Source organism: Streptomyces poonensis, assembly GCF_014650915.1.
Lineage (GTDB): Bacteria > Actinomycetota > Actinomycetes > Streptomycetales > Streptomycetaceae > Streptomyces > Streptomyces poonensis.
Map to the genome: position 1 here is coordinate 514950 of NZ_BMVW01000001.1, position 229415 is coordinate 744364.

Annotated in this window: 199 protein-coding genes, 2 tRNA genes and 2 pseudogenes (1 of these 203 only partly in view); 78 read left to right on the plus strand and 125 right to left on the minus strand. The window is 71.5% G+C overall.

Features of this window, described 5'->3' with window-relative positions; translation table 11 throughout:
* Window positions 1–1359 carry the 5' portion of a catalase gene (locus tag IE242_RS02265; RefSeq protein WP_189856316.1) on the minus strand. Its footprint begins 96 nt before the window's first position, so only the first 1359 of its 1455 coding nucleotides appear in the window; it begins with the start codon at window positions 1357–1359; its stop codon lies beyond the left edge, outside the window.
* A 143-nt stretch (window positions 1360–1502) separates the two neighbouring features.
* Here IE242_RS02265 and IE242_RS02270 point away from each other — a divergent pair, with 143 nt between their 5' ends.
* Complete coding sequence (locus tag IE242_RS02270; RefSeq protein WP_189854732.1) at window positions 1503–1919, plus strand: Fur family transcriptional regulator; 417 nt, start codon at window positions 1503–1505, stop codon at window positions 1917–1919.
* A 130-nt stretch (window positions 1920–2049) separates the two neighbouring features.
* Here IE242_RS02270 and IE242_RS02275 read toward each other — a convergent pair.
* The 4 genes from IE242_RS02275 to IE242_RS02290 all read right to left on the minus strand — a co-directional run bounded on the left by IE242_RS02275 (window position 2050) and on the right by IE242_RS02290 (window position 7471).
* Window positions 2050–2123 (minus strand) — tRNA-Met (locus IE242_RS02275).
* Window positions 2124–2205: 82 nt separating this feature from the next.
* The gene (locus IE242_RS02280; RefSeq protein ID WP_189854734.1) at window positions 2206–4116 is read right to left on the minus strand and encodes a tetratricopeptide repeat protein; all 1911 of its coding nucleotides are present in this window, start codon (window positions 4114–4116) and stop codon (window positions 2206–2208) included.
* A 229-nt stretch (window positions 4117–4345) separates the two neighbouring features.
* Window positions 4346–4419, minus strand: a tRNA-Met gene (locus tag IE242_RS02285).
* Between the two features lie 97 nt (window positions 4420–4516).
* Window positions 4517–7471 (minus strand): UPF0182 family membrane protein, encoded by a 2955-nt coding sequence (locus IE242_RS02290; RefSeq protein WP_189856318.1) that lies wholly within the window; start codon window positions 7469–7471, stop codon window positions 4517–4519.
* 174 nt (window positions 7472–7645) lie between these two features.
* Between IE242_RS02290 and IE242_RS02295 the strand changes: the two genes are divergently transcribed.
* A complete protein-coding gene (locus tag IE242_RS02295) occupies window positions 7646–8188 on the plus strand; it encodes a PPA1309 family protein (RefSeq protein ID WP_189854736.1) in 543 nt (180 codons plus the stop codon).
* 205 nt (window positions 8189–8393) lie between these two features.
* Here IE242_RS02295 and IE242_RS02300 read toward each other — a convergent pair whose 3' ends face one another.
* The 4 genes from IE242_RS02300 to IE242_RS02315 form a co-directional block, all read right to left on the minus strand.
* Window positions 8394–9491, minus strand: a complete 1098-nt coding sequence (locus IE242_RS02300; RefSeq protein ID WP_189854738.1) for a YlbL family protein — start codon at window positions 9489–9491, stop codon at window positions 8394–8396.
* 123 nt (window positions 9492–9614) lie between these two features.
* Window positions 9615–9779, minus strand: coding sequence for a hypothetical protein (locus IE242_RS02305; RefSeq protein ID WP_189854740.1), 165 nt, complete (start codon window positions 9777–9779; stop codon window positions 9615–9617).
* A 208-nt stretch (window positions 9780–9987) separates the two neighbouring features.
* A complete protein-coding gene (locus tag IE242_RS02310; protein ID WP_189854741.1) occupies window positions 9988–10449 on the minus strand; it encodes a molybdenum cofactor biosynthesis protein MoaE in 462 nt (153 codons plus the stop codon).
* Window positions 10450–10607: 158 nt separating this feature from the next.
* Window positions 10608–11720, minus strand: coding sequence for an SDR family oxidoreductase (locus IE242_RS02315; RefSeq protein ID WP_189854743.1), 1113 nt, complete (start codon window positions 11718–11720; stop codon window positions 10608–10610).
* A 192-nt stretch (window positions 11721–11912) separates the two neighbouring features.
* Between IE242_RS02315 and IE242_RS02320 the strand changes: the two genes are divergently transcribed.
* Both IE242_RS02320 and IE242_RS02325 read left to right on the plus strand, forming a co-directional pair.
* Window positions 11913–13373, plus strand: coding sequence for a zinc-dependent metalloprotease (locus IE242_RS02320; protein ID WP_189854745.1), 1461 nt, complete (start codon window positions 11913–11915; stop codon window positions 13371–13373).
* Window positions 13370–13900, plus strand: coding sequence for an NUDIX hydrolase (locus IE242_RS02325; protein ID WP_189854747.1), 531 nt, complete (start codon window positions 13370–13372; stop codon window positions 13898–13900). Before IE242_RS02320 ends, IE242_RS02325 begins: the two co-directional genes overlap by 4 nt.
* A 68-nt stretch (window positions 13901–13968) precedes the next feature.
* On the opposite strand, the gene IE242_RS02330 is transcribed toward IE242_RS02325, so the two are convergent.
* The 4 genes from IE242_RS02330 to IE242_RS02345 form a co-directional block, all read right to left on the minus strand.
* Complete coding sequence (locus tag IE242_RS02330; protein WP_189854749.1) at window positions 13969–14724, minus strand: AIM24 family protein; 756 nt, start codon at window positions 14722–14724, stop codon at window positions 13969–13971.
* Window positions 14725–14740: 16 nt separating this feature from the next.
* Complete coding sequence (locus tag IE242_RS02335; RefSeq protein ID WP_189854751.1) at window positions 14741–15421, minus strand: AIM24 family protein; 681 nt, start codon at window positions 15419–15421, stop codon at window positions 14741–14743.
* 12 nt (window positions 15422–15433) lie between these two features.
* Complete coding sequence (locus tag IE242_RS02340; RefSeq protein WP_189854753.1) at window positions 15434–17170, minus strand: TerD family protein; 1737 nt, start codon at window positions 17168–17170, stop codon at window positions 15434–15436.
* Between the two features lie 173 nt (window positions 17171–17343).
* A complete protein-coding gene (locus tag IE242_RS02345) occupies window positions 17344–17940 on the minus strand; it encodes a M48 metallopeptidase family protein (protein ID WP_189854755.1) in 597 nt (198 codons plus the stop codon).
* Window positions 17941–18161: 221 nt separating this feature from the next.
* On the opposite strand from IE242_RS02345, the gene IE242_RS02350 reads away from it, so the two are divergent.
* Together IE242_RS02350 and IE242_RS02355 are read left to right on the plus strand one after the other, a co-directional pair.
* Window positions 18162–19376, plus strand: a complete 1215-nt coding sequence (locus IE242_RS02350; RefSeq protein WP_189854758.1) for a TOMM precursor leader peptide-binding protein — start codon at window positions 18162–18164, stop codon at window positions 19374–19376.
* The gene (locus IE242_RS02355) at window positions 19369–20760 is read left to right on the plus strand and encodes an ABC1 kinase family protein (RefSeq protein ID WP_189854760.1); all 1392 of its coding nucleotides are present in this window, start codon (window positions 19369–19371) and stop codon (window positions 20758–20760) included. The genes IE242_RS02350 and IE242_RS02355 overlap by 8 nt, the downstream gene beginning before the upstream one ends.
* A gap of 254 nt (window positions 20761–21014) precedes the next feature.
* On the opposite strand, the gene IE242_RS02360 is transcribed toward IE242_RS02355, so the two are convergent.
* The 4 genes from IE242_RS02360 to IE242_RS02375 all read right to left on the minus strand — a co-directional run bounded on the left by IE242_RS02360 (window position 21015) and on the right by IE242_RS02375 (window position 24670).
* Window positions 21015–21338 (minus strand): putative WhiB-interacting protein, encoded by a 324-nt coding sequence (locus tag IE242_RS02360; protein ID WP_189854762.1) that lies wholly within the window; start codon window positions 21336–21338, stop codon window positions 21015–21017.
* Window positions 21335–21700: a WhiB family transcriptional regulator gene (locus tag IE242_RS02365; protein WP_189854764.1), complete on the minus strand. Its 366-nt coding sequence runs from the start codon at window positions 21698–21700 to the stop codon at window positions 21335–21337. Before IE242_RS02365 ends, IE242_RS02360 begins: the two co-directional genes overlap by 4 nt.
* 169 nt (window positions 21701–21869) lie before the next feature.
* Window positions 21870–22196, minus strand: a complete 327-nt coding sequence (locus IE242_RS02370) for a hypothetical protein (protein WP_189854766.1) — start codon at window positions 22194–22196, stop codon at window positions 21870–21872.
* Between the two features lie 182 nt (window positions 22197–22378).
* A complete protein-coding gene (locus IE242_RS02375; RefSeq protein ID WP_189854768.1) occupies window positions 22379–24670 on the minus strand; it encodes an ATP-dependent DNA helicase UvrD2 in 2292 nt (763 codons plus the stop codon).
* A 142-nt stretch (window positions 24671–24812) separates the two neighbouring features.
* Here IE242_RS02375 and IE242_RS02380 point away from each other — a divergent pair, with 142 nt between their 5' ends.
* On the plus strand, window positions 24813–25070 hold the full coding sequence (locus IE242_RS02380; protein ID WP_189854770.1) for a mycoredoxin: 258 nt from the start codon (window positions 24813–24815) through the stop codon (window positions 25068–25070).
* A 134-nt stretch (window positions 25071–25204) separates the two neighbouring features.
* On the plus strand, window positions 25205–25777 hold the full coding sequence (locus tag IE242_RS02385) for a GNAT family N-acetyltransferase (protein WP_189854772.1): 573 nt from the start codon (window positions 25205–25207) through the stop codon (window positions 25775–25777).
* A gap of 75 nt (window positions 25778–25852) precedes the next feature.
* Here IE242_RS02385 and nudC read toward each other — a convergent pair whose 3' ends face one another.
* The 5 genes from nudC to IE242_RS02410 form a co-directional block, all read right to left on the minus strand.
* The gene (gene nudC, locus IE242_RS02390) at window positions 25853–26800 is read right to left on the minus strand and encodes an NAD(+) diphosphatase (RefSeq protein WP_189854774.1); all 948 of its coding nucleotides are present in this window, start codon (window positions 26798–26800) and stop codon (window positions 25853–25855) included.
* Between the two features lie 97 nt (window positions 26801–26897).
* Entirely contained in the window at window positions 26898–28319 is a 1422-nt protein-coding gene (locus tag IE242_RS02395; protein WP_189854776.1) for a dipeptidase, read from the minus strand.
* Between the two features lie 10 nt (window positions 28320–28329).
* Window positions 28330–31848 (minus strand): ATP-dependent helicase, encoded by a 3519-nt coding sequence (locus IE242_RS02400; RefSeq protein ID WP_189854778.1) that lies wholly within the window; start codon window positions 31846–31848, stop codon window positions 28330–28332.
* A gap of 124 nt (window positions 31849–31972) precedes the next feature.
* Window positions 31973–35497, minus strand: coding sequence for an ATP-dependent helicase (locus tag IE242_RS02405; protein ID WP_189854780.1), 3525 nt, complete (start codon window positions 35495–35497; stop codon window positions 31973–31975).
* A gap of 332 nt (window positions 35498–35829) precedes the next feature.
* Window positions 35830–36183, minus strand: a complete 354-nt coding sequence (locus IE242_RS02410) for an MGMT family protein (protein WP_189854782.1) — start codon at window positions 36181–36183, stop codon at window positions 35830–35832.
* Window positions 36184–36383: 200 nt separating this feature from the next.
* Here IE242_RS02410 and IE242_RS02415 point away from each other — a divergent pair, with 200 nt between their 5' ends.
* From IE242_RS02415 to IE242_RS02425, 3 genes are all read left to right on the plus strand, one after another.
* Window positions 36384–39251 (plus strand): lysylphosphatidylglycerol synthase transmembrane domain-containing protein, encoded by a 2868-nt coding sequence (locus IE242_RS02415; protein ID WP_229858067.1) that lies wholly within the window; start codon window positions 36384–36386, stop codon window positions 39249–39251.
* Window positions 39252–39407: 156 nt separating this feature from the next.
* Entirely contained in the window at window positions 39408–40958 is a 1551-nt protein-coding gene (locus IE242_RS02420) for an alpha/beta hydrolase (protein ID WP_189854786.1), read from the plus strand.
* Between the two features lie 139 nt (window positions 40959–41097).
* A complete protein-coding gene (locus IE242_RS02425; protein ID WP_189854788.1) occupies window positions 41098–42648 on the plus strand; it encodes an alpha/beta hydrolase in 1551 nt (516 codons plus the stop codon).
* 119 nt (window positions 42649–42767) lie between these two features.
* Here IE242_RS02425 and moeZ read toward each other — a convergent pair whose 3' ends face one another.
* The 6 genes from moeZ to IE242_RS02455 form a co-directional block, all read right to left on the minus strand.
* On the minus strand, window positions 42768–43946 hold the full coding sequence (moeZ, locus tag IE242_RS02430) for an adenylyltransferase/sulfurtransferase MoeZ (protein ID WP_189854790.1): 1179 nt from the start codon (window positions 43944–43946) through the stop codon (window positions 42768–42770).
* A gap of 255 nt (window positions 43947–44201) precedes the next feature.
* Window positions 44202–45161: an NAD-dependent epimerase/dehydratase family protein gene (locus tag IE242_RS02435; protein WP_189854792.1), complete on the minus strand. Its 960-nt coding sequence runs from the start codon at window positions 45159–45161 to the stop codon at window positions 44202–44204.
* A 257-nt stretch (window positions 45162–45418) separates the two neighbouring features.
* Window positions 45419–46792, minus strand: a complete 1374-nt coding sequence (locus IE242_RS02440; RefSeq protein WP_229858070.1) for a hypothetical protein — start codon at window positions 46790–46792, stop codon at window positions 45419–45421.
* Entirely contained in the window at window positions 46789–48663 is a 1875-nt protein-coding gene (locus IE242_RS02445; protein ID WP_189854794.1) for a DUF3492 domain-containing protein, read from the minus strand. The genes IE242_RS02440 and IE242_RS02445 overlap by 4 nt, the downstream gene beginning before the upstream one ends.
* Window positions 48664–48893: 230 nt before the next feature.
* Window positions 48894–50237 carry a DUF3152 domain-containing protein gene (locus tag IE242_RS02450; RefSeq protein ID WP_444545819.1) on the minus strand — a complete coding sequence of 448 codons (1344 nt, stop codon included), beginning with the start codon at window positions 50235–50237 and terminating at the stop codon, window positions 48894–48896.
* A 284-nt stretch (window positions 50238–50521) separates the two neighbouring features.
* A complete protein-coding gene (locus IE242_RS02455) occupies window positions 50522–51601 on the minus strand; it encodes an alpha/beta fold hydrolase (RefSeq protein ID WP_189854798.1) in 1080 nt (359 codons plus the stop codon).
* A gap of 432 nt (window positions 51602–52033) precedes the next feature.
* On the opposite strand from IE242_RS02455, the gene IE242_RS02460 reads away from it, so the two are divergent.
* The 4 genes from IE242_RS02460 (at window position 52034) to IE242_RS02475 (ending at window position 54453) form a co-directional block, all read left to right on the plus strand.
* Window positions 52034–52261 carry an Rv3202a family protein gene (locus tag IE242_RS02460; RefSeq protein ID WP_189854800.1) on the plus strand — a complete coding sequence of 76 codons (228 nt, stop codon included), beginning with the start codon at window positions 52034–52036 and terminating at the stop codon, window positions 52259–52261.
* Window positions 52262–52696: 435 nt separating this feature from the next.
* Window positions 52697–53341 carry a TetR/AcrR family transcriptional regulator gene (locus tag IE242_RS02465; RefSeq protein ID WP_189854802.1) on the plus strand — a complete coding sequence of 215 codons (645 nt, stop codon included), beginning with the start codon at window positions 52697–52699 and terminating at the stop codon, window positions 53339–53341.
* A gap of 164 nt (window positions 53342–53505) precedes the next feature.
* Complete coding sequence (locus tag IE242_RS02470; RefSeq protein ID WP_189854804.1) at window positions 53506–53733, plus strand: DUF3107 domain-containing protein; 228 nt, start codon at window positions 53506–53508, stop codon at window positions 53731–53733.
* A gap of 450 nt (window positions 53734–54183) precedes the next feature.
* Window positions 54184–54453: a hypothetical protein gene (locus IE242_RS02475; RefSeq protein ID WP_189856322.1), complete on the plus strand. Its 270-nt coding sequence runs from the start codon at window positions 54184–54186 to the stop codon at window positions 54451–54453.
* Between the two features lie 217 nt (window positions 54454–54670).
* On the opposite strand, the gene IE242_RS02480 is transcribed toward IE242_RS02475, so the two are convergent.
* Window positions 54671–55426, minus strand: coding sequence for a ferritin-like fold-containing protein (locus tag IE242_RS02480; protein WP_189856324.1), 756 nt, complete (start codon window positions 55424–55426; stop codon window positions 54671–54673).
* A 452-nt stretch (window positions 55427–55878) separates the two neighbouring features.
* Between IE242_RS02480 and IE242_RS02485 the strand changes: the two genes are divergently transcribed.
* Together IE242_RS02485 and IE242_RS02490 are read left to right on the plus strand one after the other, a co-directional pair.
* Complete coding sequence (locus tag IE242_RS02485) at window positions 55879–58107, plus strand: DEAD/DEAH box helicase (protein ID WP_373299430.1); 2229 nt, start codon at window positions 55879–55881, stop codon at window positions 58105–58107.
* Between the two features lie 193 nt (window positions 58108–58300).
* A complete protein-coding gene (locus IE242_RS02490; RefSeq protein WP_189854809.1) occupies window positions 58301–59194 on the plus strand; it encodes an alpha/beta fold hydrolase in 894 nt (297 codons plus the stop codon).
* A gap of 69 nt (window positions 59195–59263) precedes the next feature.
* On the opposite strand, the gene IE242_RS02495 is transcribed toward IE242_RS02490, so the two are convergent.
* Complete coding sequence (locus tag IE242_RS02495) at window positions 59264–60160, minus strand: NYN domain-containing protein (RefSeq protein WP_189854811.1); 897 nt, start codon at window positions 60158–60160, stop codon at window positions 59264–59266.
* 272 nt (window positions 60161–60432) lie between these two features.
* On the opposite strand from IE242_RS02495, the gene IE242_RS02500 reads away from it, so the two are divergent.
* Window positions 60433–60585 carry a DUF8834 family protein gene (locus IE242_RS02500; protein WP_121405831.1) on the plus strand — a complete coding sequence of 51 codons (153 nt, stop codon included), beginning with the start codon at window positions 60433–60435 and terminating at the stop codon, window positions 60583–60585.
* Window positions 60586–60713: 128 nt separating this feature from the next.
* On the opposite strand, the gene IE242_RS02505 is transcribed toward IE242_RS02500, so the two are convergent.
* The 3 genes from IE242_RS02505 to IE242_RS02515 form a co-directional block, all read right to left on the minus strand.
* The gene (locus IE242_RS02505; RefSeq protein WP_189854813.1) at window positions 60714–61319 is read right to left on the minus strand and encodes a MarC family protein; all 606 of its coding nucleotides are present in this window, start codon (window positions 61317–61319) and stop codon (window positions 60714–60716) included.
* Between the two features lie 360 nt (window positions 61320–61679).
* Window positions 61680–62546 carry a PHP domain-containing protein gene (locus tag IE242_RS02510; protein WP_189854815.1) on the minus strand — a complete coding sequence of 289 codons (867 nt, stop codon included), beginning with the start codon at window positions 62544–62546 and terminating at the stop codon, window positions 61680–61682.
* Between the two features lie 115 nt (window positions 62547–62661).
* Window positions 62662–63303: a DUF6758 family protein gene (locus IE242_RS02515; protein ID WP_189854817.1), complete on the minus strand. Its 642-nt coding sequence runs from the start codon at window positions 63301–63303 to the stop codon at window positions 62662–62664.
* Window positions 63304–63501: 198 nt separating this feature from the next.
* On the opposite strand from IE242_RS02515, the gene IE242_RS02520 reads away from it, so the two are divergent.
* Window positions 63502–64782: an MFS transporter gene (locus tag IE242_RS02520; protein WP_189854819.1), complete on the plus strand. Its 1281-nt coding sequence runs from the start codon at window positions 63502–63504 to the stop codon at window positions 64780–64782.
* A gap of 19 nt (window positions 64783–64801) precedes the next feature.
* Here the strand turns inward: IE242_RS02520 and IE242_RS02525 are convergent, their stop codons facing one another.
* On the minus strand, window positions 64802–65389 hold the full coding sequence (locus IE242_RS02525) for a suppressor of fused domain protein (protein WP_189854821.1): 588 nt from the start codon (window positions 65387–65389) through the stop codon (window positions 64802–64804).
* 720 nt (window positions 65390–66109) lie between these two features.
* Here IE242_RS02525 and IE242_RS02530 point away from each other — a divergent pair.
* Together IE242_RS02530 and IE242_RS02535 are read left to right on the plus strand one after the other, a co-directional pair.
* Entirely contained in the window at window positions 66110–67234 is a 1125-nt protein-coding gene (locus tag IE242_RS02530; RefSeq protein ID WP_189854823.1) for a magnesium and cobalt transport protein CorA, read from the plus strand.
* Between the two features lie 32 nt (window positions 67235–67266).
* The gene (locus IE242_RS02535; RefSeq protein ID WP_373299431.1) at window positions 67267–67788 is read left to right on the plus strand and encodes a hypothetical protein; all 522 of its coding nucleotides are present in this window, start codon (window positions 67267–67269) and stop codon (window positions 67786–67788) included.
* A 166-nt stretch (window positions 67789–67954) separates the two neighbouring features.
* Here the strand turns inward: IE242_RS02535 and IE242_RS02540 are convergent, their stop codons facing one another.
* Window positions 67955–68683 carry a hypothetical protein gene (locus IE242_RS02540; RefSeq protein WP_189856328.1) on the minus strand — a complete coding sequence of 243 codons (729 nt, stop codon included), beginning with the start codon at window positions 68681–68683 and terminating at the stop codon, window positions 67955–67957.
* A 208-nt stretch (window positions 68684–68891) separates the two neighbouring features.
* Between IE242_RS02540 and IE242_RS02545 the strand changes: the two genes are divergently transcribed.
* Genes IE242_RS02545 through IE242_RS02555 form a run of 3 tightly spaced genes read left to right on the plus strand, consistent with a single transcriptional unit; the run spans window position 68892 to window position 72034 of the window.
* Complete coding sequence (locus tag IE242_RS02545) at window positions 68892–70175, plus strand: magnesium transporter MgtE N-terminal domain-containing protein (protein ID WP_189854825.1); 1284 nt, start codon at window positions 68892–68894, stop codon at window positions 70173–70175.
* Window positions 70165–70857: a DUF1003 domain-containing protein gene (locus tag IE242_RS02550; RefSeq protein WP_373299432.1), complete on the plus strand. Its 693-nt coding sequence runs from the start codon at window positions 70165–70167 to the stop codon at window positions 70855–70857. Before IE242_RS02545 ends, IE242_RS02550 begins: the two co-directional genes overlap by 11 nt.
* Window positions 70858–70900: 43 nt before the next feature.
* Window positions 70901–72034, plus strand: a complete 1134-nt coding sequence (locus IE242_RS02555; protein WP_189854827.1) for an Mrp/NBP35 family ATP-binding protein — start codon at window positions 70901–70903, stop codon at window positions 72032–72034.
* An 81-nt stretch (window positions 72035–72115) separates the two neighbouring features.
* Here IE242_RS02555 and IE242_RS02560 read toward each other — a convergent pair whose 3' ends face one another.
* From IE242_RS02560 to sigE, 5 genes and pseudogenes are all read right to left on the minus strand, one after another.
* Window positions 72116–72772, minus strand: coding sequence for a hypothetical protein (locus IE242_RS02560; protein WP_189854829.1), 657 nt, complete (start codon window positions 72770–72772; stop codon window positions 72116–72118).
* A gap of 431 nt (window positions 72773–73203) precedes the next feature.
* On the minus strand, window positions 73204–73668 hold the full coding sequence (locus IE242_RS02565) for a sec-independent translocase (protein ID WP_189854831.1): 465 nt from the start codon (window positions 73666–73668) through the stop codon (window positions 73204–73206).
* Window positions 73669–73966: 298 nt separating this feature from the next.
* Window positions 73967–75790 (minus strand): S1C family serine protease, encoded by a 1824-nt coding sequence (locus IE242_RS02570; RefSeq protein ID WP_189854833.1) that lies wholly within the window; start codon window positions 75788–75790, stop codon window positions 73967–73969.
* Window positions 75791–76880: 1090 nt separating this feature from the next.
* A pseudogene (locus IE242_RS02585) lies at window positions 76881–77315 on the minus strand (anti-sigma factor family protein); the annotation flags it as partial.
* Complete coding sequence (gene sigE / locus IE242_RS02590; RefSeq protein WP_189854835.1) at window positions 77312–78082, minus strand: RNA polymerase sigma factor SigE; 771 nt, start codon at window positions 78080–78082, stop codon at window positions 77312–77314. The gene sigE and the pseudogene IE242_RS02585, both read right to left, overlap by 4 nt.
* A gap of 66 nt (window positions 78083–78148) precedes the next feature.
* Between sigE and IE242_RS02595 the strand changes: the two genes are divergently transcribed.
* A complete protein-coding gene (locus IE242_RS02595; protein WP_308436749.1) occupies window positions 78149–78937 on the plus strand; it encodes an O-methyltransferase in 789 nt (262 codons plus the stop codon).
* Between the two features lie 144 nt (window positions 78938–79081).
* Here IE242_RS02595 and IE242_RS02600 read toward each other — a convergent pair whose 3' ends face one another.
* Entirely contained in the window at window positions 79082–79249 is a 168-nt protein-coding gene (locus IE242_RS02600; RefSeq protein ID WP_003966491.1) for a DUF3117 domain-containing protein, read from the minus strand.
* A 374-nt stretch (window positions 79250–79623) separates the two neighbouring features.
* On the opposite strand from IE242_RS02600, the gene chcB reads away from it, so the two are divergent.
* On the plus strand, window positions 79624–80427 hold the full coding sequence (gene chcB, locus IE242_RS02605; protein ID WP_189854837.1) for a 2-cyclohexenylcarbonyl CoA isomerase: 804 nt from the start codon (window positions 79624–79626) through the stop codon (window positions 80425–80427).
* Window positions 80428–80614: 187 nt separating this feature from the next.
* Here chcB and IE242_RS02610 read toward each other — a convergent pair whose 3' ends face one another.
* Window positions 80615–81193 (minus strand): DNA-3-methyladenine glycosylase I, encoded by a 579-nt coding sequence (locus IE242_RS02610; protein ID WP_189854839.1) that lies wholly within the window; start codon window positions 81191–81193, stop codon window positions 80615–80617.
* Window positions 81190–81549 carry a DivIVA domain-containing protein gene (locus IE242_RS02615; RefSeq protein WP_189854842.1) on the minus strand — a complete coding sequence of 120 codons (360 nt, stop codon included), beginning with the start codon at window positions 81547–81549 and terminating at the stop codon, window positions 81190–81192. Before IE242_RS02615 ends, IE242_RS02610 begins: the two co-directional genes overlap by 4 nt.
* Window positions 81550–81730: 181 nt before the next feature.
* Here IE242_RS02615 and folP point away from each other — a divergent pair, with 181 nt between their 5' ends.
* Window positions 81731–82591, plus strand: coding sequence for a dihydropteroate synthase (gene folP, locus IE242_RS02620; protein WP_189854844.1), 861 nt, complete (start codon window positions 81731–81733; stop codon window positions 82589–82591).
* A gap of 365 nt (window positions 82592–82956) precedes the next feature.
* Here the strand turns inward: folP and IE242_RS02625 are convergent, their stop codons facing one another.
* Entirely contained in the window at window positions 82957–83715 is a 759-nt protein-coding gene (locus IE242_RS02625; protein ID WP_189854846.1) for an LOG family protein, read from the minus strand.
* Between the two features lie 125 nt (window positions 83716–83840).
* A complete protein-coding gene (dapE, locus tag IE242_RS02630) occupies window positions 83841–84920 on the minus strand; it encodes a succinyl-diaminopimelate desuccinylase (RefSeq protein WP_189854848.1) in 1080 nt (359 codons plus the stop codon).
* 146 nt (window positions 84921–85066) lie between these two features.
* On the opposite strand from dapE, the gene IE242_RS02635 reads away from it, so the two are divergent.
* Window positions 85067–86086, plus strand: coding sequence for a heavy metal transporter (locus tag IE242_RS02635; RefSeq protein WP_189854850.1), 1020 nt, complete (start codon window positions 85067–85069; stop codon window positions 86084–86086).
* Window positions 86087–86413: 327 nt separating this feature from the next.
* Window positions 86414–86905, plus strand: coding sequence for an ATP-binding protein (locus tag IE242_RS02640; protein ID WP_189854852.1), 492 nt, complete (start codon window positions 86414–86416; stop codon window positions 86903–86905).
* A gap of 111 nt (window positions 86906–87016) precedes the next feature.
* Here the strand turns inward: IE242_RS02640 and IE242_RS02645 are convergent, their stop codons facing one another.
* Both IE242_RS02645 and fdxA read right to left on the minus strand, forming a co-directional pair.
* Window positions 87017–88108, minus strand: a complete 1092-nt coding sequence (locus IE242_RS02645) for a bifunctional succinyldiaminopimelate transaminase/glutamate-prephenate aminotransferase (RefSeq protein ID WP_189854854.1) — start codon at window positions 88106–88108, stop codon at window positions 87017–87019.
* A gap of 183 nt (window positions 88109–88291) precedes the next feature.
* Window positions 88292–88618, minus strand: a complete 327-nt coding sequence (fdxA, locus tag IE242_RS02650; protein ID WP_030574877.1) for a ferredoxin — start codon at window positions 88616–88618, stop codon at window positions 88292–88294.
* 140 nt (window positions 88619–88758) lie between these two features.
* Between fdxA and IE242_RS02655 the strand changes: the two genes are divergently transcribed.
* Both IE242_RS02655 and IE242_RS02660 read left to right on the plus strand, forming a co-directional pair.
* Window positions 88759–89889 (plus strand): GNAT family N-acetyltransferase, encoded by a 1131-nt coding sequence (locus IE242_RS02655; protein WP_189854856.1) that lies wholly within the window; start codon window positions 88759–88761, stop codon window positions 89887–89889.
* A gap of 17 nt (window positions 89890–89906) precedes the next feature.
* Window positions 89907–90809, plus strand: a complete 903-nt coding sequence (locus tag IE242_RS02660; protein ID WP_189854858.1) for a transglutaminase-like and tetratricopeptide repeat-containing protein — start codon at window positions 89907–89909, stop codon at window positions 90807–90809.
* Window positions 90810–90907: 98 nt separating this feature from the next.
* On the opposite strand, the gene IE242_RS02665 is transcribed toward IE242_RS02660, so the two are convergent.
* The 4 genes from IE242_RS02665 to IE242_RS02680 all read right to left on the minus strand — a co-directional run bounded on the left by IE242_RS02665 (window position 90908) and on the right by IE242_RS02680 (window position 95188).
* Window positions 90908–93175 (minus strand): hypothetical protein, encoded by a 2268-nt coding sequence (locus IE242_RS02665; protein WP_189854860.1) that lies wholly within the window; start codon window positions 93173–93175, stop codon window positions 90908–90910.
* A gap of 195 nt (window positions 93176–93370) precedes the next feature.
* Window positions 93371–93742 (minus strand): DUF6113 family protein, encoded by a 372-nt coding sequence (locus IE242_RS02670; protein ID WP_189856334.1) that lies wholly within the window; start codon window positions 93740–93742, stop codon window positions 93371–93373.
* Between the two features lie 139 nt (window positions 93743–93881).
* Window positions 93882–94859: an N-acetyl-1-D-myo-inositol-2-amino-2-deoxy-alpha-D-glucopyranoside deacetylase gene (gene mshB, locus IE242_RS02675; protein ID WP_189854862.1), complete on the minus strand. Its 978-nt coding sequence runs from the start codon at window positions 94857–94859 to the stop codon at window positions 93882–93884.
* 134 nt (window positions 94860–94993) lie between these two features.
* The gene (locus tag IE242_RS02680) at window positions 94994–95188 is read right to left on the minus strand and encodes a hypothetical protein (RefSeq protein ID WP_189854863.1); all 195 of its coding nucleotides are present in this window, start codon (window positions 95186–95188) and stop codon (window positions 94994–94996) included.
* Between the two features lie 174 nt (window positions 95189–95362).
* On the opposite strand from IE242_RS02680, the gene IE242_RS02685 reads away from it, so the two are divergent.
* Window positions 95363–97480, plus strand: a complete 2118-nt coding sequence (locus tag IE242_RS02685) for a prolyl oligopeptidase family serine peptidase (RefSeq protein ID WP_189854864.1) — start codon at window positions 95363–95365, stop codon at window positions 97478–97480.
* Between the two features lie 143 nt (window positions 97481–97623).
* On the opposite strand, the gene IE242_RS02690 is transcribed toward IE242_RS02685, so the two are convergent.
* From IE242_RS02690 to IE242_RS02715, 6 genes are all read right to left on the minus strand, one after another.
* Window positions 97624–97830: a hypothetical protein gene (locus IE242_RS02690; RefSeq protein ID WP_189854865.1), complete on the minus strand. Its 207-nt coding sequence runs from the start codon at window positions 97828–97830 to the stop codon at window positions 97624–97626.
* 213 nt (window positions 97831–98043) lie between these two features.
* Window positions 98044–99084, minus strand: coding sequence for an ABC transporter ATP-binding protein (locus IE242_RS02695; protein WP_189854866.1), 1041 nt, complete (start codon window positions 99082–99084; stop codon window positions 98044–98046).
* A complete protein-coding gene (locus IE242_RS02700) occupies window positions 99077–100051 on the minus strand; it encodes an ABC transporter ATP-binding protein (RefSeq protein WP_189854867.1) in 975 nt (324 codons plus the stop codon). Before IE242_RS02700 ends, IE242_RS02695 begins: the two co-directional genes overlap by 8 nt.
* Window positions 100052–100060: 9 nt before the next feature.
* Window positions 100061–101134: an ABC transporter permease gene (locus tag IE242_RS02705; protein ID WP_373299433.1), complete on the minus strand. Its 1074-nt coding sequence runs from the start codon at window positions 101132–101134 to the stop codon at window positions 100061–100063.
* Window positions 101127–102050, minus strand: a complete 924-nt coding sequence (locus tag IE242_RS02710; RefSeq protein WP_189854868.1) for an ABC transporter permease — start codon at window positions 102048–102050, stop codon at window positions 101127–101129. Before IE242_RS02710 ends, IE242_RS02705 begins: the two co-directional genes overlap by 8 nt.
* Before the next feature lie 6 nt (window positions 102051–102056).
* The gene (locus tag IE242_RS02715) at window positions 102057–103676 is read right to left on the minus strand and encodes a peptide ABC transporter substrate-binding protein (RefSeq protein WP_189854869.1); all 1620 of its coding nucleotides are present in this window, start codon (window positions 103674–103676) and stop codon (window positions 102057–102059) included.
* A gap of 412 nt (window positions 103677–104088) precedes the next feature.
* Here IE242_RS02715 and IE242_RS02720 point away from each other — a divergent pair, with 412 nt between their 5' ends.
* The 5 genes from IE242_RS02720 (at window position 104089) to IE242_RS02740 (ending at window position 109982) form a co-directional block, all read left to right on the plus strand.
* Window positions 104089–105957, plus strand: a complete 1869-nt coding sequence (locus tag IE242_RS02720; protein ID WP_189854870.1) for an ABC transporter substrate-binding protein — start codon at window positions 104089–104091, stop codon at window positions 105955–105957.
* Between the two features lie 71 nt (window positions 105958–106028).
* Window positions 106029–107099 carry an ABC transporter permease gene (locus tag IE242_RS02725; protein ID WP_189854871.1) on the plus strand — a complete coding sequence of 357 codons (1071 nt, stop codon included), beginning with the start codon at window positions 106029–106031 and terminating at the stop codon, window positions 107097–107099.
* Window positions 107096–108019 carry an ABC transporter permease gene (locus IE242_RS02730; protein ID WP_189854872.1) on the plus strand — a complete coding sequence of 308 codons (924 nt, stop codon included), beginning with the start codon at window positions 107096–107098 and terminating at the stop codon, window positions 108017–108019. Before IE242_RS02725 ends, IE242_RS02730 begins: the two co-directional genes overlap by 4 nt.
* Window positions 108016–108996, plus strand: coding sequence for an ABC transporter ATP-binding protein (locus tag IE242_RS02735; protein ID WP_189854873.1), 981 nt, complete (start codon window positions 108016–108018; stop codon window positions 108994–108996). The genes IE242_RS02730 and IE242_RS02735 overlap by 4 nt, the downstream gene beginning before the upstream one ends.
* Window positions 108993–109982, plus strand: a complete 990-nt coding sequence (locus IE242_RS02740) for an ABC transporter ATP-binding protein (protein ID WP_189854874.1) — start codon at window positions 108993–108995, stop codon at window positions 109980–109982. The genes IE242_RS02735 and IE242_RS02740 overlap by 4 nt, the downstream gene beginning before the upstream one ends.
* Before the next feature lie 124 nt (window positions 109983–110106).
* Here IE242_RS02740 and IE242_RS02745 read toward each other — a convergent pair whose 3' ends face one another.
* The 8 genes from IE242_RS02745 to IE242_RS02780 all read right to left on the minus strand — a co-directional run bounded on the left by IE242_RS02745 (window position 110107) and on the right by IE242_RS02780 (window position 121934).
* Window positions 110107–111255 (minus strand): ABC transporter ATP-binding protein, encoded by a 1149-nt coding sequence (locus IE242_RS02745; RefSeq protein ID WP_189854875.1) that lies wholly within the window; start codon window positions 111253–111255, stop codon window positions 110107–110109.
* Window positions 111248–112306, minus strand: a complete 1059-nt coding sequence (locus tag IE242_RS02750) for an ABC transporter ATP-binding protein (protein ID WP_189854876.1) — start codon at window positions 112304–112306, stop codon at window positions 111248–111250. The genes IE242_RS02745 and IE242_RS02750 overlap by 8 nt, the downstream gene beginning before the upstream one ends.
* An 11-nt stretch (window positions 112307–112317) precedes the next feature.
* Window positions 112318–113286: an ABC transporter permease gene (locus IE242_RS02755; protein WP_189854877.1), complete on the minus strand. Its 969-nt coding sequence runs from the start codon at window positions 113284–113286 to the stop codon at window positions 112318–112320.
* On the minus strand, window positions 113279–114205 hold the full coding sequence (locus IE242_RS02760; protein ID WP_189854878.1) for an ABC transporter permease: 927 nt from the start codon (window positions 114203–114205) through the stop codon (window positions 113279–113281). The genes IE242_RS02755 and IE242_RS02760 overlap by 8 nt, the downstream gene beginning before the upstream one ends.
* A gap of 146 nt (window positions 114206–114351) precedes the next feature.
* Complete coding sequence (locus tag IE242_RS02765; protein WP_189854879.1) at window positions 114352–115992, minus strand: peptide ABC transporter substrate-binding protein; 1641 nt, start codon at window positions 115990–115992, stop codon at window positions 114352–114354.
* Between the two features lie 715 nt (window positions 115993–116707).
* Entirely contained in the window at window positions 116708–118615 is a 1908-nt protein-coding gene (gene typA, locus IE242_RS02770; RefSeq protein WP_189854881.1) for a translational GTPase TypA, read from the minus strand.
* 137 nt (window positions 118616–118752) lie between these two features.
* Window positions 118753–119424 carry a hypothetical protein gene (locus IE242_RS02775; protein WP_189854883.1) on the minus strand — a complete coding sequence of 224 codons (672 nt, stop codon included), beginning with the start codon at window positions 119422–119424 and terminating at the stop codon, window positions 118753–118755.
* A gap of 146 nt (window positions 119425–119570) precedes the next feature.
* Window positions 119571–121934 carry an ABC transporter family substrate-binding protein gene (locus IE242_RS02780; RefSeq protein ID WP_189854885.1) on the minus strand — a complete coding sequence of 788 codons (2364 nt, stop codon included), beginning with the start codon at window positions 121932–121934 and terminating at the stop codon, window positions 119571–119573.
* A gap of 415 nt (window positions 121935–122349) precedes the next feature.
* Between IE242_RS02780 and IE242_RS02785 the strand changes: the two genes are divergently transcribed.
* The 5 genes from IE242_RS02785 to IE242_RS02805 all read left to right on the plus strand — a co-directional run bounded on the left by IE242_RS02785 (window position 122350) and on the right by IE242_RS02805 (window position 128247).
* A complete protein-coding gene (locus IE242_RS02785; RefSeq protein WP_189854887.1) occupies window positions 122350–122637 on the plus strand; it encodes an Rv0250c family protein in 288 nt (95 codons plus the stop codon).
* Between the two features lie 45 nt (window positions 122638–122682).
* On the plus strand, window positions 122683–123540 hold the full coding sequence (sdhC, locus tag IE242_RS02790; RefSeq protein WP_373299435.1) for a succinate dehydrogenase subunit SdhC: 858 nt from the start codon (window positions 122683–122685) through the stop codon (window positions 123538–123540).
* A gap of 42 nt (window positions 123541–123582) precedes the next feature.
* The gene (locus IE242_RS02795; protein WP_189854889.1) at window positions 123583–125523 is read left to right on the plus strand and encodes a fumarate reductase/succinate dehydrogenase flavoprotein subunit; all 1941 of its coding nucleotides are present in this window, start codon (window positions 123583–123585) and stop codon (window positions 125521–125523) included.
* Window positions 125520–126299: a succinate dehydrogenase/fumarate reductase iron-sulfur subunit gene (locus IE242_RS02800; protein ID WP_189854891.1), complete on the plus strand. Its 780-nt coding sequence runs from the start codon at window positions 125520–125522 to the stop codon at window positions 126297–126299. Before IE242_RS02795 ends, IE242_RS02800 begins: the two co-directional genes overlap by 4 nt.
* Window positions 126300–126387: 88 nt before the next feature.
* Window positions 126388–128247, plus strand: coding sequence for a TPM domain-containing protein (locus IE242_RS02805; protein WP_189854893.1), 1860 nt, complete (start codon window positions 126388–126390; stop codon window positions 128245–128247).
* A gap of 112 nt (window positions 128248–128359) precedes the next feature.
* On the opposite strand, the gene IE242_RS02810 is transcribed toward IE242_RS02805, so the two are convergent.
* The 7 genes from IE242_RS02810 to IE242_RS02840 all read right to left on the minus strand — a co-directional run bounded on the left by IE242_RS02810 (window position 128360) and on the right by IE242_RS02840 (window position 136615).
* Complete coding sequence (locus tag IE242_RS02810) at window positions 128360–131278, minus strand: SpoIIE family protein phosphatase (RefSeq protein ID WP_373299437.1); 2919 nt, start codon at window positions 131276–131278, stop codon at window positions 128360–128362.
* A gap of 259 nt (window positions 131279–131537) precedes the next feature.
* Window positions 131538–131945: an ATP-binding protein gene (locus tag IE242_RS02815; protein WP_189854898.1), complete on the minus strand. Its 408-nt coding sequence runs from the start codon at window positions 131943–131945 to the stop codon at window positions 131538–131540.
* Window positions 131946–132366: 421 nt separating this feature from the next.
* A complete protein-coding gene (locus tag IE242_RS02820; protein WP_189854900.1) occupies window positions 132367–132783 on the minus strand; it encodes a (deoxy)nucleoside triphosphate pyrophosphohydrolase in 417 nt (138 codons plus the stop codon).
* 59 nt (window positions 132784–132842) lie between these two features.
* Complete coding sequence (locus IE242_RS02825; RefSeq protein WP_189854902.1) at window positions 132843–133034, minus strand: SPOR domain-containing protein; 192 nt, start codon at window positions 133032–133034, stop codon at window positions 132843–132845.
* A 388-nt stretch (window positions 133035–133422) separates the two neighbouring features.
* Window positions 133423–134175 carry a GntR family transcriptional regulator gene (locus IE242_RS02830; protein ID WP_189854904.1) on the minus strand — a complete coding sequence of 251 codons (753 nt, stop codon included), beginning with the start codon at window positions 134173–134175 and terminating at the stop codon, window positions 133423–133425.
* Window positions 134176–134321: 146 nt separating this feature from the next.
* Window positions 134322–135554, minus strand: coding sequence for a DUF4190 domain-containing protein (locus IE242_RS02835; RefSeq protein ID WP_189854906.1), 1233 nt, complete (start codon window positions 135552–135554; stop codon window positions 134322–134324).
* A gap of 230 nt (window positions 135555–135784) precedes the next feature.
* Entirely contained in the window at window positions 135785–136615 is an 831-nt protein-coding gene (locus IE242_RS02840) for an oxidoreductase (protein WP_189854908.1), read from the minus strand.
* 104 nt (window positions 136616–136719) lie between these two features.
* Here IE242_RS02840 and IE242_RS02845 point away from each other — a divergent pair, with 104 nt between their 5' ends.
* Window positions 136720–137634 carry a LysR family transcriptional regulator gene (locus tag IE242_RS02845; protein WP_189854910.1) on the plus strand — a complete coding sequence of 305 codons (915 nt, stop codon included), beginning with the start codon at window positions 136720–136722 and terminating at the stop codon, window positions 137632–137634.
* Window positions 137635–137654: 20 nt separating this feature from the next.
* Here IE242_RS02845 and IE242_RS02850 read toward each other — a convergent pair whose 3' ends face one another.
* The 7 genes from IE242_RS02850 to IE242_RS02880 all read right to left on the minus strand — a co-directional run bounded on the left by IE242_RS02850 (window position 137655) and on the right by IE242_RS02880 (window position 147482).
* Window positions 137655–139013, minus strand: coding sequence for a glutamate-5-semialdehyde dehydrogenase (locus IE242_RS02850; protein WP_189854912.1), 1359 nt, complete (start codon window positions 139011–139013; stop codon window positions 137655–137657).
* A complete protein-coding gene (locus IE242_RS02855) occupies window positions 139010–140314 on the minus strand; it encodes an aspartate kinase (protein WP_189854914.1) in 1305 nt (434 codons plus the stop codon). The genes IE242_RS02850 and IE242_RS02855 overlap by 4 nt, the downstream gene beginning before the upstream one ends.
* 82 nt (window positions 140315–140396) lie before the next feature.
* On the minus strand, window positions 140397–141701 hold the full coding sequence (locus tag IE242_RS02860) for a homoserine dehydrogenase (RefSeq protein WP_189854916.1): 1305 nt from the start codon (window positions 141699–141701) through the stop codon (window positions 140397–140399).
* An 82-nt stretch (window positions 141702–141783) separates the two neighbouring features.
* Window positions 141784–143103, minus strand: a complete 1320-nt coding sequence (locus tag IE242_RS02865; RefSeq protein WP_189854918.1) for an APC family permease — start codon at window positions 143101–143103, stop codon at window positions 141784–141786.
* Between the two features lie 31 nt (window positions 143104–143134).
* Entirely contained in the window at window positions 143135–144301 is a 1167-nt protein-coding gene (gene metX / locus IE242_RS02870; protein ID WP_229858077.1) for a homoserine O-acetyltransferase MetX, read from the minus strand.
* A gap of 37 nt (window positions 144302–144338) precedes the next feature.
* Entirely contained in the window at window positions 144339–145673 is a 1335-nt protein-coding gene (locus IE242_RS02875) for an O-acetylhomoserine aminocarboxypropyltransferase/cysteine synthase family protein (RefSeq protein WP_189854920.1), read from the minus strand.
* A 294-nt stretch (window positions 145674–145967) separates the two neighbouring features.
* Entirely contained in the window at window positions 145968–147482 is a 1515-nt protein-coding gene (locus IE242_RS02880; RefSeq protein ID WP_189856342.1) for a flavin monoamine oxidase family protein, read from the minus strand.
* A 316-nt stretch (window positions 147483–147798) separates the two neighbouring features.
* Here IE242_RS02880 and IE242_RS02885 point away from each other — a divergent pair, with 316 nt between their 5' ends.
* Window positions 147799–149325, plus strand: coding sequence for an aldehyde dehydrogenase (NADP(+)) (locus IE242_RS02885; RefSeq protein ID WP_189854922.1), 1527 nt, complete (start codon window positions 147799–147801; stop codon window positions 149323–149325).
* Between the two features lie 297 nt (window positions 149326–149622).
* Window positions 149623–150279, plus strand: a complete 657-nt coding sequence (locus tag IE242_RS37340; protein ID WP_229858080.1) for a helix-turn-helix transcriptional regulator — start codon at window positions 149623–149625, stop codon at window positions 150277–150279.
* 33 nt (window positions 150280–150312) lie between these two features.
* On the opposite strand, the gene IE242_RS02895 is transcribed toward IE242_RS37340, so the two are convergent.
* Complete coding sequence (locus IE242_RS02895) at window positions 150313–151062, minus strand: SDR family NAD(P)-dependent oxidoreductase (protein ID WP_189854924.1); 750 nt, start codon at window positions 151060–151062, stop codon at window positions 150313–150315.
* Between the two features lie 96 nt (window positions 151063–151158).
* On the opposite strand from IE242_RS02895, the gene IE242_RS02900 reads away from it, so the two are divergent.
* Window positions 151159–151767, plus strand: coding sequence for a TetR/AcrR family transcriptional regulator (locus tag IE242_RS02900; RefSeq protein ID WP_189854926.1), 609 nt, complete (start codon window positions 151159–151161; stop codon window positions 151765–151767).
* A gap of 79 nt (window positions 151768–151846) precedes the next feature.
* Here the strand turns inward: IE242_RS02900 and IE242_RS39435 are convergent.
* The 5 genes and pseudogenes from IE242_RS39435 to IE242_RS02925 all read right to left on the minus strand — a co-directional run.
* Window positions 151847–152182, minus strand: a pseudogene (locus IE242_RS39435) (MMPL family transporter); the annotation flags it as partial.
* A 422-nt stretch (window positions 152183–152604) separates the two neighbouring features.
* Window positions 152605–153831, minus strand: a complete 1227-nt coding sequence (locus tag IE242_RS02910) for a serine hydrolase domain-containing protein (protein ID WP_189854928.1) — start codon at window positions 153829–153831, stop codon at window positions 152605–152607.
* A gap of 265 nt (window positions 153832–154096) precedes the next feature.
* Entirely contained in the window at window positions 154097–154810 is a 714-nt protein-coding gene (locus IE242_RS02915; protein WP_189854930.1) for a response regulator, read from the minus strand.
* Window positions 154755–155939 carry a sensor histidine kinase gene (locus IE242_RS02920; RefSeq protein WP_189856344.1) on the minus strand — a complete coding sequence of 395 codons (1185 nt, stop codon included), beginning with the start codon at window positions 155937–155939 and terminating at the stop codon, window positions 154755–154757. Before IE242_RS02920 ends, IE242_RS02915 begins: the two co-directional genes overlap by 56 nt.
* Window positions 155940–156032: 93 nt before the next feature.
* Entirely contained in the window at window positions 156033–156749 is a 717-nt protein-coding gene (locus IE242_RS02925) for a TetR/AcrR family transcriptional regulator (RefSeq protein WP_189854932.1), read from the minus strand.
* Between the two features lie 81 nt (window positions 156750–156830).
* Between IE242_RS02925 and IE242_RS02930 the strand changes: the two genes are divergently transcribed.
* Window positions 156831–158012, plus strand: a complete 1182-nt coding sequence (locus IE242_RS02930) for an FAD-dependent monooxygenase (protein WP_189854935.1) — start codon at window positions 156831–156833, stop codon at window positions 158010–158012.
* A 51-nt stretch (window positions 158013–158063) separates the two neighbouring features.
* Here the strand turns inward: IE242_RS02930 and IE242_RS38510 are convergent, their stop codons facing one another.
* Entirely contained in the window at window positions 158064–158243 is a 180-nt protein-coding gene (locus IE242_RS38510) for a TetR family transcriptional regulator C-terminal domain-containing protein (protein WP_189856345.1), read from the minus strand.
* Window positions 158244–158293: 50 nt separating this feature from the next.
* On the opposite strand from IE242_RS38510, the gene IE242_RS02940 reads away from it, so the two are divergent.
* From IE242_RS02940 to IE242_RS02985, 10 genes are all read left to right on the plus strand, one after another.
* Window positions 158294–159265 (plus strand): hypothetical protein, encoded by a 972-nt coding sequence (locus tag IE242_RS02940; protein ID WP_189854937.1) that lies wholly within the window; start codon window positions 158294–158296, stop codon window positions 159263–159265.
* A 397-nt stretch (window positions 159266–159662) separates the two neighbouring features.
* Window positions 159663–160247 (plus strand): sigma-70 family RNA polymerase sigma factor, encoded by a 585-nt coding sequence (locus IE242_RS02945; protein WP_189854939.1) that lies wholly within the window; start codon window positions 159663–159665, stop codon window positions 160245–160247.
* Entirely contained in the window at window positions 160244–160996 is a 753-nt protein-coding gene (locus IE242_RS02950; RefSeq protein WP_189854941.1) for an anti-sigma factor, read from the plus strand. The genes IE242_RS02945 and IE242_RS02950 overlap by 4 nt, the downstream gene beginning before the upstream one ends.
* Window positions 160997–161233: 237 nt before the next feature.
* On the plus strand, window positions 161234–162829 hold the full coding sequence (locus tag IE242_RS02955) for a sulfite oxidase (RefSeq protein ID WP_189854944.1): 1596 nt from the start codon (window positions 161234–161236) through the stop codon (window positions 162827–162829).
* Between the two features lie 71 nt (window positions 162830–162900).
* Complete coding sequence (locus tag IE242_RS02960; protein WP_189856347.1) at window positions 162901–163557, plus strand: fasciclin domain-containing protein; 657 nt, start codon at window positions 162901–162903, stop codon at window positions 163555–163557.
* Between the two features lie 501 nt (window positions 163558–164058).
* Entirely contained in the window at window positions 164059–166311 is a 2253-nt protein-coding gene (locus tag IE242_RS02965; RefSeq protein WP_189854946.1) for a plasmid pRiA4b ORF-3 family protein, read from the plus strand.
* A 78-nt stretch (window positions 166312–166389) separates the two neighbouring features.
* Complete coding sequence (locus IE242_RS02970) at window positions 166390–169329, plus strand: SCO1167/SCO6262 family helicase (RefSeq protein WP_189854948.1); 2940 nt, start codon at window positions 166390–166392, stop codon at window positions 169327–169329.
* A gap of 34 nt (window positions 169330–169363) precedes the next feature.
* Complete coding sequence (locus IE242_RS02975) at window positions 169364–170638, plus strand: SWIM zinc finger family protein (protein WP_189854950.1); 1275 nt, start codon at window positions 169364–169366, stop codon at window positions 170636–170638.
* 78 nt (window positions 170639–170716) lie between these two features.
* Window positions 170717–170983 carry a hypothetical protein gene (locus tag IE242_RS02980; RefSeq protein ID WP_189854952.1) on the plus strand — a complete coding sequence of 89 codons (267 nt, stop codon included), beginning with the start codon at window positions 170717–170719 and terminating at the stop codon, window positions 170981–170983.
* Window positions 170980–171267 carry a twitching motility protein PilT gene (locus IE242_RS02985; protein ID WP_189854954.1) on the plus strand — a complete coding sequence of 96 codons (288 nt, stop codon included), beginning with the start codon at window positions 170980–170982 and terminating at the stop codon, window positions 171265–171267. Before IE242_RS02980 ends, IE242_RS02985 begins: the two co-directional genes overlap by 4 nt.
* A 238-nt stretch (window positions 171268–171505) precedes the next feature.
* Here IE242_RS02985 and ychF read toward each other — a convergent pair whose 3' ends face one another.
* A complete protein-coding gene (gene ychF, locus IE242_RS02990) occupies window positions 171506–172594 on the minus strand; it encodes a redox-regulated ATPase YchF (protein WP_189854956.1) in 1089 nt (362 codons plus the stop codon).
* Between the two features lie 687 nt (window positions 172595–173281).
* Here ychF and IE242_RS02995 point away from each other — a divergent pair.
* Window positions 173282–173668, plus strand: a complete 387-nt coding sequence (locus IE242_RS02995) for a DUF6542 domain-containing protein (protein WP_373299467.1) — start codon at window positions 173282–173284, stop codon at window positions 173666–173668.
* Window positions 173669–173691: 23 nt separating this feature from the next.
* On the opposite strand, the gene ppgK is transcribed toward IE242_RS02995, so the two are convergent.
* Window positions 173692–174435 (minus strand): polyphosphate--glucose phosphotransferase, encoded by a 744-nt coding sequence (gene ppgK / locus IE242_RS03000; protein ID WP_189854958.1) that lies wholly within the window; start codon window positions 174433–174435, stop codon window positions 173692–173694.
* An 80-nt stretch (window positions 174436–174515) separates the two neighbouring features.
* A complete protein-coding gene (locus IE242_RS03005; RefSeq protein ID WP_189854960.1) occupies window positions 174516–175541 on the minus strand; it encodes a 4-hydroxy-3-methylbut-2-enyl diphosphate reductase in 1026 nt (341 codons plus the stop codon).
* A 206-nt stretch (window positions 175542–175747) separates the two neighbouring features.
* On the opposite strand from IE242_RS03005, the gene xseA reads away from it, so the two are divergent.
* On the plus strand, window positions 175748–176956 hold the full coding sequence (xseA, locus tag IE242_RS03010) for an exodeoxyribonuclease VII large subunit (protein ID WP_189854962.1): 1209 nt from the start codon (window positions 175748–175750) through the stop codon (window positions 176954–176956).
* A gap of 10 nt (window positions 176957–176966) precedes the next feature.
* Window positions 176967–177230, plus strand: coding sequence for an exodeoxyribonuclease VII small subunit (locus IE242_RS03015; protein WP_189854964.1), 264 nt, complete (start codon window positions 176967–176969; stop codon window positions 177228–177230).
* Window positions 177231–177277: 47 nt separating this feature from the next.
* Here IE242_RS03015 and IE242_RS03020 read toward each other — a convergent pair whose 3' ends face one another.
* Complete coding sequence (locus IE242_RS03020; protein ID WP_189854966.1) at window positions 177278–177799, minus strand: DUF4245 domain-containing protein; 522 nt, start codon at window positions 177797–177799, stop codon at window positions 177278–177280.
* Window positions 177800–178006: 207 nt separating this feature from the next.
* Here IE242_RS03020 and glpX point away from each other — a divergent pair, with 207 nt between their 5' ends.
* Window positions 178007–179038 (plus strand): class II fructose-bisphosphatase, encoded by a 1032-nt coding sequence (gene glpX, locus IE242_RS03025; RefSeq protein WP_189854968.1) that lies wholly within the window; start codon window positions 178007–178009, stop codon window positions 179036–179038.
* A 161-nt stretch (window positions 179039–179199) separates the two neighbouring features.
* On the opposite strand, the gene IE242_RS03030 is transcribed toward glpX, so the two are convergent.
* Complete coding sequence (locus IE242_RS03030) at window positions 179200–179568, minus strand: WhiB family transcriptional regulator (protein WP_078493537.1); 369 nt, start codon at window positions 179566–179568, stop codon at window positions 179200–179202.
* 175 nt (window positions 179569–179743) lie between these two features.
* On the minus strand, window positions 179744–180463 hold the full coding sequence (locus IE242_RS03035; RefSeq protein WP_189854970.1) for a DUF1707 SHOCT-like domain-containing protein: 720 nt from the start codon (window positions 180461–180463) through the stop codon (window positions 179744–179746).
* Window positions 180464–180651: 188 nt separating this feature from the next.
* On the opposite strand from IE242_RS03035, the gene IE242_RS03040 reads away from it, so the two are divergent.
* On the plus strand, window positions 180652–182319 hold the full coding sequence (locus tag IE242_RS03040; RefSeq protein ID WP_189854972.1) for a fumarate hydratase: 1668 nt from the start codon (window positions 180652–180654) through the stop codon (window positions 182317–182319).
* A gap of 31 nt (window positions 182320–182350) precedes the next feature.
* Here the strand turns inward: IE242_RS03040 and IE242_RS03045 are convergent, their stop codons facing one another.
* From IE242_RS03045 to IE242_RS03055, 3 genes are read right to left on the minus strand one after another with little or no spacing between them, the layout of a single operon-like run.
* Window positions 182351–182701: a transcriptional regulator gene (locus IE242_RS03045; protein ID WP_189856506.1), complete on the minus strand. Its 351-nt coding sequence runs from the start codon at window positions 182699–182701 to the stop codon at window positions 182351–182353.
* Entirely contained in the window at window positions 182698–183222 is a 525-nt protein-coding gene (locus IE242_RS03050) for a hypothetical protein (protein WP_189854974.1), read from the minus strand. Before IE242_RS03050 ends, IE242_RS03045 begins: the two co-directional genes overlap by 4 nt.
* 48 nt (window positions 183223–183270) lie before the next feature.
* Window positions 183271–183732: an ATP-binding protein gene (locus tag IE242_RS03055; protein ID WP_189854977.1), complete on the minus strand. Its 462-nt coding sequence runs from the start codon at window positions 183730–183732 to the stop codon at window positions 183271–183273.
* 232 nt (window positions 183733–183964) lie between these two features.
* Here IE242_RS03055 and IE242_RS03060 point away from each other — a divergent pair, with 232 nt between their 5' ends.
* From IE242_RS03060 to IE242_RS03085, 6 genes are all read left to right on the plus strand, one after another.
* Window positions 183965–184816, plus strand: a complete 852-nt coding sequence (locus IE242_RS03060) for a helix-turn-helix domain-containing protein (protein WP_189854979.1) — start codon at window positions 183965–183967, stop codon at window positions 184814–184816.
* A gap of 13 nt (window positions 184817–184829) precedes the next feature.
* Entirely contained in the window at window positions 184830–185030 is a 201-nt protein-coding gene (locus tag IE242_RS03065; protein ID WP_189854981.1) for a DUF397 domain-containing protein, read from the plus strand.
* Between the two features lie 335 nt (window positions 185031–185365).
* Window positions 185366–185986 (plus strand): GNAT family N-acetyltransferase, encoded by a 621-nt coding sequence (locus IE242_RS03070; protein ID WP_189854983.1) that lies wholly within the window; start codon window positions 185366–185368, stop codon window positions 185984–185986.
* An 86-nt stretch (window positions 185987–186072) separates the two neighbouring features.
* Complete coding sequence (locus IE242_RS03075) at window positions 186073–187479, plus strand: class II fumarate hydratase (RefSeq protein ID WP_189854985.1); 1407 nt, start codon at window positions 186073–186075, stop codon at window positions 187477–187479.
* Window positions 187480–187593: 114 nt separating this feature from the next.
* Entirely contained in the window at window positions 187594–188286 is a 693-nt protein-coding gene (gene fomD, locus IE242_RS03080; RefSeq protein ID WP_189854987.1) for a cytidylyl-2-hydroxypropylphosphonate hydrolase, read from the plus strand.
* Window positions 188287–188635: 349 nt separating this feature from the next.
* Window positions 188636–190849: an ATP-binding SpoIIE family protein phosphatase gene (locus tag IE242_RS03085; RefSeq protein WP_189854989.1), complete on the plus strand. Its 2214-nt coding sequence runs from the start codon at window positions 188636–188638 to the stop codon at window positions 190847–190849.
* A gap of 102 nt (window positions 190850–190951) precedes the next feature.
* Here the strand turns inward: IE242_RS03085 and IE242_RS03090 are convergent, their stop codons facing one another.
* Window positions 190952–193261, minus strand: a complete 2310-nt coding sequence (locus IE242_RS03090; protein WP_189854991.1) for a transglycosylase domain-containing protein — start codon at window positions 193259–193261, stop codon at window positions 190952–190954.
* A 339-nt stretch (window positions 193262–193600) separates the two neighbouring features.
* On the opposite strand from IE242_RS03090, the gene IE242_RS03095 reads away from it, so the two are divergent.
* From IE242_RS03095 to IE242_RS03105, 3 genes are read left to right on the plus strand one after another with little or no spacing between them, the layout of a single operon-like run.
* Window positions 193601–194125, plus strand: a complete 525-nt coding sequence (locus IE242_RS03095; protein ID WP_189854993.1) for a PadR family transcriptional regulator — start codon at window positions 193601–193603, stop codon at window positions 194123–194125.
* Between the two features lie 11 nt (window positions 194126–194136).
* Window positions 194137–194823, plus strand: a complete 687-nt coding sequence (locus IE242_RS03100) for an ABC transporter ATP-binding protein (protein ID WP_189856351.1) — start codon at window positions 194137–194139, stop codon at window positions 194821–194823.
* On the plus strand, window positions 194820–197159 hold the full coding sequence (locus IE242_RS03105) for an ABC transporter permease (protein ID WP_189854996.1): 2340 nt from the start codon (window positions 194820–194822) through the stop codon (window positions 197157–197159). The genes IE242_RS03100 and IE242_RS03105 overlap by 4 nt, the downstream gene beginning before the upstream one ends.
* Window positions 197160–197234: 75 nt before the next feature.
* On the opposite strand, the gene IE242_RS03110 is transcribed toward IE242_RS03105, so the two are convergent.
* The 3 genes from IE242_RS03110 to IE242_RS03120 are packed head-to-tail and all read right to left on the minus strand — an operon-like array spanning window position 197235 to window position 199329.
* Entirely contained in the window at window positions 197235–197663 is a 429-nt protein-coding gene (locus IE242_RS03110) for a hypothetical protein (RefSeq protein WP_229858084.1), read from the minus strand.
* A gap of 4 nt (window positions 197664–197667) precedes the next feature.
* Window positions 197668–198090 carry a roadblock/LC7 domain-containing protein gene (locus tag IE242_RS03115; RefSeq protein WP_189854998.1) on the minus strand — a complete coding sequence of 141 codons (423 nt, stop codon included), beginning with the start codon at window positions 198088–198090 and terminating at the stop codon, window positions 197668–197670.
* 60 nt (window positions 198091–198150) lie between these two features.
* Window positions 198151–199329 (minus strand): MarR family transcriptional regulator, encoded by a 1179-nt coding sequence (locus IE242_RS03120; RefSeq protein ID WP_189855000.1) that lies wholly within the window; start codon window positions 199327–199329, stop codon window positions 198151–198153.
* A 216-nt stretch (window positions 199330–199545) separates the two neighbouring features.
* On the opposite strand from IE242_RS03120, the gene ahpD reads away from it, so the two are divergent.
* Window positions 199546–200079 carry an alkylhydroperoxidase, AhpD family gene (ahpD, locus tag IE242_RS03125; RefSeq protein ID WP_189855002.1) on the plus strand — a complete coding sequence of 178 codons (534 nt, stop codon included), beginning with the start codon at window positions 199546–199548 and terminating at the stop codon, window positions 200077–200079.
* Between the two features lie 79 nt (window positions 200080–200158).
* Here the strand turns inward: ahpD and IE242_RS03130 are convergent, their stop codons facing one another.
* From IE242_RS03130 to IE242_RS03170, 9 genes are all read right to left on the minus strand, one after another.
* Window positions 200159–201535 (minus strand): AI-2E family transporter, encoded by a 1377-nt coding sequence (locus IE242_RS03130; protein WP_189855004.1) that lies wholly within the window; start codon window positions 201533–201535, stop codon window positions 200159–200161.
* 137 nt (window positions 201536–201672) lie between these two features.
* A complete protein-coding gene (locus tag IE242_RS03135) occupies window positions 201673–202374 on the minus strand; it encodes an aggregation-promoting factor C-terminal-like domain-containing protein (protein WP_506417242.1) in 702 nt (233 codons plus the stop codon).
* A 423-nt stretch (window positions 202375–202797) separates the two neighbouring features.
* Window positions 202798–204123, minus strand: coding sequence for an RNA 5'-3' helicase PhoH2 (gene phoH2 / locus IE242_RS03140; protein ID WP_189855008.1), 1326 nt, complete (start codon window positions 204121–204123; stop codon window positions 202798–202800).
* A gap of 359 nt (window positions 204124–204482) precedes the next feature.
* A complete protein-coding gene (locus IE242_RS03145) occupies window positions 204483–205256 on the minus strand; it encodes an isoprenyl transferase (protein ID WP_189855009.1) in 774 nt (257 codons plus the stop codon).
* A gap of 784 nt (window positions 205257–206040) precedes the next feature.
* Window positions 206041–206835, minus strand: coding sequence for a class I SAM-dependent methyltransferase (locus IE242_RS03150; RefSeq protein WP_189855010.1), 795 nt, complete (start codon window positions 206833–206835; stop codon window positions 206041–206043).
* Window positions 206836–206846: 11 nt separating this feature from the next.
* Window positions 206847–207719, minus strand: a complete 873-nt coding sequence (locus IE242_RS03155) for an LLM class flavin-dependent oxidoreductase (protein WP_189855012.1) — start codon at window positions 207717–207719, stop codon at window positions 206847–206849.
* Between the two features lie 141 nt (window positions 207720–207860).
* A complete protein-coding gene (locus IE242_RS03160) occupies window positions 207861–208424 on the minus strand; it encodes a Uma2 family endonuclease (RefSeq protein WP_189855014.1) in 564 nt (187 codons plus the stop codon).
* 246 nt (window positions 208425–208670) lie between these two features.
* Window positions 208671–209048: a hypothetical protein gene (locus IE242_RS03165; protein ID WP_189856508.1), complete on the minus strand. Its 378-nt coding sequence runs from the start codon at window positions 209046–209048 to the stop codon at window positions 208671–208673.
* Window positions 209045–209311 carry a hypothetical protein gene (locus IE242_RS03170; RefSeq protein WP_189855017.1) on the minus strand — a complete coding sequence of 89 codons (267 nt, stop codon included), beginning with the start codon at window positions 209309–209311 and terminating at the stop codon, window positions 209045–209047. Before IE242_RS03170 ends, IE242_RS03165 begins: the two co-directional genes overlap by 4 nt.
* A 151-nt stretch (window positions 209312–209462) precedes the next feature.
* Between IE242_RS03170 and IE242_RS03175 the strand changes: the two genes are divergently transcribed.
* From IE242_RS03175 to IE242_RS03185, 3 genes are all read left to right on the plus strand, one after another.
* Window positions 209463–209753, plus strand: a complete 291-nt coding sequence (locus IE242_RS03175) for a GntR family transcriptional regulator (protein WP_189855019.1) — start codon at window positions 209463–209465, stop codon at window positions 209751–209753.
* Window positions 209754–209918: 165 nt separating this feature from the next.
* Complete coding sequence (locus IE242_RS03180; RefSeq protein WP_189855020.1) at window positions 209919–210188, plus strand: winged helix-turn-helix domain-containing protein; 270 nt, start codon at window positions 209919–209921, stop codon at window positions 210186–210188.
* A gap of 79 nt (window positions 210189–210267) precedes the next feature.
* Window positions 210268–211845 (plus strand): FG-GAP repeat domain-containing protein, encoded by a 1578-nt coding sequence (locus IE242_RS03185; protein WP_189855022.1) that lies wholly within the window; start codon window positions 210268–210270, stop codon window positions 211843–211845.
* Here the strand turns inward: IE242_RS03185 and IE242_RS03190 are convergent, their stop codons facing one another.
* On the minus strand, window positions 211846–212550 hold the full coding sequence (locus IE242_RS03190) for a PP2C family protein-serine/threonine phosphatase (protein ID WP_189855024.1): 705 nt from the start codon (window positions 212548–212550) through the stop codon (window positions 211846–211848). It lies immediately after the preceding gene.
* A gap of 180 nt (window positions 212551–212730) precedes the next feature.
* Between IE242_RS03190 and IE242_RS03195 the strand changes: the two genes are divergently transcribed.
* Window positions 212731–214818, plus strand: coding sequence for an ATP-binding protein (locus IE242_RS03195; protein WP_189855026.1), 2088 nt, complete (start codon window positions 212731–212733; stop codon window positions 214816–214818).
* Between the two features lie 125 nt (window positions 214819–214943).
* Window positions 214944–215093 (plus strand): hypothetical protein, encoded by a 150-nt coding sequence (locus tag IE242_RS03200; protein ID WP_189855028.1) that lies wholly within the window; start codon window positions 214944–214946, stop codon window positions 215091–215093.
* Window positions 215094–215144: 51 nt separating this feature from the next.
* Here the strand turns inward: IE242_RS03200 and IE242_RS03205 are convergent, their stop codons facing one another.
* The 3 genes from IE242_RS03205 to IE242_RS03215 all read right to left on the minus strand — a co-directional run bounded on the left by IE242_RS03205 (window position 215145) and on the right by IE242_RS03215 (window position 217146).
* Window positions 215145–215639 carry a cupin domain-containing protein gene (locus tag IE242_RS03205; RefSeq protein WP_189855030.1) on the minus strand — a complete coding sequence of 165 codons (495 nt, stop codon included), beginning with the start codon at window positions 215637–215639 and terminating at the stop codon, window positions 215145–215147.
* A gap of 125 nt (window positions 215640–215764) precedes the next feature.
* Window positions 215765–216217 (minus strand): VOC family protein, encoded by a 453-nt coding sequence (locus IE242_RS03210; RefSeq protein WP_189855032.1) that lies wholly within the window; start codon window positions 216215–216217, stop codon window positions 215765–215767.
* Complete coding sequence (locus tag IE242_RS03215) at window positions 216214–217146, minus strand: alpha/beta fold hydrolase (RefSeq protein WP_189855034.1); 933 nt, start codon at window positions 217144–217146, stop codon at window positions 216214–216216. The genes IE242_RS03210 and IE242_RS03215 overlap by 4 nt, the downstream gene beginning before the upstream one ends.
* 85 nt (window positions 217147–217231) lie before the next feature.
* Between IE242_RS03215 and IE242_RS03220 the strand changes: the two genes are divergently transcribed.
* Window positions 217232–217798, plus strand: coding sequence for a CGNR zinc finger domain-containing protein (locus tag IE242_RS03220; RefSeq protein ID WP_189855036.1), 567 nt, complete (start codon window positions 217232–217234; stop codon window positions 217796–217798).
* 279 nt (window positions 217799–218077) lie between these two features.
* On the opposite strand, the gene IE242_RS03225 is transcribed toward IE242_RS03220, so the two are convergent.
* The 13 genes from IE242_RS03225 to IE242_RS03285 form a co-directional block, all read right to left on the minus strand.
* Window positions 218078–218740 (minus strand): OmpA family protein, encoded by a 663-nt coding sequence (locus IE242_RS03225; protein ID WP_189855038.1) that lies wholly within the window; start codon window positions 218738–218740, stop codon window positions 218078–218080.
* A gap of 1 nt (window position 218741) precedes the next feature.
* Window positions 218742–219335, minus strand: a complete 594-nt coding sequence (locus IE242_RS03230; RefSeq protein WP_189855040.1) for a hypothetical protein — start codon at window positions 219333–219335, stop codon at window positions 218742–218744.
* A gap of 15 nt (window positions 219336–219350) precedes the next feature.
* Window positions 219351–219968 (minus strand): pilus assembly protein TadG-related protein, encoded by a 618-nt coding sequence (locus IE242_RS03235; protein WP_189856355.1) that lies wholly within the window; start codon window positions 219966–219968, stop codon window positions 219351–219353.
* Window positions 219965–220165, minus strand: a complete 201-nt coding sequence (locus tag IE242_RS03240; protein WP_189856510.1) for a hypothetical protein — start codon at window positions 220163–220165, stop codon at window positions 219965–219967. The genes IE242_RS03235 and IE242_RS03240 overlap by 4 nt, the downstream gene beginning before the upstream one ends.
* 126 nt (window positions 220166–220291) lie before the next feature.
* Entirely contained in the window at window positions 220292–221050 is a 759-nt protein-coding gene (locus IE242_RS03245; RefSeq protein WP_189855042.1) for a response regulator, read from the minus strand.
* Window positions 221043–222416, minus strand: coding sequence for a sensor histidine kinase (locus IE242_RS03250; RefSeq protein ID WP_189855044.1), 1374 nt, complete (start codon window positions 222414–222416; stop codon window positions 221043–221045). The genes IE242_RS03245 and IE242_RS03250 overlap by 8 nt, the downstream gene beginning before the upstream one ends.
* A gap of 5 nt (window positions 222417–222421) precedes the next feature.
* Window positions 222422–223312, minus strand: a complete 891-nt coding sequence (locus IE242_RS03255) for a DUF5936 domain-containing protein (protein ID WP_189855046.1) — start codon at window positions 223310–223312, stop codon at window positions 222422–222424.
* A 20-nt stretch (window positions 223313–223332) separates the two neighbouring features.
* Complete coding sequence (locus IE242_RS03260; RefSeq protein WP_189855048.1) at window positions 223333–224277, minus strand: type II secretion system F family protein; 945 nt, start codon at window positions 224275–224277, stop codon at window positions 223333–223335.
* Window positions 224274–225617, minus strand: a complete 1344-nt coding sequence (locus IE242_RS03265) for a TadA family conjugal transfer-associated ATPase (protein ID WP_189855050.1) — start codon at window positions 225615–225617, stop codon at window positions 224274–224276. The genes IE242_RS03260 and IE242_RS03265 overlap by 4 nt, the downstream gene beginning before the upstream one ends.
* A gap of 54 nt (window positions 225618–225671) precedes the next feature.
* Entirely contained in the window at window positions 225672–226055 is a 384-nt protein-coding gene (locus tag IE242_RS03270; RefSeq protein WP_229858097.1) for a TadE/TadG family type IV pilus assembly protein, read from the minus strand.
* Window positions 226052–227677 carry a CpaE/TadZ family protein gene (locus IE242_RS03275; protein WP_189855052.1) on the minus strand — a complete coding sequence of 542 codons (1626 nt, stop codon included), beginning with the start codon at window positions 227675–227677 and terminating at the stop codon, window positions 226052–226054. The genes IE242_RS03270 and IE242_RS03275 overlap by 4 nt, the downstream gene beginning before the upstream one ends.
* A 48-nt stretch (window positions 227678–227725) precedes the next feature.
* Window positions 227726–228442, minus strand: a complete 717-nt coding sequence (gene cpaB / locus IE242_RS03280; protein WP_189855054.1) for a Flp pilus assembly protein CpaB — start codon at window positions 228440–228442, stop codon at window positions 227726–227728.
* A 122-nt stretch (window positions 228443–228564) separates the two neighbouring features.
* Window positions 228565–229413, minus strand: coding sequence for a hypothetical protein (locus IE242_RS03285; protein WP_229858100.1), 849 nt, complete (start codon window positions 229411–229413; stop codon window positions 228565–228567).
* Window positions 229414–229415: the final 2 nt, after the last annotated feature.

Sequence of the window (229415 nt, forward strand, 5' to 3'; positions counted from 1 at the left end):
GCGCGTGACCCCCGAGATGGCGCCCGCCAGGTTGTTGATCAGGCGCTCCTTCTCGTCCTCCGTCATCAGGCGGTAGAGGTTGCCCGCCTGCACGAAGTCGTTGTCCTCCGCGTGGACCGGGGTCGGGTGGTTGCCCGTGGCGCCCGTGAAGCCGGAGAACGGCTGCCACAGCGGACGACCCGTCTGGGCCGGGCCGCCGAAGCTGTTCGGCTCGTAGTTCTTCGCGCCCGCGTGGCGGCCGTCGTAGAGGTAGCCGTCACGGGAGTTGGTGCGCGCCTCGGTGGCGTGCGGACGGTTCACCGGCAGCTGGTCGGCGTTGATGCCGACGCGGTAGCGGTGGGCGTCGCCGTAGCCGAAGAGACGGCCCTGGAGCATCTTGTCCGGGGAGGGACCGATGCCCGGCACGAAGTGGGCGGGGCTGAAGATGGACTGCTCGACCTCGGCGAAGATGTTCTCCGGGTTGCGGTTGAGCTCCAGCTTGCCGTACTCGATGAGCGGGTAGTCCGCCTTCGGCCAGACCTTGGTCAGGTCGAACGGGTTGAAGCGGTAGGTGGCCGCGTCCGCCGCCGGCATGATCTGGACGTAGGCCGTCCAGGTCGGGAACTCGCCGCGCTCGATGGACTCGCGCAGGTCGCGCTGGTGCGAGTCGGGGTCCTTGCCCGCCAGCACCTCGGCCTCTTCAGCCGTCAGGTTCTTGATGCCCTGGTCGGTCTTGAAGTGGTACTTGACCCAGAAGACCTCGCCGTCCTCGTTGTTCCACTGGAAGGTGTGGGAACCGAAGCCGTCCATGTGGCGGTACGAGGCGGGGATGCCGCGGTCACCGAAGAGCCAGGTCACCTGGTGGGTGCTCTCCGGGCTGAGGCCCCAGAAGTCGAAGACGTTGTCCGCCTCCTGCGAGCCCGTGTACGGGTCGCGCTTCTGGGTGTGGATGAAGTCGGGGAACTTGATGGCGTCCCGGATGAAGAAGACCGGGGTGTTGTTGCCGACGAGGTCGTAGTTGCCCTCCTCGGTGTAGAACTTCATCGCCCAGCCGCGCGGGTCACGGACGGCGTCCGCCGCACCGAGGTTGCCGGCCACGGTCGAGAAGCGCAGGAAGACCTCGGTCTGCTTGCCGATCTCCGAGAGGAACTTGGCGCGCGTGTACTTGGTGACGTCGGCGGTGACGGTGAAGGTGCCGTAGGCACCCGCGCCACGGGCGTGCACCACGCGCTCCGGGATGCGCTCGCGGTTGAAGTGCGCGAGCTTCTCCAGGAGGAGCTGGTCCTGGACGAGCACGGGGCCGCCGACGCCCGCGGTCTCGCTGTTCTGGTTGTCGGCGACCGGAGCACCGGCCTCCGTCGTAAGCGGTCCCTGCGACACGTACGCCTCCTGCGTCATTCCTGCTGATCCTGTCCCTTGGCTAATGCCGAGCTCGATCCTACAATGGACAATGTCTAAGTCAAGTAAAGCTCCAAAGTCACACCCGTTCGGGATTAGATCCCCTTGCTGTTAGGCTGGCTGGTATGAGTGACCTACTGGAACGGTTGCGCGGACGCGGATGGCGGATGACCGCGCAGCGGCGTGTCGTGGCCGAGGTCCTCGACGGCGAACACGTCCACCTGACGGCCGACGAGGTGCATGCCCGCGCGGTCGCCAGGTTGCCGGAGATCTCCCGGGCCACCGTGTACAACACGCTGGGCGAGCTGGTTTCCCTCGGCGAGGTGGTCGAGGTCGCCACGGACAAGCGCGCCAAGCGGTACGACCCGAACGCGCACCGTCCGCACCACCACCTGGTCTGCGCCCAGTGCGGCGCGATCCGTGACGTCCACCCGACCGGCGACCCGCTGGCGGACCTCCCCGCCTCGGAGCGCTTCGGCTTCACCGTCTCGGACGTCGAGGTCACGTACCGGGGTGTGTGCCCCAACTGCACGCGCGCCTGAGCAGCTTGAGAAGGCCCCGGCACCGATGGGTGCCGGGGCCTTCCGCATGACCTGGCACGTTTCCGCATGTGCTGGTGCCTGAACGCGCCGAGGGCCGGAACCCTGTTGGATTCCGGCCCTCGGTCTTCAGTAGCGGGGACAGGATTTGAACCTGCGACCTCTGGGTTATGAGCCCAGCGAGCTACCGAGCTGCTCCACCCCGCGTCGGTGAAATGAACACTACGTCAAGGCAACGGGGAGAAGCAAATCGCTTACAGCTCGGGGCACTGAACGCCCTGGGACACCGTCACGCCGACAGCTCCTGCCGCAGCGCGTCCCGCAGCCGCCGGGCGCGCTCGGCGACCTCCGCCGGCCCCAGGGACACGGCCCGGTCGGCCCAGCGCTGTCCCTCGGCGAGCTCGCCACGACGCGCGTAGACCAGGGCCAGCCGGAGGGCCGCCCGTCCATGGCCGGCGTCGGCGGCCCGGGTCCACCACAGCGCGGCCTCCGGCTCGCTGCCTTCCCGGGCCAGCAGCAGCCCGAGGTTGAAGGCGCCGTTGCGGGATCCGGCCTCGGCCGCCTGCCGGTACCAGCGGGCCGCCTCGACGACGTCTCCCCGGGCCGCCGCGAGCATGCCGATCCGGACCTGGGCCCGCCGGTGGCCCTGGGACGCGGCCCGCTCGTACCACTCCTCGCACTCGGTCTTCTCGCGCGCGGGCTCGCCCAGTTCGTGCGCGGGCAGGGGCGGACGCCGGGCGTCGAGCACGGCGGCGAGCCGGTACGCGGCCTCCGCGCTGCCGCCGCCGGCCGCCTGCCGCAGATGCCGTTCGGCGGCCCGCTCGTCGCCCTCCTTCAGCCGCGCTATGGCGACCTGGAGCGCCGCCTCGGCGTGTCCGGCCGCGGCCGCCCGCTCGTACCAGACCAGCGCGTCCTCGGCGCCCTTCCCGGTGCCGCGCCCCGCGTGCAGGATGCCGAGGTTGAAGGCCGCGTCCACGCTGCCCGCCTCGGCCGCCTTGGAGAACCAGGGCTCGGCCCCGGCCGCGTCCCCGACCTGCAGCAGCAGGATCGCGAGCGCGTTGGCGGCCTCCCGGTGCCCGGCGTACGCGGCGCGCCGGTACCACTGCTCGGCCTGCGCGGTGCGCCCCTGCTCGGCGCAGAGCAGTCCGAGGTTGTACGCACCGTTGACGTCGCCGGCGTCCAGCGCGGCCCGGTACCACCGCTCGGCGGTCTGCGGCTCGCCGCGCTCCGCGTGCAGGGCGCCCAGCGCGTTGGCCGCGTTGCCGTCGCCGTCCTGGGCGGCCCGCAGCCACCACACCGCCGCGCTCTCGCTGTCGCCCGCGTCCCGCAGCAGGAAGCCCAGCGCGCAGGCGGCCCGCGCCTCGCCGTCCTTGGCGGACGTGAGGTACCAGCGCCCGGCCTCCTTGAGGTCTCCGCGCCGCTCCAGGATCGCCCCGAGGTGCAGCGCGGCCCGCCGGTGCCCGCGCGCGGCGGCCTGCCGGTACCACTGCTCCGCCTCCTCGGCGGCGGTCAGCCCGGCAGCGCCGTCCGCGCCGGTCCCGTCCTTGCCGGTCCCGTCCGCGTGCGGGGCCTTGCGCGTGCCCCGCGCGGCACGGTGGCCCTCGCGTGCGGCCCGGCGCTCCTCGTCCATGGCCCTGCGGTCGAGGGTGCGCGCCAGCCGGTACGCGGCCTCCCGGTGGCCGCGCTCGGCGGCGGCCCGCATCCAGTGCTCGGCACCGCCGTCGCCGCGGTGTTCCAGCAGGTCGGCGAGTGCGTACGCGCCTAGGACGTGCCCCTGTTCGGCGGCCTGGCGCAGCCAGTACTCGGCGGCCGGCTCGTCGCCGCGCTCGCGGTGGTGCCGCCCGAGCGCGTGCGCGGCGGCCGCGGAACCCGCGACAGCGGCGATGCGCCACCATCCGGCGGCCTCGTCGGGATATCCGCGCTGGTGCAACAGGACGCCCAGGTTGTTGGCGGCGGCACGGTCGCCCGCGGCGGTGGCCGCCCGCAGATGGGGCTCGGCTCCGTCGAGATCGCCGCGGCGCAGCAGCATGGCCCCGAGGACGCTCATCGCCTCCACGTCGCCGGCTTCGGCGGCGAGCCGCTGACGCGCCTCCTCGACGGCGTCACCGGCCTCGTCCCTGTCCATAGGCTGCGAAATATCAGCAGACTGCGCAAACCGCCCTGATTCCAACAGAGTTGCCTTGTCCCCCATAACGTCCATCGTCGCACCACCTGCAACCTGGGTACACCCGGTATACCGCAGCCATTGAGGTCACTACAGCGTTTTGTCGACATGCCCACAGAGAGACAAGTCAAACACAGAACGCCCCACCGTCCCCGTAGGGCGCGGCACTTCCTCGACGGCCTCCAGGTCAGCACGCCTGCCCGGCGCGCCGCCGAACACGCCGAAGGCCCGGATCCCTCATAGGGATCCGGGCCTTCGACTTCAGTAGCGGGGACAGGATTTGAACCTGCGACCTCTGGGTTATGAGCCCAGCGAGCTACCGAGCTGCTCCACCCCGCGCCGTTGTTCTTCAACCCTATCACGGCGCGGGATGGGGCCCTTCCACGGAGCTCTCATGCACGGCCCGCATCAGCCACTGGCCACTGGCCGCCCGTCATCAGCCACTGGCCGTGCCTTTGTCGGACGCCTGGTTCTTGTCGGACGCCTGGCTGTCGTCGGACGCCTGGCCGCCGTTGCCGGTCCCGCCGGCCTTGGCCTCCGCCTCCTCGGCCCGCCGCAGCGCGTCCTCAAGGTCGCTCTGGGCCCGGCCGTAGGCCTCCCAGTCCCCGTCCTTGAGGGCCTTCTGGCCGTCCTCGAACGCCTTCTGGGCGTCCTCCAGTGCCTCCTGGACCGTCGGATCGCTGGTCGTCGGCGGCTCCGAGGGGTCGTCGCCCTCGTCTCCGCCCTCGTCCGGCGGCTCGGTGCCCGAACCCTCGGCGCCGAAGACCTTGTTGAGGGCCTCGTCGAGGGTGTCCTCGAAGGCGGTCTTGCCTCCGTACGACACCGCGACCTTCTTCAGCAGCGGATACTCGGCATTGCTGCCCTGCACATAGATCGGTTCCACGTACAGGAACCCGCTGTCCATGGGCACCGCGAGCAGATTGCCGTAGATCATGTTCGACTTCGACGTCTCCGCGTTCCGCGTGAACTCCTGGACCGCTGGAATCGAACTCAACTTGCTCTGCCACTGCACCGGTCCGTCGACCTCGGACTCGCCGGTGACCCTGAGCAGCCTCATCGTGCCGTACTGGTCGCTGGTCGCATCGGCGTCCACCGCCATGTACGCGGACAGGTTGGGCCGTCCGCTCGGGGTGAAGGTGGTCGTCAGCGAGAACCTCTGCCGATCGTCACCGGGCATCTCCAGCGACAGGTAGTACGGCGGTACGGCGACGCGGTCCCGGCTCGTCGGGTCGTTCGGCACCTGCCACACGTCACTCGCGTTGTAGAACTGGTCGGCGTTGGTGACGTGGTAGACGCCCAGCTGCTCGCGCTGCACCTTGAACAGGTCCTGCGGGTAGCGCAGGTGCTCCTTCAGCTCGGCCGGGATGTCGGACTTCGCCTTCACCGTGCCCGGGAACGCCTTCTTCCACGTCTTGAGGACCGGGTCCTTCTCGTCCCACGTGTACAGGGTGACCGTGCCGTCGTACGCGTCGACGGTCGCCTTCACCGAGTTGCGGATGTAGTTGACCTGGTTCTGCTGGGCGACGACCGCGCGCTGGCTGTCGTCGTCCGTGAGCGCGTCCGTGGTGGTGGTGCCGAGCGTCGTGCGCGATGCGTACGGATAACCGTTGGTGGTGGTGTACGCGTCCACGATCCACACGACCCGCTTGCCGATGACGGCCGGATAGGCGTCCCCGTCGATGGTCAGCCAGGGCGCGACCGCCTCGACGCGATCCTTGGGCGTACGGTTGTAAAGGATCTTGGAGCCGTCACCGATGGCACCGGAGTACAGCATCTGCGGCTCGCTGAAGACGGTCGCGTACGCGGCTCGGTTCAGCGGGTTCGACAGGTCGATGCCCCCCTTGCCCTCGTACGTGTACGTCTTCTGGCCGCCGCCCTCCTCGTAGTCGAGCTCCTTCTGGGGCCCGCCCACGATCGAGTACTGGGTGGTCTTCTCGCCGAAGTAGATGCGCTGCTGGTAGCCCTCGTTCAGGGTGCCGGTCGTGGGCAGGCCCTGCTCAGTGAAGGCCGGGGAACCGTCGGAACCCTCCTGGATCTCGGTGCCCTTCGCCGCGATGGCGCCGTACCCGTGCGTGTAGATGAAGTGCTGGTTGATCCAGTTCTTCTTGTCGACGCGGTCGAGGTTCAGCTCACGCAGACCGATGATCGTGTCCTGGCCGTTGTACCGGTCGATGTCCAGCGTGGTCGGGAACTGGTAGTACTTCCGCTCCTGCTCGAGCTGCTGGAACGTCGGCGAGACCACGTTCGGGTCGTTCAGCCGGTAGCTCGCGATGGATTCGGCCTGGTCACGCTGCTGCTCGGCGCTGCCGTTCTCGCCCGTGCCCGCGATGTTGTCGACCTTCACGCCGTCGATGCCGTACGCCTTGCGCGTGGCCTCGATGTTCTTCTCGATGTACGGCGTCTCCTTGGCCTGCTCGTTCGGCTTGACCTGGAACTGCTGCACGATCGCCGGGTACAGCCCGCCGATCAGCACCGCCGAGAGCACCAGCAGGCCGAACCCGATCAGCGGCAGCTGCCAGGTGCGCCGCCACAGGGTGGCGAAGAAGAGCAGGGCGCAGATGACGGCGATGCAGAACAGGATGGTCTTCGCCGGCAGATAGGCGTTCGCGTCGACGTACCTCAGGCCCGTCCAGTTGCCCGTCGCCTTGAAGTCGCTGGACTTCACCGCGAGGCCGTACCGGTCGAGCCAGTACGCGACCGCCTTCAGGGTGACAAAGAGACCGAGCAGCACCGACAGGTGGCCGGTGGCCGCGGCCGTGGCGCGCGCCCCCGGGGAGGTGATCCGCAGGCCGCCGTACAGGTAGTGCGTGAGCGCGGCGGCGATCAGCGAGATGATCGCGGCGGCGAAGCCGAAGCCGAGCAGGAAGCGGTACCAGGGCAGGTCGAACGCGTAGAAGGAGACGTCCAATTTGAACTGGGGGTCCTTCTGGCCGAACGGCACGCCGTTCACCCACATCAGCCACGTGCGCCACTGGCTGGAGGCGGAGGCCCCCGCGATCAGGCCCACCAGGGCCATGAGGCCGAGGAGCAGCCACTTCTTGTAGGGCGCGATGCCCATGCGGTACCGGTCGAGGCTCTGCTGCTCCATCGACATGGCGCTCAGCGGCGGGCGCAGCCGGTGCGCCAGCCAGATGTTGAGGCCGACCGCCGCCGCCATGAGCAGACCGAAGACGAAGAAGAGACCGATCTTGGTCCACAGGGTGGTCGTGAAGACCGAGGAGTAGTCGACCGACCGGTACCAGAGCCAGTCCGTCCAGAACCCGGCGAACATGACGAACGCCATGCCCAGGACGGCAAGGACGCCCAGTGTCATGAGCAGGGTCCTGACCCGCCGGGACGGTCGGCCCACTCTGATCCGCGGCCCCGTCGGGCCTCCGCCGCGGTCCGGCATCTGGAAAGCCAAGGTGCGCACCTCGAAGTTCGCTGTTGATACGTCAGGCCCTCGTGATCGCGGACCATCTTCACGCCCCTGTGATCTTCGTGACCGCAGGAGCCTCACCTATGCAACTTACCGACGCTTTACTCGGTTCCCGGTTCTGGGGACGAACGAGGCAGGATTGTGACCATGTCCAACACTCCCATGGCAGCGAGCCCGCTCACCCGGGCCGTGCTCGAGATCGACGAGTACGCATCCGGCCTCGGCTGGGACCAGCCCGCTCGCCTCTTCGCCCTTGTCGACACCGCGCGTCTGCGGGCCCAGGAACCCGCTCTGGCGGACCAGCTCGGTCTGGGGGGCGAGTCGGAGACCTCCGGTCTCACCCCGGTCGAGCAGGACGAGATTTCCGCCGACCGGCCGCTGGACGAGTTCCTCGGCACCATCGCGTGGCCCGACGCGGTGGCCGGCTGCGCTCTCACGGTGGAGCGGCTGATGCTGCCGCCGTCCGCCGAGGCCTCCGTACCGGAGGGGCTGGACGAGGCCGGTCTGGCGAAGTGGGTCGCCAGGCATCCGGACCGCCAGGAGGTCCGGATGACGGTCGCCGTCCTGCGGGACGGGGCGCGTGAGTCGGCGCTGCGGCTGCGTGAGAAGGATGCGCCGACAGAGGTGCTGACCGGCCCGGACCTGGTGCCGGGGCTGGCGGAGGCGCTGGTGGCGACTTTCGAGGACTGACCGCCTGACCGCTTGACGGCCTGACCGCTTGACGGCCTGACCGCTTGACGGCCTGACCGCTTGACGGCCTGACCGCTTGACGGCCTGACCGCTTGACGGCCTGACCGCTTGACGGCCTGACCGCTTGACGGCCTGACGGCCTGACGGCCGAGCCTGCGGGGCGCTCCTCAGTCGAGGGGCGCCCCGGCCCCGGGCCGGGCGCCGGTCAGCTTCCGGTGGTGCACTTGGGCAGGTCGGAGGTCTTCCCGGAGCGGATGTCCTCGAGGGCGTCGAGGGCGTCGTCGATGGTGCCGACCTTGACGAGGGTGAGCCCCTCGGGGGTGTCCCTGGCGGCGGACGCGCAGTTGTCCTCGGGGGTCAGGAAGTAGCGGGCGCCCTTGTCGCGCGCGCCGACGGTCTTCATCTCGATGCCGCCGATGGGTCCGACCGTGCCGTCGTCGTCGATGGTTCCGGTGCCCGCGACGAACGTGCCGCCGGTGAGACTGCCCGGGGTCAGCTTGTCGACGATGCCGAGGGCGAACATCAGGCCCGCGCTGGGCCCGCCGACATCGGCGAGCTTGATGTCGATGGTGAACGGGAAGGTGTGGTCGGTCCCGGCCGCGATGCCGACGACGGCCCGGTCCTCGCCCTGGTCGTCGGAGTTCGTCGTGGTGATCGTGACGTCCTCCGTCTTGGTGGCCGTCCGGTTCTCCTTCTCGGCGGCGGCCTGCTCCTTCGCGGGCACGATCGTGAAGCGGACCGTCTCCCCCGGCTTGTGCTCGGTGACCAGCTCGGCGACGTCGCCGGGCTCCTTCACCGCCGTACCGTCGACGGACTTGATGACGTCGCCCGCGTGCAGCCTGCCCTCGGCCGGGGAGTCCTTGAGCACCGACTGGACGATGACCCAGGACTTCACCGGGATGTCCAGCTCCTTCAGGGCCGCGACCTTGGCGCTCTCCTGGGACTGGCTGAACTCCTCGGCGTTCTCCTGGGTCGACTCCTCCTCGGTCTTGCCGTTCGGATAGAGCGTGTCGTGGGGCACGACCTTGTTGTCATGAGCCAGCCACCCGTACACGGCCTCGACGAGGTTCATCCTGTAATCGGCGCTGGTGACCCGGACCGTGGTCATGTTGAGGTGCCCGGTCGTCGGGTAGGTCTTGTGCCCGGAGATCTGCAGCACCGGCTCGCCGTCGTGCTCGCCCAGGGTGTTCACCGTCGGCCCCGGCGACATCTCCGAGTACGGCACGGGGATGAACACTCCCGCGCACAGCAGCGCGATCAGCATCAGGGTGGAGGCGAGCATCGTCGCGGTGCGGCGTGGCATGGAACGACAGTACGGGACGGGTCTGTCAGTGCACTGTCGGGGCCGTCCGTCCGGGGCGGCCCCCGTCAGCGGCCCGGGGCGCCGGGTGCGCGGGCCCGCCCGGCGCCGGGCGGATGCGCGGGCTCAACCGCCGGAGCGGGACTTCTCCATGGCCTCGCGGAAGCGCATGTATCCCTCGAGCTCACTGCCGTCCTCGATGGTCTTGCGGTTCCGGCTGGCCCAGCTTCCCCACAGTCCGGCACCGATAGCAGCCAGAAGCGGAATCAACAACCAGGTGAGCGCTGCCATGCCGACCTCCCAACCCCATGAGCGACCGAAACCCACTGATCAGCAGATTAAACCTCCGCTCCGTCAACGCTGGCGCCCGGGGTGGGGTTACGCAACCGGAGCGTAGCTTCGCAGTCGGGGCCGATGGCATGCGGTCCGGACGCGGCAGGCCGAAGCCGTACCCGAAGCCGTACCCGGTGCCGTCGCCGGTGCCGTCCGGGTGCCGGATCTAGCAGGCGCCGACCCACTCCTCGGTGCCGTCGGAGAACTTCTGGTGCTTCCAGATGGGCACTTCGTGCTTCAGGTCGTCGATGAGCCTGCGACAGGCCTCGAAGGCCTCACCGCGGTGCGGACAGGAGACCGCCACGACGACGGCGAGGTCCCCGACCCTCAGGTCCCCCACCCGGTGCACCGCGGCCAGCGCCCGCACCGGGAAATCGGCGACGACCTTCTCGGCGATCCGCCGCATCTCCGCTTCGGCGCTGGGGTGGCAGGAGTACCCGAGGGCGTCGACGTCGGCACCCCCGTCGTGGTTGCGCACGGTTCCGACGAACAGTGCCGTACCGCCGGCCGCGTCGTCGCCCACGGCCCGGAACACCTCGTCGACGGAGAGCGGGGTCTCCCTGACGCCGATCAGCTTGATCGGCTGCTGCGCGGCCTGCTCTCCGGGGTGATCGTTGCTAGGTGCCATGTCCCCATCGTGCCCCACGGCACGGACAGGCCGGAACAGACGTTTCACCCGGCACGCGCGCGGGACGTCTTGGAGCCTCCTACAGGAACCCGGATGCCGGGTCAGGAACCCCGGATGCCCGGACAGGGACTCTGGGGCCTGGACAGGCACCTTGGGGCTCAGACACGCCGGCGGGCCTTCCGCGCGCGGCGCACCAGCGCGGCCGTACCGAGCAGCGCGACCGTCGCTCCCGCGGCGCCCGCCGCCGTGGCGTCCTTGCGTCCCAGCCGCCGACCGGCCACGGTGTGCCGCCCGGAGACCTCGTCCAGGAGCTGTGCGAGGACCTCCTCGTTGGTCCACTGCGGCCGCCAGCCGGCGTCGTGGAGCCGGCTGCCGCTGACCACCCAGGGGTACATCGTGTACGCCAGGTCCCCGGCCGGGGACGGGGTGAGCCCGATACGGTGCAGCCGCGCGGCCGCGCCCAGCGCCACCGCGGACGGCAGTTCCATCCGGCGGATCCCGCTGAGCTCCTCGACCTCCTCCTGCTCCAGCCATCCGTCGCACCCGACGGCCAGCTCCCCGTCCACCTTCTCCAGGACGGCGTACTCCAGGGCGCTGCACAGGTCCTCGACGTGACAGAACTGCCAGGCGGGCCGCGAACCGGCCACCACCAGGAGCCGGGGCGACTCGAAATACCTGGTCAGGGCGGTGTCGGTGCCTCCGACGAGCACGGCGGGACGGACGACGGTGACATTCAGGCCCGGGTGGGCGCGCGGTGCGCGGCGGGCGAGGCGCTCGATCTCCAGCAGGTCGCCGACGCCGGTGGCCTCGGCGGTCGCCCGCAGCTCGGCGTCCTCCGACAGCGGCAGCTCGTTGTCCGGCAGCGCCCCGTACACCATCGCGGAGGTGCACAGCACGACCCGGTGGACCCCGGCCGCGGCGGCCGCCGTGAGGACGGTCTGCGTTCCCCGCACGTTGTAGGCGGTCCGGGCGGCCGAGTCGGTCTCCAGATCCAGGTCGACGGCGAGGTGGACCACGACGTCCGCGCCGCGCAGCTTGTCCGCGATCGCCGGGTCCCTCACGTCCAGGATGTGCCACTGCGCGGCCGCGCACTCGCCGCGCCGCTCGTCGATGGCTACGACCTGCTTGATCTCCTGGGACGCGGCGAGCCGCTCGGTGAGCAGCGCGCCCACCCCGGTCGCGGCGCCGGTGACCGCGACGACGGGTCCGCGCGGTGACGGACTGGTTGTGAGGTTTCGCGCTGCGCGAACCTGCGGATCTGGGGAACTCACCGGGCGTCTCCAGCGGTTGTCTTCAGTACGCACGCGCGTAACGCGTACGTACCAGGTGGCATCCATCCTGCCGCAGGCCCGCAGTCGGCGAAGCACCGAGGCCCGAACCGGCCGCGGTGTCTACCCTGGGTGGTGTTGTCGGGCAGCCGTGCCGCCGGAAAGAACCGGTGGCCTAACCAGCCGAGGAATCCCGTGAGTGACACCCCATTCGGATTCGGCCTTCCGCCGGAGGAGCCGGAGAACGGCGACGAGGGCAAGAAGAAGGACCAGCAGAGCGGTGGTGGGCAGGGACCGGCCAACCCGTTCGGCTTCGGGCTGCCCGGCGCCGGAGGCTCCGGCGCCGACAATCCGTTCGCCGCGATGTTCGGTTCCATGAACCCCACCGACCTGGGCGCCGCCTTCCAGCAGCTGGGCCAGATGCTCTCGTACGAGGGCGGCCCGGTGAACTGGGACATGGCCAAGCAGATCGCCCGCCAGACGGTTGCCCAGGGCACCCCTGACGGCACCAAGGACTCCAGCATCGGCCCGGCCGAGCGCTCCGCCGTCCAGGAGGCCGTGCGTCTGGCCGACCTGTGGCTGGACGACGCGACGTCGCTGCCGTCGGGGGCCGGCTCCGCCGTGGCGTGGAGCCGCGCGGAATGGGTCGAGGCGACCCTGCCGGTGTGGCAGGAGCTCGTCGACCCGGTCGCCGAGCGCGTCGGTGCGGCCATGGGCGATGTGCTGCCCGAGGAGATGCAGGCCATGGCGGGCCCGCTGATCGGCATGATGCGCTCGATGGGCGGCGCCATGTTCGGTACGCAGATCGGGCAGGCCGTGGGCGTGCTCGCGGGCGAGGTCGTGGGCTCCACGGACATCGGCCTTCCGCTCGGCCCGGCCGGCAAGGCGGCGCTGCTGCCGGTGAACGTGGAGACGTTCGGCAAGGATCTGGGCGTGCCCATGGACGAGGTGCGCCTCTACCTGGCGCTGCGCGAGGCCGCCCACCAGCGTCTGTTCTCGCACGTGCCGTGGCTGCGCTCGCACCTGTTCGGCGCGGTCGAGGGTTACGCGCGCGGGATCAAGGTCGACACGGCGAAGCTGGAGGACGTGGTCGGCCAGTTCGATCCGCAGAACCCCGAGGAGCTGCAGCAGGCGCTCCAGCAGGGCATGTTCCAGCCGGAGGACACTCCGGAGCAGAAGGCGGCGCTGGCCCGTCTGGAGACGGCTCTGGCGCTCGTGGAGGGCTGGGTGGACGCGGTCGTGCACGCGGCCGCGAAGCCGCGCCTGGGTGCCGCGGACGCGCTGCGTGAGACGCTGCGCCGCCGCCGTGCCTCCGGCGGTCCGGCCGAGCAGACGTTCGCCACTCTGATCGGTCTGGAGCTGCGTCCCCGCCGGCTGCGGGACGCCTCGCGCCTGTGGGCCTCGCTCACGGACGCGCGCGGGGTCGACGGCAGGGACGCCCTGTGGGCCCACCCGGACATGCTGCCCACCGCCTCCGACCTGAACGACCCGGACGGCTTCGTGCACCGCGAGCAGCTGGACTTCTCCGAGCTGGACAAGATGCTCGGTGAGGCGGCGGGCGGCGGCCTCACGGGGAAGCCGGACCTGACGAAGGACGAGGACGGCGAGGACCGCAAGGGCGACCAGGGCGACGGCAAGAGCGACGGCGCCGAGTGAGCCTCCACGACGACGCGGTCCTCGTCCTGAAGGGATACGAGGCGCACGGGGAGCAGGAGGAACTGCGCCAGGCGTATCTGGATCATCTCCAGGCGCATCCGGACGGCATGTGGAAGTCGTGCCACGCCGGACACCTCACGGCCAGCGCGCTGGTGATCGATCCGGCGCACGGCCGGGTGCTGCTCACGCTCCACCGGAAGCTGCGCATGTGGCTGCAGATGGGCGGCCACTGCGAGCCGGGGGACGGGACCGTGGCGGAGGCGGCGCTGCGGGAGGCCACGGAGGAGTCGGGCATCGCGGGGCTGACGCTGCTCCCGGGCGGTCCGGTGCGTCTGGACCGGCATCCGATCCCGCCGCCCTGCCACTGGCACTACGACGTGCAGTACGCGGTCGTGGCCCCGCCGGGCGCGGTCCAGGAGATCAGCGACGAGTCGCTCGACCTGCGCTGGTTCGCGTACGACGAGGTGGCGGGCGTGGCCGACGAGTCGGTCGTACGGCTGCTGGGGGCCACGCGCGCGAGGCTCTGATCCTCCTGCGGATACGTGGGTAAGGGGCGGCCGCCATGGCGGCCGCCCCTTACGTTTGCTTCTCCGGGTCAGCTCCAGACGTTGCCCTGGTTCTGCCCGCGCGCTCCCTGCTGGCCCACGCCGTACTGAGCGGCGAGGCCCGACCCGATCCGGGCGTTCTGCGGCGGGAGCAGCTCGCTGGGCTGGACGAGGACGTAGCCCTGGCCCATGAAGCTGAGCTCCCAGCCCTCGCCGGTGCTGCCGCGGCGGCGCCACACCCCGGAGGAGTGCGTCTGGGCCTGCATCTGAACGCGCAGCCCGGTGGACCAGGCCACGATCGCGTCGGCGTCGCAGTTGACGTACGTGTCCGGTGTGACGTGCATCATCAGCGGCATTCCTGAGGTCATGAGGGCGACCTTGCCCTGGCCGGTGATGTTCAGCTGGTACTTCCCGGACCCGGAGATGCCGTACAGGCTGTCCACGGCGATGACCTCGTGGTGCAGCGAGGAGTCCATGGCCAGTACATAGGCGCTGTCCACGGCGAGCCCGTCGTGGTCCACGTCCACCAGGTGCACATGCTGCGCCAGATTGGCGAAGTAGACGGTGCCCTGCCCATGGCAGCGCATCAGTTCCAGACCCTCGCCCGTACGGGCGTGCGAGCGCCGTCTGCCGCCGCTCTGGAGCTCCGCGTCGAACTCGACGAGGCCCTGATAGGCGACCATCGTGCCCTTGCGCGCGAGGACGTCGTCGTGGCCGCCCAGGGCGACGCGCAGCATCTGCTCGTTCTGCAGGCTCCAGCGTTCCGCGGTCTGCTGCTCGTTGTAGGTGAAGATCGGGCTCTGCATGGTGTGTCGCTCCCCCTCAGCCCCGGACTCGGAGGCGGTCGGTGCTGTCCTCGCTGGGCTGGACGACGACGATGCCCTGCCCGGAGAACGCCATCTGGTAGGCCTCGCCGCTGCCGCGTCCGATCAGGGACTGCGCCTTGAAGCTGCGCTTGCCCTTCACCTTCAGGTTCGGGGACCAGGCGACGAGGGCGTCCGGGTCGACGTACGTCTCGTCCTCACCGCCTCCGCAGTCGACGACGATCGGCTTGCCCCGGGAGGTCAGCGCCACCCAGCCCCGGCCGGAGATCCTCGTGTTCCACATGCCCTGTCCGGCGAACTTGGCGAGGCCCTTGACCCGCTCGACGCCCCAGGTCAGATGTGCGTCGAAGGCGAGCAGGTTGGTGGCGTTGACGGAGATCGCGTCCTCATCGAGGTTGATCACGACGACGTCCGCCCCGTAGTCGGCGAGATAGAGCAGACCGTCGCCGGAGCACTTCATCAGGGGCGCGCCCTCACCGGTGGCCCAGTCCCGTGCGATCTGGCGTACGGCGGGCGGGTTGGGCTCGTACTGGATGAATCCCTCGTAGGAGACCATCGAGCCCACGCGCGCGAAGAGGTCGTTCCCGGTCTGCAGGGCGACCTTGAGCATGTGGTCGCCGTGGTTCTCCATGCGGGCGGCGACCGGAGCGGGGGCGAAGCCCGCGAGCGGCTGGTTCATGACGGGCTCCCTCTAGACCTCGTACGGCTGGACGACGATGAAGTTGCCTGGCGCTCCCCGGAACTGGAGGTTCACGCTCTCGCCGGTGTCCCCGGGGTAGGCGTTGCGGCGCATCCGCACCTGACTGGAGACGATCACCTGGGAGGCCGCGGACCAGGCGACCACTGCGTTGCAGTCGGCGAACGTGGTGGGCGTGACGGGCAGCACGACGGGCGTGCCGTGCGTCTTCACGACGATCGTGCCGGTCCCCTGGAACTGCATCGTGAACAGCGCGCCGCCGGGGATGCCGTGTCCCTCGATCCGGCGCACCTCGTACTGCAGGGTCTCGTCGAAGGCGAGGACATTCTCCGCGGACACGCAGATCGCGTCGCCCTGGAGCTCGATGGGGTGCAGCATCGCGGAGTTCTCTGCGAGGAAGACCTGGCCCCGGCCGGTACAGCGCATCAGCTGCATCTCCTGGCCGGTGGCGTTGCCCACGATGCGGCCGGCGAAGCCCGCCCCCTTGTAGCCGAAGTCGACCTTGCCCTGGTAGAGCACCATGCTGCCCTGGCGGGCCAGCACGGCCTGGTCGCCTCCGGCGCCGAGGTCGACCCGGACCAGCTTCTGGTTCTGCTGGGTCCACCGCTGCCCGGTGGGGGTCTCCTTGAACTTCTGCAGCGCGGCGGTCACCCCCGCGCCGCCCTGGGGAGCGCCCTGCGGCACACCGTACGCGGAGGGGGCGCCGGGCGGACCGGGCGGCTGACCGGGGACCTGGCCGTAAGGCGGCTGGGGCGGCTGGCCGTGGCCGGGAGGCGCGGCCGGGGGCTGCTGGGCGTGGCTTGGAGGTGGTACGGGTGCCTGGGGGGCGTGCGGGATTTGCGGCTGGGCATAGCCGGGCGGCAGGGGCGCGCTCGGAGCAGGGGGTTGCTGGGCAGGGAACTGCCGGCCGTCGTGGCCGGGCGGCGGGGTCGGCTGCCCGTACGGTACGGGGGCGGGCGGCGGCGGAACGGTGCCGCCCGGAGGGGTGGGCATCGGCGCGGCGACGGTGGGCTGCCCGTGCGCCGGTGCCGAGGGTGCCGTGGCCGGGGGCGGAGTCGCTGCCGGCGGCGGTGCGGGGTCCTGCGCGGGCGGGACGGGGGCCTGTGCGGCCGGGGGCGCGAACGGAGGCGGGGCGGCGGCAGAGGCGGGCGGGGCGAAGCCCGGTACGGCGTCGGCCTGCGGCTGCGGCTCTGCGGGCTCCTCCTCGGCGACCTCACCGCCGAAGTTCCTCAGCAGCGCCTCGAGGCCCCCGTCGAAGCCCTGACCGACAGCGGCGAACCGCCATACGTCCTTCAGGTAGAAGTCGCCCAGCATGACGGCGCGCTCGGTGGAGAACTCCGCCCCCTCGAAGGAGTAGCGGGCCACCTCCTCACCGCCCGCGACGATACGGATGTAGCCGGACGCGATCTGCGACATCTGCCCGGCCCCGTCGATCGCGGCCGTGAACGACAGCTTCTGGATCTGCGGCGGGATCCTGTCGAGCGTGACGCGGAAGGACTCCGTGTCACCGGCCTGCGGACCCAGGAGCTGAATGGCCTCCTCGGGCGTCTTCGGCTGGTTGAAGAAGACGAAGTAACGGTCGTCCGAGAGCTGCTCGTCGGCGTCCAGACCGAAGCAGCTGATGTCGAAGGTCAGTCCTGGAGCGGAGAGCTGCACGCCCACGTACAGATCCCTCCCCGCGGTGAGGTCACTGATTCTGGCCTTGTGGCCGCGCTGGAAGTCCCTGGCCATACGTAACGACCGTCCCCCATCCCGAGTTGTCCGTGCGTCGCGCCAGGCTAACGGCAAAATCCGGCAGGGGACGAAATCGGTACGGACCCGCTACAGAACGCCTGTGACCGGCCCGCTCGGGCGAGGGCACGCGCGCGCGTGGTGGCCGGTTTCCGTCGACCGGCCACCTGGCCTCACCCCTCGCGCGCGGCGGGCAGATGCGGCAGCCGGTCCGCCGCGACCACCCCTTCGAGATAACCGCGGGCCCGTTCGGTCCGCGGGTATGCCTCCAGCAGCCGCCAGAAACGAGGGCCGTGGCCGGGTACGAGCAGATGGGCGAGCTCATGGAGGAGGACGTAGTCGATGACGTACTCGGGCATGCCCTGCAACCGGTGCGACAGACGAATGCTGCCCTCGGCCGGCGTGCACGAGCCCCAGCGGGTGTTCTGGTTGGTGACCCAGCGCACCGACGTGGGCCGGGCCCTGCCGCCGAAGTACTGCAGCGACAGCCGCTCGGCACGCTCGGCCAGCTCGGCGTCCCCGAGCAGCCGCTTGCTCTCCTGTGCCGCGAGCTTGTCGAGCATGACGCTCACCCAGCGCTGCTCCTCCGCCTCGGACATACGGGCGGGAATGAGCACGACAGTGCGATCGCCCTCGCGGTACGCGGAGACCGTTCTACGCCGACGGGCACTCCTGCGGACCTCGATCGCGCTCGCCCCCGAGCCGCCCGGTGGCAGGCTCGTCGTGCTGCGCTCTGGCTTTCCGGCACGGTGCAGTGGGTCGGCGGGCACGCCCCGACGTTACCCGTTGCCCGTGGGGGAAGTCCTGCCTCCGGTACGGTTCGGTACCGATCCGCACTCCGCGCGTTCGATTTATACGACTAATGCGGCCGCCTGTGGACAACCTTCGACGCCCTCCGGCGAAAGCCGGGCATGCTGGCACCCGTCGGCGGAGCACCGGACACGATCTCCCGTCGGCACACGGGGACGGACTACGGCTACGGGGGCCGATCATGCATCCGATGGTGAAGCCCGCGCTGCGGCGCGGCTGGCGGGACCTCAACACGGTGCAGTTCGGGATGGCACCCGCGCACGCGCTGGTGCTGGGCCCGATGGACATCGCGACGGGCGGCCTTCTCGCCCTGCTGGACGGAACACGCGGACTGCCTCTGCTGCGCGACGAGGGAGACCGCATGGGCTTGCCCGAAGGGCATGTCGACACGCTCGTGGAGCGCCTCGCCGAGTCGGGCCTCCTCGACGACGCGACGGGCGGGGGTCCCGCCGCGGCCGCCCTGCGCGAGAAGGAGGCGGTCATGGAGCGCCTGCGGCCGGACCTCGCCGCGCTCTCCCTCGTCGCACGCGGGCCGGGAGCGGACATGGAGCGCCTGACCGCCCGCCGCACCCTGCGGGTGCAGGTGCGCGGTGCGGGCCGGGTGGGCGCGACGCTCGCCGCGCTGCTCGCGGGCGCGGGCGTCGGGCAGATCGACGTACGCGACGGTGGCCGCGTCGAGCCGAAGGACGTGACACCGGGCGGCCTGCCGGCCGAGTCGGTCGGCGAGCGCAGGGACCTCGCTGCCCGCCGTGCGGTACGGCGGGCAGCACCGGATCGTCCCCCGCGCGCGTCCGCCTCACCCGCCCAGGAGGAGGAGCCCGGCTTCTCCCTGGTGATCCTCGCCCCGCGCAACGGGGTGGACGTCCACGCCCCCGACCCCGCCGACGCCGAACATCTCATCACCTCCGGAACACCCCACCTCTATGCCGGCGTCGTCGAGGGCACCGGCATCGTCGGCCCGCTCGTCCTGCCCGGTGAGACGGGCTGCGCGGGCTGTCTCGACCAGGAGCGCTGTGACCGGGACGAGTACTGGCCGCGGCTGGTCGCCCAGTGGCGGTCGGGCCGGCGCCACCGGGTGGAAGCCTGCGACCTGGCCCTGGCGTCGACGGTGGCCGGCCTGGCCGCGGCGCACGCACTCGCCTTCCTCGACGGGCAGCTGCCGTCGAGCGCGGGCGCCCGCTGGGAGGTGTCGGCGCCTGGCTTCGTCTGGCACGCACGGCCGCTGGGGCCGCACCCCGCATGTCCGTGTGCCGCCACGGGGGAAGATAACGAAGAGCGCACCACCCCGGAAGGCGGAGAACCGGACGGGACAATGACAGAGCAACATCCGGCATCGAGTTCGTCCCGCACGGCACACGCGGCACGGCGGTCTGGGACCTGGAGGGCGCATGTCTGATCTTCCCCGGAAGGCGGTCACCCGTACCGCCAAGCTCGCCGCGCTCCCGATCGGTTTCGCCGGGCGCGCCACCTGGGGACTCGGCAAACGCATCGGCGGCAAGTCCGCGGAGATCGTGGGCCGGGAACTCCAACAGCGCACGGCCGAACAGCTGTTCCGGGTCCTCGGGGAGTTGAAAGGCGGGGCGATGAAATTCGGTCAGGCGCTGTCCGTCTTCGAGTCGGCGCTGCCCGAGGAGATCGCCGGACCGTACCGCGCGGCGCTGACGAAGCTGCAGGAGGCGGCACCTCCCATGCCGACGCGCACGGTGCACTCCGTGCTGACCGAGCGCCTCAGGGAGGACTGGCAGGAACTGTTCTCCGAGTTCGACGACCGGCCCTCGGCAGCCGCCTCCATCGGCCAAGTGCACCGCGCGACATGGCACGACGGCCGTCAGGTCGCGGTCAAAGTGCAGTACCCGGGCGCCGGTGAGGCCCTCCTGTCCGACCTGAACCAACTCAGCCGCTTCGCCCGGCTCCTGGGCCCCCTGGTCCCCGGCATGGACATCAAGCCGCTGATCGCCGAACTGCGCGACCGCGTCTCCGAAGAGCTCGACTACGGCCTGGAGGCGCAGGCACAGCAGACACACGCCGAGGAGTTCGCGGACGACCCCGACGTCCTGATACCGGCCGTTGTCCACCAGTGCGAGCAGGTGCTGGTGACCGAGTGGATCGACGGCATACCCCTGTCGGAGGTGATCGCCCACGGCACCCAGGAACAGCGCGACCGTGCGGGCCAACTACTCGCCCGTTTCCTCTTCTCCGGGCCCGCCCGCACCGGCCTCCTGCACGCCGATCCGCACCCGGGCAACTTCCGGCTGCTGCCGGACGGCGACAACGGCTGGCGACTGGGCGTCCTCGACTTCGGCACGGTGGACCGGCTCCCGGACGGACTGCCCACACCGATCGGCGACTCCCTGCGCATGACGCTCGAAGGCCGGGCCGAGGCGGTCTACGAGCTGCTGTGCGCCGAGGGCTTCGTCAAGGAGTCCATAGACCTGGACCCCGACGCGGTCCTCGACTACCTCCTGCCCATCATCGAACCGGCCCAGGTCGACGCGTTCACCTTCACCCGGAGCTGGATGCGCTCCCAGGCGGCCCGCGTGGCCGACCCGCGCTCCCCGGCCCACCAGTTGGGCAAGCAGCTCAACCTTCCCCCGTCGTACCTGCTGATCCACCGGGTGACGCTGAGCACCATCGGCGTGCTGTGCCAACTCGGCGCGACGGTCCGCCTGCGCGACGAACTGGAGGAGTGGCTGCCGGGTTTTGCAGGGGAGGAGGAGGTGGCGGAAGAGGAGTCGGCCGAGGAGAAGCCGACGGTGGAGGAGACAGCGGTGGAGGCCTGATGGGGGGCGCTGTGCTGCTCTGAGACGTGCGCAGAAGCTGGGGCGGAGCGGGGCGGGCGGGTGGGGAGGGTGGGAGCGGGGGGCGGGGGGGGGCGGGACCCCGAAGAATGGCATCGGCCCGTCACCACGCCGACCACCCAGCACCCCCACCACACAACGGGGGCCGGCCCCGACGGACCGACCCCCATGGATGCTCTGCACGATCACCTGCCTGACGGCGCCGGCCGCTGTGACCGCCTACCTGGCGGCCTCGGTCACTGCATCACGGCCATGGCGAGCGCGCGGCGCGCCCGCATCGAGGCGCGCTCGGCCCGGCGCTGCATCCGCCGGGCCATCACCAGGCGCAGAGCCTGGCGTTCCTGCTCGGCCTCTCGCAGGCGCTCGTCCATATGCGCGCGTGCCAGGGCTTCTGGGATGAGTTGCATCTCTCGGGTCCTGTTCTGGCGCGAGTCGTGCGCGCCGGTGGTGGTGACGTCTGGTGTCGCGGAGCCTGCGGGCTCGCTGGTGGACGGCTTCATCGGGGCCTGCTTCATGGGGTCGTGCGTGAGGGGACGGTCGATCGTGCCTGGGGTGTTCATGCCGTGACCGGGTTCTTGCGCGGGCGGCCACGCGGCCGCTTGCGGGCCACGACGACACCCTGGACGAACAGCTCGCCACCCCAGACGCCCCAGGGCTCACGCCGTTCCTTGGCCCCGGCGAGGCAGGCCTCGATCAGCGGGCAGGTGCGGCAGAGGGACTTGGCGTACTCGACGTCCGCCGGCGACTCGGCGAAGAAGACCTCCGGGTCGTAGGAGCGGCAGGGAACGGGTACGCCAAGGTTCTCGATGGCGTCGTCGAGCGCGGTGAGCGCGGTGAGCGGGATCAAGGAGTCCTCCGTGGAGCCGGGCGGGGGGATCGTGTCGGAAGGCGGTACGGACGGTGCGTGCGCTTCGAGTTGCACGGTTCGTCTTCCTCGTCTGGTCGTTCCGGCCGGTTGGCCGGGTGGCGGCTGGTACCGGGTTCTTGCTTGCCCGAGGCCCTTCGCTCTGCCGTCCCCGGTCGGGGACAAACAGAAGGGCCGCGGATCCCGGATGGGGTTCCGCGGCCCTGAAGGCGCCGACCTGATCGGATCAGGCTGGATCACTCCAGGGTTCAGGCCCACGGAAGGCCCACATCGTGTGGTGCTGCGTCTGCTTCAGGGATCCGGCACCGGCGGCCGCCGCAAAGGCATAGGCCTGCGCCTGTGCCACTACTGCTGCTTCCAGTGCCTTGGTCGGTCGCTCATTGCGCTCATCGCGGACAGGAAGGCCCGCGAGAGGCAGAGAGGACTCCAGCCGGACGGCACGGATGCCGGACAGACCGGTGCCCTGGTTCGAGGCGCCGAGCATGCACAGGGAGACGGCCGAGCGATCGGTCATTTTGACGGTGCTGATGGAGCTGATGTTGATGCTGATCACTGGACTCGCCTCCTCTCGGCGTCTAGGGGGATCGGGGTGAGCCGATCCGACGGGTATGAAGTACACCACGGAATCAGGGCCTCCGAGAAGGCCTCCGTTCCCGTGCCTAAGAACCTATGGGGATTGCTGGGGCATGCGCAAACTATTTTTTCGACGAGTTCTCACCACTCGTTCCGGCCACCCTAGTCAAAGTCCTGACCTGCGCAGATGGCGAGAACATCGGCACCGTAGCGCTGGAGCTTGCGGGAGATGACACCGGGGATCCGTGCGAGTTCGGCCGGAGTGGCCGGTCCCGCTTCCGCGATCGCCATCAGGGTCCGGTCGGTGAAGACGCAGAAGTCGGGCTGACCGCTGCTCCGGGCCTGTACCGCCCGCCACTCGCGCAGCCGCTCGTAGAGACCCTCGTCCATGTCGGAGGGGCAGTCCTCGCAGCGCATCAGTTTCATCTCGCCGGCGTCCCTCAAGGTGCGGCCGCAGACCCGGCAGCGGGCCGGGGTCCGATGGGTGCGCCGCGGCGTCGGGGCGGGGGTCCCGCCGCGAAGGCCCCGCTCGATGCCTCCGGCCGCGCCCGTACCGCTTCGCGCGGTGGTGGCGGACGATCCGGGGCGCAGGCCGTCGAGGAAGCGGCTGGGGCGGCGGTTCGAACGGCCTCCGGGCGAGCGGGACAGGGCCCAGGAGACATGGAGGCGCTCCCGCGCCCGGGTCACGCCGACGTACAGCAGGCGGCGCTCCTCCTCTATCTGCTCCTCCGTCTTCGCGTACGTGATCGGCATCATGCCCTCGGCGACACCGACCAGGAAGACGACGTCCCACTCGAGGCCCTTGGCGGAGTGCAGGGAGGCGAGCGTGACGCCCTGGACGGTCGGGGCGTGCTGTGCGTTCGCCCGCTCGTCCAGCTCCGCGACGAGGTCGCCGAGGGTGGCGTCGGGCTTGGCGGCGGCGAAGTCCTGCGCGAGGTTCACGAGCGCGGCCAGCGACTCCCAGCGCTCCCGGACGGCGCCGGAGCCCGCCGGGGGCTCACTCGTCCACCCCTCACCCGACAGCACGGCCCGCACCTGAGAGGGCAGGTCGACGGTCTCGTCCAGGAGCGCGTCGTTGGCGCCGAAACGGGCCGCTCCGCGCAGGGCGACGCCCGCCTTGCGCACTTCGGGACGGTCGAAGAAGCGCTCGGCACCGCGCAGCTGGTAGGGCACGCCCGCGTCGGCGAGGGCCTGCTCGTAGGTCTCCGACTGGGAGTTCGTACGGAAGAGAACGGCGATCTCGCTCGCGGGGACGCCCGAGTCGATGAGTTCGCGGATCCGGCGGGCCGCGCCCTCGGCCTCGGCGGGCTCGTCCCCGTACTCGGTGTAGACGGGTTCGGGACCGGAGGGGCGCTGGGAGACCAGTTCCAGGCGGTGCTCGGCGGCGCGGCCACGGGCCTGGGCGAGCAGGCCGTTGGCGAGGTGGACGACCTCGGGCGTGGAACGGTAGTCGCGGACGAGCTTGACGACCGTGGCGCCGGGGTGGCGGACACGGAAGTCGAGCAGGTGGTCCGGAGTTGCACCGGTGAACGAGTAGATGGTCTGGCTGGCGTCACCGACGACGCACAGGTCGTCCCGGTCGCCGAGCCACAGTTCCAGCAGGCGCTGCTGGAGCGGGCTGACGTCCTGGTACTCGTCCACGACGAAGTGCCGGTACTGCGAGCGGACCTGCTCCGCCACGTCGTGCCGGTCCTGGAGGACACCCACGGTGAGCAGCAGGACGTCCTCGAAGTCGATGACGGCACGGTCGCGCTTGAGGTCCTCGTACGCGGCGTAGAGCTGGGCGGTCTCGGCCGGGTCGCGGGGGGTGTCGCGGCCGGACTTGGCGGCCGCGGCCGCGTAGTCGCCGGGGACGGTCTGGGTGACCTTCGCCCACTCGATCTCGGCGGTGACGTCCCGCAGCTCGTTGCGATCGAGACGGATACGGCAGGCCGCCGCGGCGTCCGCGACGATCTGTATCTTGCGGTCCACGATCCGCGGCATGGAACCGCCGACGGCTCTGGGCCAGAAGTACTGGAGCTGGCGGAGCGCGGCCGAGTGGAACGTGCGGGCCTGGACGCCGGAGGCACCGAGCTGCCGCAGCCGTCCGCGCATCTCCCCGGCGGCGCGGTTGGTGAAGGTGACGGCCAGCACACTGGAGGGCTGCAGTATCCCGGCGCGCACTCCGTAGGCGATGCGGTGGGTGATCGCCCGGGTCTTGCCTGTGCCGGCCCCGGCCAGCACGCACACCGGCCCGTGCAGGGCGGTCGCCACTTCGCGCTGCTCGGGGTCGAGCCCCTCGAGCACCGCGTCGGGCGTGTCCGGAACCTGCGGGAACAGGGTGGAGTGCGTTGCTGCTGTCACCCCGCCATGCTGCCAGGTCGTCGGGGAGGAATGCGCACGTTGTCCACAGGCAGAGGCTCGCAGTCGTATTAATGCGGCAGACGTCCTCCCGGTACGGCAGGTGCCTGTCATGCGCGGAGGGGCATGGGGGCGCGGCTGCGAGCCGGGCCTTTCTTCCGCGTGTGCAGTGCCCGCGTGCACGGGAATGGCGGCCCGCCCGCGTACGTTCACCTCACAGGCACTACGCCATCCGAGCCGAAGGAGCACCGAGGACATGCCGGGCACTGTGACGATGTACAGCACCACGTGGTGCGGCTACTGCCGTCGGCTGAAGAGCCAGCTCGACCGCGAGGGCATCGCGTACACCGAGATCAACATCGAGCAGGACCCGGAGTCCGCGGCGTTCGTGGAGAAGGCGAACGGCGGAAACCAGACGGTCCCGACGGTTCGGGTGGTTCCCGCCGACGGCGGCGGCGAGGTCGTCATGACGAACCCGAGCCTTGCTCAGGTGAAGCAGGCTCTCGCGGTCTGACCCTCTTCAGCGGCGCGCCCCCTCCGGTCGAGGTCACCGGAGGGGGCCGCTCTGTATGTGGGGTCCCCTATGATCCGGAGGTTTCAGCCGGCCGCGCATGCGGCTGGCGCGTTGCGAGACCGAAGGGGCACCACATGACGCGGCAGGGAGCCATCGCGGTGGAGCGCTTGGACGGATCGGCCGCGGTACAGGCCGAGGCCGCGTTCAGGCTGATCTACGCCGAAGCGTTCGCCGAGCCCCCTTACAACGAGACCGAGGACGACGTCGCCGCCGCCTTCCGCCGCTTCCCCGCCCAGGCCGGCAATCGCACCTTCCGCGCCACCTTGGCCCGCAGCGTGGACGGCGAGCCGGTCGGCGTGGCGTACGGCCACCTGCTCGCTCCCGACACGGGCTGGTGGGACGAACTGACCGACCCTGTGCCCGACGACATGCGGCGCGAGGACGGGCACCGCACCTTCGGGCTCATGGAACTCGCCGTGCGCGGACCCTGGCGTGGACAGGGCGTCGCGCGTCGCCTGCACGAGACGCTGCTCGACGGCATCGGGGCCGAGCGGGTGCTGCTGAACGTCCACCCGGACAGCAAGGCGGCGTCGGCCGCTTACCGGGCGTGGGGATACCGCAAGATCGGCGAGGCGCGGCTGTGGGGGGAGAGCACGGACCTCCACGACGTGATGCTGCTCGCCACGGCAGCACGAAGGCGGCCCTGAGACGCTGGAACGTCTTCAGGGCGGCCTTCGTCTGTCGGCCGGACATCGCCGGGGCCGTCGGAGGGCCTGTCGGCCTCAGGCCGCCCCTCCCGGCTTCGGCAGGGGCTTGCCGTACCAGAGCTCGATCAGACGGGCCGCGATCGAGATGCCGTACGGAGGCAGCACCTCCCCGGACTCGAAGGCGGTCCGCAGTTCCTCGCGGGAGAACCAGCGGGCCTCGGAGATCTCGTCGCCGTCGACATTGATCTCGGTGGTGGTGGCGCGGGCGAGGAAGCCGAGCATGAGGCTGGACGGGAAGGGCCAGGGCTGGCTGGCGACGTACTCGACCTCGCCGATGGCGATACCGGCCTCCTCGAACACCTCACGGCGTACGGACTGTTCGATGGACTCGCCGGGCTCGACGAAGCCGGCGAGGGTGGAGAAGCGGCCTTCGGGCCAGTGCACCTGGCGGCCCAGCAGGATGCGGTCCTCGTCGTCCGTCACCGCCATGATCACTGCTGGGTCGGTTCGCGGGTAGTGCTCGGCGCCGCAGGCCGGGCAGCGGCGGATGTGGCCGGCCGCCGCGATGACGGTGCGCTCGCCGCAGCGTGAGCAGAAACGGTGGGTGCGCTGCCAGTTCTCCAACCCGACCGCGTGCACCATGAGGCCGGCGTCACGCGGGGAGAGCAGCAGGCCGGCCTCGCGCAGGCCCGCCGGGCGGGCGGACTGGTCCATGCGGCCGGGAAGCGAGTCCTTCTGCAGTGCGAAGTAGCTCACACCGTCGTCGTCGATGCCCAGGAAGTAGCGGTGGGCCTCGGTGAGCGGGGCCTCGAAGGACGGGGTCATGACGAGTTCGGTGGTGCCGTCCTCCGTCTCGTCGATGAGCACCTGGCCGCCGGAGACCACGAAGCAGCGCGTCGTGGGGTGGCTCCACGCCGCCGCGAGCCATGCCTCGTCGAGGCGGTGGTGGGCGGCCCGGTCGATGCCGCTCGGGGCGGTCAGCGAGATGGGACGGTCGGCGGTGTGGTCGGTCCAGGTGGTCACAGGTGCTTCCAACTCCCCCGGGGAACAGTTGTCTCGGCGGTCGGTTTGGCGGGCGGTTCGGCAGGGTGTGCGGGTGGGTGGCTGGATAGGGTCTTCCTCAGTGTGCCTCTTGTGCCTCGCGCCCGTGCGCGGCCAGGTCGCCCCAGAGGTGGGCGCTGGTCTCGACGCCCTTGAGGAGCAGGTCGAGTTCGATCTTCTCGTTCGGGGCGTGCCAGCCGTCGGAGGGGACGGAGACGCCCAGGAAGAGCACGGGGGCGCCGAGGACGTCCTGCAGGTCGGCGGCGGGTCCGGAGCCGCCCTCGCGCGTGTAGCGGACGGGCTGCTCGAAGGCACGGCCCATGGCGCGGACGACGGACTGCAGGGCGGGGTGGTCGAGCGGGGTGAGGCACGGGCGGGTGGCCGCGCCGAACCTGACGTCACAGCGGATGCCTGGCGGCACCTGGTCGCCCGCCCAGCTGGTGACGATCTTCTCTATGTGGTCGGGGTCCTGTCCGGCGACCAGCCGGAAGGAGAGCTTCACCGTGGCCGAGGAGGGGATGATCGTCTTGCTGCCGGGTCCCTGGTAGCCGCCGCCGATGCCGTTGACCTCTGCGGTCGGGCGGGCCCAGACACGCTCCAATGTGGTGTATCCCGCCTCTCCGTACGTCGCCGTCGATCCGGCCGTGCGCAGCCAGCTCCGCTCGTCGAAGGGGAGCTCGGCGAAGAGCGTGCGCTCACGGTCGGTGAGTTCCACGACGCCGTCGTAGAAGCCGGGGATCGCCACGCGCGCGTGCTCGTCGTGCAGCGCGGCGACGAGGCGGGCGGCGGCGGTGGCGGGGTTCGGCACTGCGCCGCCGAAGGAGCCGGAGTGGATGTCCTGGACGGGCCCGTGGAACTCGATCTCGCACTCGGTGAGGCCGCGCATGCCGGTGCACACGGTGGGGGTGTCCTCGGACCACATGCCGGTGTCGGAGACGATCACCACGTCGGCGGCGAGGCGGTCGGCGTGCCGCTCGGCCAGGGCTCGGAAGTGCGGGGAGCCGGATTCCTCCTCGCCCTCGACGAGCATTTTGAGGTGGACCGCAGGTGTGGTGCGGCCGGTCGCGGCCAGGTGGGCGCGGACGCCGAGTGTGTGGAAGAACACCTGGCCCTTGTCGTCGGCCGCCCCGCGCGCGTGGAGACGGTTTCCGCGGACGACGGGTTCGAAGGGTTCGGTGTCCCAGCCGTCCTCACGGGCGGCGGGCTGGACGTCGTGGTGCCCGTAGACGAGGACCGTGGGCGCGCCGGGATCGTCGGAGGGCCATTCGGCGAAGACGGCGGGGGCGCCGGGGGTCTCCCAGACCTCGGTGGTGGGGAAGCCGGTCTCCTCGAGCTTGGCGGCGAGCCAGTCGGCGCTGCGCCGTACGTCCGCGCTGTGCTCGGGCTGGGCCGACACGGACGGGATGCGCAGCCACTCCGTGAGGTCGTCCAGGAAGGCGGCGCGGTGGTTCTCGATGTACGTGCGGACGGCGCTGACGGCGCTGTCAACGGGCTTGCTCATGCTCACGAGCCTATCGGCCCGCACTGACATGCTGGTCGGGCGGTTCTTCGGCGGCCGGTCCCCGGGCGTCCGCGCCCGGCTCCTCCAGGAGGAGCCGTTCCAGTGCGGACCGGTCGGGCAGGTCCACGGGGCGTACGACGTCTCCGGTCCGCACGTAGAGGAACGCGGCCGTGACGGAGTCCAAGGGCACGCCGCGCTGCTCGGCCCAGGCGAGTCGGTAGATGGCGAGCTGGAGGGGGTCGGCGGTGCGGTTCCGGCTGGTCTTCCAGTCGACGATCTCGTACGTCGTACTGTCGCCGTCGCGGTGTCTGTAGACGGCGTCGATGCGGCCGCGTACGACCCGCCCGGCGATCGTGAGCTGGAACGGCGCCTCGATACGGTACGGCGTCCGCTGGGCGTACGGAGTGCGTTCGAACGCCTCCTTGAGGGCCTTCAGATCCCGTTCGTCGGCGATCTCGGCCTCGCTCCCGGGCAGCTCCTCGGGCTCCAGCATGGGCAGCCGAAGCTCTTCGAAGCGGGCCTCCACCCAGGCGTGGAAGCGGGTGCCGCGGCGTGCGGCGGGCTGTGGGGGGCGCGGCATGGGGCGCGCGAGCTCCTGGGCGAAGCCGTCCGGATCGGCGGCCAGGTGCACCAGCTGGGACGCGGTGAGCGACGCCGGCAGGGGGACGTCGGTGACGCGTTGACGGGCGCGCAGGAGCTCTCCGGCGAGGGCATCCAGGTCACGGTCCCAGGAGGCGATGGTGCGGGCCTCCTCGGGGGTGAGGAGCCGCGCGTCCGCGGGAACGGTGGTGGTCTGCGGTTCCGCGGGGTGCGGGCGGGCCTCGGCGACCGGTGCCTGGTGGGAGGTCACGGGCCGGTCGCTCGTCCATGAGTCCCAGTCCGCGGTGTCGGTGTCATGGGTGTCGTCGGTGTCGTCGGTGTCGTCCCCAGGCGCACCCGGATCCGGTGGGAGCGGCCAGTCCGGGTCGTCGTGGGAGGCCGGGTCGTGGACGGCGCCGGGACGGGCGTGCTCATGGGAGGGCGAGCCGAGGTCCTCCAGGTGGGCCAGCACGGTCTCGGCGGCGGCGCGGCGGCGGGCCAGGGCGGCGTCGTCCAGGGGGAGCGGCCACACGTGGTCGGCGGCCGCCTGCTTCAGGGCGGGGTTCTCCTCGCCCTCCTCCGGTGCGTCCGCCCAGTGCTCGATCTCGCCGTGGCCGGCGGCACAGTGTTCGTACAGGGCGTTCAGGAAGTCGGACGGGCCGCGCGGCCGCTTCTGGGACGGCCCCCACCAGTGGCCCGAGCCGAGGAGCAGGGAGCGGGGGCGCGTGAAGGTGACGTAGCCGAGGCGGAGCTCCTCGGTGTGCTGGTGCTCCTTCATGGCCTCGTGGAAGGCCTTCATGCCCCGCGAGTCCCACGCCTCGATGTCGGGCAGGGTGTCGGCGTCGCCGCGCAGCTCGTGCGGGAGGACCTTGCTCTGGGAGGTCCACTTCTCGCGTCCCTGACTGCTCGGGAAGGTGCCGGTGACCAGGCCGGGGACCGCCACGACGTCCCATTCGAGGCCCTTGGACCTGTGGGCGGTGAGCACCTTGACGGTGTTCTCGCCGCCCGGGAGTGCGTTGTCCAGGCCCTTCTCGTACTGGGCGGCCGTACGCAAAAAGGCGAGGAACCCGAGCAGGGTGGCCTCAGCGTCGCTGCCCGCGGCGAAGGACGCGGCGATGTCGAGGAAGTTGGACAGCGTCTCGCGGCGGCGGGCGGCCAGGGCGTGCGGGGACGCGGAGAGCTCCACCTCCAGGCCGGTGACGGCCAGCACGCGGTGGAGCACGTCCATGAGCGGGTCGGCGAGGGAACGGCGCAGGTCGCGCAGTTCGGCGGCGAGCCTGGCGAACCGTACGCGCGCGTCGGGAGAGAAGGGCAGTCCGTCGTCCTGCGGCTCCACCTCCATCGGAAGCTCCAGGAACGTGTCCAGGGCGTCCGCCAGCGAGATGACCTCGGCGGGGTCGGTACCCTCGACGGCCGCGGCGAGCCGCCGGTCGGGGTCGTCGTCGGCCCCCACGCGCGCGTGGGGGACCAGGAGCCGGGCGCGCCGCCCGAGGAGGGCGAGGTCGCGGGCGCCGATGCGCCAGCGGGGGCCGGTCAGCAACCGGACCAGGGAGGCGTTGGCCCCGGGGTCCTGGAGGACCTCGCAGACGGCGACGAGGTCGGCCACCTCGGGGAGGTGCAGCAGTCCGGAGAGGCCGACGACCTCGACGGGGATGTCGCGGGCGACGAGGGCGCCCTGGATCTCGGCGAAGTCGGTCGCGGTGCGGCACAGCACGGCGATCTCCCCGGGCGCCGTTCCGGTGCGTACGAGGTGGGCGATGGAGTCGGCGATCCAGTCGAGCTCCTCGGCGTGGGTGGGCAGCAGGGCGCAGCGGACGGTGCCGTCGCGTTCGGCCCCGGGGGCGGGGCGGAGGGCCTCCACGCCCGCGTGGAGGGCGCGCAGGGGCTCGGCGAGGCCGTTGGCGAGGTCGAGGAGGCGGCCGCCGCTGCGGCGGTTCTGGCTGAGCGCCTGGCGGGTCGCGGGGCGGCCGTCGGCGTGCGCGAAGTGCTCGGGGAAGTCGTCGAGGTTGGCGACGGAGGCGCCGCGCCAGCCGTAGATGGCCTGGCAGGGGTCGCCGACCGCGGTCACGGGATGGCCGGTGCCGTTGCCGAAGAGGCCGGAGAGGAGGACGCGCTGGGCCACCGACGTGTCCTGGTACTCGTCGAGGAGAACCACGCGGAAGTCATCCCGGAGGACGCGGCCCACCTCGGGAAGGCCGGCGAGGCGCGCGGAGAGGGCGATCTGGTCGCCGAAGTCCAGCAGGTCGCGCTCGCGCTTGGCCACGCGGTACCGGCCGACCAGTTCGGCGAGCTCGCGGCGGGCGGCGGCCGTTTCGGGGACCTTGCGCAGGTCGGCGTTGGTGAGCTTGGCGCCCTCCAGCATGTGCAGCAGTTCGGCGTCGTACGCGCGCAGCTCCTGGGGCTGCACGAGGTGCTCGGCGAGCTCGGAGTCCAGGGCGAGGAGGTCGCTGACGAGGTCGGGGAAGGAACGGGTGAGGGCCGGGTAGGGGCCGGGAGCCTCGCGGAGCACGCGCGCGGCGAGCTGGTAACGGGTGGCGTCGGCGAGGAGGCGCGAGGTGGGCTCGAGTCCGATGCGCAGGCCGTGGTCGGTCAGCAGGCGGCCCGCGAAGGCGTGGTAGGTGGAGATGACGGGCTCGCCCGGGGGGTTGTCGGGGTCGATGACGTCCGGGTCGGTGACGCCCGCCTTGACGAGGGCCTTGCGGACGCGCTCGGCGAGTTCGCCGGCCGCCTTGTTGGTGAACGTCAGGCCGAGCACCTGTTCGGGGGCGACCTGTCCGGTGCCGACCAGCCACACCACGCGCGCGGCCATCACCGTGGTCTTGCCCGAACCGGCTCCGGCCACGATCACCTGCGGGGCGGGCGGCGCGGTGATGCAGGCCGTCTGCTCCGGTGTGAACGGGATACCGAGGAGCTCTTTGAGCTGTTCGGGATCGGTGATACGGGCGGACACCTCAGAGAGGCTAGCGGCGGCCACTGACAGTGGGGGCCGGATCGCGCCCCGGGAGGGAAGAAGCCCAGGTCAGCACGTGTGGTGTTTTCAGTCACGGGCGTTACGGGACCCTGTGCGGCACCGATCACTCGACCACGTGCCGGCCCTCCGGGCGGGCGCTGCACGACGCCTGGAAGGCGCAGTGCGCGCAGTGCTGTCCCGTGCTCGGCGAGAACCGCTCGTCGAGGACCTTGCCGGCGGCGTTGGCCAGCAGTTCCCCGACCCATTCCCCTTCCACCGGTTCCTGGCCCTGCACCTTGGGCAGGGCGTCGCCGCCGTCCCGCTTGGCTGCTCCCTGCCGCAGCTGGACAAGCTCGGCGCCGCCCGTTTCGGGCCGTACGCCGTCGAAGGCCTCGTCGACGGCTCCCTCGCGGACGGCCAGCTGGTACACGGCCAGCTGGGGGTGGCGGGCCACCTCGGCGGAGCTGGGCGCCTGCTTGCCGGTCTTGAAGTCCACCACGTAGGCGCGGCCCTCACCGTCCGCCTCGACCCGGTCCATGGAGCCGCGGATGCGCACCTCGTAGTCGCCGGCCTCCAGGGTCACGTCGAAGTCGTGCTCGCTGGCCACCGGGGTACGTCCGGTGCGGTCCATGACATGCCACTTCAGGAAGCGTTCGAGCGCGACGCGCGCGTGCTCCTTCTCCTGCTCCGACTTCCAGGGCGCGTCGAAGGCGAGCGCGTTCCACACCGAGTCGAGGCGCTCCATGAGGACGTCGAGGTCTGCGGGGGTGCGGCCGGAGGCGACTTCGTCGGCGAGGACGTGGACGACGTTCCCGAAGCCCTGCGCGGCGGTCGCGGGGGCGTCGGCCTTCACCTCCCGGCCGAGGAACCACTGGAGGGCGCAGGTGTTGGCGAGCTGGTCGAGGGCGCTGCCGGAGAGCGCGACGGGCTGGTCGCGGTTCCTCAGGGGCACCTTGCTCTCGGTGGGCTCGAACATGCCCCACCAGCGGTAGGGGTGCGCCGAGGGCACCAGAGGACGGCCGTCCTCGTCGCCGAGCGCGGCGAGCCGGGCCAGGCGGCGGGCGGCGGCCTGCCGGAGGGCGTCCGACGCGCGCGGGTCGACGGTCGTGGCGCGCAGTTCGGCGACGAGCGCGGCCACGGACAGCGGCCGACGGGGGCGGCCGGTGACGTCCTTGGGCTCGACGCCGAGTTCGGTGAGGAAGCGGGAGGGCTGGTCGCCGTCGTCGGCGGCGGCCTTGACCGCGGTCACGACGAGGCGGTCCCGCGCGCGCGTGGCGGCCACGTAGAACAGGCGCCGTTCCTCCGCCAGGAGTGCTCCCGGGGTGAGCGGCTCGGCGAGGCCGTCGCGGCCGATGCGGTCGGCCTCCAGGAGCGAGCCGCGGCGGCGCAGGTCCGGCCACAGTCCCTCCTGGACGCCCGCGACGACGACCAGGCGCCATTCCAGGCCCTTGGAGCGGTGGGCCGTCATCAGGCGGACGGCGTCGGGGCGGACGGCCCGCCGGGTGAGCGTGTCCGCGGCGATGTCCTCGGCCTCGATCTCCTCCAGGAAGTTCAGGGTGCCTCGACCGCCGGTGCGCTCCTCCGCGCGCGCGGCCGTCGCGAACAGGGCGCACACGGCGTCGAGGTCGCGGTCCGCGTTGCGTCCGGCCGCGCCGCCGCGCCGGGCCGCCCACTCCAGCCGCTTCGGCCAGGGCGTGCCGTTCCAGAGTTCCCACAGCGCTTCCTCGGCCGTGCCGCCGTCCGCCAGGCACTGACGCGCCCGGCGCAGCAGTTCGCCCAGCCGCTGTGCCCCCCGCGCGTATGCCGGGTCGTGGGCGACCAGCCGCTCCGGTTCGGCCAGCGCACGCGCCAGCAGTTCGTCCGACGGCGGCGGTACGGGGTTGCCCGCGGCCCGCTCCTCCTCGCGCAGCGCGCGGCCGAGACGCCGCAGATCGGCGGTGTCCATGCCCGCGAGGGGAGAGACGAGGAGGTTCAGCGCGGTCTCGGTGTCGAGCCAGGAAGTCTGCGACCGGGGCTCTTCCGTGGTGCCGTCCGTCCCAGCTGTGTCATCCGCCCCAGGTGTGTCATCCGCCTCTGCTACGCCATCCGTCCCCGCTGTGTCATTCGCCTCGGCTGCGTCATCCGCCTCCGCGATGCCGTCCGTCTCGGCGGTCACTTCTTGGTCCTCAGCGGCGTCCGCTCCCTGTGCGACGCCTCGGACGCGCTCCCCGGACGACGCCTCCGGCTTCCCGGAGTCGGTGGCAACCGTTTCCCGCAGCTCCGCACGCGCCACTGCCCGCAGCGCCGTCAGCAGGGGCGCGACCGCCGGCTCGTGCCGCAGTGGGAGGTCGTCGCCGTCGATCTCCAGGGGCACGCCGGCCGCGGTCAGCGCGCGTCGCACCGACGGAATGGTGCGGGAGCCCGCCCGCACCAGCACGGCCATGTCACGCCATGGGACACCGTCCTCCAAGTGGGCCCGGCGCAGGATGTCCGCGATGTTGTCGAGCTCAGTGCCCGGTGTCGGGTACGTGTAGACCTCCACACGTCCCCCCTCCCGTACGGGCAGGAGGTCGCGATGGGCCCGTGCCTTCTCCGCCGGGAGACGGGTGAGCGGCATGCGCTGGGTCAGCAGGCGGGTTGCGGCGAGCAGACCGGCGCCGGAGCGGCGGGACGTCCTCAGTACCTCCACGGGGGCCGGACGGCCGTCCGCGCGCGGGAAGACTGCCGGGAAATCCAGGATGCCGTTCACGTCGGCGCCGCGGAACGCGTAGATGGACTGGTCGGGGTCGCCGAAGGCGACAAGGCTGCGGCCGCCTCCGGCGAGGGCTTCCAGCAGCCGTACCTGGGCGGGGTCCGTGTCCTGGTACTCGTCCACATAGACCGCGTCGTAGCGAGCGGCGAGGGCCTCGGCGACGCCGGGGCGGCGGGCGAGGAGGACCGCCCGGTGGACCAGTTCGGCGTAGTCGAGCACGCCCTGGAGGTCCAGCACGTCGAGGTACTCGGCGAGGAAGGCGGCGGCCGCCCGCCAGTCGGGGCGGCCGATGCGCCGGGCGAAGGCGTCCAGGGCATCGGGGTCCAGTCCGAGTTCACGGCTGCGGGCCAGCACCGCGCGGACCTCGTCGGCGAATCCGCGGGTGGTCAGGCAGGCCCGCAGTTCGTCGGGCCAGCGGACGTGTGCGAGGCCGAGGCGCTCCAGGTCGGGCTGGCCCGCGAGGAGCTCGCGGACCGCCACGTCCTGTTCCGGACCGGAGAGCAGCCGCAGGGGCTCGACGAACAGCTCGTTGTCCTGGTGGGCGCGGACCAGGGCGTAGCAGAAGGAGTGGAAGGTGGTCGCCTGGGGAGCGTGTGCGGTGCCCAGGCGCAGCGCCATGCGGTCCCGGAGCTCGACGGCCGCCTTGCGGCTGAACGTGAGCACCAGGATCCGTTCCGCATCCCCTCCACGCGCGATGCGGGCCGCCACGGACTCGACGAGCGTGGTCGTCTTCCCGGTGCCCGGACCCGCGAGGACGAGCAGCGGGCCGGTGTCGTGGTCAACCACGGCACGCTGGCCTGCGTCCAGACGAGGGGAGGTCACCCGGACCGGCGGGGTACGCACCAGACGGTAGGCACCACGGGGCCCCTGCCGCACCGTGGAGTGCGGCAGGCGTCGTGCGGAGGAAGAGGAGCTCACGTGGTTCGCCGGTCCTGGTGGGTGTGCCATGTGTCACTGCGGGCGCGGTGCGCCGTCGTCGTGGGGCGGTGGTCGGGCAAGGGGTACTGGTCGGGATGTGAGGGGTGGGACATCCGCACGTGGAGGGCGGTGGCCGCGGGATGAGAGGGACGCGTGCAGTCGACGCTACGCCTGCGGGCGGCACGGAAGCAGGGCTTCCTCTTGTTCCCTCCCGGCACGCGTGTCCCTCACCCCACGAACGTACGCCATGGCGCGGGCGTCCCCGATGTCCCCGGCGAGGGGCAAGGATCGGTCACGTACCCGCCAGGCGCCGGGCAGTGTCAGACGGCGCTTCATGCCTCTCCGTCTCCATCCCACCTCGCCCGCTTCATATCTATACGCGGCATATGTCCCTCTGCGGCACGGCCGGCCTCGCGCAGGGGGGTGCCCTCTGCGCGGTAGCGCCCGAGAGCCCTCAGTTCGTGCCCTGGAAGCAGCACACCGTCTGCGCGCACCACCCGCCACCACGGCACGGCCCCTCCGTACAGGGCCATCACCCGCCCCACCTGGCGGGGGCCGCCCTCTCCCAGCCAATCGGCGATGTCCCCGTACGTCATGACGCGTCCGGGCGGAATCAGCTCGGCGACGTCGAGGACCCGCTCCGCGTACTCCGGCAGGGCGTCCGCCGGAAGGCCTTCCTCGCTCATCCACCCCATCCTGCCCGACCCCACCGACAATGGGAGGTGGCTGCGGCCCCGCGCTCACCTCGCCCTCGCGCGGCGCCTGAGGCAGACTGTGCGCCCCCGCATTGCACCCTGATGTCCGTGTGTGTCGGTGGGGCATGCCACCATCGTGCGGGCGGTGACTGGTGATACGAGACCACGAAGAGACGACGAGGCGGCAGGGCGTGCACCCGGAAAAGACTGCGGGCACCTCTGAGGCGTCGTCGCGCCCGGACGCCGTCGACCCGGCCGAGACAGGCACGGACGACAAGGGCACGGACGAGACGGGCACGACTGCCCCGAGGACGCACCCCGAGGCCGCACCCGGATCAGAGGGGACGGGTCTCTCGATGGCGACGGACCGGAAGCCGCCCGTCACGGCGCACAACAAGGCCGAACAACAGATCGATCGGAGTGCGGACGTCGTGGACGAAGGGCACTCCGGCGAGGTCGAGGGCGACGAACCGCTGCTTCCCGCGCGCGTGCACCGCCCCTCCGACCTGATGCGACTCCTGGTGGGCGTGCTCGCGATCGTGGTGCTGCTGGCCATCGCCGCGTTCGCACACGGCACCACGTCCGGGCTCGAACAGGACATCAACAAGGGCACCGGTCAGGCACCGGACCTGCTGATCAAGATCGCGGGTCTGGCGTCCAGCATCGCGATCCTCCTCGTGCCGGTCGCCTTCGCGATCGAGCGACTGATCAAACGGGACGGACTACGCATCGCCGACGGCGTCCTCGCGGCCGTCCTCGCGCACGGAGTGACGCTCGCGACCGACCTGTGGGTCGCCAGGGCCGCCCCCGACTCCATCCAGGAGGCGCTCACCCAGCCCTCCCCCGGCGACATACACGCCCTCACCGACCCGGTGCACGGCTATCTCGCCCCAGTGATCGCGTACATGACGGCCGTCGGCATGTCACGCAGACCTCGCTGGCGCGCGGTGCTGTGGATCGTGCTGCTGCTCGACGCGTTCTCCATGCTGGTCACGGGCTACACGACGCCGTTCTCGATCATCCTGACGGTGCTGATCGGCTGGTCCGTCGCCTACGGAACGGTGTACGCGGTCGGCTCGCCCAACGTGCGACCCACGGGGCGGACCCTGATGGCGGGCCTGCGGCGCGTCGGCTTCAGGCCGGTGAGCGCGGCCCGTGTCGAGGCGCCCGAGTCGGAGACCGGCGACCGGGGCCGGCGGTACTTCGTGACCCTGGAGGACGGCCCGCCGCTGGACGTCACGGTGGTCGACCGGGAGCAGCAGGCCCAGGGCTTCTTCTACCGTGTCTGGCGCAATCTGACGTTGCGCGGCTTCGCCACCCGCAGCAGCCTGCAGTCCCTGCGCCAGGCGCTGGAGCAGGAGGCACTGCTGGCGTACGCGGCCATCGCGGCCGGCGCCAACGCACCCAAGCTGATCGCCACCTCGGAGCTCGGTCCGGACGCCGTGATGCTCGTCTACGAGCACACCGGCGGCCGCACCCTCGACTCCCTGTCCGACGACGAGATCACCGACGACCTGCTGCGGGACACCTGGCACCAGGTGAAGGCACTGCAGTCCCGGCGCATCGCACACCGCAGGCTCGCGGGCGACGCGATCCTGGTGGATCGTTCCGGCACCGTGGTCCTCACCGATCTGCGGGGCGGCGAGATCGCGGCCGGCGATCTGCTGCTGCGCATGGACGTCGCCCAGCTGGTGACCACGCTCGGACTGCGCGTCGGCGCCGAGCGCGCCGTGGCCTCCGCGGTCGGCGTCCTCGGTCCCGACGCGGTGGCGGACTGTCTGCCCATGCTGCAGCCCATCGCGCTGACCCGCTCCCATCGCGCGACGCTGCGCAGACTGGCCCGGGAGCGGGCGGAGCGCGAACGCGAGGCGGTCCTTCAGGCGTCCCAGCAGGCCAAACAGGCTCGCCTGGCGGAGTCCCGCGGAACCGACACCGAGATGGGCACCGCGAAACCTGACAAACTCGACAAGCCCGACAAGAAGGCCGAACGGGCCGAGCAGCGCGCCGAGAAGCGGGCGATCGACGAGGCCATCGAAGAGGCGCGCGAGGAGGACCTGCTCACCCAGATCCGCCACCAGGTACTGCTGATCAGACCGCAGGCCCCGGTCGAACCGGCCCGCCTGGAGCGGGTCAGGCCACGCACCCTGATCAGTTTCATGGCCGGTGCCATCGGCGCGTACTTCCTGCTGACGCAACTCACCCACATCGAGTTTGGACCGCTCATCGAGAACGCCGAGTGGGGCTGGGTCCTCGCCGCCGTCCTCTTCGCGGCGCTGAGCTATGTCGCGGCGGCCATGAGCCTGCTGGGCTTCGTGCCGGAGCGGGTGCCCTTCCCGCGGACAGTGGCGGCCCAGGTCGCCGGCTCGTTCGTGAAGATCGTGGCGCCCGCCGCGGTCGGCGGTGTCGCCCTCAACACACGCTTCCTGCAGCGCGCGGGGGTGCGGCCGGGGCTCGCGGTGGCGAGCGTGGGGGCGTCGCAGCTGTTCGGTCTCGGATGCCACATCGTGATGCTGCTGGCGTTCGGCTACCTGACCGGTACGGAGAAGACACCGTCCCTGTCACCGTCCCGCACGGTCATCGCGGGCCTGCTGACGGTGGCGGTACTGGTCCTCGTGGTCACTTCGGTGCCGTTTCTGCGCAAGTTCGTCGTCACGCGCGTGAGGTCGCTGTTCGCGGGTGTCGTTCCGCGCATGCTGGACGTGCTGCAGCGGCCCCAGAAGCTGATCACGGGCATCGGCGGCATGCTGCTGCTCACGTTCTCCTTCGTGATGTGCCTGGACGCGTCGATCCGGGCGTTCGGCCGGGAGGACATGCCCACGCTGACCCTCGCCAGCGTCGCGGTGGTCTTCCTCGCCGGCAACGCCCTCGGCTCCGCGGCCCCGACCCCGGGCGGTGTGGGCGCGGTCGAGGCCACCCTCACCGTCGGTCTCATCGCCGTCGGGCTGCCCAAGGAGGTCGCCGCTCCGGCCGTGCTGCTCTACCGTCTGCTGACCCTGTGGCTGCCCGTTCTGCCGGGCTGGCTGGCGTTCAACCATCTGACACGGAAGGGCGCACTGTAGGCGCCTGCCGAGAGACGAAACACACCCACGCGCGCGTGCTGGTGCGCCGCCGGCGCCCACGTTTCCGTACGGGGCCGCGGAGCCGCCGCGAGATGCTTCTCACCCGCACGGCCCGCGCCCCGAGCGCCCGCCACCGGACGAGCCCAGGATGAAGGCATGCCCAATCCGCCCCGGCTGCGCGCTGCCGCCCTGACCGTCACCGCTCTCCTGCTGTGCACGCCGCTGTCGGGCTGCGATGACAGCGGCACCGAGGAGGACGAGGACCTGACGGCCCAGAAGCTCGACTGGAAGGACTGCCCGGCACCGTCCCAGTCGCAGGGCGACGGCGGAGCGCCATCTCCACTGCCGAACGGTGACGAGTGGCAGTGCGCCACCCTCAAGGCGCCACTCGACTGGGACAAGCCGGACGGGGAGACGATCGGCATCGCGCTGATCCGGGCCGGGGCGAGCGGCGACGGGAACGAACGCATCGGCTCGCTCGTCTTCAACTTCGGCGGCCCGGGCGGTTCCGGCGTCACGACCCTGCCGGCGTTCGCCGAGGACTACGAAACCCTGCGCACCCGCTACGACCTGGTGAGCTTCGACCCACGCGGGGTGGGCCGCAGCGCTCCGGTGAAGTGTCAGGACGACGACGCACTCGACACCTACTTCCAGCAGGACATGACACCCGACGACAAGGCGGAACAGGAGAACTTCCTGGACAACACGAAGGAATTCAACTCCGCCTGCGCGAAGAACTCCGGCAGGACGCTGCCGCACGTCCGCACCACGGACGCGGCCCGCGACATCGACCTGATGCGGCAGATCCTCGGCGACGACGAACTGCACTACTTCGGCATCTCGTACGGCACCGAACTCGGCGGCGTCTACGCCCACCTGTTCCCCGAGAAGGTGGGACGGGCCGTCTTCGACGCCGTCGTCGACCCGACACAGACTCCCGAGCAGGGGTCACTCGGGCAGGCCGAGGGCTTCCAGCTCGCGCTCGACAACTATGCGCGGGACTGCGTGGCGAAAGAGGAGGACTGCCCGGTGGGCGACAGCGCGGAGGACGTCAAGGACCGGATCGCCCAGTTGCTGAAGAGCCTCGACAGCAAGCCGATTCCCGGAATCTTCCCCCGCGAACTCACCCAGACCGCCGCGACCGGCGGAATCGCCCAGGCCCTGTACTCGCAGGCATTCTGGGACTACCTGACCGAGGGCCTGGAACAGGCGTACGACGGTGACGGCAGCGCGCTGATGCTGCTGTCCGACTCGATGAACGGACGCAACGAGAACGGCGAGTACAGCAACACCACCGCGGCGAACACGGCCATCAACTGCGCGGACGCCGCACCGCGCTACACCGTCTCCGACGTGCGGGCGAGACTCCCCCGGTTCCGGGCCGCCTCCCCGCTCTTCGGTGACTACCTGGCCTGGGGCATGATCGGCTGCACCGACTGGGCCGTGCCCGGAGCGGCCGAGCACCCCGATGTCGCCGCACCCGGCGCGGCACCGATCCTCGTGATCGGCAACACCGGCGACCCCGCCACGCCGTACGAGGGGGCGCGGAAGATGGCGGCCGCCCTCGGCGAGGACGTCGGGGTGGAACTGACGTACAAGGGCCAGGGACACGGCGCGTACGACAGCGGAAACACCTGCGTGCGCGACGCCGTGAACGGCTATCTGCTCAACGGAAAGGTGCCCGCGGCGGGGACCGTGTGCTCGTGAAACGAAAGCCATGCACCCACAGAAGTCCAGGTCAGAGAGTTATCCACAGGCTTCCGCGGTGTTCGCGGCACTACACCTACGATGGCATCACTGTCATCCGCGACCCACGGTGGACGACATTGCGAGGGGGAAAGTGCACATGGCGCGATTCGTACGGTGGACGGGGCTGGCCGCCGTCGTCCTGCTGATGGCCGGCTGCGGTGGCGGCTCGTCCGGGGGCGGCACGGACGACGGGAAGGCGGACCCGAGCCCGTCGGCCACGTCCTCGACGGGCAGTACGTCCAAGCTGCCCGCCTCACTGACCTCGCAGAAGCTCGCCTGGGGGCAGTGCGAGGCCACACCGGACGGTCCCGCACCCGGCGGCGGCTGGCAGTGCGCGACGCTGAAGGCACCCCTGGACTGGAACAAGCCCGACGGGGAGACGATCGACCTCGCACTGATCCGGTCGAAGGCCAGCGGCGGCGGCAGCGAACGCATCGGCTCGCTCCTGTTCAACTTCGGCGGCCCGGGTGGCTCGGGCGTGTCCATGATGCCCTCGTACGCCACCCTCGCCGGCAAGCTGCACGAGCGGTACGACCTGGTGAGCTGGGATCCGCGCGGGGTCGCCGCCAGTGAAGGCGTGCGCTGCCGCAGCGACGAGGAGATCCAGGCCGCCGAGTCCGTCGACGTCACACCGGACGACGCCGATGAGGAGAGGGCTTTCTTCAAGGACGCGGCGAGCTTCGGGGCAGGTTGCGAGAAGGCCGCGGACAAGCTGATGGCGCATGTGTCGACCACCGACACGGCACGCGACATGGATCTGATGCGGCAGATCCTCGGCGACGAGAAGATGCATTACTTCGGCATCTCGTACGGCACCGAGCTGGGCGGTGTCTACGCCCACCTGTTCCCCGAGAACGTGGGTCGTCTGGTGCTGGACGCGGTCGTCGACCCGAGCGCCGACACCGTGGGGCACGCCAAGCACCAGGCCCGCGGTTTCCAGCGCGCCCTCGACAACTACCTCGAGTCCACCGGTCAGGATCCGAAGCAGGGAACGCAGAAGATCGTGGACTTGCTGGACCGCCTCGACGCGGAGCCGCTGCCGACGTCCTCGGACCGCGAGCTCACCCAGACGCTGGCGCTCACGGGCATCGTCCTGCCCCTCTACAGCGAGCAGAGCTGGCCCACCCTGACCAGCGCTCTCGACGCGGCCGGGAACGGGGACGGCTCAGCACTGCTCGCCCTCGCCGACGGCTACAACGAGCGGGACCCCTCGGGTCAGTACGGCACGCAGGCGCATTCACAACGGGTCATATCGTGCCTGGACGACAAGCAGCGGCCGACACCGGAGGAGACCAAGAAGCTGCTGCCGGAGTTCCGGAAGATCTCGCCCGTGTTCGGCGAGTTCCTGGGCTGGGACACGGCGGGCTGGTGCCACGACTGGCCGGTGCCCGGTCAGTACGACACACCGGAGGTGAGCGCGGCAGGGGCCGCCCCCGTGCTGGTGGTGGGCAACACCGGGGACCCGGCGACGCCGTACGAGGGCGCGCGGAAGATGGCGGACGAGCTGGGGGAGAACGTCGGCGTGGAACTGACCTGGAAGGGCGAGGGCCACGGGGCGTACGGGAGCGGGAGCGACTGCGTGGACTCCACGGTGAACGCGTACCTGCTGGACGGGAAGACGCCGCAGGACGGAATGGTCTGCTCATAACGGAGCCGGCGGGCGGACAGCTCCAACACCCGCCCGCCCCGGCGGCTCCCTGGACCGCGCGATCAACGGAAAGGGGCCCGGCACCCGCGGTGCCGGACCCCTCCGTGGACGACCTCGGCCTAGTAGACCGGCTTCTGCGGCTCGATCTGGTTGACCCAGCCGATCACACCGCCGCCGACGTGGACCGCGTCGGAGAAGCCCGCCGACTTCAGCACGGCGAGGACTTCCGCACTGCGGACACCCGTCTTGCAATGCAAGACGATCTTCTTGTCCTGCGGGAGGCTCTCCAGGGCGGTGCCCATGAGGAACTCGTTCTTCGGAATCAGCTTGGCGCCCGGGATCGAGACGATCTCGTACTCGTTGGGCTCGCGGACGTCGATGATCTCGATGTTCTCGCCGTCGTCGATCCACTCCTTGAGCTGCTTGGGAGTGATCGTCGAGTCGGCGGCCGCCGCCTGGGCCTCCTCGGACACGACGCCGCAGAAGGCCTCGTAGTCGATGAGCTCGGTGACGGTCGGGTTCTCGCCGCAGACCGCGCAGTTCGGGTCCTTGCGGACCTTGACCTGGCGGTACTGCATCTCCAGGGCGTCGTAGATCATCAGTCGGCCGACCAGCGGCTCACCGATGCCGGCGAGGAGCTTGATCGCCTCGTTGACCTGGATGGAGCCGATGGACGCGCACAGCACGCCCAGGACGCCGCCCTCGGCGCAGGACGGCACCATGCCGGGGGGCGGGGGCTCCGGGTAGAGGCAGCGGTAGCAGGGGCCGTGCTCGGACCAGAACACGGACGCCTGGCCGTCGAAGCGGTAGATCGAGCCCCAGACATACGGCTTGTTCAGCAGCACGCAGGCATCGTTGACCAGGTAGCGGGTCGCGAAGTTGTCCGTGCCGTCGATGATCAGGTCGTACTGGCTGAAGATGTCCATCACGTTGTCGGCCTCGAGCCGCTCCTCGTGCAGGACAACGTTCACGTACGGGTTGATCCCCTTGACCGAGTCCCGCGCGGACTCGGCTTTGGAGCGGCCGATGTCGGACTGGCTGTGGATGATCTGGCGCTGCAGGTTCGACTCGTCGACCTCGTCGAACTCCACGATGCCGAGGGTGCCGACGCCCGCCGCGGCCAGGTACATCAGGGCAGGCGAGCCCAGGCCACCGGCGCCCACACAGAGCACCTTGGCGTTCTTCAGCCGCTTCTGCCCGTCCATCCCCACATCGGGAATGATCAGGTGGCGGGAGTACCGGCGGACCTCGTCTACGGTGAGCTCAGAAGCTGGCTCGACCAGGGGTGGCAGCGACACGGGGACTCCGTTGATCGGTCAATCACTACGGTTGTTCTCCCTGTAACACTGCCACGCCCTTTTCCATTCCGAGACACCTGGTCCGACACGCGAGACGATGCCGTCCCAGCAGCCGGGCACGGAGTGCCAGGGGCCGGTCAGGCCGGGGTCCGTGCGATCGGCGAGGGGGTTTGTGGCGGCGCCTGGACAGCGGACGGTGCGAGGGCCTCGTCGAAGTGGGCTGAGCCGTGCTCGCCGTACCGGTCGCCGTGCTGGTCAGATACGGCATGCCGCCTCCATCCAGATGTCGGCGAGCGACTCCTCGAGGTTGATGCGGGGCCGCCAGCCGAGGCGGTCGCGGGCCGTGCGCACGTCGGCCTGCTGCCAGCTGCCGCAGCCGTCCGGGTAGGGGTAGACGACCGGCGCCACGTGGTCCGGGTCGCTGCGCGGGTGCCCGATCACCGGCCGGACATGCCCGGGTGGGGCGTCGAGCTCGTGCAGGGCGCCACCGTAACCGGCGACCCGCGCGAGGACGGCGGCGGCGTCGCGGAGGCGCACGGCACGGCCCGAGCCGATGTTGATCACTCCCTGGGCGGCGGAGAGGGAGGCGGCGTGGACGGCGCGGGCGACGTCACGGACGTCGATGAAGTCACGCTGGACGCCGAGGCCACCGAGTTTGAGTTCACCGTCGCCGGACTGCATGGCACGGCGCATGGCTTCGGCAAGGCGGCCCAGCGGCGATCCGGCCGGGGTACCGGGACCGGCGGGCGAGAACACGCGCAGCACGACGGCGTCCAGCCCGGAGCCGAGGACCAGTTCGGTGGCGGCGAGCTTGCTCACGCCGTACGGGCCGCCGGGACGCGGTACGGCGTCCTCAGCGGTCGAGGAGCCGGGCTGGCTCGGGCCGTACTCGGCGGCGCAGCCGATCTGGACGAGGCGCGCCCCGCAACCGCTGCGGCGGAGGGCCTCGCAGACAGTGGCGACGGCGACGGTGTTGTGGCGGGTGAGTTCGCGTGCGCCGCCGCGGGTGGCTCCGGCGCAGTTGATGACGACTCCGGGGTGGACCGCGTCGAGGAAGCGGGTGAGCGCGCCCGGGCTGCCGGTCGCGAGGTCGAACCGTACGTCGGCGTCGTCGCCCCGGCCCAGCGCGGTGAGCTGCACGGCCGGGTCGGCGAGCAGGCGGTCGGCGACAAATCGGCCGAGATATCCGTTGGCTCCGATCAGCAGGACCCTCATCGGGCGGCTCCCGGGACGGATGCTCCGGTTCGGGAGGTGATCATCTGGCGTTCTCCTTACGGGGTGGTGCCGTGGCTCGGGGGACGGCCCGCGGTGTCGGCCCCGCGGGAGGGGCGGCTTCGCGACCCGTCGCCGGGTCGCGGGCCGGTCGCTCGCGGCTCGGCGTCTCCGGGGGCGCGCCGTGGGGGCCGGGACGGGCCTCCGCCGCAGCTGTGGCGGAGACGGTGGCGGTGGCGGTGGCGGTGGCGAACCGAGGTTCAAGGGGATCCGGGGGGCAGGGCGTGGGCCGAGGCCCGGGTGAGAGTCCGAGTGGCGTGCGCCAGGAGGACCAGGGCGGCGAGCCCGCAGACGAGCCCCGGCACAGCGCCCGCTCCCCAGGCCACGACGACCGTCTGCACCGGGACGGTCAGAAACGAGCAGCCCGGCAGACGGCCGGCGAAGACCGTGGCCAGAGCGGTCACCTCGCCAGCGCCCGCCGCCGCGAGGACGACAGTGGGAGCGTGCGTGGAACCGTGCGCCGTGAGCAGGAGTGCCAGTAGCAACAGTGCCCCGAGGGAGCCCCCTCCGGCGTACGAGGCGGGCTCGTCCAGAGCTGTCGCGCACAGGGCGAGCAGCGCGCCCAAGGCACACAGGAAGACGGTGAGCACGCCGAGGAGAAGAGGACGCACCAGGCCGGCGAACTCCTTCAGGCTCCTGCTCACGACCAGTCCACGACGGGCCCGCACGGCGAAGAGGCGAACGCACCAGATCGCGGGGGCGCAGGCCAGAGCCAGGGCCAGGACCGGCGCGGTGGTCACCGGCCAGGGCCCGTCCGGCCCGCCGTCGAGGGCGGCGCTCAGCAGTCCGTCACCGCAGAAGGCGTACGCGAGCAGCCAGCACGTCCACGCGCGCGGACCGCCGGTGGAGCCGGTGAGACCGGAGGGCACGCGCAGCGGTCCCCTGCGCAGTGCGGCCCGCAGTCCGAGCAGGACGGCCAGGGTTCCGACGGCGGCCGTGACGAGACGCGGCCGGCCCTCGGTGAGGTGTACGCCGGCCACGGTCACCGCGCACAGGGCACCGGGCAGGAGGGTGGTCACGGCGGGCTTCATTCCTCCGGCGTGCGGGTCCGGCGCATCGACCGCACCACGCTCCGGTGTCCGCTCCTCTTCTACGCGGGGCATGCGTGCGTACAGTTCCTCGGCCAGCGAGAACACGTCGCGGTGCCGGAAGCGGGCGGCGGCGCGGTCGGTCATGCCGTGCGCCTCGAGGCGGGCAGCGATCTCGAGCGGGTCGACGGCTCGCTCGCAGAGCTGGCGGTGGCGGCGCAACAGCGCTTTGACGGGGTCCGCGGCGCCATGGCCGGTGGGGGGCGTACGCCTCATCGTGTGCGCGGCCGGCTCGGCCCGTACGTACATGTCTCCTGTCTCTCCTGCCGCCGCCAGAGGCCATGTCTCCGGCCGGGTGTCCCAGGGAGCCGGGCTGGTCGGCGTCTGCGGCCGGTCCTCCGCGCCCCGTTCGATCAGCTCCTCCGCCTCCGGCCATGCTCTGGACTCCCCCGCATCGGAGGAACGTGACTCCCCCGCATCGGGCCAGGCATGTGATGTGCGCAGCTCACCCAGGTCGCTGTCGCCCGTAGGCCCTCGCTCGTTCATCGCGCCACCTCACCCGTTCCTGCGGAGGTCGGCGTCGGCACGGGAGCTTCGTCCCGTACGAGAGCATCGGCCTGAACGAGGGCATCGGCCTCAACGGCAGCGTCGGCCTGAGCGGGTGCGGTGGTTGCCGCCGGGGCCGTGGCCGGGGTCCTTCCCACTGGCGTCTCCCGGACCGGTCCCTCCACCGCCCAGCGCGGGCCGACACGGGCCGTCGGCCGGGACTGCTGCGTCCATCGCCAGGGGACACGGGCTTCGGCTGGGATACCGAACGGCAACGGCCCACCCGTCTCGTCCAGGACCGTCCTCCGCACCGGGAAGCGCGAGATGATCTCCAGGTAGATGCCGCTGAACGCCGCGATGTTCCGCTCCACGGTGAAGAGTTCGAGAGCGCGTGCGCGGGCGGCTGCGCCGAGGCGCGCACGGCGCTTGGGATCACGCAGCAGCGCCGTACACGCCGCCGCGAGGGCCTGCGGACTGCGCGGTGGCACGACGAGCCCCGTGCCACCGATGACCTCCGCCACCGCGCCCACGTCGGTCGACACCGTCGCCCGGCCGCAGAGCATGGCCTCGACAAGGCTGACGGGGAAGTCCTCGGCGACACTCGACAGGACCACGACCGAACCGGCCGCATAGGCCTCCGCCACGCCCGGCAGCCCCTGGTCGCCCACCGCCTCGAACGACACCGGGCTGCCGCCACCCGGAAACACGTTCTGTGTCTTGCTCTCCGTCTCCCCCTCCGCCTCGCCCTCCGCCTTGTCGGGGAAGAGACACGCGGCCAGGGCTTCGCACTGCCTGAGGTGGCCCGCGCCGTCAGGTCCGTCCGCGGGGGCACCGATGATGCGCAGTCGGGCCCTCGGCTCGCTGCGGCGGATCTCCGCGAGGGCGTGCAGGAGGCAGATCAGGTCCTTCTCGGGTTCGATTCGGCCGACCCAGACCAGGGTGCAGCAGTCGGCGCGCTCCGCGGCTTCGGCCACGTCGGCGGAGCGGAGCACCCTCAAGCCCGGGTGGACGATACGGATCTTGGCGCTCTCGGCGCCGCACCGTTCCTGCCAGCGGCGGGCGTGCGCGTTGCCGGGCGTGACGCAGGCGGCCTGCCGGTACGTCTCGGCGGCCAGCTGTCCGCGGAAGGAGGCGAGCAGCGCTCGGACCGGCGCGTCCCCGGCGGACGTCAGGTAGTACGCCCGTAGCCGCACGCCGTACTCCGTGACCAGCAGCGGGACCCCGGAGAAGTGACGGGCCAGCAGTCCGGTCAGCGCGGCGCTTCCACCGGTCGCCGCGTGGCACAGGTCGACCGAACCGAGCCCGTCGTCCTCGTACCAGTCGAGCGAGAGAGGGCGCAGGGCGCGTTCGAGGTCTGCGGCCACGGTGAGCAGGTCGGGCACGCGCGCCTCTCGGGCGGCGCGCAGTGCGCCGGGCGCGCGGCAGGCGCGTTCGAGCAAGTTCAGGGCGGCTTCCGAACGCAGCGCGCCGACCAGTCCTCCCTCGTCCCGCGCGAGTTCGGCGAGCGCGTACAGGGCATTGCCGAAACGGTCCGCCTCATTGTCGAAGGCGTGCGCCGGCCCCGCTCCTCCCACCCATCCCGCTCCACAGACGGCGGCCGCCAGTTCCCCGTATGCCTCGGCGAACCGTCGACGGGTTCGGCGCCCGTGCACGACGCCGTCGTCCACGGCCGTCCACAGCGGCGCCGTCCGCACCCGGCTGACCTGCGGAGGCAGCGGGAGCCAGCCCTCGTCCTCCTGCCGCTCGCTGCGGCTGAGCGCGTAGACGTCGAACTCGTGCTGCGCGAGTCCGCGCACGAGGCGGTCGCACCAGAGCCCGGTGTCACCGCTCACATACGGGTAGCCACCCTCAGTAAGCAGTCCGATGCGCACGTGTGCACCCCCAATCTCGCGTTCGGTCAGCCACCGTCGACACCGGCGGCTCGCAGCGGGACGAACGTATGCGGACATGACGGTGGCGCGACGGACGGTTGTCCGTCGCGCCACCGGAAGGGGTGAACAGCCGTAACTTTCGCTGACGCGAGGCGTTTGCCGCTCTACAGCATCAGGCAGTCACGCTCCGTCAGGACCTGGGAGAACGACTCTCCTGGACGGTCCCGCCGTCAGTTCCCGGGAAACGGCCAGGGGTTGGCTTCGCACCGGATGCCCTCGTACTCCAGGAACTTCGTCTGCTGCTGCATGACGGGCGCGAGTTCGCCGTCCTTGTCGCAGGTCACGTGGTTGTATCCGAGGCGGTGGCCGACTTCGTGGTTGATCAGCATCTGCCGGTACTCATGGATCCGGTCGCCGTACGTCTCCGCGCCCTGGGCCCAGCGATAGGCGTTTATCATCACGCGGTCGGTGGCGGCGGAGTCACAGGACACATTGTCGATGGTCGTGTCCAGGCCCGACTTGGCGCACCAGGTGGCCGTGGTGCCGGGACTGGCCAGCGTGATGACGAAGTCCGGCTTGCCGGAGGAGATCCGCTCGAAGGTCCGGCCCCCGTTGTGGGCCCAGCTCCGGTCGTCGTTCAAGGTCACCTGCACGGCCTCCGCGAAGAGCTCCGCGTCCAGCCCGAGCCCCTTCTCGACATCGACGCGGTAACGGTACTTCTGGCCCGTACCCGGCCCCTTGTCGAAGCCCGCGACCGCCTGGAACTCCCCGCTCCCCGCGTAGTCGGCGCCGATCTCGTACTTCTTGTCCATCTTCTGGCCGTACGACAACACCGTCGCGTCCGGGGTACCGGACGGGGTCGGCCGCCCGTCGCCCCGCGAGGCGGAGTCGGGACGGCTGTCCCGTTCACCGCCCCCGGCGGCCTGCGACTGCACGGCGGCACCGTCACGCCCGTTGGTGACCTGTCCGGCCACGACGACGGCCAGCGCGGTGGTCACCGCGGCGGCCGCGATGCCCGTGAACGCCCGCCTCTTGCCTCCCTTGCCCTTCTCGGTCGCCGGAGCCTCGGCCGGCGTGTCACCGGACCCGCCGGTGCCACCGGAACCACCGAAGTCACCGGGACCACCGAAGCCGCCGGGGCTGCCAGGGCCGCCGGTCCCACCGGGACCACCGGTCCCACCGGTCCTCGTGTCCGCCTCCGCGCCGAAAGCGACTCGGTGCCTCTGCCCAGGCGCGAAGACGTCGTCGACCTCTTCGAAGGCGTCGAGATAGGCCTGCCGGGGTCCTGCGGGAGGCAGGTGCGTGTAAGCGGGCCCAGCCCCGGTGCCGGTGTCCGCGGCAGGTCCGGAGGCAGGCTGCTCCCGCTGCCGGGGTATACGAGGTCCGAAGTCACCCGGTCCCACGCCCATACCCGGTCCAGCGGTGGCATGGGACCCCGCGCGCGTGCTCGGGCTCGAGGGAATCCCGGTCCGGGCATTGGCCGCGGCACTCGCACCGGGCGCGCCCGCCGTCCCGTCGGCGAAGGACCCCCAGCCACCACCGGCCTCACGCTGCTCCGGGTGCCCGCCACGCACACGAGGGGTGCCGTGAGCAGGAGTGTGGTCAGGGAAACGCCGCCCGCCCCCACCCGATACGGGAGGAACCGAAGGCCCTGCGAAACGCCCCGAAGGCCCCGCGGAAGGTACGGAAGGCCCCGGGGAGGGAACGGAGGGTCCCGCGGACGGAACGGGCGGCACCGATGCCGGTGTCCCACCAGCGGCCGTCCGGTCTCCCGGCCCCGTCCCCGGAGCCACCGACACGTCGGCTGCCTGGCTCTTCGCGGACCGTCCCTTGCGGCTGTGCCGTCCCACGCCGCGCCTCAACTCCCCGTGCCGGAGACGTCAGTACCCGAATCCGTGGTCGCGGACCTGGTAGCGGACCCGGTACTGGAAACAGTGCTGGTGGGCTCGGCGCCGGACCCCACGCCGGATGACTCGTCGGCCGACGGCCGGGTGTCCGCGAACAGTTCCCGGAACGCCGCGGCCACCGTCTCCGGGTACTCCATCATCGCCACGTGCCCCGCGTCCGGCAGGGTCAGCAGCCGGGAGTCGCGGAAGGCGCGGGCGGCCCGCTGGGCCATGCGGTACGACACCAGCTGGTCGCGGCCGCCGTAGACGAGGAGGGTGGGCGCGAGGACCCGCTCGGCCTGGCGCCAGAGCCCGTGCTGGCCGCCCAGGGTGTACGCGTTCACGATCCCGCGCGCGGACTGTGCCATCGCGTCCCAGAAGTACGGCAACTGCAGCCGCCTCTCCATCTCCTCCACCGCGTGGCGGAACCCTTCCGGTGTCACGCGCCCGGGGTCGCCGTAGCACAGTGCCGTGACCCCTCGGACACGCTGCTCGGCGGTCCACTCCCTGGTGAGCCGCGTGAACAGCGCGGCCACACCCGGCAGTGCCAGCAGCCCCGTCGGCAGCGCCGACCGCTGCACGCGGATCTCCGGCAGCGCGGGCGAGATCAGCGTCAGCGTACGGACGAGATCGGGGCGTACGGCAGCGACACGCGTGGCGATCGCGCCACCCATGGAGTTACCGAAAAGGTGGACGGGCCCACGCCCGGCCGCGTCGAGAAAACGGATCACCGAGCGCGCATGCCCGGTGATCGAGTAGTTGCCGTCGTCCGGCGGCGGGGAGTCACCGAAGCCGGGCAGGTCGAGCGCCTCACCCTCGACCAGTCCGTCGAGCAGCGGCATCAGCGCCGACCAGTTCTGCGAGGAACCGCCCAGCCCGTGCACGTACAGCGCGGGCGGCAGCCCCTCCCGCACCGGCGGTCTGGACCGGACGGTCAGCGTGACCCCCTGCAGTCCGACCGACCGCAACCGCTCACCCTCCGCGACCCTGACGGGTGCCACCTTCGGGAGCACATTGGCAGGCGGCACTGACGGCAGCTCGGTCGAAGACATGCGGCAATGTTACGAGACGATCACGTAGTGGTTCACGTGTTCGCCGTCACAGAGCCGGCCGAGTGCGCACGGGTGGGCGTCGCGCTCTCCGCCAAGGTCGCGGGCAGATCGCATAGCGTCGTCATCGGGTGTCTCCTAGGCTCGAAAACAGGGCACCCGCAGAGATCCCTGCTTCTTTCCGGGGACGCTCGAAGGACGTTCGGAGAGGTGACGTCCACGAGCGATGTGTCGGAGAAGCTCCGGCTCGGGAGTTCCGGCAGGGGCACCGACACTCCGAGAGGAGGAAGCAGGGTTGCGCTGCGGGAAGACAGGAACATTCACAGGCATGTCCAGGGACTGCGAGTCCCGGAGAAGGCAGAGAAGTCCCGCCGGGAAGGACGGGGAAGGCAAGTCCTGCCCGGAGGAGCGGAAAGTCCTGGAAGGGAGCCCCGTATGACCGTCGACCCCACCGATCCCGAGACCCTCGACGACCAGCCGGACGCCACCGAGTCCACCGAGTTCGACGTCGAAGCCCCCGAGGCGGACGCCGCCGAGCAGCAGACGGACGTCGCGCCGAACGGCGACGACCCGCTGGTCAGCATCGAGTCGTACAGCGCCAACGAGGCCGACCGCATCGAGCAGGCACGGGTCGTCGAGCTGGACGAGGACGACTACCGGTGACACCACGGGGGACACCGGAATGCACGGACAGCGGAACGGACAGCGGAACGGGCACCGGTAAGGCACCGGGGCGGACGCCACTGGCGCCTCCGCTCGCCCCCGGCTGCCGCCCCACAGGCGCCGCTGCCGGAGCCGGCGTGCCGGTGACCGGGGCGTCGGCGGTGGATGTCGCGCGCGGGACACCGATCCGCGCGCGACACCGATCCGAATGTCCTGGTGACATGAGGGGAGAGACACTGGTGAGCGAGGCATCGGACATACGGGCGACGGGACCGGACGCCCGGCCGCCCACCCCGCCCCCGTTTGGCGCGATCCACACCATTTCCCCGGCGTCCGGTCCGTGAAATTCTGCGCTGGCACCGCGCACACCAGGGTTACCGAAAAGTACGATGGCGGCGCGGCGCACACCGCATGTGGACGAATTTGGGAGGCGGCGTGACAGCCATCGAGCAGACAGAGGCGGTACGCCCGCGGGGCACTCGCCTGCCGCGCCGAGCCCGACGGAACCAGCTTCTGGGCGCCGCCCAGGAGGTCTTCGTCGCTCAGGGTTATCACGCGGCCGCGATGGACGACATCGCCGAACGCGCCGGCGTCAGCAAGCCGGTGCTCTACCAGCACTTCCCCGGAAAGCTGGACCTGTATCTGGCCCTGTTGGACCAGCACTGCGAGTCATTGATCCAGTCCGTGCGGAACGCCCTTGCGTCGACGACCGACAACAAGCAGCGTGTCCGTGCGACGATGGACGCGTACTTCGCGTACGTGGAGGACGACGGCGGCGCCTTCCGCCTGGTCTTCGAGTCGGACCTGACGAACGAACCCGCGGTGCGCGAGCGCGTCGACAAGGTCACCAACGAGTGCGCTGAGGCGATCTGCGACGTCATCGCGGAGGACACCGGCCTGTCGCGCGCGGAGTCGATGCTGCTGGCGTCCGGGCTGGGCGGCCTGGCCCAGGTGGTGGCCCGTTCCTGGCTGCACAGCGACCGCAGCGTGCCGCGCGACCAGGCGGTCCAGCTGCTGACCTCGCTGGCCTGGCGGGGCATCGCGGGCTTCCCGCTGCACGGCATCGATCAGGCCCACTGAGACGCCTTCCTCCGCGGCCACCGGGGACTCTGTCCCCTGTTCCCCTCGGCTGTTCGCTCCTGGCGTTCATGGCCGGGCCGTGTTCGCCCCCTCAGCCGGGCTAATGTGTGCTGGGTACGGCGCGGACGGCCGCGCACCTAACTGACCGTCGGAGGGACTTAGCCGTGGAGGTCAAGATCGGCGTGCAGCACGCGCCCCGCGAGATCGTTCTGGAGAGCGGTCAGACCGCCGAGGAGGTCGAGCGCGCGGTGTCCGAGGCGCTGGCCGGCAAGTCGCAGCTGCTGAGCCTCGTGGACGACCACGGCCGCAAGGTCCTGGTCCCGGCCGACCGTCTGGCGTACGTGGAGATCGGTGAGCCCTCCGTGCGCAAGGTCGGCTTCAGCGCGCTGTAAGGGAGCGCTGCGCAGCGAAGCACCTGCTGTGGAGCGCGGCACCGAGTGAGCGAGTAAGCGCTGGAGGGCCCGGCGGCGATTGCCGCCGGGCCCTCCAGCGTGCGCATGCACCTACCTCCGGCTTTCGGGTGGCCCACGCCCCCTGCACGCCCCTCCCACGCGTCTCCTGCCCTGAGAAGCGTCTCCTGCTCCGGCACGCGTCGTCCGCGTACGCGCCTCCCGGCAAGCTCGCCCGCGTACGCGCTGTGGCGCCCTTCGGTGCTCCGCTGCCCGCCCGCGCTCCCAGGGCCGTGTCTTCGTATCCGGCCTCACTCCGCCCATGGCCTGAACTGCTGGGCTGAACTGCACAGATGGAGCACATGCCGACCGCAGGAAGGATTGGCATCCGCACGCGGAGGGTAGGACCGGCTACGACCGATTTGCCCCTGGCCGTGCGGAGGGAACCCCATGATGCTCTTGGAAGCGCTCGGTTCCGCGGTTCTCGGTCTCGCCCTCGCGTGGGCAGCCGTGCTCCGGCTGCCGCACCGTCTGCCGTCGCGCGTCCTGGTCCTGTCGACCGGCGTCGCGGGAGCGCTGTTCGGCGCGTTCGTCACGCACACCGCGCTGGAGGCCGGGCACCTCCTGGTCGTGCTGGCCGGCGCGCTGATCGTCTCGGCGGCCTCGCTGTCGCTGCTGCTCCGGCCGGCGGAAAGATTCCGTCGCCGGTCGGCCACGGCGTAGCACGCCGCGGCCGACCGAGCGCCGTACGACCACACGCGGCGGCCGGCATCCCTGAGCGCTCAGAAGGCGCAGTCGGGCAGCAGGCCGGGCACCCCCAAGCAGGCCGGGCACCCCCACGCCCTCCGCCCAGCACGGTCGTCCAGCCGCAGCCTGCTCAGCCAGTACGCGAAGCCAGCCCACAGGCGGCCCGCACAGGCAGCCCGCACAGCCGGCCCGCTCAGGCAGCCAGCCCGAGCGCCGCCATCCGCTTGGTGTGCGCGTCGGTGATACGCGAGAACATCCTGCCGACCTCGGCGAGGTCGAACCCGTCCGCGATTCCGCCGACGAGCATGGTCGACAACGCGTCGCGCTCGGCGACGACCCGCTGCGACTGCGACAGCGCCTCGCCCATGAGCCGCCGTGCCCACAGTGCGAGACGTCCACCCACGCGCGGGTCCGCGTCGATGGCCGCGCGCACCTTCTCGACGGCGAAGCTCGCGTGCCCGGTGTCGTCGAGCACGGCGAGCACGAGGGCGCGGGTGTCCGCGTCCAGACGTGCCGCGACCTCCCGGTAGAAGTCGCTGGCGATCGAGTCGCCGACGTACGCCTTGACGAGTCCCTCCAGCCAGTCCGAGGGCGCCGTCTGCCGGTGGAAGCCGTCGAGTGCGGCGACGAACGGCTCCATGGCCTGCGTCGGCTCCTCGCCGATCTCGGTGAGCCGGTCCCGCAGCCGCTCGAAGTGGTGGAACTCCGCCGACGCCATGCTCGCCAGCTCGGCCTTGTCCACCAGCGTCGGCGCCAGTTTGGCGTCCTCCGCGAGCCGCTCGAACGCCGCCAGCTCCCCGTACGCGAGCGCCCCGAGCAGATCCACGACCGCGGCGCGGTACTGCGGGTCGGCGGAGGCACGTCCCCAGTCCTGGGCGGCGACCCCGGTGGGCTCGGCAGCGGTGTCGGCAGCGTGATCAGGCTTGTCAGACGTCGTCATGAAGCGCACAATAGCCCGCCCGCCGCGCGGCGGAAGGCCCTGGTCAATCAGTGTGACGACCACTACGTGACCAAATCGGCCATCGCATGTGCGCGAATCCGGGGTATGGTGGTAATGCGCCCGCCGAGTATTCGACGGGCCGCACGAATGAGGATGCCCGGTCGGTGGCCCGATCGGCTCCGACCCGACAGCCCTCCCTGACCGTACGGCACGTACGACGATCGGAGGGACCCTCAGCGGTACGAGCGCTAGAGCGTCGGCAGTGGTCCCGTGCCCAACGGCCCGCCGTGAGGCGCCGACGTCCCCGGCACGGTCCTGGACGACCCCCGCGCTCGCCTCGCACCGCACACACAAGAAGAGGCAGCACCCTGACTACGACGTTTCGTGAACTCGGAATCCTTCCGGAGACCGCCGAGGCCCTGGAAGCCGTCGGCATCATCACCCCCTTCCCCATCCAGGAAATGACGCTTCCGGTCGCCCTCTCCGGCACCGACGTCATCGGCCAGGCCAAGACGGGCACCGGCAAGACGCTCGGCTTCGGCCTTCCGCTCCTCGAGCGCGTCACCGTTCCCGCCGACGTGGAGGCGGGCCGCGCCCAGCCCGAGGCCCTCACCGACGCCCCGCAGGCCCTCATCGTCGTCCCGACGCGCGAGCTCTGCACGCAGGTCACGAACGACCTGCTGACCGCGGGCAAGGTACGCAATGTGCGCGTCACGGCGATCTACGGCGGCCGCGCGTACGAGCCCCAGGTCGAGGCCCTGAAGAAGGGCGTCGACGTGGTCGTCGGCACCCCGGGCCGCCTGCTGGACCTGGCCGGCCAGAAGAAGCTGAACCTGAAGCACGTCAAGTGCCTGGTCCTCGACGAGGCCGACGAGATGCTCGACCTGGGCTTCCTGCCCGACGTCGAGAAGATCATCAACATGCTTCCGGCCAAGCGCCAGACCATGCTGTTCTCGGCCACCATGCCGGGCGCGGTGATCGGTCTGGCCCGCCGCTACATGTCGCAGCCGACACACATCCGGGCCACGGCGCCGGACGACGAGGGCGCGACGGTCGCGAACATCTCGCAGCACGTCTACCGCGCGCACTCCATGGACAAGCCCGAGATGGTCGCCCGCATACTGCAGGCCGAGGGCCGGGGCCTGGCGATGATCTTCTGCCGTACCAAGCGCACGGCCGCGGACATCGCCGAGCAGCTCCAGCGCCGCGGCTTCGCCTCCGGCGCGGTCCACGGCGACCTCGGCCAGGGCGCCCGCGAGCAGGCGCTGCGCGCGTTCCGCAACGGCAAGGTCGACGTCCTGGTCTGCACCGACGTCGCCGCGCGCGGCATCGACGTCGAGGGCGTGACCCACGTCATCAACTACCAGTCGCCGGAGGAGGAGAAGACCTACCTCCACCGCATCGGCCGCACGGGTCGCGCCGGCAACTCCGGTACGGCGATCACGCTGGTCGACTGGGACGACATCCCGCGCTGGCAGCTGATCAACAAGGCGCTGGACCTCCCGTTCAACGACCCGCCGGAGACGTACTCCACGTCGCCGCACCTCTTCGCGGACCTGAGCATTCCCGAGGGCACCAAGGGCGTGCTCCCGCGCTCGGAGCGCACCCGCGCCGGGCTCGCGGCCGAGGAGCTGGAGGACCTGGGCGAGACGGGCTCGCGCACGCGCGGCGGCCGTTCCGCGAAGGACCGGGAGGACCGCGAGGACCGCCGGGACCGTGAGGAGCGCCGGGAACGCCCGGCGCGCGCCCTCCGCCGTCGCCGTCGTACCCGCGCCGGCGCACCGGTCGACCCGCAGGCCGCCGGTGCTCCGGCAGCTCCGGCCGGCGAAACCCCGGCGGGCTCCCCCGAGCCGACTGCGCCGGTCGCTCCGGCCACGCCCGGCGAACCGCGCCGCCGTCGCCGTACGCGCGGCGGAACGTCGACGGACCAGTCGGCCGGCCAGGAGACCTCTCGGGCCACCGAGGCCGTGGACACGGCGGGGACCACGACGGAGAGCACGGCTGAGACCGGGGCGGAGACCAGGACTCAGGTCACGGAGGAAGCTCCCAAGCCGCGCCGTCGCCGCACCCGCAAGAGCGCGGAGCCGGTTCCCGCGGCGGAGGCCGCCCTGGACACGGCCGAGGGCACGACGGCCGGGGACGCGACGGTCGCGGACGCGATCGCGGCGGACCCGGCGGAAGCCCCGGCCAAGCCGCGCCGTCGCACGCGCAAGACCGCGGCCGCCAAGGAGTCCACCGCCACCGCCACCGCCACCGCCACCGCCACCGAGCCGACGGTCCCGGCCCAGGCCACCGAGGAAACCAAGGAAGCCGAAGCCAAGCCCCGCCGCCGCACCCGTAAGACCGCAGCTCCGGCAGCGACCACGGACTCGGCAACGGCCACGGCCACGGCGGAGGACGCTGCCGAGGCACCGGCCAAGCCGCGTCGCACGCGCAAGACCACAGCCGCAGCCGCAGCCGAGTCCGCCACAGCCGCAGCCGAGTCCGCCGCGGACACGGCCGAGGCGAAGGAGGCCAAGCCGCGCCGTCGCACGCGCAAGACGGCGGCCGCCAAGGAGACCGCTGCCGCCGAGGCGACGGTCCCGGCCCAGGCCACCGAGGAAACCAAGGAAGCGGAGGCCAAGCCGCGCCGCCGCACCCGCAAGACCGCGGCCCCGGCTGCGGCCACCACGGAGCCCGCGGACGCCTGACCCGTCCGGCCTCCGGCCTGCCCGACGGCCCGGTCCCTCCACCGAGAGGGGCCGGCCGGTTGCCGTCTGCGGTACCGGGCCATCTCCGCAAGCCCTCGCCCCGCCGTTTCACGGGCGGCCCAGGCAGGCCCGTGGCAGGCCCATGGCAGGCCCCCACCCGCCTCCCCCGGCGCCCCCCGGATAGCCTCACTCCATGAGCCGTCCCCCTACCTTCACCCCTCCCCCCGGCGCCCGGGCCCACCGCCTCCGCACCGAGCGCGGGGAGTTCGCCGTGATCGAGATGGCGGCGGCGACAGGCACGGCCGAGAAGGGCACGGCCCTGCTGCTGCCGGGCTTCACCGGAAGCAAGGAGGACTTCATCGCCCTCCACCGGCCCCTCGCGGACGCCGGTTACCGCACCGTCGCCGTCGACGGCCGCGGCCAGTACGAGACCCCCGGCCCCAGGGACGACGAGTCGCCGTACGCGCAGAACGAGCTGGCCGAGGACGTGCTCGCCCAGGTGCGGGCCATCGGCCCCGGTACGCCGCTGCACCTCGTGGGGCACTCTCTCGGCGGCCAGATCGCTCGCGCCGCCGTTCTCCTCGATCCGTCGCCGTTCGCCTCGCTCACCCTGATGTCCTCGGGCCCCGCCCGGATCTCCGCGTCCCAGCAGCAGCGGGTGAAACTGCTGCGCGACGCCCTCGCGGTGATGGACATGGCCGGGGTGTGGGACGCCATCCAGGCCATGGAGTCCCCCGTGCAGGCTCCTGAGGAGACCGACGCCGGCACCCTCGACGAGGGCCTGGACGAGCGCGCCGACCTGCGCCGCCGCTGGCTCGCCAACAGTCCGGCCCAGCTGATCGCCACCGGCCGCCAGCTGTGCGCGGAGCCCGACCGCGTCGCCGAACTGGCGGCCCTCCGGCTTCCCGTCCACGTTCTCTCCGGCGAACGCGACGACACCTGGCCGGTGCCCCTCCTCGACGGCATGGCGGTGCGTCTGGGCGCCCACCGCACCGTGATCGCCGACGCCGAGCACTCCCCCAACACCGACCGGCCGGAGGAGACGGCCCGCGCCCTCGCCGACTTCTGGGACCGCCTCACGCACTGACCGCGACAGTTCCGCTCAGGGCGATCGGTCTCCGAGTACTCCTGATACTCCTGGTACTGCTTATTTCTGCTAGTACTGCGCCTGCAAGTGTTCCCAGAACCCGTCCCGCAGTGACCGCCGCAGATCCGCCTGCCCCCGCAGCGAGTACTGCAGCAGCCCCTCGGCCTCGACCAGCAGATCCTGGTCCACCGAACCCGGCAGATACGGGTGCCCGTGCAGGAGCTCCCCCAGCGTCTCCCGCCCGCGCGCGGCCAGCCACTTGGCCGCGATCTGCGCGCCCACGAACCGCACGTCCTCGCGGGTGGGCCGGGTGACGGCCGCCGCGTCGTAGGAGGGGGCGGTCCGCCGCGACACGTACGGCTTGAAGAAGTCGAGGTCGAGGGTCCGCTGGCTGTCGACCTCCCACAGCAGCGGCTCGGCCTGGTTGCGTCCCTCGGGTGCCTCGATGCCCCACAGGTGGACCCGTGCCCCGTACCCTTGCGCCGCCTCGACCGCCGACACCAGGTCCTCGTCGCCGCCGAGGAGGGCCGCGTCGCTGATCGCGCGGTGACGGGCCAGCGACTCCAGGTCCGTACGGATCAGGGAGTCGACGCCCTTCTGCTGGTTGTTCGCGTTGAGATTGCCGAGCCGTACCTTGACGTCGGGCAGTTCGGCGATCGACTGCTGCTCCGCCGTGTGGATACGGCGTCTGGCGCCGTCGTACCAGTACACCCGGAGCAGCCGGCTGTCCGCGAAGACCGTGCGCGCCCGGTCGATGAGGGCGTCGATGAGCCCTTCCGCGTCCAGATCGAACGACCTGCGGTCCTCCGTACCGGCGACCAGCCGGCCCGCGGCCGCGTACAGGTACCCCGCGTCGACGAAGATCGCGTGGGTCGAGGGTGTCTTGGCCACCTCGGCGAGCACACGCTGGAGCAGCTCGTTCGTACGGTCGATGCGGGCGCCGAGCGCCGTCAGGTCGTCGTTCATACGGAGCCATTGTCTCGACGATCACGCTCCGAACACAACCGGTCCCCGTCGGTCCCGCGCCACGCGCCGGGCACCTCTTGCCGACGCCCCGGACAGACACTTCTTACCTGGAAGTAATTAGTGTCGCGAAAATTTTCCTTAGCGTAGGGAATGTCTGTAACACACATCCCGTTGACTTCTGTGGGAACACGGAACCGGAACGAACACCGGCACTCCGTGCAGAACCCTCCAGTAGTCCTCATCAGGAGGATGACCAGACGAAGGGAGAGGCCATGCGCTTCGAAATCATGCGACTCGACGACGTCGACGGCACGCCCGTGGACACCACCGTCGTGGACGCCGCCTCCGTCAACCGGATCGTTCAGCAGGCCGCCGCCATCGGACAGCGCCTGTGGATCCGCCCCGCCGACTCGACGGCCTCGTAAGGGAAGACAACCGGCGGTTCAAGGTTTCAGAGCCCCGTACGGCACCGGCAACGGTGCTGTACGGGGCTCTGCGCGACGCGCGCACACATCGAAGACCTGGGTCCTGCGGCCTGCGGCACCGCGGCCGGTCAACTGCCCTGGATCACCTGCGTGACCCCGTTGATGATCTGCTGCACGGCGATCGCGGAGAGCATCATCCCCGCGAGCCGCGTCACCAGCACGACTCCGCCGTCCTTGATGACGCGGATGATGAGCAGCGAGTACCGCATGGTGAGCCACAGGACGACGTGGATGGCGAGGATCGCGGCCCACACGGACATCTGCGTCGTCACGCTGTCCGCCTTCTGCACCGCGAGGATCACCGACACGATCGCGCCCGGACCGGCGAGCAGCGGCATGCCCAGCGGCACGAGGGCGACGTTCACGTCCTTGGTCTGCTTCGGCTCGTCCGTCTTGCCGGTCAGCAGATCCAGTGCGATCAGCAGGAGCAGCAGTCCGCCCGCGATCATCAGCGCGGGCACCGAGACATGCAGATAGTCCAGGATCTGGTGCCCGAGCAGCCCGAAGACCGTGATCACGCCACCGGCCACGCAGACGGCCTGGAAGGCCATCTGCTTCTGCACCTTGGCCGGGCGCCCCGCGGTGAGCGCGAGAAAGATCGGAGTGATCCCGGGAGGATCCATGATCACGAACAGGGTGAGGAAGAGGGAGCCGAAGACGGCGACATCGAACACGGTGGTGCCTTGCAGACGGTACGGATGGGGAATGGGATGAAAGCGGTGAGAGCCGAGCGCCGTCGGAGCGAATCAGGCCCGGCGCACACCATCGAACGCCCTCCGGCCCGCACCGCGGGCGATCGGCCGCCCGGACACCCGGACGACACCCGAACGCCTGGACACCCACGCGCGAACACGTCACCGTGACAGAAGCGCGAGTGCGCGCGACAGCGAACCGTCGGCAGGCCGAGAAAGGGAAGGCCGGAAGGCCGGAGAGGCCGAGGGCCGGAGGAGTGAGCCGCCGCAGCGTGTGCCTCAGCCGCGGCGGGAGCGGACGTCAGCCTGGGCGCTTGCCCGGCCGAAGGTCCACGGCGCTGCTCACCGGGCGGGGTTCCCCCCGGTCCCGGGCACGGGGAACGCCCCGGTCGCGCGACGTGTGATCTCCCCGTACACCTCGGGGTCCGTCGTGTACTCGCCGAGCACACAGGTCTTGCGGCTGCCGTGGTAGTCCGAGGAGCCCGTGGTGAGCAGGCCCAGTTCCTTCGCGAGGCCCCGCAGCCGCGCCCGGGTCGCCGGGTCGTGGTCCATGTGGTCGACCTCGATGCCGTCGAGGCCGGCGGCCGCCATCTCGGCGATCGCGGACTCCGGTACGGTGCGGCCGCGCTTGGACGCGCCCGGGTGCGCGAAGACGGCGACGCCGCCCGCGCCCTTGATAAGCCGGATGGCCTCGAAGGGGTCGGTCTCGTGCTTCTCGACATGGGCCCGGCCGCCGTCGGCCAGCCAGTCGCCGGTGAAGGCGTCGTCGACGGACGGTACGACGCCGAGTTCGACGAGGGCGCTGGCGACATGAGGGCGGCCCACGGAGCCGTCACCGGCGATCCGCGCGACCTGTTCCCAGGTCACCGGGACGCCCAGCTCGTTCAGCCTGGCGATCATGCCCTGGGCGCGCGGCACCCGGTCGTCCCGTACCAGCTCGCGCTCGGCGAGCAGCGCGGGCTCCTCGGGGTCGAAGAGGTAGGCCAGCATGTGCATGCTGACGCCGTCGATACGGCAGGAGAGTTCGGCGCCCGTGACCAGCGTGAGCCCGTCGGGCAGCGCGGCGATCGCCTCGGCGTACCCGCGGGTGGTGTCGTGGTCGGTGAGCGCGACGACGTCCAGTCCGGCGGCGGCCGCGTTCCGCACCAGCTCGGCCGGGGTGTCCGTACCGTCGGAGGCCGTGGAGTGGCAGTGCAGGTCGATACGCACGACACGGGCTCCAGGCGGCGAGGGAACGGAAGAGGCTGGTCAAGGATAACCGGCGTCCGACCTCACATGTCACAGCCGCACCTCGGCTACGCCCCCTACGACTGTCCGGCCCTCGTCACGGCTCCAGAATCCGCGGAGACAGCGCCCCGCACGGCAGCAGATCGACCTCCGCCCCCGCGTCCCGCAGGTCCGTCAGGACCAGTTCGTCGTACATCAGCATGCCGGACTGCTCGGGCCAGACGATCGCCCAGAGCCACAGTCCGAGCGCCTCCCCGGCGAAGACGGCACGGTCGTCGGGGGTGCCGGAGACATGCCAGAGGGGGGTGGGGCGGCCGGCCGCCAGAACCTTGGCCTGGGGCGGCTTCTCGACATTCATGTAGGGGCCGGGGTCGGGGCCGTCGATGCCCGCGTACCGTGCGCCGAGCCCCACGCCCAGTTCCTCCGCGATGAGCAGCAGCTCGCCGATGCCGCCGAGCGGTCCGGGTCCCGAGCAGGCCACGGCGGTGGCCCGGCCGCCGCTGCGGTCGTCCCCCGCGAAGGCGGCGCCGGTGAACAGCCAGCCGACGGGCAGCGGCCACGGCATCCACACGGGCACCTGGGCGCGGTGCACCACGACACTGAGGGCCTCGACGCTGGGCGGGATCACGGGCTGCAGCGGATGCACGGTGCCGTGCACATCGCACTGCCAGGAATCGGCGAAGAGGCCGGGAGCCCTGACCCGGCCACCACACTTCGGGCAACTGGGTTCGCCCCTCATAGGGCCCAACGGTCCTACCCGTGCCCGTTCCCGTCAAGGACGATCACCCGTCCGGACGGACCCCGTCACCCGGGAAACTAGATGTATCTTGCATTAATTAGCCTGCCTAACTTATCCTGTGCATGTACCAACCAACGCTTGGTTCACGAAGACCTCTCTTCGTCCAAGCGACCATCCCTTCGTTCATGGAGGACAGCCATGCGCAGCAGCGCAGGAGGCACCGACGGAAAGGTCGGGGAAACCAGGACAGCCGGGGAGGATCCGCTCGACGCGGGAGCGGGCGGCCTGCTGCGGCAGCCGAAGGCCGTGTGGGCGACCGCCGGAGCGTCCGTCGTCGCCTTCATGGGCATCGGGCTCGTCGACCCGATCCTGCCGTCCATCGCCAAGGGCCTCGATGCCACGCCCAGCCAGGTCTCGCTCCTCTTCACCTCGTACTTCCTGATCACGGCCGTCGCGATGCTGGTGACCGGCTTCGTCTCCAGCCGGATCGGCGGCCGCAGGACCCTGCTGCTCGGACTCGCGTTCGTCGTGGTCTTCGCGGCCCTGTCGGGCACGTCCGGGTCGGTCGGCGAGCTGGTGGGCTTCCGCGCCGGATGGGGCCTCGGCAACGCGCTCTTCGTCTCCACCGCCCTCGCGGTCATCGTCGGAGCGGCGGCCGGGGGCAGCGCGGCGGCGATCCTGCTGTACGAGTCCGCGCTCGGCCTCGGCATGGCGTGCGGCCCGCTGCTCGGAGCGCTGCTCGGGAACGCCAGCTGGCGCTATCCCTTCTTCGGCACCGCGTTCCTGATGGCGGTCGGCTTCCTGTGCATCACGGCGTTCCTGAAGGAGCAGCCGAAGCCCGCCCGGAAGACTTCGCTGCTGGATCCGGTCAAGGCGCTCGGCCACGGCGGCCTGGCCTCCGCGGCCGTGTCGGCGTTCTTCTACAACTACACGTTCTTCACCGTGCTGGCCTTCACGCCGTTCGTGCTGGACATGACGCCGTACAAGTCGGGTGCCGTCTTCTTCGCGTGGGGTGTGCTGCTCGCCGTCTTCTCGGTGCTCGTGGCCCCGCGCATGCAGCGGCGGTTCGGCTCGCTGCAGGTGCTCGGCGGCTCCCTGGTGCTGCTCGCGGCCGACGTGCTGGTCCTCGGCTACGGCAACCACACCACGGCCGTCGTGTGCACGATCCTGTCCGGCGCGTTCATCGGCGTGAACAACACCGTCTACACCGAGCTGGCACTCGGTGTCTCGGACGCGCCGCGGCCGGTGGCGAGCGCCGGGTACAACTTCGTGCGGTGGTTCGCCGCGGCGGCGGCACCGTACTTCGCGCCGAAGATCGAGGAGTGGACCGACGTCCACATCCCCTTCGTCGTCGCGGCGGTCACGGCCGTGGTGGGCGCCCTCGTCGTCCTCGTACGGCGGCGCGCGCTCGTACACGAGACCGAGGAACACCAGCCGCAGCACGCCACCGAGGACGGGGTCGCGGCCTTCGCCGAGTGAGCGGGCGCGTGTCCTGCGCTCAGGTCAGCGACACCGACGCACGGCCCGGATCACGCAGGTCCGTGCCGTGCGTCAGCCAGCGCTCCTGGAGGGCCTGGGCGCCGTGCACCCGCTTCCAGGCGGCCTCGTTCGGCGTCATGGGCAGCAGGGGCAGGAACCGTACGGGATCGGCGGGCGCGTCCAGCTCCAGGTCCTCCACCAGGCCGCCGGACTCGGCCACCAGCACCGAGGTGAACGGGGCGCCCGGCCACAGCGGCCCACCGACGTCGAGAGAGGCGCCGGGTGCCACCACCAGGCCCTCGACCTGCGGGGACGCGGCCAGCACGGCGAGCGGGCGGAGCACCTTGTCGGTGTCGGCGCCGGTGCCGCGCCGTACGGTCAGGACCAGCTCGGCGCGCGGTCCCTTCACCGGGTCGGCGAGCACCGCGGTGGGGTCGGACATCGGCTGGGCCGACATGCCGAGCGTGGCGTAGCGGACGAGGTCGTCCTCGGTGAAGCGCAGCACCTCGATACGGTCCGCGCCGAGGAAGGTGACCGCGGCACGCGCGTCCGGCTCGCCCAGCGCGCTGCGCAAACGGGCTTCCACCAGAGGAAGAACATCAGCCATGCGCCGAGCATAGAACTCGTCAGCAACAGGCAAAGCGAGACCTTGACACTTCGGTCGGCTGATACGCTTGACCGCCGGTCGGGGCAGCACGAGAAGGCCGCCGCCCAGGTCCCTGAACACCGGGACCGGAGAGCCGCCTTCGGGCCCCACCGCACTGAGACTCCCCTGCGGGGACCCTACGGGCCCTGGGGAATGGATCGTCCCTCACGGGGGACCGGCCGGAGGAGGTGGGGTTGCCATGGATCGAAGTCGACCGTGCAGTACCACCCGCTCTTCCGGCATCTGAGTTCCGTCACTCGGGTCTCGAGTTCCGTTACTCCGGCTGTCGCCGTCGCCTCGTCGGCTGTCGCCTCCCGCACTCGCGTCACGCTGCTCGTCATCGCGTCGCCGGTGCACGACGGAAGAGCACTTCGTACCGCCTGATCCGACCGATCGATCCCTCGGACACCGCCGACCGGCCCGACGCCCCGCCGGGTCCCGCGCCGCTCGCGGTGGTTCTTCCGAAGCATCCGTTCGATCCGTCCGATCTGTCTTGATCTGTATCAAGCGAAGCCGCCACCGCGACGGTGCGGTGCTCCCCGCTTTGTGGACGTGCCAAACTTCCGCCCCTCCCGGCAGACCGGGAAGAGGACGGGAGGACGGGAAGATCCCGCGCAGGACGTCTTCATTCCGGGTAGTTCCAGCCGCCGCAGGAGGCCTTTCGTCGCGAAGGAGCCTGCCATGTCGATGATCCGTGATCTGCGTGCCGCGGTCCGGCCCTCCCGTCCGTCGTTGCGCAAGGACGCCGGCGGGTACGAGGCACACGGCACCGCACCGGCCGCCGAGAGCAACTCGGCCGTCGTGGACTGCGCCGTCTACCGGGACGGCGCCCGCGTCACCGACCGGCGCGACCTGGCGCCCGGTGAGGCGATCCGCCAGGTGCGCCGGGACGGGGGGTTCGTCTGGATCGGCCTGCACGAGCCGTCGGAGTCGGAGTTCGCGGGCATCGCCGCCGAGTTCGGGCTGCACCCGCTGGCGGTGGAGGACGCGGTCCACGCCCACCAGCGGCCCAAGCTGGAGCGGTACGACGACACCCTCTTCACGGTCTTCAAGACCATCCACTACGTCGAGCACGACGAACTGACCGCGACGAGCGAGGTCGTGGAGAGCGGTGAGGTCATGTGCTTCACCGGACGGGACTTCGTCATCACGGTGCGGCACGGCGGGCAGGGCTCGCTGCGGGCGCTGCGGCACCGGCTGCAGGACGACCCCGAGCTGCTCGGCAAGGGCCCCTCGGCCGTGCTCCACGCGATCGCGGACCATGTCGTGGACGGGTACATGTCGGTGGCGGACGCCATGCAGGACGACATCGACGAGGTGGAGACAGAGGTCTTCTCGCCGGGCCGCAAGGGCACCCCGCGCGGCACCGACGCGGGCCGGATCTACCAGCTCAAGCGCGAGGTGCTGGAGTTCAAGCGCGCGGTGTCGCCGCTGCTGCGGCCGTTGCAGCTGTTGAGCGAGCGCCCGATGCGGCTGATCGACCCCGACATCCAGAAGTACTTCCGGGACGTCGCCGACCACCTGGCCCGGGTGCAGGAGCAGGTCGTCGGCTTCGACGAGCTCCTCAACTCGATCCTCCAGGCGAACCTGGCGCAGGCGTCCGTCGCGCAGAACGAGGACATGCGGAAGATCACCTCCTGGGCGGCGATCATCGCGGTGCCGACGATGGTGTGCGGCGTGTACGGGATGAACTTCGACTACATGCCGGAGACCGGCTGGAAGTACGGCTACCCCGTGGTCCTGGGCATCACGGTGGCGATCTGTCTCGGCATCCACCGCACGCTGAAGCGCAACGGCTGGCTCTGAGCGGGGCGCCCGGCGCTCGTTAGGCTGGCCCCATGACCGTGACCGACACGCTGTTCGAGCGGGCCCTCGTCGAGGAGTCCACGAAGAAGTCCGGGCTGATCTGGGTCGAGGCCCCGGGCAGGCCCGCGCGTCCCCTGTGGCACGTCTGGCACGAGGGCGCGGCGTGCGTGGTCGGCGACGGTCCCGGCGAGCAGCCGCTGACCGGCCTGGCCGACGGCGGCGACGCGGTGGTCACGGTCCGCAGCAAGGACAAGGGAGGCCGCCTGGTCACCTGGGAGGCCCGGGTGACGCAGCTCGCCGCGGGGTCCCCCGAGTGGGACGCCGCGGTCGGCGAGCTGAAGGGCAAGCGGCTGAACGCCCGCGACGGCGAGGCCGTGCCGGAGCGCTGGGCGCGCGAGTGCCGGGTGCTCCGCCTGGAGCCGGGCGGCACCGTCCGGCCCCTGCCCGACTCCTCCCTGGCCGCGCCGCCCCTGCCCACCCCGGCGACGACGCGCCGTCCGGTGCCGGCTGCCCTCCCCCGCCTCCTGCGGAAGAAGAAGCGCGGGCGCCGCTAGGGCCCTTCTGATGGCTCTTGGCCGGACATCATCCGGCCAGTCGGCGCTACGCGACGTGACGCGCGAGGCGTCGACTGCCTCGTCAGGCCTGCCCGTAACCGCTCAGGGACGGTTTCAAGAGCCGTCGGAGACGGCGTAAGTGTGCTGTTCGGACGGAGACCGAGCACTACGACGACGGCAACTGCTGCCCGTAGTCCACGACTTCGTCCTCCGACGGCTCCTCCAGAGCGAAGTCCTCACCCCAGTCGGTGAGCCTGATCGTGCCCGCGTCCCCGGCACGGACGAGCCGGAGCGGGTACGGGGAGCCCTCCAGGGAGACGTCGAGGGTGCCGCCGGAGCCGGCGTCGCCGGTGATGCGGATCGTACGGACCCCGGACTGCTCGCGGCGCCCGTCCGTCGTCAGCTTCCCGTGCAGCGTGAGCAGGCCGTCCAGCAGGTCGTCCTTGTCGGTGAAGCCGCTGAACCGCTGGTACACCGGGTCGTCCGCCGGCACCTTCACGAACATTCCGCTCAGCTTCTCCGCGGCCTTCGCGTCCGCGCCGCCGTCGCCCCCGTCGCTCCCGCCGCCGTCCTCGCCGGCCCAGAACTCCTTGCCGGCCTTGAGGAACAGCTGCTCGCCGATCCGCAGCAGCTGGAAGGTGGAGCCCTGGGACGTCAGCGAGCCGGTGCCGCCGTCCTCCGCGAGCCGCATGTCGAGCTTGTACGTACGGCCGTTGCTGACCACCGTGCCCGACAGCCGTACGGTGTCCGCCGCCTTCGCCGCCGCCTTGGTCCTGCTCTGTATATTCGTCGCGGGCAGCTTCCCGACGCCGTTCGTGCCCGCGTCGGGATCCTCGCCGCTGCACCCCGTCAGCCCGGTCCCGGTCGCCACCAGCGCACACACCGCGCTCACCATCGCGGCCCTTCGGGTACGGGTCAGCACAGTCACAGGTGGGACACCTCTCGGACAGGGGTACTCAACGGCGTACGGCAGCGTACCGGGGTCCCGGGCGCCCGCCGGAGGCAGTCCGTCCGCTCTGCTCACCAGGGCGTACCCAACGGGGACGGGCTAGCCTGAAGCCCACCTCACGGACAGTCTCCTGGAAAGGAAGGCCTCGACGACCATGGCGGCAGGCGCGCCCCGGATCTTCGTCTCCCATCTGGCCGGCATCGCCGTCTTCGACCCGAACGGCGACCAGGTCGGCCGGGTGCGCGACCTCGTCGCGATGCTCCGCGTGGGCCGCAGGCCGCCCCGGCTGCTGGGACTCGTCGTGGAGCTGGCCACCCGGCGTCTGATCTTCCTGCCCATGACGCGGGTGACGGGCATCGAGTCCGGACAGGTCGTCACCACGGGCGTGCTCAACGTCCGGCGCTTCGAACAGCGCCCCACCGAGCGGCTGGTCCTCGGCGAGCTGCTCGACCGGCGTGTCACGCTCGCGGAGACCGGCGAGGAGGTGACGGTGCTCGACATCGCGATCCAGCAGCTGCCCGCCCGCCGGGAGTGGGAGATCGACCGGGTGTTCGTACGGAAGGGCGGGAAGAAGGGTGCCTTCCGGCGCAACAAGGGCGAGACGCTGACCGTCGAGTGGTCGGCGGTCAGCGGGTTCTCGCTGGAGGAGCACGGACAGGGCGCCGAGAACCTGCTCGCCACCTTCGAGCAGCTCCGCCCCGCCGACCTCGCCAACGTGCTGCACCACCTGTCCGCCAAGCGCCGCGCCGAGGTCGCCGCCGCCCTCGACGACGACCGTCTCGCCGATGTGCTGGAGGAGCTGCCGGAGGACGACCAGATCGAGATCCTCGGCAAGCTGCAGGAGGAGCGGGCCGCGGACGTCCTGGAGGCCATGGACCCCGACGACGCGGCCGACCTGCTCTCCGAGCTCCCCGAGGAGGACAAGGAGCGGCTGCTCAGCCTGATGCAGCCGGGTGACGCGGCCGACATGCGCCGGCTGATGGCGTACGAGGAGCGCACGGCGGGCGGTCTGATGACGACCGAGCCGGTCGTGCTGCGGCCCGACGCGACCGTCGCCGACGCGCTCGCCCGCGTCCGCAACCCCGACCTCTCCCCCGCGCTCGCCGCCCAGGTGTATGTGTGCCGGCCACCGGACGAGACCCCGACCGGCAAGTACCTGGGCACCGTGCACTTCCAGCGGCTGCTGCGCGACCCGCCCTACACGCTGGTCGGCTCGATCCTCGACGACGACCTGCAACCACTGGACCCGGACGCCGCGCTGCCGGTGGTCGCCGGGTTCTTCGCTGCGTACGACATGGTCGCGGCGCCCGTCGTGGACGAGAGCGGCTCGCTGCTCGGCGTGGTCACCGTGGACGACGTGCTCGATCACATGCTGCCCGACGACTGGCGGGAGACCGAGTTCCACCTGGACGAGGGGGCGACCGCCGATGGTTCCTGAGCGGGACGGACGCACCGAGACACGCGAGCGGACCTCCTCCGCGGCCCGGGAGCGGGCCGTGCCGGGCAGCCGGGAGCGCATGCCCGCCGGGGCGACGGCGACCTCACGGTCCCGGGTCCGGCTCGACCAGCCACTGGCGCGCCGCCGCCGGCTGCTGCCCGAGTGGGACCCGGAGGCCTTCGGGCAGCTGTCGGAGCGGATCGCGCGGTTCCTGGGCACCGGGCGGTTCATCGTCTGGATGACCGTCGTCATCATCGTGTGGGTGGTGTGGAACATCGCCGCACCCACCGAACTGCGATTCGACGAGTACCCGTTCATCTTCCTGACCCTGATGCTGTCGCTGCAGGCCTCCTACGCGGCCCCGCTGATCCTGCTCGCGCAGAACCGGCAGGCCGACCGCGACCGGGTCAACCTGGAGCAGGACCGCAAGCAGAACGAACGCTCGATCGCGGACACGGAGTACCTGACCCGGGAGGTCGCCGCACTGCGCACGGGCCTGGGCGAGGTGGCCACCCGCGACTGGATCCGCTCCGAACTCCAGGACCTCGTCAAGGAGCTGGAGGAGCGGCTGCGCGACGAGCACCCGAACGGGCACACGAGCGGCCTCCAGGGCGGTCCCGGTGACACCCGCGCCGTATTCCCGGACGGGACCACGCGCGCGCGTGACATGGACGACCGCTGACGGGGCTCCCTGGGTGAGCGCGGGGCGCCGTACCATCGTTGGCATGGCTACGGAAGACGCGGTGCGCGAAGCACTGGCGACGGTGAACGACCCCGAGATCAACCGACCCATCACCGAGCTCGGGATGGTCAAATCGGTGGAGATCGGTGCGGACGGAGCGGTCGCGGTCGCCGTGTACCTGACGGTCTCCGGCTGCCCGATGCGCGACACGATCACGCAGCGCGTGACCGACGCGGTCTCGCGGGTCGAGGGCGTCACGCGCGTCTCCGTCGAGCTCGACGTCATGAGCGACGAGCAGCGCCGTGAGCTGGCGTCCGCGCTGCGCGGCGGCCAGGCCGAGCGCGAGGTCCCGTTCGCCAAGCCGGGCTCGCTGACCCGGGTGTACGCCGTGGCCTCCGGCAAGGGCGGCGTCGGCAAGTCGTCGGTGACCGTGAACCTGGCGGCGGCGATGGCGGCGGACGGCCTGAAGGTCGGCGTCGTGGACGCGGACATCTACGGCCACTCCGTGCCGCGCATGCTCGGCGCCGACGGGCGCCCCACCCAGGTCGAGAACATGATCATGCCGCCGTCGGCCAACGGGGTGAAGGTCATCTCGATCGGCATGTTCACCCCGGGCAACGCGCCGGTCGTCTGGCGCGGCCCGATGCTGCACCGCGCGCTCCAGCAGTTCCTCGCGGACGTGTTCTGGGGCGACCTCGACGTGCTGCTGCTCGACCTCCCGCCGGGCACGGGCGACATCGCCATCTCGGTGGCGCAGCTGGTGCCGAACGCGGAGATCCTGGTCGTCACGACCCCGCAGCAGGCGGCGGCCGAGGTCGCCGAGCGGGCCGGCTCCATCGCCGTGCAGACCCACCAGAAGATCGTCGGCGTGGTCGAGAACATGTCCGGCCTGCCCTGCCCGCACTGCGGCGAGATGGTCGACGTCTTCGGCACGGGCGGCGGCCAGCTGGTCGCCGACGGCCTGACCCGGACCACCGGCGCGACGGTTCCGGTCCTCGGCTCCATCCCGATCGACGTCCGGCTGCGCGAGGGCGGCGACGAGGGCAAGCCCGTCGTCCTCACCGACCCCGACTCGCCGGCGGGTTCGGCCCTGCGGGGGATCGCGGGCAAGCTGGGCGGCCGTCAGCGGGGCCTGTCGGGCATGTCGCTGGGGATCACCCCGCGGAACAAGTTCTGAGCCCTTCCGAGGTCTTCCGTACGACGACGGGCGCGCTCCCCGCATGGGGAGCGCGCCCGTCGTCGTACGGCGAGCCGCCGGCTAGGCGTACGCCCCGATGTCCCTGATCATGGCGAAGCCCAGCCCGTAGGCGCTCATGCCTCTTCCGTAGGCCCCCAGGTGGACGCCTTCCCGGGTGGAGCCCGCGAGGACCCAGCCGAACTCGGACTCGCGGTAGTGGAAGGGCGTGGGCTCCCCGTCCACGGGGAGGGAGAGCGTGGACCAGGCGGCGCCGTCGAGGTCGTCCGCGAGCTCCCACGCCGTCTCGGTCTGCTGTTCCAGCCAGTCGTCGCGCAGGCTGTGGTCGATCTGCCCGGGCCAGGTGCGGGACAGCAGTCCCACACCGGCGAGCCAGGCCGCGGAGGAGACCGTGGTGGCCTCCAGGACGCCCGTGCCGTCCGGACTCCGCCGTACGGGGTTGGCGGCGACGGTGACCACGACCGCGAAACGCTCCGCGTCGGCGGTGGACTCGCCGCGGAGCGAGGGCTCGTCACCGTGCCCTATCGAACCGTGCTCGACGGTCCCGTCGGCCCCCGTGCCGACCGGCGTCAGCCAGCGCGGCCCCGTGAAGGCATCGTCGAGCCCGTACCACGGGAAGGGCGCCAGCAGGTAGCCGTCGACCGTACGCCGGGCGGAGGGGGCCCGTTGCCCGCCCTCCGCGGCCGGCGCCTGCGCGCCCACCCGACTTGTCGTCTCCATCTGCCCGGACGCCTCCTCGCTCTCGTCGGACCTGAGCGGCCCGCCCCCCTCGGGCGTCCTCGCTCCCACCTCGTACGGTCCGCACAACAACTCGGCAGCATAGTCACAGTGCTTCGAGCCCCAGGGAACACGCCCGGCGCATGCGGCGCATACGGGGGCGTGTTCACGCCGTGCAGGGGCTTTCGTAAGTATGACTCGCGTCACGTACCGAAGGGGCGTACGACACCGGCCAGCGAACCATGGCGCGACTCGGGTGCGACACTTCAGGCCCCGGAGGTGGAGAGTGTGCGCCGGGGAACCACGTACGTCCAGGGAAGGCTCGTACGGACGGTCAGGCGCGTACAGACGAGACGGTCAGGCAGGTACGGCCGGTCAGGCGTGTGCGCCGGGGGCGTGCCCCTCGCGGGGCGCCCGTGCAGGGCTCCCGCGGCTCAGGTGGCGTCCGCGTCGAAGGGCGGGCGCTCGTCGGGGTCGGACTTCTGCGGCTTCTTGGTCATGTCCACGGTTCCACCGCTGGACGACCCGGCCGATCCGGACGAGGACGCCGGGGAGGACCCGGCGGACGACTCGGAGTCACGGCCGTGCACCGCGTCGGTGATCTCGGCCATTTCCTTCTTCAGGTCGAAGCCGTTGCGGATCTCCTTGATGCCCAGGTCGTCGTTCTCCAGCTGCTTGCGGATGAACGTCTTGGGGTTGAGATCCTCGAACTCGAAGTCCTTGAACTCCGGTCCGAGCTCCTGCCGGATGTCCTGCTTGGCGTTCTCGGAGAACTCGCGGATCTTGCGGATGGTGCGGGTGACGTCCTGGATCACCTTCGGCAGCTTCTCCGGACCGAAGACGAGCACGGCGAGGACGATGAGCGTCACCAGCTCGAGTCCGCCTATGTCATTGAACACCTGAAGCTCCTTGCGATGTCCTCGGCCCTGTCCAGCGGCCCTCGGCAGGTCTTCCAGGTCCGGGCCGGATCCACGGTACCCGGCGTTCCCGTCTGTCCGGTACTGCCATGGGGCTCCGGGATTCGTGCGTACGGCCAGGTTTTCCGTGAAGTTCACGGTTCTGAGCGGGTCAGGGACGTGTTCTGTGAAGTTCCTGTCAATCGGGATCAATGAGGTCGATGCGGTCGGTGGTGCTCGCGCTGCCCGGTCTCCCCCCGCTGCGGACACCCTCGCTCCGGCCACCCTCGCTCCGCCCGGCTCAGTCCCCGTCGGAGGAGCCGAGGACCAGGGTGACCTTGCGGTCCCGGCCGTCGCGCTGGACGGTGAGTTCGAGCCGGTCGCCCGGGCGGTGGGCGCGGATCTTGACGATGAGCTCCTCACCAGAGTGCACACGCCGGCCGTCGACCTCGGTGATGATGTCGCCCGCCTCGACACCCGCCCGGTCGGCCGGTCCGCCCGCGCCGACGGAGGGCCCGCCGCCGTCGCCCTCGGTGCCGACCCGGGCGCCGTCGCCCGAGTAGTCCATGTCGAGCGTGACGCCGATGACCGGGTGGGTCGCCCGGCCCGTGTTGATCAGCTCCTCCGCGACGCGCTTGCCCTGGTTGATGGGGATGGCGAAGCCGAGCCCTATCGAACCGGCCTGTCCCTCCACGTCGGAGCCGTTGCCGGCCGACCGGATGGCGCTGTTGATGCCGATGACGCGGGCGCTGGAGTCGACGAGGGGGCCGCCGGAGTTGCCCGGGTTCATGGGGGCGTCGGTCTGCAGGGCGTCGACATACGACACGTCGCTTCCGTCACCCTTCTCGCCGCCCGCGGTGATGGGCCGTTCCTTGGCGCTGATGATGCCGGAGGTGACCGTGTTGGCGAGGTCGAAGGGAGCCCCGATGGCGACGACGGGGTCGCCGACCTGGACGTCGTCGGAGTTGCCGAGCGGCAGCGGCTTGAGCCCGCTCACTCCGGCCACCTTGACCACGGCGAGGTCGTACCCGCTGTCCCCGCCGACGACTCTGGCCTTCGTGGTCTGGCCGCCGCTGAACGTCACCGTTATCTCGCCGCCGTCACCCGCGGGCTCCACGACATGGTTGTTGGTGAGGATGTGACCGCGCCCGTCGAGTACGAAACCGGTGCCGGTGCCCTGCGCCTCCGTACCGCTCACATGCAGGGTCACCACGCTGGGCAGCGCGCTGGCGGCGATGCCGGCGACGCTGTCGGGCGCCCGTCCCTCGGCTCCCTCCGTGGCCTGGGGAAGCTCCACCTCGCCCAGGCCGCCGTTCCGCTCCAGGTACGCGCCGACGGTGCCGCCGACCCCGCCGGACACGAGCGCGAGCAGTACGGCACCCAGGACGAGGGTCTTTCTGGCCCGCCTGCGGCGCTGGTCCTCGCTGGGGACCGCGGCGCCGCTCTGCTGGAGGGGAGCCTGGGCCGCCGCCCAGGGGTCGTAGTTCCGCCAGGGGTCGTGGGGTGGGGGTGCCGTTCCGACGGCGGCCGGATGCGGCGGGGCCGGGACCGAGGATGGAGCCGGGACCGAGGGCAAGCCCGGGACCGATTCCACGGCCGGGGCCGGGGCCGAGGGCGGGGCCGAGGGCGGGGCCGGGTAGGGAGCGGGGCCTCTTCCGGAGGGCGCAGACGGCAGAGGCGTGGAGGACGCAGGCGGCACAGGCGTGGACGGTACGGGCGGCACCGTCGCCGACGGCGTGGACGGTACAGCCGCCGGTGCGGGCGGCACCGTCGCGGAGGGCGGCGCCTGCGGGTCCGGAGGCGGTGCCGTCGCCGGTACGGCCGTACCGTGCGCGGAGGTGGTCGCCGGGTGCTGGACCGGAGGCGCGGGCGCCCAGGGGCCGGGTGCGCCGTAGGGCGGGGTGCTGTGGGGGTCGGGGTCGTGCAGCGGCGCGGGCCGCTCCAGCTCGAAGTCGCCCTCGGAGCCCGTCTCGTCACGCGAGGGGGTCCCGGCGGGGTGCGCCGGCTCGGCGTCGCCCGGAGACCGATCCGCCGCGGACGGCTGATCCACCGTCGGCTCCGCCCCCGCATCCTGCGGTCGGGGGCGGCTCCACCACTTCGCCTTCGGGGGCTTCCCCTCGTTCATGCTCTCCCCACACCTGACCCGCGGCAGAAGTCGCCGACGGTGACCGCAGATAGTCGGTTCCGCGCCCGCGGCATGCCCCGGCGGACGCGGCCCACCATGGATTCAACCAGGTTCCCGGGCCGCGGCGCAGAGGGCCGGTTCAGGGAAGCGGGGAAGAGCCGAGCGGGGGCGACGTGAGCAGGACCGGAGCCGTGAGGGGCGGTGTCATGAGGCCCGACGCCGCCCGCCAGATCGGCTCGGCCGGCGGGGGTGCCGTGAACGGGCGTATGAGCGGGGACATCGCGGCAGTACCGGCCGGCACTGGTGTACCCAGCGGATGCACCTCCTGCGGGACCCGGATCGCCGGAGCGGGAACTCCCGGCAGCAGGGGCGCCGAGACCACGGTGGACACCACGGGGGTGGCGCCGGTGAACTGCCGGCCCTGCCCGAGCAGCGGGCCGGGGGTTCCCCGGCGGCGCTGACTCTCGGGAACGGTGGCGGCGCCCGTGCCAGCTGTGCGCATCGGCGTCACATTGCTTCCGGAGCCCGGTCCGCCGCGTGCCTCCGTCGTGTCGCCCGCTCCTCCGGTGGACACCCCGGCGAGGGCGATCGCGGCCAGGGACACGGCTCCGGCCGCGGCGAACGCGAACCGCATCCCGCGCGAGGCCGGGCGGTCGGCCTCGGGACGGCTGACACGGTGGATGCGAAAGCCGCGCTCACCCGTGAAGGCGACGTCGAGCCGACCGCCGTCCCGGTCATGGACCGCGGCGGGTGCACCACCGCCGACGAACCCCGGGCCATCGGCAGGGCCCGGCCCGTCACGCAGATCCGAACCGTCACGCAGGCCCGAACCTTCACGCAGGCCCCAACCGTCACGCAAGCCAGAACCTTCACGCAGGCCCGAACCGTCACGCAGGGCCGGACCATCGGAGAGACGCGAACCGCCGGGGAGATCCGGGTTGCCGGGCAGACGCCGGCCGCCGCGGGGACCCGGGCCCTCGACCGGCCCCATGCCATCGGCCGGACCCTGGTCGACCGGGCCCCGCTCATGCACGGGCCCCTGTTCGCCGAGGAGCCCTGACCCGCCCGACGGGTCCCGGCGGCCGAGGAGACCACGCTCCTCCGAGGGTGAGAGGGCACTGGTGTGCGGCCCCGACGGCACATAGCCGAAGGGGTCGCCCTTCACTCCGAAGACCCCGGTTCCGCGGGGGAACCCGGGCCTTCCGGACGGGCTCCGCAGTCCTCCGCCGAAGCCTCCCCCGACCGGCGGCGTGCCGCCGCCGTCGATGCCACCTCCCCCGGGGAGTCCCTGGAGACGGGCCAGGAAGCTCTCGGAGGGGGACGGCGGAGCCGCTTCCGCGAACACGTTCTTCAGCCGGCGCTGTGCGTCCGCCTCCGCCTTGCACTTGGGACAGGTGGCGAGGTGCGCGAGGACACGCTCACGCGCCTCATGGCCGAGCTCTCCGTCCACCAGGGCGGAGAGCCGGTCCCCGAGGTGCTGGTCGGCGACGCGCCGCTCGCCGGGATTGGGCCGTGATCCACTCACGCGGTCGCGCCTCCTCCTCCCAGCGCGGGCACACCGGTCAGCGCGAAGCCACGGCGCTCGGCGCGGGCCTCCGGCGAACGGTGCGCGAGAGCCTTGCGCAGCTGGGAGCGGCCGCGGTGGATCCGGGAGCGGACGGTACCGAGCTTGACGCCGAGGGTCGCGGCGATCTCCTCGTACGACAGCCCCTCGATGTCGCAGAGCACCACGGCGGCGCGGAACTCGGGCGCGAGGGTGTCGAGGGCCTGCTGGACGTCCGCGTCGAAGTGCGAGTCGTTGAAGACCTGCTGCGGGGACGGCTCGCGGCTGGGCAGGCGCTCGGCAGCGTCCTCGCCGAGCGCGTCGAAGCGGATGCGCTGCTTACGGCGCACCATGTCCAGGAAGAGGTTCGTGGTGATGCGGTGCAGCCAGCCCTCGAAGGTGCCCGGGGTGTACGTCGACAGGGAGCGGAAGACCCGGACGAACACTTCCTGGGTCAGGTCCTCGGCGTCGTGCTGGTTACCCGTCAGACGGTAGGCGAGGCGGTAGACCCGGCCGCTGTGGGTGCTGACGATCTCCTCCCAGGTGGGCGGAGTCCACGCCTGTGCGTCCGCGTCGGCGAAGGTCGCGGTCGATACGGAGTCGTTGGCGTGGCGCTGGTCAGCGGTGTCGTTCACGGATTTCGGCCTGCCCGCCGACCCGAGAAAGCGCCGGAGCGCTCCTCCCCGATCCACACGCGCGGCCGCACCTCCCCTGTCGGCTCTGGTGGTGTCCAGTGGAGCCCCTACCATAGCCACCTCGCCCGTTAGCTCCGGATAAGCGGTTTTACGAAAATTTGATACACGCTGACCCGGCTCATGCGGCTCCGTCAGCACTTGCTCGTCGACCTCTTCCATCCACTTCCCCCGCCTGCGATCCACACCCCCTCAAACGACCGGTCCCATCTGCGGGTTCCCGGCGTCAACGGATACAGTCACGCCCAGGCAACCACGGGACAGGAGAGGGTCATTACCGGCAACCGGCAGACGAGCTGGGCGTTCGCCGACGCCTATGTCGCCGAGGACGAAGCGCTGCTCTGGGCCCGCGACCGGGCCCGCGAGGCGGGGCTGCGCTCGGTGACGCCCGGCACGGGCGCCGCGCTGCGCCTGCTGGCCGCCTCCGTGGACGCGAAGGCCGTCGCGGAGATCGGCACGGGGTGCGGTGTCTCCGGTATCCATCTGCTGCACGGAATGCGGCCCGACGGGGTGCTCACCACCGTCGACACGGAGCCGGAGCACCAGCAGTTCGCCCGGCAGGCCTTCCGCGAGGCCGGATTCGCCAGCAACCGGGCCCGCTTCATCCCCGGCCGGGCCCTGGACGTCCTGCCCCGCCTCGCGGACGCCGGCTACGACCTCGTCTTCTGCGACGGCGACCGCCTGGAGTCGCTGGAGTATCTCGCTGAATCGTTGCGCCTGCTCCGCGTGGGAGGCCTGGTCGTCTTCGAGGGCGTCTTCGCGGGCGGCCGCACCGTGGACTCGGGCCCGCAGCCGACGGAGGTCATACGCGTCCGGGAGCTGCTGCGCACCGTCCGCGAGAGCCAGGACCTGGTGCCGTCGCTGCTCCCGGTGGGCGACGGACTGCTGTGCGCGGTGAAGCGCCGACGCTGAGGAAGCCGGGGAGAGCTGGAAGAGCCGGACAAGTCGGAAGAGCCGGGAGAGCCCGGCGAGCCCGGAGACCTCGCGGAGAGACCGCTGCCCCGGCACCGCGTCTCGGTGCCGGGGCAGCTGAAAGAGTATGGTCGCGTCCGCCCGTCAGCCGACGACCTTCTTGAGGGCGTCGCCGAGCGCGTCGGCCTCGTCAGGGGTCAGCTCGACGACGAGCCGACCGCCGCCTTCGAGCGGAACGCGCATGACGATGCCCCGCCCCTCCTTGGTCACCTCGAGCGGGCCATCGCCCGTCCGCGGCTTCATGGCCGCCATGCTCGTTCCCCTTCCTGAAACCAGCTCATCGTCAGCCGACGGCCCCAGAAGGGCATGCGCGCACCCGGATGGGGCACGCGACACCGGCATCGAACACATTGCTTCCAAGCCATTATCCCGCATCGCAGGACCCGATGACCAACATCAGTCGGCATCGCTTGAGCAACGCGCGCGAGCAAAACCACTCAATTCGGCGATGTGGCTGCGATACTGCGCCACCGCAAGAAGTTACGCCACTCTTCCGCTCAGCGGAATTGTTTGACACAGGTCACATGTCCGTTCCGCGCCACCGCCGATGATCTCCGCCATGCTGTGCTGAGACGCAGGACGTACCGACCGGTACGCCTCAGCCGCGAAGACGGAGGGGATCCGCCATGGCCGACACCGTGCTCTACGAGGTGAGCGACGGGCTCGCGACGATCACGCTGAACCGCCCCGAGGCGATGAACGCCCTGAACGTCGAGACCAAGGTCGCCCTGCGGGAGGCCGTCGAGTCCGCCGCCGCGGACGACGCCGTACGCGCCGTGCTGCTGACGGCCGCCGGGGACCGGGCGTTCTGCGTGGGCCAGGACCTCAAGGAGCACATCGGGCTGCTGGCCGCCGACCGGGAGCGCGGCTCCGGGCAGACCATGAGCACCGTCCGTGAGCACTACAACCCCATCGTGCGGGCGCTGACAGGGATGGCGAAGCCCGTGGTGGCGGGTGTGAACGGGGTCGCGGCCGGGGCTGGCTTCGGCTTCGCGCTCGCCGCGGACTACCGGGTCGTCGCGGAGACGGCGTCCTTCAACACCTCGTTCGCCGGGGTCGCGCTGACCGCCGACTCCGGCATCTCGTGGACGCTGCCGCGGGTCGTCGGCCCCTCGCGCGCGGCCGACCTGCTGCTCTTCCCGCGGAGCATCGGCGCGCAGGACGCGTACGAACTGGGCATCGCGAACCGTGTCGTACCGGCGACGGAGTTCGCCGAGGAGGCCGCGAAGGTCGCCCGTGCCCTGGCCGAGGGGCCGACCCTGGCGTACGCGGCGCTGAAGGAGTCCCTCGCGTACGGGCTGTCCCACTCGCTGGACGAGGCGCTGGACAAGGAGGACGAGCTGCAGACGCGGGCTGGGTCCTCCGAGGACCACGCGATCGCGGTGCGGGCGTTCGTCGAGAAGGAGAAGCCGAAGTACCTGGGGCGGTGAGCGAGCGATGAGGCGCGCCCGGCGGAGTCCGCACCGCCGGGCCGGTGCGTCCAGGCCGGTGCGTCCAGGCCGGTGCGTCCAGGCCGGTGCATCCAGGCCCGTGCGTCCAGGCCCGTGCATCCGAGCCGGTGCATCCGGTCGGCGGCCCCTTTCGCTTCCCCGCCGCGCGCTGCCCCCGCCCCGCGCGTCAGCCGCGCCGTGCCACGCAGTCCGCGAGGTGGTCGTCGACCAGGCCGCACGCCTGCATCAGCGCGTACGCCGTCGTGGGGCCCACGAAGCGCAGGCCGCGCCGCTTCAGGGCCTTGGACAGCGCGGTCGACTCGTCGGTGACCGCCGGGACCTCGGTGAGGGACCTCGGGACCGGGCGCGAGGCCGGGTCGGGGGCGTGGGACCAGATCAGCTCGTCCAGCTCGCCGGGGGACCACTCCGCCAGCACGCGCGCGTTGGCCAGCGTGGCGTCGATCTTGGCACGGTTGCGGATGATGCCCGGGTCGGCGAGCAGACGGGCCCGGTCGTCCTCGGTGAAGGCCGCCACAGAGGTGATCTTGAAACCGTCGAAGGCCGCGCGGAAGCCGGGCCGGCGGCGCAGGATGGTGATCCAGGACAGGCCGGACTGGAAGGCCTCCAGCGACAGCCGCTCGAACAGCGCGTCGTCGCCGTGGACCGGGCGGCCCCACTCCTCGTCGTGGTACGCCACGTAGTCCTCCGTGGACAGGGCCCACGGGCAGCGCAGCGCGCCGTCGGGCCCGGCGAGGGCGGCGCTCACCGGCCCTCCCCCTCCTCCGGCTTGCGCAGCGAGGCGGCCGTGGGCGCCACCGCGGCGCGGGCGCCGGCGAGGGCGGCCTCCAGGTCGGCGATCCGGGCGTCCCGCTCGGCGAGTTCGGCGCCGAGGCGGCCCAGCGCGTCGTCCACGTCCGCCATGCGGTACCCGCGCGCGACGACCGGGAGACGGAGCGACTCCACGTCCGCGTGGCTCACCGGGCGGCCGTACGGCAGGGCGTCCTGGAGCTGCTCGGGCGCCGCCTCGGGCAGTGCGCCGCTCTCGCCGCCGCCCACCACGGCGAGGGTCACCGCGGCGACCACGACGGCGAGCGCGACGACCAGGAACAAGAACATCAACATCGCTGGGGTCCCCACGCTCGTGGCCGGCGCGCAGCGCGCCGGCGCGGAAGTGCCCGGCCGGCCGTGTCGCGTCCGGCCGGGCCGAAGCCGAATGTGTCAGGGTCCGATCGTGCCATGCGAGTCGGACAGTTAGGGTCGCAGGCGGCCAAGCAACGGGACGTACTGGGAGAGGTCACAGCAGATGCTCAGGCTGGGCAATCGGGAATTCGGCGCACACGAGCCGGTGATCATGGCGATCGTGAACCGGACACCCGACTCCTTCTACGACCAAGGGGCCACCTTCCGCGACGAGCCGGCGCTCGCGCGCGTGGAGCAGGCCGTGACCGAGGGCGCCGCGATCATCGACATCGGCGGGGTGAAGGCCGGGCCGGGCGAGGAGGTCACGGCCGAGGAGGAGGCGCGGCGGACCGTGGGGTTCGTGGCGGAGGTACGGCGGCGCTTCCCCGACGTCGTCATCAGCGTCGACACCTGGCGGCACGAGGTCGGCGAGGCGGTCTGCGAGGCGGGGGCGGATCTGCTCAACGACGCGTGGGGCGGCGTCGACCCCAAGCTGGCGGAGGTCGCGGCGCGGTACGGCGTGGGGCTGGTGTGCACGCACGCGGGCGGCGCCGATCCGCGGACCCGGCCGCACCGGGTGACGTACGACGACGTCATGGCCGACATCCTGCGGGTGACCGTGGGACTCGCCGAGCGCGCGGTGGCCCTCGGGGTGCCGCGGGAGTCGGTGCTCATCGATCCCGGGCACGACTTCGGCAAGAACACGCGGCACAGTCTGGAGGCCACGCGGCGGCTGGACGAGATGGTCGCCACGGGGTGGCCGGTGCTGGTGTCGCTGTCCAACAAGGACTTCGTGGGGGAGACGCTGGACCGGCCGGTGAAGGAGCGGGTGCTCGGGACGCTGGCGACGACGGCGGTGTCGGCGTGGCTGGGGGCGCAGGTGTACCGGGTGCACGAGGTCGCGGAAACGCGGCAGGTACTGGACATGGTGGCGTCCATCGCGGGGCACCGGGCGCCGGCGGTGGCGCGACGGGGGCTGGCGTGACGGTGGGGTGTCCCTCGCCCCCGCCGCCCCTACCCGTCCCATCTCCAGGGGCTGCGCCCCTTCGACCCGCCAGGGGGCTGCGCCCCCTGCCCCCGCTTCGGGGCGGCGCCCCGCACCCCGCTCCGGGGGCTTTCCCCCGGACCGCCGTCCTTGAGGGCTCTGCCCCACACCCCGACCCAGGGCTACGGGCCCCACACCCCCATCCCCACACTCCACCCCACCTCCGCCCCTCAAGCGCCGGACAGGCCGATCTTCAGCCCGTCCGGCGCTTGAGGACGAGGCCGTCCAGGCCGGCAGCGGGGGCCGGGGGCGGCAGCCCCCGGGGACAGGATGGGTAGGGTCGGCGGGGGCGAAGAACCCCTCGGTTACCTCCCCGCCTCCTTCGACACCAGCGCCACCGCCTCGTCCACGTCGTCCGTCAGGTGGAACAGCAGGAGGTCCTTCTCCGCGGCCTTGCCCTGGGCCACCAGCGTGTTCTTCAGCCAGTCGACCAGACCGCCCCAGTACTCGGTGCCGAAGAGGACGATCGGGAAGCGGGTGACCTTCTGGGTCTGGACGAGGGTGAGGGCCTCGAAGAGTTCGTCCAGTGTGCCGAGGCCGCCCGGCAGGACCACGAAGCCCTGGGCATACTTGACAAACATCATTTTTCGGACAAAGAAGTACCGGAAGTTGAGACCGATGTCGACGTACTGGTTGAGACCCTGCTCGAAGGGCAGCTCGATACCGAGTCCGACCGAGACGCCGTGCGCATCGCAGGCGCCCTTGTTGGCGGCCTCCATCGCACCCGGTCCGCCACCGGTGATCACGGCGAAGCCCGCCTCGACCAGACCGCGCCCGAGGGCGACCCCCGCCTCGTACTCGGGAGAGGTCCGCGGCGTCCGCGCGGAGCCGAACACGCTGATCGCGGGCGGGAGATCGGCGAGCGTGCCGAAACCCTCGACGAACTCCGACTGGATGCGCAGGACGCGCCACGGGTCCGTGTGCACCCAGTCGGAGGGGCCGCCCGTGTCCAGCAGCCGCTGGTCCGCCGTGCTGGACTGGACCTGATCCCGCCTGCGCAGTACCGGGCCCAGCCGCTGCTCCTCCGGTGGCTGCTGCTTCCCCTCGGGGTTGCCGGTCGCCATGTCCGCTCCCTCCGCCGTGCCGTCTTTCCACCTCAGCGTAGATCGACGCGGGTTACGGACGGGGGACGTGCGCATGTCCGCAGTTCACCTGCGTACGGCACGGCCGGTGGCGTACCGCCAGGACGTCAGGCCGTCAGCCACGCCCTCAGCCGCTCCTCGCCCGCGAGGACCTTCCACACCTCTACCCGCTCGTCCCGCTTGTGCGCCAGATGCGGGTTGCCCGGGCCGTAGTTGACGGCGGGGACGCCGAGCGCGCTGAAGCGTGAGACGTCCGTCCAGCCGTACTTGGGCTGCGGGGTGCCGCCGACGGCCTCGACGAAGGCGGCGGCCGCGGGGTGGGAGAGGCCGGGCATCGCGGCGCCGCTGTGGTCGTCGACCACGAACTCCTCCACACCGCAGCCGTCGAAGACCTCACGCACGTGCGCCAGCGCCTCGGCCTCGCTGCGGTCCGGCGCGTAACGGAAGTTGACCGTCACCACGCACTCGTCCGGGATGACGTTGCCGGCCACACCGCCCGAGATGCGCACCGCGTTCAGGCCCTCCCGGTACTCCAGGCCGTCGATCACCGGGTTGCGCGGCTCGTAGGACGCGAGGCGCGCCAGGATGGGGGCCGCCGCGTGGATCGCGTTGGAGCCCATCCAGCTGCGGGCGGAGTGGGCGCGTTCGCCCTTGGTCTTCAGCAGGACCCGCAGGGTGCCCTGACAGCCGCCCTCGACCTGGCCGTCGGACGGCTCGAGGAGGACCGCGAAGTCGCCCTCCAGCCAGTCCGGGTGCGCCTCGGCCACGTGCTTGAGACCGTTCAGCTCGGCCGAGACCTCCTCGTTGTCGTAGAAGACGAAGGTGAGGTCGCGGTTGGGGGCGGGAACGGTGGCGGCGATGCGGAGCTGCACCGCCACGCCCGCCTTCATGTCGCAGGTGCCGCAGCCCCACAGCACGCCGTCGTCGTCGAGCCGCGAGGGCACGTTGTCCGCGATGGGGACCGTGTCGATGTGCCCGGCGAGGATGACGCGTTCAGCGCGGCCGAGGTGCGTACGGGCGACGACGTTGTTGCCGTACCGGTCGACCGTCAGGTGGGGCAGCGTGCGCAGCGCGGCCTCGATCGCGTCCGCGAGGGGCTTCTCGGTGCCGCTCTCGGAGGGGAAGTCGACGAGCTGCGCGGTCAGCCGCGCGGCGTCCAGGGTGAGGTCAAGCGGGGTGTCGGCCATGGCGACGACCCTAACGCCCCGCCCTGCCGCACCCCACCTGGTCCCGGTCTCGTCCGGACCCCACCTCGTCCCGGTCTCATCCTGACCCCACCCGGTTTTCCACAGGCTCACCCGGCTCTGACACAACTCTCCAGTAATTTGTACGCGTGCCGAAGCAGTCCCCCACTCCTCGCCGTCGCCGTGGCCGCCTCCTCCGCCGTGGCGCGTCCCTCGCCGTGCTCCTCGCGCTCGCGGGGTATCTCGCGGTGCAGTACGTCACCGGAGGCACCGGTGAGCCGCGGTGCGTGGTCGTGTCCGGAAAGGGCGACGGCGCGTCGTACGAGTTCACCCCCGAGCAGGCTGTCAACGCGGCCACGATCTCGGCCGTCGGCACCGCGCGCGGCATGCCCGAGCGGGCCGTGACCATCGCGCTGGCGACCGCGCTCCAGGAGTCGGGCCTGCGCAACATCGACTACGGCGACCGGGACTCGCTGGGCCTGTTCCAGCAGCGCCCGTCGCAGGGCTGGGGCACCCGGAAACAGATCATGGACCCGGCGTACGCGGCGGGCGAGTTCTACGCGCACCTGGCCGAGGTGCCCGGCTACTCGCGGCTACCGCTGACCGTGGCGGCGCAGCGCGTGCAGCGCAGCGGCTATCCGCAGGCGTACGCGAAGCACGAGCCGGACGCCACGCTGCTCGCCGCCGCCCTCACGGGCCGCGCGGCGGCCACGCTGACCTGCGAGGGGCGCCCCGACACGACCCCCGACGGCGGCCCGGACGCGGTACGGGCCGCGCTGGTGCGGGACTTCGGCCGCGAGGTGCTCCAGCCGGCCGCCGCCGATGTCGGTTCGGCCGATGCCGGTTCGGCCGACGCCGCCGCCACTCCGTCGCCCTCCCCGAGCCCCTCCGGGCCCGCCGCGGCCACGGACGCCGGCACGGTCACCGTCCCCGTACGGACGACGGACATCGCCTCAGAGACCGCCGTCCGACGGCACGGCTGGGAACTGGCCCACTGGGCCGTGGCCAACTCCTCCGCGCTGCACATCGAACGCGTCTCCTATGCCGGCCGCGTGTGGGTCGCCGGCGGCGGTGCGGACGCGTGGCGCACGGCGGACGACGGCGGAACCGGAGGCTCCGCAGCGGCCGGCTCCTCCACCGCCGCGGTTCGAATCGTCACTGGACACTAGGCACGGCACTCACCCGCAGGTGGTACGTCCGTCACGTCCGGACGACGCCGCGCGCGGGTTTCCGGCGGTGCCGTCGGGAACCGTGAGAACCCTTGGGGGCAAAGGGCTGTAAGGGTTCGGCAGCCCTGTGCGAAGAGGTCTCTTTGCCCGTCTTTATCCGCAGCTGATTATGCGATGCATTGCCAATTCTTTACATCGGATCACCGCAACCTTCGCGGGCCTGGAGCGGTAGTCACTGCGTCCGAGCCAGGAACGATCAACTCCCAGCGATCAACTCCCCGAGAACGGCCGGGCATTACACCGTTCACCTCCCGTCGAAGGAGCACCATGTCCCTCCCCCTGACCCACCGGATCGCCCGTGCCGCGCTGCTCACCGCAGCGGGAGCGGCCTCGGTGGTCGGTGCGGCCGGCTCCGCGAGCGCAGCGCCCGAACTCCCCGCCGTCCCGAACGCCAGCGGCCTGACCGCCCCGGACACGTCGAACGTCACCGACGGCGTCGAAGGCGCGGCGAAGAAGGTCACCGGCCTCGCGGGCCAGAACGGAGGCGCGACCGTGAAGAAGGCGGTCCCGACCGTCGGCAAGACCGTCGGCAAGACCGTCAAGAAGACCGTCGGCAAGACCGGCGACAGGGCCGTCGGGACCGCGGCGCCGGTCGCCCAGGGCGCGACCGGTCACGCGACGGGCCCCGCCGGTGGCCTGGTCGGCGGCGCGACCGAGACGGTCGGCAAGGGGCTGTCCACCGAGGCCGTCGGCAACAGCCTGCCCACCCAGGGGCTGCCGACCCAGAACCTGCCGCTGAGCACCCTGCCGCTCGGCTGACGGGCCGCCGCACCACGGCAGAGCACGGTAACGGCGAAGGGGGCCCGGGGAACGTACGTTCCCCGGGCCCCCTTCCGCTGTGCGGGGACAGGCGCTGCGCGCGGGCGGCCCTCAGAGCCGCTCGACCGCCGCCGCCACCCGCTCGTCCGTCGCCGTGAACGCCACGCGGACATGGCGCTCGCCCGCCGGGCCGTAGAAGTCGCCCGGGGCCACGAGAATGCCGCGCTCCGCCAGATACGCCACCGTGTCCCAGCAGGACTCGTCGCGGGTCGCCCACAGGTACAGGCTCGCCTCGCTGTGCTCGATGCGGAAGCCGTGGCCGAGCAGGGCGTCACGCAGCGCGCTGCGGCGGGCCGCGTACCGCTCCCGCTGCTCGCGGACGTGCGCGTCGTCGCCGAGGGCCGCGACCACGGCGGCCTGGGTCGGCGCGGACGTCATCATGCCGCCGTGCTTGCGGATCTGCAGCAGCGGGCCGAGGACCGCCGGGTCGCCCGCGATGAAGGCCGCACGGTATCCCGCCAGGTTGGAGCGCTTGGACAGGGAGTGGACCGCGACGATGCCGTCGTACGAGCCGCCGCACACATCCGGGTGCAGCACGGAGACGGGGTCGGCCTCCCAGCCCAGCTCCAGGTAGCACTCGTCGGAGAGGACGAGGATCCCGTGCTCGCGGGCCCAGGCGACGATCCGGGTGAGTTCCTCCTTGGACAGGACGCGGCCGGTCGGGTTCGACGGCGAGTTCAGCCAGAGGAGCTTCAGGCCCTCGGGGTCCAGCTCCGTCGGGTCGTCGTACGCCACGTGCTCCGCGCGCGCGAGGCGGGCGCCCACCTCGTACGTCGGGTAGGCCAGACGCGGGAAGGCGACCTTGTCCCCCGGGCCGAGGCCCAGTTGGGTGGGGAGCCAGGCCACGAGCTCCTTGGAGCCGACGACGGGCAGCACGTGCCGGTGGGTCAGATCGCGGGCGCCGAGCCGCCGCCCCAGCCAGCCCGTGATCGCGTCGCGCAGCTCGGGGGTGCCCCAGACGGTCGGATAGCCCGGCGAGTCGGCCGCGGCCACCAGGGCTTTCTGGATCAGCTCGGGCACCGGGTCGACCGGGGTGCCGACGGACAGGTCGACGATGCCGCCCGGGTGAGCGGCGGCCGTCGCCTTGTAGGGCTCCAGCCTGTCCCAGGGAAAGACGGGAAGGCGGTCGGTGACTGCGGACACGGGTACTGGCTCACTTTCTCGTACGTACGTTCCACGGGTGCGGTGACCAGGAGTACGTACCTGTCGTACGGCGAACGCCTCGGTCCCGCACGGCGATCGGAGCGATCGGGCCGTACGGGACCGAGGCGGCGCGGATGAGGACCGCTCAGTGGCCCTGGCAGTGATCCTGCCTCAGCGGACCGCTCAGTGACCCTGGTTCATCGGGGGGAGCCCCGCGACGAACGGGTGGTCACGCTCGATCAGTCCCAGCTTGCTGGCGCCGCCGGGCGAGCCCAGCTCGTCGAAGAACTCGACGTTCGCCTTGTAGTAGTCCTTCCACTCCTCCGGAGTGTCGTCCTCGTAGAAGATCGCCTCGACCGGGCAGACCGGCTCACAGGCACCACAGTCGACGCATTCGTCCGGGTGGATGTAGAGGGACCGCTGGCCCTCATAGATGCAGTCGACCGGGCACTCCTCGATGCACGCCTTGTCCTTGACGTCGACACAAGGCTCTGCGATGACGTAGGTCACGCTGTCGTTCCTCCTCGATAGGGCGCTGGCGGGCCTCCTCAGGCTCCGCCGCCTGGCGCGCGGGAGCGCGGCGTCGTCGATGCCCGCACCTAGTATCTCCGTTCCTGGGCATGATCCGAACAGGAGGGGTGAACCGACCTGTGGAATTCTCTGTCGGCGGGCGACTCGAGGTCCGTATCAACGCCGCTGACGTGGGCAAACGCGTCTCGGTCCGACGGGTCGACGAGGCCGTCGGCGAGGGTGGGAAATTCACTGACACGGTGGGCGTTCTCACATCATGGGACAACGGTGTGCTGGTGATCACACGGCGCACCGGCGAGCAGGTGCGGATCGCGGAGTCGTCGCTGATCGCGGCCAAGGTCGTGCCCGCGGCTCCGGCCCGTCGGCGGGGGCCCGCCGCCTCGTACGCGGAGCTGGCGCGGGTGGCCGCGCGGGGCTGGCAGCCGGTGGAGCGGGAGCTGCTCGGGGAGTGGGAGCTGCGGGCCGCGTCCGGGTTCACGCGGCGCGCCAACTCCGTGCTGCCGGTGGGTGATCCGGGGCTGCCGCTGGACGAGGCGCTGGCGTACGTACGGGACTGGTACGCGGCCCGTGGGCTGCCCGCGTACGCGCAGCTCGCCACCGGTGGCGAGGGCACGCAGGAGCTGCTGTGCGCGGAACTGGAGCGGCGGGGCTGGAGCCGGGAGGTGACCGCCGAGCTGTGCACCGGCTCCCTGGCGCCGGTCGCCGACCGGGAGATCACCGGCCGGGTGGAGCTGTCGCGGACGGCGGACGCGGGGTGGCTCAGCCGCTACCAGCGCAAAGGCGTGAGCGAGGTCGCGCTGAAGGTGCTCGACAGCGGGCCCTCGGTGTGGTTCGCGACGGTGCCGGGCGCGGCGGGCGAGCCCCCGGCCGCGATCGGGCGCTGTGTCGTGGACGGCCGCTGGGCCGGGTTCGCGGCGGTCGAGGTGGCCCCGGAGCACCGACGGCGGGGGCTCGCCTCCGCCGTCATGGCGGCCCTCGCCCGCCGGGCCCTCGACGAGGGCGCCTCGGCGGCCTGGCTCCAGGTGGAGGCGCACAACGCCGGGGCGCGGGCGCTGTACGCGGGGATGGGCTTCGGAGCACACCACGCGTACCACCACTACCGCGGCCCGGACGTGTCCCGTGACGGCGTCTCCGGTACCGATCTGTCCCGTGTCGGCGTCTCCGGTGCCGACGCGTCGCATGTGGACGCCTTTCGTGCGGACGACTCCCCTGCGGACGCCGCCTCCGCCGAGACGTACCGATCGCCGTGACCGGGCACGAGGCTGCTATGCGGGCGCCCCAGCCACCGGAGCACGGGCGGGCCGCCGAGGTGCGGCGGCGGTTCGCCGAGGAGGCGCGCGCCGAGCGGCCGGACCTCGCGACGCTGTGCCTGCTGGTGGGGGCCGCGGGCGACGGGGCGCTGGCCGAGGACGGCATCGACGAGGCCCAGATCGAGCTCGACCGGCTGGCCGGACAGCTGCCGTTCCGCGCCGGCGATCCGCGTTCCTGGGCGCTCGCGCTGGCCGATCTGCTCGGCGGGCGCTGCGGGTTCCGCGGCTCGCCCGGCGACTACCAGCGGCTCCAGTCCTCGCTGCTGCACGAGGTGCTGCGGCGGCGGCGCGGGCTGCCCATCCTGCTGTCGGTGGTGTGGATGGAGGTCGCGCGGCGGGCCGGTGCGCCGGTGTACGGGGTCGCCCTGCCGGGGCACTTCGTGGTGGGCTTCGGACGGCCCACCCGTCGCCCGACCAGCACCCCTCAAGGAGCTTCACACAGTGATCTCTTCCAGGGCCAGGTGCTGGCCGACCCGTTCTCCGGGGGCCGCCTGCTGACCGGCGGGGACGCGGAGCTGCTGGTCGCGGGGGCCACGGGGGCGCCGCTCGATCCGTCGATGCTCACGCCCGCGGCGACGCTCGACGTGGTCCAGCGCATCCTGAACAACATCCGGGCGTGGGCGGCCGCGCGGCCGGAGCGGTCGGATGTGTCGCTGTGGGCGGTGGAGCTGTCGCTGCTGCTGCCCTCGCACCCGGCGCGGCTGCGCTACGAGCACGCCCAGCTGCTGGTCCAGCGCGGGGACTTCCTTCGGGGGGCCACGGAACTCGACGCGTACGCCGAGGTCGTCGCCGCGGTGGACCAGCCGGCGGCCGAGCGGGTACGGCGGCAGGCACGGGCGGCGCGGGCGATGCTGAACTGACGGCGGGAACGAGAGGGCAAGAGGAAGGGCAAGAAGGAAAAGGAAGGGGCACCCGGTGCGGAACCGGGTGCCCCTTCAGCGACTCACCGACGGGCCCGTCAGCTCGGGTCCGTCTCGATCACGCCCGTGCGCTCGGCCTCCGTCTTGCCCAGCAGGGCCGGGCGCAGCGCGCCGATCACGTCCTCCGGGGTCACCGCAGTCTGCTTGCCGTTGCCCCGGGTGATCAGGACGCCGTCGAAGGCGCCGCCGTACAGCTCCTTCAGGGCTTCCTTGTCGTAGTACTCGACGAGCTTGCCGTCCTGGGCCTTGACGCCGAGGAACTTCCACAGGGAGTTCTCCGGGCTGAACGGAACGACCACCGCGCCCGCCTTGACCGTGACGTTGCCGGACATCGCGGGCTCGGCGAACTCCTTCATCATGCGGTCGACCTCGGCCTTGGAGACCGACGGCTGCCGGGTGGTCGTCGGCACCTTCACGACCCCGGCCGTGCCGGTCTCGACCTGGGTGCGGTACGCCGCCTCGACGGCCTCGGTGGACGCGTCGACGTCGATGCCCTGCCCCGCCTTGCCGTACACGGCGACGGCCTTGCCGGACTCGAACTTGATCGTGCCCTCGCCCGCCGACACGGAGTCGCCCGCGGCGTCCTCCAGAGCGGCGTGCAGCTTCTCCTCGTCGACGGGCATGACGGGGTCGACGACGCGCTTCTGACCGAAGAGCGAGCCGACCACGGACACCGGGTTGTAGTCCGCGCCCGTGGCCGCGTCGACCGTGGCGTCGCTGTCGAGGAGAAGTCCCGCCTGGTCCGGCCGGAGCGACACCGTCTTGCCGTCGACCGACAGTTTCAGCGCCTTGCCGGTGCGGTCACCGAGGGCGTCGTCGAGCTTCTTGACGGCCTCGTCATGGGTACCGCCGCCGATGTCGACGCCGAGCACGGTGGTGCCCTTGGGCACGTCGGAGTGGTTCAGCAGCAGCCCGGCGCCGTACACGCCGGCCGCGACGACCACCAGGCCGCCGCCCAGGAGCACCAGCTTGCTGCGGCCCTTCTTCTTGGCCGGCTTGGCGGCGGCCGCCGGGGCCGGCGCCGGCTCCGGCTGCTTCGGCGGCGTGTGGGGCGCCGGTCCGTCGCCGTGCGTGCCCAGGCCGAGCCGCGCGTCCTGGGAACCGGGCGGAACGACCGGGATGCCGCTGGTGACGGTGTGTCCGGAGACGTTGTCACGGGGGCCGGGTCCGCCGGGTTCGGACACCGGGCGCTGCGGCGTGAGGATGGCGGTGTCGTCGCTGAGCCCGCCGCCCGGGCCGGGGTAGTCGCTGCCGGGGGTGGAGAAGTCGCTGCCGGGGCCGCCGAAGGGGTCGCCGCCCCGGCGGGCGGAGCCCGCGCCGGGTCCGCCGCCGTGGCCGTCCGTGCCGTTCTCCGTGTAGTACGGCTGATCGTCGTACGGCTGGTCGTCGTGCCCTGCCGCACCACCGTCGGACGCGGTGACCGGCCGGGGGACGCTGCCCGTCAGCGCGGCCGAGACGTCGAAGGAACCGGTGCCGCCGCCGTGTCCGGGTGCCACGGGCCCGGCGCCGGTGGCACCGGGCAGCTTGGCGCCGTTCGTCCCGCCGGGCCGGGAACCACCGAGACCACCGGGACCACCGGCCCGGGCAGCGCCCGGGGCGCCGAACGGATTCGCTCCCGCTCCGCCGGTTCCCCTCGCTCCGCCGGAGCCGTTGCTTCCCTTCGCGCCGTGCTGACCGGCGCCACCCGCGCCGAGCGCGCGGCCCGCACCGCCCGTGCGGCGGGGAAGCGGCGCGTTACCGGAAGCACCCGGCGTGCCCGCGCCACCCTGCGGCCCGGGCACGCCCGTACCGCCGGGCACGCCCGTACCGCCGGGGACGACCGAACCGCCGGGGGCACCCGCCCCGTTGCCGGCACCGGCGCCCGGACCGCCCTTGGCCGTCGCGGGCTTGCGCGGCGCGAACCAGTCGCTGGCCTTCTCCTCGGCGGGCTCCGGTGCGGCGGACGCGGCCGGTGCGGCCGGAGCGGCGGACGCGGCCGGGGAGACCTCGTCCACCACGGGCATGCTCGTCGTGCCCGTGGTCTCCGCATCGCCGCCCGTCTCGTCCGCCGGGGCCTCGCTCTCCGCGACCGGCTTGCGCACGACGACCGGCGGTATGGGGCGCGACCCGGGGATGTTGATACGGACGCGGGTCGTCAGCGTCGTCTCGGTCTTGCGCTCGTCCGGCTGCGTTCCCGTCGTCGGACGGTCCGCGTCGGCAGCGCCACCGGGAGCCGTGGAGGTTCCGTACGGCGGCGTCCCCGACGGGTATGCGGCTCCACCGCGCCCGTTGGACCCGGAGGACGAAGTGTCAGTTTCACGACTCAAGGCAGGTTCTCCCGATTGGCTCCGCCGCCCGTGGCGACCTCACAGCTTGGGGTCCCCCCTCCTCGAACATGGTCGAGCGTGCGGGGGAGGCTCGGCGGCGCGCACCACGATACTGGCCGCTTCTGGTGCTTATCCCATGACCGCTGGCGAAACCCGCACGGGACCCGCACCTGTGTTCCGCGGCGAAGCAGTACGTCACTTCCCAAGTCGGACACCGGGGCCCGCGGGTTGCCGCCTCGATCCCAAGGTGGCACAGATCACAGCCACCGCCATCCCGCCGAGCAGGAAGAGGTACGAGACGGCTCCCGCACCGAAGAGGAAGTCGCCCTCCGGACGGCTCGCGGTGAGCAGGATGACGGCGACCATCCAGCCGGCCGCGGGCGCCACGACTCCCGCCCGGGTGCCCGTCGCGTGCGCCCCGCCCAGGAAGACCCCGGCCGCGCCCAGCAGCGCGAGCAGCAACCCGCCCGGGAACCAGGCGGCTTGCACCAGTGCCCCGGCCAGCGCGATGACGGCGCCCAGCAGGAAGATCCCCACGTAGGCGGCGGCCCGGCCGGCCGGGGGCATCGTCAACGGCTGGGCGAGGGCGCTGCCCTGCCCGCCCGGGGCCCCGCCCGGGGTCTGCTTGCCCGTCGCCTTCACCGAGGATCCGCCTTCCGTGCACCGGCCGTTCGTGTCGCGTGTCCGTCATACAGTGTCGTACGCATCAGAGGCCCGCTCCGTTCTGCGCGGCGCCGGAACCGGCGGTCTCCTGGATGCCCTCGGCACCCTCGATGTCCTCGATGCCCTCGAACAGGTCGGTCTCCCGGCCGTCCCGGCCGCCCCCTGCGCGCCGTCCCCGCACCAGTTCGTAGTACTCGGTGGTGAAGAGGGGCTGTGCCAGGTCGTTGGAGAGCACGAAGTACGGTTCGGCGACCGTGATCTGGGTGGCGTGCGCCCGCATGGCGGCGGCCTTGGCGGCGGCGTGGGCGGTGCCGTCGATCTCGGTGGTGACGACCTCGTCGTCGACGACGCCGGGGACGTCGGTGACGGCGGCGGACTCGGTGAAGGGCAGCCGGCCGGGTTCGGCCAGGTCCTCGCGCAGCCGGGCGAAGCCCGCCACGGCCACCGAGCGCGGTACCCGGTTCCAGTAGACCTTGGCGATGTGCCAGGGCTCGCCCGTCTCCGTGGCCTCCGTGCGGAAGCCCGGGTCGGCGGCGAGATCGGCGGCGCGCATGGCGACGCGGTGGGCCTGGATGTGGTCCGGGTGACCGTAGCCGCCGTTCGGGTCGTAGGTGACGAGCACCTGGGGCCGGACCTCGCGGATCACCGCGACGAGATGGGCGGCGGCCTCGTCGAGGTCCGCGGCCCAGAAGGCGCCCGGGCGGTCGTTCTGCTCGGCGCCCATCATCCCGGAGTCGCGGTAGCGGCCCGGGCCGCCGAGGAACCGGTGGTCGGTGACCCCGAGCGCCTTCATGGCCTCGGCCAGCTCGCCCACCCGGTACGGCCCGAGCGCGTCGTCGCGGTCGGGTGCGAGATGGGCCAGGCGGGGCGGGATGACCTCGCCCTCCTCGCCGAGGGTGCAGGTCACCAGCGTCACGCGGGCACCCTCGGCCGCGTACTTGGCCATGGTGGCGCCGTTGTTGATCGACTCGTCGTCCGGGTGGGCGTGCACCAGGAGCAGACGCCGGGGCAGATCACTCATGCGCCCACCCTACGAGGCGCACGCCCGAGCCCACGCGAGGGCACAGGAAGCGAGCGGGAACGGGAGGGCGGCGGGAACAGGGAGCCGACGGGAACAGGGAGCCGATGGTGACAGGACGGCGCGGGACCGCCGGGTCAGAACTTGATGCTGCCGATCATGCCCGCGATGTTGGTCGTCAGTTCGCTGATGGTCGGGGCTATCGAGGAGGCGGCGAGGTAGAAGCCGAGCAGGATGCACACGACGGCATGGGCTGCCTTCAGGCCTGACTTCTTGATCAGGATGAAGACGATGATCGCCAGCAGCACCACCGCCGAAATCGAGAGTGCCACGGCGGCTCACCTCCAAAATCCCGGGGACACGGGGAGCAGAGCTAGGGACGCGCAAATCCGTACAACGGCCAGCAGGTTGATACCCACGCAGCGGTAGTGATCATAACTATCCATACGCGCGCATCGATCGGCGCACGGCCGCACAAGGGGGCGCATGGCCAATATGGTCAGGGCATGACGACCGAGCCCGATTCCTTCCCCCGCCGGCACGCCCGCACCCAGCGGTTCACCCTCGGCGCGCCGCGTTCGTTCACCATCTCCCCCGACGGTTCCCGTGTCGTGTTCCTGCGGTCGGCCTCCGGCACCGACCGGGCCGGCAAGCTGTGGGTGCTCGATCCCGCGGACGGCACGGAACGGGTCGCCGCCGATCCGCCGGCCCTCCTGCGCGGCGCCGTGGAGCAGCTGTCCGCCGCGGAGCGGGCGCGCCGCGAGCGCAGCCGCGAGGGCGGGGCGGGCATCGTCGGCTACGCCACCGACGCGGCCGTCGAGCTCGCCTCTTTCGCGTTGTCGGGGCGGCTTTTCGTGGCGGAGCTGCGGGCCGGCACCGCCCGGGAGCTCCCGGTGCCCGGGCCCGTGATCGACCCCCGCCCCTCCCCCGACGGGCGGCACGTCGCGTACGTCGCCGGGGGCGCCCTGCGCGTCGTCGGCGCGGAGGGTGAGGGCGACCGCGCGCTGCTGGAGCCCGACGCGGAGGGGGTGACGTACGGGCTGGCCGAGTTCGTCGCCGCCGAGGAGATGGACCGTTCGCGGGGGCACTGGTGGTCGCCGGAGGGGGACCGGCTGCTGGTCGCGCGCGTGGACGACACGCCGGTGAAGCGCTGGTGGATCTCCGATCCGGCGCATCCGGACCGGGAGCCCGCCCGCGTCGCGTACCCGGCGGCGGGCACGGACAACGCGGACGTACGGCTGTTCGTCGCGGGCCTCGACGAGCAGCGCACGGAGGTGGTGTGGGACCGGACGCGGTACCCGTATCTGGCACGTGTGCACTGGTCAGCGGCGGGTGCGCCGCTCGTTCTCGTCCAGGCGCGGGACCAGCGCAGCCAGCTGTACCTGGCGGTGGACCCGGACTCGGGGGCGACCCGGATGGTGCACGCCGACGAAGATCTACATTGGCTTGATCTGTTCCCCGGTGTACCGGTCTGGACGCCCTCCGGGCAGCTCGTGCGGATCGCCGACGAGGGCGGTGCCCGGGTGCTCGCGGTGGGCGAGCGGCCGCTGACGGGGCCCCAGCTGCATGTGCGCGCGGTGCTCGACGTGACGGACGACGACGTGCTGATCTCGGCGTCGGCCGGCGAGGCGGCGGCCGGCCCGGAGATCGGCGAGGTGCACGTGTACCGCGTGAACGAGCTGGGCGTGGAGCGCGTGTCGCAGGAGCCCGGGGTGCACTCGGCGGTGCGCGCGGGCGGTGTGACGGTGCTGTCCTCGGCGGTCCTGGACATGCCGGGCACCCGGGTGCAGGTGCTCAGGGGCGGCAAGCCGGCGGCGACCGTCGCCTCGTATGCCGAACATCCCGGGCTGTCCCCGCGCGTCACCCTCACCCAAGGGGGCGCACGCCGCATCCCGTGCGCCGTGCTGATGCCAACGGACTACCGCGGTGACGCCCCCCTGCCCGTGCTCATGGATCCCTACGGCGGGCCGCACGGCCAGCGGGTGGTCGCCGCGCACCATCCGCATCTCACGTCGCAGTGGTTCGCGGACCAGGGCTTCGCGGTGATCGTCGCGGACGGGCGGGGCACGCCGGGCCGCTCCCCCGCGTGGGAGAAGGCGATCAAGGACGACATCGCAGCGGTCGTGCTCCAGGACCAGGTCGACGCCCTGCACGCGCTGGCCGCCGACTTCCCGCTGGACCTCGGGCGGGTCGCGATCCGCGGCTGGTCCTTCGGCGGCTATCTGGCGGGGCTCGCGGTGCTGCGCCGCCCCGATGTCTTCCACGCCGGGATCGTCGGCGCGCCGGTCACCGATCTGCGCCTGTACGACACGCACTACCAGGAGCGCTACCTCGGGCACCCCGGCGAGCAGCCGGAGGTGTACTCCAGGAACTCACTGATCGACGACGGGGGGCTGGTGGGGGCCGTCGAGCCGGCCCGCCCGACGATGGTGATCCACGGTCTGGCGGACGACAACGTCGTGGTCGCGCACTCACTGCGGCTCTCCTCGGCCCTGCTGGCCGCGGGCCGCCCCCACGAGGTGCTCCCCCTGTCCGGCGTCACCCACATGACCCCGCAGGAGACGGTCGCGGAGAACCTGCTGCTGCTCCAGCTGGACTTCCTCCGGCGCGCCCTGAAGCTCTGAGCACGAGGTCAGGAGCTGGAGGAACGGCAACAGGCCGGGGTGACATGGCGCACCCCGGCCTGTTCACGGCACCCGCACGGCCGTACGCTGTTCAGCTTCGTCTGTCCGTATATCGGGACCGGGTCGGCTGAGTTGCTTTCGCGTTAACGCAGTTGGTGAGCGTGTGCCGGGTTGATGAGGGCCTCGATCGCTGCCAGCATCGCCGCCGCCGCAGTGATCCATTCGGGGCTCAGCCCGGCGCACGCCGTCACGATCACCGTGATCGTGACGATGACGACGAGCCTGTGCCCCCCGTTCGCGCCGTGTGTCCGGTCCCCTCCGAGGGCATGCACACACTGGGGTACGGTCATCCGTATCACCTTCCAGGTTTCCTGGGAGCGGGCCTTCAGCGCGGTGTTGGTTGGGAAGCCGATCGCGCTGGGGGCCCTTTTCCTTGCCGGAGCTCCGGAGTTCCACCCCGGTCATACTTCTGACCATAACGATCCGTAGGCACGCATCGATCGGCGCACGACCGCACGAGGGGGCGCATGGCCGAGAGCCCCTGGGGAGCACGTCGACGGGGCTCAGCCCGCGCTCTGCTCCGGCGGCACCACCCGTCTCTCCTCCGCGAAGTGGCACGCCGAGTCGTGCGCCGCGGGGCCCGTGGCGGTGCGGAACTCCTCGGGCACGGCCAGCGGCGGTACCTCCAGGGCGCACCGCTCCCGCGCCTTCCAGCAGCGGGTGCGGAAGCGGCAGCCGGAGGGGATGTCCGTCGGGGACGGCACATCCCCGGAGAGGATGATCCGGTCCCGGTGCTCCCGCGCCTCGGGGTCGGGCACGGGCACCGCCGACAGCAGGGCCTGGGTGTAGGGGTGCGTCGGGTGGTCGTAGATCTCGGTCTCGGTGCCGATCTCCACGATCTTCCCGAGGTACATCACCCCCACCCGGTCGGAGATGTGCCGAACCACCGACAGGTCGTGCGCGATGAAGACGTAGCTCAGGTCGAACTCGTCCTGGAGCCGCTCCATCAGGTTGATCACCTGGGCCTGCACGGACACGTCGAGCGCGGAGACCGGCTCGTCGGCGACGATGATCCCGGGCCGGAGCGCGAGACCCCGCGCGATGCCGATGCGCTGGCGCTGGCCGCCGGAGAACTGGTGCGGATAGCGGTTGACGTGCTCGGGGTTGAGCCCGACCACCTCCAGCAGCTCCCGGACCCGGCGGCGCCGGTCGCCTTTCGGTGCCGCCTCGGGGTGGATCTCGTACGGCTCCCCGACGATGTCGCCCACGGTCATCCGGGGGTTGAGGGAGGTGTACGGGTCCTGGAAGACCATCTGGATGTCGCGCCGCACCGCCTTCAGCGCCCGTCCCGACAGCCCGGTGATGTCCTCGCCCCGGTAGCGGATCGTCCCCTGGGTCGGCCGTTCCAGCTGGACGAGCAGCCGGGCGAGCGTGGACTTGCCGCAGCCGGACTCGCCGACGATGCCGAGGGTCTCGCCCTTGAGCAGCGTGAAGTCGACCCCGTCGACGGCCCGGACGGCGCCGACCTGCTTCCTGAACAGGACGCCCTGGGTGAGCGGGTAGTGCTTGACCAGGCCGCCGACCTCGAGCACCGGCTCAGCCATCCAGGCACTCCCTCCAGAAGTGGCACGCGCTTCTGCGGTCGCCGGGGACCTCGTACAAGGGCGGTACGTCGGTGCGGCACACGTCACGGGCCATCGGGCAGCGGGGGTGGAAGGCGCAGCCGCTCGGGATGTCGAGGAGGCTGGGCGGCAGGCCCTTGATCGCGTACAGCTCCTGGCCCTTCTGGTCCAGGCGCGGGACGGACTCCAGCAGGCCTCGCGTGTAGGGGTGGGCCGGCGCCTTGTAGATGTCGTGCACGGGCGCCGTCTCGATGATGCGGCCCGCGTACATCACCGCGATCCGGTCGGCGACGTCGGCGACGACGCCGAGGTCGTGGGTGATGAGGACGAGGCCCATGTCGTACTCGCGCTGGAGCTCCGCGAGCAGGTCCATCACCTGGGCCTGGACCGTCACGTCGAGCGCCGTCGTCGGTTCGTCGGCGATGATCAGCGAGGGTTCCAGCGCCAGCGCCATCGCGATCATGATGCGCTGGCGCATCCCGCCGGAGAACTGGTGCGGATAGTCCCGTACGCGCTGGGCGGCGGCCGGGATGCGGACCCGGTCCATCAGCTCGATCGCCCTGGCCCGCGCCTCCTTCCGGGACGTGCCGCGGTGGACCGTGAACATCTCGCCGAGCTGGTCGCCCACGGTCAGCACGGGGTTGAGCGCCGACAGGGCGTCCTGGAAGATCATCGCCATTCCGGCGCCGCGGATCTTCCGGCGTTCCTCTTCCTTCAGTTTCAGCAGGTCACGGCCGTGGAAGAGGACCTCCCCGCCGGTGATCCGGCCCGGTGGCATGTCGAGGATGCCCATGATCGCCTGCGCGGTCACCGACTTGCCGGAGCCGGATTCGCCGAGCACCGCGAGGGTCTGCCCCGCGGCGACGGAGTAGTCGACCCCGTTGACGGCATGGGCGACCCCGTCCCGGGTGCGGAACTCCACGTGCAGGTCACGCACTTCGAGCAGCATGGCGGCGGCTCACCTCAGCTTGGGGTCGAGGGCGTCGCGCACCGCGTCGCCGAGCATGATGAACGCGAGGACGGTGACCGCGAGCGCGGCCGAGGGCCACAGCAGCGCGTGGGGGGCGTTGCGGATGTACGGGGCCGCGGCGGAGATGTCGATGCCCCAGGAGACGCTCGGCGGCTTGAGGCCGACGCCGAGGAACGACAGGGTCGCCTCCAGCGCGATGTACGTGCCGAGCGCGATGGTGGCGACGACGATGACGGGCGCGACGGCGTTGGGCGCGATGTGCCGCAGCAGGATGCGGGCGGGGGAGGCGCCGAGGGCGCGGGCGGCCTGGACGTAGTCGTGCTGTTTCGCGGTGATCACCGAGCCGCGGGCGATCCGGGAGATCTGCGGCCAGCCGAGCAGCACGATGAACCCGATGACGGGCCAGACGGTGTTGCTGGTGATCACCGAGAGCAGTACCAGACCGCCGAGCACGACCGGGATCGCGAAGAAGATGTCGGTGATCCGGGACAGCACCGCGTCCCACGCCCCGCCGAAGAACCCGGCGAGCCCGCCGAGGACGCTGCCCAGGAGGGCGACCCCGAGGGTGGCGCAGATACCGACGGTCACCGAGGTCCGCGCCCCGTGCACGGTGCGCGTGTACACGTCGCAGCCCTGGCCGTTGTACCCGAACGGATGGCCGGACTCGGCGCCGTCCTGGGCCTTGGCGAGCTCGCAGTGCAGGGGGTTGCCGGAGGCGATCAGCGAGGGCCAGATCGCGATGACGACCAGGAACAGGATGACGAGCGCGGAGAGGAGGAAGACGGGGTTGCGGCGCAGGTCGCGCCAGGCGTCGGACCACAGGCTCCGCGCCTCCTCCTGCCCGGTCCCGTCCGGCGCGGGCTGCTGTCCCAGGGGCTTCCCCTCATCGACGGCGAAAGCCATGGCACCGCCTATACCGGTCGCGGCGACGGCACCGTCCACGGCGGCGTGGTCCCCGCCCGGGACGTACGGGCGCTCCGGCGGCCGCGGCTGCTCGGGCCGCTCCGGCTGCTGCGGCTGCTGCGGCTGCTCGGGCCGCTCCGGCTGCTGCGGCTCAGGCATAGCGGATCCTCGGGTCGAGTACGGCGTACAGGAGGTCGACCAGCAGGTTGGCGATCAGGAAGACCAGCACCAGGACGGTCACGAAGCCGACGACGGTCTGGGTGTTCTGGCGGAGGATGCCCTGGTAGAGCTGATAGCCGACGCCGTGGATGTTGAAGATGCGCTCGGTGACGATGGCTCCGCCCATGAGCGCGCCGATGTCCGTGCCGATGAAGGTGACCACGGGGATCAGGGAGTTGCGCAGCAGATGCCGGACGATCACCCGGCGGCGGGGCAGGCCCTTGGCGACGGCGGTGCGTACGTAGTCGGCGCGGGCGTTCTCGGCGATCGACGTACGGGTGAGCCGGGTGACGTAGGCGAGGGAGACGGACGCCAGCACCAGCCCGGGCACGATCAGTTCGTCGAAGGGGGCCTGGGGCGACACGGACGGTCTGATCCAGGACCACTGGACGCCGAGCAGCAGCTGGAGCAGCAGACCGGTGACGAAGGTCGGGACCGAGATGACGACCAGGGTGACCAGCAGGACGGCCGTGTCGACGGGCTTGCCGCGGCGCAGTCCGGTGACGACGCCGAGGAGGATCCCGATGGCGATCTCGAAGACGATCGCGACGATGGTCAGCCGGATGGTCACCGGGAACGCGGCGCCCATCAGCTCGGTGACGTCCTGGCCGTTGAACGCGGTCCCGAAGTCGCCGGTGAAGACGTTGCCCATGTAGGTCAGGTACTGCCGCCACACCGGCTGATCGAGCCCGAACTCGTGCCGCAGCTGTGCGGCGGTGGCGGGGGCGCACTGCCGGTCCCCGCACAGGCCGGCGATGGGGTCGCCCATCACGTTCACCATGAGGAAGATCAGCAGGGTGGCCCCGACGAAGACGGGGATCATCTGGAGCAGGCGGCGGAGGACGTACCGGCCCATGGGCGCTCAGCCGACCTTGATCCGGTCGTAGACCGGGACGCTGAAGGGATTGAGGGTCACGTCCGACAGCCGTTCCGAGTGGCCCGCGCTGCCGTTCTGGTACCAGAGCGGGATGGCGGCCATGTCGTCCCGTACGACCTCCTCGGCCTGCCGGAACTTGTCGATGGCCGCAGCGGTGTCGGACTCGGCGTTGGCCTGGTCGACGAGCCGGTCGAACGCGGGGTCGGACCACTTGCCGTCGTTGGAGGAGGCGTCGGTGTAGTACAGCGGCTGGAGGAAGTTCTGGATGAGCGGGTAGTCCATCTGCCAGCCGGCCCGGAACGGCCCGGTGAGGCTTCGCTCGCCGATCTGGTTGCGGTAGTCGGCGAAGGTGCCGACCGGGTTGCCGACGCAGGCCTTGTCGTCGTCGAGGGCGTTGTTGACGGAGTTGCAGACGGCGTCCACCCACTCCTTGTGGGAGCCGGAGTCGGCGTTGTACGTGATCCGCACCTGGCCGCCGGGCAGTCCGCCGCCCTCCTCGATCAGTCGCTTCGCGGCCTTCGGGTCGTACACGCAGGCGTCGCCGCACAGGCCGTCCTGGTAGCCGCCGTCCTCGCCGAGGACGGGTGAGGTCCAGTCGGTGGCGGGGGTGCGGGTGCCGCGGAAGATCGTCTCGGTGATCTGCTCGCGGTCGATCGCCCGGGAGAGGCCCTCGCGGACCTTCTCCTTGCCCTTTCCGCCCCAGTTCTTGTCGTAGTGCGGGAAGGCGAGGGTCTGGATGATGCCGGCGGGGGTGTTGATGTAGCGGTCGCCGAGGTCGGTGTCCACGTTCTTCAGCTGGGTGGCGGGGATGTCGTCGACGAGGTCGAGGTTGCCGGCCATCAGATCGGTGTAGGCCGTGTTGTTGTCCGTGTAGACCAGCAGGTCCACCCCCTTGTTCCGGGCCTTGTCGGCGCCCGGGTACTCCTCCCAGCGGCGCAGGGAGAGCTGGGCGCCCTTGGTGTAGGAGTCGACGGTGTACGGGCCGTTGCCGACGGGCTTGTCCAGCCAGGCGTCGTGGTCGTCGAAGAAGGCCCGGGGCAGCGGGGCGAAGGCGGCGTAGCCGAGGGTGTCGGGGAAGGTCGAGAACTTCTGGTCGAGCCTCACCGTGAAGGTGCGGTCGTCCACCACGTCCAGCCCGGACAGCGTGTCGGCGCTCTGCTCGCTGCCGTCGTCGGGGTGGGTCTTGTCGTAGCCCTCGATGTACTCGAAGAAGTACGCGTTCTTCTGGTTGTTCTTGAGGCTCGCCCCGTAGTTCCAGGCGTCCACGAAGGAGCGGGCGGTGACCTTCTCGCCGTTGCTGAAGGTCCAGCCGTCCTTGACGGTGATGCGGAAGGTCCGCGAGTCGGAGGTCTCGATCTTCTCGGCGAGCATGTCCTCGGCCTTGCCGGTCTCCGGGTCGTACTGCTTCAGCTGCCGGAAGAGCATGGAGAGGACCTTGCCGCCCTGCACCTCGTTGGTGTTGGCCGGCTCCAGCGGGTTCTGCGGGTCACCCCAGGAGGAGGTGAGCACCGCGGCGTCACCGCCGCCGCCGCTCCCGCAGCCGGCCGCCGCGAGCGCCGCCGTCGCCGCGCATACGGCCCATGCGGCCTGCGTGGCTCCCCGCATGGCCTGCCTCCTCCCGTGCGCCGTTCCCCAGCGCCGAGGCACTGGTCCGTCACCGGCCACTATCCATCGATAGCGGACATAGCACACATTTTGCCCGTCTGAACGGGGCGTCCGTCCCCCGTCCGGCGGCACACCCCGGCGACCGGGCCGGACGTGACGTCACCTGGGGCCCAACCGCTTCCGAGCCGCCGCCAGGCCCCCACCAGGGACACTTCACCGGCCTGGACCACTGACCGGCCACCGTCCCCAACTCCCCTGTTTCCGCAGGCCACATGGGACGTCACGCGCCGTTGACGCGCGGAGCGGCGCTGATACAGACTCGTCAGCCCAGGTGGCGTCACCCCCCGGAACAGCCCGATCCAGCAGTGCGAACAGCCGTTACTGTGCGAGCGACGACGCGAGGTCACGACCTATGAGCACCCAAGACCAGCACGGCAGAAAACGCCCGGCCGCACGGATCCCGCGGTTCCGGGCCCCGCGGCTCGCCACCACCGGCGGCTTCGTCGCCGCCCTGGCCCTCACGGCCGCCCTCGCGACGCCGCTCGCCCCGGCAGCCCAGCAGGCCCGGGCGGACGACGGGAAGAAGGTGCTCACCGTCGCGGTCGCGCAGAGCGTCGACTCACTGAGCCCGTTCCTGGCGACCCGCCTGGTCAGTACGAGCATCCTCCGGCTGACGTACGAGTACCTGACCAACTACGACCCCAAGGACGCCCACGCGGTCCCGGGCCTGGCCACCGAGTGGAAGCCGTCCGCCGACAAGCTCACCTGGACCTACAAGATCCGCTCCGACGCCACCTGGTCGGACGGCGAGAAGGTCACCGCCGAGGACGCGGCCTGGACCTTCAACAAGATGATGACGGACGCGAACGCGGCCACCGCGAACGGCAGCTTCGTCACCAACTTCAAGAAGGTGACCGCCCCGAGCCCCACCGAGCTCGTCATCGAACTGGACAAGCCGCAGGCCACGATGACCTCCCTCGACGTCCCGATCGTGCCCAAGCACGTGTGGGAGAAGGTCGGGGACTTCTCGAAGTTCAACAACGACAAGGACTTCCCCGTCGTCGGCAGCGGCCCGTACATCCTCAAGGACTACGAGCCGGACAGCTATGTGCGGCTGGAGGCGAACAAGAAGTTCTGGCGCGGCGCGCCCGAGTTCGACGAGCTGGTCTTCAAGTACTACAAGGACGGCGACGCGGCCGTCGCGGCCCTGCAGAAGGGCGAGGTGTCCTTCGTCAGCAACCTGACGCCCGCACAGGCGGACTCGCTCGAGGGCCAGGACGACATCAAGGTCAACGACGCGCCCGGCCGCCGCTTCCTCGCCCTCGCCGTCAATCCGGGCGCCCGCGCGAAGGACGGCGAGCGCTTCGGTGACGGGCACGAGTCCCTGCTGGACCAGCGGGTGCGGCAGGCACTGTTCCTCGCGGTCGACCGCGAGACCCTCATCGACAAGGTCTACCAGGGCCACGCGGTCGAAGGTGAGGGCTACATCCCGCCGCGCTATTCCACGTACTACTGGAAGCCCTCGGCGGACCAGAAGCTCGCCCACGACCCGGCCGAGGCGGCCCGGCTCCTCGACGAGGCCGGCTACCAGAAGAACAGCGAGGGCAAGCGGGTCGGCAAGGACGGGAAACCGATCACCTACCGCGTCCTGTGCCACGCCACCGACCCCAACGACAAGGCGATCGGCCAGTACCTCAAGGAGTGGTGGGGCGAGCTCGGCATCGGCATGGACCTCCAGTGCCTGGACAACGTCTCCGACCCCTGGCTCGCGGGCACCTACGACCTCGCCTTCGACGGCTGGTCCGTCAGCCCCGACCCGGAGTCGGTGCTGTTCCTCCACACCTGCGACGCCCTGCCCGCCACCCCCGAGGACACCGGCGCCACCGACAACTTCATCTGCGACAAGAAGTACGACGACCTGTACACCCGGCAGCACGCCGAATACGACCCCGCCAAGCGGGCCGACCTTGTCAAGCAGGCGGTGTCGCGGCTGTACGACACGGGGTACATGAACGTCATGGCGTACCCCAACGCCGTGGAGGCCTACCGCACCGACCAGATCGCCTCCATCACGACGATGCCCGAGGGCGCGGGCAACATCTACGGCCAGGACGGTTACTGGAGCTGGTGGTCGGCCACCCCGGCGGACTCCGGCGGTTCCTCGGACGGGGGCGGCTCGGCAGGCGTCATCACCGGTGTGGTCGTGGGTGTCGTCCTCCTCGCGGGCGTCGGCGGATTCCTGGCCATGCGCCGCCGTGCCACCGCAGAGGACCGCGAGTAGCCGATGAACCGACCGCACACAAGTGAATCTCTCCGTTCTTGTCCCGGTACCAGAGCGCCGGGCGGCCGCCCATGACCGCTGACGCAGTATCCGCGCCGGCCGGCCAGGCCGACGGTCCGGCCCCGGCCGCCGCGCCGCCGGTCCGCGGGCCCCGGGCGCGCACCTGGGCCGGGTACCTCCGCTACGGCGCAGGCAAGGTGGGCGGCGCGGCCGTCTCCCTGTTCGCCGTCCTCGTCACCAGCTTCTTCCTGTTCCGGCTGATCCCCGGCGACCCGGTGAAGACCATGACGGGCGGACGCCCGGTGTCCGCCGAGCAACTGGCCGCCCTGCGGCGTGAGTTCGGGCTCGACCTGCCGCTGTGGCAGCAGTTCACGGACTACTGCGGCAAGGCGCTCACCGGGGACCTCGGCACCTCGTACCAGTTCCGGGCGCCGGTCACCGAGAAGATCGCCGACGCCCTGCCGAACACCCTGCTGCTCACGGGCACCGCGTTCGTGCTGTACACGGCGCTCGGCATCGTCATCGGCACCCGCTCCGCCTGGCGCCAGGGACGGCTCGGCGACCGGCTGAACACCGGTCTGGCGCTCACCCTGTACTCCCTCCCGTCGTTCTGGCTGGGCCTGTTGCTGATCATCGTCTTCTCCGTCGGCATGGGCCCGGTCCCCGGGCTCTTCCCGACCGGCGGCATGGAGTCCGGCGGCGAGCAGGGGTTCGCCCACGTCCTCGACGTCGCCCACCATCTCGTCCTGCCGGTACTCACGCTGGTCGCCGTGGAGTACGGGCAGACGCTGCTGGTCACCCGCTCGGCGCTGCTGGACGAGACGGGCAGCGACTATCTGACGACCGCCCGCGCCAAGGGCCTCAGGGACGATGCCGTGCGCCGCCGGCACGCCGTGCCGAACGCCCTGCTGCCGACCGTGACGCTGATCTTCGTCAACCTCGGCCGGACCGTCGCCGGCGTGATCCTCGTCGAGACCGTGTTCTCCTGGCCGGGCCTCGGCGGCCTGTTCTACCAGGCCCTCAGCGTGCCCGACCTGCCCCTGGTCCAGGGGCTGTTCCTCTTCTTCGCCTCGGCGGTGATCGTCATGAACACAGTGGCCGACCTGGTCTATCCGCTGCTCGACCCACGGGTGGGCCGATGACGACCGAAGCCTCTCCCCCGGCCGCACCGGCCGGGCCGCGCGCGCTCGCCCGGCAGCGCCGCCGCCGTGCCGCCGTACGGTTCTGGCGGCAGTACCGCACCCACCGCGCCGGTCTGGTGGGCCTGGCCGCGCTCGCCCTGTTCGCGCTGCTCGCCCTGACCGCGCCCCTGACGGTCGGCTCCGACGTGGCCGGGGTGACCGACGCGCCGGGCCGGCCGATGGAGTCCCCGAGCGCGGAGTTCCCGCTCGGCACCGACCGGTTCGGCCGTGATCTGCTGGGCCTGCTGGTGTGGGGCTCCCGGGTCTCGCTGCTGGTGGGACTGCTGGCGGCCGTGCTGTCGGTGGTGATCGGCGCGCTGGTCGGGATCACCGCGGGACATTACAAGGGCATGTACGCGACGGTGATGATGCGGGTCACGGACTGGTTCCTGGTGATGCCGGCGCTGGTGCTCGCCATCGCGCTCGCCACCGTGCTGCCCCGGTCCCTCGGCACGGTGATCCTGGCCATCGGCGTCACGTCGTGGCCGACCACGGCCCGGCTGGTGCGGGCCCAGACACTGGCGGTGGAGTCCCGCCCGTACATCGAGCGCGCCAAAGCGCTGGGCGCCGGACACGTGCACATCATGACCCGGCACGTGCTGCCCAACGTGATGCCCCTGGTGCTGGCGCAGACCACCCTGATGGTCTCCGGCTCGATCCTCACCGAGGCGACGCTGGCCTTCCTCGGCCTCGGCGATCCCACGGTGGTGTCGTGGGGCGGCATGCTCCAGGACGCGCGCGAGGCGGGCGCGGTCAGCGCCGGCGACTGGTGGTACCTGGTGCCGCCGGGCATCGCCATCGCCGGGGTCGCCCTGACGTTCACGCTCTGCGGCCGCGCGGTGGAGTCCGTCCTCAACCCCCGGCTGGGGGTGGCCCGGTGACGCTGCTGGACGTACGGAACCTGACGGTGACCTATCCCGGTGGGGCGGCCGCGGTACGGGGTGTGGACCTGCGTCTCGACGCGGGCCAGAAGCTCGGCATCGCGGGCGAGTCGGGCTGCGGCAAGTCCACGCTGGCGCTCGCGCTGCTGCGGCTGCTGCCCGCCGGGACGAAGGTCACCGGGGAGATCCTGCTCGACGGCGAGGACGTCCTGACGATGCGGTGGGGGCGGGTACGGGCGGTCCGCTGGGCCGGCGCCTCCATCGTCTTCCAGGGCGCGATGCACTCCCTCAACCCCGTGCACCGCGTCGGCGACCAGATCGCCGAACCGATCCTGCTGCACCGCAAGGAGACCCCCGCCGGGGCCCGCCGACGGACCGGTGAACTGCTGGAGCACGTGGGCCTGCCGGCCGCGCGCGTGTCGGCGTACCCGCACGAGCTGTCCGGCGGGCAGCGGCAGCGCGTCATGATCGCCATGGCGCTCGCCTGCGACCCCGCGCTGATCATCGCCGACGAGCCGACCACGGCCCTGGACGTGATGATCCAGGCACAGATCCTGCGGCTGATCGAACAGCTCGTCGACGAGCAGGACGTCGGCCTGATGATGATCAGCCACGACCTCTCGGTCCTCGCCGACCTCTGCGACCGGCTCGCGGTGATGTACGCGGGCCGGGTGGTCGAGGAGGGCCCCGCCCGCGCGGTCCACGAGGACGCCCGGCACCCCTACGCGGCGGCCCTGTCCGCCGCGTTCCCGCGCATCGGCGACCCGGCCTCCCGGTTCGCCCCGCGGGGCCTGGCCGGTGACCCGCCCGACCCGGCCGCCGTGCCCTCCGGCTGCGCCTTCCATCCGCGTTGCCCGGTGGCCGTGGAGGGCTGCGACACGGTGGACATCGGGCTGCGGGAGGCGGCGCCGGGACGGCTGGCGGCGTGCGTCCACGTACCGGCCGGCAACAGTGCGGACGCGAGGAGCACCCCATGACCACGCCACCACCCCTGCTGAGCGCGCAGGGCCTGCACGTGACGTTCCCCGGCCGGCACGGCGGCCCGCCGGTCCGGGCCGTGGACGGCGTCGAGCTCGACATCCGGCCCGGCGAGATCGTGGCGCTGGTCGGCGAGTCCGGCTGCGGCAAGACGACGCTGGCCCGCTCGCTGCTCGGCCTGGTGCCGCCGACCGCGGGCCGCGTCAGCTTCGCGGGGCAGCGGCTGGAGTACTCCTCCCGGGCCTTGAAGGCGTACCGCAGACGGGCCCAGCTGGTGCTCCAGGACCCGAGCGGGTCGCTCAACCCGCGGCACACCGTGTACGACGCGGTGGCCGAGGGGCTGCGCATCCACGGGTACGCCGGGGACGAGCGGGAGGCGGTCACGCAGGCCCTCTCGCGGGCCGGCCTCCGCCCGCCCGAGCGGTTCCTCCTGCGCTACCCGCACGAGCTGTCCGGCGGCCAGCGCCAGCGCGTGGTGATCGCGGGCGCGCTCGTCCTCGAACCCGAACTCCTCGTCGCCGACGAGCCGGTGGCCTCGCTGGACGCCTCCGTGCGCGGGGAGATCCTGGCCCTGCTGCTGCGGCTGCGCGACGAGCTCGGCCTGGCCGCCCTCGTGGTGACCCACGACCTCGGCCTCGCCTGGAACATCGCCGACCGGGTCGCGGTGATGTACCTGGGCCGGATCGTGGAGACCGGCGACGTCGAGCAGGTGCTGACGGCGCCCCGGCACCCGTACACCCAGGCCCTGCTGTCGGTCCTGCCGGACGCGCCGGGCGAGCCCGTCGTGCTGGCCGGGGAGCCCCCGGACCCCTCCCGCATCCCCACCGGCTGCCGTTTCCAGGCCCGCTGCCAGGTGCTGGCCGGCGGCGAGGCCGAGCGGGCGGGGGTCGCGGACCGGTGCCGCGGCGAGGAGCTGGAGGTGCTGGGCGGAGGCGGCGAGGAGCAGGTGGCCTGTCACTGGGCGCGGGCGCGGGTGACCACCTGACGCCGGGCGGGCCCGGTCCGTACTGACGCCGGGCGAGGCCCGGTCCGCACGGAAGCCACCGAAAAGGCCGGTCCCCGGCACCACCTGAACAGGTGCCGGGGACCGTGCGGGGACGTCCGTCGCGTCACGCCGCGTGCACGACGTCCTTCTCCTCGGCGAAGTGGCACGCCGACTCGTGCGCGGCCGGGGTGTCCGAGCCCTTGAAGCGCTCGGGGACCGCCAGCAGCGGCACCTCCTCGGCGCACTTGTCCTGGGCCTTCCAGCAGCGGGTGCGGAAGCGGCAGCCGGACGGCGGGTTGGCCGGGGACGGCACGTCGCCGGTGAGGATGATCCGGTCGCGGCCCTCACGGGCTTCCGGGTCCGGCACGGGGACCGCCGACAGCAGCGCCTGGGTGTAGGGGTGCGTCGGGTGGTCGTAGATCTCCGCGTCGCTGCCGATCTCGGCCATCTTGCCGAGGTACATCACACCGACGCGGTCGGAGATGTGCCGGACGATCGACAGGTCGTGCGCGATGAAGAGGTAGGAGAGGTTGAACTCGTCCTGGAGCTTCTCCATCAGGTTGATGACCTGCGCCTGGACCGACACGTCCAGCGCCGACACCGGCTCGTCGCAGATGATGATCTCGGGGTTGAGGGCCAGGCCGCGGGCGATGCCGATGCGCTGGCGCTGACCGCCGGAGAACTGGTGCGGGTAGCGGTTGATGTACTCCGGGTTGAGGCCGACCACGTCCAGCAGTTCCTGGACCTTGCGGCGCCGGTCGCCCTTCGGGGCCACCTCGGGGTGGATCTCGAAGGTCTCCCCGATGATGTCGCCCACCGTCATACGGGGGTTGAGCGAGGTGTACGGGTCCTGGAACACCATCTGGATGTTCCGGCGCACGGCCTTCAGGGCGCGCCCGGACAGCTTGGTGATGTCCTGGCCCTTGTAGAAGATCTCGCCCGCGGTCGCCGTCTCCAGCATCATCAGGAGCTTGGCGACGGTGGACTTGCCGCAGCCGGACTCGCCCACGATGCCGAGGGTCTCACCCTGGTAGAGGTCGAAGGAGACCCCGTCCACGGCCTTGACCGCGCCGACCTGCCGCTTGAACAGGATGCCCTGGGTCAGCGGGAAGTGCTTCACCAGATTGCGGACCTGGAGGATCGGCTCACCGCGCTCGACCGGGGCCTCGATGGCGGCCACGGCCTCCTCGTCGGTGGCGGCGTCGACCGTCTCCACCTCGGTGACGTTGGGGGTGGCGTCCATGGACTCGTCCGTCTTCTCCACGTCAGCCATGGATCGTCTCCTTCCAGAAGTGGCACGCGCTGCCGCGGCCGACCAGCTCGCTGCCGTCCCGCTCGGTGACCGGGTGCAGCGGCGGGACATCCGTACGGCAGACGTCCTGCGCCATCGGGCAGCGCGGGTTGAAGGCGCAGCCGGACGGGATGCGGGTGAGGTTGGGCGGCAGGCCCTTGATCGCGTACAGCTCCTGGCCCTTCTGGTCCAGGCGCGGGATCGAGTCGAGGAGACCCCGGGTGTAGGGGTGCGCGGGCCGCTTGTACAGCTCGTGCACCGGGGCGGTCTCCACGATCCGGCCCGCGTACATCACCGCGATCTTGTCCGCGACGTCGGCGACGACGCCGAGGTCGTGGGTGATCAGGATGAGACCCATGTTGTACTCGCGCTGCAGCTCCGCGAGCAGGTCCATCACCTGGGCCTGGACGGTCACGTCGAGGGCCGTGGTCGGCTCGTCGGCGATGATCAGGTCCGGCTCCAGGGCGAGCGCCATCGCGATCATGATGCGCTGGCGCATACCGCCGGAGAACTGGTGCGGGTAGTCCCCGACGCGCTCCTTGGCGGCCGGGATCTTCACCCGGTCCATCAGCTCGATGGCCTTGGCCTTGGCGTCCTTCTTGCTCAGGCCCTCGTGGACGCGGAACATCTCGCCGAGCTGGTAGCCGACGGAGAGCACCGGGTTCAGGGCGGAGAGCGCGTCCTGGAAGATCATCGCGATCTTCCTGCCGCGGATCTTGCGCCGGGCGTCGGCGGACATGGTGAGCATGTCCTCGCCCCGGTACAGGATCTGGCCCTGGGGGATCCGGCCGGGCGGCATGTCGAGGATGCCCATGATCGCCTGGGCGGTCACGGACTTGCCGGAGCCGGACTCACCGAGGACGGCGAGGGTCTCGCCCGAGTTCACGGTGTAGTTGACGCCGTTGACGGCCTTGGCCACGCCGTCACGGGTGTGGAACTCGACGTGCAGGTCGCGCACTTCGAGCAGCGGCGTGGAGCCGTCGGCCGCGCCCCGTGGTTCGGGCACGTTCCTGGTCTTGTCGATGGTGGTCACGTACGCCCTCCTCAGCGCAGCTTCGGGTCGAGGGCGTCGCGGACCGCGTCGCCGAGCATGATGAACGCGAAGACCGTGAGGCTGAGCATGCCCGCCGGGAACAGCAGTGTGTGCGGGTTGTCCCGGATCACCTTGCTGCCCTCGGAGATGTCGATGCCCCACGAGATCGTCGGGTCGCTGAGGCCGAGGCCGAGGAACGACAGCGTCGCCTCCGCCGAGATGTAACCGCCGAGGGCGATCGTGGCCACGACGATGGTCGGCGCGATGGCGTTCGGCATCACATGGCGGAACAGGATCCGCGAGGTGCCGGCGCCGAGCGCCCGGGCCGCCGTCACGTAGTCCGCCTGCTTGGCGGTGATCACGGAGCTGCGGGTGACGCGCGCGATCGAGGTCCAGCCGAGGAAGGCCAGGGCCAGGATGACCACGTACACCTTGCGCTCGGTGAAGGCGTTCAGGACGACCATCGTGCCCAGCAGGAACGGAATGCCGAAGAAGATGTCGGTGAGCCGGGAGATCACCGAGTCGACCCAGCCGCCGAAGTAGCCGGCCAGCATGCCGAGCAGGGCGCCGACCAAGGTGACCACGGCGGTCACGCCGACGCCGACCAGGATGGAGGCCCGGGTGCCGTGGACGACACGCGCGTAGATCGAACGGCCCTGCTGGTCGTAGCCGAACCAGTCGGGCTGGAAGAAGTGCGTCAGTTCCGGCTTGGACAGGTAGTGGTTGACGAGGTCGCCGTCGCGCGGGTCGACGCTGGTGAACAGGCCGGGGAAGGCGGCGATCACGATCAGCAGGAAGAGCAGCACCGAGGACACCCAGAACATGGGGCGGTGCCGCAGGTCGTACCAGGCGTCGCCCCACAGGGAGCGGGGCTTGTCGCTCTTCTTCTCGTCCTGACCCGCCGGAACCTCGACGGCCGGAGGGGCCACGGCGTCCAGGAGCGCCTCGTCGGTGGTCTGGGCCTTGGTCACGTCAGGCATACCGGATCCTCGGGTCCAGGACCGCGTACAGCAGGTCGATGAGGAGGTTGATCAGAAGGATGACGAGGACGAGCACCGTCACCACACCGGTGACCGTGGAGCCCTCGCTCGTCTGGACCGCCCGGTAGAGGAGGTTGCCGACACCCTGGATGTTGAAGATGCCCTCGGTGATGACCGCGCCGCCGATGAAGCCGCCGACGTCGGTGCCGACGAAGGTGACCACGGGGATCAGCGAGTTGCGCAGCAGGTGGACACCGATGATGCGGCGCCGGGGCAGGCCCTTGGCGAGCGCGGTGCGCATGTAGTCGGCCCGCAGGTTCTCCGCGAAGGTCGTACGCGTCAGCCGGGCCACATAGGCCATGGACAGCATCGCGAGGACGAACGCCGGCAGGAACAACTGCGAGAAGCTCGTGGAGTCCTGGACGTTGGGCGGCAGCCAGCCGAGTTCGTCGGCGAAGATGAACCGGGCGATGAAGCCCAGGACGAAGACCGGGATGGAGATCACGGTCAGCGTGAAGATCAGCACCCCGGTGTCGGCGGCCTTGCCGGCCCGCAGACCGGCCCACGCGCCCAGGCCGACACCGATGATGATCTCGATGGTGATGGCCAGCAGCGTCAGCCGCAGGGTCACGGGGAAGGCGTCGGACATCAGGTCGATGACCGGGCGGCCCGCCAGGTTCTTGCCGAAGTCTCCCTGGAGGAGGTTCAGCATGTAGTGGACGTACTGCTCCAGCACCGGCTTGTCGAAGCCGTACTCGCGCTTGATCGCGGCGATCTGCGCGGGGTCGGGAGCCTTGTCCCCGTAAATGGCCCGGACCGGGTCACCCGGCAGGATGTGGACCATGAGAAAAATCAACAGAGTTGTCCCGATGAAGATCGGGATCATCTGGAGCAGTCGCCTGGCGGCGTAGCGCCCCATCTTGCGCCTCCATGCCGTGAGGGGTCGGCGAGGCCTGCGCACTCATCTCTACCGCAGGTTGGGGGGGTGAGGTGGAGGCCTGTGCCAGCGGACCGGTGCCGCCTCTCCCCCGTCGGAAGGGGCGGCACCGGTCTTCGGTCGTTTTCTTACTTCTGCTTGACCTGGACCTGGTCGAAGATCGGGTCACCGTCCTGGCCATAGGGAATCTTGCCCAGGATGTTGGTCGACTGACCGCTGTTGACCTTGTAGAACCAGAGCGGAATGGCCGGCATGTCCTTGGCGAGGAGCTGCTCCGCCTCCTGGTACAGCTTCACGGTCTCGTCGATCGAGCTGGCCTTGTCGGCCTCGGAGCTCAGCTCGTCGAACTCCTTGTTGGAGTAACCGCTGGTGTTACCGGCCGCCGTGGTGCCGTACAGGTCGCGCATGAAGTTCGAGTTGACCGGGTAGTCGAGCACCCAGCCACCGCGGTACATGGACTTGACCTCGTCGTTGTCACGGGCGTCCAGGTCGGCCTGGAAGGTCGGCTTCGGGTCGCCGACGCAGTCCACGCCGGTGGACTTGCGGATCGAGTTGCAGACCGCGTCGACCCAGGGCTTGTGGTCCTGGTCGGCGTTGTACTGGATCTGGATCTTGTTGCCCGGAACGCCGCCGCCTTCCTGGATCAGCTTCTTGGCCTGGGCCGCGTCGAACTTGACGATGTCGCCGAGCGCGCCCTTCTTGTAGCCGAGAACGCCGGGGGCGACGTAGGAGTCCGCGGGCGTACGGGTGCCCTGGAGGACGGTCTTGGTGATCGTCTCGCGGTCGATCGCCATGGACAGACCCTGGATGACCTTGGGGTCGATGTCCTTGAAGGTCTTGGTGTAGAACGCCGGGACGATCGACTGGACGGCCGAGTACTCCTGGTCGATGGCGCGGTCGCCGAGGTCCGTCTTGTAGTTCGTCAGCGCGGTGGTCGGGACCTGCTCGATCCAGTCCACGTTGTTGGAACGCAGGTCGGAGTACGCGGCGTCGGCGGTCGTGTAGTTCTTGAAGTCGATGCCGCCGTTCTTGGCCTTGTTCGGGCCCTTGTAGCCGTCGAACTTCCGCACCTTGATGAGCTTGTTGTGCTCCCAGGACACGAACTTGTACGGGCCGTTGCCGATCGGGTTCTCGCCGTACTTCTCCGGGTCCTTGAAGAAGGCCTCGGGCAGCGGGGCCCAGACGTCGTAGCCCAGCTTGTACGCGAAGTACGACACCGGCTGCGTCAGCTTGACGGTGAAGGTGGTCTCGTCGACGACCTTCAGACCCGACATCTTGTCGGTCTTGGGGTCACCCTTCTCCGGGTGCACGTCCTCGTAGCCCACGATGTCGGCGAACCAGCTGGAGTTGGTCTGGTTGTTCTTGATGTTGGCAGACCAGTTCCAGGAGTCCACATAGGACTGGGCGGTGACCGGGGTGCCGTCGTGGAACTTCCAGCCCGCCTTGAGCTTGACGGTCCACTCCGACGAGTCGTCGTTCGGGGTGACCGACTCGGCGTTGACGTACTCGAGCTCGCCGGTGCCGGGCTCGTAGTCGACCAGGCCCGCGAAGATCGTGCGCAGCACGCGGGAGCCCTGGCTCTCCTTGGCGTTGGCCGGCTGCAGCGGGTTCTGCGGCTCGCTCAGCTGCGCAGTGACGATGCCGTTCGGGTCGGCCTTCCCCTTGTTCATGTCGTCGCTGCCCGTGTCATCACCGCCGCCGCAGGCGGTGGCGGCCAGAGCGACGACGATTGCCCCCGCGACCCACTTGGCGCTCCTGGCACCGCGCATGGGTTCCTCCTATGAGTCCATTGGTTCACCGCAAAGGGGGCACAAGACAAGCCACCGCCACCGCCCGTCGCCGGTGCCGGAGATAGTCAGATGCCCCCGCGCTCGTGAGTCGGCGCCGCCGGCGCGTGACCCGTTCAGTCGAGCTCTACGCGCCTAACTATCTGCCATGCGCCCAGGTCGAACCACACCCTCGAGGTCTCGGTTCGATCACAGCTGACGTATACATCTTCCAAAATCCGGACAAACGTCTTGGTGAAAGATCCCTGCGAAACGGACTTGTTACACATCTACCGGTGACAGCTGTCCGAATAGCGGACACATGGCGGGGAAAAAGTGATTGCGAGGAATGCGCCCCGCCATGCAAGGTGCGATAGAGCGGGACGCCTCTGAGCGATGGCCGCGCGCGGAACAGCCGCGCTGTACGTGCGTCCGGCAATGGGGTGCTGTGCGCCGAGGGCGACACAGCAGGCGCACAGACACGGACGGCGCGGCGCGACCGGACGGACGAGCCATTTCCGCAGCAGGGTAGTGGGAACGGACACTTCCGGCAGCCCGTCTCGGACAAGTGAAGGGTTTTCCCTACTCTTTCTTTCCGCTTCCTTTTCCGGCTCTTGTGAGCTCTTGTGACCCCTTGTTGGGCTCTTGTGACAGAAACGGCACCGGGCACCCCGCTGAGCGGGGTGCCCGGTGCCGTGGTGCGGGATCCGTGGACGCGTCAGCCGTGCTTGGCGCGGCTCGCGGCGCGGGCGCGCTCACGGGCGTCCAGGTTCACCTTGCGGATGCGCACGGCCTCCGGGGTCACCTCGACGCACTCGTCGTCGCGGCAGAACTCCAGGGACTGCTCCAGCGACAGCTTGCGCGGCGGCACGATGGACTCGGCGACGTCAGCGGTGGAGGACCGCATGTTCGTCAGCTTCTTCTCCTTGGTGATGTTGACGTCCATGTCGTCGGAGCGCGAGTTCTCGCCGACGATCATGCCCTCGTACACCTCGGTGCCCGGCTCCACGAACAGCACGCCGCGCTCCTGGAGGTTGGTCATCGCGAAGGCGGTGACGGCGCCGGAGCGGTCGGCCACCAGGGAACCGTTGTTACGGGTCTGGAGGGTGCCGAACCAGGGCTCGTGGCCCTCGTGGATGGAGTGCCCGATGCCCGTACCGCGGGTCTGGGTCAGGAACTCCGTACGGAAGCCGATGAGGCCGCGGGACGGGACGACGAACTCCATGCGGACCCAGCCGGAGCCGTGGTTGGACATGTTGTCCATCCGGCCCTTGCGGACGCCCATGAGCTGCGTGACGGCGCCCATGTGCTCCTCGGGGACGTCGATGGTCATGCGCTCGACGGGCTCGTGGACCTTGCCGTCGATCTCCTTGGTGACCACCTGCGGCTTGCCGATGGTCAGCTCGAAGCCCTCGCGGCGCATCTGCTCGACCAGGATGGCGAGCGCGAGCTCACCGCGGCCCTGGACCTCCCAGGCGTCGGGACGCTCGGTCTCGAGCACCCGGAGGGAGACGTTACCGATCAGCTCGCGGTCCAGGCGGTCCTTGACCTGGCGGGCGGTGACCTTGCGGTCCTTGACGGCCGACTTGGCGTCGGCGCCCTTGCCGGTGCCGCCGCGGCCGACCAGCGGGGAGGTGTTGGTGCCGATGACCATGGAGATCGCGGGCTCGTCGACCGTGATCAGCGGCAGCGCGACCGGGTTCTCCGGGTCGGCCAGCGTCTCGCCGATCATGATGTCGGGGATACCGGCGACGGCGCAGATGTCACCCGGGCCGGCCTTCTCGGCGGGCTTGCGGGTCAGCGCCTCGGTCATCAGCAGCTCGCTGATGCGGACGTTGCTGACGGACCCGTCGCGCTTCATCCACGCGACCGTCTGGCCCTTCTTCAGCTCGCCCTGCTGCACGCGGAGCAGCGCGATACGGCCGAGGAAGTTGTCGGCGTCCAGGTTGGTGACGTGGGCCTGGAGCGGGGCGTCCTCGTCGTACGTCGGGGCCGGGATGTGCTCCAGGATCGTGGAGAAGAACGGCTCCAGGCTGGTGGAGTCGGCGGGGACGGTGCCGTCCGCCGGCTTGGTGAGGGACGCCACACCGTCGCGGCCGCAGGCGTAGACGATCGGGAACTCGATCTGGTCCTCGTCGGCGTCCAGGTCGAGGAAGAGGTCGTACGTCTCGTTGACGACCTCGTCGATCCGGGAGTCCGGGCGGTCCGTCTTGTTGATGCACAGGATGACGGGCAGGCGCTGCTGCAGCGCCTTGCGCAGCACGAAGCGGGTCTGCGGCAGCGGGCCCTCGGAGGCGTCGACGAGCAGCACGACACCGTCGACCATCGACAGACCGCGCTCGACCTCACCGCCGAAGTCGGCGTGGCCGGGGGTGTCGATGATGTTGATCGTGATGGGCTCCCCGCCGTCCTTGGGGTGGTACTTCACCGCCGTGTTCTTGGCGAGGATCGTGATGCCCTTCTCACGCTCCAGGTCGTTCGAATCCATCATGCGGTCGTCGACCGAGTCGAGCTGGTGGGCGGCGAAGGCACCGGCCTGCTTCAGCATGCCGTCGACGATGGTCGTCTTGCCGTGGTCGACGTGGGCGACGATGGCGACGTTGCGGATGTCGTGGCGCGTGGCCATAAGTACGCGTACTCCCGGAGTGGTGAGGAATGCCCGGCGCGTACGTCAGTGGAGCGCGGGCCCTGCCGGGCTCAACATGCCACGGCCTCACCCCATGGTACGGGGCCGCTCCCGTGGCGGCTCGCCGGGCGTAAGGATCACCGTTCCCGGACTGCCGGGGAGTCTGCCCCGCAGGAACGACGGGCGGCCCGAAGGGCGAGGCCGTCACCGCCGACGGGCTCCTGGCAGGAGAGGACCCCACCGATGTCGACGGTCCAGTTCCTCGCGTGGCCCGTGGTGGTCACCGCACCGGAACAGGTGTAGCGGAAGTCACCCTCCCATTCCCGCACCCCGGCGTACTCCACGAACTCTCCGGGCCCGGTGACCTCGACCCGACCGCCGTCCAGCTTCGGTGCCGCTAGGCGCACGTCGGTGAAGGCGTAGGTGTCGCCGCCCGCTTCCGCCAGGGTCCGGGCGTCCGAGTCGATCTCCCCGATCCTCTTGCCCAGCGAGAAGAGGACCTCCGCCGCGGGCACGGCCGGCCCCTCGGCCCGTACGGCCGGCCGCGGGGTGTACACCCGCTCCATCGGCGGGTTCGACGCGTCTTCGGCCCCGACTCGCCGGACCTCGGAGGCCCCGGTCAGCCGATCCGTCCGCCGGACGCCGGTCCACGTGAACGTGCCGTCGGCGCACGCCTTCACCACGGCGTCGGCGCTCTTGCCGCCGCTCTCCGGCTCGTCCTTCCTCTCGCCGGTGCAGGCCGCGAGTCCCGCCGTCATCGCCACCATGGCCAGTCCCGCCGCCCAGGTCCGTCGTGCCGTACCCCGCATGATCGGTGCCCCTCCCCCGTGGTGAGGACGCGGTCGACGCCCGCACCGTGATCACTGCTGTACTCAGGGTGCGGGCGCCGGGCGGGGACATCAAGGAGTTTGAGCGCTCCCTGAGGTAGTGACGGCCTGACGGGGTACGGCCCCGCTCAGCCGCCCGGCGACGACTTCGCCGCCTTCTTCAAAAACCCCATGTCCTCGTACACCGGCGTGCGCAGGCCGAAGGCGCCCGCGTTGGCGAGGCCGACGCGGGCGGCCATGAGCTGCGGGCGCTGGTACAGGGGGATCGAGCCGGCCGCGGCCCAGATGCGGGCGTCCGCCTTGCGGACCAGGGAGACGGCCTCTTCCTCGTCGAGCGTGGTGACAGCCTGGTCGAAGAGCTGGTCGACCTGGTCGGTGCCGACGCGGGTGTAGTTCTGCTCGACGTTCAGGGAGCCGTCCGCCGCCGGGACCGGCTTGGCGTGGATGGGGCGGGCGTCGGTGGCCGGGTAGGCGGAGGCGGGCCAGGAGTAGAGCGCCAGGTCGTACTGGCCGTTCGCGACATGGTCCTTGAAGTAGCTGTCGTCGGGAACCTTGACGATCCGGGTACCGATGCCGACGCGCGCCAGCATGCGGGAGATCCGCTCACCGACCGTCCGCAGGGTGCCGGAGCCCGGCCCGGACGGCAGGACGAAGCGCAGGCTGAGCGCCTTGCCCTTCTTGACGAGCGGACGGTCGTCCGGGGCACCGGCGGGCGCGGCCGTGCCCTTCGGGGCGTACGCGCCCGGCACCCCGCCCTGCTGCGCGTGCTCGCGCGGGAACCTTCGGCCGTCCCCGGCCAGGTGCCATGCCGATTCGTCGTCCGCCGTCCACCGGCTCGTTTCCCGCTCGCCGCCCTCGCCGACGCCCGGCTTGTCGTCCTCGCCGACGATGTACGTTCCGTCGTCGCCCTCGGAGCCTGCGGTACCTCCGGTGTCTCCTGTGTCTCCCGTGTCTCCCGATTCACCGGTTCCCTCGGCTGCCTTCTTCTCGTTGTTCTCCTCGTTTCTCTCCTCGCTCTTCTTCCCGTTCTCCTCCTCGACCGGACCGCCCCGCGCCCATCCGGCGTCGGCGAGCAGCGACCTGGCCTCCTTGGCGTTCTCGCCGCCGAGGGCTCCGCTGTTGTCCGCGTACGCCGCCTGGCCGGCGAGGGCGAGGTGGCTGCCGACGGGCTCGGCGGGCAGCCCGAGCGGCTTCAGCACCAGGCTCGCGAGCTCCTTCCGGTCGAGGGAGCGGGCCACGGCACGACGCACCCGCTCGTCGGCGAGAGGGCCCTCGGCACCGTTGAGCGCAAGCTGGGTGTGAGCGGGCTCCAGCGACTTGCGGACGGCGAAGCCGCGCAGGGCGGACTGCTGCCGGGCGTACCGGACGAGGGCCTTCCGTCGCTTCTCGCGGAGACGGGCCTCCCTGACGGCGGCCTGTTTGTCGGACCCGTGCGCTACCGCCCAGGAACGCAGGGCCGCAGCGGGGGTGAGTTCCGCCCTGGTCCCCCTGGTCCCCTGGAGCACGGCCTTGTCATCGCCCGCACTCGCACCCGGCTCCGTGCCCTTGCCCGTCTCCTTGTCCCTGCCCGTCTCCTTGCCCCTGCCCGCGCCTCCGCCCGCCGCCACGGCGACCCGTCGGGCCTCCTCCGGGCCGATCTCCGCGAGGTCGACCTCGCCGCCGAGAAGCGCCTTCATCCGCTCCTCGCGGGGCACGGCGCGCAGCACCAGCCGCTGAAGCTTGGCGACCCGGCCCCACCAGCGCGGGTTGCGGACGAGGGTCACCTCGCCGTGCTCGCGGTCGACGCCCTGGAGCGCGAAGGGCCCGGCGGTGACCTTCAGCTTCCGCCGCACCCCGTCGTTGAAGGCGTCCGGCGTCCCGGTCACCTGCTTGGGGTACAGCGGTGAGAACAGTGACTTCCAGTCCGCGTACGGCCTGCCGAAGGTGACCCGTACCTCCAGGTCGCTGGCGCCGCGTTCGACCTTCTGGATCCTGTCGTACCCGGCGTTGCGGGCCGTCCAGTACGCGGAGTCCTTCCCGGACAGGGCCCGCCACTGGGCGGCGAAGTCGGCGGCCCCGATCTCCCGGCCGTCGCTCCAGACCGCCTGCTGGTGGAGCTTGTAGACCACCACCTGCTTGGGTTCGCGCTCGACGAGCCTGGCGGACTCCAGGTAGTCCGCGTTCCGCTCCGGCCGCCCGTTCGCGTCCATCCGGTACAGGGACGGCAGGACGGCCTGGGCGACCCGGGACGTGGTGGCGTCGGCGTCCGCCTGGAAGGTGTTGAAGGTCTCCGGGGCGGCGTCGACGGCCCATCGCAGGGTGCCCCCGTCGGCGATCCGGCCCCGGCTCGCGGGGGCGACGTCCGGCCCGGCGAGGGACCGGCCGGCCTGGTCCTCCTCGCTGCACGCGGTCAGCAGCGGCACCGCGAGCAGCCCCGCGGCGAGGAGCACCACCGAACGCGACACCGCGCGTGGTGACGCGCTCGGTCCGACGCCGTCGCGGACGTGGGACATCACTGCAACCTCCTCGCTCCGCCGGACCTGCCGCGGAAGACTCCCGTCCCGCCTGATCTGCATACGTTCCGATCACGTTGTGATCAGACGGATGGGCTCACTGACGGGCCCACTGAAGAGGAAAGGGTTCTTCTTCGGCGGGCGACACGGCGGCCGGCCGGCCCGACACCACCCGTGTGGCGCAGCGCACCGAGGCTCGCGCCCCCGCCCGCCCGCTCACACAGGACGTCCGTATCCCCCACGCCGTACACCGGCCCGCCCGACCGTGGATTTCCGCCGTACCGGCGCATTCGGCGGCCCGCGAGCCACCAATCCGTGCACACGCCTTCACAGACCGTCGTGTGACGCGCGACACTCGCAGGCGCATGAACGGTGCCGCCTTGGGACCCCGCGCCTGCGGAAGTGAGGGCAAGCCATGTCCGTTCACGACGACCTGACGTCGGTCCAGCGCTGCCTGGACGACCTGTTCCGGACGGTCGGCCGCCTGGAACAGCAGCTCGGCGGCGGACTGGAGATGCGCCGCGTGCGCACCGACGCCGACCATCTCCGCGAGAGCGTCGCCCTGCTGCGCGAGGCCGCTCCCACCCTGTCCCCGACCCGGCGCCCCGACCTCGTCTCCATCCCCGACACGCCGTACGACAGCTCCTTGTGGACGGACTCGGACGACGAGGGCCTCGGCGGCCGCGACCGCCGCGCACCGTGAGCCCGCTCGATCAGACCACCCGCCCGCCCCGACCGGAGTCATAAGTTGGCCACTGGTACGGAACCCAAGACGAACAGCGATTCGAGCAGCGAGACAAGCGGCGATACGCGCCGCGGCGGCGTGCGCGCCGGTACGCGCGCCGCGATCGCCGCCCCCCATCTGCGCACCGACCGCTGGTGGCTGGCGCCCGCCGTCACCGCCGCCGGCCTGCTGGCCTTCGTCGTGTACTCGACCTGGCGGGCCTTCGCGAACGAGTACTACTACGCGGCCCCGTACGTCTCGCCCTTCTACTCCCCCTGCCTGGCGGAGAACTGCGCGCCCATGCACGCGGGCCCCAACTGGGAGATCCTGGGCGGCTGGTGGGGCCTCTCCCCCGCCCTCATCATCCTAATCTTCCCGCTCGGCTTCCGGCTGACCTGCTACTACTACCGCAAGGCCTACTACCGCGGCTTCTGGGCCTCGCCCCCGGCCTGCGCGGTCGCCGAGCCGCACAAGAAGTACACCGGCGAGACGCGCTTCCCGCTCGTCCTGCAGAACATCCACCGGTACTTCTTCTACGCGGCCGTGCTCGTCGCCGGGATCCTGACCTACGACACGGTGCTCGCCTTCCGCGACGAGAACTACCAGTGGGGCCACATGGGCCTCGGCACGCTGGTGTTCCTGCTGAACATCGTGCTGATCTGGGCGTACACGCTCTCCTGCCACTCCTGCCGACACATCGTCGGCGGCAAGCTCAAGCACTTCTCCAAGCACCCCGTGCGCTACCGGATGTGGCAGTTCGTCGGGCGGCTGAACGCCCGCCACATGCTGCTGGCGTGGACGTCGCTGGTGAGCGTGGCGCTCGCCGACTTCTACGTCTATCTCGTCGCGTCCGGTGCCTTCGACGATCCGCGCTTCTTCTGAACGACGAACGAAATGACCTGACGAAATGAGTGGGGCCTTCTGATGTCCGTGGTCGACCGGCAGGAGTGGGACGTCGTCGTGGTCGGTGCCGGCGGTGCCGGGCTGCGCGCCGCCGTCGAGGCACGCGAACGCGGTGCCCGTACGGCCGTGATCTGCAAGTCGCTGTTCGGCAAGGCGCACACCGTGATGGCGGAGGGCGGCATCGCGGCCGCCATGGGCAACGTCAACAGGGGCGACAACTGGCAGGTCCACTTCCGGGACACACTGCGCGGCGGCAAGTTCCTCAACCAGTGGCGCATGGCCGAGCTGCACGCCCAGGAGGCGCCCGACCGGGTGTGGGAGCTGGAGACCTGGGGCGCCCTGTTCGACCGTACGAAGGACGGGCGGATCTCTCAGCGCAACTTCGGCGGCCACGAGTACCCGCGCCTCGCGCACGTCGGCGACCGCACCGGCCTGGAGCTGATCCGCACCCTCCAGCAGAAGATCGTCTCGCTCCAGCAGGAGGATCACCGGGAGACGGGCGACTACGAGTCCCGGCTGAAGGTGTTCCAGGAGTGCACGGTCACCCGGATCCTCAAGGACGGCAGCCGGGTGTCGGGCGTGTTCGCGTACGAGCGCGAGACCGGCCGCTTCTTCGTGCTGGAGGCCCCGGCCGTGGTGGTCGCCACCGGCGGCATCGGCAAGTCGTTCAAGGTCACGTCGAACTCGTGGGAGTACACGGGCGACGGGCACGCGCTGGCGCTGCTCGCCGGGGCGCCGCTGCTGAACATGGAGTTCGTGCAGTTCCACCCCACGGGCATGGTCTGGCCGCCGTCGGTGAAGGGCATCCTCGTCACCGAGTCGGTGCGCGGGGACGGCGGGGTGCTGCGCAACTCCGAGGGCAAGCGGTTCATGTTCGACTACATCCCCGACGTCTTCAAGGAGAAGTACGCCGAGTCGGAGGACGAGGGCGACCGCTGGTACGAGGACCCGGACCACAACCGGCGCCCGCCCGAGCTGCTCCCCCGCGACGAGGTCGCCCGCGCCATCAACGCCGAGGTCAAGGCGGGCCGCGGCTCCCCGCACGGCGGGGTCTTCCTCGACGTGTCCACGCGTATGCCCGCCGAGGTGATCAAGCGCAGGCTGCCGTCGATGTACCACCAGTTCAAGGAGCTCGCCGACGTCGACATCACGGCGGAGGCGATGGAGGTCGGGCCCACCTGCCACTACGTGATGGGCGGCATCGCGGTCGACTCGGACACGGCGGCTGCGCGCGGGGTGCCCGGCCTGTTCGCGGCCGGTGAGGTCGCGGGCGGGATGCACGGCTCCAACCGGCTGGGCGGCAACTCGCTGTCCGACCTGCTGGTCTTCGGACGGCGGGCCGGTCTGCACGCGGCGGCGTACGCGGCAGAGCTGCCGGACCGCCCCCCGGTGGACGACACCCAGGTCGACTCGGCCGCCGCGGAGGCGCTGCGCCCCTTCTCCGCCGAGGGCCAGACGGCCGGCTCCGAGGCCGGGCGCCCGCCGGAGAATCCGTACACCCTGCACCAGGAACTCCAGCAGACCATGAACGACCTGGTCGGCATCATCCGCCGGGACGGTGAGATGCGCGAGGCCCTGGAGAAGCTCGCGGACCTCCGGGTGCGGGCGCGCCGGGCCGGCGTCGAGGGCCACCGCCAGTTCAACCCGGGCTGGCACCTCTCGCTGGACCTGCGCAACATGCTGCTGGTCAGCGAGTGCGTGGCCCGCGCCGCCCTGGAGCGCACCGAGTCGCGCGGCGGCCACACCCGCGAGGACCACCCGTCGATGGAGCGTGAATGGCGCCGGATCAATCTGCTCTGCTCCCTCACCGACCCCACGGACGGACTCGCGGCGACCGACCCGGTCCGCGGCCAGATCACCCTCACCCGTGAGACCACCGAACCCATCCGCCCCGACCTGCTCGCCCTCTTCGAGAAGGAGGAGCTGGTCAAGTACCTCACCGAAGAGGAGCTCTACGAGTGAGCAGCAGCTATCAGGCCCGCTTCAAGGTGTGGCGCGGGGACACCGGGGGCGGCGGCCTGACGGACTACGCGGTGGAGGTCAACGAGGGAGAGGTCGTCCTCGACATCATCCACCGCCTCCAGGCGACCCAGGCCCCGGACCTGGCCGTCCGCTGGAACTGCAAGGCGGGCAAGTGCGGCTCCTGCTCGGCGGAGATCAACGGGCGCCCGCGGCTGATGTGCATGACCCGGATGTCGGTGTTCGACCGCGAGGAGACGATCACGGTCACCCCGCTGCGCGCGTTCCCGGTCGTACGGGACCTGGTGACGGACGTGGGCTTCAACTACGACAAGGCCCGTCAGGTCCCGGCCTTCGTCCCGCCCGCGGACCTCCTCCCCGGCGAGTACCGCATGCAGCAGGAGGACGTGGACCGCTCGCAGGAGTTCCGCAAGTGCATCGAGTGCTTCCTGTGCCAGGACACCTGCCATGTCGTCCGCGACCACGAGGAGAACAAGCCGGCGTTCGCGGGCCCGCGCTTCCTGATGCGGGTCGCGGAACTGGACATGCACCCCCTGGACGCGGCGGCCGACACGGGCCTGGACCGCAAGCGCACCGCCCAGGACGAGCACGGCCTCGGCTACTGCAACATCACCAAGTGCTGCACGGAGGTCTGCCCCGAGGGCATCAAGATCACGGACAACGCCCTGATCCCCCTGAAGGAACGAACCGTCGACCGCAAGTACGACCCGCTGGTCTGGCTGGGCTCGAAGATCCGGAGGCGCTCCTCGGCGGGCTGAGCGTCCGGCTCCAGGACACGTCCCCCGGATATGTTTCCGGACACGTTTCCGGTCGCGGGCGGGCATATCCATTCATATGCTCCGGAACATGATGTCGTTCCTGGGCCTCAACCGGAGACAGGCGGGCGACGCCGCCCTGCACATACGGGTGCGGGTGGCGCTCGCCGTGTGCGGCGGAGTGGTGACGGCGGGGTGGCTGATACTGCCGCTCGGGGCGGACGCGGGTGGTGGACCGGGGCAGGTACGTGCGGGGCCGGTGCCTACGGGCCCGGTGGGTACGGGGCCGGTGCGTACCGGGCCGGGTGCCTCCGCCGGGACGTCGTTCCGCTCGGAGCCCGAGCCCGGCGGGACGGCCGGTGCGGAAGCCTCTGAAGAGGCCGCGCGCACCGGTGCGAGGACCGGGCCGGAGACGGACGGGGAGACCGGCGGGGAGACCGGCGGGAACGGGGCGATGGCCGCGGATCTGGTGCTGCCGGTGGCCGCGGTGGGGACGGCGGGGGCGGCCGCCGCGTACGCACACGTACGGCGGACGCGGCGGACCAGGACACGGACGACACCAGGGGGCACCGACGAGTCGGCCGTGCCGTCCGACGAACTGGACCGGCGAGGGCGGCTGCTGCTCACCGAGACCGACGACTGCGTACGGACGAGCGCCGAGGAGCTCGCGTTCGCGGCGGAGCGGCGCGGCGCGGAGGCGACGCGGCCCTTCGTCCGGGCGCTGGAGTCCGCGCGGGGCGAGCTGGCGGCGGCGTTCCGGCTGCGGCAGCTGCTCGACGACGCCTCGGACCGGCTGTCCGCTGAGGACACCCGGCGGGCCCTGGAGGAGATCGTCACAGGGTGTACGGGAGCGGGGCGGCGGCTCGACGCGCAGGCACCCGCGTTCGACCAGCTGCGCGCGCTGGAGCGGGACACGGCCGGCGCGCTGGAGTGCGCTGAGGGCCGCTTCCGGGCGCTGACCGACCGGGTCAGGGGCGCCCAGGGAACGCTCGTCGGGTTCCGCGAGCGCTACGCCCCCGCCGCGGTCCACCCCGTCGCCGACCACGTCGAACTGGCCAAGGACCGGCTCGTGTTCGCCACCTCCCGGCTCAACCGGGCACGGCAGGCCCTCGACCGGGGTGACACCGACAGGGCCGCCCTGCGGCTCCGGGCGGCCGAGGGCGCCGTGCACCAGGCGGACGTCCTCGTGACCGGTGTGGAGCGGCTGGCGGACGAGCTGGCGGCGGCCGAGGTACGGCTGCCGGAGGTGCTCCAGGAGATCGAGACGGACCTCGCGGCCACGGACCCCGAGGCCGAGGAGACGCCCGGGACCGCCCCGGCCGCCTCCGCCGCCCCGGTCACCACGGCCGCCGCCGTCACCACCGCACCCGGAACCGCCGCTGTCGCCGAAGTCGTGGCCGAGGTGCGCCGGGAGACGGCCGACGGGCCCCGCGACCCGCTCGACGCTCTCCGCCGCCTCGTCCGGGCCGCCGTCGACGCCGGTGTCGGCGGCCTCCCCTACGAACAGGGCGGGCCCGCACTGCGGGACGGTGCCCGGCTGCTGGCGACCAGCTCCGTGGCCGCCGTACGGGACTTCGTCACCACGCATCGCGGTGCGGTCGGCGACGAGGCGCGGACCCGGCTGGCGGAGGCGGAGCGGCACCTCGAGCGGGCACGGCACGGTCCCACGCCCGACGAGCCCCTGCAGGGCGGTTCGCCGGTCGCCGAGTCCCTGCGGGCCGACTCCCTGGCGTGCGCGGCCCGGCCACGGGCCGAGCGGGACGTACGGGCGTACGGCGACCCGTACGGCGGGAGCGTCGGCGACGGCGTCGGCGACGACCACGGTGGCGCCCTGCTGGGCGGCGTCCTCGCGGTGCACGTACCCGGCGAAAGCGGGGACGGGCCGCGGGAACCCGCCTGCTACGGCGGGCCGGGGGCGCGGGGACGGAGGGCGGCGGCCGGGCGGACGTGAGCGGCGGCGCCCACCGGTGGGCGCCGCCGCTCACCGCTGGACACCACCGGACATCGCCGGACCCGCCGAACGCCGCCGGACCGCCGGAAGCCGCCGGACCTGCCGGAAGCCGCTAGAACAGGCTCAGCAACGCCTCCGCCGGATCCGTGAGGCCCGTCTCCCCGTCCGGCAGCGGAAGTTCGAACCACACCGTCTTGCCGCGCGGTGTCCGCCGCGATCCCCAGGCCGCGGAGAGCAGGCCGACCAGTTGCAGCCCGCGGCCGCCCTCGTCCGTGTCCCGGGCGCGGCGGCGGCGCGGCTGCACCAGGCCCGCGTCCCACACCTCGCACACGAGGGTCCGGTCCAGCAGCAGCCGCAGCCGGATCTCGCCCTCGCCGTACCGCAGGGCGTTGGTGACCAGCTCGCTGACCAGCAGCTCCGTCGTGTCCACCAGGGGTTCGAGGTCCCACGACAGCAGCTGCGCACGGGCGTACTCCCGGGCGCGGCCCACGCTGCGGGGTTCGCGGGGCAGGGTCCAGTCCCCCACCGACTCGGCCGGCAGCCCCTGGACACGTGCCATCAGCAGCGCGATGTCGTCCTCGCCGTGGTGCGTGTCGAGGGTGTTGAGGACGTGGTCGCAGACGTCCTCCAGGGGCCGGGACGGATCGGTGAGCGCCCCGACGAACGCCTGGAGTCCCTCGTCCAGCGGATGGTCCCGGGACTCGACGAGGCCGTCCGTGTAGAGCGCGAGCAGGGCGCCCTCGGGCAGCTCGACCTCGACCTCCTCGAAGGGCTCCCCGCCGACGCCGAGCGGCATGCCCGGCGGTACGTCCAGCATCAGCGCGTCCTCGCCGGGCTCGACGAGCACGGGCGGCAGATGGCCGGCGTTGGCGAAGGTGCAGCGGCGGGTCACGGAGTCGTAGACCGCGTACACGCAGGTGGCGAGGTACACCTCGGAGAGGTCCGCGTCCCGGGGCTTGCGGGCCGTGCGGGAGACCTGCTGGATGCCTCCCTGGACCCCCTGGGTGCCGAAGGCCTGGGAGGGTCCGCCGGGCTTGCCGAGGCCGCGCGCGATCTCGTCCAGCGCCGAGAGCACCTCGGCGGGTTCGAGGTCGAGCAGGGCCAGGGTGCGGACGGCGGTGCGGAGTTCACCCATGGCGACGGCGGCGCGCAGTCCGCGGCCCATGACGTCGCCGACGACCAGCGCCGTGCGGTGGCCGGGCAGTTCGATGACGTCGAACCAGTCGCCGCCGACCTCGGTGGCCGCGTTGCCCGGCAGATAGCGGCAGGCGATGTCCAGCCCGGACGCCTCGGGGTCCCCCGGCGGGAGCAGGGACCGCTGCAGGATCAGGGCGCGCTGGTGCTCGCGCCGGTACAGGCGGGCGTTGTCGATACAGACGGCCGCGCGCGAGGCCAGCTCCATCGCCAGCTCGCGGTCCCGTTCGCCGAACGGCTCGCTGCCCTTCGTACGGGAGAACTGGACCAGCCCGACGACCGTGTCCTGGGCGACCATCGGGACGGCCAGGGTGGACTGGACGAGTGCGCGTCCGCCGTCCTCGGCGGCGATGTGCCGGGGACGGGCGGTGCGCAGGGCGTCCGCGCAGGGGGAGTTGAAGGCGTAGTGGTGGACCGCGCCGACGGCGACGGGCGCCGGGCCGCCGACGAGGGGTGCGCCGGAGACGGCGGAGGCGTAGGCCACCCGGCGCAGCTCGGCGCTTCCGTCGGCGAGTCCGGGCGGGGCCTCGTCGCCCACCAGCAGGCCCTGGTAGAGGTCGACGCCGGCCAGGTCGCAGAAGCCGGGGACGACGACGTCGAGGAGCTCGCGGGCGGTGGTCTCCAGGTCGAGCGAGTTGCCGATCCGGGCGCCGGCCTCGTTCAGCAGGGCGAGGTTGCGCCGGGCGGCGGCGGCCTCGCGGGCGGCGGCGCGGCGGGCCGTGATGTCGGTGCCGAGCCAGGCGACGCCGATGGGGCGGCCGGTGCCGCTGTGCACGCGGTAGAGGTTGATGGACCAGTGACGGCGTTCGTCGGAACCGGGCACGACACCCGTGATGTGCATGTCCGTGATCGTCTCGCCGGTCTCCAGGACCCGGCGCAGGGTCGCGGTGACGCGCTCGGCCTCCGGCGAGGCGAGGTAGTCGCGGACGCCGCGCCCGCGGTGGTCGGCGGGCTTCCCGCCGAAGGTGGAGGCGAAGCGCTCGTTGGCGCGCCGTACCCGCAGATCAGGGTCGATCAGCAAGAAACCGAACGGAGATTGACCAAAAATCGCTTGGGAGGCGGCGAGATCGGTCTCGATCCGGCGCAGGGTGCGCACGTCCACCACGATGCAGACGGCGGCCCGTTCACCGGCGTCCGTGGTGGTGGGCATCACATACACCTCGGCGAGCCCTTCGGTGTCCCCCGTGTCCGCGTCCCCGTCCGCCTCGTCGGGCTTCCGGAACGGGATCACGCCCGTCCACTCGCGGCCGTCGAGGATCTCGGCCATCTTCCGCTGGCCGCGGTCGCGCAGATCGGGCGCGACGAACGCCTCGATGGGGTCCATACCGACGGCACGCTCGGCGGGGATGCCGAAGATCTGCTCGGCGCGCAGGCTCCACTGGTCGACGAGTCCGTCGGGGCCGATCGAGAACGAGGCGACCCTTATGTAGTCGTACATGGAACCGGGCGGACTGCTCTGCCAGAGGGGCTCACCGGGCACCTGCTCACCGGGCACCTGCCCGCCGGCCGCCGCACCGGACATACCGCGGACCGGGGTGCCCCCCGCCGGCTGCGCCGGGCCGGGCTCGCCATGGCCGGCACCCGCACCGTCACGCGCGTCCTCGCCGTGGCCGGCACCCGCGCCATCGCGCGCATTCTCGCCATGGCCCGCGCCCGCACCATCACGCACGTCCCTGCCGTGGCTCGTGTCATCAGACCGGCGGCCCGCCGCCCAAGCGCTTCTGCCGTATGTGCCGTCGCGTGGAGGTCCACCCGCGACGGCACCGCTCGCGGCCTCAGCCCTCGCGCCGTCCGACGGGTCTTCCGACTCCGTGGCCTTCGCTGGTATCTCGCTCACGCGAACCGTCCCCTCCAGCTCACCGCGTCCGGCTTCGGTCACCGGGGGCGGCTGCCCGCAGTATCCAGCACTACGGCGCCGCACGACACGGTGTTCACGATCACAGCACGGTCCCGATCGTTTTTGGACCCGCCGGGCCATACTCCCAGTCTTCTAACCAGGTGGTGCCCCCTCGAACCAAACACCTCCGGTGACGCCGCTGGCTTGAATTCGACGCTCTCCGTGCGCCCCGGGGAGCCGCCCTGTCACCCAACGTGCTTCAGCCCGGCACCGCCAGCTCGAACCACACGGTCTTGCCGGCCTCTTCCGGCCGGGTGCCCCAGGCCCGCGAGGAGCGCGCCAGGAGCAGCAGACCGCGCCCGCTCTCGTCGTCGGGGCTCGCCGTTCGCTCGCGGGGCGGGTCCCGCAGCGGGTCGGAGACCTCGACCAGAAGAACACCCAAGGGACCCACGGGACGGACGAGGCGTACGCCGATGGGTCCGGTCGCATGCCGCAGCGAATTGGTCACGAGTTCACTCACCAGCAGCGCGGCGACATCGGCGACCGATCCCAGGGTCCAGGCGCACAGCTGGTCCCGTACGGCGTTGCGAGCGGAGCGGACGGCACCGGGTTCGGCCGGGAACGTCCAAGTGGCGCAGTCGCCTTCGGTGTCGATCACGCCGATCACTTCCCAGGCCAGCAGCGGAGGGTGTCCGGTTTAACGGGGTTAATTGCCACATACCCGATATCGGCTATCCAGTACCGCGCATGCGAGCGCACTGTGGCACTAACGGCGTAGAGGGAGCACGCCCGACAGGCCGCATGCCTCCCGCCACCCGAGAGGGCACAGGAGCGCATACGGTGCGACAGAACGGCGGATCACACCGTACGAGCGGGAGATCACACCGTACGGACACAAGGAGTGCGACGCGCAAAACCGTACGGGCGCATGACCGCGACCTCGCGGACCGTGCGGACACCAGGGTGCGGCCCGACGCACCCCAGCACATCGCACCGCATCCCTGCGCACTCACCCACTCCCCACCACCCACTCGCACCGAAGGGCGAGCGAGGAGACTCCGCTCCCCCGCTCGCCCTCGCCGACCCGCTCAGCGGGCCTCCGTCCCCTCCCTCCCCCACGCCAGCCGCACCGTCTCCATGACGGCCTGGACGTCCTGGTCCAGCCAGTCGACGTCCCACACCTCGTCCGGGGTCAGCCAGCGCAACTCGTCATGGTCCTCCAGGGGTCCGGGTTCACCGGAGACGAGATGGGCGGTCCACACCTGCAGGACAAGATCGGATCTCACGGGCCACTCGCCGGGCACACGCTCGGCCGGTTCCGCCTCGACGCCGAGTTCCTCGCGCAGTTCACGGACGAGGGCCTGCTCGGGGGTCTCGCCGGGCTCCACTTTTCCGCCGGGCAGTTCCCAGCGTCCGGCCAGCTCAGGCGGTGCGCTGCGACGCGCGGCGAGCAGACGCCCGCCGCTCAGCAGGGCGGCTCCCACCACCACGATCGGTTCGGTCATGCGCGGGAGCCTACGGGAGCCGAGGGGAGGCGAGCGGCGCCTCTCACCGGATCCCGACGCTATCCGTTCCGCCCGTTCTGCCCGATCTTCTCCACCCAGTAGAGCTGCTTGGGCCCGCCGCCACCGGAGTCGAGGCGGTCCACGATCTTCTGCGCCTCGGCCCTCGTCGCGTACCTGCCCACGCGGTAGCGATCCCCGTTGTCGTCCTCCCTTATGACGAGCCAGGGAAGAGTGATCGTGCCGTCGTTCATCGCGACCCTCCACTTCCCTGTCCCGGCATGCGCCGTGCCCCGCCACCTGAGGAAACCGCAATCCGCATATGCCTGAGCGTACGCCTAACCTTCACTCAGCGAATACGCGTTCTCACAATGAGGTACGCAACCAGCCATGGCACAGGAGGCAGATCCGAACGGACGCGCCGTCGACCACCTCGTTTGCGCCCCTGCGGCGCCTCGGCGAGCGGCGAGCGAAGGGCGGGGAGCAGCGACGGAGCACGGGCCGTACGCTCCGCTGCGCGGCCGTAAGAACGGCTAGATTCCACCTACTGCCGAGTCGGCGCGAATTGGGCCCGCCGAAGCTTCCGGAACCCGGAACCGGAACCAGGGACCCGGAACCCTCCAGGACGCCCCACCGGCCGGGCTACCTCACCGGCAGGTGGTACGCCACCCGGTAACGGTCCGCCGGGATCACCACGTCCGCCGTCTCCACCGGGCGTCCCGAGGCATAGAACGTGCGCTGGATGACCAGGACGACATGTCCGGGCACGCCGCCGAGCGCCAGGAGTTCCTCCGCGAGGCCGGGGCGGGCGCCGACCTCCTCGGTGACGTTGTCCACGACCACGTCGATCGCCGCCATGCGCTCGACGACGCCCATGCCGCCGAGCGGTCCCTTCTCGGGCAGCATCACCGGCGTACGGCCCGTCACGGCGAGCGGCTCCCACGTCGTGGAGAGCATCATGGGCTCACCGGCCTCGCGGAACAGGTATTTGCTGCACATCACGCGGTCACCGGGCCGGATACCCAGCCGCTCGGCGACCGCGACGCTCGCCTCGGCCTGCTCGCTGTGCGACTCCCAGGTGCCGCGCGCCGAGGCGTCGGCCTGCTCCTGGCGGAAGGGCGTGGCGCCACTGGAGGGCCGGTACCCGGAGCGGGCGATCCTGCGGGGGACGGGCCGCTCCCGCACATATGTGCCGGATCCGGAGCGGCCCTCGACGAGCCCCTCGGCCATGAGCACCTTGCGCGCCTCCAGCGCGACCGTGTCCGAGACGCCGTACTCCTCGCGGATGCGGGCCTGCGAGGGGAGCCGCGTATGGGGCGGAAGCGAACCGTCGACGATCTTCTTGCGGAGATCCCCTGCGACGCGCAGGTACGCCGGCTGCTCACCGAATGTCACTGGCCGCTCCCATCAGGTTGTACAGACAGCAACAGCGTGGCAACCGCGGGTTCTCCCGTGCAAGCAGAGGCCAGGGAATCACTCGAAGTGATGACATAGGCCCGACCGACGCCTACCCAGGCACTTCCTCCCCGCTGCAGCCGCCGTCACACCTCCGTACCGAGGCCGTCCCTTCCGCCGTCCTCCTCTTCGTACTCTCCGGCGGCTCCCTCTCCGTACACGGGCGGTGTCGTAGCCAGGCCCAGAGCCTTGCGCGCTGTGACGGTGGGGGTGCCTTCGAGGAGGAAACCGCCCGTCCCATAGTGCTCGTAGAAGGCGTCGGCGTCGCTGACGCGTGCCGCCTCCGCCCACTCCTCCCGGGCGCTCTCGAGGGCCTTCACATGTCCGGCCACCGGCCCGTCGGCGGCCGCCGGCCAGGCATGCCCGCGCAGCATCGCGATCTGCTCGCCGAGGGCCTTGTCGAGCCGCGACGCCCAGGCCTTGTGCTCCTCCAGCGCGTCCTCGACGTACTCCTCCTCGGGCGCGGTGGCCAGGGCTTCGTACAGCAGGGCGTCGGCTTCGAGATACGCCAACTGGTCGGCGTCCAGCATCGTTTCGTCGGTGCGCAGCGAGCCGGTGAGCGTGCTCGTCCCGTCCACGCTGCCGAACATGCAGGTGATCTCGCGGTCGCCGAGTCCCCAGCTGTCCCGCGTCGGCAGGAAGTAGTACACGTCGACGTCGGCCGGCCAGGCCCAGTAGTCCATGGCGTACGTGCCCGCCAGCGTGTAGCACCTGTCGTCGGCGACCTCCGTGATCTCGTCCTCACCGGGCCACTTCCCGTCGGGAAGCTGGAAGCCGGCGAAGACCTCGGCGTGGTGCTCGCCGTCGCACGGCACCTCGTCGACGTCGTACGCGTACCCCTCCAGGGAGCCGCCCGGCGCGTCGAAGCACTCCCCCTTGTCCACCGAGAAGGTGCTCCCGCTCTCCCGCACCGCCTCCCCGAAGTCCTCCCAGAAGGCCCGGCCGCCGCCCGTGGCGAGGGAGACCACCAGCAGAAGGGTGCCGGCGAGGGACAGCACCATGCCGCTGACCGCCATGCCCTTGCCGCGCTCGCCCTTCTTCCTGATCTGCACGAGCGCGACGGTCCCGAGGATCATCCCGACCAACGGCACGAAGCACAGGACGCCGAGCACGAGCGCGCCGATGGCGAAGCCGTTGACGGGCGGGAGGGAACCGTACGGGGCGTAGCTCTGCGGCCAGGGCTGCGGCGGGTGGGGGTGCTGGTACGGGTACGGCTGGCCCGGGGGCGGATACGGGCCGGGAGGCGGCGGGTACTGGCCCTGGGGCGGCGGATTCTGGCCATCGGGCTGCTGGGGCCCCGGGGGCGGAGGTATGGCCACGGGTACCGTTGCCTCTCGTCGGAAATATGGGAACTGACGTACGACTTGGGCGCATGGTAAGCGGGGGACGGGCGGGGCCGGTAAGCGGAGCACCTACCGCTGGGGTCGACCGGAGGACGGCCCGGGCCCTGAGCCGTCCTCGTCAGCTGCTCGCCAGTTGCTCGCCAGTTGCTCGTCAGCTCCTGGCGAGTTCCTCCTGAGTCCCTCGTCAGTTCCTCGTACGTCCCTCGTCAGCCGTCGAAAGCCGTCGCCCGTGTCCGCTCCTCCCAGGCGGTCACGTCCTCCCGGACCTGGTCGAGGTGGCCGAGCACCGCCGTGACGCCGTCGTCCCCGAGCGGCAGCCGCAGCGGGGTGCGCTCGGCGTCGAGCGCGGCGAGGACGAGGGCCGCGGCCTTCGCCGGGTCACCGGGCTGGGCGCCGTCGCCGCCGGAGACGAGCGTGCGGGTCTCGCCGACCTTGGCGTACACACCGCTGTCCGCGCTCATGCCCGCCCGGGCGCCCTCGAAGAGCGAGGTGCGGAAGGCGCCCGGCTCGACGATCAGCACCTTGATGCCGTACTCCGCCACCTCGTCGGCCAGCCCCTCGGACATGCCCTCCAGGGCGAACTTCGTCCCGCTGTACGCCGAGAAGCCCGCGAAGGACAGCTGCCCGCCCATGCTGCTCATCTGCACGATCGCGCCCGAGCGCCGGTCCCGCATGTGCGGCAGGACGGCGCGGACCAGGGCCGCGGGCCCGAAGACGTGCACGTCGAAGAGGGCGCGGAGCTCGGCGTCGGTGGTCTCCTCGAAGGCGCCGACGTGCGTGCGCCCGGCGTTGTTGACCAGCACGTCGATACGCCCGTGCCGCGCCACGACGTCCTTCACGGCCGCCTCGACCGCCGCCGTGTCGGTGACGTCCAGACGCAGTGCCTCCATCTGGTCGGGATGGGCGGCCACGAGCCCGTCCAGCGCGTCGGTCCGCCGGGCCGCGCCCACCACCACGTCGCCGGCGGCGATCGCGGCCTCGGCGATCGCCCGCCCGAAACCGCTGCTCGCGCCGGTCACCAGCCACACCTTGTCCATGACCACTCCCCATCTCTCCATGGCCTGCTTGCCTGCTTGCCCGCCTGCCTCAACAAGAGTGCTGAGCCCGGTGGTTGCCCGTCCAAGACCCACGGTGATAACCGATGGGCATGACGAGAACGGATGTGCACGGCCGCGACCTGCGCTACTTCATTGCGGTGGCGGAGGAACTGCACTTCACCCGCGCGGCGGAGCGGCTGTACGTGTCACAGCCCGCGCTGAGCAAGCAGATCCGCGCGCTGGAACGGCAGTTGGGCGTGGACCTGTTCAGACGCGACCGGCACGGGGTGGCGCTCACCGCGGCGGGTACGGCACTGCTGCCGCACGCCCGGCGGGTGCTGGTCTCCTGGGAGGAGGGCGCGGCGGCGGTGGAGGAGGCCAGGAGGGCTCAGCGCACCACACTGGTCGTGGGGATGAGCACCAGCCCCGGCCGCGGCGGCCTCCTGCCCGCCGTCCGCTCCCGCTTCACGGCGGCGCACCCCGGCGCGGCGATCCGGCTGCGCCAGGTGAACTGGGAGGACCCGACGGCAGGCCTCGCGGACGGCTCCACCGACGTCGCGTTCGTCTGGCTGCCGCTGCCCGGCCAGGAACGCTACGCCTGGACGGTGGTCGCGGAGGAGCCGCGCATGGTCGCCCTCCCGGACACCCACCCGCTCGCCGCCCGCACGGAGATCGACTTCACGGACCTGCTCGACGAACCGTTCCTCGCCCTGCCGGAGAGCACGGGCCCGCTCCGGGACCACTTCCTGGCCCTGGACGCCCGCGGCGGCCGCCCGCCCCGCATCGCCGCCGAGATCGCGAGCACGGAGGAGACGTACGAGGCTCTGGTCGCCGGCCTCGGTGTGTGCCTCGTCGCGACGGGCAACGTCCCCCTGCTCACCCTGGGCGGCGTCACGGCCCGCCCCGTACGCGGCCTCACCCCCAGCCGGTACGCCCTGGCCTGGCGTCGCACGGACGGCGACCGCCCTCTGGTACGGGCGTACGCGGAGGCCTGCCGGCGGGTGACGGGGCGGGCGTGAACGCGGCCGTCACCGCACGGTCAGGCTCCGCGAGCCGGTCCGGGACCTCCAGGGTGCGGCTCGGCGAGATCGTCACAGCTCAGTCCTGGTGTCGCGGGGGGTGCGGAGGCGCCACGGATGTGGCCGTCCCCCGTCAGGACGTACTTGGTCGTCGTCAGGGCGGCCAGGCCCATCGGCCCCCGTGCGTGCAGCTTCTGGGTGGAGATCCCCAGCTCCGTGCCGAGACCCAGCTCCGCTCCGTCGGCCAGCCGGGTGGAGGCGTTGACCGCCACGACCGCGGTGTCCAGCGCGGCGACGAAGCGGCGGGCCGCCGCCTGGGAGTCGGTGACGATCGCCTCCGTGTGGCCACTGCCGTACAGCCGGATGTGGTTCACGGCCGCGTCCAGGGAGTCCACGACCGCGGCCGCGATGTCCAGGGACAGGTACTCGCGCCCCCAGTCCTCGTCCGTCACGGGCACCACCGCCGCGTCGTGGGCCCGCACGCGCTCGTCCCCGTGCACGGTCACCCCCCGGTCGGCCAGCGCCGCCAGGGCGCGGGGCAGGAACGCGGGGGCGACGGCGGCGTGCACGAGCAGCGACTCGGCGGCGTTGCAGACCGACGGGCGCTGGGTCTTGGCGTTCAGCAGGATGGCCAGAGCCATGTCCACATCGGCGTGCTCGTCCACGTAGACATGACAGTTGCCCACGCCCGTCTCGATCACGGGGACCGCCGACTCGCGCACCGTGGTCTGGATCAGCCGGTGGCCGCCGCGGGGGATCAGTACGTCCACCAGGCCCGTCAGGGACATGAGTTCGCGCACGGAGGCGTGGGTGGTGCCGGGTACCGCCTGCAGCGCGTCGGGCGGCAGCGACGCGTCGGCGAGGCCCTCCCGCATGGCCTCGATCAGTGCGGTGTTGGTGTGCCGGGCGGTCGAGGAGCCGCGCAGCAGCGCCGCGTTGCCGCTCTTGAGGCAGAGCACGCCGGCATCGACGGTGACGTTGGGGCGGCCTTCGTAGATCATGCCCACCACACCGATGGGCGTGCGGACCTGCCGCACGTCCAGGCCGCTGGGCATGACCGACCCGTGGACCACCTCGCCGATCGGGTCGGGGCGGTCGGCGAGATCGCGCACCATGGCCGCGAGGGCCTCGATCTGCTCGGCACCCAGCGTCAGGCGGTCGAGCACCGCGTCCGGCAGACCGTCCGCACGGGCGGCGGTCAGGTCCTTCTCGTTCGCCGCCAGGACGTCCGTGACGCGGGCGGTCAGCCGGGCGGCGATGGCGGTCAGGGCCGCGTCGCGCTCCGCTCCCGTGGTGGCGGCGAGCCGGTCCGCGGCGGACCGGGCCGCCAGGGCGGCCTCGCGGACCGTGCCGGCCGCGAGCGACGTGCAGGGGTTCATCGGCCGGTACCTCCGTACACCACGGCTTCGATCTGTTCGCTGTCGAGGCCGAAGGCGGTGTGCGCGGCGCCGACCGCGGCCTCCAGGTCGTCGACGTGGACGACGACCGAGATACGGATCTCCGACGTGGAGATCATCTGGATGTTGACCCCGGTCTCGGCCAGGGCCGAGAACAAGGTGGCGGACACCCCCGGGTGCGCACGCATCCCGGCGCCCACCACGGAGAGCTTGCCGACGCGGTCGTCGTGGCGCAGCCCGAGGAATCCGCTGCTCTCCTCGACGCCCTTCAGGGCGTCCAGTGCGGACTTCGCCGCCGACGCCGGAAGCGTGAAGGAGATGTCCGTGCAGCCCGTCGCCTCCGCCGAGACGTTCTGCACGATCATGTCGACGTCGCATCCGGCACCGGCGAGCGCGGTGAACACCGCGGCAGCGGCTCCCGGCTTGTCCGGGATGCCGACGACGGTGATCTTCGCCTGACTGCGGTCGTGTGCGATCCCGGAGATCAGCGGGTCTTCCATGGCGTGGTCCGTTCTTCCTTCCGTGGTGGACGTGATGCGCGTACCGCCGCGACCGGTCAAGGGGTCGTCGCCGACGTCGTCCGCGAACGAGGAGCGCACCCGGAGCGGAACCCCGTACCGCCTGGCGAACTCCACGCAGCGCGAGTGCAGGACCTTGGCTCCGTGGGCGGCGAGTTCGAGCATCTCTTCGTGGCTGACGGCGGGCATCAGACGGGCGGTGGGCACGATCCGCGGATCGGCGGTGAAGACGCCGTCGACGTCCGTGTAGATCTCGCACAGGTCGGCGCCGAGGGCCGCGGCCAGTGCCACCGCGGTGGTGTCGGAGCCACCGCGCCCCAGGGTCGTCACGTCCTGGGTGTCCTGCGCCATGCCCTGGAAGCCCGCCACGATGACGACGGACCCGGCCGCGAGCGCCGTACGGATCCGGGCGGGTGCCACCTCGACGATCCTCGCCCGGCCGTGGGCGGCGTCCGTGACGAGGCCCGCCTGCGAACCGGTGAACGAGGTCGCGTGGTGGCCGAGTTCGGTGACGGCCATGGCGAGCAGTGCCATGGAGATGCGCTCCCCGGCGGTGAGCAGCATGTCCAGTTCGCGGCCCGCGGGACCGGAGGTGATCCGCCCGGCCAGGTCGATCAGCTCGTCCGTGGTGTCGCCCATGGCGGACACCACCACGACGACGTCGTGTCCCGCCTCCCGGGCCGCCGCCACGCGCCGCGCGACCCGCTGGACGCACTCGGCGTCGGCCACCGAGGAGCCGCCGTACTTCTGCACGACGAGCGTCATTCGTCGTCCTGCCTTTCTGTTGCCGTTCCCGGTATTCGGTCCAGCGGCCCCGTCCGGCGGGCGGGCGCGGGCAGTCCGGTGCTCAACCCACCGGCTCCTTCCGGTGCCCGAGGATGCGGATGCTGCGGACGGTGCCCAGGACGCAGGGCAGTGCCGCGAGTCCGGCGATCACCTCGGTGACGGCGGCGTCCGTGGCCCGGTGCGTGACGAGCGCCAGCTGCGCCTGCGGGCCCAGGCCCTCCTGCCGGACCGTCTCCAGCGACACTCCGTGCTCGGCGAAGACCGCGCTGACCTGCGAGAGGACTCCCGGCTCGTCGGTGACGAACATGCTGACGTGGTATCGGCCCGCCACCTGCGCCAGCGGCCTGAGCGGCAGCACCTGGGAGAACTCGGCCGGTGCCGTACCCGGACCCGCCACCCGGTCGCGGCACAGTTCCACGAGGTCTCCGAGGACCGCGCTCGAGGTGGCGAGGCCGCCCGCGCCGGCCCCGTGGAACATCAGCTCGCCCGCGGCCCGGGCCTCCACGAGGATGCCGTTGTCGGCGCCGCGCACTCCGGCCAGCGGGTGCTCCAGCGGGATCAGCATGGGGTGGACGCGCGCGTTGACGCCGTCCGGCGTGCGGTCGCACGTCCCCACCAGTTTGATCACGTAGCCGCCGGCCTCGGCGTGGGCGATGTCGCCCGGGCCGATGTGGGTGATGCCCTCGAACTGAACCCGCTCGATCGGAAGTTCGGTGTCGAAGGCCAGCCGTGCCAGGATCGCCATCTTCGCCGCGGCGTCCGCGCCGGACACGTCGCCCGTGGGGTCCGCCTCCGCGTAGCCGAGGCGCTGGGCCTCGTGCAGGGCGCCCTGGAACGTGCCCCCCGACCTCGTCATACGGTCCAGGATGAAGTTCGTCGTGCCGTTGACGATGCCCGTCACCCGCTGGATCCGGTCGCCGGCGAGGGACTGGCGCAACGGGCGCAGTACGGGCACGGCGCCCGCCACGGCCGCCTCGTAGGCGAGGCCGACGCCCTGTTTACGGGCGATGTGGTGCAGATCGACGCCCTCGCTCGCGATCAGTGCCTTGTTCGCGGTGACCACCGACGCCCCGGTCTCCATGGCCGTGGTGATCAGGGAGCGGGCCGGCTCCATGCCGCCGATCAGCTCGACGACCACATCGATGTCCCCGCGGGAGACCAGGGCGTGCGCGTCGGTGGTGACCAGGGAGCCGTCGATGCCGGGCAGCGTCCGTGGGCGGCGTACGGCGATGCCGGCGAGCTCGACGGGCGCGCCGATCCGGGCGGACAGCTCGGCGGCGCGCCCGGTGAGGGCGCGGGCCGTCTCGGCGCCCACGGTGCCGTGCCCCAGCAGTGCGACGCGGAGCGGTCCCGCTGTGCGTTTCATGTGGTTCCCCCTGTGTTCGTGGATGGTCCGCTCGCCGGGCCGGTCGTCCCGGTCCGGCTCGTGCCGGTCCGGCTCGTGCCGCTCAGCCGGCGACGGATGCGGAGGAGGACTCGCGGCTGTCCTCGGCGACCGGGGTTCCGCTCGTGTCGGCTCCCTTGCCGCGCCCGGACGTGCAGCGCTGGAAGACCAGCGCGCCGATGACGAGGGACACGGGCAGCAGCAGGTACCAGCCGAAGAAGCAGAAGACCGTCAGGACCGCGACGAGCGAGACGACGGCGCCCAGCCGGCCGAAGGTGCTGCCGCGCAGCAGTCTGACCGCGGCCGAGAGCCCTGCGACGTACACCGCGACGAAACAGGCCGAGGCCGCAGTCATGATCGGGTCGAGCCGGATGTCCAGGACGGCGGCGCAGGTCAGGAGCACGGCCGTGAGCGACGCCAGGACGACCAGGCTGCGCTTGGGGATCTCGCCCGCGCGGTGGCCCTTGCCGAGCACGCGGGGCAGGTCGCCGTCCCGGCCGAGCGCCGCGCCGAGCCGGGAGCCGCCCGCGATGTAGGCGTTGACCGTGGCGAAGGTCAGCAGCGCGGCCGCGACGGCGGTGACGGCCCGGGCGGAGTCGCCGATGCCCCGTTCCAGCAGGAGGGTCAGCGGTACCGAGGACCGGTCGGGGTCGGAGCCGAGCACCGCCATCGAGGTGGTGGCCACACCCAGGTAGAGGACGGCGACGGTGACGATGGTCAGCCCGGTGACGACGGGCAGCTGGCGGCGGGGATCGGAGAACTCGCCGGAGAGGTGGGACACCGCCTCCCACCCGGAGAAGGCGAAGAAGAGCAGGGTGGCGGCGTGGCCGACGGCGAGCCAGCCGTGCGGCGCGAACGGGGTGAAGTGCTCGCTCTGCGCGTCCGGCGCCGCGACGGCGATGGCCACGACCATGAGCGCGGCGAGCATCCCGACGAGCAGCAGTTGCAGCCCGCCGGAGAGCTTGAGGCCCAGCCAGTTGCTGATGTACGCGCCGAACAGCAGGACCGCCGCCACGGCGAGCGACATCAGGTAGCCGCCGCCCAGGGCGTCGGCCACATAGGAGCCCCCGACGATGGCGGCGCTCGCCGTGCCCACGGGTACGGCGAAGTAGAAGAGCCAGCCCACGGGGGCGGAGGTGCGGGGACCGAACGCCTTGGCGGCGAACGTGGCCACCCCGCCGCCGTCGGGGTAGCGCATGCCGAGGGCGGCGAACGCACCGGCGATCGGGACGCAGAAGGCGACCATCAGGGCCCAGGCCACCAGGGACGCCGGGCCCGCCTCACGCGCCGTCAGGGCGGGCAGTGCGAGCACACCGCCGCCGAGGACCGCGCCGACGTACAGCGCGGTGCCCTGTGCGACACCGATGCGATGGCTGGAACTCATGTGTTCTTCTCTCCGTGGGAAGTGGTCGGTGTCAGCTGGGCACGAGGCCGTCGCGCAGGGTGCCGGACCGCAGGTCCACACCCCTCAGGAACCGGTCCGCGACGGCCAGGAAACCGGGGACCTCCAGCAGGAACGCGTCGTGCCCGACGTCGCTCGTGACGTCCCGCTCGTGCCGGGCGGACAGACCGCGCGCCGCGAGTTCGGTCCGGATGCCTTCGCTGTGCTCCGGGCCGAAGAGCCGGTCGGACGTGAAGCTGTAGAGCAGTACGTCGGGCAGGACGTCGAGGGTGTGCAGCCGGTCGGGCACCGCGAAGGCGTCGAAGTGGTCCATGGCGCCGAGGAGCTGGAGATAGCTCTGCGCGTCGAAGCGGCGCAGGAACTTGTCCGCCTGGTGCTCCAGATAGCTCTCGACGGCGAAGTCGCCCTGGACGAGGGACGACGGATGGGTACGCGTCCCGGTTCTGCGCGGCGCGCGCCCGAACTTGCGGTGCAGCGACCGCTCCGAGAGATAGGTGAGATGAGCGATCATCCGTGCCGTACCGAGTCCCTCGCGCAGTCCGGCCTCCCGCGCGGGTCCCGCGGCGGCCGCGGCGCTGCTGCGGATGGCGTACCGCGCGACGGCGTTCCACGCGAGGTTGTCGGCGCTCTGCCGTGCCGTGGCCGCGATGATCGCGAATCCGTCCGCGTCCCGCGGGTGCCGCAGCAGCCACTCCAGGGCCTGCATCCCGCCCAGCGATCCGCCGACGACAGCGCGCAGCCTGCGGATTCCCAGGGTGGCCAGCAGGGCGCGATGGACGCCGACCATGTCGGCCACCGTGATCTCCGGGAACGCTCCCGCGTAGGGCTGCCCGTCGGGCCCCGGTGCCCACGGGCCGGTGGTCCCCGCGCAGCCGCCCACGACGTTCGCGCAGATCACGAAGTATCTGCGGGTGTCCACCGGTCTGCCGGGGCCCACCATCGTCTCCCACCAGCCCGGTGCGTCATCGGCGTGATGCCGCGCCGGGTGCGAGTCGCCGGTCAGTGCGTGGCAGACGAACACCGCGTTGTCCCGCGTGTCGTTCAGCCTGCCGAAGGTCTCGTACGCCACCTGCACCGGGGCGAGCGGTGCCCCCGAGGACAGACGTAACGGACGGTCGCCCGGGAAGGGCTCGGCGAGCGACAGATGCTCGCTGGTCGGCGCGGGCCAGTCCGTGAACACCACAGTTCCCCCTGTTGTCGTGTGCGGTCCGGCGGAGCTATACGGCGGCCAGCGCCTGGTCGAGGTCGTGGATGAGGTCGTCGGCGTGCTCCAGGCCGACCGCGAGGCGCACCGAGCCCTGGGTGATACCGGCGCCGAGCAGGTCCTTCTCGGGCAGGTGGGCGTGGGTCGTGGAGGCGGGGTGGGTGGCGAGGGAGCGTACGTCGCCGACGTTCGTGACGTGCGAGAACAGCCTGAGTCCTTCGATGAACCGGGCCCCGGCGGCCCGTCCGCCCTTCAGCTCGACCATCACCATGGGCCCGTACTCGCCGCCCAGGTACCGCTTGACCTGGTCCGCCTCGGTCCCCTCGGCCAGGCTCGGGTGGCGCACGAGGTCGACCTTCGGGTGGCCGGCGAGGAACCGGGCGACCTCGAGGGCGTTGGCCGAGTGGGCGGGCATGCGCAGCGGCAGTGTCTCGATGCCCTGCAGGATGAGGAAGGCGTTGAAGGGGCTCAGGCACAGGCCGAGGTCGCGCAGCAGGGTCTCGCGGGCCTTGAGGAGGTAGCTGCTGCGGCCGCGCGTGTCGGGGAGCTTGCGGCATTCCTCGCCCCACACGACGTTGCCGTAGGCGGGGTCGGGCCGGGTCATCTGCGGGTGGCGGGGCGAGTTGTCCCAGTCGAAGTTGCCGCTGTCCACGATGATGCCGCCGATCGCCGAGCCGTGCCCGCCCAGGTATTTCGTGCCCGAGTAGACCGTGACCGCCGCGCCGTGCTCGAACGGGCGGCAGGTGAACGGCTGCAGCGTGTTGTCCATGATCAGCGGGATGCCGTGGCGTGCCCCGATCTCGGCGACCTCACCGATGGGGAAGATCCGCAGACGCGGGTTGGGCAGCGTCTCGCCGAAGTAGAGCCGGGTGCGGTCGTCGGTCGCCTCCTCGAAGTTCTTCGGGTCGGCCGGGCTGACGAACCGGGTCTCCACGCCGAGCCGTTTCAGCGTGGCGCCCAGCAGGCTCCAGATGCCGCCGAAGAGTTCGTTCGAGGAGACGATGTTGTCGCCCGCCTCCACGAGGTTGAGGATCGCCAGCGTCACCGCCGCGTGGCCCGAGGCCGTGGCCAGGCCGGCGACACCGCCGTCTATCTGGGCCATGCGCTCTTCGAGCACGTTGAGGGTGGGGTTGCCGAGGCGGGTGTAGGCGTGCCCGTTGCCCTCCAGGCCGAAGAGCCCGGCCGCCATGTCGGCGTCGGGGAACTCGTAGGCGGCCGTCATGTAGATGGGCGTGATGAGCGGCGGGTTGACACCCATCCGGACGTGTCGGCCGCCCTGGATGGTCGCCGACTCGCGCCGGGCGTACCCGCGGTCGTCGAACAGCGCCGCTTCGTCGGTGGACAGCATGAAGGAAGGTCCTTTCGAGAGGTGGGGAATGTGTGCGCGAGACAGCGAGAACATAGGGATTGTTCAACGATCCCACAATGCAACGACCGCATGCTGGGACGGCAATGCCCTCTCAAGCGGCCGTGATGCGACATACCTTGCTCTTACGGCCGACTCCCGGACGAAGTCACGATCCGGCCAGGTCACGAGGTCACAGATACGTCATGGTCTGGTAGAGCTCCTCGAGCCGGCGGTTGACGCGCCGCATCCAGCCCCCGGCCCGGGTCACCAGCCGACGGAGCGCCGTGCCACCGGTCACGCGCTCACCGACCGCTCGTGCAGCAACGACACCGCGCGACGGGCGGAACCGATGGCTCCGGCCTGCCAGCCGATGTAGTGCGTCAGCCAGTCACCGGCGAAGTACACCCGGCCCGCGGGCTGGTTGAGCAGGTCGTAGGCGGCGCCGGAGTTCTCCGGCCACTCGATCCAGCCGCCCTCGATATGCGGTATCCGATGCCAGGCGACGGCGAATCCCGAGGCGAGTTCCTCGCGGTGGGCCGGACCATGGATGCGCTCGCCCAGCGAGACGGCCCGTGCGATGCGCTCGCGCGGCGGCAGCTCGCCGAACTCCAGCGCGTCCTCGCGGTAGTGGTAGTAGCCGACCAGTACTCCGCGTGCGGAGTGGAAGCCGTGCGAGGGGTACCAGACGTGCGTCAGCGGCAGATCCGTCTCGGTGATGCCGCCGTAGATGCGGTGGTCCTCCTCCCACCAGCGGCGCCGGTACTCGAGGCCCAGCTTGCCGACCGCCAGCGGCGCCGGCGTGCGCAGCGCCGACTGCACCGCCGGCCCCAGGTTGTGCGCCGTGCGTGCCAGCACATGGGGCGGCAGCGCCGCCACACAGAAGTCGGCGCGCTCGACGTGCTCCCGGCCGCGCGCGTCCGCGTACCGCACCTCGACGCCGGTGCCACGGTCGCGGATCTCCCTGACCGCACAGCCGTAGGAGATACGCCGCTCGCCGATCCTGTCCACGAAGGCCCGGACGATCCGGTCCATGCCGCCGACCGGCTGGAACATCATCATCGCCTGGTCGTAGTCGACCTCGAAGGAGAGGTAACGGCCGCTGCCCCGGGCGAAGTACTCCGCGAGCGACGGCAGCTCGCCGTACGGGTCGCCCGTCGCGGCGGCGGCTCCGGGCGGGGTGCGGTAGCCGCGGCGGGGGCCGCCCCGGTACGCCCGGTCGTCCGCGCGCCCGCCGATGGCACCGAAGTCCCCGAGGAAGGCCAGCAGCCGCTCGCGGTCCTCGGCGGTCAGCTCCTTGTCGAGCGCGTTCCGGTCGACCGCCTTCGCCAGCAGCTCCGACACATAGCCATGGGCGTCGGCCTTCACGGTGCGGTGCCGCAGCGGCGTGCCGACCCCGTCCAGGTAGACGTACGCGTCCGCGTTCTGGTTCGCGAACGGCTCGATGGGAACACCCAGCTCACGGCAGTAGTCGAGCGTGACCATGTGCTGTGCGATACGGGCGGGGCCCGCGTTCAGATACTGCCCGGCGGAGAACTCCGCCCGCTGCGTACCGCCGTTCAGCTCGCGCTCCTCGGTGCCCGCGCGCACTGTCCAGTTGCGGCCGCCCGGACGGGCCTTGGCCTCCAGGATCCGGCAGTCGTAACCGGCCTTGGCGAGCTCGTACGCCGTGGTCAGACCCGCGACACCGGCGCCCAGGACGACGACCCGCGGCGCCTTGCGCCCATCGGTGAAGTCGCCGGCGCGTGGGGGCACGTACGCCCTCGCGGGCTGCGCCGCCCGCGCGTCGGGGGCGAGCCCGAGCGCTCCCATGGTCGCCCACAGCACCCCGGCGCCGCCCGCGGCGCCCACCTTCCGCAGGAACTCCCGTCTGCTGCCGTACGCATCTGTCACCACTGTCTCCCCACCTCACGTGCCGTTCGTGACAGCGAAGAGAATCCGGTCCCGGTCGCCCCGGGGGAATGGCCGCTCGGTCGCTCGGCCGGGCCGGCCGGCCGGCCACTGCCCCGCCTGCCCGATCGGGCACCCCGACCGGCCGACCGAGCGGCTCTCCCCCACGTACCTCTCGTGCGGCGAGGCTGACCACCCGAGCGCATACCGCCGAAGTGGAGACGGAGAGGAGTCGGTGATGAGCGAGGTGTACTCCATGGACCCGCGTACGGGTCTGACGATGGAGATGGTCGCGGAGGACTCCGACGCCCGGGAGGTCGCCCGGGTCTGCGCGGCCGCGGCCGAGGCCGCGGTGGGGCTGGACCGCATGGGAGCGGCCGGCCGGGCGACGCTGCTGGAGGCCGTCGCGCGCGAGCTGGAGAGCGACGGTGCCCTACTGGTCCGGACAGCCGACCGGGAGACCGCGCTGGGCGCCGAGCGGCTGAGCGGCGAACTCGCCCGGACCTGCGGTCAGTTGCGCTTCTTCGCCGATGTCCTGCGGGAAGGCTCCTACGCCGACGCGGTGATCGACCGGGCGGCGGCCGCGGACGACACCGGACCGGGGCGGCCCGACATGCGGCGGATGCTGCTGCCGCTCGGTCCCGTCGCCGTCTTCGGCTCCAGCAACTTCCCGCTCGCCTTCTCGGTCGCGGGCGGTGACACAGCCTCGGCCCTCGCCGCGGGATGCCCCGTCGTCGTCAAGGCCCACCCCTCTCACCCCGCGACCAGCCTGGTGGCGTTCCGCGCGGTCACCCGGGCCGTGGCCGCCTGCGGCGCGCCGGTCGGCACGGTGGGGATCGTCTGGGGGTTCGACGCGGGCCGCACCCTGGTCCTGGACCCCCGCATCAAGGCCGTCGGTTTCACGGGCTCGCTCTCGGGCGGCCGGCATCTGCACCGGCTGGCGACGTCACGCCCCGAACCGATCCCCTTCCACGGCGAACTGAGCAGCCTCAACCCGGTCTTCGTCACACCCGGTGCGGCACGGGAACGGGCCGAGGCCGTGGGCCGGGGATTCGTCCAGTCCTTCTCCTTCGGGCACGGCCAGGTGTGCACCAAGCCCGGGCTGCTGCTCGTCCCGGCCGGCGCCGACGGTGCGGCACTGCGCGAGGAGGTGGCACGGGCCGTGGCCGAACTCGCCCCCTCGTGGCTGCTCAACGACGGCATCCGCAGCATGTTCCGGCAGGGGGTCGAGCGGCTGTCCACGCTGCCCGGGGTGCGCCCGGCCGCCGCCGGCCGGCCCGCGGGTGACGACGAGCGGCTGGTCGGCGCGGCCCTGGTGAGTGTCGACGCCAAGGAACTGCTGCACGGTGCGGCACCCCTCATGGAGGAGTGCTTCGGCCCGTTCGCCGTCCTGGCCGAATACCACGACACCACCGAACTCGAAGAGGCGGCGGAGGCGCTGGCCGGGCAGCTGTCCTGCGCGGTGCACGCCACGGACGACGATCACGAGCTGGCGGGACGGCTCCTCGACCGGCTGACACGGTCCTGCGGACGAATCGTCTGGAACGGTTTCACGACCGGCGTGGCCGTCGGCTGGGCCACCCACCACGGCGGTCCGTACCCCGCGACGACCTCCCCCGAGCACACCTCGGTCGGCGCCGCGTCCATCGGCCGGTTCCTCCGCCCCGTCTGCTACCAGTCCGTGCCCGACGCCCTGCTCCCGCCCCAGTTGCGCGACGCCAACCCCCTCGAGCTCCCCCGCCGCGTGGACGGCGTGCGCTGCTGACGAGAGCGCGGCCGGCGACGTGACGCCGGACAGGCCGAACGGACGGCGCAGGCCGAACGGACCGTCGAGCAAGGAGAGCAGACCGGGAAAGCCCTGCGGGCCAAGCAGGCGGAGCAGACCGAGCAGGCAGGGCACACCGAACGGAAAGCGCTTGCACCCATTCCCCCTCGACGCCATACTCACTTCCGGTGTGTTACGTACTTGCTGTGCCTGTCCGGCTCAGCCCACCGTCGCCGTGGACAGATCAGCGCCGGCCATCCGCCCGCCCCGGTGACCGACGTACGAGGGGGACGCTCCATGTCCACGACCGCTGAGCGCGTGGCTGTACTGACCAGAAGCGAAGTGCTCCGCATGGGGGTGCGGACCCTCCTGGCGCGCACCCCGGGCGTCGCCTCCGTCCGCGACCACGTGTACGAGCCGCAGGCCGCCGCCGCCATCGACTTCACCGACGTGGACGTTCTGCTGCTGTCCTGCCCCCGGGAGGAGTGGGTCCGGGACACCGCTCGCCGCGCGGGCGCGGCCGGCGCGAAGGTGCTGCTCCTCCTGGACGAACGCATGGTCGCCGACCCCGACTCGATCCGCGGGGTCGTCGCCCACGGCGTGCTGCTGAAGCACGAGCTGACATCCGATGCCCTGGCTCTGGCGTTCACCCAGATGCGAACCGGCGGCTTCCCGCTGCCCTCCGCGTTCTCGCACGCACTGATCAGGCATTCTCCGGGCCCGTCCCCCGACGATCGAGGGCGCATCGCCATGCTCACACCGCGCGAGCGGGAGACGCTGGCGCTCCTGGTGGAGGGACTGAGCAACAAGCTGATCGCGCGTCGGCTGCGGATCTCGGAGCACGGCGCGAAGCGGCTGGTGGCCAACATCCTCGCCAAGATGAACTGCCCCAATCGCACCCAGGCGGCGGCCATCGCCGTGCGCGAGGACGCCGTGCAGCTGAGCCGGGTCTGAATAACGCTCGGCAGGGGCGCTTCTGCATACGGGTCAGATCTGGTTCTCGCCGCCGTCGGCGTAGAGGTTGGCGCCGAGGATGAAGCTGCTCTGGTCGGAGGCGAGGAAGGCGACGACCGCGGCGATCTCCTCGGGGCGTGCCATCCGGCCCAGCGCGGTGTCCGCGGCGAGCTTGGCCCGGAGGCCGGCCGCGTTCTCCGGTCCGACCAGGTTGGTGACCCCGGGGGTGTCGACCGGGCCCGGCGAGATGGCGTTGACCCGGACGCCGCGGCCCTTGAGCTCGTTGGCCCAGACCCGGGCGAAGGACCGTACGGCGGCCTTGGACGCCGCGTACAGGCCGAACCCCTCGGCGCCGTTGTCGGCGGCGGTGGAGGCGTTCAGGATCACCGAGGCGCCGTCGTTGAGCAGCGGCAGCGCCTTCTGCACGGTGAACAGCGTGCCCCGCACGTTGATGTCGAAGACGTGGGCGAGGTCCTCTTCCGTGGTCCGCTCCAGCGGTACCAGTGAGGCGGTCGCGGCGTTCGCGAAGACCACGTCCAGACCCCGGCCGCGGGCGCGGACCGCGTCGTACAGCCGGTCCAGGTCGGTCAGGTCGGAGATGTCTCCGGCCACCGCGGTGGCCCTCGCCGCACCGATGGTCTCGACGGCCGCGTCGAGTTCACCCTTGCGTCGGCCGGTGATGAACACGTGCGCGCCGTCGGCCGCCAGCCGTGCGGCGGTGGCCAGGCCTATCCCGGTGCCGCCGCCGGTGACGACCGCGGTCTTGTCCTTGAGCTGGTACATGGGTTTGACCTCCATGAACTTAAGTACCGATCGGTTCGGAATGCGACGGTAGCAGACTTCCAGACCGATCGATACAGAAGTAGTAGAGTGGAGTGCATGGGAACGCAGCGACAGACGCGGATCGGCCGGCCGAGGGGCTTCGACGCGGACGAGGCCCTCGAACGGGCCATGCGGGTCTTCTGGGAGAAGGGCTACGAAGGCGCCGGCCTCACCGACCTGACCGGTGCCATGGGCATCACCCGCACCAGCATGTACGCGGCCTTCGGCAACAAGGAGGACCTGTTCCGCAAGGCGCTGGAGCGCTACACCGAGGGCCCCGCCTCCTATGTGGCCCGCGCCCTGGAGGAGCCGACCGCCCGGCAGGTGGCCGCCGCGTTCCTCAACGGCTCCGTGCGGGCCACCACCCACCCCGACTGCCCCGCCGGGTGCCTCGGCGTCCAGGCATCCCTCGCCGCCGGCGACACCGCGGGCCACGCCCGCGATGCCCTCGTCACCTGGCGCAACGAGGGCACCGCGCGTCTGCGCGACCGGTTCCGGCGCGCCGTCACCGAAGGCGACCTGCCCCCCGACACCGATCCCGGACAGCTCGCCCGCTACCTCATGACCGTGGCGAACGGCATCGCCGTCCAGGCCGCCAGTGGCGCTACCCCTGACGACCTGCGGCAGGTGGCCGACATGGCGCTGCGGAGCTGGCCGCCCGCCTGACCGGCCGCCGTCTCCGCCCGCGCCGCCCGCTTGCGCTGCCCCGCCGCCACGGCACCGCGGACCGCTACCGGCCGGGACATCAGCGCTGTGCGGTCCCGGAACGGGTGAGAATCGACGTCCGGTCCGACGACGGCTGCGCGCCACCGGTCAGTTTCCCGCCCTCGATGTCGACGTCGGGGACGAGGCGGTCGAGCCGGTGCGGCAGCCACCAGGCCCGGTCGCCGAGCAGGGCCAGTACGGCGGGCACGATGGTCATCCGGACGACGAAGGCGTCGCAGGCGACCGCGACCGCGAGGCCGAATCCGATCGACTTGATCGTGAGATCGTGGGAGCCGACGAAGCCCGTGAACACCGTGATCATGATGAGGGCGGCGGCGGTGACGACCATGGAGCGCGTTCCGGTGTCGGCCTCGGTGCCGACGGCCAGCTTCCGGATGGCGTCGACCAGGTCCTTCAGCAGGTCGATGGCGCGCTGGGACTCCGTGCCGGGCAGGGTGAGACCCGTGGTGTTCGTGCTCGTGGTGCTGACGGCGGCGGCGCCGACGGCGCCCAGGACGACAGCCCACAGGAGGACCGCGAGTCCGCGTCGCCGGAAGGCGAGGCGGCCGATCCTGTGGAGCAGGGCGGCCATGAGGTGTGCAACTTTCGCGTGCGGTCGGTCGTAGGGGATCGCTCCGTGTGACCGCGTCCGGCCGTCGCAGGGCGTCGGTGCTCAGGAGGCGCGGCAGGCGGGTCGTCCGGCCTCTCGTGCGGGTCGCGCGTGACGGCAGCCGTCACGTACCGGTCGTCAGCGAGGCGGTCGCCGGCGGAGGCGATGCCGGCTGGTGTCCGCGGCCGTCATCCGGCCGGGCTGTCCGAGGGCTGAGGCTTGCCGAGCATCTGGCAGGTGGCCGCTTCGACGAGGGCCTTGTTCGTGGTGGCGGCCTTCTCTTCCTTGATGCCGAAGTTCGTGCTCGTCAGGACGGCGACGCTGCGCCGGCCGCTCGCGTCGGTGTAGATCTCGCTGGAGTAGCCGGGCAGGCCGCCGGTGTGCCCCCAGACGGTGCCGCAGGAGGTGTCCACCCGCATCAGCCCCAGTCCGTAGCCGCCGCCCTCCTCGGGAGCGTCGACCGTGGTGCGCATCTGCTTCATCTGCGCCTCGGGCAGCAGCTCGCCGGAGATCAGCGCGGTCAGGAAGCGCTGCCAGTCCTGTGCGGTGGAGACCATGCCGCCTGCCGCCCAGGACCAGCTCGGGTCGACGGCGGAGGTGTCGATGTTGTCCCCGGAACGCTCGGGACCGGCGAATCCGACGCCTTCGGGCAGGTCGACGGTCCCGGAGAGGATGGTCCTCAAGCGCTCGGCGTCCGGCTCGTAGCCGGTCACGTGCTGCTGGCCGGTGTTCCAGTCGGCCTTCGTGGCGAGGTACGAGTCCTTCATGCCGAGCGGCCCGGTGATCTTCTCCTCGATCAGTTCGGCCAGGCCGCTCCCGGTGGCCTTCTCGAGAATCAGTCCCAGCGCCTCGTAATTGGCGTTGCTGTACGAGTACGTCTCGCCGGGCTCGGCCGGCGGGTCCTGTCCGGGCGTGATGGCGAGCAGCTCCTCCGGTGTCCAGGTGCGCTTCTCCTGACCGGTGAGGGAGGGCAGGAATTCCGGGGTCAGCAGGAAGTCGCCCAGGCCGCTGGTGTGGTCGAGCAGCATCCGTACGGTGATGTCCGCGCCGCCCTCGACCAGGCCGGGCAGCCACTTCTCGACCGAGTCGTCGAGGCTGATCTTCTTCTCGGCGACCTGTTGCAGGACGAGGGCCGCGGTGACCGTCTTGGTGTTGGAGCCGACCCGGAACTGGTCGTCGGCGGCGATGCGGTGGTCGCCCTTCGTCCAGGCGGCCTGCTTCGCGATCTCGACGGGCGCCCCGTCGCCGGAGTCGACCCGGACGATGACACCGAGGGAGCCGGTGTCCGCCGCCTGCTGCGCGAGGCGGGCCAGCCGCGCGTCGGCCGCCGGGCTCGCCGCGCTCTGCCCGGCCGCCGGTTCGGCCCCGTCCGAGCAGCTCACGAGCGCCACGCCCATGCAGGTCACCAACGCCATGGTGAGCGCTCCCCGGCGGATCCGGTGACGGCGAGACAGTGTGTATGCGGCCATGGCGAGGTCCCTTCGGCGCGTGACGATGTGCTGCGTGCGTCGAGGGACCGGGCACGCACCTGGCGTGCGGCCGTTCGGCGGGTCCCGCGCACAACAACCATTCAGTCAGCGGCGCGCACCCGGTACATCGCTCGATGGCGGGCTTCCCGCCGGCGCGGGGTCATTCCAAGGAGTGACCCGCAGGGGTACGGCGCCCCGCCGGCCCGGTCGGTCAGGACAGGGTGTTCCTGGCCAGCACCGCCGCCTGCGCTCTGCTCTGGCAGCCGGTCTTCGTCAGCACGCGGCTGACGTGGGTCTTCACCGTGTGCAGGCTCACCACGAGCCGGTCGGCGATCTCGGCGTTGCTCAGCCCGTCCCGGATCAGTCGCAGGACGTCGGCCTCCCGCTCGGTGAGGTCCCTCAGCCGGGCCAGCTCCTGGTCGCTGGGCCGGCGCCGGCCGCTGAGATGGCCCTCGATGATCCGCTGGGTCACCGCGGGGCTCAGCGCGCTGTGCCCGGCCGCCGCGGCACGCACGGCCCCGGTCAGCTCCTCGTACGAACTGTTCTTCAGCAGGAACCCGGACGCCCCGGCCGCCAGCGCGTCGTCGACGTACTCGTCCAGGTCGAACGTGGTCAGCATGAGCACCCGGCTGCGCCCCGGCCCGAGCAGTCCCCGGCGGCCCAGCTCGGCCAGGGCCCACAGGCCGTTGCGGCGCGGCATGCGGATGTCCATCAGCAGCACGTCCGGCCGCAGCCGCGCGCACACCTCGACGGCTTCCGCACCGTCGTCCGCCGTGCCCGCCACGGTGATGTCCGCCTGGCTGTCGAGGATCGCGCTCAGCCCGGCGCGGATGATCGGCTCGTCGTCCACGACGAGCACGCTGATCTGCTCAGACACCGGCAGGCTCCCACGGCATCGTGGCCGCGACGCGGAAGCCGCCGTCATCGGTCGGGCCCGCGGTGAGTTCGCCGTCCAGCGCACCCACCCGTTCCTCCATGCTGACCAGGCCGAGCCCGACCCCCGCGCCGGCCGTGCCGCGCCGCGCCGCGCGGCCGTTCACGACCTCGCACCGCAGCTTCCCACCGTCGACGCCGTCGACACTCACCCGGACCGGCGCCCCGGGCGCGTGCCGACGCGCGTTGACCAGTGCCTCCTGCACGACGCGGTACGCCGCCAGCTGCACCGGCCCCGGCACGGACTCCAGCTCGATGCCCGTCGTCAGCTCGACCGTCCCTCCCGCGGCACGGTGACTGTCCAGCAACGCGTCCAGCTCACCGAGATCCGGCACCGGCTGGAGCGGGACCGCGTCCGCGGGGTCGCGCAGCATCCGCAGCAGGTCACGCAGCTCGCCGCTGCTCTGCCGGCCCGCCGCCGCCAGCCCGTCGACCTGGGCACGGGCCCAGTCGGGCAGTTCCCCGCCGCGGGCCCGCAGGGTCTCCGCGTGCACGACGAGCAGGGTCAGCGAGTGCGCGACCACGTCGTGCATCTCACCGGCGATCCGTGTCCGCTCGCGTTGCGTGGCCTGCGCCGCCTCCAGGGCCTGCGCCCGGCGCGCGTCGGCCGCCCGCCGCTCGGCCGCGGCCAGCAGTTCCTGCCGGGTCCGCGCGGCGAACCCCATTGCCCACGCCAGCGGCATCGGGGCCAGCGCGGCGAGGACGTCCAGGCCGCCCTGGAAGTCGCCGGAGTCGGTCGTCATCCGGTTCAGCCACAGGCCGGCCATGCTCAGCACGCTGACGCCGAGGACCGCCGACACGGTCCGCCGCCAGCTCGTGCCGTGGTTGCCCAGGTTGTAGAGCAGCACCGCCAGCGGCAGGAAGACCAGCGGCGACAGCTTGGCTCCCGCGCCCGCACTCCCCACCAGCGCGGCCAGAAGGGACCCGAAACCCACGACGAAGGCGGTGGCCGGCAGCCGCCGCCTCAGCAGCAGGACTCCCACGCCCACCGCCTCGTACACCGTGAGCGACGCCCAGGCCGGCCCGGAGGTGTCCACGTACGGCTGCGACAGCAGCGCCGGCAGAAACGTCAGTACGACCAGCCCGGTGTCGGCGCCCCACCCCGGCCACCTGCCGTCCATCACTCTCATCCGTCCGACACTATGACCTCGCACGCGGGCCTTCGTCACTCCAAAGAGCCACTCGCACCCGGCGTGCGAGTGGCTCGACCCGCCTCACCGAGGACCGGAGGTGAGCGCGCGCCGGGCAGCGGTCAGCAGAGCGAGCACCTCGGCGGCGGCCGCCCGCACGGTTGCCTCATCCACGGGGACCGGCGGTTCGACTGCCGCCTCGACGGTGTGTCCGAGCAGGTCCGCGCGATGGTCCGGAGAGGCGGCCTCGCCCTCGGGGACCGCGACGCCTCCGGTGATGAATCCGGCCAGGACCGCGTCGATCGTGTGGATCTGGTCCGCCGCCGGCATGGTGCGTGTGACCAGTCCGTGCGAGCGCCAGACGTCGACAAGGCGCGCGAGCAGGTCGTGGAAGCCGAGTTCCTGTGCCACGGAGCGTCCGCTGGCGGGGGCGGCGAGCGCGCCCAGGACGTCGGTGTCGCCGGTGTGAATGGCCCGGGCGAGGGGGCGTCGGGACTGCTGCCGGAAGACCTCCCGCACCAGGCGACCGGGCAGGGCGATGACGACGTCCTTCTCGACGCTCTCGGCGACCGCACCGATCACCTCGCCGAACTCGTGGCGCAGCAACTCGGTGAACAGCACCTGTTTGGTCTTCCAGTGCAGGTAGACGGTGCCTTTGCCGATGCGTGCGCGGCGCGCGATCTCGTCGATGGTGACCCGCTTGTAGCCCCACGCCGCCAGCAGTTCGCGTGCGGCGGCCAGGATGCGCTCGGCACGTTCGCGTTCGGCGTCGCCGGAGTCGGGGATGTGCTTCGTACTCACCGGTTCAGCATGCCACCTCAAGACCGCGTGACCAAATGTCTAAATTGGTCACGCAGTTCTGTCGAGTGTTACGTTCGCCTCATGACCTCTTCAGCCCTTCCCCCGCGCGACACCCGTCGTCGCGCCCTCATCGTCGGTTCCGGCATCTCCGGCCTGGCCGCAGCTCTGACCCTGCACCGAAGCGGCTGGGACCCCCTGGTCGTCGAGCGGGCGCCCGAGCGCCGGACCGGCGGCTACTTCGTCCGCTTCAACGGCCCCGGTTACAGCGCCGCCGAACGCCTCGGGCTGCTGGATTCACTGCCCGATCGACGCGACCCGCACGGACGCACCTACGAGGTCGACTCCCGCGGCCGGCTCTTCCCCGGTCTCGCCTTTCCGGAGACCGTCAACGGCACCCCGTTGCGCATGCTTCTGCGCAGCGACCTCGAACGCGTCCTGTACGAGGAGGTCGAAGGGAAGGTGCGGATCCGCTACGGCGTCGGCCCCGCCACCGTCACCCAGGACCGGCGGCAGGTGAGCGTCACCCTGACCGACGGGTCGGTGGAGACGGCGGACCTGCTGATCGGCGCCGACGGCATCCACTCCACCGTCCGCTCCCTGCTCTTCGGACCGGAGGACCTCTACCGCAAGGACTTCGACCACGTCGTGGCCGCCTGCGTCATGGACGAGCCGCTGCCCGGACTGAGCGAAGGCGACTCCGTGGTCGCCACCGCCCCCGGCCGCTCCGCCTGGGTCAACACCTACCGCGACCACCCGCCGGTCGCCTTCCTCCTCTACCGCACCCCGTGGCCCGCCGCCGAGGCGCGGAAGGAACCAGCCGTCGCACTGCGCGAGGCATTCGCCGGCTTCGGCGGGAAGGTCGTGCCCGCGATGCTGGACGCGATGGAGCGGTCCGGCACCGAATCCGTCCTCTTCGATCAGGTCAGCCAGATCCGGATGAGCCGCTGGAGCCACGGCCGCACCGTGCTGCTCGGTGACGCCGCCTGGTGCATGACCCTCCACTCGGGCCAGGGCTCCGGCATGGGCATCGCGGGCGCCGACCTCCTCGCCCGTTCCCTGCGTGAACACGATGATCTGTCCGCCGCTCTGGGCACCTGGGAACAGCAGTTGCGCCCCCTGGTGGACCGTCATCAGAAAGAGGCGCTGCTCATGCAGCACTTCTTCATGCCCGCCAACCGCTTCGGCTACCACGCCCGCCGCGGGTTCATCCGTGCCACGGGCACCCCGATCGGCGCGAAGCTCGCGAAGACCCTCATGGGCTGACGCACCCCGCCGGCCCCGGCGTCCGGCCCGGCGGGGCGGTCTCAGGCGGTGTCAGGGCGGTGTCAATCCGCCGCCGTCGGTGACCACGCTCCGCATCAGCAGGTCGAAGTGCTCGCGCACGTGCTCGACCAGGTCGAACGTGGGGTCCATGAGCCACTGGGTCGTCAGGCCATCCGCGCAGGCGACCAGCGCGCGGCCCAGTGCGTCGGGATCGACGTCGGCCCTGACCAGTCCCGCGTCGCACCTACGAGTGGGGCGATCTCAAGGGCGATCCGCGCCGCATGACCGAGCGCTACTTCGACGCCCACCTGTACGTCACCAACTGGGGCACCCACCGGCTGATGCTCCGCCTGCCCAAGCGCACCCTGAGTCTGCCCACGGTGCAGCCCTACTCCCTCGACCCCCATGTCGGCGCCTGGACCACCCGCACCCACCTCCTGCTCGACCTGACCAGCGAGGACGAGGAAGGCGACTGGGTCGAGGGCGCCGACGACTCACTGGCCGCCCTCATCGGCGTACGCGACGAACTCGCCACCGGCGACCTGCGTCCCCTCTACCTCGCCTGGCTCTCCGCGCTCACGGTCTGGGAACTCGAGGACGACGACGAGGAGAGCTACCAGGCCTGCCCGGAGCCGCCCGTCCCGGCCGGGCTCGGCGAACTGACCGCCCCACAGCGCGCGCTCGCCGACTTCCTGCGCGTGGACGAGGACCTGCTGGCCGTCGCGGCCCAGGCCAACCCCACCGCACCCGGGAAACCGACCAAGCGCACCAAGAAGGAACTCGCCCCGCTGATCGCCGCACTGCCCCAGAAGGACAAGGACGCCCTGCTCCTGCGGCTCGCCCTCGGCCCGGAACCCGGGTTGCGCACCGAACTGCTGCACCGCCTGAACGACACCGCCGCCCCCGCCACGGCCCCCGGACGCCGCTCGGCCGCCGCCCTCCTGGACGCCGCGCACACCCTGCGCACGGAACGCCGACAGCGCGCCGAAGCCGACCGGGCCGCGGACCGTGCCCGACACCTGGCCGCCCTCGCGGACGACACCGAGTCCGTCTGGCAGAAGATCGAGGCCCACCTCGCCACCAGGAAGCCCAGCTCCCACGACCAGGCCGTCACTCTCCTCGCCGACCTGCGTGACGCCTGCGCCACCACCGGACGGCACACCGACTTCGGCCGGCGCCTGACCCGCCTGCGCGAGGCCAACCGACACCGCCCCGGCCTCATCCAACGCCTCGATCGCCACGACCTGCGGTGAGAGCTGGGACCTGTCCCCGGTCCCCTTCGGCCACCACTCGCCGGTCAGCGCGAACCGGGACGGGTGAACCTCATGCTGTCCACTGCCCGTCGCCCCCTGTCTCCGGCCGACCGGCACACCGTTGAAGAAGCGCAGGCCTGGAGCTTCGGCCCTCGCGGGTGACGCACCCGGCGACCGCGGCACCGCGGCGTTCCGCCTGGCGTCCCGGTCGGGCCCGCTCCCTGCCCCGACGCGAGAGCCGGACGGCGGCACGAACGAGGCCGGTGCGGCCTCGCCCCGTCCGGCCTGCGGCGCACCCGCCGTGCACCACCTGCGTCCTGGTCCCCCACCGCAACCAATCCACGGTCCCGGCGGGCACGGATTACGTCCGGACATGTCCCGACCGCGGAGGCTCTCGGTGAAAGAAGCGATCCATATCGGCAGAAGGCACTCAGAGGAGCCTGACCTGCAAGAGCTCATGAGTCGCGTGGCTCTGGGGGACGAGCGGGCGTTCGCCCGCGTCTACGACCTCGTGGCGGGTCCGGTGCTGGGTGTCGTACGTGCCGTGCTGCGTGATCACGCACAGTCGGAGGAAGTGGCGCAGGAGGTGCTGGTGGAGGTGTGGCGGACCGCCCCCCGTTACCGGCCCGACCGCGGCACGGCGGTCAACTGGATCCTCACGCTGGCGCACCGCCGGGCGGTGGACCGGGTGCGCTCGGTGGACGCCGCGGCGGCCCGGGACCACAGGGCCGCGCTGCTGGACCAGGTGCCCGAGTACGACGAGGTGGCCGAGTACGTCGAGGCACGCCTGGAGCGGGAACAGGTGCGGCGCTGTCTGCGCACGCTGACCGAGATCCAGCACCAGGCCGTCACCCTGGCCTACTACCGAGGACTGACCTACCGCGAGGTGGCTCAGGCGCTGGGGCTTCCGCTGGGAACCGTGAAGACCCGACTGCGCGACGGACTCATCCGGCTGCGCGACTGCCTGGGGGTGACCGCGTGACGACCGTCGACCTGCACCGGCTGACCGGCGCCTACGCCCTGGACGCCCTGCCCGACGAGGAGAGCGCCGCGTTCGAGCGGCACCTCGCGGGCTGCGGGTCCTGCGCGCAGGAAACGGCCGAACTGCGCGCGACCGCGGCCCGCCTGGGGCTCGCCGTCACGACGGCCCCCTCTCCGAGGCTGCGCGAACAGGTACTGCACCGTGTCACCACCGTCCGGCAGGAGACTCCTGGCACGCCGGCCGAGGCGCTCACCGTACGCCTGGGCCGCCGGACCCGGCTGCTCTCCCGCTGGGCGCTCACCGCCTGCCTCGCGACGGCCGTGACTCTCGGAGGGGCGGCCCTGTGGCAGCACCGACAGGCCGAGGACGCCCGCGCCCGGGCGGACCGGGCCGCCCGGGCGACCGACGACATCGCTGCCGTACTGGCCGCGCCGGACGCCCGGACACGGGCCGCCGGGCTGCCCGACGGCGCCACCGGTACCGTCGTCGTCTCCCGCAGCCGGGACAGGGCGGTGTTCGTCGTCTCCGGGATGGCCGACCCGCCCGGCGGGAGGGTCTATCAACTGTGGTTCGCCGACGGCGGCACCGTGCGGCCGGCCGGGCTGATGGACCCCGGCCGCAGTGACCAGGCCGTGCTGCTGCGGGGCGCCGTCGACGGGGCGTCGGGCATGGGCATCACCGTCGAACCCGCCGGCGGTTCGGAACAGCCCACCTCCGCCCTTCTCGCCCTGATGGATCTCCCTGCCTGAGAGGCGGGTGATCGATCGTCGCCATCATGTGATGAGCCGTCAGCCACCGGTGCGACCACACCAGGGCGTGACCGCGGCGAGGGTCCGGGCCGGTGTGCCGACGGCACCGCTCGGACCGGGCCTCGCCGGGTCGCCTGCGCCTCCGTAGCCGAAGAGGGCGCGGATTGGCCGGAGAACGAAGTGCATCCCATCGAGGGAGCGACCAATCCGTCGGGCTCGTGGGGCCGGATTCCCCACGTGACCGACAACGAGAAGCAATCACGGCACCGGCCGGGGCCGGCACGGGTGCTGCTGGGCGCGCTCAGCGGCGCGCTGGCGGGCTTCGCCGCGCTCGCGGTCGCCGAGGCCGTGGCCGGAGCGGTCCGCCCGCAGGCCGGGCCCGTCGTCGCGGTCGGCGGCGCCGCGATCGACCGTACGCCCGCCGCGGTCAAGGACTGGGCGATCCGTCATTTCGGCACCTCCGACAAACTGGTGCTGCAGCTCGGCATCCTCGCGGTACTGGCGCTCGCCGCGGTGTCGCTGGGCGTTCTCTCGCTGTGGTCCCGGCGCGCCGGGACAGCCGGGGTGCTGCTGTTCGGGGCCGTCGGGGCACTAGCGGCGACCCGCCGGCCGGACTCGGCCGGTCTCGCCGACGCTCTCCCCTCGGTGGTCGGCGCCGCCGCCGGTGCCGTACTGCTGTACGTCCTCGCAGACCGCCTCGTTCCCCGGGGATGCGGGCCCGGCACCCCGGGGGACGGCGAACCGTGGGATCGCCGGAGCTTCGTACTCGCGGCCGGCGGCGCCGCGGCCGCGTCCTGCGGAGCCGCTCTGCTCGGCCGCCGCCTGAGCGGCTCCACCGGCAGGACCGCGGCCGCCTCCCGCAGGAACGTGGTGCTGCCCGCGCCCGGCTCCCCCGCCCCCGCCGTGCCCAAGGGTGCCCAGCTCCGGATCGCCGGGATCAGCCCCTTCGTCACCCCGAACGACTCCTTCTACCGGGTCGACACCGCGCTGGTGGTGCCGAGAGTGGATGCCGCGGCCTGGCGGCTGCGCATTCACGGCCGGGGAGTGCGTCGGCCGGTCACGCTGTCCTTCGACGACCTGCTGCGGCGTGAGCTGATCGAGCGCGACATCACGCTCACCTGCGTGTCGAACGAGGTCGGCGGCCCCTATGCGGGCAACGCCCGCTGGACCGGCGTACGTCTGGCCGACCTGCTGGCGTCGTGCGGCGTGGAACCGCCCTCGAAGGGGGGCCCGGCCGACCAGCTCGTGGCCCGGTCCGTGGACGGCATGACCATCGGCAGCCCGGTCGAGGACCTCATGGACGGCCGCGACGCACTGCTCGCCGTCGGCATGAACGGCGAGCCGCTGCCCTTCGCCCACGGCTTCCCCGTCCGCATGGTGGTGCCCGGCCTGTACGGCTTCGTCTCCGCCTGCAAGTGGATCGAGGACATCGAGCTCACCACGTTCGACGCCTACGACCCGTACTGGGTCAGGCGCGGCTGGGCACGCCGGGCGCCCGTCAAGACCCAGTCCCGGATCGACACCCCCAAGCCGTTCGCACGCCTGAGGGCCGGCACCGTCATGGTCGCCGGGGTCGCCTGGGCCCAGCACCGCGGCATCGACAAGGTCGAGGTCCGCGTCGACGACGGCTCCTGGCAGGAGGCCCGGCTCGCGACCGAGGACACCCGCGACACCTGGCGCCAGTGGTCCTGGCCCTGGGAGGCCACCACGGGCAGCCACACCCTCACCGTGCGCGCCACCGACCGCACCGGCCAGGTACAGACGGACAAACGCACCCGCACCATTCCCGACGGCGCCGCCGGACGGCACTCCGTCGTCGTCACCGTCGAGTGACCCAAGCCACCTCTTTCCCCGACACCGCCGAGAACGCGGCTCAGACCGCTCGGTCCAACAGGAGAAACATGATGAACACCCGTATCCGTCGTACCGCCATCACCCTGGCCGTGGCAGCCGTGCTGCCGCTGGCGCTGAGTGCCTGCTCCGACAACGCCGGCGACTCGGCGGCGTCGAACTCCGGCAAGGCATCGGCCGCCGCCACCGCCTCCGGCGACAGCATGGACGGCTCCGACAACCCCTCTTCCGCGGACGGTCCCTTCGGCCCGGCCTGCTCGGCCGTGCCCGAGACCGGCGCCGGCTCCTTCGACGGCATGGCCCAGGACCCCGTCGCCACGGCGGCGTCCCACAACCCGGCCCTGTCGACGCTGGTCGCGGCCGTGCAGAAGGCCGGCCTGGTCGACACCCTCAACAACGCCCGGGACATCACCGTCTTCGCCCCGACCAACGACGCCTTCGCGAAGATCCCGAAGGCCACGCTGGACAAGGTCCTCAACGACAAGGCCCAGCTGACGAAGATCCTCACCTACCACGTGGTGGGGCAGAAGCTGACCCCCGCGGACCTGCCGAAGGGCTCCTTCGCCACGCTGGAGAAGTCGAGGCTGACCACCTCCGGCTCGGGCGAGTCGTACACGGTCAACGACTCCGCGAAGGTGGTCTGCGGCAACGTCAGGACCGCCAACGCCAACGTCTACATCGTCGACACCGTCCTGATGCCCACCGACTGACGGATCACCACAAGCCGGGCGCCACCGAGGGTGGCGCCCAGCTGTCGTTCCCGGCCCCCACTTTTCCGGTCACGCCCGCGGCACGTACCCGGTCCGGCCGAGCGGCGACGCCACGCCCGCCCCTTTCGCTCTTCCCCGGGCCTACCGCAAGTCGTCGACCGGGGAGCCGGAGTGGTGCGAAGTGCGATCGAACGTTGAACCGGGATGACGGCCACGGAACTGTCACCCGCCCGAACGCGGCCCGCGGCCCACCGAACCAGCGGGAATCCGGCATGGGCGCCAGGAAGCAGCCGCAGCATGCCGTGCGCGGTCCGGTGCCGACGTCGCGGCGGACTCGCCCTCACGGTGTGGCGCACGCGCGAGCGCGCCGAGTGGTTTCCGCCAGGCGCCCGGACGGGTGGCCCGCGGCTGCCAGAATGGGCGGGTCAGCCCTTGGCGTACGCGGCGGGCTCCGATGTTCCTCGGCGCGTGTGCCGCCGACGATCGGGAAGCTCTCCGCCCATGAACGCCCAGCATGGCTCCGCCGAGCGCAACTCTTCCGTCCACCAGCTCAAGGTGCAGCTGGAGGGGGTGAAACCGCCGGTTTGGCGCGGTCTGGTGGTGCCCTCGGATCTCACGCTGGGCTCGCTGCACGACGTGATCCAGTCGGCGTTCGGCTGGCACGACGCACACCTGCACGTCTTCGAGGACCGCCGGGGCGAGCGGTACGCCCCACCCGGCGAAAGCATCGGTGTCCCGGCGCTCGACGAGGAGGAGACCGCTCTCGCGGACGTCCTGCCGCACGCCGGCGACCGTATGGACTACACCTACGACTTCGGCGACGACTGGCTGCACCGGATCACGGTGGAGGCGGTGCGTCCCGCCGGGCCGGGCGAGGGCGAGCTCGCGCTCTGCACGGGCGGGCGGCGGGCCATGCCGCCCGCCGAGGACCTCGGCGGCGTGTGGGCGCTGGCCGAGCTGCTCGGCCGGTACGAGGCCGGTGAGCGACCGCGCCCCACCGTCGTCCGGCACGGCGGTGGGGGTGAGGAGGAGAAGGAGTACGCCGGTCCGCACGACGCGGTACTGGCCTGCCTGTACGAGGAGGGCTTCGATCCGGCCGCCTTCGACCCCGCCGGGATCGGCCGGGCACTCGCCGGAACCCGGCTGCGGCGGACGACGGGCGCGGGGCGCGGTGAACGCGACGGAAGGCGCGGGCGGCCGGTGCCGCCGGGGACGTACCGCTGCGAGTGCGGCGAGCTCCACCCGCTGACCGGCGACTCCGGCGACGGGCCGGCCGAGGAGGAATCGCTGTCCGGCCTGTTCGAGGCCACGGGCCTGAGGCTGCCCGCCGTTCGGCTGCCCGGCGACGCGGAGCTGGCCCACGCGGTACGCGACGTCCCCGTCTTCATGGCCGCGGTGCGGCTGGGGCACTGGTGCGCGGACGGGAGGGAGCTGACCTCGACGGGTGTTCTGCGGCCGGAGCCGGCCCGGCAGGCGATCGAGGAGGCCGAGCTGTGGCGCATCGCCCCGGACGACTGGGGCAACCCACGGGACCGGGCGGCCCGGCTGGCGAGGATACGCGGCGCGGGCGGCATGGAGCTGCTGGACCTGCCCTGGGAGTGGGCGCTGAACTGCGGCTTCGTGGAGGTGGACGGCAAGCGCGCGTACGCCGGCGACGCGCTGCCGGACAAGGAGGACGACGCGGCCCTGCTCGCCGCCTGGCAGGAGGCGGTGGCGGGCGCGGCGGTCGAGCTCTCCCTCTCCGTCCCCGTACTGGACGGCCCCTTGGCCGCACTGCGGGAGCTGATCGACGAGGCTCCGCCGCTGGTCTTCCTCATGCTGCTGCACGCGTACGGGCTGCCGGACGGTGAGTGGCTGGACGTCGCCCGTCACCTCGCGGACGGCTTGGAAGGGCTGGCGGAGGGCCCGGCCCGGGAGCTGGTGTCGCTGCTTCTGACCGAGCAGTACGACAGCACCGCCGAAACGCTGGAGCTGTTCGGCGCCGCCGAGTTCGAGGGCGACGAGGACCTGGTGGACGACGGTGTTCCCGCCCCGCCGGCCGACGGCCCAGGTGGACTGCTGCCGGCCGAACGTCTCCGGCTCACCCCACTGGGCCGCTCGGGCCTGCGTGTGCTGCTGGTCCGGGCGGGCGTCCCGGCGCCGGTGATCGGCTCGCTCGCCCGGGCGGACGCCCGCGAGCTGCTGGCCGCGCTCACCTCCTACCCGTCCGAGGCGGACGCGGCGGCGGAGGTCGCGGGCTGGCTGGCCGGGCGCTCCGCGACGGACGCGGCGGTGCAGGTGGTGGACGCCTGCGACGGCACGGAGCCGGCCGACGCGCTGCGGCGCCTCCAGGCCCCGCGGTTGCTGGCCGCCGTGCTGGCGGCGGACGAACCCGGACGGGCGAAGGCGGTGCTGCGCAAGGCCGCCGTCTCCCGGGTCACCGGTTGCTCGCACGCCGCGGCCTCGATGCTGCGCCGGATCGGGGAGCCCGCCGAGGACGGCGCGGCGTGGGGCACGGAGTGGATGCTGGTGGACGGCGCGCTGCCGTTCGCGCGCCTCGGTGAACAGGCGCTGCGCGAGCGGCTGCTGACCGGTTCCGGAGAAGGCGTACGCCCGCTCGGCCAGCTCGCCGAGCGCGCCGACGACCTGTGGCGCGCCGGTCATCCGCACTCCGGCGAGGTACTCGGCGCGCTCGCCGACGCCGTCAGGCCGGTCGACAAGTCCCTGGCCAAGCGGCTGCGGAAGGCCGCGTACAAGGCGGGAGGCACCAGGTGAGCCGGTCCACGGCAACGATCGACGCGGGGAACGCCGCATGAGCCGGCTCGTGACCGGGTCCGGGACGGGGGACGACACGTGAGCCGACTCGTACGGGAGACCACCGCCGCAGGCGCCGTACCACTGGCCGATCCCGCTGCCGCGGCCTGGGCACGCGAGCGGCTCGCGGCCGGCGGCCTGGCGGCCGTGTTCGTCCCGGCCGATCCGGGGCAGCCGGCCCGGTTCGGCCGCCTGGTGCTCTACCGGCCCTCCGCCGACGCACGCCGCGTGCCCGCGCAGGCCGCCGCTCCCAAGGGGGTGGAGCGGGTCCGACTGCCGCTGGTCCTGCCCCACGGCGGCGGAGTGCGTACCCGTACCGTGGAGGGCTGGGCACTCGGCTGCGGCGACATGCTCGCCCTCCTCCTCGACCCGCCCGCCTCCGGGGTCCATCCCTCGCTCGCCGGATGGGCGGCCGTCGCCCGCCGCGCTCTGCAGCTGCTCGGCGAGGGGCGCCTGTACCCGGCGCTGACCTCCGACACGTACACCACATGGCGCTTCGGGCCACCCGGCGCACGCGGCAAGCGGGACCTGGACGCGCTGGCCGCCGCCCTGCCCCCGTACGCCCACAACCTGCCCGCGCCCCGGACCGGCGACCGGACGCCGTTCATCGCCGAACCGGTCGCCCTGGTCGGGGAGTTCTGCGATGCGCTCGCCGACGCCCTGCCGCGCACTCCGGCCACCGGCTGGGCGATGCCCGGCAACCCGTACGCCGACCGGGCGACCGCGCTGCACCCGCGGCTGGCCGCGTGGGCCGCCGAGGTCGAGGCCGAGCGCGCCGCGCGGGTGAGCGTGGAACTGCGGGTCGAACTCCCGGCCGGACGGCGCCGTGACGTCCGGGCGGCGCTGCAACTGCGCACCGCCGCCGACCCGTCCCTGGTCCTGGACGCCACCGAGCTGTGGGCCGACCCCGGCCGAGCGCACCGTCTGCTCGGTCCGCACGCGGAGGCCGAGACCCTGCTCGCACTGCGCCGCGCGGCCCGCGCCTGGCAGCCGCTGACCCGCCTGCTCGCCGAGGCCGCCCCCAGTGCGCTGCGGCTGGACGACGAGGAGACCATGGACCTGCTGGGCGACGCCACCGACGCGCTGCGCGCGGCAGGCGTGCACGTGCACTGGCCGCGGGAGCTGGTCAGGGCGCTTCAGACGCGGGCGGAGATCGGCGCGGCCACCGCGCCGGGCGCGACCGTGGACACCCTGCTGGGCCGTGACACCCTGCTCGACTTCTCCTGGCAGGTCGCCCTGGGCGGCGAGAAGCTCACCGACGCGGAACTCGGCCGGCTCGCCGAGGCCCGCCGCCCCCTGGTCAGACTGCGTGATCAGTGGGTCGTCGCCGATCCGGGGCTCGTGGCCCGGCTGAAGCGGCGGCGCACCCGCGAACTCGCCCCGCTCGACGCGCTGCAGGCGGTGCTGACCGGCGAACTGGAGGAGGACGGCGAGCGAGTCCCGGTGGACGCGGCCGGCGCCTTCGGCGAACTGGTCGCCCGGCTGCGCGATCCGGAGGACCGCGCCCCCGTCCGGGTTCCGGAGGGCCTGACCGCCTCCCTGCGCGGCTACCAGCGGCGCGGCCTGGCCTGGCTGGCGGACATGACCCGCCTGTCCCTCGGCGGAATCCTCGCCGACGACATGGGCCTGGGCAAGACGGTCACCCTGCTCGCCCTCCACCTGCACCGCCAGGAGCAGGTGGACACCGCGGGCCCCACCCTGGTGGTCTGCCCGGCCTCCCTGCTCGGCAACTGGCAGCGCGAGGCCGCCCGTTTCACCCCCGCCGTGCCGGTGCGCCGCTACCACGGTGGCGAACGCACCCTCGACCACCTCGCCGACGACGAACTCGTCCTGGTCACCTACGGGGTGCTGCGCCGCGACCGGGCACACCTCGCCGCCGTGAAGTGGTCGCTCGTCGCCGCCGACGAGGCCCAGCACGTCAAGAACCCTTACGCCACCACCGCCCGCGAGCTGCGGGCCCTGCCCGCCCGCGCCCGCGTCGCCCTCACCGGCACCCCGGTGGAGAACAACCTCTCCGAGCTGTGGGCGCTGCTCGACTGGACGACCCCCGGCCTGCTCGGCCCGCTGTCCGCCTTCCGCGACCGCTTCGCCAAGCCCGTCGAACGCGCCGCCCTCGGCACGGACGACGAGGAGGAAGCCGCCGAGGCGGCCCACCGGGCCGCCGCGCGGCTCACCCGCCTCACGCGCCCGTTCCTGCTGCGCCGCCGCAAGTCGGACCCCGGCGTCGCTCCGGAGCTCCCGGCCAAGACCGAGACCGACCACCCCGTCACCCTCACCGGCGAACAGGCCGCCCTGTACGAGGCGCAGGTCCGCGAGGCCATGGCCGCCATCGAGGAGGCCGACGGCATCGCCCGCCGTGGCCAGGTCCTCAGACTCATCACCGCGCTCAAACAGATCTGCAACCACCCCGCCCACTACCTGCGGGAGAGCGGCCCGCTGCCCGGCCGCTCCGGCAAGCTGGAACTCCTCGACGAACTCCTCGACACGGTGGTCGCCGAAGAGGAGGGCGCCCTGGTCTTCACCCAGTACACACAGATGGGGCGGCTGCTGGAACAGCACTTCGCCGACCGCGGTGTCCGCGCCCGCTATCTCCACGGCGCCACGCCCGTGCCGCGGCGCGAGGAGATGGTCGCCGCCTTCCAGCGGGGCGAGTTCCCCGTCTTCCTGCTCTCCCTGAAGGCCGCCGGTACCGGCCTCAACCTCACCCGCGCCACCCACGTGGTCCACTACGACCGGTGGTGGAACCCCGCCGTCGAGGACCAGGCCACCGACCGCGCCCACCGCATCGGCCAGGACCGCCCCGTGCAAGTCCACCGGCTCACCACCCAGGGCACCGTCGAGGACAAGGTCGCCCGTCTGCTCGGCGCCAAGCGCGCCCTGGCGGACCAGGTCATCGCCTCCGGCGAGGCCGCCCTGACCGAGCTGTCCGACACCGACCTCGCCGAACTAGTCGCGCTGTCGAAGGAGTTCGACGCATGACTCGCACGACCCTCACGACCGAGGAGCTCACGGCATGACCCCCGCCCGCAAGGCCCCCCGCAGTGGCACGCGCGCCTTCGCCGCCACCTGGTGGGGCCGGGCCTGGGTGGACGCCCTGGAGGGCTCCACCCTCGACGCCGGACGTCTCTCCCGAGGCCGCACCTACGCCCGCAAGGGCATGGTCGGCCCGGTCACCGCCGCCCCCGGAGTACTGCGCGCCGAGGTCGAGGGCAGCGCTCCCTGGCCCTACGACTCGACGGTCCGCCTCCGCGTCCTCACCGACGCACAGTGGGAGACCCTCCTCGACACCATCGCCGCCCGGGCCGGCCGTACCGCCGCCCTCCTCGACGGCGAGATGCCCGCCGACCTCGTCGACGACGCCCGCGCCGCCGGCGTACCCCTGCTGCCCGAACCGGGCGAACTGGACCCGGAGTGCTCCTGCCCCGACTGGGGCCACCCCTGCAAGCACGCCGCCGCCCTGTGCTACGCCACCGCCGCCCATCTCGACTCCGATCCCTTCTGGCTCCTCACCCTGCGCGGCCGCACCAAGGACGCGGTCCTCACCGCGCTGCGTACCCGCCGCCGAGCCCTCACCGGCGCCGCGTCACCGGTCGACAGCACGCCCGGCAGCCGGGGCGTGCCCGCCCGCGCGGCGTTCACCTCCTGGGACGGCACCTTCGCACCGCCCGCACCCGAACCGGCCGAGAACCCACCCGGCGCCACCGCCCCCGAAGCGGCCCCTCCCCCGCCCACCAGCACGCCCCCACCCGACGCCTCCTTCACCCTGGACGACCTCGGCGCACTCACCCAGGACACCGCCCGGTGTGCCCGCCGCCTCGCCGCCGGGCACACCGCCTCACTCGTCTCCACGCCCGTCGAGGACGCCGTACGTCTCGCCGCCTCCGGCATCGGCGAGGCCCGCTTCCACCACCTCGTGCGCGCCGCCGGCCTGCCCCCGCTGGACTTCGCCCGCCTGGTCCGCGCCCACCGCCACAGCGGACCGGCCGGCGTCGCCACCGCCCGCACCTCCCTCACCCCCGATCCCGCGGCCATGGCCGCGGCCCGCACCGCCCTGACCGCTCCCGACACCGCGGACGGGACCGCCGGCACCCCGCCCCTGCGCGTCTGGCGCAACCGCCTCACCGTCGACGCCGAAGGCATCCAGATCCGCCTCGGCCCCGACCACCGATGGCACCCCTATGTCCGCGAAGGCCGCGGCACCGCCGCCGAATGGTGGCCCTGCGCTCCCGCCACCGCCGACCCGGCCGCGGCCCTCCTCGCCGCCCGGACCGCCGCCGTGGCGCACTGAAGCGAAGGCCGCCTTCCGCTGCCGCTCATTCCGGCCGACTCGGCTCACACCGACCCCACGCCGCACTACGGTGTTCGCATGGCAGGCAAGAAGGTGGCCATCACCCTCGACGAAGCCCTGGTCGAGGCCCTGGCCAGTGTCGCCGAGGAGGAGGGCGTCCCACTTCCCCGGCTCGTCGCCGAGGCAGCCGAGCCGGGGCTACGGCTGCGGGCCGGCCGGGCGGTGATCCGGGAGTGGCAGGCCGAGCACGGCGCCTTCACCCCGGAGGAGCTCGCCGCCGCCCGCGCCGACATGGCCGCCGCCGACGCCGAGTACCTCAGCGGCCCGGGAGTCTCGGCGGCGTGAACATCCCCTACCTGTACGACGCCGGTGCGCTGATCGCCATCGACGACGGTGACCGGCGCATATGGGCCCGCCACAGACTGACTCCCGACGACGGCCGGGACATCCACGTTCCCTCCGTCGTCGTCAACCGGGCCTGGCGGGACGCACGCCGCCAGGTCAGGCTCGGCAAGTTCCTCGCGGGATGCCACGTCGTGCCCGTAGGCAGGACCTCCGACCCGGACGACATCCACGCCCTCGTCGACACCCAGGCCGTCAAGCCCGCTCCCGTCATCCGCACCGTCTGACCCGCGAGCGGGTCTCCGGCAGACGTTGCCGACGCACCCCCGGGTCGGACTACCCTCTTGTCCGGCCGACCGGGGGGCAGGGATCACGCATCACCACGGCACATGCGAACACATGCGAACGGCTGCGGTGACGCCAGCTCACGGACGTTGTGGGCGAACTCCGCGAACGCGGCAGTCATACCCCTCGACAAGCTTCCTGACCTGCGGCTTCATTGCCGAGGCCAGGAAGCCGGAACGGTCACACGTTGAACCGGAACTCCACCACGTCCCCGTCCTGCATCACATACTCCTTGCCCTCCATGCGCGCCTTGCCCTTGGCGCGCGCCTCGGCGACGGAGCCCGTCTCGACCAGGTCCCCGAAGGAGATGACCTCGGCCTTGATGAAGCCCTTCTGGAAGTCGGTGTGGATGACACCGGCGGCCTCGGGAGCGGTGGCGCCCTTCTTGATGGTCCAGGCGCGGGACTCCTTGGGGCCGGCTGTCAGGTAGGTCTGCAGGCCGAGGGTGTCGAAGCCGACGCGGGCGAGGGTCGCGAGGCCGGGCTCGTCGGCGCCGACCGACTGGAGGAGCTCCAGGGCGTCCTCCTCGTCGAGCTCGGCGAGGTCCGCCTCCAGCTTGGCGTTGAGGAAGATGGCCTCGGCGGGGGCGACCAGGGCGCGCTGCTCGTTCTTGAAGTCCTCGTCGGTCAGCTCGTCCTCGTCGACGTTGAAGACGTAGAGGAAGGGCTTCGTGGTGAGGAGGTGCAGGTCGTGGAGGAGCTCGGCGCGCTCGCTGCCCTGGACGATGCCGTGGGCGAAGAGCGTGTCGCCCTTCTCCAGGATCTCCTTCGCCTCCTCGACCGCCTTGACCTTGGGCGCCACGTCCTTCTTGATCCGCGACTCCTTCTGGAGGCGGGGGAGCACCTTCTCGATCGTCTGGAGGTCCGCGAGGATCAGCTCGGTGTTGATCGTCTCGATGTCGTCCTTCGGCGAGACCTTGCCGTCGACGTGGACGACGTTCTCGTCCTTGAAGGCGCGGATGACCTGGCAGATCGCGTCCGACTCGCGGATGTTCGCGAGGAACTTGTTGCCGAGGCCCTCGCCCTCGCTGGCGCCGCGCACGATGCCCGCGATGTCGACGAAGTCGACGGTTGCCGGGAGGACGCGCTGGGAGCCGAAGATCTCGGCCAGCTTGTCCAGGCGGGTGTCCGGGACGCCCACGACGCCGACGTTCGGCTCGATCGTGGCGAACGGGTAGTTGGCCGCCAGCACGTCGTTCTTGGTCAGGGCGTTGAACAGGGTCGACTTGCCGACGTTGGGCAGACCGACGATTCCGATCGTGAGCGACACGTTGCGACTTCCCGTACGTGAGGATGAAAGGACTGGGCTTCGGGCTTCCTGACCCGTGGCCCCGGTCTCTCATGGCCGGATGGCTGACAGGGGTGACGCGCGGGCCGATCCACCAGTCTACGGCGTGCGGGCTCCCGTTCCGGCGGGCCCGTCGAACGCCAGGTCAAGCTCCGCCGTACGGCGTGTCAGAGGTGCGATTCACCACATGAACCGACCTAAGTTGGTCTGATGGAGCAGAAGGAGCAATACAGGACGCGTTCTCAGCCCGGACAGCGCCGTGGCACGCCTCTTCCGCCCCAGGCGGCGCGGGGCGGCGGACGTGGGGGCCCGGGCAGGCCCGTACGTCCGTCGGGCCTTCCGGGTCCGCCAGGTCCGTCGGGTCCGTCGGGTCCGTCGGGTCCGTCGGGTCCGTCGGGTCTTCCGGGTTCGCCGAGTCGTTCAGGGCCGCCGAGTCCTCCGGGGCCTCCGGGTCCTCCGCCTCGGGCGAGCCGTGCGGGGCAGGCGCGGGGGCGCGAGGCCGTACGGCGCTCGGCTGTACGGCGCTCCCCTGCCCCGCCGAGGTCCCCGCAGCCCCGGCCCGCCGCGGCCGGTGCCGTACGGCGCCGGTCCCCTGCGGCCGGTGCCGTACGGCGGCTGCCGAATCCTCGGCTCACCGGGCTCGGCGGCGGGCTCTTCTGCGGGGTGTCGATGCTCGCGCTCGGCGGCCTGGACCGCCTGCTGTTCGAGGCGTCGCTGGCGGTGTACGGCGCGCTGTTCCTGCCCGTCAGCGCGCTGACGGCGTTGTGGGTGCGGCGGAGCGACACGGTCACCGCGCCCGTGATCGTGCCCATCGCGTTCGCCCTCGGGCTGCTCACCGTGGCCGACGGCGACGGTCTCCCGGGGCGCCTGGTCGGCCTGGTCACCGCGCTCGCCATGGCCGCGGGCTGGCTGTACGGCGGCACGCTCGCCGCCGGTGTCATCGCGACCGTACGGAAGCTCCGGCTGATGCGCCGCAGGGCCGCCGCCCGGCAGCGGGACCGGGGGCGGGTCGGGCTTCCCCTGCCACCGGCTCAGGCGCGACGCCGCACCGCTTGAACCGGGCCGCGCGAACCGGGCCGCTAACCCTGCGCCGCCCGCATCGCCGCCCCCACGATCCCCGCGTTGTTCTGCAGCTCCGCCGGGACGATCTCCGCCGTGATGCCCTCGATCAGCGGCAGGAACTTGTGGGACTTGCGGCTCACGCCACCGCCGATGATGAACAGCTCCGGCGAGAAGAGCATCTCCACGTGCGCCAGGTACTTGGTGACACGGCGGGCCCACTGCTCCCAGGAGAGGTCCTGGTCGTCCTTGACCTTGCTGGAGGCGCGCTTCTCCGCGTCGTGGCCGTTCAGCTCCAGGTGGCCCAGTTCCGTGTTCGGCACGAGGGCGCCGTCCACGAACACCGCGCTGCCGATGCCGGTGCCGAAGGTGAGCATGATGACCGTGCCCCGCCGGTCCCGGCCGGCGCCGAACCGCATCTCGGCCACGCCCGCCGCGTCGGCGTCGTTGAGCACCGTCACCGGCAGGCCGCCCAGGCGCTCGCCGAGCAGGGCGCGCGCGTCGACGCCGATCCAGTTCTTGTCGACGTTGGCCGCCGTACGGATCGTGGAGCCGCCCGTGACCACGCCGGGGAAGGTGGCACCGACCGGTCCCGTCCAGCCGAAGTGGTCGACGACCTGCCGCACGCCGTCGGCCACCGCGTCCGGCGTCGCCGGGTGCGGGGTCAGCACCTTGTACCGCTCGTCCGCCAGGTCGCCCCGCTCCAGGTCCACCGGGGCACCCTTGATCCCGGATCCGCCGATGTCCACACCGAAGATCTGCATGGCTCTACGTTACGTCGTACGACGGACAGTGACGCCCCCGCCCTCGCAGAGCCTCCCGCGGTTTCCGGGGCGCCGGCGCGCTACTCGCCGACCGGAGTCTCCGGAGCCTGTCCCGTGCGCTCCGCCATCAGCGCCGCCGCCTCCTCGCGCAGGTCGCGACGGAGCTCCTTCGGCAGGGAGAAGGTGATCGACTCCTCGGCGGCCTTGACGATCTCGACGTCCTCGAAGTCCCGCTGGGACAGCCACTCCAGGACCTGCTCCACGAGGACCTCCGGCACGGAGGCGCCCGAGGTGACGCCGACCGTCGAGACGCCCTCCAGCCAGGCCTCGTCGATCTCGTCGGCGAAGTCGACCAGGTGCGCGTCGCGCGCGCCGGCGAGCTTGGCGACCTCCACGAGCCGCTTGGAGTTCGAGGAGTTGCGCGAGCCGACCACGATCACCAGGTCCGCCTCGGCGCCCATCTGCTTCACGGCGAGCTGGCGGTTCTGCGTGGCGTAGCAGATGTCGTCGCTGGGCGGGGAGACGAGCTGCGGGAACTTGTCCTTCAGCGCGTCGACCGTCTCCATGGTCTCGTCGACGGAGAGCGTGGTCTGGGAGAGCCAGACCACCATGGACGGGTCGCGGACCTCGACCTTGGCGACGTCCTCGGGGCCGTCGACCAGCTGGATGTGGTCCGGCGCCTCACCGGAGGTGCCGATGACCTCTTCGTGGCCCTCGTGCCCGATCAGGAGGATGTCGAAGTCGTCGTTCGCGTAGCGGATCGCTTCCTTGTGGACCTTGGTGACCAGCGGGCAGGTCGCGTCGATGGTCGCGAGGCTGCCGCGCTTGGCCTCCTCGTGGACGGTCGGGGCGACACCGTGCGCGGAGAACATGACGATGTTCCCCGGCGGCACCTCCTCCGTCTGCTCCACGAAGATCGCACCCTTTTTCTCCAGGGTCTGCACGACGTACTTGTTGTGGACGATCTCGTGCCGGACGTAGACCGGGGCCCCGTACTGCTCCAGGGCCTTCTCCACAGCGATCACGGCACGGTCGACACCGGCGCAGTAACCGCGCGGGGCGGCGAGGAGGACACGGCGGCCAGGCTGAGCAGTCATGCGGACCATCGTAAGGGCCTCGCCCGGTGGCCCGTGGAGCACGCCCCCTGGGGCAGCGGGGCATCAAGGGGGCGCACGCCCGTCGGCTCTGTCGAGCGCACGCCCGTCGGCTCTGTCGGCCGTGTGTCCGGTGGCTCTGTTCGAGCGCGCGTCCGTCGGCTCTGTCGGGCGTGCGTCCGTCGGCTCTGTCGGTGGTGCCCACTACCCTCGGGCGCATGGCACTGACTACGTCCGCGGACGCCCCGCTGCCCGTCGGCGAGGTGTCGCGGCTCATCGGGGGATGGATCGACCGGCTCGGCGCCGTGTGGGTCGAGGGGCAGATCACCCAGTTGTCGCGGCGCCCCGGAGCGGGCGTCGTCTTCATGACGCTGCGCGATCCGTCGCACGACATCTCGGTGAGCGTGACCTGCTACCGGCAGGTGTTCGACGCGATCGCCGACGTCGTCAGCGAGGGCGCCCGCGTCGTGGTGCACGCGAAGCCGGAGTGGTACGCGCCACGGGGCCAGCTCTCCCTGCGGGCCGCCGAGATACGGCCGGTCGGCGTGGGCGAGCTGCTCGCGCGGCTCGAACAGCTGAAGAAGTCGCTGACCGCGGAGGGACTGTTCGCGCCCGAGCGCAAGAAGCCGCTGCCGTTCCTGCCGCAGCTGGTCGGGCTGGTCTGCGGCCGCGCCTCGGCCGCCGAGCGGGACGTGCTGGAGAACGCCCGGCACCGCTGGCCGGCCGTCCGCTTCGAGGTGCGCAACGTCGCCGTGCAGGGCGTCCACGCGGTGCCGCAGGTCGTCCAGGCCGTGAAGGAGCTGGACGCGCTCGACGACGTCGACGTGATCATCGTGGCGCGGGGCGGGGGCAGCGTGGAGGACCTGCTGCCGTTCTCCGACGAGGAGCTGGTACGGACCGTCGCGTCCTGCCGTACGCCGGTGGTGTCGGCGATCGGGCACGAGCCGGACACCCCGCTCCTCGACTACGTGGCCGACCTGCGCGCGTCCACGCCGACCGACGCCGCCAAGAAGGTCGTGCCGGACGTGGGCGAGGAGAACGAGCGGGTGCGCTGGCTGCGCGACCGTGCGCGGCGGAGCGTGGAGGCGCTGGTGGAGCGCGAGGAGCGCGGGCTCGCCCATGCGCTGGCCCGCCCGTCGATGGAGGACCCGCACCGCATGATCGACGAGCGCGCGGACCAGGTCGACGCACTGCTCGCCCGTGGCCGCCGCTGCTTCGGCCACCATCTGGACCGCTCCTCGTCGGAGCTGACGCACACCCACGCGCGCGTGGTGGCCCTCTCCCCCGCCGCGACGCTCCAGCGGGGCTACGCGGTGCTCCAGAAGGCCGACGGCCATGTCGTCCGCGCGCCGGAGGAGGTCACGGGGGACGAGCCGCTGCGGGCCCGGGTGGCCGGGGGCGAGATGACCGTACGAAGGGACGCTTAGGGTGGGAAGCATGACCAGCAAGGTGAGTGAGGGCGCCGGGTCGCTCGGCTACGAGCAGGCGCGTGACGAGCTGATCGAGGTCGTACGGCGGCTGGAGGCGGGCGGTACGACCCTGGAGGAGTCCCTCGCCCTGTGGGAGCGCGGCGAGGAGCTGGCCAAGGTGTGCCGCCGCTGGCTCGACGGCGCGCGCAAGCGGCTGGACGCGGCGCTGGCGGAGGACGAGGACGGGAACGGGAGCCCGGACGGCGGCGAGGGCGGGCCGGCCGCCGAGTAGTACGTCACTCCGCGGCCACCGGGCAGTACGTCACCCCGCGCAGTCCGTCACTCCGTCTCCAGCGCCTCCGCCATCGTCCTCAGCTGCGCGAACGACGCCGACCCCGTCACCACGGTCGTCGACCCCTCGCCCGGGAGCACGAGGGCGTCGTAGCGTTCGCCCTCGTACCGCTGCCAGGTGCGGCCGCCGATCTCCTCGGTGTCCTCGGTCTTCTCGGCTCCCTGGGTCGCGTCCTCGATGAACTCGGACGTCTTCTCGGCGGCGGACTGCTCCACCCCGACGTACTGACCGTCCGGGGCGTGGTAACCGAGGTGCCAGGCGTCGGACTGGTCGCCCTGGAACCGGACCGAGGTCGCCTTCCAGCTGTCGGGCAGGCCCTCGGGCGCGGCCACCGGATACGACGCGGCCCGCCGTGCCGTCAGGAGCTCGACGCGGTAGTCGAGCCGCTTGAGCTCGGGTTCCTTGTCGTCGTGCGGGACGAACAGATAGATGACACCGGCCGCGACACAGATGAGCCCCAGGGAGAGGATCATGTCGCGGACCGTCTGCTTGCCTTTCATGCCTGCCACGCACTCATCGTCGCAGGTGCCCCGGTCTGCTCATCCGTGGGGTCCCCTGCTCATTTTGTCAGCCTGACGATAGAGTCAGCTGGAAGTACCTGGAACCCTCACCCGGCCGTCGCGTCCCCGCCCCGTCCCCCGTCCCATCCTCAGGACACCCTGCAAGGAAACCCTGCGGGCGCAGATCCGTGCCGTACCAGAAAGGTGCGTTTGTCGATGACCGAGCATCATCTGCCGTCCGAACTCGAAGTCCCCTCCGAGGCCCCCGACCGCAACCTCGCCCTGGAACTGGTCCGCGTCACCGAGGCCGCCGCGATGGCCGCGGGCCGCTGGGTCGGCCGCGGCGACAAGAACGGCGCCGACGGTGCCGCCGTACGCGCCATGCGCACCCTCGTCTCCACCGTGTCGATGAACGGCGTCGTCGTCATCGGCGAGGGCGAGAAGGACGAGGCCCCGATGCTCTTCAACGGCGAGCGCGTCGGTGACGGCACCGGCGCCGAGTGCGACATCGCCGTGGACCCGATCGACGGTACGACGCTGACGGCCAAGGGCATGCCGAACGCGATCGCCGTGCTGGCCGCCGCCGACCGCGGCACGATGTTCGACCCGTCCGCCGTGTTCTACATGGACAAGCTGGTCACCGGGCCGGAGGCCGCCGACTTCGTCGACATCAACGCGCCCGTGGCGGTGAACATCCGCCGGGTCGCCAAGGCCAAGCGCTCCACGCCGGAGGACGTGACGGTCGTCATCCTCGACCGGCCGCGCCACGAGGGTCTCATCAAGGAGGTCCGGGACACCGGCGCCCGCATCAAGCTGATCTCCGACGGCGATGTCGCGGGTTCGATCCTGGCGCTGCGCGAGACCAGCGGTGTCGATCTGCTGCTCGGCATCGGCGGCACGCCGGAGGGCATCATCTCGGCGTGCGCCGTGAAGTGCCTGGGCGGTGTCATCCAGGGCAAGCTGTGGCCGAAGGACGACGAGGAGCGGCAGCGGGCCATCGACGCCGGCCACGACCTGGACCGCGTGCTGACCACGGACGATCTGGTCTCCGGCGAGAACGTCTTCTTCGTCGCCACCGGCATCACCGACGGGGAGCTGCTGCGCGGGGTGCGCTACCGCGCCGAGACGGCCACGACCGACTCGATCGTCATGCGCTCCAAGTCCGGTACGGTCCGCCGGATCGACTCGGTGCACCGGCTGAGCAAGCTGCGCGCGTACAGCTCGATCGACTTCGAGCGCGCGAAGTAGCGGCAGGAGGACAGCAGCGCGTCACGGTCCCGTACGGCGAAGGGGCGTCCCAGGTGCGGAGGGGGCGCCCTTTCGCCGTACGTACCGTACGAACCACGAGCGCCGTACGGGCCGTGAGCACCGTACGGACCGTATGCACCGCAGGTACCCGTGCGTGCCGGCTAGCCGGCGGCGACTATCGTCCCCCGCGCCGCCTTCTTGAGCTCCAGGTCGCGCCGACGACGCCGAGCCAGCACCACGCGGCGCTCGGCGGCGGTGAGGCCGCCCCAGACCCCGTACGGCTCCGGCTGCAGCAGCGCGTGCTCGCGGCACTCGACCATCACGGGGCAGCGGGCACAGACCCGTTTGGCCGCCTCCTCCCGGGAGAGGCGGGCCGCGGTGGGCTCCTTGGAAGGGGCGAAGAACAGTCCGGCCTCGTCGCGCCGGCACACGGCCTCCGTGTGCCACGGGGCGTCCTGATCCCTGTCGCGCACTGGCACCCGCTGGGACGGAACACGGACCTGCAGGGACGAATGCGGCGGTTGCAGCACGGTCTACTCCTGACGACGGCTTCGCGAGCGAGAGTCGATGCAGCAAGCTCTACCCACTGTACGCAAGCCTATGCGCTGAGTTTCGAACCGCTGGCAAACCGCTGGAATTCAGGGGCGCCGCGGGTCGGCCGCGCATGGGGCGACACGCTTCGAAGCCACCCGATATTCGCAGAAGCTAATGCCCCAGGTGTTTGCGCAAACCGTCGTCGACCTTGCGTGAGACGCGGTCGAAAAGATCGGCGATCAGCTTGCCGCGCTTCGGTTTCGCCTCGATGTGGCCCAGTACGGCGAGGCCGTCCACGTACACCACGGGCGCGTCGGGCTGTCCGGAATCGAGCGTGTCCACCTCGAAGTTGCCGAGGACGCCGCCGCCGCTGCCGCGCAGCGAGACGTTCTCCGGAACGCGTATCTCGACGCTGCCGAAGACCGAGACCGCCTTGATCATCACCTGGCGGTGCTCGAACAGCGCCTCGCTGAGGTCTATCTCCACGCTGCCGAAGATCGCGTAGGCATGGATCCGGCGACCCGCACGCCAGCGCCCTCTGCGTATCGCCGCGCTGAAGACGGCCACCACACGCTCGTCCGCTTCGGCCGGCATCGAGCCGGGCGTCGGACGGTTGGGCACCGGCACGTCTTGGACGCCGGTGGCGTCGGTCGCCCCGGACGCGTGAGATGTGTGGGCGGCCGGCAGGTCCCGCACGAACACGTCGAGCTCACCCACGGTCTTGGCGCCCAGTACGCCCTCGACCCGCTCGGCGTGTTCCTCCGCGGTGAGGCGGCCCTCGGCGAGGGCGTCGCGCAGGAGGTCGGCGACCCGGTCACGGTCGGCGTCGGAGGCGCGCAACTGGGCGGGCGGCAGCGGTTCCTGGGCGGCGGCGCTCTTCTGAAGGTCCACGTGGGCAGCATAGCCACTCGCGATAGATCGCGACTAGGGGTACGACCGTGAATGAACGCCGACAATCGACGTCCGCACCTCCACAACTGAGCCTTACCTCACAAGCTCGTTGCCCGATGCAGGTTCTACGCTGATTGGGCGCTGCCAACGGAGGCCAGCGGCCGTCTGTGAAGTGAGGAATAGGCGAGATGCCGGAATTCGCGTACACCGATCTGCTCCCCATGGGAGAGGACACCACCCCTTACCGGCTGGTGACCTCCGAGGGTGTCTCCACCTTCGAGGCCGGCGGGCGAACGTTCCTCAAGGTGGAGCCGGAGGCGCTGCGCAAGCTCGCCGAGGAGGCCATCCACGACATCCAGCACTACCTGCGCCCGGCCCACCTCGCGCAGCTGCGCCGCATCATCGACGACCCCGAGGCGTCGAGCAACGACAAGTTCGTAGCCCTGGACCTGCTGAAGAACGCGAACATCGCCGCCGCGGGTGTCCTCCCCATGTGCCAGGACACCGGCACGGCGATCGTCATGGGCAAGCGCGGCCAGAACGTCCTGACCGAGGGCGGCGACGAGGAAGCGCTCTCCCGCGGCATCTACGACGCGTACAAGAACCTCAACCTGCGCTACTCGCAGATGGCTCCGCTCACCATGTGGGAGGAGAAGAACACCGGCTCCAACCTCCCGGCCCAGATCGAGCTGTACGCGACGGACGGCGACGCGTACAAGTTCCTGGTCATGGCGAAGGGCGGCGGCTCGGCCAACAAGTCGTTCCTCTACCAGGAGACGAAGGCCGTGCTGAACGAGTCCTCCATGATGAAGTTCCTGGAGGAGAAGATCCGGTCGCTGGGCACGGCCGCCTGCCCGCCGTACCACCTGGCGATCGTCGTCGGCGGCACGAGCGCCGAGTACGCCCTGAAGACGGCGAAGTACGCCTCCGCGCACTACCTGGACGAGATCCCGGCCGAGGGCTCCCCGCTCGGCCACGGCTTCCGCGACAAGGACCTCGAGCAGAAGGTCTTCGAGCTGACGCAGAAGATCGGCATCGGCGCGCAGTTCGGCGGCAAGTACTTCTGCCACGACGTCCGCGTCATCCGGCTCCCCCGGCACGGCGCGTCCTGCCCGGTCGCGCTCGCGGTGTCCTGCTCGGCCGACCGCCAGGCCGTCGCCAAGATCACGGCGGAGGGCGTCTTCCTGGAGCAGCTGGAGACCGACCCGGCTCGGTTCCTGCCGGACACGACGGACGAGCAGCTGGAGTCCGAGGGTGACGTCGTCAAGATCGACCTCAACCAGCCGATGGACGACATCCTGGCCGAGCTGACCAAGTACCCGGTCAAGACCCGCCTCTCCCTCTCCGGCCCGCTCGTCGTGGCCCGCGACATCGCCCACGCCAAGATCAAGGAGCGGCTGGACGCGGGCGAGGAGATGCCGCAGTACCTGAAGGACCACCCGGTGTACTACGCCGGCCCGGCGAAGACCCCCGAGGGCTACGCCTCCGGCTCCTTCGGCCCGACGACGGCCGGCCGCATGGACTCCTACGTGGAGCAGTTCCAGGCGGCGGGCGGTTCGAAGGTGATGCTGGCGAAGGGCAACCGCTCGCAGCAGGTCACGGACGCGTGCGGCACGCACGGCGGCTTCTACCTCGGCTCCATCGGCGGCCCGGCCGCGCGCCTCGCCCAGGACTGCATCAAGAAGGTCGAGGTCGTCGAGTACGAGGAGCTCGGCATGGAGGCCGTCTGGAAGATCGAGGTGGAGGACTTCCCGGCGTTCATCGTCGTCGACGACAAGGGCAACGACTTCTTCAAGGACCCGGCGCCGGCACCGACGTTCACGAGCATTCCGGTGCGGGGGCCGGGGCTGGTGTAACGGAAACGGCCCGCGTTCGTACGTGCCGCCCTCACCCGCGCACAGCGGGTGGGGGCGGTTCGGCGTCGGGCCCCTGCCCGATGATCGCCCGCAGCGCCGCGAGGTGCCCGTGGTACGCCTCGCGCCCGCGCCGGGTCAGCCGCAGCCAGACACGCTGACGGGTGTCGCGTACGGCCTTGCGCTGCTCGACGTACCCGGCGTCCATCAGCGCCCCCGCGTGCTTGCTCAGGACGGAGGCCGACAGGCCGAGTTGTTCCTGCACCACTCCGAACTCGGCCTCACCGGCGGTGTCGAGCAGCGCGCAGATGCGCAACCGGTTGGGCGCGTGGACGAGGTTGTCGAAGCCGCCCGCCGCCGGGTCGGCCGGCTTCCGGGCGGTCACGCCGCCCTCTCGTGCGTACCGCGCCCGTGCAGCCGTACGAAGGCGAGGTGGAAGCCGACGGAGACGGCGGCACCGACGGCCGAGGCGACGACGACCCACCACACCTGGCCGGTGAACCGGAAGGCCCATGCCGAGCCCACCACCAGCACGGGTGCCCCGATCATCAGGGGAACGGTCGCCCGCTTGGGCAGCACGTCCAACCGGAGCGCCACGCCCGTGCGCTGCCTCCAGGAGCGGGCGGCGGCCGCGAACGACGCCATGAACACGGCGATCATCGCCATGAGCACCGTCCACCAGGTGGCGTGGGGCAGCAGCCAGGAGTCTTCGGCCACCACACCGCCGTACACGAGGGGCAGGGCGGCGAGGTAGATGGTGAGAGCGATGGTGAACCAGAGGGGCCAGGGGGTGGCCGACAGGGCGGTGGTGGAGGCCCGGATGCGTTCGGCTTCGGCGAGCGCTGCCAGCGCCTCCTGCGGGGTCGGGGAAGGGGTACGGCCGGAGAGTCCCGCGTCAGTTTCCATACCGGAAACTCTAGTCGTGACTTTCCACTACGGCAACAGTGCCAGTGATCAGTGGGCGCCGAGCTCGCACCACAGCAACTTGCCCCTCTGCCCGAAGAGGTCATCACCGAGGGGACGAGCACCCCAGTCGTCCGCGTAATGGCTGACGAGGAAGAGGCCGCGCCCGTTCTCGCCGTCCGGCGGCACGGCCACGGGCCGGAACCGCCCCGGCCCCTGGTCGAACGGGGGCGGGATATGCGGGTTCGCGTCCCACACGCTCATCCGCAATCGGCCGCCACCCAGCGCGCGGAGCCGCAGGCCGGAGGGGCCCTCGGAGTGCCGGTACGCGTTGGAGACCAGCTCGGACGCCAGCAGCTCCGCCGAGTCGATGAGTTCGCGCAGGCCGTACTCGGCGAGGACGGCACGAAGGGTTCGGCGGGCGATGCGGGCGGCGCGGGGGTCGTAAGGCAGGTGGAGGGCGTAGGACCAGAACTCGGGTGTCTCGTGCTGCGACGGGGCTACGGTGACCACGGCGATCTCCTGTCGTAGGGACTCGGGCGTTCGGCCGGCCGGGTCGGGCGGTGGCAGTGCCGCATACACAGGTACGCGGTGCGCTTCCGGCTCGTCGACCAGGCCGATTCAGTGGCTTGAGTCAGACCGTAGACTGCAACCCCTGAACCTTTTGCATTGTTCAGCAAAACCTTCAGGGATTTGCTTCGTGCGGGTGACCGCCCCGCCAGGCGTACGAGAACGGAGCAGGACCATGGCAGCGAGAAGTGCCCCGACGGCTCGCCGACTCAGGATCGGCATCGAGCTACGCCGGCTCAGGGAACGAGCCGGCATGACCGCCGCTCAGGCCGCTCGGGCACTGGGGACGACACAGGCTCAGATCAGCAACATCGAGGCCAACCGCTTCGGTGTCAGCGCGGAACGCGTCCGCACCCTCGCCCGCATCTACGACTGCACCGACCAGGCTCTGGTCGAGGCGCTCGCGGATATGGCGGCGGATCGCACCCGTGGATGGTGGGAGGAATACCGCGGCTCCTTGCCGTCCCCACTACTTGACCTGGCCGAGATGGAGCATCACGCATCAGCCCTGCGTGTCGCCCAGGTCATCAACATCCCTGGACTGCTGCAGACGCCGGAACACGCTCGCGCGCTGTTCCACGAAGTCGTGCCAGTCCTGCACCCCCACGAGATCGAACACCGTGTCTCGCATCGCGTGAAGCGCCAAGCAGTCATCTTCCGCGACCGACCGGTGCCCTACACCGCGATCATCCACGAGGCCGCACTGCGCATGCAGTTCGGCGGCCGGGCGGTGACACGTGCCCAACTCGACCACATCGTCGACATCAGCACGCAGCCGCACATCACCATTCGCGTCATCCCCTTCGACGGCACCACGTTCCCCACGGCCGGCCACGGTCTGGACTACGCCCACGGCCCCTTGACCGCGCTGGACACCGCACAGTTGGACACCACGCACGGAAGCGAACTCGTCGACGCGGCGGCAAAACTGGAGACGTACAGACTCGTACTCGACCGCATGGAGCGAGCTGCTCTTCCGCCCGCCGCATCGCGAAAGCTCATCCACACCATGGTCAAGGACATCTGAGGGAGTACGAACCGTGATCGAGCTCAACTGGCAGAAGTCCACCTACAGCGAGACGGCGTCCTCCTGCGTCTACCTCGCGGCCACTCCCGAGGGAGGCATTCTCCTCCACGAAAGTGAGGACACTGACGTCATGTTGTCCACGGGACCACGGCAGCTCCAGGCGTTGATAGCCAGTCTGCGCGCAGTCGGAGGTCTGCCTGGGAACGCCTTCTGACGGGCTCGGTGAAGGCCGTGGCTCTCATGCTCGCCTGGCAGAAGTCGACGTTCAGCCCCGACGGCTCCGACTGCGTCTACGTGGCCACCACCCCCCGACGGAACGATCCTCCTCCGCGAAAGCGACGCCCCGGAGACCATCCTCAACACCGACACGCACCAACTCGGCATGCTGATAGCCACCGTACGAGGCATGCCCCACCCGGCCGCCGACTGATCCCGGCACCATCCCGTCCAGGCCCCCGTGCGGCGCACCCCCCTCCTAATTCACGCGACGCCACGCCCCGCTTCTGTAACGCTGCGGTCGGGCGTGAACGAACAAGGGGTGGGAGATCGATGGGCTTCACCATGGCAGGACCGGTTCTGGAAGGCGACCTCGTGCGCCTGGAGCCCCTGGAACACCGCCACGCGGCGGACCTGGCCATGGCGGCCGAGGAGGACCGCGGCTCGTACGGGTTCACCTGGGTACCCAGAGCCGCCGAGGTCGCGGAGTACATCGACTCCCACGCCGCCCGTACCGCCGCCGGGAAGCTCGCACCGTACGCGCAGGTGGACCGGGCGTCGGGGCGGGCGGTCGGGGTGACGTCCTTCTGGGATCCACGGCTGTGGCCGGCGGGGGACCGACTGTGCGCGGTCGAGGTCGGGTTCACCTGGCTCGCCGCGTCGGCGCAGGGCACCGGCGTGAACAGTGAGGCCAAGTACCTGCTGTTCCGGCACGCGTTCGAGACATGGGAGGTGGCCCGCGTCGACCTGAAGACCGACGCGCGCAACCGCCGCTCGCGCGCCGCGATAGAGGCGGTGGGCGCCCGCTTCGAGGGCGTGCTGCGGAACTGGTCCCCGTCGTGGGCGCCGGGCGAGGACGGCCGGCTCCGTGACTCCGCGATCTTCTCGATCATCGCGGAGGAGTGGCCGGAGTGCCGGGCCGGGCTCGAGAAGCGGATCGCCCGGAGCCTGTAGTCCGCTCGGAGGATGCCGCCCTGCGGGCCGCCCGGCCTCGCGGCCTCCCGGGGAACATCGCCACCCGCCACTACGCTTCACCAGGTATGAGCGACCTGAATGACGCCACCGGCGACTACCGCATCGAGCACGACTCCATGGGCGAGGTCCGCGTCCCCGCCCACGCGAAGTGGCGGGCCCAGACCCAGCGCGCCGTGGAGAACTTCCCGGTCTCCGGGCAGCACCTGGAACGCGCGCACATCGAGGCCCTCGCCCGGATCAAGGCCGCCGCCGCCAAGGTGAACGCGGAGCTCGGAGTCCTCGACGAGGACATCGCGCAGGCCGTTCAGGACGCGGCGGCCGAGGTCGTCGACGGGAAGTGGGACGAGCACTTCCCCGTGGACGTGTTCCAGACGGGCAGCGGCACCTCGTCCAACATGAACACCAACGAGGTCGTCGCCACCCTCGCGAGCGAGCGGCTCGGGCGGGACGTGCACCCGAACGACCACGTCAATGCCTCACAGTCGTCCAACGACGTGTTCCCGTCCTCCATCCACATCGCCGCCACGGCCGCCGTCACCCGTGATCTGATCCCGGCTCTCGATCACCTCGCCGCCGCCCTCTCCCGCAAGTCGGAGGAGTTCGCCGACGTCGTGAAGTCGGGGCGGACGCATCTCATGGACGCCACCCCGGTCACGCTGGGGCAGGAGTTCGGCGGGTACGCCGCCCAGGTGCGGTACGGGATCGAGCGGCTGCGGGCCTCCCTGCCGCGGCTCGCCGAGCTGCCCCTCGGCGGGACCGCCGTCGGGACCGGCATCAACACCCCGCCCGGGTTCTCCGCCGCCGTGATCGCCGAGGTCGCGCGGGCCACCGGGCTGCCGCTCACCGAGGCCCGCGACCACTTCGAGGCGCAGGGCGCACGGGACGGGATCGTCGAGACCAGCGGGCAGCTGCGGACCATCGCCGTGGGGCTGACCAAGATCGCCAACGATCTGCGGTGGATGGCCTCCGGGCCGCGCACCGGACTGGCCGAAATCCAGCTGCCCGATCTCCAGCCCGGGTCGTCGATCATGCCGGGGAAGGTCAACCCCGTGATCCCGGAGGCGGTGCTCATGGTCGCGGCGCAGGTCATGGGCAACGACGCGACCGTCGCCGCCGCGGGCGCCGCCGGCAACTTCGAGCTCAACGTCATGCTGCCCGTCATCGCCAAGAACGTGCTGGAGTCGATCCGGCTGCTCGCCAACGCCTCCCGGCTGCTCGCCGACCGCACCGTGGACGGCATCGTCGCCGACCGGGAGCGGGCCCGCGAGTACGCCGAGTCGTCCCCCTCCGTCGTGACCCCCCTCAACAAGTACATCGGGTACGAGGAGGCCGCGAAGGTCGCCAAGAAGTCCCTCTCCGAGCGGAAGACGATCCGGGAGGTCGTGCTGGAGAGCGGGTACGTCGAGCGCGGCGACCTCACCGAGGAGCAGCTCGACGAGGCGCTGGACGTGCTGCGGATGACTCACCCGTAACCACCCGCGCACGGGCCCGACTCCCGGGGAACATGGCCGGAACCGGGTCCCGCCATGGCGTGAACCTCGGCTCCCCCCGCAGCGTCGTATGCCTCTGGCACCTAATATCTGTGCATGGCGCATGACGGAGCGGTGGAACGGGCGGGCGCGGGCGGACCGGTGGCGCGCTGGGCTCCCGGCAGCCACATCCTGTGGCGGTACCGGGAGAACGCCGGCGATCGCTTCCACATCGTGCGTCCCGTCACCGTCGTGCGCGACGACGACGAGGGGCTCGCGGTGTGGATGGCGCCCGGCACCGAATGCGTCAAGCCGGTGTTCGTCGACGGGACACCGGTCAACGGGGAGCCGCTGGAGTCCCGTTACACCAAGCCGCGGACCGTGACGCGCGACCGCTGGTTCGGCACGGGTGTGCTGAAGCTGGCGCGGCCGGGCGAGCCGTGGTCGGTGTGGCTGTTCTGGGAGCCGGGCTGGCAGTTCAAGAACTGGTACGTGAACCTGGAGGAGCCGCTGACCCGCTGGGACGGCGGCGTGGACTCCGAGGACTGGTTTCTCGACATCTCCGTGCACGCGGACCGCAGTTGGGACTGGCGCGACGAGGACGAGTTCGCCCAGGCCCAACGGGACGGGCTGATGGACGCCCGGCTCGCCGAGCGGGTGCGGGCGGCGGGCGAGTCGGCGGTGGAGGTGATCCGCGCCTGGGGCCCGCCGTTCTCGGACGGCTGGCCGCACTGGCGCCCTGATCCGGCCTGGGACGTACCCTCACTGCCGGACGACTGGGACCGTACGCCCGCGTACGTGTCCTCATGAGACCCTTGTTGCGCGCCCGGTACCCAACCGTAGGATCGTCCTCCGCGAGGGCGCGACTGGGGAGTAACTTCCGTAGCAAGCACGAAGCTTGACCGTACGTCACCGAGGGGCGGCAGGACGTGATCAAGGGGTACGAGGGCTACAACGGTACGGGCCTCAGACGGTCGGCCGGACGGTCCGCGCCGTCCGCCGACGGGCCCGCCACGACCGTCCGCGGCGCCGGAACCGCTTCTTGCCATGCGGGTATTCCGTTCCCGGGGCCCGTCTTGCGGGTATCCGGTTCTCGGCGGGACGCAACTACGGGTTCGCTGCGGGACCGACTGCACGCACGGCGCGCAGCCCCGGACGGATGGATTCGACACGCGTGACGGAGCACCCCACCTCCCATGAGCGCCCCCAGCCGGGCGCGGGCCCCGCGGACCCCTGCGGGGCACTCCTGCGTACCCAGGACATGCTGCGGATGCCGCCCCAGCAGCCACGACAGTCCCCGCTGCCCTCCGCCGCGTTACCCGCTCAGGCGGGCATGGCCGACGTGCCGGGCGAGCCGGGCGGCACGCCGGCCGCCGGCGGTACGGAGCTCCAGGGCGCCGGTGCCGGGGCGGGTACCGATGCCGGCGGCGCCTCCGCGACCAGTGGTCCCGAGCACGCGCAGCCCGCGGTCACCGAGTCCGACCCGCATCCGCACCGGCCGCGCCCCGCTCCGGAGAGCATTCCCGTGCAGCCGGGACCCGGCAGCGAGCAGGAACGCATCTCCAGCGGATCCGGCGCGCCGGGTGACCCCGGTGGCCCCGGCACGTCCGGTGAGGGCGAGCGGCGTCAGGGGCAAGGTGTGGCGCCGGGCAGTCCCATGCCGATGCGGCGGGACGGCGACCGGCTCCGGTTCGTCGGGGCGGCGACCCGGCGCATCGCCCGGGGTATCGACCTGGACGAGATCGTCATGGGTCTGTGCCGGGCCACCGTGCCGACGTTCTCCGACGCGATCCTCGTCTTCCTCCGTGAGCCGCTGCCCGTCGGCGACGAGCGGCCCACCGGTCCGGTGGTCCTGCGGCTGCGCCGTACCGACCGGATACCGGAGGAGCGGGAGACCGAGGGCGGCTTCCTGCCCGCGCTCCCGCCCGAGCCGGGCGGCGAGCTCTCGGCGGTCACGGCCGAACTGTGCGAGGTGCGGCCCGGCGGCGCGCTCGCCGAGGTGCTGCGGGGTGTACGGCCCGTCTTCGCGGACGCGCCCGCGGCCCGCGCCGCGCTGCCCGAACTCCTCGGCGACGAGGCCGATCTGACGGTGCCGCCCGGCCGGCGCGCCATCCTCGCGCCGCTGCGCGGGCGCCGCCGGGTGATCGGCGCCGCGCTGTTCCTGCGCCGCCCGGAGCGCCCGGCGTTCGAGTCGGACGACCTGCTGGTCGCCGCCCAGCTCGCCACGCACAGCGCGCTCGGCATAGACAAGGCGGTGCTGTACGGCCGCGAGGCGTACATCGCGGACGAGCTCCAGCGCACGATGCTGCCGGAAACCCTGCCGCGGCCCACCGGCGTGCGGCTGGCCTCCCGCTACCTCCCGGCCGCCGAGACCGCCCGGGTAGGCGGCGACTGGTACGACGCGATCCCGCTGCCGGGCAGCCGGGTGGCGCTGGTCGTCGGCGACGTCATGGGCCACTCCATGACCTCGGCGGCGATCATGGGGCAGCTGCGCACCACCGCGCAGACCCTGGCCGGGCTGGACCTGCCGCCGCAGGAGGTGCTGCACCACCTCGACGAGCAGGCCCAGCGGCTGGGCACCGACCGCATGGCGACCTGCCTGTACGCGGTGTACGACCCGGTCTCGCACCGCATCACCATCGCCAACGCCGGACATCCGCCGCCCGTCCTGCTGCACCTGGGCGGCCGGGCCGAGGTGCTGCGGGTGCCGCCGGGCGCCCCGATCGGCGTGGGCGGGGTGGACTTCGAGGCCGTGGAGCTGGACGCGCCCGCCGGGGCCACGCTCCTGCTCTACACCGACGGGCTGGTCGAGTCCCGGCTGCGGGACGTGTGGACCGGCATAGAGCAGCTCCGCGAGAAGCTCGCCGCGACCGCGCAGCTGACCGGGCCGGACCATCCGCCGCCGCTGGAGGCGCTGTGCGACGAGGTGCTCGACATGCTCGGCCCGGGCGACCGGGACGACGACATCGCGCTGCTCGCCGCCCGGTTCGACGGGATCGCGCCCAGTGATGTCGCGTACTGGTTCCTGGAGCCGGAGGAGATGGCTCCGGGACGCGCCCGGCGCCTCGCGCGGCACGCGCTGTCGCGCTGGGGCCTGGAGGAGCTGTCCGACTCGGTGGAGCTGCTGATCAGCGAGGTCGTCACCAACGCGGTGCGGTACGCGTCCCGGCCGGTCACGCTGCGGCTGCTGCGCACGGACGTGCTGCGCTGCGAGGTCACCGACGACGTGCCGCAGCTGCCGCGGCTGCGTCAGGCGCGGGCCACCGACGAGGGCGGGCGCGGTCTGTATCTGGTCAACAAGCTGGCCAGACGGTGGGGTGCGACCCGGCTCAGCGCGGGCAAGGTGGTGTGGTTCGAGCTGAACCGGGGGTGAGGCCGAACGCGGTCGCGCGGCCGGTGACGCAGAAGGGGTGGCCCGTCGGGCCACCCCTCGCGTCGTCTCGGAGACTACCGCCCCCGGGACCACCCTCCCCCGCTACTCGCCTTCCTCCTGCCACCACTCGTCGTCGCCGTCCGGAGGCGATGCGGACCCCGAACTCGCCGGCGGGCTGACGGGCGGGCTGCTCGTGGCCTCGTCGTCCGGGGGCTCCGCCGTCGTCGCCTCGTCGGTCGGGGTCTGTGACGGGGGCGCCGACGTCGTCGACTCCTCGGTGGTCGGCTCGTCGGAGGGGCTCTCAGACGGCGACTCCGAGATGGTCGGCGACTGGCTCGGCTGGACCGCGGCGCCCTGGTTGGTCTCCAGGTCGAACTCGCTGATCTTGCCGCCCAGCGCGCCGAAGGTGTACTGGGCCCAGATCTGGGCCGGGAAGCTGCCGCCGGCGACGCGGCCCTTGCCCGGGAGGGTGCCGGTCGCGCCCTGCAGGGTGACCTGGGCGTGCGTCTTGGAGTCCTCACCGAACAGGCCGACCGAGGTGACCAGGTCCGGGGTGTAGCCGGTGAACCACGCCGACCTGTTGAAGTCGGACGTGCCGGTCTTGCCGGCGACCTGCTGACCGCTGCGGGCCGGGTTCTCGCGCACGGACTTCCGGGCCGTGCCGTCGTCGACCACGCCGGTGAGCACCGAGGTGACCGTGTCGGCGGCCGTGCGGCTGATGACCTGCTCGCCGATCGGGTCGGGCATCTCGACCGCGAGGTCCCGGTGCTCGGCCGAGGCCAGGATCGCCGGGGTGACCTTCTTGCCGTGGTTGTCGAGGGTGGCGTACACCCCGGCCATCTCCAGCGGGCTGGCGCCCATGGAGCCGAGGGTCTGGGCGGGCACCGCCTGCTCGTCCTCGACGTCCATGCCGAGCGAGCTCGCGACCTCCATCACCTTCTCCATGCCGACGTCGACGCCCATCTGCGCGAACACGGAGTTGACGGAGGCGTTCATGGCCTCCTGCACGGTGACGTCGCCGTAGTCGACGTCGTCCTCGTTCGGCGGGGCGAATCCGACCTCGTTGCCGTTCGCATCCACGACCGGCCGCTCGCTGGTGCCGTCGTAGACGGTGCTCGCGGTGATCGGCAGCCCGTCCTGCGTCGTCGCCTCCTCGTCCACGGCGGCGGCGAGGATCACCGGCTTGAAGGTGGAGGCGGGCTGGTAGTCGGAGCGCGTGGCGTTGTTCGTGTAGTGCTCGGTGTAGCCCACGCCGCCGTACATCGCGAGGACCTTGCCGGTCTTCGGGTCGACCGAGACGGCACCGGCCTGCACATCGCCGTCGACGTCCCGCTTCTCCGGGTCCAGCTTGCTGGTGAGGGTCTCCTTGACGGCCTTCTCCAGCTGGGCCTGCTTCTTCTTGCTGACGTTCAGCGTGATGGTCCAGCCGCCCTTGTCGACGAGCGCCTTGGCCTCGTCCAGGTCGGTGGCCGAGCCCTGGGCGACGAGCTGCTTCGCCAGCTCGTCGTTGGCCGCCTCCACCAGGTAGCCGGTCTGCCCCTCCATGCCGGGGGCGCCCTGCGGGTCCTTGGGGACGGGGAACTTCATGTCGGCGCGCTCGCCGGCGTCCAGCCACTTCATCTCGACCATGTTGTCCAGCACGTAGTCCCAGCGCTCCCGGACCAGCTTCTTGCTGGTGTCGGAGGCGACGGCCCAGTCGTACTGGCTCGGGGCCTGGAGCAGCGCGGCGAGGTAGGCGCCCTGCGCGACGTTCAGCTTGTCTGCGTCCACGCGGTAGTACGCCTGGGCGGCGGCCTGGATGCCGTAGGCGCCGCGGCCGTAGTAGCTGGTGTTGATGTACCCGGCGAGGATCTCGTCCTTGGTCTTCTCGCGGTCCACCTTCAGCGAGATGACCAGCTCCTTCAGCTTGCGGCTGATCGTCTGGTCCGAGGTGAGGTAGTAGTTCTTGACGTACTGCTGGGTGATCGTCGAGCCACCCTGCTTGCCCTTGCCGGAGAGCGTGTTGAGCAGACCGCGGGCCGTTCCCTTGAGGTCGACGCCGGCGTCCTTGTAGAACGTCTTGTTCTCGGCGGCGACGAAGGTGTGCTGGACGCCCTCGTCGACCTCGGCGAGGTCGACGATCTGGCGGTTGACGCCGTCGCCCTTGCGGGCGAGCGTGCTGCCGTCGCTGTACTTGTAGACGTTGGTCTCCTGCTGCGCGTCCGCGTTCGCCCCGTTGGGGATGTCGATCAGCAGGTAGAGCACGATGAAGCCGAGCATGCCGAGCAGGCAGAGGCCGAAGAACGCGCCGATGATCTTCTTGATGCCGAAGAAGCGGCGTATGCCGCCCTTGCCGGCCGCCCTCGACGAGCGCCTGGGCGCCGCGCGGCGGCCCCCGCGCTGCCGCGCTCGTCTCTCTTCCGCTCGTCCCATGACTCCGGTCCGCTCGCTTCCTTCTCGTTCCTTCTCGCGTGTCACTCGTGTGGGTCGGTCGACCCAGCAAGCTAACACCGCGGGCTGTGACAAAGGACCGTCGATCCCGGCTTTTCAGGACGTGACAATCAGCACGCCGCCCCATGAAACCGACGTCACCACAGGGTGAAAGGTTGCCTCATCCGGCACCGAAGCCACGTCCGCCGCCGTAGCAGAACCGTGACAATCGCCCCTGACCTGCGGGCTCTCATGCACCGCCACCCCGGATCGTCACCTGCGCACGGACCTATACACGGCACGTATACGTGGTGTGTATACCTCGTGTGTAGAGTCCTCCCCATGTCCATCGGTCACACCCTCCTGGGACTCCTGGAGTCCGGGCCCCGCCACGGTTACGACCTGAAGCGGGCCTTCGACGAGAAGTTCGGTCACGACCGGCCGCTGCACTACGGCCAGGTCTACTCGACGATGTCGCGGCTGCTGAAGAACGGCCTCGTCGAGGTCGACGGCATCGAGCCGGGTGGCGGCCCCGAACGGAAGCGGTACGCGATCACCGACGCCGGCGTCACGGACGTCCGGCAGTGGCTCGCCACACCCGAGAAGCCGGAGCCGTACCTCCAGTCGACCCTCTACACGAAGGTCGTCCTCGCCCTGCTCACCCACCGGGACGCGGCCGGGATCCTCGACACCCAGCGCTCCGAGCACCTGCGGATGATGCGCATCCTGACCGACCGCAAGCGCAAGGGCGACCTCGCGGACCAGCTGATCTGCGACCACGCCCTGTTCCACCTGGAGGCCGATCTGCGCTGGCTGGAGCTGACCGCCGCCCGTCTCGACCGGCTCGCCGAGGCGGTGACCCGATGACCGCCGAGACCATGGCCCCGGCCGGCTCCCTGCTCGCCGCCCACGACCTGCGCAAGGCGTACGGCCCGACCACCGCCCTGGACGGGGCCTCCTTCTCCATCCACCCCGGCGAGGTCGTCGCCGTGATGGGTCCCTCCGGCTCCGGCAAGTCGACCCTGCTGCACTGCCTCGCCGGGATCGTGCCGCCCGACTCCGGGTCGATCACGTACAACGGCCGTGAGCTCGCGACCATGAACGACTCGCAGCGCAGCGCACTCCGCCGCTCCGAGTTCGGCTTCGTCTTCCAGTTCGGCCAGTTGGTGCCCGAGCTGACCTGCGTGGAGAACGTCGCCCTGCCGCTGCGGCTGAACGGCACCGGCCGCAAGGAGGCCGAGCGCGCCGCCCTGACCTGGATGGAGCGCCTGGAGGTCGACGACCTGAAGGGCAAGCGGCCCGGTGAGGTCTCCGGCGGTCAGGGGCAGCGGGTCGCCGTGGCCCGCGCGCTGGTGACCAACCCGCGCGTGCTCTTCGCCGACGAGCCGACGGGCGCGCTCGACTCGCTCAACGGCGAGCGCGTGATGGAGCTGCTCACGGAGGCCGCCCGGTCCACCAACGCCGCCGTCGTCCTGGTCACCCATGAGGCGCGGGTCGCCGCGTACTCCGACCGGGAGATCGTCGTACGGGACGGGAAGTCGCGGGACATGGAGCGCATCGTATGAACGTGCGGCAGTGGTCGCGGGACCTGGCCATGGGCGTCAGGTTCGCGTTCACGGGGGGACGCGAGGGGTGGGTGCGGCTGCTGCTCACCGGTGTCGGCGTCGGGCTCGGGGTGGCGCTGCTGCTGCTCACCACGGCGATCCCGAACGCGCTGGCGGCGCGGGACGACCGGGCGGACGCCCGCTGGGACCTCACCGAGGCCTGGAGCGACGAGAAGATCCCCGAGGCGCGCGACGACACGCTGCTGATCGCCGGCGTGCCCACCACGTACCACGACACGGACGTCCGCGGCCGGGAACTGGAGCCCGAGGGGCCGAAGGCCCCGCTGCCGCCGGGCGTGGCGGAGTTCCCCGCGGTCGGCGAGATGCTGGTCTCCCCCGCGCTAGAGGAACTGCTGGCGTCGGACGAGGGCGCGCTGCTGCGGGAGCGGCTGCCGGACCGGATCGTCGGCACCATCGGCGAGAGCGGACTGATCGGCCCGTCCGAGCTCGCCTTCTACCGGGGCGGCGAGGGCCTCTCGTCCCACCTCGACCTGGGCGTGGTGGCCCGTGTCGACGGCTTCGGCAATCCGTCCACCACGTCCGAGCCCTGGGATCCCGTCCTGCTCCTGCTGGTCCTGGTCGTCTTCGTCGTGCTGCTGATGCCGGTCGGCGTCTTCATCGCCACGGCCGTGCGGTTCGGGGGCGAGCGGCGCGACCGGCGGCTCGCGGCGCTCCGGCTGATCGGCTCCGACAGCGGGATGACCCGGCGGATCGCCGCCGGCGAGGCCTTCGCGGGCGCCCTGCTGGGGCTGGTCCTCGGCGCCGGTTTCTTCCTGCTGGGCCGTCAGGCGGCAGGGTCCCTCGAGATCTACGACATCAGCGTGTACCCGGGCTATCTGAACCCCTCGCCCGCGCTGGCCGCGCTGGTCGCCGTCGCGGTCCCGGCGGCCGCGGTACTGGTCACCCTGTTCGCGCTGCGCGGTGTGGTGATCGAGCCGCTCGGCGTGGTGCGCACGGCGAGGCCCGCCCGGCGCCGGCTGTGGTGGCGGCTGCTGCTGCCGGTGGGCGGACTCGCGCTGCTCGTACCGATGATCGGCCAGGGCAGTGAGAACGGGGAGTTCAACCAGTACATGGTGACCGGCGGCGTCGTCCTGCTGCTCGTCGGCATCACCGCGCTGCTGCCGTGGGTCGTCGAGACGGTCGTCGCGCGCCTCGGCTCCGGCGCCGTCTCCTGGCAGTTGGCCGTCCGCAGGCTCCAGGTGAGCAGCGGCTCGGCGGCCCGCATGGTCAACGGCATCGCGGTGGCGGTGGCGGGCGCGATCGCTCTGCAGATGCTGTTCGCCGGCGTGGAGGACGAGTTCACGCAGATGTCGAGGAACGACCTCACCCGGGCACAGATGTCCGTGGAGGTGCCCAGCGGGGTCGCGCTCGGTACGGTCACGGGGAAGTTCGAGGCGACGAAGGGCGTCGACGCGGTCTACGCCTTCGGCGAGACCTACGTGGGCGACACGCCGGGCCAGGACGCCGAGCGCATCACCGAGGTGACCGTCGGCGGCTGCCGGGCCCTGCGCGAGGTGGCCTCGCTGCCCTCATGCCGGGACGGCGACGTCTTCGCGGTGAGCGGCGGCGAGTGGGACGAGTTCACTCCCGAGCTCGCGAAGGCGGGACAGAAGCTCTGGTTCGACCCGGACTACGGCGTCGAGGCCGACTCGGTCGCCTGGACCGTACCCGGGGACTTCAAGAAGGGCCGGTCGGTGGAGGACCCGACCGGTATGAAGCGCGGGGGCTTCCTGATCACGCCGGGCGCCCTGCCCGAGGAGATCGACCGGCTGCTCGGCCAGAAGGTCTACCTGGGAATCGACCGGTCCGTGCCGGACGCGTACGAGTACGTGCGGAACACGGCGGCGGCCATCGACCCGTACAGCGACCCCCTGGTGTGGACGTCCACCGAGCGGAGCGGCCGCTTCGACTCCATCCGCACCGGACTGCTCGTGGGCGCCGCCTGCGTGCTGTTCCTGATCGGCGCGAGCCTGCTGGTCTCCCAGCTGGAGCAGCTCCGCGAACGGAAGAAGCTGCTGTCGGCCCTGGTCGCCTTCGGCACGCGGCGCCGCACGCTGAGCCTGTCGGTGCTGTGGCAGACGGCCCTGCCGATCGTCCTCGGACTGGCGCTCGCGGTGGTGGTCGGTCTCACGCTGGGCACCGTTCTGCTGAAGATGACGAACGTGCCGCTCGCCGTGGACTGGACCGGTGTGCTGACGATGACCGGTTTCGGCGCGGCCGTGGTCCTGGCGGTGACGCTGCTCAGTCTGCCGCCGTTGCTGCGGCTGATGCGGCCGGAGGGGCTGCGTACGGAGTAGCCGGGCCGTACGGAGCAGCCGGGCCGTACGGCCGCGGGCCCCCTCCCGACCCGGAGGGGGCCCGCGCGTGCCCGCTCACAGGCTGTGGCTCTGCACCGCCCGCCTGGCCTGGGCGAACAGCATGCCCACGTTGACGGACTTGCGGCAGACCACGACGGCGACCACGTCCTGCTGTTCGTTCATGCGGATGAACAGGTGGGTGAGGTTCTCGCTGTTGACCAGGATCTCCTGGAAGAAGTGCTGGTCACCGCTGATGCCGCGGCGCTCCTTGAACACCTCCTCGATCATCTGGACCGTACGGCCCTGGAACAGGTCGAGGGTGGCGCCGGCGAGCAGGTCGAGGACCTCCGGCGGGTGGCTGTCGACGGTCTCGTACGACAGCAGCATGCCCGTGGACATGTCGACCACCCCGGAGGCGACGCAGTCGGGGGCCTCGGTGCGCAGCGTCTTGACCAGGCTCATGACCTGGTCGGAGAAGTTCGCGTTCATACGCTTGGTCGCCACTTCCTCACACCGCCTCGGACCCGGCCCCGGCAACGGCCGACACCGCCGGCACCGTCTCCGGTGCCGACAGGATGGAGCCGATACGGGTGAGGGCCGGGCGGGTCTCCTCGTGCAGCCGGTCCAGGTCGACGCCCTCGTCGCTGAGGACCACCATCAGGGCGCTCTCTCCCACGGCGTAGACGGCGGCGCAGCCGTGGCTGCCGTGGGCGACCGTGCGGCGCAGGGCACCGCGGCCGGTCGCCTCCGCCGTGCGACGGGCGAGGCCCAGTCCGGCGGCGGCGATGGCGGCGAGGCCCTCCGGGTCGATGTCCTCGGCGGTGTCGGCGGCGATGAGCAGTCCGTCGGCGGCGGCCACCGCCGTGTCGGTGATGCCGGTGACCTGCTCGCGCAGGCCCCGCATCTCCATGGCCAAAGCCTCGTGATCCATGAGCTTGAACTCCCTGACATGAGGTGAGATGACGTGTTGTCCGTGGTCCCTCCGTCTCCGTCAGGTGCCGGAATCCGGGGTCCAGATCCGGTGCCGCAGACGGAAGAACCCTTTCCAGCTCGCCTCGCGGTGCGCGTCGGCGAGAGATTCGGTGATGCCACTGGCCCCCGGCCGGCGCCGGGGAAGCTGCCGGGGCGGTTGGCCGGGGGGCGGCGGTGACTGGACGGGGGGCGCGTCCGGTTTCCCTTGCCGGGCAGCTCGCTTCGGGGGGCCCGGCGCTCGTACGGGGTCCGGTCGCCCGGTCGGCTCCTGCGGGCTCTGTGAGGTGCGCGAGTTCGGTGAGTCCTGTGGGCCTTGTGGGCCCTGTGGGCCCTGTGGGTCCTGCGCTTTCTGCGGTACGGGATGCGGCGGTACGGAGGGCTCGCCGATCCGTACCAGTTCGCCGAGCCGTACGGGTTCCTCCCGCCGCAGCGGCACCAGCGCCCCCGTCGCCGGTATGTGCACCGGGACGGGCAGCACCGTCGGCGGCGGGTCGGCGCAGCGCAGGAGGCCCTCGGCGAGCATGCGGGCGATCTCCACGGTCACCGGGTAGACCCCGCGCCCGGTGATGAAGGCGAGGTCGCGGGCGGTGCGGCGGCCGTTGGCGTGGGTGAGGACGTCACGCCGGGCGGACGGCAGCCGGGGATCGTCCGGGGCGGCTCCGGGCGCGGGGAGCGGGCGCTCGCGGTCGGGCAGGACCGGGCAGGGCAGCGCGGCCAGGGCGGTGAGCTTGCGGGTCGCCTCCTGGAGCAGCCGCAGCGGGCTCTCGCCGACGGCGACCGGCGCGAGGGGGCCGGAGCCGGACGGCTCCGTGAGCGGCCGCACCCCCTCCACATGGCCCGCGACGACCGCGAACACCGCGTCCTGGAGCGCCTGCATGCGCATCACCCGCAGCTGCGCCGCGCCCGCGTACCCGTGGGCGATCAGCCCCGCCTCCGGCCAGCGCCCGGCCCCGGGCTCGTCCAGCAGCCCGTCCCACTGCTCACCGCTGATCCTCCCCGAACGCAGCAGCAGCGCTTCGGGGCCGGGCGCACCGGGGCTCTCGACGGCGACGACGAGCCCGCCCCGGAGATGAAAGGCGCCACCCGGTCTACCGCTGACCCGGAGTTCCCCGGTGGCCTCGTCCCGTCCGCATTCGGCGAGCGTGCGCGACAGGAGGCCGTAGCCGGCCCGGTCGAGGGATATCCGACGGTCCGCCATCACGCCCCCTGCCGGTCTGTCGCACACACGCCTGACGCGTGACTCCGAGGGGGGTATGTCTAGCAGCGGGCGCGCGCACCGCGGTCGGACTCTCCTTACCTGCCGCCACCTGACAAAAGATGATGTGTCCGGCAGTGCAACGGGATTTGTTCGGTGCTCATTTGACCGATTGGATGACCGTTCAGGACTCGGAGCGTCCTGTGCCAGGATCGTGCGATGTCCCTCGACTCCCTCAAGGCCTCGCTCCCCGACTACGCCGGGGACCTGCGGCGCAACCTGGACACGGTGATCGGCGACTCCGCCCTGTCGGCACAGCGGTTGTGGGGCACGGTGCTGGCGACGGCGATCGCCGCACGCTCCCCCGTCGTACTGCGCGAGCTGGAGCCGGAGGCCAGGGCGAACCTGTCGCCGGCGGCGTACACGGCCGCGAAGGCCGCCGCCGCGGTGATGGCGATGAACAACGTCTTCTTCCGCACGCGCCACCTGCTGTCGGACCACGAGTACGGCTCGCTGCGGTCCGGGCTGCGGATGAACGTCACCCGCGATCCCGGTGTCGACAGGGCGGACTTCGAGCTCTGGGCGCTCGCGGTCTCCGCGCTCAACGGGTGCGGGGTGTGCCTCGACTCCCACGAACAGGCCCTGCGCAGGGCGGGCGTCGACCGCATGACCGTCCAGGACGCCTTCCGCATCGCCTCGGTCGTGCACGCGGTCGGCGTCACGCTGGACGCGGAGGCGGTGCTGGCGCGGTAGGCGCTCCGCCGGGGTGGGGACCCCCGTCGCGGCGGAGCCGCATGCCGATACGGCCCCGCCCCTGGAGGGCGCGGCGCCGTCAGTCGGCGGGCGCCGGTGCCCGCTCGGGCGCGGACGGCCCTCCGGGCGCCGTGTCCGTCTTCGTCGAGCTCGCCGGCCCCGTCGCTTCCACCGCCCCCACCGACCCGTTCGGAGGCGATACCTTTCGCCGTGCCTCCCGCCGCGCGTGCGCGTGCAGCGAGGCCACCACCGTGTTCGTCACCGCGACCAGCGGGACGGCGACCACCGCGCCGCCGATGCCCGCGACCAGACCGCCGGCCGACACCGACAGGATGACCGCCAGCGGGTGGACGCGGACGGCGCGGCCCAGGATGAACGGCTGCAGGATGTGGCCCTCGATCTGCTGCACCGCGAGGACGACCACCAGCGTCATGACCGCGGTGAACACGCCCTGCGTGACCAGCGCGACGACCATGGCCAGCGCGCCCGACACCACCGCTCCGACCAGGGGGATGAAGGCGCCGAGGAAGATGAAGACGGCCAGTGGGACGGCCATCGGGACGTCGAGGAAGTAGATGCCGATCCCGATGAAGATCGCGTCGATCAGTGCCACTATCACCGTGCCGCGCACATACGCCGTCAGCGTCTGCCACGCTCGCGGGCCCGCCCCGGCGACGCCCGGCCGGGCCGCCACCGGCACCAGCTTCAGCGTCCACTTCCAGATGCGCTCACCGTCGTACAGCAGGAACAGCGTGCAGAACATCGTCAGCAGGATGCCCGTCAGGGCCTCGACGATGACCGTCACGCCCTGGATGCCCGCGGACGTGATCTCCTCGGTGTTCGCGCCGACCGCCTCGCGCAGGCTCTTGGCGATGTCGTTGATCTGGTCCTCGGTGACGTGGAACGGGCTGTTGAGGAGCCAGCGGCGCAACTCGTCGATGCCGTCCTGGATCTGGTTGGAGAGGGTGTCGATGTTCTCCATGACCTGCCAGGTCACGAACCAGCCGATCAGGCCCATGATGACGAAGCCGAGGACGGCGGTCATGGCCGTCGCCGGTCCGCGTGGTACGCCGTGCCGGCGCAGCCGCGCCACCGTCGGCTGGAGTATCGCCGTGATGAGCAGCGCCACGACGAAGGACAGCACCACCAACTGGACGGCGCTGATGATCCGCATCAGCACCCAGACGGTGCCCGCGAGGACGAGCAGCCGCCAGCCGGCCTCGGCCGCGACCCGCATGCCCCACGGCACGGCGGTGGCGGGGTCGGGACGGGCGGCGACGGCGGGGTCACGGTCGGGCGGCGGCGGGACGTGGTCCGAGGGCGGCGCCTGGACCGGGGAGCCGTTGGAGTCCTCGGACTGCGCCGCCCGCGCTTCCCTGCGGCGCTGTTCCAGCCGCTCTCCCCAGCCGGTGAGCCCGGCGCCGACCCGACCGAGCCACCCAGGAACTCGCGACATGATCCGTCCTCTTCCCCCGTTCTGCCCCACCACTCCCCCCTGGAGCGGCCGGGTTCGACCGTACATGGCCGAAGCCCCTCACCGAAGGACGGTGAGGGGCCTGGGAAGGTTGAGCCGGACCGCGGGGTCCCGCAGGCCTAGTACCAGTGGTTGGCCTGCCAGAACGACCACGCGCCGCAGGGGCTGCCGTAGCGCTCGTTCATGTAGTTGAGGCCCCACTTGATCTGGGTGGCCGGGTTGGTCTGCCAGTCGGCACCGGCGGACGCCATCTTCGAGCCCGGCAGTGCCTGGACGAGGCCGTAGGCACCCGAGGAGGGGTTGGTCGCCTGGTAGTTCCAGGTGGACTCGTGGTTCACGATGTTGCTGAAGCAGGTGAACTGGTCGCCCGGGATCATCTGCTGGGCCATCGCCTGGACCTGCGCGACGGTGTACGAGCTCTGGACCGCGAAGTCGGAGGCGTCGGCGCGGGCGGCGGACCGGCTGGCGGCCTCCTCGCGCTCCTTGCGCTCCTCCTCGGCCTTCTTCTCGGCCTCTTCCGCTGCCTTCTGCTTGGTGATCGCGTCCTCAGCGGCCTTCTTCCGGGCGGCCTCCTCGGCCTCCTTCTTGGCGCTGGCGTCCGCGGCGATGGCCTGCACGTCGGCCTGCTGCGTCAGCGACGCGGTCTGCACCTGCGCCTGCTGACCGGCGGGAATGTCCGCGAGAAGCGTCGCGTCGCTTGCCGTCAGCTCGAGGTCGTCGGGCTGTGCGGTGCTGCCCGAGGCAACTCCGACGACACTGCCGACAGCGGTGACCGCGGTGGCCGAGGCCACTGCGAATCCCCGGACCGAAATCCGGCTCACACGGTTTCCTTCCAGCATCGCCCGCTTCGGTGACCCTGGCGGACGCGATCGTGCCCCTGGCTCTGGCCTCCCAACTGCGGGGTCACGGGAGGCACGGGCCCGGTGGGCAACTCCCCTGCGGGGAGCGCCGGGTGGTGCTCGGGCGGCATACGACGACGCTATGGAGTTCTGTGTCTTCTGTTGTCCCGTACCGCTGGGGATACAGATGTGTCGTATGCGGGGCCTGACAGGAACGAGACTCTGCCGTACGCCCACACCGCAAGGCAATTCCGAGGTGCGTGTGAAAGCTCACACCTCTCACGTCCCAGGGACTTCACAGAAACCATCACATGCGAAGGCGCCGCCCGGCTAGGCTCATGGCCTTTTGCCGAACGGCGCCAACCGGCAGGTGACCGGCAGCCCACCAGGGCAGGACCGGATCGCCTAAATCTGCCCGTCCTCCAGCATTTCGGTCACCAGGGCCGCGATCTGCGAGCGCTCGGACCGGGTGAGAGTCACATGGGCGAAGAGCGGATGCCCCTTCAGTTTCTCCACGACGGCGACGACACCGTCGTACCGGCCGACCCTCAGGTTGTCCCGCTGTGCCACGTCGTGAGTGAGCACCACCCGCGAATTCGCACCGATCCTGGACAGAACGGTCAGCAGGACGTTCTTCTCCAGCGACTGCGCCTCGTCCACGATCACGAACGCGTCGTGCAGCGAACGGCCGCGGATGTGGGTGAGGGGCAGCACCTCCAGCATCCCGCGCGCGGTGACCTCCTCGATGACCTCGCGACTGGTGACCGCGGACAGCGTGTCGAAGACCGCCTGCGCCCAGGGGCTCATCTTCTCGGCCTCGGTGCCGGGCAGATAGCCGAGGTCCTGCCCGCCCACCGCGTACAGCGGCCGGAAGACCATCACCTTCTGATGCTGGCGCCGTTCGAGCACCGCCTCCAGACCCGCGCACAGTGCCAGCGCCGACTTGCCGGTGCCGGCCCGGCCGCCCATCGACACGATGCCGACGTCCGGGTCGAGCAGCAGGTCGAGCGCGATGCGCTGTTCGGCGCTGCGGCCCTTGATGCCGAACGCCTCCCGGTCGCCGCGGACGAGGCGGACGTTGCCCTCGGGCGTGATGCGGCCCAGCGCCTTCCCCCGCTCGGACTGGATCGTCAGGCCCGTGTGCACGGGGAGGTGCGCCGCCTCGGGGACGTACAGGTGTCCCGCCTCGAAGAGGACGTCCACCTGCTCGCCCGGCAGGGTCAGTTCGGACATCCCGGTCCAGCCGGTGGAGTCCGTGATGGCGAGCTCGGCGCGGTACTCCTCGGCGAGCAGGCCGACGGACGACGCCTTGATCCTCAGCGGCAGGTCCTTGGAGACGACCGTGACGTCGTACCCCTCGGCCTGGAGGTTGCGGGCGACCGCGAGGATGCGCGAGTCGTTGTCGCCCAGGCGGTAGCCGGACGGCAGCACGCTGGGATCCGAGTGGTTGAGCTCGACACGGACCGTCCCGCCCAGGTCCCCGGCCGGGATCGGGGCGTCGAGACGACCGAACCGCACCCGGAGATCGTCGAGCAGACGGAGTGCCTGCCGGGCGAAATAGCCGAGTTCGGGATGGTGCCGCTTGGCCTCCAGCTCCGTGACCACGACGATCGGCAGCACGACCTCGTGCTCGTCGAAGCGGCTCAGGGCATTGGGGTCGGCCAGCAGGACGCTGGTGTCGAGAACGTAGGTGCGCCGGTTCGGCTTGTGGCGCTGTGCGCTGGTCACCACGGAAGGACGTACCCCCTCGGATGAGGTCGGGGAGCGACGAAGAGAACTGGACCGGTCGTCGGCCACGATGCACGGGCCGGAAACCGGCCCTTCCGCCTCTTCGTTCCGCGCAGCGACAGCACGGTCGGGCTGGTGCAAAGAGCCTCCCGGGCGGACGACCCCGTGCCGCCCGCTGAGGATGCGACATCCGTGGTTCGGATGTCGACCTGCTGGGACTATGCCCTCGAACACCCGCCGCCATGCCAGACCGTACGACGGCGCGACGGTGAACTGCTCGTTACGTCTGCCCCGGTGAGGGTCCTGTACGCCGCACAGGCGCGGACCCGGGAGGAGATCACCGGAGACCGGAGGAGATACCTTCAGCCTCCGTAACGACGGTGCCGCGCGGCGTAGTCGCGGAGCGCACGCAGGAAGTCGACCTTGCGGAAGGCCGGCCAGAAGACCTCACAGAAGTAATACTCGGAGTGAGCGGTCTGCCACAGCATGAAACCGGACAGCCGCTGCTCCCCGCTGGTGCGGATGACGAGGTCCGGATCGGGCTGGTCACTGGTGTAGAGATGCCGGCCGATCATGTCGACGTCGACGGACTCGGCGAGCTCCTCCATCGGGACGCCCCTGTCGTGGGCGTCGAGCAGCATCGAGCGGACGGCGTCGGCGATCTCCTGGCGGCCGCCGTAGCCGATGGCGACGTTCACCAGTATTCCGTCGACGTGCGCGGTGGCCTCCTCGGCCTCCTTGAGCACCGTCTGCATCTGCGCGGGCAGCAGGTCGAGGGTGCCCACGTGGTGCACGCGCCAGCGGCCGTCGGCGGCGAGGGACCGTACGACGTTCTCGATGATCCCGAGGAGCGGGCCGAGCTCCTCCTGCGGCCGGTCGAAGTTGTCCGTCGACAGCAGCCAGAGGGTGACGACCTCGACGTCGGTCTCGGTGCACCAGCCGAGGAACTCCTCGATCTTCTCCGCCCCGGCGCGGTGGCCCTGGGCCGTGGTGCTGCCCGCCGCCTTCGCCCAGCGCCGGTTGCCGTCCATGATCACGCCGATGTGCTTGGGGGCCTGGGTGGTGTCCAGGTGGCCTTCCACCCTGCGGGCGTAGAACCTGACCAGCAGGCGGCGCAGGTTGTCGCGCAGGTTCACGTGATTGTCAGCCCCTCCGTAGCGGATCGGACCGGCGCGGTCACGCGCGCCCGCGTCCGTTGAACGATCTCCGGGTGACGGTCCCCGGGGCCGAAGCCTACCGCCGAGTCAGCCAAGTACCGCCAACGGGTGCGGAGGGTGGGGGGTGCGGGAGGGCTGTGGGGGACCTGTGGGAGCACCGCGCGGGAAAGCGTGAGTGCGACCGCGGGAGGACCGCGCGGGAGGGCTGGATTCGGCACGCTCACCGGACAGGGAGAACGGACACAAAAAAACGGGCCGGTCCGTGGGGGGGAGACGGACCGGCCCGAGGGGGGGTTTCCACCATAACCCTTCGTAAGTGATGCTGCGTACATCGGCGGGAAACAACTACTCTCCGCAGTCATCCGGCGACGCGTCGAGAGGGTCGGAAGCGTTCATTCACAGGCTGATCACGGCCGGATGACGGGCATTTCCAAGGCAATCCACGGCGATCGTTTGACATTCAGAGGAATACGAGGGACATGCGTCCATTTGTGGGACGTAGAGCGACACGACCCCACACACCCCCGCACGGGTGAACACCGTCGGAACGCCCGCTTGACGCCACCCGCCCTGGCCGACGGCCCGTGGATACGGCACCGCGCAGCCCCCTCCGCCACGCGGTGCCTCCCGCGCGGCTTTGCTCACGCGAATTACCTTGGCCTGAACTTACGTCAGGCGCCGCCGTCGAGGCGAGCCGAGATCGGTAACGATGTGGAAACCTCGGCGTCTTGGGACGCGCGCAGCCCTCCAGAAGCCGGGCATATCACCCGGATCGGACGGGCCGGACCGGCTGGCCGGGCTGGCCGGGTTTGCGGGCCTCGAAAAGATGGCGGGTGCTGTGGGCCACGAAGGCGCCCTCCGCCTCGATGTGCTCGTGCAGGGCGCGGAGCCGTGGCTCGTACGCCTCGACGGTGAAGCCGGGGACCATCCAGACCACCTTGCGCAGGAAGTGCACGACGGCGCCGATGTCGAAGAACTCCATCCGCAGCCGCTCGGCCCGCAGCTCGACCACCTCAAGACCGGCGGCCTCGGCGTCCACGCGCTCCCGGTCGGGGTGACGGGCGGTCCGCGACTCCTCCGGCAGCGGGCCGAGGAAGTACTCGACCAGCTCGAAGACGCTGGCGGGGCCCACGTGCTGGGCGAAGTACGTGCCGCCGGGCCGGAGCACGCGCGCGATCTCCGCCCAGTGCGGGCGCACCGGGTGCCGGCTCGTGACGAGGTCGAACGCCTCGTCCGCGAACGGCAGCGGCGCGTCCTCCGGCGAGGCGACGACCACGGCGCCGCGCGGGTGGAGCAGGGCGGTGGCCTTCGTGACGTTCGGGGGCCAGCCCTCGGTGGCGGCGGTGAGCGGCGCGAGGCGCGGGGCGGAGGCGAGCACCTCGCCCCCTCCGGTCTGGACGTCGAGCGCGGCCGAGGCGCGGGCCAGCCGCCCGGCCATCGCCCGCGCGTACCCCCAGGAGGGCCGCTCCTCGGTGGCCCGGCCCTCGAACCAGGAGAAGTCCCAGCCGTCGGTGGGGACGGCGGCGCCTTCGGCGACGAGTTCTTCGTATCTGCTCATGCTGCTCGTGCTCATGGCACCAGAGGGCGTACGTCCCGTGCCACGAAGCGCACGAAGCCCTCCGGGTCCGGTTCGTCCGCCGTCGGCTGGAGGACCACCGTGTCCGCGCCCGCGTCCACCAGTCGCCGCACAGCCTTGGCGACCGCGGCCGCGTCACCGGCGACGCCGAGGTCGGGCACCTCGCCCACGCCCTCGGCCGCCAGCTCGGCGCGCAGACGGGCCGATGCGTCCGGACCCGTGGCGGCGAGGAGGTTGACGACCACCTTGTGGGGGTCGGTGCGCCCGGCCGCCTCCCGCCCCTCGTCGATGAGCCGGCGCGCCTGCCGTACTCCCTCCGGGGGCGTCGCCGCGGTGAGCACGGTGCCGTCCGCGGCCTCGCCGGAGAGCCGGAGGGTACGGGGGCCGGTGGCCCCGGCCAGGACCGGCACGTCCACCTCCGGCGGCCAGTCGAGCGCGACGTCGTCCAGCCGCACGTACCGGCCGTCCGTGGTGACGCGCTCCCCCGCGAGCAGGGCGCGCAGCGCCAGCAGGTGCTCGCGCAGCAGGGTCAGCGGTGACGCGGCCCGCGCCCCGACCTGGCCCATCCAGTCCTGCACCCCGTGCCCGACGGCGAGGGTCGCGCGGCCCGGGAACATACGGTGCAGGGTGGCGGCCTCCATCGCGGTGAGCGCGACGTTCCGCAGGGGCACGGGCAGCAGTCCGACGCCGATACGCACCCGCTCCGTCCAGGCGAGCGCGGCGGCCGCGGCCGAGATGCCCGCCTCACGGAAGCAGTCCTCCCACAGCCACAGTTCGTCCAGGCCGGTCTCGTCGGCGAGGCGGGCGATCGCCCGGAGTCGCTCGGGAGGCAGTTGGGGCCGGAAGACAGCGCCGAGTGCAGTCATGGGACCTTCCTACCTGCGGCTGCGGACTCGGCACAACGGCTTTATCCGCGCGACACGTTGCTCGTGCTGCACGCGCTCGTCCGTCGGCCGAGCGCGCCGCTGGCGGATCCGGTTGCCGTCAGCGTTGCCGTCCAGACGTGTCTATTGGCGGGAGAGCTCAGCCGGATCGATCGCGACAGGGAACGGGGTGCTCAGGTGAGTGGTCGCACCCGCGAGTGCGGTCGTCCGCTCCACGTACCGGCCGCCTTCCAGTTCGTAGACGACGAGCATGGGGGCGGGATCGAATTCGAGGCGCCAGAAGTGCGGGATGGCTGCCTCGGCGTAGAGCATCGGTTTGAACTTACGGTCCACGGTGCGGTTGCCGGGAGAGACGAGTTCGATCACGAGCTGCACGCCCTCGGCGTCGAGGCTGACACCGTCCTCGGCAGTTGCGCCGGCATCGGTCACTACGAGGTCGGGGACCACCAGGCCCGAAGGCAGGATGACGTTGATGGCCTCCAGCACCTCGGCCGGTGCCTTGGCCGCCTGGACCGCCGCGTGCAGGATCATGGCGAGCCGAAGCGAGGCCCGCTGGTGGCGGATGCCGGGTGCGGGGGACATGACGAGGGACTCCCCCAGCAGCTCGTAGCGGGTGGTGCGATCTTCGGGCAGAGCCAGGACGTCCGCGACGGTCCAGGGCCCGGTGTGGTCGAAGGCAACGCTCATTCCCTTTCGCCTCCTCGTTCGACCGGCAGTCTTGCTATGACCTGGACAGGCGGTACACGGCCAGCATACGGGCGCTCCCACCTGCCGACCGATGGTTCCGCCGCCACGAGCGAGAGTCCGGACGCGCCTGCCATACAGCCCGGAAGCAACTCTGTCGAGAGCCTTCCGGAACGTGTGGCCCCGGGCGCCTGGGAGGCGTCCGGGGCCCGCGCCCATGCCCTCTTCAGACGCGTCGTCGCACGGATGTCAGCGAGGTCGTGAAGGCGTACTGCAGCGGGTGCAGGTGCAGGGTGGGAAGGCCGCCGTCCGGGGGACCGGGTCGGTGTGACGGCCGGTCCGGGTGCGGAGTTCGGCCCGGTCGCGGTCGGTGCTGCCGTCAGAGCTGATCCGGTACACGCGGATCGTCATGCGGGACTGGGCGGCCGGTACCGGATCGGGGTCGAGGACTTCCAGGAGGTCTGTCGGGGGCGGGTAGTGGGGGGCGCAGTCCGGACAGGCGTAGACGTTGAAGCCGGGGCCGGTGGCCGCGTGGACCTCGTGGACCAGGACCGGGTGCTCGGTCATGCATCCGCAGCGGGCGCACATGCGGATGGGGGTGCGGCGGGCGGGGGTGGTGTCCGTCATCGGATCGCTCCCGCCAGGCGCAGGGCGCGACGGCGTTCGCGCTGCCTGCGATGCTCCTCCGGAGTGAGGAGGTACGGGCGGATCAGGCGGCTCGCTCCCCCGTCGAGGCGTTCGGTGAAACGGCAGGGCGGTGGGGCGAGAACGGGTGTGGGTGTGGGGGTGATGGTGAGGACGGGCGGGGGCACGGCCCGGTGTCGGCCACGTGGGCTGGGCATGCAGAGACTCAGCACGCAGGCGAGTAGTCGAACGATAAGGTCCAGCATGTCGACGCTCCTTCATAGCGTTCGGCCATGCCCCGGGACGGCTGCAACCGTCGCCGGGGTCTTCGCTTCAGCGCCGACCCCGGCAAGGCATGTACAGCTCTTAATAGCTTATTGAGGGTATTCGAAGGTCAGAAGCGCTTACGGTAGCCATGTGAGTGACAAGAACGAGATTCCGGACTTCAACCCGCGAGGGCCGCAGCTCGTGTACGTCGCCCTGGCGGATCATGTGGCGGCTCGCATCGCGGCGGGTGAGCTGAGCCCCGGAGCCCGACTGCCCGCCGAACGAGATCTTGCCGTCGAGTACGGAGTTGCCTACCTGACGGTCCGCCGCGCCGCACAGGTCCTCCGCGACCGAGGGCTCATCGTCACCGTGCACGGCAAGGGCACTTTCGTGGCCGACCCGCTCCCCGCAGACCCCACCGACGGGCGGGGCGAAGAGTAGGGCCTGCAGTTCCCCTCACTTCCAGTAGCGCCTGGCGGCCCGGCAATAGATCCCTCAGCCCCGCCTGCTTGGTCTGGTCACTGCCTTGCCACTCGCCATAGCTCATATGTGTGACGCATAGCCGTATCGCACTGTTCGGCTCAGCCCGGTCATACGGTGCTCGATATGACAGAAGGATCAGGTCAGTCACCGATCAACCCGTACAAGATCGCGTATGTCTACATGCAGGTGGCCGACCACATCGCCGAACGCATCGCCAAGGGCGAGCCAGGGCCGGGCGCCCGGCTGCTGGGAGAGCGTGATCTCGCGGAAGAGTACGGAGTCGCCCACCTGACCGCTCGTCGCGCTATGCGCGAGCTCCGCGAACGCGCCCTCGTGGTCACCCTCCCCGCGAAGGGCACCTTCGTCGCGTACCCGCAGGAAGAGACCAAGTAGCGGTCGGCCTCGTCGCTCTCGGCTGCCCAGGAGAACGGATGACGGAACCGCCGGGTCCGGTCCGGGCGTGCTTGAGCGCATGGGTGATCGAGGTGACGAGCAGAAGCCGGTACGGGGACGAGGCCGCAGACTCCGGTGGGCGATCGCGGGCGGTGCGGCGGCCCTGACGCCGGCCGTCGTGGCCGGGGTCGTCGTCGCCCGGGGCGGCGCCGAGACCATCACCGCCCCGCACACCTGCCGTACCTCCGCCCACGGCACTGCACCGGCCGGGGGTCCCGCGGCGAAGGGCGGCGCGGCCCCGGCCGGGGTCGCCCCCGCTGCCGACTTCGACGGGGACGGCCACCCCGACCTGGCCATGGGGTCCCTGGGCGACGTGGAGAACGGCAGCGGCGGCGGCAGCATCGAGGTGGCGTACGGGTCGGGCGACGGGACCGGCCTCGCCCGCTGCCAGTACCTCACGCAGAACGACGCCGGAATACCGGGCAAGGGCCGCGACGAGGCGTTCTTCGGGACCGACGTGACGGCCCGCGACTTCGACGAGGACGGGTACACCGACCTCGCCGCCACCGTCTTCGACTGGAAGCCGAGCGTGATCGTCATGTGGGGTTCGGCGGACGGGCTGAAGAGTGCCGTGCGGGTGCCGGGCACGGACGGCAGCCACGTCCCCTGGATGCCGGATCCGATCCTGGAGGAGCAGCTCGTCGCCGGGGACTTCAACGGTGACGGGCATGCCGATCTGGTCTTCGGGCTCGGTTCCGGCAAGGGCCTGCTGAAGGGTCCCTTCAAACGTGACGGCACACCGGCGGCCACCGCCCCGGTCCCCGCCCCGCGCCGGCCGGCGAAGGACGTCGGCACCGCGAACTACCGGGAACTCGTCGCCGGTGACCTGGACGGCGACGGCGCCGACGACCTGGTGGCCTTCCACCACGACTGGCTCCCCGACGCGGCCTGGTCCGAGGAACACTGGCCGGTGAGTTACCTCCGGGGCGGCCCGGACGGCTTCACCCAGCCCGACGACGTCGGCCTCCCCGACGCGGCGACGGGCGCGGCCGGTGACGTGGACGGCGACGGGATCGCGGACCTCCTGCTCAGCCCCCGCGGCGATGACGTGAGCCGCAGTTCGGTGACTGTGGTGTACGGCTCGGCGTCCGGACCGGGCAAGGGCAGGCGGACGACGACCCTCGACCGCGACACTCCGGGCGTGCCCGGTGAGGAACCTCAGGACGAAGACGCCGTCCTCTCCTCCTTCGACACCGGTGACGTCGACGGCGACGGCTACGCGGACGTGGTGGCCGGCTCGCCCCGCAGCGAGGTGTACGCGAAGTCGGGTCCGGAAGAGGTGCTGTTCCTGCGGGGCGGCCCGGACGGCCTGACCGGCGAGGGCGCCCGCGCCTTCAGGGAGGGCGACCTCGGCGGCGACCCGGACGCGCGGCGCGGGTTCGGCGCGGCGGTGCGCCTGGTCGACACGGACGGCGACCACCGGTCCGACCTGGTCGTGGCGGCACCCGGCACCGACAGGACCGACAGCTCCGCGTGGCTCCTGCCCGGCACGGCGGACGGGCCGGCCACAGGGGGAGTCACCCGGCTGCACGGCTACGCCTTCGGCTCCACCGAGGGGCTGGACCTCTACATGGGAGGCGGGGGGATCGCCCGCTAGCTAGTAGGGCCTGTCGGGGGAGGTCGGCTGGGCCAGGAGCAGGGTGAGGTCGTCGGCCGCCGCGGGAGTGTGCCGGGTGTGCTGGTGGTGCAGGTCCAGGAGGGTGTCGAGGGCCTGGTCGAGGGTGGGGGCCAGCAGCGCGGCACGGGCGCGGGAGTCGAGGGGGAAGAAGGTGCCGTCGGCGGCCCGGGCCTCGGTGAGGCCGTCGGTGTACAGCAGCAGGCGCTGGTCGGGGAGGAGGCGGATGCGCTGGACGCGGGGGGCGGGGTCCAGGCCCAGGGGCGGGGAGGGGTGGCGCGGGGTGAGCGGGTCGAGGCGGCGGCGGGTGATGTGCAGGGGCGGAGGGTGGCCGCAGTTGGCCAGGCGGACTTCGTGGGGGTGGAAGTCGGCGACGAGGAGGGTGACGAAGTCCTCGGCGTCCAGGTGCGGGCGGAGACGGGCGTCGAGAGTGGTCGCCAGGCGGGCGGGATCGGGTTCGGTGGTGGCGGTCGGGCGGGCGGCGTCGAGCACTGTGGCGGCGAGGGGGGCTGCGGCGGGGCCGTGGCCCTTGACGTCGCCGATGATCAGACGTGGGCCGTTGGGGGTGAGGAGGACGTCGTACAGGTCGCCGCCGGGCCGGTCGGGGCCGGCGGCGGAGCGGCAGCGCGCCGCGAGCGCGAGGGCCGCCGGGGTGCTGGGGGCCGGCAGCCTTGGGCCGCAGTCCACGCCCGCACCACCTCCCCCGTCGACGGGCAAGGTGTCTCCCGCCGTGCGTGCCGCACGGGACGTCCGTGGGCACGGACACCTTCCCGTACCCGGTGGGGCCAGTGGTCGATACGGGTGAACCGCTGCGGGCAGGCCCGGGCCTTTGCTACCCCGGAACACGACGCGGGGTGCGGGAAGGGGATGGCCGGGATGGTGCGGGAGCGGCGGGGGAACCTGGCGGAGGAGCGGGACCGTCTGGTCGGGCGGCGGGCGGAGCTGGCCCAGGTGGCGCGGTTGGTGCGGCGGACGCGGCTGGTGACGGTGACCGGGGTCGGTGGGGTGGGCAAGACCCGGCTGGTGCGGCGGGTGGCGGACGAGCTTCAGCCGGACTTCACCGACGGGGCATGGTGGGTGGAGCTGTCCCCGCTGAGCGACGGAAGCGCGCTGCCGTATGCGATCGCCGAGGCGCTGCCGCTGCAGGATCAGACCACCCGGCCGATGCTGGAGGTGGTCGCCGAGTATCTGGCCGGGCGGGAGACGCTGCTGGTGTGGGACACCTGCGAGCATCTCGTCGAGGACTGCCGGGAGGCGGCGGCGACACTGCTGACCGTGGCCCCGGGGCTGCGAATCCTGGCCACCAGCCGCCGCCCGCTGAACCTGGCCACCGAGGAGCTGCTCACCCTCGACCCGCTCCCGGTGCCCGAGACCGACGAGGACGACACGGCGGACGCGGTCCTGCTGCTGGCCGACCGGGCCGCCGAGGCCGTGCCCGGCTTCGCCGTCACCGGCGCCAACCGGGACGAGGCGGTGCGGCTGTGCCGGCGACTGGAAGGCCTGCCGCTGGCCCTCGAACTGGCCGCCGCCCGCCTGCGCGAACTCTCCGTGGCCGAGCTGAACCAGCGGCTGGACGACCGCTACGCCGTCCTCGGCGACACCGACGGCCCGGACTACGACGCCGACCCTCCCTGGCACCAGGCGCTGCGCACGGCGATCGGCTGGAGCCATGAGCTGTGCACCCCGCACGAGCGGCTGGCCTGGGCCAGGTTGTCGGTGTTCGCCGGGTCCTTCGACACCGAGACGGCGAGCCGGGTGCTGGCCGACGAGCGCCTGCCCGGCGCAAAGGTGCCGGGCCTGCTGGCCGCTCTGGTGGACAAGTCGATCCTGACCTGGGTGCCCACCGCGGCCGGAGAGCGGTACCGGATGCTGGACACCATCCGCGAGTACGGTGCCCACTGGCTGCGCGGACTGGGCGAGGAGCACCAGCTGCGCTGCCGGCACCGCGACTCCTACCTGGCCCTGGCTCACCAGGCGGACGCCGCCTGGACGGGGCCTGAGCAGATCGCCTGGTACGACCGGATGAGCGCTGAGCACGCCAACCTGCGCGCCGCGCTGGAGCTCTGCCTCGCCGAGCAGGACGGACCCGCCGCGCAGGAGCTGAGCGGGGCGCTGTGGTTCCTCTGGTTCGCCTGTGGTTTCGCCAAGGAGGGCCACCACTATCTGGACCGGGCTCTGGCCCTGGACCCGGCCCCCGGACTGATCCGCGCCCAGGCCGTGTGGGCCCGCGGTGTCGCCGCCCTCGCCCAGGGCGAGACCGAGACCAGTCTCCGCCTAGCCACCGCCTTCCGGGCGGCCGTGGCCGGGGACACCGACGAGACCACCGCGTTCGCCGCCGCCTATCTGGAGGGCAGCAGTCTCGCGTTGCGCGGTCGGCAGGCGCAGGCGGCCGAGGTGCTCGACGCGGTGCCGCACACCCGACCGGCCGGTGGACGTTATGACGCGGCGTGGTTCCTTCTCCGGGCCGGCCGGGCCTTTGTCCACGTCTCCCTCGGGCAGCTCGCCGACGCCTTGGCCGTCGCCGACGAGCTGTGCGCCGAGTGCGCCCGGCGCGGCGAGGTCCATGCCCGCGCCTACGGTGACTACGTGCGTGCCCTCGCCTCGCTGGGACTGGAGCGGGCGGAGGAGGCCACGGCTCATGCCCGCACCGCCCTGGACGGCAAGCTCCGCCTGCACGACAGCACCGGCATCGCCCTGGCCGTCGACGTGCTCGCCTCCGCGTCCGCCGCTGCGGGTCACGCCGAGCAGGCCGCCCGTCTGCTCGGCATCGCCGAGCAGGTCTGGCACGCCCTCGGCACCCCCCAGATGGGCGCGCCCGAACTCGTCGCCGCCCGCGAAGCCTGCGAGAAGCAGGCCCGCGCTGCCCTGAGCGACCGCGCCTACGACACGGCGTACCGCACCGGCTATGACACCGACCTGGACACCGGCATCGCCTATGCCCTCGGCGGATCCTGACAGTGCCGTGCCCTCCCCAAGGGCCCGCTCGCCGTTCCTCAGCCCTGCCGGCCAGCTCTGCCCCTTCCCGCCAGACAGTTGGGCCGCTGAGCTTCGGTATCGATCGGTATGAAGCGGTCGCGATCATGGCAGAGCACGGATTCTCTGCCGAGGAGGACCGGATCGAGCGATGGAGTACGCAGCACACCCAGTGGCGCGCCGTCCCCACCCTCAAGACCTGGCGACTGTCACGCAAGCTGCGGTACAGCACCATCCGCATCAGCGGCCTCGCCTGAGCGGTCCTCATACCCTCCACCTCAGCACCATGAACTGAGGTGGTGGAAGGCTCAGTGGATCTGCAGTGCCGCGCGCCACGCGGGACTGTCGAGGTAGTGGTTGTCGTAGCGCTCGGAGGAGTCGCGGATGTCCTCTGCCGATGCCTCGCCCCGGGCTACGCGCTCCAGGAGACGGTAGTAGTCGAATCGGGCCAGTCCTGGGGTGAAGAGCACCAGTACGTCGGCCTGTCGGCCTGGGGCCGGGGCGAAGGCGTGAGGCAGGTGGGGCGGGAACAGGATGAGGTCACCCGGTCCCAGGGTGTGCACCTGGTCCCCGGCCAGCGCCCGCAGCGAGCCGTCCAGGACGAACAGCAGCTCGGCTGCCCGGGTGTGGAAGTGCGCGGGCGTCCCGGGCGAGCCCACCCCCAGCGCCGCGCGGTTCGCGGTCAGTGCGCCGCCGGTGGCGTCGGCGTCGGCCAGCAGGGTGATCAGGCTGGTGGGTCCGTCAGCGAGGCTTTCGGCCTCGGTGGCGCGCACCAGCAGCGCGGAAGGAGTGGTCACGGACACGGTCGTCCTCCTTGGTGAGGTTGTGGATCGGGTGGCGCGTCACCAGGGCCCGGGGGATGTCCAGGGGCGGCGCACGGTGTGCGGAGCTCCGGAGCGTGCATGCGCCCACTGGAGCGTTGTGGAGGTCAGGCGCTCCAGGCGCGCGAGCTCAGGACCAGGCGGTAGTCGTCGGGGTCCGCGATGGTCACGCCGTACTGGTCCCAGTACGGGTTGTGCGCGGCCACGCGTGTTCCGCCGGCGGCGATCAGGCGGTCCACCAGTGCGTCTTCGACGGGAGTGCCCAGGTAGACGACGAACAGGTCGTCGGGCGTGGGGGTGGGGGCAAGGGGCCGCCGGGGGTCGCGCGTGAGCTCGAAGTGCCAGGTGGCGTCGGACGGCCCGACCATGAGCAGGTCGTGTTCGCCGGGGACCTGTGCGGTGGTGCGCCAGAGCACCTGCAGGCCCAGCCCTTCGACGTAGAAGCGTTCCGCGGCGGCGAGGTCGCGCGAAGGGCGGGCGATGCGGATGTGCGTGGTCCCTCCGACCGGCGACGGGTGACTCGGTCGGTTCCCTGGCGTGGTCCGCTGTGCGGGGGTCACTTCGGGCCCTCGCCCCGGTAGGGGGCGGCGGTGGGTTCGCCGGTGCTCCAGGTGCGGTCGAGGAAATCGGCGATCAGCGGGGCGATCTCGGGCAGATGCGTCTCCAGGGCGAAGTGGCCGGTGTCGAACAGGTGGAGTTCGGCGTCGGGGAGGTCGCGCAGGTAGGCCCGGGCGCCGGCCTCGGTGAAGAACGGATCACCGACGCCCCAGGTGATGAGGGCGGGCGGGGTGTGCGTACGCAGCCAGGACTGCCACTGGTCGTAGCGTTCGAGGTTGGACCGGTAGTCGAAGGCCAGCTCCACCTGGGCGTCCTGGCGGCCGGGAAGGTCCAGGAAGTGCTGGTCGAGGGTCCAGCCGTCGGGGGCCAGCAGTTCCGGGGCGGGGACACCCGTCTCGTACTGGCCCCGGGTGCCGGGCAGGGTGAGCAGATCACGGATGGTCTTCTCGGCGCCCGGGGTCTCGGGCCGCAGCGAGATGAAAGCGCGGGCCGCGTCCGACAGACCCTCCTGGTAGGCGTTGCCGTTCTGCACGACCAGGCCGGCGATCCGTTCGGGGTGCCGCTCGGCGAGGCGGAGGCCGACCGGGGCGCCGAAGTCGAACACGTACATGGCGAAGCGGGTCAGGCCCAGCCGCTGCACGAAGCCCTCGGTGATGTCGGCGAGACGGTCGAAGGTGTAGCCGAAGCCGTGCGGGGCCTGGGTGTGGCCGAAACCAGGGTAGTCGGGGGCGATCAGGCGATATCGGGAGCCGAGGGCGTCGATCAGGCGGCGGAACTGGTGCGAGGCCGAGGGGAAGCCGTGCAGCAGCAGGAGCACAGGTGCGTCCGGGCGCTCGGGGATCGACTCGCGGTAGAAGACACGGACGCCGTCGACCTCGAGATGGCGGTGGACGGTGCGGGCGACTGGGACCGGGACCGGTAAGGCCGTCATGACTAATTCCTTCTCTTGTCGGTGATGCATTAGATTTATCGCCTGACTGGCTAACGAGTCAAGTACCGGATGTAGCATTAGGAGCATGAGTGGTCCCGTTCCCTTGACCGGGGAGCCGCTGGCTCTGGACCTGGTCAACACCCATCCGTCCGCCGGTGACCTGCTGACCGGCCCGGACGACCTGCGAGCCTGGCTGCTCCTGCAGGCCGACCGGTTCCCCGAAGCGCGAGAGTTCGCCGCCGCCGAGCTCACCGACGCGGCCCTGGAGGCCGCGCGCGAAGTCCGCGCACACACGGCCCGCGCGCTCGACCCCGCCCGTCGCGGCGAACGGCCCCCGCCGGAAGCGCTGGCCGCGCTCACCCGGGCCCAGGAAGCCGCGCCCGCCGTCCGCGTGCTGGGCTGGAACGGCACGGCGGTCACCGCCACCCGCCGCCGTACCGGACCGACCGCCGCGCAGTTGGCTGCCTGGCTGGCCGAAGCCGCCGCCGACCTGCTCACCGACCCGGCGGTCGCCGCGGTCCGCCAGTGCGAGGCCGAGGACTGTGTCGTGCTGTTCCTGCCCACCCATCCACGCCGTCGCTGGTGCTCGGCCACCCGCTGCGGCAACCGCGTCCGCGTCGCCCGCCACTACCAGCGCCACCGCACCACCTGACCTCCTCAGTCAGGCTGGAAACGGCTCCGTGGCCGAGCCGGCGCCGCCCTGGATCCATCAGCTCGGTGCCACCGACCCGGAGACCGGAAGGGCCGTCGCCCGGGAGGACCTGAAGGAGGCTCGCCTTCCCCACCGACGACTAAGGGCCGGCTGACCCGATCAGAGGTCGAGACGCTCGCCGCCTACGTGGCAGCGCTGGGCGGGAACCTGAGACCGATCACGGATTTCGGGGACGAATCGCTCGTCCGGGGCTGACGCATCCCCTTCAGCAGCGCTCTGTCAGCCCTGTCCGCTTCCGGCCCCGGTCTCATCGGTGGTCGCGCCCCGCGGGAACGACACCTCCACCCGGCGGTTCTTGCGGCGGCCCTCCTCCGAGGAGTTGTCGGCGATGGGGTAGTCCTCGCTGTAGCCGCGCACCTCGAAGGTGATGTCCGCGCTGCCGAGGGAGCCCGCCAGCTGGTCGTGTACGGCTTCGGCGCGGTTCTTGGAGAGGGTGACGCCGTGGGCGTACGTGCCCAGGTTGTCGGTGAAGCCGAAGACGCGGACCGTGGACGGGTTCTGCGCCTCGATCTCCTTCGCGATCGCCTCGATACGGGCGTTCGCCTCCGGGTTCAGCTTCGCGCTGTCCTTGGGGAACAGCACCTCCGCCTGGAGCGCGAACGTGACGGTCGTGTTGGTGTCCTCACGGCGTTCCTCACCGCCGAGGTCCTCGACGACCGACTTGATGTCCAGGACCTTCGCCTCCGCGAGGGTGGCGCCTTCGGCGAGCTTCAGCCCCGGGCTGTTCGCGTCGACGTCGGGGGGCGCGGGTGTGCTGACGGTGCCCGGGGGTTCGCTCGGTTCGTCGTCGGCGAGGGCGGGGGCGGGAGTCAGCCAGGCCAGGGCGGCGACCAGGCTGGTGAGGGTGGTCGCGGTGGCGGTACGCGGGGTGAGGGCGGCCATGTCACTCGCCGCCCTCGGAGAGTTCGATGGGGGCGGGGGGCATGGAGCCGACGTTGAAGTCGACCTTGGTGGTGCTTTCGGGGGGTGCGGGGAACTGGGCGAACCACTGGGCTGTTTCGCCATCGGGTACGCCTCCGGTGAACTGCGTGCACAGGCATCGGCCCGACGTGTCTCGCAGGATGAGGTACTTCTTCTTCCCCTGCTGATCGATCAGGCTGGCACCGGCGATGGAGCCGCCGTTCCCCTCCAGTTCGCGTTCGTCACCGCGCCACTCGGCCGCGACAAAACGACGGCCCGTGTTGTTCGTGACGGTTCCCTCGATCGTCACGAAGCCCCCGTCGTCTCGTTTGGCGGAGGTCACCGCCAACGTGAGGCCGCCTTCACCTTTGACCTCGGCGAGTACGGTGCTCGACTCGGGCTGCTGCGATTGCTGCTCGCCGTCGTCGTTCTTGGCAGGAGCCGAAGACGACGACGCGCCCTTGTCGGACGTCTCGTCGTCTCCCCCTCCACAGCCGGCCACCGTGAGGAGCAGCCCAGCCGTGATCGCCGCCGCGCCGAGCGCCCTGCGGCCCATCATGGTGTGCCGATAGTCCATCGGTACGGCTTCCTTTCACTCGGCCAGATGCACCGAGAACATCACGGACGCGTCAGGAAGGTCGTCCGGATCGAAATCTGTGGGATCGATGTTCACCGGCTCGCCGTCGCAGTTCAGTACCAGAGGCGATCCGGGGTCGGCGTCCGTGTCGAACGCGCAGCGCGGCTGAATGACGGCGGTGGCATGGGCTTTTGCCTGCATGTCCTCCGTGCCGGGGATGATCGAGTCTCCGACCGTGTAGTTCGTCCGGATGTCGACCCGGAACGCTGGATAGCCGTCCACCACTGTGGACTGGGCTCCGCCCTGAACGGTCGCGTCGTTCTGTGCAGCCAACTCCTGGGCCGCGGCAGTGGCTCCGTCGGCAGGGAGATCCACTCCTGGCGGAAGATCCAGCCAGTCGAACCAGTCGTCGCCCGCTCCGATGGCGTCTCCGAGGTCGAGGAGCAGCTCGTCCCGCGCCTCCTGAGCCGCCGCCAACGCGGCAGCGTCCGCAGCGGACTGAGCACCGTTGCGGGCGGACGCCGCCTGGGCGAACACGAAGAAGGCGAGCGCGGCGAAGAGGATGATGCCTGTCAGCCAGATATAGATCGGAAGGGTGGAGCCCGTGTCGGACTCAGGGCCTGTGGCCCTCAGCCACCGATGACGTTCGACACCGCGTCCATGATCGCGCCGGAGATGGCGCCGTCCAGGCCCAGTCCGTCGATCATCGTGAAGATGCCGGCGATGATGATCAAGAGGCCCGCATACTCCACGAACCCCGCCCCCGCGTCCCGCTCCCTCCCCCGCATCCGGGAGACAACGGTCCGCTGCCAGTTGCCGAACCTGCTCACGACGTCTGCCCTCCCGCCCGATGTCACTGCCGACCGCAGCACCGTACGTGAGAGTCCGCCTACCGCGAGTGGGCCCCAGGGCCCAACTTCTCCACACGACACGTACGGCCGGACGTACGACCGGACTCACCGACTCCACCCCTCCCGAGCGGTCCCCAGCCACTGGGCGATCGCTTCGCTGCGCGATGAGCTGTGCAGTTTCGCGAAGATTCGGTTGATGTGGTTCTTCACGGTCTTCTCGCTGATGAAGCAGGTGGCGGCGATCTGGCGGTTGTTCATGCCGGACGCGATCAGGTCCATCACCTCCACCTCCCTTGAACTCAGGCCGAAGGCCGGTCGGTTGGGCACATGGCGGCGCATCCGCACCGCCCGGTCGGGTCGAGCGTCCGAAGACTGCGACGACTGTGCCATAAACGATTGCAGCTGCGAAGACACTTCTCGGAAATCGTGGGTGGGTTCGTATGAAACGCCAAGCGAGGGTGAGAGTGGGGAACCGCCCGCCCGTACGTCCCGTACCGCCTCGATCAGTTCCGGCGCCGTGAACTCCCCGTGCACCAGATAGCCGGCCGCGCCCCGGCGCAGCGCCTCCGCCACGATCTCCGGTTCGCTGCTGTACGTCAGCATCATCACGGGGGCGACGGCGGCGAGGGCGGGCAACGCCGTCAGGCCGTCCGTGCCCGGCATGCGGACGTCCAGCAGGATCACGTCGGGGCGGTGGTCCTCGGCCTGCCGTACCGCCTCCTCGCCGTCCACCGCTTGTGCGACCACCTCGATGTCGGGGTGGTCGCCGAGCAGGGCGGCGAGACCGGCGCGGACCACCGGGTTGTCGTCGGCCACGAGTATGCGGAGCGGTACGGGTGGGCCGGTGACGGCCTGGTCAGGCATGTGCCGCCTCCTCTCGGGAAGCTCGGGGGGCGTGGGGAGCCGTCGGGGTCGGGAGGGGGAGGGACACCCTGATCGATGTGCCTCCGGTGGGCGGGCCGGTGGTGATGGACAAGGAGGCGCCGATCGTCGTCGCCCGTTCCTGCATGCCGAGGAGCCCGAAGCGTCCGGCGCGGGCCGCCTCCTCGGGGGTGAGCCCGGGCGGCAGGCCCACTCCGTCGTCCGTGATCGTGAGGTGGAGGGTGCCGGTGAGGGCTCGTACCTCGACCACCACCTGCGTCGCCCGCGCGTGCCGGTGCGCGTTCTCCAGGGCCTCCGAGAGGATCGCCTGCAGGTGGTGGATCTGCGAGGTGCGGAGGTCGCGTGCGGGGATCGGTCCCGACGTCTCCCAGCGCACCGGAACGTTCGTACGGGCCGCGAAGTGATCGGTCACCGATGAAAGGCCCACCAGCAGATCCGTGGGTGGTTCTCCCGTCAGGTCCGTGTGCCGCCGCAGACCCGAGAGCAGGTCACGCGACTCCCCCGCCGCCCGGCGCGCCGCCGACGCCACCAGCTCGGCCTGCCGCTTCAGTACGCGCGGGTCGGCCGAGCGGTCCGCCGAGGCCGACAGGGCGTCCGCCGCCAGGGCCAGGCCGTGCAGGGTCTTGGCCACCGAGTCGTGCAGTTCACGGGCCAGGCGGGCGCGCTCCGTCTCCACGGCCTCCGCCACCGCGAGGCGGGACGTGGCCTCCGACAGCGCCTCCGTCGCCGTACCGAAGCGGAAGAGGAGGTTGCGCAGGGTGACGCCGATGACGCCCGCGCCCGCGCAGAAGCCCAGGATCAGGACGGTGTTCGTGCCCGCGCCCGGGCGGTGTTCCCAGGCCCGGTACACCGTCAGCAGGACCGTCAGTTGCAGGCCCGTGAAGACTCCCGAGCCGCGCCAGCCGTAGAGGAGGCCGGCCAGGAGAGGGGTGCAGACCGTCGCGTACGCGAGCGGGGAGGCCGGGGACGCCGTGAGGAGCAGGATCGCGCCGAGGAGGAGGTCCAGGGCCATGAGTGTCGGGTGCGCGAGGAGGCGGGGGCCGAAGCGGTCCCAGTCCCTGAGCATGGCGTACGAGCCCATGATGCCGAGGACCGCGGCGGTGAGCACCGCGTACCTCGGGGCGCCGTCCGCGGCGCCCGCCATCGCGAAGGGGGTGCCGATGGCGAGCGCGGCCAGGCGGACGGCGATGGTCTGGCGGCAGAGCGACTGAAGGGCGTTGAGCTGGAGGCGGAGGCTCGCGGGGGCGGGGACGTCGTCCGCCAGGTAGCCGGAGGGCACGCCCCATGACCGGTGACCATGGCTCCCCGCGCGCCGAAGGCCCCCCGGCAGCCGAAAACCCCCCGTCATCGGCCTCACCGGCCCAGGATCTCGCCGAAGTTCGTGCCCGAGCCCAGGAACATGCCCGTCGCGATCAGGATCATCGTCGCGGGGAGCATGAAGACCAGGGTCACCAGCGTCGCCTTGGGGATCGTCTTCGCCGCGCGGCGCCTGGCGTTCTGGGCGTCCGTGCGGCGCATGTCCGTGGCGAGCTGGATGAGGGTCTCGGCGATGGGTGAACCCAGCTCCTCACCCTGTTGCAGCGCCGACACGAACTGGGCCACCTGCTCGGACGAGTTCCGTCTGCGGAGCTCGTCGAAGGCCTGGCGGCGGCTCACGCCCATGTCCATCTGGCGGAGCGTGATGCGCAGTTCGTCGGCCCAGGGGCCCTCGTACTTCTCCGCCACCCGGTCCAGTGCCTGGCGGAAGCCGAGGCCGGCCGAGACCACGACGGCGAGCACGTCCAGGAAGTCCGGGAGCGTGCGGTCGATGACGTCCTTGCGTTCCCGGATGGCCTGCCAGATCGCGGCGTCGGCGGCCAGCAGGCCGAAGGCGAGGGTCAGGGCGGCGAGGAGCGGTGAGTCGTTGGTGAGGAAGACCAGGGCCATGAAGACGCCGAAGATGCCGTAGACGGCGCGGCGGGCCGCGTAGCGGTTCAGGGTCAGGCCGCCGGGGTTGCCCGCCATGTCGATACGGCGGCGCTTGGCCTCGACGCGGCGCGGGCCCATCAGGCGGAGGACGTACGGCGCGAAGCGCATGCCGAGGCGGTCGACGGCCGAGTCCGCCGTGGAGACGCGGGTCGCGCCGACCTCCAGGGCGAGCTCCAGGTCGCCGGGGAGCTTGGCCTCGGCGCGGATCATGCGGATGCCGAGGAACACGCCCGCGACCGAGACGGCCGTCAGCAGGGCGAGGAGTACGGGCAGCATGTCGGGTCTCGTCTCCCCTCTCAGACTTCGATCTTGCCGAGGCGGCGGATGACGAAGAAGCCGACCGTGTAGAGACCGACGGACACCAGGACCAGGATCTGGCCGAGCGGGGAGCCGGTGACCCGGGCCAGGGCGCCCTCGTTCGAGGAGTTGATCAGCAGGAGGGAGCCGAGGCCCAGCAGCGGGACCGTGAACGCCGTGGCGTTGACCTCGGACAGCATCGTGCGGACCTCGCGCCGGGTCTCCTTCCTGTCCTCCAGCGTCTGGGTGAGGTTGCGGAGCGAGCCGACCACCGAGCCGCCCGCCCGGTTGGACAGGACGAGTGTCGTGACGAGGACGACCAGTTCACGGGAGGGCAGCCGCTCGGCCAGCTCGCCGAGGGCGTCGTCCACCGAGCGGCCGAGCGTGAGCTGGTCGGCGACCCGGGCGAGCTCCTCGCCCGCCGGGGCCTCCAGTTCCTCGGCGGCCATCGCCAGGGCCGTGCGCAGGGCGAGGCCGGCGGCCGTGGCGTTGGCGAGGAGGCGGGCCACGTCGGGGAGCTGGTTGATGAAGGCCTCGATGCGTTTCTGCCGCTGCCAGTTGAGGAAGATGGCCGCGCTCCAGACGGCGACGAGCGCGGCGATCGGGCCGAAGAAGGGGGCCAGTGTCGTGGCGGCGATCAGCCAGAGCGCGACGACGACCGCGGCGACGTACGTGGTGAACTCCCCCGCCGTGACGTCGAGGCCCGTCGCCGACAGCCGGAGGTGGATCGTACGGCCGAGGCGGGTGCGGCGCAGCCGGCGGTCGACGGCCCGGAAGCGGCGGATCCGGCCGCTCTCCGTGCGGGTCGGCGCCGTACTGGAGAGGCGGTCGACGAGGGCCTGGCGATGGGCGCGGCCCGAGGCGTACGTGTGCACGCCCGCGATCGCGAGGGTGCAGCACAGGACGGTGGCGCCGAGGGCGAGAAGAGTGGAGTCCGTGGTCATCCGATGGCCTGCCTCGTGGCGAGTACGTCGATGGCCTCCGCGACACCGAACGCGGGCGGCAGCGGTTCGTTGGCCACGTACAGCTTCTCCGCGACCGGGCGCGGCACCGGCAGGTGCTCGAAGTGGCCGTGGACGACGCGGTCGGGGCCGAGGGGCTTCGGCACGAAGCGGGAGACGGTGGCGATGCGGAACTGCTCGCGGCCGTGCGAGACGAGCAGCGCGATCTCGGTGATCTTGCGGGAGCCGTCGGCGAAGCGGGTGAGCTGGACGACGACGTCGACCGCCGAGTTGATCTGGTCCTTGAGGGCCTCGAAGGGGATCAGCACCTCGGACATGGAGCCGAGGGTCTGGAGGCGCATCAGGGCGTCCTCGGCGGAGTTGGCGTGGACGGTGGCGAGGGAGCCGTCGTGGCCGGTGGACATGGCCTGGAGCATGTCGAGGGTCTCGCCGCCGCGGACCTCACCGACGATGATCCGGTCGGGGCGCATGCGCAGGGAGTTGCGGACCAGGTCGCGGATGGTGATCTGGCCCTTGCCCTCGATGTTCGGGGGCCGGGACTCCAGGCGGATGACGTGCTCCTGCTGGAGCTGGAGTTCGGCGGAGTCCTCGATGGTGATGATGCGCTCGTGGGCCGGGATCAGGCCGGAGAGGGCGTTGAGGAGGGTCGTCTTGCCGGTGCCCGTACCGCCGCTGACGATCACGTTGAAGCGGGCGCGGACGAACGCGGCGAGCAGCATCAGCATCTGCTCGTCCAGCGAGCCGAGGCCGATCAGCTCCGGCAGCGTGTACGCGCGCGGGAAGCGGCGGATCGTGAGGGTGGGGCCGGTGAGGGCGAGCGGCGGGATGATGACGTTGACGCGTTCGCCGGTGGGCAGGCGGGCGTCGACCATGGGGTTGGACTCGTCGACGCGGCGGTTCACGGTCGACACGATGCGTTCGATGGTCTGCATCAGCTGCTCGGTGGAGGCGAAGCGGAGCGGCAGCTGTTCGACCCGCCCGGCGCGCTCCACGAAGACCGAGTCGGGGCCGTTGACCATGATCTCGGTGATGGACGCGTCGGCGAGGAGGGGTTCGAGGACGCCCAGGCCGAGGGCTTCGTCGACGACCCTGCGGATCAGCTGGGAGCGTTCCGCGGAGGAGAGTACCGGGCCCTCGCGGCTGATGATGTGGCCGAGGACGCGCTCCAGGCGGGCGCGGCGTTCGGTGGCCGCGAGGCTCGACATCTCGGCGAGGTCGATCTCCTCGAGGAGCTTGGCGCGGTAGACGGCCACGAGGTGTCCGTCCTCGCGTCCGGCTCCCCCTTCCTTCTCGGGGACGGCGATACGGGATCGCAGGCTCATCTTCGTCAGCTCCTTCCGGTGTCGGTCGTCTTGGTCAGTCGGTGTCAGTCGGTGTCAGTCGTCTTGGTCGTTGGGCATGGTGGCGTCCCGCGTCACGGTCACGTCGTCGAACAGCGGGATGACGGAAGGGACGGTGACCGTGACCGTCGCGGTGGTGGTGTCGCCGCCCGTCGCCGGGGCGACCTGCGGGTTCAGCCAGCCGCTCACCGACGCCTGGCCGGCCGCGGCCCCGTCGTCCCCGAGGGACGCGGCGCGGGCGGCGGCCCGGGCGCCCGAGCCCGCCTGGTTGATCCCGTACCCGATGAGCCCGAGCTGGATGGCGGCCATCCCGATCAGAAGCAGGATGGGCAGGAATCCGGCGAACTCCAGCATGGAGACACCCCGGTCGTCCCCGGCGTTCCGTAACCTGCGCCGCACGCGCTCGACCGGCCCGGTCATCCCCCGTCTCCCTCCAGCGCGGCCCCCGCCCGGCCCTCGACGCTCGGCCAGCCGGGGTCGAAGCCGGGGAAGAAGAGCGGGACCTCGGCCTCGACGCTGGCTGTCATGACGGAGCCTTCGGGGCCGCAGTCGAACTCGACGGTCCAGGCGCCCGGCACGTGCTCGCTCCCGGCGGCGTCGCAGGCGCCGTTCCAGTCCCCGTCCACCGCGTACGCCGCCGTCGCCGCCCGCGCCGCCTCGTCCGCCGCGTTTCCCGCGATCGAGTACGTGTAGCCGTACAGCACGCACTGCCACAGGATCGCCATCACCACGAGCAGCAGCGGGAACATGCCCGCGAACTCCAGGGTGACCGAGCCGCGGTCGCCGCCCCTGCGGCGGAGGGCCAGGGCTCCCCGGTCGGCGGACGGCTTGCGGCGCCGGCCGCCCCCGCCTCCGCCTCCGCCCTCCTGCGTCTTGACCAGCCCGAGTTCCCCGGCCAGCGACCACAGGGCCTGCTTGACGGTGGAGCGCGAGTCCAGGTCCTGGAGCCGTCCCGCGTCGACGACCGACTGGAGTTCCTTGAAGGCGGCGGGTACGGCGGCACGGGCCGCCTTGGTGCCGGTGACCTTCTCCACCAGCGACGGCTGGATCTCCGTACCGCGGGAGTGCCGGTTGACGACCGTGAGGGTCTCCTCGGCCTTGCGGATCTGGAGCCGGTCCCAGAGGCGGACCATGCGCTTGGCGGCGCGGACGGCGACGACGTCCGGGGTGACGAGGAGCAGCGCCTGGTCGGCCATCTCGACGGCGGCCGCGGTCGCCGCGTTCATCTGGGAGCCGCAGTCGACGACCAGCAGGTCGTGCCGGGCGCGCAGGGCGCTGATCACCTGGCGGGTCACCCGGTCGGTGACCTCCTCGCCGCGTTCGCCCTCGCCGGGGGCGAGGAGGAGGGCGAGGCCGGTCTCGTGGGTGTAGACCGCCTCCTGGAGGACGCGGGGGTTGATGTCCGTGATCCCGGCGAGGTCGGCGACGGACCGGCGGAACTGGACGTCGAGGTACGAGGCGACGTCGCCGGACTGGAGGTCCAGGTCCAGCAGGGCGACGGTACGGCCGGAGGCGCGGGCCGCGAGGGCGAGGTGGACGGCGGTGAGGGTGGTGCCGACGCCGCCCTTCGCGCCGGTGACCGTGACGACGGTGCCGCCCGGTCCGGCGTACAGCTCGGGAGCGTTCGAGCCGAGGTGGCGGCGCATGCCGGCGGACCAGGACGCGGCGGCCTGGACGCGTTCGGCGAGGGCGTCGTAGCCGAGGGGCAGGGTGACGATGCCGCGGGCGCCGGAGTCCATGGCGGCCGTGAGCACGCCCGTGCTGGTGTCGGCGGTGATGAGGACGACGCCGACCGCCGGGAAGCGCATGACCAGGTCGCGGATCAGGTCCAGGGCGGGGACCGGGCCGATCCGCTCGTGCACGAGGACGACCTCGGGCAGCTCGTCGAGGGATTCGGCGGCGAGGCGCGCGAGGGTGTCGAGCAGGGCGGTGGAGTCCGGGACCGGGGGTGCCGGTTCGGCGTCCGCGAGCTGGCTCAGCAGGGTGCTCAGGGAGCGGGCGGAGTCGACGTCCCCGACGGCGGGGAGGATGCGGATGGTCATGGGCACGGCCCCGCGGGGACGTGACGGGCGGGCGTCATGCGCGGCCTCCTACTTGTCCTCGTCGAGGGTGTACGTGCGGTCGCCGGGCGGTACGGCGGTGTCGTCGCCGCCCGCGACCAGCGCGAGGCGGACGTGCTCGGCGAACGACTCGGCGTAGGCGACGCGCTGGGCGTCCGCCGTGCCGAGGGCGAAGGTGATGGGGACGGCCTCGGTGGCGGTGCGGCGGCGCTCGTTGCTGGACTGGCCGGGTTCGAGGGCGGTCAGCTCGCCGACGTCGATGACGCGCGCGCCGGCGACGATCAGCTTGGACTGGTCGGTGCCCTTGTCGCTGTCGTCGGCCCCGAAGGTGGCGAAGATGTTGACCCGCGAGCCGGGGGCGATCTTCCCCGCCACACCGGTGGACGCGTCGATCATGATGGCGATCTCCTGCTGCCCGGCCGCGAGCTCGGGCCGGTCGACGATCATGTCGCGTTGGAGCAGGGACCCCTCCTCCAGCCGCGTCACGGCGATCTTCCCCCGGATGTCGCCGAGGTCGGTGACGGCCGTGCCGGACAGCCACCGCTCCGGCATCGAGATCCGCTCGAACTGGTCGGCCGTGAGCTCCTTGTACGGCGCGATGTCGTCCTTCAGCCGGTACGCGGTCACTTCCGGCCCGACCTGCTCCTTCACGTCACGGATCACCGAGAGCACTCCGGCGAAGGCTCCGAGGGCGCACAGGGCCGAGAGGACCAGCAGGATGACGCCGCGGCGCTGGCGTGAGTTCATGACGCGGACAACCTCGATCGGGGCGGGGACGGACGGGTCGAGCTGGTCGGGCGGGACAAGCTGGTCGGGCGGTCGAGCGGCCGTGCTTGCGCGTACCTGCTATGGAGTTGGATGTGTGTGACTCACGTACCACCTCGGGGCAGCGCGCGTACGGTCGTCGGCTGAAGTTCGGGTAACGGCGCGGCGCAGAACCCGCAGCGGTCGCCGATGAGTTCCAGCCCGCACCAGTGGCACAGCTCCCGGCGCACGGACGACACGAGCTGGTAGAGCACGGACACGTCGTACAGCCCGGCGGCGAACTCGACGATCTTCCCGGTCCCCCACCAGCGCGGGGACTCGTCGGGCAGGGGGACGTTCGCCACGCCCTGCACCTGCCAGGAGGGCGCGAGCGTCGCGGTCACCCAGTCGGAGGGCGCCTGCCCGCTCGCGACGAGCAGCCGGGTGCCGAACTCGGGCCCGGTGAGGTCCCCCTCGCCGATGCGCACGAGCTGGGGTTTCGGATGGGCCAGTACGCCGAACTGGGCGCCCGGCACCCATGACTTGGCGTGGGTCTTCAGGGACACGGGGACGCGGTCCAGCTTGGCCACCGACCCGAGGAGGGCGCCGGAGTAGATGTAGTGGGCGAGGAGGCGGGCGGAGGAGGCGAGCACGCCCGGACTGAAGTCACATGCGGACAGCTGCCGTAACTGCTGGGCCAGCAGGGCGAGCCCGAGCGGGGGCAGATCGACCCCGAGCAGTGCGATCCGGTCGCTTTCGAGCACGGAACGGACGGCGTGCAGGCGCCGGGCGGCGGGTTGCTGACCGGTGGGCGAGTAGAGCGCGATGACGTATCCGTGCTGCTCGATCAGCGCGTGCATCCCGAGGAGGGAGTCTTCGAGCGTGTCCTGCGGCTGGACGACGGCGGGCGGGGTCTGCCGGTCCTGGGGTGGGAGCACCAGATCGGAACTGGTGACGGCTATCGCGGTCGGCACGC

What these genes read in the sequence shown, in the direction of transcription:
- dapE (WP_189854848.1), bottom strand. Translation starts at nt 84,920, where the DNA reads ATGGCCGACACCCCGCTTGACCTCACCCTGGACGCCGCGCGGCTGACC.
- IE242_RS02715 (WP_189854869.1), bottom strand. Translation starts at nt 103,676, where the DNA reads ATGCGGGGAGCCACGCAGGCCGCATGGGCCGTATGCGCGGCGACGGCG.
- IE242_RS02545 (WP_189854825.1), top strand. Translation starts at nt 68,892, where the DNA reads ATGGCGGCAGGCGCGCCCCGGATCTTCGTCTCCCATCTGGCCGGCATC.
- IE242_RS02335 (WP_189854751.1), bottom strand. Translation starts at nt 15,421, where the DNA reads ATGAACCAGCCGCTCGCGGGCTTCGCCCCCGCTCCGGTCGCCGCCCGC.
- IE242_RS02515 (WP_189854817.1), bottom strand. Translation starts at nt 63,303, where the DNA reads ATGAGGGGCGAACCCAGTTGCCCGAAGTGTGGTGGCCGGGTCAGGGCT.
- IE242_RS02825 (WP_189854902.1), bottom strand. Translation starts at nt 133,034, where the DNA reads ATGAACGACGGCACGATCACTCTTCCCTGGCTCGTCATAAGGGAGGAC.
- IE242_RS02775 (WP_189854883.1), bottom strand. Translation starts at nt 119,424, where the DNA reads ATGCGGGGTACGGCACGACGGACCTGGGCGGCGGGACTGGCCATGGTG.
- IE242_RS02640 (WP_189854852.1), top strand. Translation starts at nt 86,414, where the DNA reads ATGTCCCTCCCCCTGACCCACCGGATCGCCCGTGCCGCGCTGCTCACC.
- IE242_RS03180 (WP_189855020.1), top strand. Translation starts at nt 209,919, where the DNA reads ATGACAGAAGGATCAGGTCAGTCACCGATCAACCCGTACAAGATCGCG.
- IE242_RS03195 (WP_189855026.1), top strand. Translation starts at nt 212,731, where the DNA reads ATGGCCGGGATGGTGCGGGAGCGGCGGGGGAACCTGGCGGAGGAGCGG.
- IE242_RS03170 (WP_189855017.1), bottom strand. Translation starts at nt 209,311, where the DNA reads ATGCTGGACCTTATCGTTCGACTACTCGCCTGCGTGCTGAGTCTCTGC.
- IE242_RS02595 (WP_308436749.1), top strand. Translation starts at nt 78,149, where the DNA reads ATGCGGCTCCGTCAGCACTTGCTCGTCGACCTCTTCCATCCACTTCCC.
- IE242_RS02600 (WP_003966491.1), bottom strand. Translation starts at nt 79,249, where the DNA reads ATGGCGGCCATGAAGCCGCGGACGGGCGATGGCCCGCTCGAGGTGACC.
- IE242_RS03220 (WP_189855036.1), top strand. Translation starts at nt 217,232, where the DNA reads ATGAGTGGTCCCGTTCCCTTGACCGGGGAGCCGCTGGCTCTGGACCTG.
- IE242_RS03150 (WP_189855010.1), bottom strand. Translation starts at nt 206,835, where the DNA reads ATGAGCAGATACGAAGAACTCGTCGCCGAAGGCGCCGCCGTCCCCACC.
- IE242_RS02880 (WP_189856342.1), bottom strand. Translation starts at nt 147,482, where the DNA reads ATGGGAGCGCTCGGGCTCGCCCCCGACGCGCGGGCGGCGCAGCCCGCG.
- IE242_RS02485 (WP_373299430.1), top strand. Translation starts at nt 55,879, where the DNA reads ATGACGCTTCCGGTCGCCCTCTCCGGCACCGACGTCATCGGCCAGGCC.
- IE242_RS02330 (WP_189854749.1), bottom strand. Translation starts at nt 14,724, where the DNA reads ATGCAGAGCCCGATCTTCACCTACAACGAGCAGCAGACCGCGGAACGC.
- xseA (WP_189854962.1), top strand. Translation starts at nt 175,748, where the DNA reads ATGGCACTGACTACGTCCGCGGACGCCCCGCTGCCCGTCGGCGAGGTG.
- IE242_RS02490 (WP_189854809.1), top strand. Translation starts at nt 58,301, where the DNA reads ATGAGCCGTCCCCCTACCTTCACCCCTCCCCCCGGCGCCCGGGCCCAC.
- IE242_RS02850 (WP_189854912.1), bottom strand. Translation starts at nt 139,013, where the DNA reads ATGAACCCCTGCACGTCGCTCGCGGCCGGCACGGTCCGCGAGGCCGCC.
- IE242_RS37340 (WP_229858080.1), top strand. Translation starts at nt 149,623, where the DNA reads ATGTCCACGACCGCTGAGCGCGTGGCTGTACTGACCAGAAGCGAAGTG.
- IE242_RS02615 (WP_189854842.1), bottom strand. Translation starts at nt 81,549, where the DNA reads ATGTTGATGTTCTTGTTCCTGGTCGTCGCGCTCGCCGTCGTGGTCGCC.
- folP (WP_189854844.1), top strand. Translation starts at nt 81,731, where the DNA reads ATGCTCAGGCTGGGCAATCGGGAATTCGGCGCACACGAGCCGGTGATC.
- IE242_RS02530 (WP_189854823.1), top strand. Translation starts at nt 66,110, where the DNA reads ATGTCGATGATCCGTGATCTGCGTGCCGCGGTCCGGCCCTCCCGTCCG.
- IE242_RS02380 (WP_189854770.1), top strand. Translation starts at nt 24,813, where the DNA reads ATGCCGGGCACTGTGACGATGTACAGCACCACGTGGTGCGGCTACTGC.
- IE242_RS02865 (WP_189854918.1), bottom strand. Translation starts at nt 143,103, where the DNA reads ATGAGTTCCAGCCATCGCATCGGTGTCGCACAGGGCACCGCGCTGTAC.
- fomD (WP_189854987.1), top strand. Translation starts at nt 187,594, where the DNA reads ATGGCGCATGACGGAGCGGTGGAACGGGCGGGCGCGGGCGGACCGGTG.
- glpX (WP_189854968.1), top strand. Translation starts at nt 178,007, where the DNA reads ATGACCGAGCATCATCTGCCGTCCGAACTCGAAGTCCCCTCCGAGGCC.
- IE242_RS03225 (WP_189855038.1), bottom strand. Translation starts at nt 218,740, where the DNA reads ATGGCCGCCCTCACCCCGCGTACCGCCACCGCGACCACCCTCACCAGC.
- IE242_RS02520 (WP_189854819.1), top strand. Translation starts at nt 63,502, where the DNA reads ATGCGCAGCAGCGCAGGAGGCACCGACGGAAAGGTCGGGGAAACCAGG.
- IE242_RS02840 (WP_189854908.1), bottom strand. Translation starts at nt 136,615, where the DNA reads ATGGACAAGGTGTGGCTGGTGACCGGCGCGAGCAGCGGTTTCGGGCGG.
- IE242_RS02785 (WP_189854887.1), top strand. Translation starts at nt 122,350, where the DNA reads ATGTCCGTTCACGACGACCTGACGTCGGTCCAGCGCTGCCTGGACGAC.
- IE242_RS02295 (WP_189854736.1), top strand. Translation starts at nt 7,646, where the DNA reads ATGTCCAACACTCCCATGGCAGCGAGCCCGCTCACCCGGGCCGTGCTC.
- IE242_RS03245 (WP_189855042.1), bottom strand. Translation starts at nt 221,050, where the DNA reads ATGCCTGACCAGGCCGTCACCGGCCCACCCGTACCGCTCCGCATACTC.
- IE242_RS02975 (WP_189854950.1), top strand. Translation starts at nt 169,364, where the DNA reads ATGACCCCCGCCCGCAAGGCCCCCCGCAGTGGCACGCGCGCCTTCGCC.
- IE242_RS02710 (WP_189854868.1), bottom strand. Translation starts at nt 102,050, where the DNA reads ATGGGCCGGTACGTCCTCCGCCGCCTGCTCCAGATGATCCCCGTCTTC.
- IE242_RS02360 (WP_189854762.1), bottom strand. Translation starts at nt 21,338, where the DNA reads ATGAACACCCCAGGCACGATCGACCGTCCCCTCACGCACGACCCCATG.
- IE242_RS02410 (WP_189854782.1), bottom strand. Translation starts at nt 36,183, where the DNA reads ATGAGCGAGGAAGGCCTTCCGGCGGACGCCCTGCCGGAGTACGCGGAG.
- IE242_RS03115 (WP_189854998.1), bottom strand. Translation starts at nt 198,090, where the DNA reads ATGGATCACGAGGCTTTGGCCATGGAGATGCGGGGCCTGCGCGAGCAG.
- IE242_RS03160 (WP_189855014.1), bottom strand. Translation starts at nt 208,424, where the DNA reads ATGAGCGTTGCCTTCGACCACACCGGGCCCTGGACCGTCGCGGACGTC.
- IE242_RS02395 (WP_189854776.1), bottom strand. Translation starts at nt 28,319, where the DNA reads ATGAGCAAGCCCGTTGACAGCGCCGTCAGCGCCGTCCGCACGTACATC.
- IE242_RS03005 (WP_189854960.1), bottom strand. Translation starts at nt 175,541, where the DNA reads ATGGTCCGCATGACTGCTCAGCCTGGCCGCCGTGTCCTCCTCGCCGCC.
- ppgK (WP_189854958.1), bottom strand. Translation starts at nt 174,435, where the DNA reads ATGCAGATCTTCGGTGTGGACATCGGCGGATCCGGGATCAAGGGTGCC.
- IE242_RS03015 (WP_189854964.1), top strand. Translation starts at nt 176,967, where the DNA reads ATGACCAGCAAGGTGAGTGAGGGCGCCGGGTCGCTCGGCTACGAGCAG.
- IE242_RS02795 (WP_189854889.1), top strand. Translation starts at nt 123,583, where the DNA reads ATGTCCGTGGTCGACCGGCAGGAGTGGGACGTCGTCGTGGTCGGTGCC.
- IE242_RS03155 (WP_189855012.1), bottom strand. Translation starts at nt 207,719, where the DNA reads ATGACTGCACTCGGCGCTGTCTTCCGGCCCCAACTGCCTCCCGAGCGA.
- IE242_RS02385 (WP_189854772.1), top strand. Translation starts at nt 25,205, where the DNA reads ATGACGCGGCAGGGAGCCATCGCGGTGGAGCGCTTGGACGGATCGGCC.
- IE242_RS02660 (WP_189854858.1), top strand. Translation starts at nt 89,907, where the DNA reads ATGCGGGCGCCCCAGCCACCGGAGCACGGGCGGGCCGCCGAGGTGCGG.
- IE242_RS02355 (WP_189854760.1), top strand. Translation starts at nt 19,369, where the DNA reads ATGTCTGATCTTCCCCGGAAGGCGGTCACCCGTACCGCCAAGCTCGCC.
- IE242_RS02760 (WP_189854878.1), bottom strand. Translation starts at nt 114,205, where the DNA reads ATGGGGCGCTACGCCGCCAGGCGACTGCTCCAGATGATCCCGATCTTC.
- IE242_RS02625 (WP_189854846.1), bottom strand. Translation starts at nt 83,715, where the DNA reads ATGGCGACCGGCAACCCCGAGGGGAAGCAGCAGCCACCGGAGGAGCAG.
- IE242_RS02455 (WP_189854798.1), bottom strand. Translation starts at nt 51,601, where the DNA reads ATGTCTTCGACCGAGCTGCCGTCAGTGCCGCCTGCCAATGTGCTCCCG.
- IE242_RS02725 (WP_189854871.1), top strand. Translation starts at nt 106,029, where the DNA reads ATGACCGCTGACGCAGTATCCGCGCCGGCCGGCCAGGCCGACGGTCCG.
- IE242_RS02435 (WP_189854792.1), bottom strand. Translation starts at nt 45,161, where the DNA reads ATGAGGGTCCTGCTGATCGGAGCCAACGGATATCTCGGCCGATTTGTC.
- IE242_RS03215 (WP_189855034.1), bottom strand. Translation starts at nt 217,146, where the DNA reads ATGACGGCCTTACCGGTCCCGGTCCCAGTCGCCCGCACCGTCCACCGC.
- IE242_RS02755 (WP_189854877.1), bottom strand. Translation starts at nt 113,286, where the DNA reads ATGCCTGACGTGACCAAGGCCCAGACCACCGACGAGGCGCTCCTGGAC.
- IE242_RS02495 (WP_189854811.1), bottom strand. Translation starts at nt 60,160, where the DNA reads ATGAACGACGACCTGACGGCGCTCGGCGCCCGCATCGACCGTACGAAC.
- IE242_RS02560 (WP_189854829.1), bottom strand. Translation starts at nt 72,772, where the DNA reads ATGGAGACGACAAGTCGGGTGGGCGCGCAGGCGCCGGCCGCGGAGGGC.
- IE242_RS03070 (WP_189854983.1), top strand. Translation starts at nt 185,366, where the DNA reads ATGGGCTTCACCATGGCAGGACCGGTTCTGGAAGGCGACCTCGTGCGC.
- IE242_RS02845 (WP_189854910.1), top strand. Translation starts at nt 136,720, where the DNA reads ATGGGCATGACGAGAACGGATGTGCACGGCCGCGACCTGCGCTACTTC.
- IE242_RS03060 (WP_189854979.1), top strand. Translation starts at nt 183,965, where the DNA reads ATGGCAGCGAGAAGTGCCCCGACGGCTCGCCGACTCAGGATCGGCATC.
- IE242_RS02705 (WP_373299433.1), bottom strand. Translation starts at nt 101,134, where the DNA reads ATGCCTGAGCCGCAGCAGCCGGAGCGGCCCGAGCAGCCGCAGCAGCCG.
- IE242_RS02900 (WP_189854926.1), top strand. Translation starts at nt 151,159, where the DNA reads ATGGGAACGCAGCGACAGACGCGGATCGGCCGGCCGAGGGGCTTCGAC.
- IE242_RS02525 (WP_189854821.1), bottom strand. Translation starts at nt 65,389, where the DNA reads ATGGCTGATGTTCTTCCTCTGGTGGAAGCCCGTTTGCGCAGCGCGCTG.
- ahpD (WP_189855002.1), top strand. Translation starts at nt 199,546, where the DNA reads ATGTCCCTCGACTCCCTCAAGGCCTCGCTCCCCGACTACGCCGGGGAC.
- IE242_RS02305 (WP_189854740.1), bottom strand. Translation starts at nt 9,779, where the DNA reads ATGGCAGCGCTCACCTGGTTGTTGATTCCGCTTCTGGCTGCTATCGGT.
- IE242_RS02915 (WP_189854930.1), bottom strand. Translation starts at nt 154,810, where the DNA reads ATGACGGCGGCTTCCGCGTCGCGGCCACGATGCCGTGGGAGCCTGCCG.
- IE242_RS03100 (WP_189856351.1), top strand. Translation starts at nt 194,137, where the DNA reads ATGGCCCCGGCCGGCTCCCTGCTCGCCGCCCACGACCTGCGCAAGGCG.
- IE242_RS02350 (WP_189854758.1), top strand. Translation starts at nt 18,162, where the DNA reads ATGCATCCGATGGTGAAGCCCGCGCTGCGGCGCGGCTGGCGGGACCTC.
- IE242_RS02940 (WP_189854937.1), top strand. Translation starts at nt 158,294, where the DNA reads ATGACCGAGCGCTACTTCGACGCCCACCTGTACGTCACCAACTGGGGC.
- IE242_RS02690 (WP_189854865.1), bottom strand. Translation starts at nt 97,830, where the DNA reads ATGACCGTACCCCAGTGTGTGCATGCCCTCGGAGGGGACCGGACACAC.
- IE242_RS02340 (WP_189854753.1), bottom strand. Translation starts at nt 17,170, where the DNA reads ATGGCCAGGGACTTCCAGCGCGGCCACAAGGCCAGAATCAGTGACCTC.
- IE242_RS03260 (WP_189855048.1), bottom strand. Translation starts at nt 224,277, where the DNA reads ATGACCACGGACTCCACTCTTCTCGCCCTCGGCGCCACCGTCCTGTGC.
- IE242_RS03090 (WP_189854991.1), bottom strand. Translation starts at nt 193,261, where the DNA reads ATGGGACGAGCGGAAGAGAGACGAGCGCGGCAGCGCGGGGGCCGCCGC.
- IE242_RS02685 (WP_189854864.1), top strand. Translation starts at nt 95,363, where the DNA reads ATGACGACCGAGCCCGATTCCTTCCCCCGCCGGCACGCCCGCACCCAG.
- sigE (WP_189854835.1), bottom strand. Translation starts at nt 78,082, where the DNA reads ATGGTAGGGGCTCCACTGGACACCACCAGAGCCGACAGGGGAGGTGCG.
- IE242_RS03265 (WP_189855050.1), bottom strand. Translation starts at nt 225,617, where the DNA reads ATGAGCCTGCGATCCCGTATCGCCGTCCCCGAGAAGGAAGGGGGAGCC.
- IE242_RS02730 (WP_189854872.1), top strand. Translation starts at nt 107,096, where the DNA reads ATGACGACCGAAGCCTCTCCCCCGGCCGCACCGGCCGGGCCGCGCGCG.
- IE242_RS02280 (WP_189854734.1), bottom strand. Translation starts at nt 4,116, where the DNA reads ATGGACGTTATGGGGGACAAGGCAACTCTGTTGGAATCAGGGCGGTTT.
- IE242_RS02425 (WP_189854788.1), top strand. Translation starts at nt 41,098, where the DNA reads ATGGCGCGATTCGTACGGTGGACGGGGCTGGCCGCCGTCGTCCTGCTG.
- mshB (WP_189854862.1), bottom strand. Translation starts at nt 94,859, where the DNA reads ATGAGTGATCTGCCCCGGCGTCTGCTCCTGGTGCACGCCCACCCGGAC.
- IE242_RS02555 (WP_189854827.1), top strand. Translation starts at nt 70,901, where the DNA reads ATGGCTACGGAAGACGCGGTGCGCGAAGCACTGGCGACGGTGAACGAC.
- IE242_RS03050 (WP_189854974.1), bottom strand. Translation starts at nt 183,222, where the DNA reads ATGGAAACTGACGCGGGACTCTCCGGCCGTACCCCTTCCCCGACCCCG.
- IE242_RS02875 (WP_189854920.1), bottom strand. Translation starts at nt 145,673, where the DNA reads ATGCTGTCCACCGACGAAGCGGCGCTGTTCGACGACCGCGGGTACGCC.
- IE242_RS03130 (WP_189855004.1), bottom strand. Translation starts at nt 201,535, where the DNA reads ATGTCGCGAGTTCCTGGGTGGCTCGGTCGGGTCGGCGCCGGGCTCACC.
- IE242_RS02290 (WP_189856318.1), bottom strand. Translation starts at nt 7,471, where the DNA reads ATGCCGGACCGCGGCGGAGGCCCGACGGGGCCGCGGATCAGAGTGGGC.
- IE242_RS02805 (WP_189854893.1), top strand. Translation starts at nt 126,388, where the DNA reads ATGATGTCGTTCCTGGGCCTCAACCGGAGACAGGCGGGCGACGCCGCC.
- IE242_RS02930 (WP_189854935.1), top strand. Translation starts at nt 156,831, where the DNA reads ATGACCTCTTCAGCCCTTCCCCCGCGCGACACCCGTCGTCGCGCCCTC.
- IE242_RS02550 (WP_373299432.1), top strand. Translation starts at nt 70,165, where the DNA reads ATGGTTCCTGAGCGGGACGGACGCACCGAGACACGCGAGCGGACCTCC.
- IE242_RS03250 (WP_189855044.1), bottom strand. Translation starts at nt 222,416, where the DNA reads ATGACGGGGGGTTTTCGGCTGCCGGGGGGCCTTCGGCGCGCGGGGAGC.
- IE242_RS02885 (WP_189854922.1), top strand. Translation starts at nt 147,799, where the DNA reads ATGAGCGAGGTGTACTCCATGGACCCGCGTACGGGTCTGACGATGGAG.
- IE242_RS02980 (WP_189854952.1), top strand. Translation starts at nt 170,717, where the DNA reads ATGGCAGGCAAGAAGGTGGCCATCACCCTCGACGAAGCCCTGGTCGAG.
- IE242_RS02965 (WP_189854946.1), top strand. Translation starts at nt 164,059, where the DNA reads ATGAACGCCCAGCATGGCTCCGCCGAGCGCAACTCTTCCGTCCACCAG.
- IE242_RS02300 (WP_189854738.1), bottom strand. Translation starts at nt 9,491, where the DNA reads ATGCCACGCCGCACCGCGACGATGCTCGCCTCCACCCTGATGCTGATC.
- IE242_RS02460 (WP_189854800.1), top strand. Translation starts at nt 52,034, where the DNA reads ATGACCGTCGACCCCACCGATCCCGAGACCCTCGACGACCAGCCGGAC.
- IE242_RS02745 (WP_189854875.1), bottom strand. Translation starts at nt 111,255, where the DNA reads ATGGCTGACGTGGAGAAGACGGACGAGTCCATGGACGCCACCCCCAAC.
- typA (WP_189854881.1), bottom strand. Translation starts at nt 118,615, where the DNA reads ATGGCCACGCGCCACGACATCCGCAACGTCGCCATCGTCGCCCACGTC.
- IE242_RS02570 (WP_189854833.1), bottom strand. Translation starts at nt 75,790, where the DNA reads ATGAACGAGGGGAAGCCCCCGAAGGCGAAGTGGTGGAGCCGCCCCCGA.
- IE242_RS02910 (WP_189854928.1), bottom strand. Translation starts at nt 153,831, where the DNA reads ATGGCGTTGGTGACCTGCATGGGCGTGGCGCTCGTGAGCTGCTCGGAC.
- IE242_RS02310 (WP_189854741.1), bottom strand. Translation starts at nt 10,449, where the DNA reads ATGGCACCTAGCAACGATCACCCCGGAGAGCAGGCCGCGCAGCAGCCG.
- IE242_RS03255 (WP_189855046.1), bottom strand. Translation starts at nt 223,312, where the DNA reads ATGCTGCCCGTACTCCTCGCCCTGCTGACGGCCGTCTCGGTCGCGGGC.
- IE242_RS02440 (WP_229858070.1), bottom strand. Translation starts at nt 46,792, where the DNA reads ATGAACGAGCGAGGGCCTACGGGCGACAGCGACCTGGGTGAGCTGCGC.
- IE242_RS02820 (WP_189854900.1), bottom strand. Translation starts at nt 132,783, where the DNA reads ATGACCGAACCGATCGTGGTGGTGGGAGCCGCCCTGCTGAGCGGCGGG.
- IE242_RS02995 (WP_373299467.1), top strand. Translation starts at nt 173,282, where the DNA reads ATGCTCGCGCTCGGCGGCCTGGACCGCCTGCTGTTCGAGGCGTCGCTG.
- IE242_RS03270 (WP_229858097.1), bottom strand. Translation starts at nt 226,055, where the DNA reads ATGACCGGGCCGGTCGAGCGCGTGCGGCGCAGGTTACGGAACGCCGGG.
- IE242_RS02375 (WP_189854768.1), bottom strand. Translation starts at nt 24,670, where the DNA reads ATGACAGGCACCTGCCGTACCGGGAGGACGTCTGCCGCATTAATACGA.
- cpaB (WP_189855054.1), bottom strand. Translation starts at nt 228,442, where the DNA reads ATGAACTCACGCCAGCGCCGCGGCGTCATCCTGCTGGTCCTCTCGGCC.
- IE242_RS02860 (WP_189854916.1), bottom strand. Translation starts at nt 141,701, where the DNA reads ATGAAACGCACAGCGGGACCGCTCCGCGTCGCACTGCTGGGGCACGGC.
- IE242_RS02765 (WP_189854879.1), bottom strand. Translation starts at nt 115,992, where the DNA reads ATGCGCGGTGCCAGGAGCGCCAAGTGGGTCGCGGGGGCAATCGTCGTC.
- IE242_RS02420 (WP_189854786.1), top strand. Translation starts at nt 39,408, where the DNA reads ATGCCCAATCCGCCCCGGCTGCGCGCTGCCGCCCTGACCGTCACCGCT.
- IE242_RS03185 (WP_189855022.1), top strand. Translation starts at nt 210,268, where the DNA reads ATGGGTGATCGAGGTGACGAGCAGAAGCCGGTACGGGGACGAGGCCGC.
- IE242_RS02540 (WP_189856328.1), bottom strand. Translation starts at nt 68,683, where the DNA reads ATGGTGAGCGCGGTGTGTGCGCTGGTGGCGACCGGGACCGGGCTGACG.
- IE242_RS02920 (WP_189856344.1), bottom strand. Translation starts at nt 155,939, where the DNA reads ATGGACGGCAGGTGGCCGGGGTGGGGCGCCGACACCGGGCTGGTCGTA.
- IE242_RS02780 (WP_189854885.1), bottom strand. Translation starts at nt 121,934, where the DNA reads ATGTCCCACGTCCGCGACGGCGTCGGACCGAGCGCGTCACCACGCGCG.
- IE242_RS03275 (WP_189855052.1), bottom strand. Translation starts at nt 227,677, where the DNA reads ATGACCATCCGCATCCTCCCCGCCGTCGGGGACGTCGACTCCGCCCGC.
- IE242_RS02960 (WP_189856347.1), top strand. Translation starts at nt 162,901, where the DNA reads ATGAACACCCGTATCCGTCGTACCGCCATCACCCTGGCCGTGGCAGCC.
- IE242_RS02700 (WP_189854867.1), bottom strand. Translation starts at nt 100,051, where the DNA reads ATGCTGCTCGAAGTGCGTGACCTGCACGTGGAGTTCCGCACCCGGGAC.
- IE242_RS03120 (WP_189855000.1), bottom strand. Translation starts at nt 199,329, where the DNA reads ATGGCGGACCGTCGGATATCCCTCGACCGGGCCGGCTACGGCCTCCTG.
- IE242_RS02720 (WP_189854870.1), top strand. Translation starts at nt 104,089, where the DNA reads ATGAGCACCCAAGACCAGCACGGCAGAAAACGCCCGGCCGCACGGATC.
- IE242_RS02670 (WP_189856334.1), bottom strand. Translation starts at nt 93,742, where the DNA reads ATGCCCCCGGCCGGCCGGGCCGCCGCCTACGTGGGGATCTTCCTGCTG.
- IE242_RS02475 (WP_189856322.1), top strand. Translation starts at nt 54,184, where the DNA reads ATGCTCTTGGAAGCGCTCGGTTCCGCGGTTCTCGGTCTCGCCCTCGCG.
- IE242_RS03095 (WP_189854993.1), top strand. Translation starts at nt 193,601, where the DNA reads ATGTCCATCGGTCACACCCTCCTGGGACTCCTGGAGTCCGGGCCCCGC.
- IE242_RS03085 (WP_189854989.1), top strand. Translation starts at nt 188,636, where the DNA reads ATGGATTCGACACGCGTGACGGAGCACCCCACCTCCCATGAGCGCCCC.
- IE242_RS02535 (WP_373299431.1), top strand. Translation starts at nt 67,267, where the DNA reads ATGACCGTGACCGACACGCTGTTCGAGCGGGCCCTCGTCGAGGAGTCC.
- IE242_RS03075 (WP_189854985.1), top strand. Translation starts at nt 186,073, where the DNA reads ATGAGCGACCTGAATGACGCCACCGGCGACTACCGCATCGAGCACGAC.
- IE242_RS02500 (WP_121405831.1), top strand. Translation starts at nt 60,433, where the DNA reads ATGCGCTTCGAAATCATGCGACTCGACGACGTCGACGGCACGCCCGTG.
- IE242_RS03200 (WP_189855028.1), top strand. Translation starts at nt 214,944, where the DNA reads ATGGCAGAGCACGGATTCTCTGCCGAGGAGGACCGGATCGAGCGATGG.
- IE242_RS03040 (WP_189854972.1), top strand. Translation starts at nt 180,652, where the DNA reads ATGCCGGAATTCGCGTACACCGATCTGCTCCCCATGGGAGAGGACACC.
- chcB (WP_189854837.1), top strand. Translation starts at nt 79,624, where the DNA reads ATGGCCGACACCGTGCTCTACGAGGTGAGCGACGGGCTCGCGACGATC.
- IE242_RS02895 (WP_189854924.1), bottom strand. Translation starts at nt 151,062, where the DNA reads ATGTACCAGCTCAAGGACAAGACCGCGGTCGTCACCGGCGGCGGCACC.
- IE242_RS02270 (WP_189854732.1), top strand. Translation starts at nt 1,503, where the DNA reads ATGAGTGACCTACTGGAACGGTTGCGCGGACGCGGATGGCGGATGACC.
- IE242_RS03105 (WP_189854996.1), top strand. Translation starts at nt 194,820, where the DNA reads ATGAACGTGCGGCAGTGGTCGCGGGACCTGGCCATGGGCGTCAGGTTC.
- IE242_RS03165 (WP_189856508.1), bottom strand. Translation starts at nt 209,048, where the DNA reads ATGACGGACACCACCCCCGCCCGCCGCACCCCCATCCGCATGTGCGCC.
- IE242_RS02740 (WP_189854874.1), top strand. Translation starts at nt 108,993, where the DNA reads ATGACCACGCCACCACCCCTGCTGAGCGCGCAGGGCCTGCACGTGACG.
- IE242_RS03230 (WP_189855040.1), bottom strand. Translation starts at nt 219,335, where the DNA reads ATGGACTATCGGCACACCATGATGGGCCGCAGGGCGCTCGGCGCGGCG.
- IE242_RS02695 (WP_189854866.1), bottom strand. Translation starts at nt 99,084, where the DNA reads ATGGCTGAGCCGGTGCTCGAGGTCGGCGGCCTGGTCAAGCACTACCCG.
- IE242_RS02855 (WP_189854914.1), bottom strand. Translation starts at nt 140,314, where the DNA reads ATGACGCTCGTCGTGCAGAAGTACGGCGGCTCCTCGGTGGCCGACGCC.